Source organism: Tropicimonas marinistellae (assembly GCF_001509585.1).
Classification (GTDB): domain Bacteria; phylum Pseudomonadota; class Alphaproteobacteria; order Rhodobacterales; family Rhodobacteraceae; genus Tropicimonas; species Tropicimonas marinistellae.
This window is the reverse complement of sequence record NZ_LNCI01000001.1, coordinates 344,889-575,574: the sequence shown is the minus strand read 5'-3', so window position 1 is coordinate 575,574 and position 230,686 is coordinate 344,889. Positions and strand designations below refer to the sequence as shown.

The following is a 230,686-nucleotide window of genomic DNA, read 5'->3' as shown; positions in this document are numbered from 1 at the left end:
CACTCAAAAGATTCTTCGTATCGACACGTCCGCCCGCCGCGCCGGCTCCGTGAGCCGCGAACTCACCGACACGATCGTCGCACGGTTTCCGGGCGCCGAGGTGGTGACACGCGACCTCGCTGACAGCCCCCTGCCGCATATCAACGAGGGTTTCGTGACCGTGACGAAAGGCGCGGGCGACGATTCCCTGAGTGACGCGCAGCGCGAGATGATCGCACTTTCCGACACGCTGATCGACGAGTTGAAAGCCGCCGACACGATCGTCATTGGCCTGCCGGTCTACAACTTCGGCGTTCCCTCGGCCCTGAAGGCGTGGGTGGACCTCGTTGCGCGCGCCGGCGTGACCTTCCGCTACAGCGAAGCCGGCCCCGAAGGCCTCCTGACCGGAAAGCGGGTCATCATCGCGATGGCGTCGGGCGGAACCGAAGCAAACTCGCCAATCGATTTTGCGACCCCGTATCTGCGCCACGTGCTCGGCTTCATGGGGATGACCGACGTGCAGCTGGTGCATGCGGACCGGCTGGCGCTCGACCCCGAGGGAACGCTCAAATCCGCACAAAGCCAGGTTGCCGAACTCGCGGCCTGACACGCGGCGGCCGTGGTCCGGGGCAACTCCTCCCTGCCCCGGCGACCGGCCGGCAACTGAATAGCTGTTCGGCATACCGGCTTTCGGCTAGAACCGAGTGGTTGTCCAAATTGCAATCGAGACAGTCAGCCACATGCCAAACCGCTTCACTCTCCTCCCCATCGCCGCCCTTCTCGTTGCAGGGGCGGCGTTTGCACATCAAGACGTTAGCAATCCGGCCGTCCTTGCACGGATGCAAGGCATGAGCGCGATCAACGATGCCATGAAGACCCTCTCTGCGATGGTGAAGGGGGATGCGACCTTCGACGCGGATGCAGCCGCTGGCGCACGTGCCAAGCTTGTGGCGGAGATAGACGCCATGCCCGGCCTGTTCGCGGCCCCGGAAACCGATCCGAAAAGCGAGGCGCGCCCGGAAATCTGGACCGATCCGGCCACGTTCGCCGCGCGCATCGACGCGTCCCGCGTCGCGGTCGCGGCGCTCGACACGGCTACGCTGGAGAGCCTTGCAGCCGGGTTCACCACCGTGGGGCTCTCCTGCAAGGGCTGCCACGACAGCTTTCGGCAGAGAAAGTAGACCAACCGAGCCCCGGAAACTGCGTTCCCGCGCTTGACTCGGGGGCCGTTCGCGGCGTAGGGAGCCCGCGATACCCGGAAGTGCGAGCTTCCGGTCCTTTGCTTGCGAAGGATCGCCACCAGTCAGCGCGTTGCGCCCACTGGTGCGTTTGTCGTTTGGAAACGGGCTTCCTACATCGGAGCCAAGGGCAGCAATCAATGGCCGAAGGAGGGCCGGGGCATGTTCGAGACATTATCAGACCGCCTCGGTGGAGTCTTCGACCGGCTGACCAAGCAGGGCGCGCTTTCCGAGGACGACGTCAAGACGGCGCTCCGCGAGGTCCGCGTGGCGCTCTTGGAGGCCGATGTCTCGCTGCCGGTGGCGCGCAACTTCATCAAGGCGGTGCAGGGCAAGGCGACCGGACAGGCGGTGACGAAATCGGTCACGCCGGGTCAACAGGTGGTCAAGATCGTCCATGACGAGCTGGTGCATTTCCTCGCCGGCGACGCCGAAACTCTGGGCGAGCTGAAGGTCGACAACCCGCCCGCGCCGATCCTGATGGTCGGGCTTCAGGGGTCGGGCAAGACGACGACCACCGCCAAGCTCGCGAAGCGTCTCAAGGAGAAGAACGGCAAGCGGGTGCTGATGGCCTCGCTCGACGTGAACCGCCCCGCCGCCATGGAGCAGCTTCAGATCCTCGGTACGCAGGTGGGTGTCGACACGCTGCCGATCATCAAGGGGCAGAAGCCGGTCGAGATTGCCAAGCGCGCCAAGCAGCAGGCCACGCTTGGCGGCTACGACGTCTACATGCTCGATACTGCCGGGCGTCTCTCCATCGACGACGAGTTGATGGCCGAGGTGGAGGCGGTGCGCGATGCCACCTCCCCGCGCGAAACGCTGCTGGTGGTCGACGGCCTGACCGGCCAGGACGCCGTGCACACGGCGGAGAATTTCGACAGCCGCATCGGTATCTCCGGCGTGGTGCTGACGCGGATGGACGGCGATGGCCGCGGCGGTGCGGCGCTGTCGATGCGCTACGTCACCGGCCAGCCGATCAAGTTCGTCGGCCTCGGCGAGAAGATGGACGCTCTGGAGGAGTTCCACCCCGAGCGGATCGCCGGCCGGATCCTCGGCATGGGCGACATCGTCTCGCTCGTGGAGAAGGCCCAGGAGACGCTGGAGATCGAGCAGGCCGAGCGCATGATGAAGCGCTTCCAGAAGGGCCAGTTCTCGATGAACGACCTGAAGGCGCAGCTTGAACAGATGATCAAGATGGGCGGCATGGAAGGCGTCATGGGCATGATGCCCGGCATGGGCAAGATGAAGAACCAGATCGCCGAAGCCGGTTTCGACGACAAGATCATCAAGCACCAGATCGCGCTGATCGATTCGATGACGAAGAAGGAGCGCGCCGCGCCGCAGATCCTGCAGGCGAGCCGCAAGAAGCGGATCGCGCGGGGCGCCGGCATGGAAGTATCGGACCTCAACAAGCTTCTGAAGATGCACCGGCAGATGTCCGACATGATGAAGAAAATGGGCAAGAAGGGCCTGTTGAAACAGGCCATGTCCGGCATGTTCGGCAAGGGCGGCGGCCTGCCGAAGGATCTGGCGAACGTGAACCCGGCAGACATGGAAAAGGCCGCCAAGGCGCTCGGCAATATGCCCGGCGGCGGCATGCCCGGCGGATTGCCCGGGCTCGGCGGCGGCGGCATGGCCCTGCCGCCCGGCCTCTCCGGTTTTGGCAAGAAGAAATAGGTTTCCCCGATGCGCACGCCTGTCCTCGAAACAGATCGCCTGTTCCTGCGCCGCCCGACCCGTGCGGATATTGGTGCCATCCTTGCGCAGCTGCGAAGCGGCAAGCCGCATGTTTCCACCGCCCCGCTGAGCGGGGAGCGGGCGCTGGCGCAGACGGTCCCCATCGTCTGCCACTGGGATCTTTGCGGGCTCGGGCTCTTCGCCGTCCTGCCCAAGGGGTGTGACGAGCCCGTCGGGCTTGCCGGCCCCTGGCATGCGACCGGCTGGCCGGAGCCGGAACTCGGCTGGCTGTTCTGGGACACCGCGGATGCGGACACGCTGGCGCCCGAGGCCCTGCACGCGGCGCGGGATTTCGCCGCCCGCGGCGTCGGCTGGCGCGAGATCATCAGTTTCGTTGCGCCCGAAGACAGGCGCAGCGCGGCGCTCGCCCGGACCATCGGAGCGATTGCCGACCCGTTCAGCGATACCGATGCGGACGCGCTCGTCTTCCGCCATCCCGTACCCACGCGCGATCCGGCACCGATCCAGCCCTGGAGGCGGGCGGCATGAGACGCTCGACCCCACGCGGAGGCGCCAAATGACGGACGCCCCGATTCTGACGACAGACCGCCTGACCCTGCGACGCCAGCGCGTCGCGGACTTCGAGCCCTTCGCGGCGCTGCTGGCAACGGATCGCTCCAAGTACATGGGCGGACCGATCAGCCGGCGCGACGCATGGCTGTGGTTTGCCGCGGATTCCGGGGCCTGGGCGCTGACCGGATGCGGCGGCTGGACGCTGGAACGGCGCGAGGACGGCGCCGTGATCGGGCAGATCGGCTGCAACAGGCCCGATTTCTTCCCCGAGATCGAACTCGGCTGGATGCTCTACGACGGTTTCGAGGGCCAGGGGTACGCCGCGGAAGCCGCAGGCGCCGCCCGAGACTGGGCCTTTGGCCCGCGCGGTCTGTCGACGCTTGTCAGCTACATTTCCCCGGAGAATGCCGCCTCCATCCGCGTGGCCGAGCGGCTGGGCGCACGCCTCGACGAGCGTGCCGACCGACCGGACCCCGAGGACCTCGTGTACCGCCACCCCCACCCCGGCGAGGCGGCATGAGCGGCATTCACTTGGATATCCCGGTGCTGGAGACCGAACGTCTGGTGCTGCGCGCGCCGGTGACGGCGGATTTCCCGGCCTATCGGGCGTACTTCGCCTCCGAGCGGTCGCAATACACCGGCGGGCCGCGCGGGGAGCGCGAGACATGGGCCGGCTTCGCGACGCTGCTCGGCCACTGGCTCATACGCGGCTTCGGGATGTGGACGATCTGCGAGCGAGGGTCGGAGACCCCCGCCGGCCATGCCGGCTGCTGGCAACCGGCCACCTGGCCCGAAGCAGAGATCGGCTGGATCATGTATGACGGCTACGAGGGCCGGGGCTATGCCTTCGAGGCCGCCAGCGCGATCCGCGACCACGCATTCGGCCCGATGGGCTGGACGACGGCTGTCAGCTATATCCGCCCGGGCAACGACCGCTCTGTCGCGCTCGCGGAACGGCTGGGCGCCTTTGCGGATGCAGCCGCACCACGCCCGCAGCACGCCCCCGATTGCCTCGTCTACAGGCATCCCGGACCGGGAGCTGCGGCATGATCGTGGAACGCCTGGAAACCGACCGGCTGCTGCTGCGCCGCCCCGTGCCTGCGGACATGGGGGCGTATCAGACCTACTATGCCTCGGATTGGCGGGCCACACATGGCCCCGTCGTCGCCCCGCGCCAGTCGCGCGACCGCTTCGAAGCCATTCTCGCGCATTGGCAGCAGAAGGGATTCGGCAGGTTTGTCATCGAACGGCGCGACGCGCCCGGCGGGATTGGCCTGATCGGGCCGCATTTCCCGGACAGTTTCATCGAACCGGAAATCACCTGGCAACTCTGGCAGGCAGACGTGGCCGGTCATGGCTTCGCCCACGAGGCGGCGACCGCCGCGCGTGCCCATGCGTTCGACACGCTCGGCTGGACCACCGCCGTCACCTATATCCATGCAGAGAACCGCAACGCGATCCAGCTTGCGCTTCGGATGGGTGCGTCGCTCGACCCAGAAGCCACCTACCCGGCGTCCATTGGCCCGCATGACGTCTATCGCCACCCCGGCCCGGTGAGAGCCGAGAGCGTGCTTCCCGTTCAGACGCGCCGCAAGACGGACGGCGCGGGACCGCCGACCCTTCGGACGCCGCGTTTCTTGCTGCGCCCCTACAATCTCGACGATTTCGGAGCCTACGCGGCCCATTTCGCGTCGGCGCACGCGCCCGGCTCGTCCGCCCCGGTCTCGCGCGATACGGCCTGGAACCGGTTTGCGAATGACATCGCCCACTGGCCGCTCTTTGGCTATGGCGGCCTGACGATCGAGGTCGATGGTCAGCCGGCGGGTTTTGTCAGGATAACCAGTGCACCCGGCTCGCCGGAACCGGAGCTCGGCTGGAGCCTCTACGACGGTTTCCGCGGGAAGGGCGTCGCGACAGGCGCCGCAATGACGCTGCGCGATTACGCCTACATGCACGCGGGGCTGACCTCGCTGGTCAGCTATTGCGATCCGGATGACACGTCCTCGATCCGGGTTGCCGAGCGGCTCGGCTGCAAACCCGATCCCGATGCGACCGGACCCGTTGGTGTTTCCTGCCTCGTCTACCGTCACCCCGCCGCCGACGCGGACGGCAACCCGGAGGCATACGCATGAACCGTTTCACAAACAGGTTGCGTGCGCCGGAAGCACGACCGGCTGGCACCGAGCGCCTGCGTCTTTGGCGCGCCGAAATCGAGGAGGCTGTCTGATGGGGCATCGCAGCATTCCGACACTGGAGACGGAGCGGTTGATCCTTCGTGGGCCCGAACCCGAGGATTACCCGAACTTCCGCTCGACCTTCTCGTCCTACCGCTCGCGCTTCATGGGCGGGCCGCTCAACGCCTACGAGATCTGGATGCTCTACGCCGCCGAGATCGGGCATTGGGAGATCCGCGGCTTCGGCATGTGGATGATCCACCTGCGGGAGACCGACGAGACGCTTGGCATGGCTGGCGGTTGGTTTCCGCCCAAGTGGCCGGAACGGGAGATTGCCTGGTTCATCTGGCCGGAAAAGTCCGGACATGGCTACGCGCTGGAAGCCACGCACCGGGCGCGGCGGTACTTCTACGACGATGGCGGATGGGAGACCGCCGTTTCCTACCTCGATCCCAAGGACCTCGATTCGATCCGTCTGGCCGAGCGGCTTGGCGCGACCAAGGACCCGTCTGCCGCGTCTGTCGACGGCAACGACGTCGTGTACCGCCACCCGTCGCCGGCCCGGCTCCGCGACGGCCAGCTTCGCGACGGGATCGAGCTGGAGATCCGCTCCTATTACGATCCGCTGTTCAAGCCGAAGGGATACGCCATTGACTGACGCCGTTGCCCGCGCCGCCGAGTTGCTCAAGGAGCACCGCGACAGCATCGACCGGCTGGACGCGATCCTTGTCTACACGCTCGCCGAGCGCTTTGCCCACACGCAGGCGGTGGGCAAGCTCAAGGCCACACACGACCTTCCCCCGTCCGATCCGACGCGCGAATCCGCGCAGATCGAGCGGCTCGAAGATTTGGCGATACGGGCCGACCTGGACCCCGATTTCGCCAAGGCATTCCTGAACTTCATCATTCAGGAAGTCATCCGACACCACAAGAAACACCAGGAATGACGGCCGTATAACCGGCCCAATCACCGCCATTCGAAGGAGAAAAACAATGGCCATGAAAATTCGTCTCGCCCGCGGCGGCTCCAAGAAGCGCCCGTTCTATTCCATCGTCGCTGCCGATAGCCGCATGCCGCGCGATGGCCGGTTCATCGAGAAGCTGGGCACCTACAACCCGCTTCTGCCGAAGGACAGCGAAGAGCGCGTGAAGATGGACATGGAGCGCGTGCAGTACTGGCTCGACCAGGGCGCCCAGCCGACCGACCGTATCAGCCGCTTCCTGGAAGCCGCCGGCACCAAGGACAAGGTCGAGCGCAACAACCCCAACAAGGCCAAGCCGGGCAAGAAGGCGCAGGAGCGTGCCGAGGAGAAAGCCGCCAAGGAGGCCGAGGCCGCTGAAGCCGCTGCTGCAGCGACCGAAGCTCCGGCCGAGGCTCCGGCTGAGGAAACCGAAGAGGCCGCCGTCGAGTAAGGCGGCCTTGCCCGGAGGGTCTGGCGATGTCTGAAGCCCGCGTTTGCGTCGGCGCGATTGCCGGTGCGTTCGGCGTGCAGGGTGAGGTGCGGCTGAAGAGCTTCTGCGCCCAGCCCGACGACATCGCCGCCTATGGCCCGCTCTACACCGAGGACGGCACCGGCAGTTTCTCGGTGGAGATCACGCGGCCGGTCAAGAACGGGCTGGCCGCGCGCCTTGTGGGCGTGGCCAGCAAGGAACAGGCGGATGCGTTGAAAGGCACGCGCCTGTTCGCGGACCGCGACCGGATGCCGGCGCTGCCGGAGGACGAGTTCTACCACGCCGATCTGATCGGGCTGGAAGTACGCGACACCGGCGGCACGCTGCTGGGAACCGTGCGGGCGGTGCAGGAATTCGGCGCCGGCGACATGCTGGAAATCCACGGCCCGGGGTTGAAGACAACCGTGCTTCTGCCGTTCACCCGGGACGCGGTGCCGACAGTGGACATCGCCGCCGGTCGCATTGTCGCCGACCCGCCCGAAGGGCTCTTCTGATGAAACGCTGGCGCCTGGGGCTGGCCGGTGCGATGTTCTACGCCGCGCCGATCGGTGCCGGTGCCACGGGTGCGGCCTATGTCGCCGTTGTGCCTTTTGCGGGGCTGTTCTTCCTCTGGGTGCTGATCATGCGCACGGAGCCGTTTCGCGACGGGATGGCCTTCGTGCTGCCGACCATCATGCTGCATTTCGCGCTGGCCTCCATGTGCCTGGGGCTGGGCGTGATGCTGCGCGCGTTGTTCGGGATCGAGGCGACCGCGCCGCTCGCGGCCTGGCTGGTCATGGGCCTCGGAGCGCTGGCGCTCGGCCGGGTGCTGTGGCAGCCGAAAAAGGAAGCGGAGACGGAAGCCTTCGTGGAAGCGGCACTGAAAACCCTGAACGAATTCGCCGACGACGCCGAGGAGATCCTCGATCAGGACCCGGACCTGCCGCTCAAGCACCCCACCGGTTCTGAGGCGGCAGCACTGGCGGTGGCCTATGGCGAGATCGACGCGCTGCCAGCCGAGGCGGCCTCCGAAGCGGCGCTGCGCGACATCCTGCTTCCGCTTGACGGGGAGGTCCGTGCCTCGATCCTGCTCGATGCCTTCCTCAACCGGGCGGAGCGCACCGGCACGCGGCGCGACCGACACGCCGCGCTGTTGCTGGCCTCGGACGGCGGCCTCGCCTGGCAGGAGATCGGCGCCGGCCGCATGGCACAGGCCTTCGACCAGATCGTCGCGGCGGCCGACACCGTCACGCTCGCGCATTTCCTGCGTCTGGCCAGCGACCTGCTCGACGGCTTTCCCACGACCCACGCAGACATGCCATCCGTGACCCGGCTGCTGGATATCGCAGGCCAGATCGCGCCGGGGCATGAGGAATTGTCCGACGCGCTGGTTTCGCTGGCCCAAAGGATCGAAGACATCGAAAGGGATCTGAGCGACGATGGCTGACAAACCCAAATCCCACGGCCGTCTCGCCATCGCCCCCAGCCTGATCCCGCGCGATCTCATGACCCCGACGCCGCGCATCACCGGTGCCTGGACGGCCAAGATCGTCACGTTGTTTCCGGACGCCTTTCCCGGCGTTCTGGGGGAATCGCTCACGGGAAAAGCACTGCAGGACGGGCTCTGGGCGCTGGAAACGATAGACCTGCGGCTCTTCGGCGTCGGTCGGCACCGGAATGTGGACGACACTCCCACCGGCGGCGGCGCCGGAATGGTCCTGCGCGCCGACGTCGTCGCCGATGCGCTTGACGAGGCGGCGAAAGGGACGCCGGCGGAGCGAGGCCGCTGGCCGCTGGTCTACCTCTCGCCGCGAGGCAGGCCCTTCACCCAGGCGACGGCCCGCAACTGGGCCCGCGCCGATGGGGTGACGATGCTCTGCGGGCGCTTCGAAGGCGTCGACCAGCGGGTGCTGGACGCCTACGGGATCGAGGAGGTCTCGCTGGGCGATTTCGTGATGACCGGCGGGGAAATCGCGGCGCAGGCGATGATCGACGCCACGGTGCGGCTGCTGCCGGGGGTTCTGGGAAATCAGGCCTCGACCGAGGAAGAGAGCTTCTCCGAAGGGCTATTGGAGCATCCGCAGTTCACGCGGCCCAACGACTGGCGCGGCCATGCCGTGCCGGAGGTGCTTCTGTCGGGCCATCACGCGAATATCCACGAATGGCGGCGCGCGCAGGCCAAGGCGCTCACCCGCGCCCGCCGGCCGGATCTCTGGGCGGCCTGGCAAGCCCGCCATGAGGGCAAGCAAGGGTAGGCAACGCGGTGAGGCGCGCGCGCCTCAACCGGCACCGGGCGCGGCTGTTGCGCCACGCTAGATCTGCACCACGCCCACGACGTAGTTCTTCCCGTAGTGCTTCGCGCATTTCGGGCAGGTCGTGTAGAAGAAGAAGATCTCCTTCGGCTCCTTGCCCCGCTCTGCCGCGATCTTCCGCATCTCCTCGATCCAGTGCCGCGCGTCCTTGTAGGGACCTTCGAACACCTTGGTGACGAAATCACCGGTGAGCGTCGTCATTTCCTCGTCGGCAACCGTTTCATCGGTCGAAAAGAAATGCTCGGACTTCCACGGAGAGATGTCGCGGCTCAGGATGATCATGTTGGACGTGTCCCAGCCGCCGGCATCCTTCATGTGCGCGTCAACGCGGGCGAAGACCTTGCCGATGTTGAGCGGGATATGCATGGCGCTGCGGGTTTGGGCCCGCAGGAACGGCTTGTTCTCGAAGTGAAGCTCGGCTCCGTCCCACCCGTCGGGATTGAATTTCGGGCAGCACGCCGTCGGGTTCACGCTGTCGTCGTAATGGGGAACTTGGTTGGTTTGCATCGGATTAACCTCCCGTCCGGGAGTATACCGCGAAGCCTGCCGGCGCGCGATGATTCCCGTCATGGACCGGCCATCGGCACGAAGGCCCGTGGACGCTTGCAATGGGCGATTGAACGACGTAGACAGCCGCATCCCGGGCGGGCAACCGACTCGGGTGGTTTTGCTTTGTGTCCGGGCCTATTGGGCGGATCTTCTTCGATCCCGACTCACCGGCGAATCGAACGGAACCGTTCAAGGCAATGACGACCTGACCTCCGGCGGGCGCACCGAGTGTTTTCGGGCGGACCCGATGAAGACCAGGAGCTCTGAGGGCGCGAAACACTTTGCGGGACAACCGCAAGCAGCATGAGGAGCGCATCAGATGGATCTGATCGCAGAACTGGAGGCCGAACAGATCGCCTCCCTCGGGAAGGAGATTCCCGACTTCAAGGCCGGCGACACCGTTCGTGTCGGCTACAAGGTGACCGAAGGCTCGCGCAGCCGGGTCCAGAATTACGAGGGCGTCTGCATCGCGCGGAAAAACGGCGAGGGGATCGCCGGCTCCTTCACGGTGCGGAAGATCTCTTTCGGCGAAGGCGTGGAGCGTGTCTTCCCGCTGCATTCGACCAATATCGAGAGCATCACTGTTGTCCGTCGCGGCCGTGTCCGCCGGGCGAAGCTCTACTACCTGCGCTCGCGCCGCGGCAAGTCGGCCCGGATCGCGGAAGATTCCACCTACAAGCCCAAGTCGTAAGGAGCGGCGCGATGAAAAAGGATCTGCATCCCGACTACCACGCCATCGACGTCAAGATGACCGATGGCACGGTGGTTCGCATGAAATCGACCTGGGGCAAGGAAGGCGAGCAGCTGGCGCTCGATATCGACCCCTCCTCGCACCCCGCATGGACCGGCGGCTCGCAGAAGCTGATGGACACCGGCGGACGCGTTTCGAAGTTCAAGAAAAAATACGAGGGCCTCGGCTTCTGAGCCGAAGGATCAACGACAGTGCAGGACGCCGCCCCCCAGGGGCGGCGTTTTTTGTTGGTTCCTCTTGCTATTCGCCCTGGGCGTCGCCGGAACCGCCTGCCCCCCCGCGCGCATCGCGCGCGGCCCGGCCCAACGGGAGGAGGGGCATCTGCGATGCCCCGACGACGGGCGGGAGCCTGCCGACACCGGCCGGCCCGGCGATACGCGTCCAACCGCCCTTCCTTGGTGCTGGTCGGGGTCATGTCCTTGTCGTATAACCGGGGTTAGGTGCGGCTAAAGGGGCAACCCCATGCGAATCCTCGTTTCTCTCGTGCTGGCGCTCGCGGTCATGGCGGCGCTGGTGGTCGGTATTACACTCGCTGGAGCGGCCATTGCCGGATCCGCAGGAAAAGCATTCGACGAAGGGCCCATGAAAAGCGGCCTGATTCCCAGGATCGCCTTCATTATCCTGTGGGTTCTTGTGTTCGGTGTATCGCTCGGCGTGATCGGAGCGGATTGATGGCACAGCGCTATGGCGGCAAGTATTCACCCGACGCGGATGGCAAGACCGATGGCCCGGGTCCGGCCCCAAGGCCCGTGGCGCGCCCGCGCGCGCGGGCGGCGGCGCGCATCAACCTGCTCTACCTCGCGCCGGTCCCGTTGCTCTTCACCGCCTTCCGGCAGGACGCCACGGGCATGGCGCTCGATCTCGGTGCCGCCGCGGTGCTTGCCTCGGCCGTCTTCATGCTGTCCGAGGGGGTGAAGGCCGAAGCGGCCTACGACGCCCGCAAGGTCGCCCGCCGCCCTGCCCTGCCGCGCAAGATCGTGGCCGCGGTGCTTGCCGGCTTTGGCGTGTTTCTCGCGGCCTTCTCGCATCAGACCGGCGGGCTTGCCCAACCGCTGATCTACGGCGCAATCGCGGTCGTACTGCACCTTGCGGCTTTCGGAATCGATCCGCTCGCCGACAAGAACATCGAAGGTGTCGACACCTTCCAGCAGGACCGGGTCGCCCGGGTCGTCGACGAAGCGGAAGAACAACTCGAACGAATGGGCGACGCGATATCCAAGGCCGGAGATCGCAAGCTGGAGCGTCGCGTCGAGGGCTTCCAGGCCACCGCACGGCACATGTGCCGCACCGTGGAGGAGGATCCGCGCGATCTTACCGCGGCACGCAAGTTTCTCGTGGTCTATCTCAAGGGCGCGGCCGAGGCGACGATCAAGTTCGCCGATCTCTATGCCCGCAACCGCGATCCGCAGGCCCGGGAAAACTACGTCGCCCTGCTGGACGATCTTGAACGCAATTTCAGCGCCAAGACCGAGACGCTGATGGTCTCGGACCGTTCGGCCCTCGATGTCGAGATCGAAGTGCTGCGCGACCGGTTGCAGCGCGAAGGCGTGAGAATGGATTGAAAACCGGATTTCAGGAGGAATAGAGATGTCGCAGGAAGTCCAGCAGAAGGCCGCCGAGGCGGTGACCGCAGTCAAGGAAGTCGTCGAAGTGCAATTGCCCGAACCCGCCCCGGCCGCCGACATCGTGCCGCTGGAGCAAGCCGACGCCGTCGTCGGCGCGGAAATCCGCAAGCGCATGGACGAGATCGACATGGGCGATACGAATTCCATAGTTTCCTTCGGCTCCGCCGCGCAGGCGGAATTGCAGGAAATCTCGCAGGCGATGCTGGCCGACGTGAAGAACAAGGATGTCGGCCCGGCCGGCGATTCCCTGCGCGACATTGTCACCACGATCCGCGGCTTCTCGGTCTCCGAACTGGACGTGCGCCGGGAGCGTACCTGGTGGGAGAAGCTCCTGGGCCGCACCGCGCCCTTTGCGAAGTTCGTCGCAAACTACGAGGGTGTGCAGGGGCAGATCGACAAGATCACCGACGACCTGCTCGGCCACGAGCACACGCTGCTGAAGGACATCAAGTCGCTGGATCTGCTCTACGACAAGACGCTCAATTTCTATGACGAGCTGGCGCTCTATATCGCGGCCGGCGAAGCGAAGCTCGCCGAGATGGACGGCACCGTCATCCCGGCCAAGGAAGCCGAGGTTCAGGCGGCGCCAGAAGGCGACCAGGTAATGAAGGCGCAGGAGCTGCGCGACATGCGCGCCGCGCGCGACGACCTGGAGCGCCGGGTGCACGATCTGAAGCTCACCCGCCAGGTCACCATGCAATCCTTGCCCTCGATCCGCCTTGTGCAGGAAAACGACAAGTCGCTGGTTACGAAGATCAACTCGACGCTGGTCAACACCGTGCCGCTCTGGGAGACGCAGCTTGCACAGGCGGTCACAATCCAGCGCTCCGCCGAGGCCGCCGGCGCGGTGCGCGAAGCGAATGACCTGACCAACGATCTGCTGACGGCCAATGCCAAGAACCTGCGCGAGACGAACAAGGTCGTGCGGGAAGAAATGGAGCGCGGTGTCTTCGATATCGAGGCCGTCAAGCAGGCCAACGCCGACCTGATCGCCACGATCAACGAAAGCCTCGCCATCGCGGACGAGGGCAAGGCACGGCGCGCGGCCGCCGAAGAGGAACTTGTGAAGATGGAGCATGAATTGCGCGACACGCTGGCATCGGCAAAGGCACGCCAGACCGGCCTCGGCGACACCGCGGCAACATCGGTCCCGGCTGGCTGAGTGTGACGCGACTGACGGCAAAGGCGGGATTGCTGGCCGCGGTGCTGGCAATCCTTTCGGGCTGCGAGGCACCGGCGCCCCGCGGCCCCGTTCCGGTTCCGCCGGCGCGGCCCGACGCGCCGTCCGCCGGGCTCGCGGCGCCGCAGGTTCCGACCCGCTCTCAGGAATCCTACGAATTGGAGCGCTATTATCGGCGCGTTCAACAGGATTTCCTCGCCAGGGGATTGCTGCGCACCGAGACAGACAGCCCGGATACGCCCTTTGCCGCGCACAACCTGGTGACGAATTTCGTTCGCATCGCGCTCTATGACGAGTACGTGTCGCGTGCCGGCCAACTCGTCGCGGAGCAGACCGAGAGCCAGTTGAGCCGGTGGGAGCGGCCGGTCCGGATCAAGCTGGTGTTTGGCGCAACGATCCCGGAGGATCAACGCGCCCGAGACCGGCTGGCGCTGGAGGCCTATGTCCGTCAGCTTTCGCGTGCCACTGGCCACCCCATCACGATGACCCAGGGGTCCAATGCCAATTTCCACGTATTGATGTTGCACGAGAACGAGCGCCGCCAATACGGCCCATGGCTGCGGCAACTGGTGCCGTCCATCGAGCGCTCAACGATCAATGCCATCGAAAACATGCCGCGGGAGACGTTCTGCCTCGCGTTCGCGTTGTCGAGCACGGACAATCCTGCCTACCACCGCGCGGTGGCTGTGATCCGCGGCGAACACCCGGACCTGCTGCGTTTGTCGTGCCTGCATGAAGAGGTCGCCCAGGGGCTCGGGCTGCCGAACGACAGCCCCCTTGCGAGACCGTCGATCTTCAATGACGACGAGGAATTCGCGCTGCTGACGCGCCATGACGAGTTGCTGCTCCGCATTCTCTACGACCGGCGCTTGCGCGTCGGCATGACGGCCGATACCGCCCGGCCGATCGTGAAGGTGATTGCATCGGAGCTTATGGGCGGCGAAAGTTGATCTAATTCAGACAGGGGGAGAGCCGATCATGGGCATTCTCGATTTTCTATCAGGACAGTTCATCGACGTCATCCACTGGACCGACGACACCCGCGACACTCTGGTCTGGCGCTTCGAACGCGAGGGGCACGAGATCAAATACGGTGCCAAGCTGACGGTGCGCGAGGGGCAGGCGGCGGTCTTCGTTCACGAAGGGCAGTTGGCGGATGTTTTCACCCCGGGTCTCTACATGCTGGAGACCAACAACATGCCGATCATGACGACGCTTCAGCACTGGGACCATGGCTTCAAGAGTCCGTTCAAGTCGGAGATCTACTTCGTCAACACCACCCGGTTCACCGACCTCAAATGGGGCACCAAGAATCCGGTGATGCTGCGCGATCCCGAGTTCGGCCCGACCCGCATTCGCGCCTTCGGCACCTATTCGGTCCGTGTGACCGACCCGGCGACTTTCATGACCGAGATCGTCGGGACCGATGGCGAGTTCACCACCGACGAAATCACCTTCCAGATTCGCAACATCATCGTTCAGGAAAGCTCCCGCGTGATGGCGGGCTCCGGCATCCCGGTGCTCGACATGGCTGCCAATACGGGTGACATGGGCAAACTGGTTGCGGCGAAAGTCAGCACGGTGCTGGCCGATTACGGCATGACGATGCCGGAGTTCTACATCGAGAACATTTCGCTACCGCCTGCCGTTGAAGCCGCCCTCGATAAGCGCACCTCCATGGGGCTTGCCGGGGATCTGGGCAAGTTCACCCAGTATTCCGCCGCCGAAGCGATGACGGAGGCCGCGCGCAACCCGGCGGGCGGCGGCTTGGCGGCCGGGCTCGGGGCTGGCATGGGGATGGCAATGGCGGGCCAGATGGCGCAGGGCGGTTTCGCACCCGGCCCCTGGGGCGCCGCGCCGCAATCGCGCACCGCGCCTGCCGCGGTCCAACCAGCGCCGCCGCCCCCGCCGCCACCAGTGGAGCATGTCTGGCATATCGCCAAGGACGGCGCGACCTCCGGCCCATTCTCCAAGGCTGCCATGGGACAAAAGGCCAGCGCGGGCGAGTTGACCCGCGAGAGCCTTGTCTGGACCCCGGGGCAGGACGGCTGGATGAAGGCGGAGGACGTGCAGGAACTGGCGCAGCTTTTCACCATCCTGCCACCTCCCCCGCCGCCGGGGGTCTGATCACCCGCGATCATGCAGCGGCGCCCGAGGTTGCCCGCGGCCGCCGCCTCAGGGCCGCGGCCTATTGGGCGAGCTTTGCGAGCGCGGCTTTCAGTTTCGGCTCATACGCGGCGGTGTAGCTCCAGACCAGCACGCGGATCTTGCCGTCGCGCAGGATTGCAACGCCATCGAACTCGGCTGGCGAAACCCCGAGTTTTTCGAGTTTGTCGCCGTAATACAGGCAGGTGAACGTCGCCCGGTCGCCGTCCTCAACGAGATTGGCAAATTCGACCCGGCCGTTGTCCTTGTAGGTACCCGTCCACCAACCACCGATTTCGGACTTGCCGACGAGCGCCGGCGCGCTCATCCGACTGGATTTCGGCACGACAGAGAACATCGCGTCGTCGGTCAGATATGTGATCGCCGTTTCGACATCGCCTGCGGACACTGCCGCATAGGCCGTCTCTACCACGAATGTACCCTCTGCTCCGGCCGCTTCGGCCATCGGGGCCATTTCACTGCCCGCGAGCGCCAGCACCGAGAGAAGGACTGGAATCGCGTTTCTCAACATGGTCTCCTCCCCCTATATTTGCCCTCCGCCGGCGGGTGATGCCGGACGTTCCAGGGCGCCGTAAGTTTAGCTCGACACGTGGGGCAGCAGCCATGATCCATGTCACCGATGCACGTCACCGGGAAAAAGGGTCGAAGGGTTTGCCGGTTGCGAGTGACCGCGCAAGCGATCACCGGGCGGGACGTTGCACCGCCGACGGAACCTTGACCGAGCGCGCCCGGCGGGCGATGACAGATCCGACAACCCATCGCCCCTCAGCCGCGCCGGGAGCGCCCCATCGCGGACAGAGCCGGGCATTGGAGTGCCCCTCCGGGGCGGGAGAAGCTGGGGACAAAGCATGAGTCGTATCCCGAAGATATCGCGCTCCGAGGAGTCGGCGGATCCGCCGCCGCCAGTCGACACGATCTTCGAGGATCTGCCTCCCGAGGCAGTGGAAGTGGCGGAAAAACACCGCTTCCCCTGCCCCGCCTGTGGTGCCGACCTCCGCTTTTCCGCCGACCGGGGCGACCTCGTCTGCGACCATTGCGGTCATGTCGAACATGTGAGCGCTGGTGGCCGGGCAGAATGGGACGAGGCGCTACAGGAGCTGGACTACGAACGCGCCTTGCGCCTCGACATCCCCGCCTCCGAGATCGTCACAGCGCGCACCGCGCATTGCGACAGCTGCGGCGCGAATTTCGAGATGTCGGGCTCCGAACAGGCGAAGGAATGCCCCTTCTGCGCCTCCCCCGTTGTCACGGACACCGGCCCGCAGCGGCACCTGAAACCCACCGCCGTCCTGCCATTCGCGCTCGACGAGGAGACTGCGCGCAAGGCCATGTCGCGATGGCTCGGCCGGCTGTGGTTCGCGCCCAACGGGCTCAAGCAGTACGCCCGCAAGGGGCGGAAGATGAAGGGCATCTACGTGCCCTTCTGGACCTACGATTCCCGCACGCGGACCGAATACGCCGGTCGTCGCGGCGACGATTACTACGTCACCGAAACCCGGGTGGTGAATGGCGAGCGGCGGAATGTGCGGGTACGCAAGACCCGCTGGCGCTCGGTGCGCGGCCGTGTGGCGCGGGACTTCGACGACGTTCTGGTGCTCGCAGCCGACAGCCTGCCGCGCACCTATGTCGACGAGCTCAACCCGTGGGACCTGGCGAAGCTGGTTCCGTTCAGGCCGCAGTATCTCGCCGGGTATATCGCCGAGGCCTATACCGTCGACCTCGAGCCGGGCTTCGCCTATGCGCGACAGAAGATGGACGCGGTGATTGCCACGGACATCCGCCGCGATATCGGTGGCGACCACCAGCAGATCACGCAGGCCGACACCCGCCACAGCGGCGTGACGTTCAAGCATATCCTGTTGCCGATCTGGCTCGCCGCCTACAAGTTCCGCGGCAAGACCTACCGCTTTGTCGTGAATGCACGCAGCGGAGAGGTGAAGGGGGAGCGCCCCTATTCCGCGTTCAAGATCGCGCTCGCGGTCATCGCCGCGCTATTGGCCGCAGCGGCCATCGCCTACCTCAACGAGGTCGGCGCCTCCGGTGGCTACACCTCGGGGTTCTGAGCGCCTATCCGGCCTTGATCTTCACGTGGTTCGCCGGATCGCCCGCAAGCGACCGCTTCGGCACGCTGATTGTCAGCACGCCATCCTTCAGGCGCGCGTCGACGGCCTTGCCGTCGGCATCCGGTGGCAACCGGAACGACCGGCTGAAGGAGCCGTATTGCCGCTCGCTGAAGAACCACGTCTCGCCTTTCTCCTCCCGTTCGGTGCGTTTCTCGCCGGAAAGCGTGACGACGCCGTCTTCGACCGAAAGCGCGATGTCCTTCTCGGCCACCCCGGGCAGTTCGACACTGATGCGATAGGCATTCTCGGCCCCCGATGCCTCGGCCGCCGGCGCAACCCATTCCGACAGGCGTTCTCCGACACCCCGGAACGGTTCGTACAGGCTGGGCCAGAAGCCGCTGGTGTGCGATTTCTCAACCATCGTCTCCTCCTCTGACAACGATTCCCGATGGGCGGAGTCTAGCTCCACCGGGGCACCCTCGCCTTGATTTGACGCATGACGCCCGGGCTGTGGACCTCCGCCGCGACCAGCGTTAGGAACAGCCAACGGATGTGAGCAAGGAGCGATCCGATGATCCTGTGTGCCGGCGAAGCTTTGATCGACATGTTGCCGCGTGTGTCGACCTGCACCGAACCCTGCTTCGCCCCGGTTGCGGGTGGCAGCGTCTTCAACACGGCAATCGCGCTCGGCCGGCTCGGGTCTCCGGTGCGGTTTTTCACTGGCCTGTCGACGGATCTTTTTGGCAGCCGGCTGGAGGAGGCGCTGGACGCCAGCGGGGTCGACTATTCGCTCTGCGCCCGGTCGGACCGCCCCACGACGCTCGCATTCGTCGAACTGACCGACGGGCACGCGAAATACGCCTTCTATGATGAGGCGACCGCGGGACGAATGATCTCGGCCGATGACCTTCCGAAGCCGGCCAGTCTGGACGGTGTGGACGCGCTCTTCTTTGGCGGCATCTCGCTGGTCGTGGAACCCTGCGCGTCGTCCTACGAGACGCTTGCGCTGCGGGAATGCGCCGATCGGCTGGTCATGCTGGATCCGAACATCCGCCCCGGCTTCATCAAGGATGAAGCGGCCTATCGGGCGCGCATCGACAGGATGATCGGCGCGGCCGATGTTGTGAAGGTCTCCGACGAGGATCTGCGCTGGATTGCAGGGGATGGCGCGCTTGCCGACCTCGCCGCATCGCTGCTGGCGAAGGGCCCAAAAGTGATCTGCGTGACCGAAGGGAGCAAGGGGGTAACGGCCTTCATGAGCGGCCGGAGTTACCATGCCCCGGCGGATGTTGTGCAGGTTGTCGATACCGTGGGCGCCGGAGACACGTTCAACGCCGGCTTCCTTGCGGGGCTGGAACGCGGCGGTTTCCTGAACAAGTCCGCCCTCGCCGAAATCCCGGAAGCGCCACTTCTGGAGGCATTGCGCCTTGGCGGGGCGGCCGCCGCGGTCACGGTCAGCCGGGCTGGCGCCAATCCCCCGACGGCGGCCGAGTTGGGATTGTGAGGGCACTGATCCAGCGCGTCACCCGCGCGTCGGTTACCGTCGACGGAGAGCAAACCGGTGCGATCGGGCCGGGCGTTCTGGCGCTGGTCTGCGCCATGCGCGGCGACACCGAGGCAGACGCGGAAAAACTGGCGGCCAAGCTTTCCAAGCTTCGGATTTTCGAGGACGACGCCGGCAAGATGAACCGTTCGCTCCTCGATTCCGGCGGCGCCGCGCTGGTGGTCAGCCAGTTCACGCTTGCCGCCGACACCAGCCGGGGCAACCGCCCCGGGTTTTCCGAGGCCGCGGACCCCGAGACCGGACGCCGCCTTTACGAGCATTTTGCCACCCACCTTGCCGGCCTCGGCCCGAAGGTGGAGACGGGCCGGTTCGCCGCCGACATGGCTGTTGAACTGGTCAACGACGGGCCGATCACGATCTGGCTGGACATCCCTCCCGCATCCGCCTGATTTTTGTGCGCTCATTTTTTGAGCCACTGTCAATTTTTTCGCCACAACCAACATCCAGACACTGGAAATCGGCGCCAGACTCTCGGACAATCAGCCACATGGGCGAAGCGTCGGTTGCAGCGTCCCTGCACCCCCGCCAAGGTGGGATCATGAGCGAGACCGGGGAATTTTTTGACGAAATGCTGGGGCCATCGGGCAAGGCTCGCCGCCCCTATGATGAATACCAAGGCTGGTTTGAGGGCGAGGACATCGCCCGCCTGCGCCGCAAGTCGGCAGAGGCCGAGAACTTCTTTCGGCGCACCGGCATCACTTTCAACGTCTATGGGCAGGAAGAGGCCGACGAACGGCTCATTCCCTTCGACATCGTGCCACGGATTCTTTCGGGTCGGGAGTGGGCGCGCCTGACCAAGGGCATCGACCAGCGGGTGCGCGCAATCAACGCCTTCCTGCACGATATCTACCACCGGCAGGAAATCTTGCGGGCCGGTCGCATCCCCGTGGAGTTGATCGAAGGCAACGATGCGTTCCTGCCGCAGATGATCGGCGTTTCGCCACCGGGCAACGTCTATACGCACATTGTGGGCACCGACCTCGTCCGCACCGGCGAAAACCAGTTCTATGTCCTGGAAGACAACGCGCGCACGCCCTCCGGCGTCTCCTACATGCTGGAGAACCGGGAAACGATGCTGCAGATGTTCCCCGAACTCTTCGGCAAGATCCCCGTGCGCCCGGTGCAGGACTACCCGACGCGGCTCTCGCGCTCGCTTTCGGCCTGCGCGCCGCCGGCGACCACCGGACGACCGGTGCTGGCCGTTCTGACTCCGGGCATCCACAATTCCGCCTATTTCGAGCATTCGTTCCTTGCCGACAACATGGGGGCGGAACTGGTCGACGGCAGCGATCTGCGAGTCGTGGATGGACGTATCGCGATGCGCACAACCGAAGGTTTCCGCGCGATCGACGTGATTTACCGCAGGGTGGACGACGACTTCCTCGATCCGCTGAACTTCCGGCCGGATTCCATGCTGGGTGTGCCGGGCATCATGGATGTCTACCGTGCCGGCGGCATTACCATTGCCAATGCCCCTGGAACCGGTATCGCGGACGACAAGGCGATCTATTCCTACATGCCGGACATCGTGCAGTTCTATACCGGCGAAAAGGCGATCCTCGAAAACGTGCCGACCTGGCGATGCTCCGACCCCGACAGCCTCGCCTACGTGCTCGACAACCTGGCCGAACTGGTCGTCAAGGAAGTCCATGGCTCCGGCGGCTACGGCATGTTGGTGGGGCCGGCCGCGACAAAGAAAGACCTCGCCGCCTTCCGCGCCAAGCTCGAAGCCAAGCCCGGCAATTACATCGCCCAGCCGACGCTGGCACTCTCGACGGTGCCGATCCTGACGAAAGCGGGGCTGGCCCCGCGGCACGTGGACCTGCGCCCGTTCGCGCTGGTCTCTCCCGAAGGGATCGACCTGACGCCCGGCGGACTGACTCGGGTGGCGCTGAAGCAAGGTTCGCTGGTGGTGAATTCCAGCCAGGGTGGGGGCACCAAGGACACCTGGGTGCTGGAGGAATAGCGCGATGCTGGGAAAATCCGCAGGCGGGCTCTACTGGATGTACCGCTATCTCGAACGCAGCGAGAACACCTCACGGCTGATCGAAGCGGGGTTTCGCAATGCCCTGACCCGGCCGGCCAGTTCTGCTGACGAGTGGTCGAGCATTCTGGATGCTGCCGGGGCGCGGCAGACCTATCTCGATCGGCAAACCGCATTCGAGCAACCGCGGGTGATCGACTTCCTGTTGCGGGACAGGTCGAACCCCTCGAGCGTGCTCGCCGTGGTCGAGGCGGCGCGCAACAACGCTCGCATGGTTCGCACCGCGCTGTCGCGCGAGGTCTGGGAAGCCATCAACGAGTGCTGGATGCAGCTCAAGTCGACCTTGGCACGGCAGGTCAGCGACCGGGATCTTCCAGCCGTTCTGAGCCTGATCCGGCAGCAGAACGCACTTGTGCGCGGGGCGACCCACGGCACGATGCTGCGCAACGACGTGTTCAACTTCGCGCGCCTCGGTACCTTCCTTGAACGGGCCGACAGCACGGCGCGAATCCTCGATGTGAAGTATTACGTCTTGTTGCCGTCGATCAGTCATATCGGCTCCGCGCTCGACAACGTGCAGTGGGAAAACATCCTGCGCGCCGTTGGCGGACACAGTTCCTATCGCTGGCTGAACGGGCCGGACGTTACCGCGCGCGGCATTGCCGAATTCCTGATCCTGGACAGCCGGATGCCCCGTTCGCTGGCGTTTTGCGCCGCGAAAGCGACGGCGAACCTGTCCTACCTGGAGAAGGAATACGGCACGCGGCACAACTGCCAGGAACAGGCGGAGGCGTTGGTCGGACGGCTGGCGTCGACCTCCATCAACAGGATCTTCGACGGTGGCCTGCACGAATTCATTCTCGATTTCCTTGCGGATAGTGCCAAGCTGGGCGCGACAATCGAAACCGACTACCGCTTCTATGGGTGATACATGCGCCTGAGCATCCAGCACCGCACGACCTATACCTACACCGAGCCCGTTTCCTTCGCGCTCCAACAACTCCGATTGATGCCGAAGCAGGGTGTCGGGCAGAATGTGCTTACCTGGCAAGCACAGGTCGATGGCGGGAAGAAAGAGCTGGAGTTCGACGACCATAACGCCAACCGGGTGATGTTGATGTCCTTTTCCGGCGATGGCCACGAGATCGTGGTGAGTTGCCAGGGCGAGGTCGAGACCTCGGACACGAACGGCGTCGTTGGTCGCCATTCGGGGTTTGCCCCGCTGTGGTACTTCCGGCGGCAAACGCCGCTCACGCGGCAGGGCATGGCGATCCGGTCCCTGGTCAAGGGCCTGTCGACCGAAGTCGAGGACCCCATTGCACGCTGCCACGCGTTGTCGGCCCGGGTGCAGGAGGCCATTTCGTACGAGACCGGAAAGACGACCGCGGAGACGACCGCCGAGGAGGCGCTCGGGATCGGTGCCGGCGTGTGCCAGGATCAGGCACATGTTTTCATCGCGGCCGCCCGGCAACTCGGCTATCCCGCCCGCTACGTCTCCGGATATCTCCTGCTGACCGATCAGGTCTCTCAGGAGGCAAGCCACGCCTGGGCCGAGGTGCATATCGACTCGCTCGGATGGGTCGGGTTCGACGTTCCGAACGAAGTCTGCCCGGATGAACGTTACGTACGTGTGGCCACCGGGCTCGATTACGCCGAAGCCGCCCCGATTTCCGGATTGCACCTGGGCGAGGCCAAGGGCGAGTCTTTGGGCGTTGACATCCAGGTTCAACAATAGGCTTCTTTCGCGAACGAACCGGAGATAGCCAATGACCTATTGCGTCGGCCTGCGCCTGAAACGCGGTCTCGTTTTCATGTCGGATACCCGCACGAACGCCGGGATCGACAATATCTCCACCTTCCGCAAGATGCGGACCTGGTCGGTTCCCGGCGAGCGCTTGATCACGATCCTCACCGCTGGAAACCTCGCGACCACCCAGGCCGTCGTAAGTCTGCTGGAGGAGCGCAGCAAAGCGCTCGGAGAGCGGAACCCGTCGATTCTCGAGCAGCCGTCGATGTTCCAGGTGGCCCGCCTCGTTGGGGCGACGCTGCGCGAGGTGATTGCCGAGCGTTCCGAAGAAGGCCAGTCGGCCGATGCCTTTGGCGCGACGCTGATCGTTGGAGGACAGATCGCACCGAGCCCGCCCCGTCTGTTCATGGTTTATCCCGAGGGCAACTTCATCGAAGCCTGCGACGACACGCCGTTTTTCCAGATCGGCGAAACGAAATACGGCCGTCCGATCCTGCTTCGCGGCTTTTCCGCCGACCTGAGTTTCGCCGATGCAGCCAAGCTCTTGCTTGTGAGTTTCGATTCCACGCTCAAGGCAAACCTCTCCGTGGGCATGCCGTTCGACCTGCAAACCTACGCCGCCGATAGCTACGAGATCGGTCACCAGGACCGGATCACGCGGGACAATGCCTATTATCGCCAGATTTCCGAAGGCTGGGGTCGCGCCTTGCGCGAGACGCTGGGGCACCTGCCCCCTTACGAGTTCGATTGACGTTGGGCTCGGATAATACCCGATAAAAAAATTCAGGATTGACTCGCCAGAGTCTTTTTGTAGGGTATCTCCACAACCGATGGAGTGATCCCTTGCCTGCTGTTGTCAATCGCCTTTCAGATTCCGTTCTCGGCCACGTTGCCGCCGGTGATCTGGCGAAGCTTCTGGCTGGCTGGTCGCTACCTCTCTTCCGAATAGAAAACCTCCTGGACAGTATCGAGACGCGCAGATGACCATGATGAACCAGATCGGCCTCACCGACGCTGCCGCCCTTCCCGGCAAGCCCACCTTCGATGCCCGCGCAATGACCGGCGACGACGGGCTGGCGCAGATCGTTCTCGACGAGAAGGTCTACACCCTGCGCATTACCAAGGCCGGGAAGCTGATCCTAACGAAGTAACGCTCCGTCACCGCGCGGAGGCGAAGGGCGGGCGACCGCCCTTTTTTCATGCGCGGCAGAAGCAACTTCGGCGGCGATCGGGGCACCCGGTCAGACAACGGAATGCCCATAGGGCGAGCACCTGCCCCCACGGAGAGATCCCGACGTACTCGGGCTGCTGCGCGATGCCCGGGGAGAGAAGCGACTGCGCGTCGCCGACCGGGTCACCGGAACGAGGATGACTCCGCGGGATTGTCAGAACCGGCCCGCCCCCGGACGTCGCTCAGCCGGATTGGCCGTCGAGCAGGCCGAGCATCTCCTGCGCGGCGGCTGCCGGTGCCAGGCTTCCGTCGGCCACCTTCCCACCGAGCGCCGCCATCTGCGCACGCATCTGCGGCGAGTTCGAGAGCCGGGCGAGCAGCCCCTGCCGCACTTCTTCTTCGAACCAGTGCCGCGCCTGACCGGCGCGGCGCGCTTGCCAGAACCCGTTGTCCTTGCGCCATTGCGCGAGCGACTGCATTTCCTGCCATGCGGTTTCGAGCCCGTCGCCGGAGACCGCCGAGACGGTCATTGCCTTGGGAAACCCCTCGGGGTCCTCCGGGCGCTTGCGCAGAAGATGCAAGGCACCGGCGTAATCCGCGCAGGTCCGCGTCGCGACGGGTTTGAGATCGCCGTCGGCCTTGTTGACGAGGATCATATCCGCGATTTCCATGATGCCGCGTTTGACCCCCTGCAGCTCGTCACCGCCCGCCGGCGCGAGAAGAAGCAGGAAGAGGTCAGACATTTCCGCCACCATGGTTTCGGACTGCCCGACCCCCACGGTTTCGATCAGCACCACGTCGTAGCCGGCGGCTTCGCAGAGGGCCACGACCTCGCGGGTTCGCCGGGCCACGCCGCCCAATTGCGACTGGCTTGGTGACGGACGGATGAACGCGGCGGGATTGCGGGATAGCTCCTCCATCCGGGTCTTGTCACCGAGGATCGAGCCGCCCGAACGGGAAGACGACGGATCCACGGCCAGGACCGCGACGCGCAGGTTCTGCTCGGTGAGCATCGTGCCGAAAGCCTCGATGAAGGTGGACTTTCCAACACCGGGCGTACCCGACAGGCCCAGACGGAGCGCTTGCCGCCCGGCACCGGCCAGCAATTCGCCAAGAGCCACCGCCTGCTCGCGGTGGTCGGGTCGGCTGCTCTCGACCAGCGTAATCGCACGCGCCAGGGCGCGTCTTTCGCCCGCTTTCACCCGCCGCGCCAGCTCTTCCGTCTCCATCTGCTCCTGCCTTTCCGATCTTCGCCGCCCCGCGGGCCGTTCCGGTGCCATATCCTCTGCCGGTGTCTTCTGCCGGTCCGCCGCAAATGTCCAGACGGGCACCACAGGCCGCGCGCCGAAGGCGCGCCCGGCCCAACAGCCGCAGGCGCCCGACGGGCGTCGAGGCTGGCGGGAGGTGCTCCGCCCGTTCACGCGGCCCGCCCCCCGGGTACGCTCCGGTTCACATTGCGGCGATATTCACCAGCTTGCGGCTCCCTGCTATCCGATAACGGTTGCCGGCAGTTGACCTTCGATCGGAAATGCGGCCCCTTGGCGCCAATCGATTTCACTAGCCGGAGGCGCTTCAATGCGTGCCCTGACGGTCTTTGTTTTGCTCTTGGCCTTCTCCCTCCCCGCCGCCGCACAGGACGAGAAAGCCATCTTCGACGTACGTTTTGCCGGGATCCGCGGCGGCACCCTGACGCTCCATTCGGTTGAGCGCGCCGGTCGGTACGAGGCCGTTGGACGCGCCGCCACCAGTGGGCTTGTGGGCGGCATTCTGAACCTGACCGCGGAGGCCCGTGCGTCGGGAAGTGTCACCGGCAATCGCTACACGCCGAGTGGCTATGACGAAACGACAACCGAGCGCGGCAAGACCAAGACCAAGCAGATCCGGTTTTCCGGCAACATCGCGCAGGTCACCCAGACGCCCCCGGACACCAAGCGCAAATCCTACCACGCCGAGGGCCGCGACCACCCGGGCGCACTGGACCCGATGAGCGGCCTCTACGCGCTCTTGCGCAGCCGTCCCGCCGAACTGGCCTGCAATCTCGACATCACCACCTATGACGGTCGCGAGGTGCACCGCATCAAACTGGCAGGAGGGCGGCGCGACGGCGATCTGCTCCACTGTCCGGCGCAGTACATCCGGGTTGCCGGCTACAAGCCGAAGGACTTGGCCGACAAGAGTTTCCGCGATTTCGAGGTCACCTACGACACCACACAAGGCGATCTCTGGCCGGTGGTAGAAGTGCGTGCACGCACAAGCTATGGCACCATGGTCTTCGACCGCCGCTGAAAACACCGCATGCCGCCAGCCCCGCTTCCCATCGACGCCGTCCTGCCCGAACTTCTGGACGCGCTGCGCCGCGAACGGCAGGCCGTGTTGCAGGCGCCACCCGGCGCGGGCAAGACAACACGCGTCCCTCTGGCACTTCTGGATGCGAACTTGACCGACCTGCGGATCGTGATGCTGGAACCGCGTCGGCTCGCGGCACGGGCGGCGGCCGAGCGGCTTGCCGAGCAGATTGGCGAGACGCCCGGGGGGCGCGTCGGCTACCGGATGCGGGGCGAGAGCAAGACCGGCCGCGACACGCGGATCGAAGTCGTCACCGAGGGTATTCTCACCCGGATGCTGCAATCCGACCCCGAGCTCAGCGGTATTGGCGCCGTGCTCTTCGACGAGTTCCACGAACGCTCCCTCAATGCCGATCTCGGCCTCGCGCTTTGCCTGGAGGTGCGCGATGCGCTGCGCGAGGATCTGCTGCTCATGCCCATGTCGGCCACGCTCGACGCAGCCCCCGTGGCCGCACTCATGGGCGGCGCACCTGTGGTGACGGCCGAGGGGCGCGCCTATCCGGTGGAGATCCGGCATCTCGCACAGCCATTGCCAAAGCGCACGAGGCTAGAGCAAGCCGTTGCCGATCAGGTGCGCGGCGCGCTTTCCGAAACCGAAGGCAATCTGCTCGTATTCCTGCCCGGCGAGGGTGAAATCCGGCGCGCCGAGGCGCGGCTTGCGCCGCACTTGCCCGAGGGCGTCGCGCTTCGCCCGCTCTTTGGCGCGATGCCCTTCAAGGATCAGCGCGCGGCCATCGCTCCGCCTGTCAGCGGCCGCAAGGTCGTGCTGGCGACCTCCATCGCCGAGACCTCGCTCACTATCGAGGGCATCACCTGCGTGGTGGATGCCGGTCGTGCCCGCCGTGCACGTTTCGATCCCGGCTCCGGCATGTCACGGCTGGTGACGGAGCGCGTGACCCGTGCCGAGGCCACGCAGCGCGCGGGCCGCGCCGGGCGCCTTGCCCCGGGGATCTGCTTCCGGCTCTGGACCAAGGGCGAGGAAGGCGGCCTCGCGGCCTTTCCACCGGCGGAAATCGAAGCCGCCGACCTGACCGGGCTGGCGCTTGAGCTGGCGCTCTGGGGCGCCACCGACCTGCCTTTCCTGACCCCACCGCCCGAGGCGGCGCTGAGCGAGGCACGCAGCCTTCTGAGGGGTCTCGGTGCGCTTGACGATGCGGGACGGATCACCGAGCACGGGCGTGCGATGTCCTCCCTGCCGCTGCATCCGCGGTTGGCGCACATGCTGCTGCGTGCCGGCCCCGACGCGGCTCCGCTTGCCGCTCTGCTGGCCGAGCGTGATCCAATGCGGGGAGCGGGCTGCGACCTCTCACTGCGACTTGCCGCGCTGCGCGATCCGAAATCCGCGCCGCTACCGCCCGACCGGGGCGTTTTGGAACGTATCCGAACAGAGGCGAAGCGGCTCCGGCGACTGACGACGCATCAAGCCGCGACGCTCTCGCCCGCGGAGGCCGCCGCGCTCGCCTACCCCGACCGGATCGGTCTGCGCCGCCCCGGCGATGCGCCTCGCTACCTGCTCTCCGGCGGCAAGGGCGCGGTGATGGACGACACGGACGCGCTTGCCGGTCAGCGCCTGATCGTGGCGACGGACCTCGATGGCGATGCGCGCGAGGCACGCATTCGCCTCGCCTTGCCGATCTCCGAAAGCGCGGTGCGCGCGCTCTACGGCGACCGGATCGCCTGGGTCGATACAGCGGAATGGTCGAAGCGTGATCGCCGGGTCATGGCACGGCAACAAGAACGACTGGGCGCGCTGGTGCTTGCCGACCGGATCTGGCGCGATGCTCCACCTGACAGGCTGGCGGAAGCCGCCCTCGAAGGGGTCCGCCTGCTCGGGCTGCCCTGGTCGGAAGCCGCGCGGCGTCTGCAATCCCGTGCCCTGCTCTTCCGGCGCGAGGGTGGGGAGATTGCGGATCTCGACGACGACGCCTTGCTGGAAGCCGCGGGCGACTGGCTGCTCCCCTTTCTCGCAAAGGTCCGCACGGGCGACGATATCCGCGCGCTGGACCTCTTGGAACCGCTGCGCGCCCATATCGGATGGGATGCCCTGCAACGGCTCGATGCCCAGGTCCCCGGCGCCTTCACCACGCCACTCGGGCGCAAGGTGCCCATCGACTATTCCGGCGAAGCGCCAGAGATTGCCCTGCGCGTACAGGAGATGTTCGGCCAGACCACCCACCCTGCCGTCGGCCCACGCCGCCTGCCGCTCCGGGTCACGCTCCTGTCCCCGGCGGGCCGGCCCGTTCAGACCACGATGGACCTCCCCGGCTTCTGGGCAAGCTCCTATGCGGACGTGCGCAAGGACATGCGGGCGCAGTATCCAAAGCACCCATGGCCGGACGACCCGACTCAGGCCGACCCCACCCTTCGGGCGAAGCGGCGCGGCAGGTAGCGCCCCGGCCTGTGCGAGATCGGCTCCAAAGGCTTGACCTGAATCAAGTCCCGCGGCGTGAACACGCGGCACTCTGAAGAGGGAGCCATACGAGGGTGCAGCCATGCAGGAGCACAGCCACGACCCCAAGGCGATCCGGGAGCGTATCAATGCCCCGCCCGGCCGGGGTGTATTGCGCGAAATGATCTACGGCGGGATCGACGGGTCGGTGACGACCTTCGCCATCGTGGCCGGTGTGGCGGGGGCCGGGATGTCGACCTTCGTGATCGTCGCCCTCGGCTTGGCAAACGTCCTCGCCGACGGCTTTTCCATGGCCGCCGGCAGCTATTCGGGTACCAAAGCGGAGCGCGACAACCTGCACCGTATACGCCTTGTCGAAGCTCGCCATATCGCCACGAACCCCGAAGGCGAGCGCACGGAGGTTCGGGAGATTCTGCGCCAGAAGGGGCTCGACGGCGACGTCCTCGACGCGGCCACGGCAGCCATTACTGCCAAGCGGGAGAAATGGATCGACCTGATGCTCGAAGGCGAATACGGCCTGAGCCAGATGGATCCGCATCCCCTTCGCGCGGCACTCGCAACGTTCTTCGCCTTTCTGGTGGCTGGAATGATCCCGCTGCTGCCATTTCTCATCGGCATGGGAGAGGCGGCCTTCCGGTTGTCGGCCGCGATGACGCTTGCCGTGTTCTTCGCCATCGGCGCCGCCAAGAGCCTGTGGTCCCTGAGCCCGTGGTGGCGCTCCGGGTTGGAAACCCTGGCAATCGGCGGCACGGCAGCGGCGCTTGCCTATGCGGTCGGTACGCTGTTCCAGGTCTGACGCGGCGCGGCGGCTCCGGTCGGGCCGGCCGTGCTTCGATCAAACTCCGAGGCACCAGCGCATGACGGCCTTCTGGGCGTGGAGCCGGTTCTCCGCCTCATCGAAGATCACCGATTGCGGGCCATCCATGACCGCGCTGGTCGCCTCCTCCTCGCGGTGGGCAGGCAGGCAATGCATGAAGAGCGCGTCGGGACCGGCCGCCTCCATGAGCGCCTCGTTGACCTGGTAGGGACGGAGCTGGTTGTGGCGACGCTCCTGGGCGGACATGGAGTCGTGCATCGAAAGCCACGTGTCCGTCACCACGAGGTCTGCCCCCTCGACGGCCTTGAACGGGTCGCGTTCGATGGCAATCTTGGCGCCTTTTTCGCGGGCGAAGCCGACGAAATCGGGCTCCGGGTCCAGCGTTTGCGGGCCGGTGAAGGTGAAATCGAACCCGAACTGCCCCGCCGCATGCAGGAAGGACGCGCAAACGTTGTTGCCGTCGCCCGACCATACCACCTTCTTGCCGGCGATCGGGCCACGGTGTTCCTCGAAGGTGAGAATATCGGCCATGATCTGGCACGGGTGGGATCGGTTCGTGAGGCCGTTGATGACCGGTACGGTGGCCGCTTCGGCCAGTTCCAGCAGCGTCACCTCCTCGAAGGTGCGGATCATGATCAGGTCGACGTAGCGGGAGAGCACGCGCGCGGTGTCCTGGATCGTTTCGCCATGCCCGAGCTGCATGTCGTTGCCCGAGAGCACCATGGTCTGGCCGCCCATCTGCCGCACGCCCACGTCGAAGGAAACCCGGGTCCGGGTGGAGGGTTTCTCGAAGATCAACGCGACCATGTGGCCGGCCAAGGGCTGTTCAGAATCCGGCGCACCTCGGGGTTTGCCATCCCGGGCATTCTTCATGCTTTGCGCGGTGTCGATCATCGCCCGCAGATCGCCGGGTGCGGTCTTGTGGATGTCGAGAAAATGGGTCATCGGACGGTCCTTTTGGGAAGGGGTGCCGGGGGGCTGTCTGCCCCCCGAACGCCCCGGATACTCCGGGGCGCCCCCCGAGGATATTTCGAGACAGAAGAAGGGGAGATGTGTTCAGCCGGCATCGGCGACGGCCGGTTGAGCGGCACGGGCGGCCGTTCGGTCCAACCTGTCGAGGGCTTCGGCAATCTCCTCGTCGGAAATGGTGAGCGCTGGCAGCAGCCGAATGGTGTTCTCGGCCGCGGGCACCGTCAGTACCTGCTCCGCGTAGCCTGCCTCCACCACCGCGGCCGCGGGCGGACGGCAACGCAGGCCGAGCATGAGGCCCTCCCCGCGAACCGCTTCGAAGACCTCCGGATGGCCAGCGACAAGGCTTTCCAGCCCCTGGCGCAGGAGTGCGGACTTGCGCACGACCTCGTCCAGGAACGCGGGATCGGCGACGACACCGAGCACGGCGCGGGCCACCGCACAGCCCAACGGGTTGCCCCCATAGGTTGAACCATGCGTGCCGGCCGTCATGCCGGAGGCCGCGTTTTCGGTGGCCAACACGGCGCCGATCGGGAAACCGCCGCCGATTCCCTTTGCCACCATCATGATATCCGGGGCGACGCCGGCCCATTCATGGGCAAACAGCCGACCCGTGCGCCCCATGCCACATTGGACCTCGTCGAGGATCAGGAGCGCGCCCGCTGCATCGCAAGCAGCGCGGATGTCCCGCAACACGGCGTCACCCAGCGTGCGTATACCGCCCTCGCCCTGGATCGGTTCGACCAGTACAGCGCCGACATCTGGGTCCTTGAGCGCCTTGTTCAGAGCATCCATGTCGCCGAATGGAAGTTGCAGGAACCCCGGCAGAAGCGGGCCGAATCCGGCGGTCATCTTTTCTGTTCCCGCAGCAGCGATGGCGGCGGTGGAGCGCCCGTGAAATGCGCCGTCGAAGGCGATGATCTTCATGCGTTCCGGGTGGCCCAAGTCGTGCCAGTACTTCCGCGCCATCTTCACCGCCAGTTCGCAGGCCTCCGTGCCGGAGTTGGTGAAAAAGCAGGTGTCGGCGAATGTCAGGTCCACCAAAGTATCCGCGAGGGCGATCTGGGCATCGACATGGTAGAGGTTCGATGTGTGCCACAGCGTTCCGGCCTGTTCGGTCAGCGCCCGCACGAGGGCCGGGTGTGCGTGACCGAGAGCATTCACGGCAATCCCCGCACCGAGATCCAGAAAACGTCGTCCATCCTGCTCGACAAGCCAGCAGCCCTCGCCCTTCACGAAATGAAGCGGCGCACGGTTGTAGGTGGGCAGGACGGATGAGATCATCTCGTAAACCTCGTATCGGGAGTGGGAAGAAGTGCCGGAGCGACCCGGTCATGTCAATGCTGCAAGGCATGGAAGGCAAGTGAGGCGGCATGTCGAGGCCGACGCCCCGTGCCGGGAACGGTCAACCGCGACGTCGGGCGCGTCGGTATCCGATATGTGCGACAACACTTGCCATGGGCGTTCGATAGCGCGAAATCTCGCTCCGCGCCAGTCGGTTTCGACGTTCATGCAGCCGACCGTTGACTTCTTTGCTCGCAATTACGGCTTGAGGCGGTAGCCCCTGCGGATCCATGCCCAGGCCCAGACGATGATGACGGCGGTCACGCTGGTCAGAATTGCAAGGCCCAGGACAGGCGAACTGTCGGAGATACCGAGCACGCTGTACCGAACGCCGTCGATAAGATAGAAGATCGGGTTCCAGTGCAGCAGGTACCGCATCGCGTCGGGCACGGCTTCGGCCGAATAGAACGTCCCTGACAGGAACGAAAGCGGCGTGATGACGAAATTCGTGATCGCCGCCATCTGGTCGAACTTATTGGCAAATATCCCACCCAGAAGGCCGAGCCCGGCCATCAGCGCGGCGCCAAGTGTAACGTAGAGCAACGCCAGCAGCGGATTGGCGATACCCACACCAATCAATGGCATCATGATCATCCCGATGGGAACCGCGACGAAAAGCCCGCGCGCGACACCTCCTGCGATGTAGCCGGCCGTCAACTCTGCGGCCGATAGCGGCGGCATGAGCGTGTCGACGATGTTTCCCTGCACTTTGGAGACAAGTATCGACGACGACGTGTTCGCGAACGCGTTCTGGATCACCGTCATTGTCAGAATTCCAGGGGCGATGAAGTGTAGATAGGCAAATCCCATCACTTCACCGCGACCCGGCCCGATAGCGATTGAGAAGATCGCCAGAAACAGCCCTGCCGTGACCAGCGGCGCAAGCACTGTCTGCATCCAGATCGAGAGAAAACGGCGCATTTCCCGGTTGGCCAATGTTGCCAGCCCGAGCCAGTTAACACGCCCGAAACGGCGTTCGCCCATCGCAGAGATGTCCGACATGATTTCTCCCATGCGCCTTGCCAGTTCGGGCGCCGCTTGTAACCGACGTGACCGCGACATAATATAGGCCGGAGACAAACGTAAGGGCAGCGCCCGGCATTTCGGCCAGGCGCGCCTTTTTAGTTGAGAAAGAGCTGGCAGATGTCCTGGACAGAAGAGCGCGTCGAAACCCTCAAGAGAATGTGGAGCGAAGGCCAGAGCGCGAGCCAGATTGCCAAGGAACTGGGCGGCGTCACTCGCAATGCGGTGATTGGAAAGGTCCACAGGCTCGGCTTGTCCAACCGCAACGGCGGTGGCGGCGCGCCCGAGAAGACGAAACAGGCCGAAGCGCCGACCGCGGAGAAAGTTGCTGCCAAGCCCGAGGTTTCCCGGCCCAAGCCGGTTCGGGAAGTCCCGGCGTCCACGGCCGAGCCGGCCCCCACGGCCGCGACCCAGAGTGCCGAACCCGAAACGCCGCCGACTCCGGCGCGCCGTCAGATCATTCCCGCCGGGCAACCGCTACCGCCGCAGCCCTCGGCCAACGAAATCAGCCCGGAGGCACTGGCCTCGGTGCGTGAGGTCGAGAAGAAGGCGCGCAAGCTCAGCCTGATGGAACTGACCGAGCGGACGTGCAAATGGCCGATCGGCGATCCGGCAACGGAAGATTTCTGGTTCTGCGGTCTTCCCGTTCAACAGGGCAAACCCTATTGCGAGGCCCACGTCGGCGTGGCCTTCCAGCCTATGTCGTCGCGCCGCGACCGTCGCCGCTGACCCCGCCCGACACCAGGATCGCCTGACATGGAGCAGCCGCCGGTCTCTCGGTGGCTGCCGTTCGTTTCCTGCCAATTTGGTGGGCAGCGTTGCGGCACCACTGTGCGTCATGTCCCGCGTTCGTTGCCTCACGGCCATAACCGTCAGACGGAACGCATGCATTTAATCCCGGGTTTATAGCGCCAGATCGCGTTTGCAGTCAGACACCTTCGCAGGGGGGTAGATTTGGGCTGAAGAAACGCGATGCACTGCGATCCCTTGCGAAAACTTGCCAGCACGCTTGGCCTGCTCTTGTTCCTGACGACCTCCACCGGTGTCGCGAGGGTTGCAGAAAGCGACTCCGGTTGGCCAAGGGTCGTCAATCCCGCGGACGAGTTCGACTGGCAATCCCCACCCCTGTGGTCCCATGTACCAGATACGGTTTCGCGACCCTGGCATGCCGTCATCACCGGACGCGGCCAGCGCCGCACCCAGGAAAACCTTCCAGGCCCGGATGCGCTGGAGGCCTGGGCGGAACTGCAAAGGGCCAATGACGCCGCGAAGGAGCCTCGCGCGGATGAAATCGCGACGGCACTGAACGTCACCTACCAGCAAACCGAAATCGGCGGACTGCCTGTGCTCGACATCACGCCAATGCGCCCGGTGCACGATGACAAGGTCGCCGTCTATGTGCATGGCGGATCCTATGTCGCCAATTCCGCGAAGGCGATCATCGCACCGGCTGCCGTATTCGCAGCTGGCAGCGGGATGCGCGTCCTGTCCATCGACTACACGCTCGCCCCACATTCGAAATGGGACGAGACAACCGACGAGGTCATTTCGGTGTTCGCAGCGCTCGCCGAGGCGGGGATCCCGCCGCGAAACATCGTCCTGTTCGGTGATTCCGCTGGCGGCGGACTTGCTGCCGGCAGCACCCTGAAAATGCGCGATCTCGGAATGGAATTGCCGGCCGCGCTCGTGCTCTGGTCGCCTTGGGCCGACGTCACGGACTCCGGCGACACCTACGTGACCCTTGCGGCGGCGGATCCGTCGTTCACCTACGATTCCGTTCTTCGGCCGGCGGCGCTGGCGTATGCGAACCCCAAGGACCACCGCAACCCCTACGTCTCGCCGGTATACGGCGACTTCTCGAAGGGGTTTCCGCCGACGCTCATTCAAGGTGGCACGCGCGAGATCATGCTGAGCGATATGGTGAGGCTCTATCAGGCGCTCGACAGCAACGATCAGGTCGCCAAGCTCGATATCTACGAAGGCATGCCACACAATTTCATACCGGCCGTCCCCGGAAGCGATGAGTCGCAAGCGGCCATGAAGAAGGTGAGCGCCTGGGTTGAGGCGTATCTGCTCGACGATTGAGGCGGGGTTACGGTTTGATCCGCCAACCCGTTCGGAAAATCGCCCAGACAGCCGTCAGGCAAATCGCTAGGAACACGCAAATCGCCGCGATGGAAATCCCGACCGGCACATCGGCCACGCCGAAGAACGACCAGCGGAACCCGGAGATCAGATAGAGCACCGGGTTGAAGTAGGTTACCTCGCGCCAGCCCGGCGGCAGCATCGATACCGAGTAGAAGGCCCCGCCAAGGAACACCAGCGGCGTGATCACCAGCAACGGGATCAGCTGAAGCTGTTCGAAGTTCTTTGCCCAGATACCGATAATGAAGCCGAGCAGCGCGAAACTCACGGCCGTCAACAGAAGAAACGCCACCATCCAGAACGGGTGCGCTATCGTCAAATCGACGAAGAGTGTCGAGGTGACCAGGATGATCGCGGCGATCATCAGCGCCTTTGTGGCCGCCGCACCGACGTAGCCGATCACGATCTCGATGAAGGAGAGCGGCGCCGAGAGCAACTCATAGATCGTCCCGATGAATTTCGGGAAGTAGATCCCGAACGACGCGTTGGTGACGGATTGCTGGAGCAGCGTCAGCATTACCAGACCAGGCACGATGAACGCGCCGTAGCCCACCCCCTCCACGGTGTCGATCCGTCCACCGATCGCCGCTCCGAAGACGACGAAGTAGAGAACCGTTGAAATGACCGGGGAGACCAGAGATTGCGCAATGGTCCGGAAGGTTCGGTTCATCTCGAACTGATAGATCGCGTAAATCGCCCGCCAGTTCATGCTACGTCCCGCCGCCCGTCATGCACCAGTTTCAGGAATACATCCTCTAGCGAGCTCTGGTGCGTGGAGAGATCGCGAAGGTTGAGGCCCGCGCCCGCAATGTCGGCCAGCAGGCGCGTCATGCCGGTGCGTTCCGCATGGGAGTCGAAGGCGTAGCTCAAGTGCAAACGGTCCTCGGAGAGGGTGAGGCCATAGGCAGCAAGGCTGGGTGGAATTTCTGCAAGCGGCTCACAAAGCTCCAGTAGCAGTTCCTTTCGGCCAAGCTGATGCAGAAGCTGGGATTTCTGTTCGACCAGCAAAAGGCGACCGTGATCGATAACGCCAATCCGGTCGGCCATCTCCTCGGCCTCTTCGATGTAGTGGGTGGTCAGGATGATCGTCACGCCCTGCCCGCGCAGTTCCCGCACGAGTTGCCACATCTCCTTGCGGAGTGTCACGTCGACACCGGCGGTTGGCTCGTCGAGAAACAGCACACGCGGCTCGTGGCTGAGCGCCTTGGCGATCAGAACGCGGCGCTTCATGCCGCCCGACAATTCCTGATTCCGGCTGTGCCGCTTGTCCCAGAGGGAAAGCGACCGCAGGACCTTTTCGATATGCGCCTCGTCGGTCGGTTTGCCGAACAGCCCACGCGAAAAACGGACCGTGTTGATCACCTTTTCAAAGGGTTCGATGGTGATCTCCTGCGGCACGAGGCCGATAAGGGCGCGGGCGGCGCGAAACGCGTGCTGGATGTCGTGTCCGCCCACGGAAACACTGCCGGAGGTTGGCGTCACCAAACCGCACACAGCGGAGATCAACGTCGTTTTTCCGGCACCGTTCGGGCCGAGCAACGCAAGAATTTCACCGTCTTCGATGTCGAGCGAGACGCCTTTGAGAGCCTCGAACCCGCCGTCGTAGGTTTTTGTCAGGTCTCGGATGGAGATGATCGGTGCCACGATGCGGCCCTCCCTTTCGCGCCCACACTCTCTATCGCGGAACGCAGCCCGCGCCAACGGCGGGTTCTCTGCGCCTGCGCACACTTTGGGAGCGAGTTGCGGCTTGCGTTTCCCAGCGGCCTGCACGCAACAATCACCGCTTGCCGCGTTGCACCTATCGGCGGCCCTCGCGCAGCCACGCCCCGAGCGTCAATCCGATTGCCAGCAATAGAAAGAGCAATGGCGCAACCAGCGGGATCACGGTGACATCCGCAGTGCGATAGGCACCGCGCGGCGTTATTCCGATCCACCCGCGGCCGGACGCGCTGCGCCCTTCGCGAACCTGCCGAATGCCAGGTAAGCCATCTTCGAGACTGAGTACGCCACCACGCCGGAGCGCGACGGGCTCCGACAGGATCTCCGAGGTCGCGATCGTCTGCTCGAACTCGCGCGGCGCGGCCGGTCCTAGCGCTACGACGCCGGATAGCTCGCCCTCCGCCAGTCGATAGAGGCCGGTCGTTTCACCGGTGAAGGCGCCAATGTAGCGCCCCGGGCTTGCCTCGGCCAGCGCAACGGTACGCGTGCTGCCGTCCGGCGCGGTCACTTCAACGGGGTCCGGCGCGTCGCCGAGGGTACGGCGGGTAAGCGTCACGTCGAGCCCTTCGGCCGTTGCAGTGAGCGCCTCCTCCTCCAGTTCCGGTTCCTTCATCATCCAGTGCGCCAGGCGCCGCAGTAACTCGAGCTGCGGTCCCCCACCCTCGTAACCGCGCGACCAGAGCCAGGCGTGATCCGAGGCAAGGAGCGCCACGCGTCCCTCGCCAAAACGGTCGAGGATCAGGAGCGGCCGGTCATCGGGGCCGCTCATGACCACCTCGCCGCGCTCCGGAACAAGGTCGATCAGGCGGAACCAACGTCCCCAGCCTGCCCCGTCCTCGCCTTCCGGCGGCGGTGGCGCCAGCGCCTCCAAGCCTTCGGTCACCGGATGTTTCGCGCCGGTGTCGGTGACCGCCGGCCGGTACCCCTCTTCAATCACCCGCGCTGTCGGGCTGCCGGGAAGAACGTCTGAGAGCGGAGACCGGTAAATGCTCTCTGCTGCCGCGAAATCCGGCCCGGCGGCCACCAGTACCGCACCGCCGCCTTCGACATAGGAGACCACATTGTCGAGATATATCATCGGCAGGATGCCTCGCCGCTTGTAGCGGTCGAAGATGATCAGGTCGAATTCGTCCACCTTCTCGAGGAAGAGCTCGCGCGTGGGAAAGGCGATGAGCGACAGCTCGGTCACGGGAACGCCGTCCTGTTTCTCCGGCGGTCGGAGGATCGTGAAGTGAACGAGGTCCACCGACGAGTCGGACTTCAGCAGGTTTCGCCATGTGCGCTCGCCGGCATGTGGCTCACCGGATACCAGCAGCACGCGCAGACGATCCCGCACCCCATTGATCTGCACAACGGCGGCATTGTTGCGTTCGGTCAACTCGCCCTCGGCTGACTCCACCTCGATCTGTACCACGTTCATTCCGCCGTGCGGCAAGGTCAGCGGCAGTTCCAGATCCTGATTGACTGGTACGTCAAAAAACATTGGTTCGCCGCCATCCACGGATATGGAGATGCGGGCAGGCCCGCTTTCCATCGTCTCCGGCACGGCGCCGGAATCCTCGATCCGGAGCGTGAGGGTGATCTCCTCGTCCACGATGGCAAAAGCCGGCGCGTTGCGCACCAACAGGCGGCGATCCCAATCCGTCGTATGGCCCGTGAGCAGCAGGTGCAGTGGCGCAGGCAGATCCGGCGCCCGTTCCACGTCGTGGATCTGTCCATCGCTGACGAGGATCGCACCGGCGACACGCGACCGTGGCTCTTCCGCCAGCAATTCTGACAGCGCCGTCATGGCCAGCGTGCCCGCGTTGTCGTCCCCATCCCGCACAGTGACCACACGCAACTCCGTGTCGGGCAGTGCCTCCACCGCCTCGGTGACACGCGCCACCGCAGCGTCCGTTTGGTCGCTGCGATCGGAGATCTGCTGGCTCGCCGTCCGGTCCACGACCAGCAAAACGATGTCGGAGAGCGCCGTGCGATCTTCCACCTGCCAGGAGGGGTTGGCGATGGCCACAAGCAATGCCAGAGCGGCAAGCGCGCGGAGCCACCATCCCCTAAGCCCCCGCAATGCCGCGAAGGCTATGAGCAGCGCCGCGACGCCGGCAATGATCCAGACGGCGGCCCACGGCAGCAGCGGATCGAAGAGGATATCCGACGCACCGTTCATTGTCCGAGCCTGTCCAGAAGCGCCGGCACGTGAACCTGGTCGGATTTATAATTGCCGGTCAGCACATGCATGATCAGGTTCACACCGAAACGTAGGGCCAATTCCCGCTGGCGCTCGCCAGCAAAACCACGCCCCACCGGGTAGAGCGGCGCGCCGGACCGGTCCACCGCCCAGGCCGATGCCCAATCGTTGCCGCCGATCACCACGGGTGTGACGCCATCGTTCAGATTCCGGAAGGGCATCCCGTCGGCAAGTTCGGCCTCGGTTGCAACGGCCTCGACCCAGACATCGCGTGAGGAATACCGGCCAGGGAAATCCTGCAACAGGTAAAATGTGCGGGTGAGCACATGGTCCTGCGGAATGGGCTCCAACGGCGGTATATCGAGCGGCGCAGCAAGTTGCTGTAGCTTGCGGCCTGTTGGCGTGGCGGAGCCGAAACCGCCGATATCGGCATCGCGTGTGTCGAACAGGATCAGCCCGCCGGACCTCAGGTAGCGATTGAGCCGGACATAGGCCTCGGCAGATGGCAGAGGCTGGCCTTCGGAGACCGGCCAATAGAGGAAGGGATAGAAGGCCAGTTCGTCGGTCTCCAGATTCACCGCGACGGGGTCGGCAGGCTCAACCGAGGTTCGGCCGAACAGCGTATCGGTGAGGCCACGCAATCCGGCTTCTGCGAGCCTATCGACCGTCGTGTCCCCGGTGATGACATGTGCGAGAACAACCTCCCCCGTGGCCGCGAGCGCGCGGGCATCTGCTGCTGCCTGTGCGGCGCTCTCCTGCGCCTCGACCGGCGGAGCGGACGGCAAAAGCAGCGCGATTGCGACAAGCGCCGCGGTGGTTCCACGCAGGCCACGCAGGCGGCCGGAGAGCCATAGAGACGCGATGAGGTCGAGCGCCAGCAACGCCAACGCCAAGGTCAGTGCCGGGCCAGCAAGCCGGATTTCGCGGGCCATGCTCAGCCCTTCCACCGGGATGCGCGCCGGCCAGCGCGCGGGCAGAAGCACCTCGTCTTCGGCGATCACATTGAGCGCGAGGCTGCGCTCACCGTCTGTATAGAGACCCGGCGGCATGTCAGCGCCGAAACGGCGGGTGGACAGACGCTCACTCTCCACCCCGGGCAGCGCATCGCCATCTTCCAGATCGCCAAAGGCGGTCAACACCCGTTCAGCCGACCAAGTCGTTCCGGCCAGATCCTCCGCCGAGGGGCGTGCCGGTTGGGTAGAGACGGCAAGCCGCTCCAGCATCTGTACGAAGAGCCCTGACAACGGCAAGCTGGACCACTCCGCATTGGCGGTCACATGAAAAAGCACGACCTGTCCCGCGCCGACCGGGCGCCGCGTCACGAGGGGTGTCCCGTCTGCCAGCGCCGCGATGACCCGTGCGCCAAGCTCCGGGTCGGGTTGCGCCATGACCTGGCTTTGCACCGTCACGTCGGCAGGGATTACCAGCCCGAAGAAGGGAGAGCCCTCGGCAAAGCGCCGCAAGGTGCGCGGCTCGCCCCAGCTCATCGCACCGCCAACGCTGCGCCCCCCCTCCCGGAGGCGAACCGGCATCAACGGGTCAAGCTCGCTCCGGCTGACATCTGACGCGGCGAGACGCGGCCCGGCGAAACGCACCAGTAACCCGCCATCCTCGACCCAAGCGGAAAGCGCCTCCGACTCCGCCGGTGCAAGGCGTGCCACGTCCGCAAGCAGGATCGCATCTGGATTGGCCGGCAGGATATCCATGAGGGCGCCATCCAACAGGTCGGCCGTGGGCGCCAGAGCCTGTCGCAGGTAGTGAAGCGGGGAGAGCAACTCAAGCCCCTCGCGATCGTCGCGCGCGGCAATCAAGGCGACCTCGCGGCGCTTCAGGCTGTCGTCGGTCAGTGAAACGGCAGCAGCCGAGCGCAGCCCGGAAATTTGGAACCGAGATATGCGGTTGCGGAGTTCAGGTGGCAGCACAAGGGCCACGTCAGCACCGTCCGCACCGCGGTCAATCGTCATGTCGGCGCTCGCAAGTTCCCGCTCGGTGCCCGCCGGGTCGCGACCGATGGCAGAGATGCGCAGCTCAGCTTCACCAGCTGTGAGCGCCCTGCGAACGTTGAGTGTTACCTCACCATCCTCGTAACGGGCGGGTGCCAACACCTGGATCGGGCGTCCGCCCTCGATGACGCGGACTGCTCCGCGGGCTTCCAGAGCGGCCAGTATCTCAGCACGGGTATCCCGTTCCAGCCCGTCGGAGAGCCAGATCGTCTCGAACGAATCCTGACCCAGCCCGTCGATCCAGGCGGCTTGTTCTTCCGGATCGGGTTCCCACGGATTTGGCGAGAGGCCGGCGACCTGTGTTGCCCAGCGATCTGCCGAACGAAAATCCGGCGGGCCGGCGGGCAAGTCCGTCAGGCTGACGAGTGCCACCGGCCGTCCGGCACGCCCCGCCTCTTCCAGAAGCGCGGCAATCCTGTCCTGTCGGCGCGCCCAGTCGGGCGCATCCGCCCAGGTGCCGTCCACAACGACAAGCATCGGGCCGCGGCCGGTGTGTTCCATTCGCGGATTGAGCACCGGTCCGGCAAAACCGATAATAATCGCCGCCGCCGCCAGCATGCGGATCAGCAGCAGCCACCAGGGCGTCCGGTCCGTCTGCGTTTCGTCGTCGGACAGGCCCAGAAGCAATGCGACGCCGGGGAAGCGACGGCGGATTGGCGCGGGCGGCACGGCGCGCAGCAAAATCCACAGGATCGGCAACGCCAGTAGCCCGAGCAACAGCAGCGGCGCGGTGAATCCTATGGGGCCGAGCATCCACATCAGCGGGACCGCTCCAGCGCCGCATAGAGCCACAGGAGGGCCGGCTGGGCGCTATCGCCGGTGTGATGGCATTCATAGAGCCAGCCAGACACACGCGCGAGGTGATCCAGCCTGTCCTTGCGTTCGGCAAGGCGCGCAAGATAGCGCTCCTTCAGCTCACCGGCCTTCAGGGTTTCGTGTTCCAGCGTCCCACCCATGCTTTCGAAGATCGTCCGCCCGTCGAACGGAAATGTCTCCTCGACCGGGTCGAGGATCTGAAACAGCGTGCCCCGCACGCCGCGGTCGGCGGCCTTGGCCAGTGCGCTTTCCACGCCCGACATATCCCCCATGAAATCCGAAAGGAACACCGCGCGGGCATGCTGCGGCAAACCCGGCGTCTCCGGCGTGCCGTAGTCGTCCGCCGAAAGATCCCCGGTGAGCGCCTCGGCGAGCCGAACAAGCTGGATTTGCCCGCTGCGCGGCGGAGCACCGATGTTGGCCAGCCCGACGCGTTCCCCCGCCCTTACCAGCAGCACTGACAGCGCAAGTGCCAGCAACCGGGCACGGTCAGACTTGGCGGGACGGTTCCGGTCGCCCGAAAACCCCATCGAGCGGGAGCCATCGACCCAGATCACCACGCTCTGCGCCGCCTGCCATTCCTTCTGACGGATGAAGTGGACATCCGATTTGGCCGACCGGCGCCAGTCGATTTCGCGCACTTCGTCGCCCTGAGAAATGGGACGATACTGCCAGAACTCGTCTCCCGTGCCCGCTCTGCGCCGACCATGCGAGCCAAGCAGAACGGTCGAGGCAAGATGCTCGGCCTGCGCCAGTAACGGCGGCAGGGCGGCCGCAAGCCCTTCTGCCCGCGTCCGGAGTTGAGGCCCGGCCTGGCTCACGCGGCCGCCTCGATGCCGCCCACCTGCGCGGCGACGGAATGTATGAGTTGACCCAGGCTTTCTCCTCGCGCGCGAGCCGCAAAGGTCAGCGCCATGCGGTGCAGAAGCACGGGTTCTGCCATCTGCACCACGTCCTCCGGCGAGGGGGCGAGCCGGCCGTCGAGGAGGGCTCGGGCGCGCACGGTAAGCATGAGCGCTTGCGCCGCCCTCGGCCCCGGCCCCCAGCTCACATTCCTGGTGACAGCCTCCGGCACACCGGGTTCGCCGGGCCGGAAGGCGCGGACAAGATCAAGAATGAGCTCCACGACCTTTTCTCCCACCGGCATCCGGCGCAGCACCACCTGGGCGGCCAGCAACTCGTCGGCGGTGAAGACGGCATGGGCCGCATCCTCCTCGATCCCCGTCGTCGCCAGGAGGATATCGTGCTCGGTTTGCCGGTCGGGGTACGGCACGTCGATCTGAACGAGGAATCGGTCGAGCTGCGCCTCGGGAAGCGGATAGGTGCCCTCCTGCTCGATCGGGTTCTGTGTGGCAAGCACGTGGAAAGGCGCACCGAGGGCGCGATGCGCACCGGCAATCGTGACCTCTTTTTCCTGCATCGCCTGCAGGAGCGCCGACTGGGTCCGCGGGCTGGCCCGGTTGATCTCGTCAGCCATGAGCAGCTGGCAGAAGATCGGCCCTTCGATGAAGCGAAAATCCCGCCGGCCACCTTCGCCGGTCTCCAGAACTTCAGACCCCAAGATATCGGCCGGCATGAGGTCCGGCGTGAACTGAATCCGGTTCGTCCCCAGCCCCATGACCGTGCCGAGTGTGTCTACCAACCGTGTCTTGCCAAGGCCGGGAAGGCCGATCAACAGACCGTGGCCGCCGCACAGCAATGCAGACAGTACGAGGTCCACGACGCGTTCCTGGCCGATGAAGCGACGTGTGATGGACCCCTTGGCTTGCGCAAGCTTCTCCCCCAGAGCTTCGATTTCGGCGACGAGTTCGGTAGGATCGGACATGCGTGGGCTTCCTTGGGCGTTAGTCTCGGAACAAGTAAGTCAGATAATAGGGGCGGAACAAATGACAAATCCGGGAAAAGACAAAACCGCCACGTCGCCCTCGCCGGAAAGCCTTGCCGCGGCGGCCGCCAAAGCGGGCAATTCCGGCGCCCTGCCGCCGGTTCACCTCTGGAATCCGCCCTTTTGTGGCGATCTGGACATGGAAATCCGACGCGACGGGACGTGGTTCTACAATGGAACACCGATCGGCAGAGCACCGCTGGTACGACTGTTTTCCACGATTCTCCGGCGTGATGGCGAGGATTACTTCCTCGTAACGCCAGTCGAGAAGGTGGGGATTCGGGTGGAAGACGTGCCTTTCGTTGCCGTCGATAGCGACGCTACCGGGACGGGACAGGCGCAAGCGATCACTTTCACGACCAACGTGGGAGACACCGTCGCCGCCGGCCCTCAGCACCCGATCCGCGTGGAACGAGACGCGGTGACCGGCGAACCATCGCCTTATGTTCTGGTTCGGGCGGCGCTTGAGGCGCGGATCGACCGAAAGACCTTCTACCGGCTGGTGGAGATGGGTGCACACCACGCACACGGCGGTCGCGACTGGTTCGGCCTCTGGTCCCGGGGAGAGTTCTTCCCGTTCATCCCCTCATCGGAATTACCCTGAAGTCCAGGCGTTTGTCCCCCCCCACCACGGCATTGCCTATCGATAGGACGGCGGCCGGTTCTGGAGTGCGGCGGCGACGGTTTCCACCTGGTTTGGCGAACCGATCAGCGCCGCCTGCAACTCCGCTTCAAGCCGCAGGCCCTGCACTAGTGCGTTCTCGTAGATGCGGTCCACCAGCCGCTTTCCCGCTCGGACCGCGTCGGGCGATCGGCTGCACAACGCACGGGCCAGGTTGCGCGCCTCTTCCAGCGGCGCATCGGACAATCGCGTAACGAGGCCCAACGCATGCGCCTCGGCGCCCTGAAGGATCCGGGCTGTCATAATGAGTTCTTTCGCGCGGTCGGCGGATAGCAGGTGCGGCAGGGTTTCGGAGATACCCATGTCTGGAATCAGGCCCCATTTTCCTTCCATGATCGAAAGACGCGCATCGGGGCGCGCAATCCGAAGGTCCGCGCCGAGAGCGATCTGCAATCCGGCGCCGAAGCACACCCCCTCGACCGCCGCGATCACCGGCACCGAAACTTGTGACCATATCGTCGCCGGCAGCTGAAAACGGTTTGCTGCACCACCGTCGGGAGGATTCAACAACTCCGTTTTCAGGGTGTCGGCCTGCCCCTCCATTCCAACGAGCAGATCCGTATCGAGTCCGGCCGAGAAATCGCCACCTGTGCCTGCCAGTATTACGGCACGCAGATGCGCCTCCTTTGCCAGCGCGCGTCCCACGTCCGTCAGGCGGTCAAGCATATCCAGGGTCAGAGCGTTTTTCTTTTTTGGCCGGTCAAACCACACTTCAGCGATCGGACCCTGCGGGTTCTCGACCCGCACCAGTTCCTCCGACATGCGTTTCCTCCTCAAAATTCGGGGGAGAGAACGCCAACTAGCCCAATTGCGTCAAGCATGACGGTGGGTCGCATTATCCAGGGCGCCGCAAGCGTGGCCAATCTGTTGTGACGAAGCGCATCGGTTCTGTTCAGTTTCCAGTTCCAGAACCGTGTGCTCAATTCCGAAGGCCACGCCGAGCCGCTTTTTCAGAGCCGCCTTGACCGCATCGGCATCGGCGGCCTCGGCAAGCACCACGTGAGCCTCCAGCGATACCTCGTGCTCGCCCATCATCCACAGGTGCAGGTGATGGACCTCCTCCACACCGTCGATTGCCTCCATGCATTCCAGCACATCCGCCGCCGGGGCACCCGGCGGGGTGCCCAGCATGAGGACCCGGATCACCGGCCCGAGTTCCCGAGCAGTGTGCCAAAGGATGTACCCGGCGATCAGCAGGGTCGCCAGCGGGTCCACCAGCCGCCAATCATAGAGCAGGATGAGCGTGCCGCTCACAATGACCGCCACCGAACCGAGCGCATCCATCACGTTGTGAAGAAATGCCGCGCGCATATTCGCGCTGTCCTTCGACATGCGAAAGATCAGCAGCGCGGTCACGGTATCCACGACCAGCGCAGCCGCAGCAACGGCGACGACAATCCAGCCCTGCACCTCGGGTGGGTCGAGAAGCCGCGACACGCCTTCGGCCACAAGGTAGAGCGCGATCACGATGAGCGTCGTGTAATTGACGAGCGCGGCCACCACCTCCGCCCGGCCATAGCCGAACGTCATCTCCGCATCTGCCGGACGCCGGGCAATCCGCCGCGCGGCAAAGGCGATAACAAGCGACAGCGCATCGCTGAGATTGTGAATCGCATCGGCGATGAGTGCCAGAGACCCGGAAATCACACCGGCCACGATCTGCACCAGCGTCAGCGCGACATTCACGGCAACGGCCAGAAAGATGCGCTTGTCGCCGCTCTCCGGGGGGATTTGGTGATGATGATGATCGTGTGGCATCGCCGCCTCCACGCAGGTCTCCGTCAAGTCCTGTTTTCAAATAACACCGCGAGACGCAAGAAGGCTTTCGGTGCACCGGCCGGCGTAACCTCCGGGCGCGAAGCACACCGGCCCCAGAGACGCTCGAGCGCCCCTAACTTGGTCGGACTCGTGGATCGGCGACCTCGCAGGCGTTCACCCAATGGCGTCGGTTCGAGCCGTTGGCGTCTCGTCAAGATCAGATCCCAATACGAGACCCCAGATTGGCACGAACAGGAGCAACAGCAAGACGGCGCTCGGAACAGCAAACCCCGGCATTCGGAGTCGCATGGCTGCGAACAGCGACGCAAATGCCAGGCATGCGATAACCAGCATTCCGACCTGATATAGCGTCCATGGCCGCCCTCAATGCGCCTCCGCCCAGTTCGCCCCCTGGCCTGCGTCCACCACGAGCGGCACATCGAGTTTCACCGCAGGTTCGGCAGCGCCTTCCATGACCTCGCGGACGCGGGAAACGGTCTCGTCCACGGCGCCCTCATCCACTTCAAAGATCAATTCGTCGTGGACCTGCAGCAGCATCTTTGCGGGCAGTCCTTCGATGGCATCGTCCATTCGGATCATCGCGCGCCGGATCACGTCGGCCGCAGTGCCCTGGATCGGCGCATTGATCGCCGCCCGCTTGGCAAAGCCCGCTCCGGGCCCCTTGGCGTTGATCTCCGGCGTGTGGATCTTGCGGCCAAAGAGCGTCTGCACGTAGCCCTTGTCCTTCGCGAAGGCCACGGTGTCGTCCATGTAGGCGCGGATGCCGGGGAAACGTTCGAAATAGCGATCGATGAACCCCTGTGCCTCGCTGCGCGGGATACGCAGGTTGCGTGCGAGCCCGAAACCGGAAATGCCATAGATCACACCGAAGTTGATCGCTTTGGCCTGCCGTCGGATCTCCGGCGTCATCTCCTTCATCGGCACGTCGAACATTTCCGACGCCGTCATCGCGTGGATGTCCTGCCCCTCCCGGAACGCCTGTTTCAATGCGTCGATCCCGGCCACGTGGGCGAGGATACGCAACTCGATCTGGGAATAGTCGAGGCTGACCAGAACGTTGCCCGGCTCCGCCACGAAAGCTTCCCGGATACGCCGCCCCTCTTCCGTCCGCACCGGAATGTTCTGCAGGTTCGGGTCGGTCGAGGCGAGCCGCCCGGTGTTGGCGCCGGACTGGATGTAGGAGGTGTGTACCCGCCCGGTCTCGGGGTTGATGTGCTCCTGCAACGCATCAGTATAGGTCGACTTCAGCTTCTGCAGTGCCCGGTAATCCAGCACGCGCGCCGGAAAGTCGTGCTCGGTGGCAAGATCCTCCAGCGCCTGCGCGGGCGTGGACCATTGGCCGGTCTTGGTTTTCTTTCCGCCCTCCAGCCCCATCTTGTCGAACAGGATCGCGCCGACCTGCGCCGGTGACTGGACGTTGAACGTCTCGCCGGCCAGTTCGTGCAACTCCGCTTCCAGCCCCGCCATCTTCTGCGCAAAGGCATTGGACATGCGGCTCAGCGTGTCGCGGTCGACCTTCACCCCGGCCATTTCCATCCGCGCCAGAACCGGCACGAGTGGGCGCTCCAGCGTTTCGTAGACGGTGGTGACCCGCGCCCGATGAAGCTGCGGCTTGAAGACCTCCCACAGGCGCAGCGTGATGTCGGCATCCTCGGCGGCGTATTTTGCAGCCGTCTCGACCTCAACCCGGTCGAAGGTGATCTGGCTCTTGCCCGACCCGATCAATTCCTTGATCGGAATTGGCACGTGGTTCAGGTAGCGCTCTGACAGCGCGTCCATACCATGCCCGTGCAGGCCCGCATGCATGGCGTAGGACATCAGCATCGTGTCGTCGAAGGGCGCTACCGCGACCCCATAGCGGGCGAGGATCTTGGCGTCGTATTTCATGTTCTGCCCGATCTTGAGGACAGCCGGATCCTCGAGCGCGGGCTTCAGCATTTCCAGTGCCGTGTCGAGCGGCATCTGCCCTTCGGCGAGTGCCTCCTCCGCAAAGAGTCCGTCGCCGCTGCCCGCCTTGTGCGCGAGCGGTACATAGGCCGCCTGCCCCGCCTCCACCGACAGGCAGATGCCCACGAGTTCGGCAGTCATCTCGTCGAGCCCCGTGGTCTCGGTGTCTACCGCAACGAAACCACAAGCGTCGATCCGGTCGATCCACGTTTGCAGGGCTTCCGCATCACGGACAATCTCATAGGCGTCGTGGTCGAACGGCTTCGCCTCCGGCGCATCGCCTTCGGCTGCTTCCGGTGCGGGCTCGGCGATGGCGGGCGCCTCCACCCCCATCTGGTCCGCGATGCGCTTGGAAAGTGTACGGAATTCCATCTGGCCGAGGAAGCCCAGCAGCGCATCGGGCTCCGGTTCCCTAACTTCCAAATCATCCAGTGAGAATTCGAGCGGAGTCTCGCAATCGAGCTGAACCAATCGCTTCGACAACTCGATCTGGTCGCGTTTTTCGATCAACGTCTGGCGTCGCTTGGGTTGCTTGATCTCCTCGGCCCGGTCGAGCAGCGTCTCCAGATCGCCAAAGTCGTTGATGAGCTGCGCCGCGGTCTTGATTCCGATGCCCGGCGCTCCCGGCACGTTGTCGACGGAATCCCCGGCAAGCGCTTGCACGTCCACAACACGATCCGGGCCAACACCGAACTTCTCCTCGACCTGCTCGATCCCGATACGGCGGTTTTTCATCGCGTCGAGCATCTCCACGCCGCCGCCGACGAGTTGCATCAGATCCTTGTCGGAGCTGATGATTGTCACCCGTCCGCCAGCCTCCCGCGCCTGACAGGCCAGAGTTGCGATGATGTCGTCGGCCTCGAAGCCCTCGACCTCTTCGCAGGCAATATTGAAGGCACGGGTTGCCTCCCGCGTCAGCGGGAATTGCGGGACAAGATCCTCCGGCGCGGGCGGGCGGTTGGCTTTGTAGAGGTCGTAGATCTCGTTGCGGAAGGATTTGCCGGAATAGTCGAAGATCACGGCCGCATGGGTCGGCGCGTCCGGGCCCGTGTTGGCCTCGACATATTTGTGCAGCATGTTGCAGAAGCCGGCGACCGCGCCCACGGGCAGCCCGTCGGACTTGCGCGTGAGTGGCGGCAAGGCATGGTAAGCCCGAAATATGAAGGCCGACCCGTCGATCAGATGCAGGTGATGTCCCTTGCCGAATGCCATGGCGGCCCCCTTCGTTGTTCGCCCGACCTTGCTACATTGGCCGCCGCACGGGGTCTACCGCTGTCGGGAGTTCACCCTCGCTACTCAGGCTGCCGGCAGAACGGGCGCGGCCGCGAGCAACGCCTGCGTGTAGGGATTGCGCGGCGCGGCAAAGACAGCCTCGGTCTCGCCCGACTCCACGATCCTTCCGGCCCGCATGACCAGCACCCGGTCTGTCACCGCCCGCACAACGGTCAGGTCGTGAGAAATAAACAAGTATGTCAGCCCGTGCCGCGCCTGCAATTCAACCAGAAGATCGAGGATCTGCGCCCGGATCGACACATCGAGCGCGGAGACCGCCTCATCCAGCACAATCAAATCCGGGCGCGCGACCAGCGCCCGGGCAATGGCAATCCGCTGCCGCTGGCCGCCGGAAAACTCGTGTGGGAACTTTTCCAGATCGGACGGGGCGAGCCCGACGCTCTCCAGCGCCTCGACGAGCCGCGCCTCCATGTCCGCCGGCCGGCCGGTCAGGTGGAACGGTTCTGCAAGCAGGCGGCGCACCCGGTGACGCGGATTGAAACTGCCGTAAGGATCCTGAAACACCACCTGCATCCGGCGGCGCAGGTCGGCCGGCATTTCGGGTGTAACGGGCTTGCCGTCGAGCAGGATTGATCCGTCCTGCAGCGGTTCCAGCCCCAGGATCGCGCGGGTCAGGGTGGACTTGCCACATCCCGATTCCCCGACCAGCCCAAGGCTCTCGCCGCGCTGGATGGTGAGGCTCACCCCATCCACGGCCCGGAACGATGGGCGCGGCCCAAATAACCGCGCGCGCTTCAGCGGGTAGTCGCGGACCGCCTCGCGCACTTCAAGCAGTGGGTCGCCATTCCGTTCATGGGTTCTGTTCGGTTGGTGCCGCGACGCCTCGAAAAGCGCCCGGGTGTAAGGATGCTGCATCTGTTCGAGGACGTCACTCGTCGGACCATGCTCGACCACCTCGCCCGACTTCATAACCGCGATCCGGTCGGACATCTGAGCGACGACCGCCAGATCGTGGCTGATCAAGAGGCATCCCATGCCCTCCTCGCGAACCAATTCGCGGATCAGCTCCAGAATCTTCGCCTGTGTCGTTACGTCAAGCGCCGTGGTCGGCTCGTCAGCGATCAGCAGTTTCGGCCTGAGAGCAATGGCCAGAGCAATACAAACCCGCTGACGCTGACCTCCAGAAAGCTCATGCGGGAACCGATCAAGCGGAAACCGGTCCGGCGACATGCCAACCCGCGTCAAACGTTCGCGAGCGATCCGGGCCGCCTCCGCACGGCCAGCCGCACCATGCACTAGCAACGTCTCGGCCACCTGATCACCGATGCTCTGCACCGGGTTCAGCGCTGTCATGGGCTCCTGAAAGATCATGCCAACATCCGCGCCGCGCACCGCGCACATCTGGCGTTCCGAGAGTGCCGTAAGGTCTCGGCCCTCGAGAGAAATCTGCCCGGTCAGCGTCGCAGCCTCAGGCAAAAGACGCATCACAGAAAGCGCCGTCATTGACTTCCCGGAGCCGCTCTCGCCGACCAGCCCCAGCACTTTTCCCGCGTCGATCCTGAGAGAGACGTTATGCAGGATGGGCTGGCCACCAATGCCAAGGGAAACGCCGTCGAGCGCGATCACCGCACCGCCCTCCGCAACCGCGGGTCCAAGAAGTCTCGCAGCCCGTCGCCCATGAGGTTCAACCCCAACACCGTCATCACAATGCAAAGCCCCGGCAGAAGGGCGAGTCGCGGGTAGGCGTAGAAGAATGTTTGTGCATCCGCCAGCATCCGGCCCCAGGACGGCGTAGGCGGCTGGGCGCCGAGGCCGACATAGGAAAGGCCCGCTTCGGCCAGAATGCCCATCGAAAACTGGATCGTCCCCTGCACCACCAGCAGGTTGGCGATGTTGGGCAGGATGTGTTCGGCTGAAATCAATGCCGCCCCTTTGCCTGCGACGCGGGCGGCGAGGATGAACTCCCGTGGCCAAACCGTGAGCGCCGCACCCCGCGCCACGCGCGCAAAGACCGGCACGTTGAAGATGCCTATGGCGAGGATGGCATTGACCGCCGATGGCCCGAACACGGCCGTGATCAGGATTGCAATCACGAGCGAAGGGAACGCGAAGACCAGGTCGTTGCCCCTCATGATGACCTCGTCGAGCAGTGTCCCCCGCCGCGCGGCAGCGGCCAACCCAAGCGGGACGCCGAGGGCAATGCCGATACCGACGGCAAGCAACGCCACGGCGATGGATGTCCGCGCGCCAGCCATCAACATGGACACCATGTCGCGACCAAGATGGTCGGTACCGAGCCAATGGTCGGCCGACGGCGGGGACAGCTTGTCGGCGATCGCCAGTTCCGTCACCGGATAGGGTGTCCAGATCAGCGATAGTAACGCCGCGATCAGGAAAACGGCGAAGAGCGCCGACCCGAGCAGGAGTTGGATAGGCCACCTCACCGGCCGTGCCTCAGGCGCGGGTCGACGGCAGCGTAGGCCAGGTCGACCAGGAACGTCACAAGGATGACCGCGAACACGAGAAGCATCACCACCGATTCCACCACGACGAGGTCGCGTTGCGTGATCCCCTGAAAAATGAGCAGGCCAAGTCCGGGCAAGAAAAACACCTTCTCGATGATAATCGCACCTGCCAGGAGGAATGAGAATTGCAGGCCTATGATCGTCAGCACGGGGATCATGGCATTGCGCATCCCGTGGTTGCGGATCGCCTGCCCTTCGGTCAGACCCTTTGCGCGCGCGGTTCGGATGTAATCCTGCCCGAGCGTCTCGATCAGTGCTGAGCGCATGACCCGCGCAAGGATAGACGCCTGTGGCAGCGCCAATGCAACGGCTGGAAGAGTCAGCGCCTTGAGCGCCGGCCAAAACCCTGCATCCCACCCCGGGAACCCTCCGGCCGGAAAGATCGGCCAGGTTATCGCGAGAAGTACGACCAGCAACATCGCAAACCAGAAATTAGGCACCGCGATGCCGAGCTGAGTCGCGCCCATTATCCCGTAGTCGGTCGCCCGCCCGCGCCGCGCCGCCGCCAGCATGCCAACCGGCAGCGCAATGAGCGTTGAGAGAACGAGCGCAAAAATCGCCAGCGGTACCGAGACCCAGAGCCGCTGCGCCACCAGATCCGCCACCGGCACGCGATAGGTGAACGACGTACCGAAATCGCCGCGCAACATCCCGCCGGCCCAGGAGAAATAGCGCTCCGCAAGACTTCCCGTAAGACCGAGTTCGTCGCGCAACGCCTCCACCGCTTCGGGCGCGGCGTTCAAACCGAGCATGTAAGCTGCGGGATCGCCCGGTATGACCTCCACCACGGCAAACACCACAAGGCTCGCCGCAACGAGCGACAAGGTAAGCGAAAGAAGTCGCGTGGCGGTGTAATGTATCATTCGGTGGCGCTCCGGCCGCCTCGTCGCCACAGATATGCGCGCCCTGCTCGCCTGCGCGCAACCCTCACCTCCCATGTGACCTGCAGCATTGCCATCCGCTAATCCTGCCGGTCCGGTAGCAGTAACTCGGCGAGCGTCAGCGCCATCACCGTGGCGCTATCGACCATGTCCTGCACGCCAACCCATTCGTCGGGTTGATGCGCCAGATCAAGTATGCCGGGACCATAGGCGATACAGTTCTTCAGCCGTCCGATCCGATCAATGTGTTTCTGGTCGTAGGTTCCCGGGCTGACCACATAGTCCGGCCGCTTGGCCAGGACCTTCTCGATGGCATCAGACACTGTTCTGACCACGGGAGCGGTCTCATCCGTCATCGTGGGTTGAACCTCGAAGAGATCGCGGATCTCGTAGTCGAAGCTCGGGCGGGCGGCTTTCACCCGCTCCAGCATCGCCCGCACCTCGGCCTTCACCTCACCGATATTCTCCTCGATGAGGAATCTCCGGTCGATGGTGATCCGGCAACGGTCGGGTACGCAAGGCGCCGGAAGGCCGGTGTAATCGGGATCCTGTTCCGGCTCTCCACCGTGGATCGCGTTGATATTGAGTGTCGATTGCTTCGCGCCGTCGGGAACCACCGGCATTTCGGTGCGTTTGCCGGCGAGCAGGGGAAATAGATTTGCCTCCATCTCCGCCAAAACCGCGCCCATGTGGCGCACTGCGCAATCGCCCAGAAACGGCATCGAACCATGGGCGATCCGACCCTTCGTCTCGATCTCCGCCCACCATACGCCGCGGTGGCCAAGGCATATCCTGTCCTTGTTCAGCGGCTCTGGAATAATCACGTGCTGTACGCGCGACGGGGCGAACCAGCCCTGTTCGGCGAGATAGGCGACACCGCCGAACCCGCCGGATTCCTCGTCGGCCGTCGCCGATATCTCTACAGCACCGGAGAAATCGGGAAACGCCCCGATGAACGCCTCTGCCGCGACAATGGACGCGGCAAGCCCGCCTTTCATGTCACAGGCCCCACGACCGTAGACGCGCCCGTCGATCACTTCTCCGCCGAATGGATCGACGGTCCAGCCGTTGCCCACCTCCACCACATCGTGGTGCGAGTTGAAGTGGACGGTTTCCCCGCTGCGCCGCCCCTCCCGGCGCGCGACGAGGTTCCATCGCGGATGCGCATCGCTATCGGCCAGCGCGCCCTCGGCGCGGATCAGTTCCACCTGGAAACCCGCGCCGGATAGCCGACCGTCAAGATAGTCGCAAATCTCGCGGTAGTTGCGACCGGGTGGGTTGAGCGTGGGAATCCGGATGAGATCCTGCGTCAACGCCACAAGTGCGTCCCTTCGCGACGCCACCGCCGCGGTGAGTCGCCTGTCGATGTCTTCTGTCATGGCGCGAAGCTAGCCCCGGTCGACGGTGGGAACAATGGCGCGTGACCCCGCAATTCCGGGTGACCGGCTCCGCGAGCAGCGCTATCGTCGGCCGGCGCGGGGCGCGAGGGCACTATGACGTGGAAACAGAGAACATTGACCGGTCTTATGGCTGGCGGTTTCGGCCTTCGCTGGCTCGCCTCACACGATCCGAGCGGCGATGCGGCTGCCTTTCGCGCCGCGCTCGCCGCGTTCGACGTGATTCTCGGGTGGTGCCTCGCGATTGGGCTGATCGTCCTGATCCGAGGCATGCTCGTCCGTCTGCGGCACACATCGTACACTTGCGCAGCGCGAAACAATTGACGTGACGCAGAGGTACCCAAATGCCTGTCGCACGCGGCGAAGAAGCAGAGTATCAAGACGATAACCGGAGTTCTGCCCGCTGAAAGGACGGAGGTTTGAATGTTCGCGTTGGCGCGGCTTGTGCTGATCCTCTTCGTGGTTCTGACGATTGTATACGTCTCGCTTTCGCTCTATTCGCGCGCGGTTCGGCGCGACAAGCTGGAAGCGGAATGGGACGAAGAGGGCCAATCGGGCGACCGCGAGGCCTTTGTCCGAGACGGGTTGGAGGACTACGATCAATCGCTGCGCCGCAAGCTCATTCTCGGCGTCTATGTCGTGCCGATCCTGCTAATCGGCACCATCATCTATTTCACGAATTACAACTGAGGTTCGCCCAATGTGGTACTATATCAAATGGACCATCTGGCTCCTGCTCATCGCAATGATCGGCACTTTCCTGCATTATACCTTGCCGCGCAACGATGTGGTCCGGATCACCGATACCTACGAGAAGCGCGTGGATTTCGGCGATAATTCGATCTTCTGGGCGAATTCCAACACCGGAGAATCGACCGAGGTTACCGGTCGTGACGTGTTCTTCATCCAGGCGTTCCGACCGAACGGCAACCCGATCATTTATCGAAACGAAGATACCGGGTGGGGATGGCCACCCTACTTCAAGTTCAACACATCCAATCTGCAGGCCCATGCGACGGACTTGCAATCCTCCGAAGACGCGCCGCGGTGGGTGGCCGTGAAGAAGTATGGCTGGCGTATGCAGTACCTCTCGATCTACCCCAATGCGATCAGCGTGAAACTCGTCGACGGTCCGGACACCAGGGTCATCCCGTGGATCTCCATCTCGATCCTGGTGGTGCTGGGCTGCATCTGGCTGGCAATCTGGTCGCGTTGGCGGAAGTTCCGCGCAAAGCGGATTGATCCTCTGCTCGATGGAGAGTGAGGCGGTAAATCGAAAAACGGCGTCAACAAGCGCTTTGAGCGTGGTGCTGTGCCGATCTGAACCGAAGTCCGTCGGTGTTGCGAAGGTCAATAACTTCAGTGCGCGATTTCCGGCGGCACGGTCCGACTTGGGGGCGATGATGGCGCAAGACACGCTTGCGGTGACGCCACTTCTGCGATTGCCCCATACGCGAAGAGCGTGCCGTTTGCACTGGCACGAGTGACAGGAACGGTGGCAACACGATGCAGGACCTTCTGGGCTGGGTGAGTTTTGCGAGTGCTTTCGCGGTTTTCCTTCTGACGCACTCGCTTCCCGTACGCCCTAAAAACAAGGCCCGACTCGTCGCCGTACTGGGACCGGCGGGGTTCACGCTGGCCTACTCGCTGTTGTCACTTGCAGCACTTGCATTTCTGATCGTCGCGGCAAACCGCGCGCCCGACGTCCTCTTGTGGGACCGCGCCCTGTGGCAGGACTACGTGACCTTCGCCGCCGTGGCCGTTGCCTGCGGCATTGCATCCCTCGCCATTGCGCGCCCCAATCCGCTCTCGTTTGGAGGCGCACGCAACGAAGCGTTCGATCCCTACAGGCCCGGAATAGTCGGTTGGCACCGCCATCCGCTCCTGCTGGCACTGTTTCTCTGGTCGGCCAGCCATCTATTGCCGAATGGCACATTGGCCCACGTCATCCTGTTCGGAATCTTCGCCGGCTTTTCACTCCTTGGAATGCGGCTCATAGACCGCCGAAAAAAGCGTGAACTCGGGACGAAGCGGTGGAGTGAGTTGTGCCGTCTGCCGCGCCGCGTGACGGTTACGCGGAGCGGCATACTGCGCCTGCTTGCCGGAGCGACCGCGTTTGCCGTTCTACTGGTAGGGCATGGCGCGGTGATCGGCGTACAACCGGCATTTTGAGCGGTTCACGACGACCCCACCAAACATAGTACCTTTGAAATACCTATTTTGTGGATCACAGGTTGACAGTATCCACATTTTTCTTGGGAATCTGGGATTGTGTGCGATTACTTGAGAAGAATCATCACGACCCGCGACGAATTGGTATTCATTAGGTATGGTTTTGGCGTTGAGTATTTCATCTGCATCCGGAGAGGCGACCGCCAAAGGGTCGACCGGATGGCACCTGGATGAGCCGGCATCATGCCGGTAGCGGATTTCCTGTCACCGAAGGGCTGGATGAACGCGGCGGATGGACCGCGCTACGTGTGCTTGCGCCGTCGAATAGAGGAAGGGATCGACCTCGGGATCTTCCCGCCTGACGCTCCGCTACCTCCGGAACGGGAAATCGCCAACCTGACCGGCTTGTCGCGCGTCACGGTTCGCAAGGCCATTCGCCTGCTGACGGAAAAAGGGGTGGTCATACAGCGACAAGGTTCAGGATCGTTCGTAACCGACGCGCACAGTCGGTCCGATGAAACGCTGGCCCGACTTACGTCGTTTACCGACGAGATGACCCGACGCGGGCTGGAGACCCAGACGACCTGGCTCGAGCAGGGGATATTCGTGCCGTCGCCGGAGGAGGTCGTGGCACTGGCACTTGCGCCAAGCGACAACGTCGCGCGGCTCAGTCGCCTGCGGCTTGCCGGCGGCCGTCCAATGGCGATCGAACGAGCCGCGCTACCGGTCGATATTCTGCCCGACCCCGAATCCGTCGCGCATTCCCTCTACGACCTTCTGGAGCGTCGCGGTCAGCGCCCGGTGCGGGCATTGCAAAAGATATCGGCCGTGAATCTCGATGCGGAAGCGGCAGCATTGCTGGAACTGACACCGAATGTTGCGGCGCTGACAACCGAACGGCGCAGTTTCCTCGAAAGCGGCCGTGTGGCGGAATTCACCCGGTCAACGTACCGCGGCGACGCCTACGAACTGGTGGTCGAGTTGAGATTGGCAAGCAGGCAGGAGTGACCATGGAAATTCCAGAAACACAGATGCGGCGCGAAATCCGTGAAATCCCCGCGGCGGTAGAGAGACTGATGTCCAAGGGCCGGCCGGCGATCGAGGACGCAGCCCGCGCGGCCGCAGCACGCAACCCGGCCTTCGCGATAACCATCGCACGCGGCTCTTCGGACCATGCCTGCACATACCTGAAATACGCCAGTGAACTGTTGCTCGGGCTGCCGGTGGCGTCGGTCGGACCCTCCATCGCGTCAATCTACGATGCGCACTTGCGGCTCCAGCAAAGCCTGTGCATCGCCGTCTCGCAATCGGGCAAGAGCCCCGATATCGTGGAGTTGGCGCGCATGGCGCGTTTCGACGGCGCCATATCCATGGCGATCACCAACAACCGGCACTCTCCGCTGGCCGAAAGCTGCTCGCATACATTGGACATATGCGCGGGTCCGGAGCGCTCTGTCGCGGCAACCAAAACCTTCGTCACCTCGATCGTCGCCGGGTTACTCCTGTTGGCCGAATGGAAACAGGACGAGGCGCTTGTCACCGCGCTGATGCATCTTCCTGACCTCCTCCACGGAGCAACGGCAGTGGACTGGCCCGAGGTGCGTGCCACCCTCGACGGCCGCCACTCCCTCTTTACGCTCGGGCGCGGCCCGGCGTGGGCGGTTTCCAACGAGGCTGCGCTGAAGTTCAAAGAAACGTGTCAGCTCCATGCCGAGAGCTATTCCTCTGCCGAAGTGTTGCACGGGCCGGTGTCCATTGTCGGCGAAGGATTCCCCGTGATCTGTTTCGCCGCCGAGGACGCCGCCGAAAAAGCCGTGAACGAGATCGCCGACCAGATTTCTAACAAGGGTGCGAGGGTTTTCGTCACCTCACCGAAGGTGTCCGCCGCCACGCCGATCGACCATGTCCGCACGGGTCATCCGCTGACGGACCCGATCAGCCTGATCGTGTCGTTCTATTCCATGGTGGAGCGCTTCGCGGTGGAACGCGGGATCGACCCCGACACGCCCCGGCACCTCCAGAAAGTGACCCAGACGATCTGACAGCCGGCTATGGCCGGGACCAGCAGCGCCATTCGCTCTGCGGGAGGCGGGTTTCCCTGATTGTGGCTCGACTTGCCGCTCTGCATGGACGATCCACAGGCTGACACCCAAGCCGCCATCCCGATTGCGGTGGATACGTACGTCCTGCCAGAGGTGAGTCATGCAACACGACAGTTTCGACGCCCTGCTACCGGCGGAGATGGCTCGCAAGGCCGAAAACCTCGGCGTAGCCAAGGCAACGAAGGCACCGCTTTCGGCCTTCATCCTGGCCATCTCGGCCGGGGCATTCATCGGTATCGCCTTTGTCTTCTACACGGTCGTGACGACCGGAAACGAGAGTATTGGCTGGGGATTGAACCGGCTAATCGGCGGCATCGCCTTCAGTCTCGGATTGATGCTGGTGGTGGTGAACGGCGGCGAGTTGTTCACCAGCACGGTGCTGACGGTGGTGGCAAAAGCCAGCCGAAAGATCTCCTGGGCGCAGCTTGGCCGCAATTGGGCGCTGGTCTACGTGGGCAACTTCGTGGGAGCACTCGGCCTTGTGCTGATCATGCAGACGGCCAAGCACTACACCCTCGGACACGGGCAAGTGGGGCTGAGCTACATGACCATCGCCCAACACAAGCTGCATCACGGTTTCGCCCAAGCAGTCGCGCTGGGCGTGATGTGCAACGTGATGGTCTGCCTCGGTGTCTGGATGACATTCTCCGCTCGCACCGTCACCGATAAACTGCTTGCGGTGGTTTTGCCGGTGGCGATGTTCGTGGCCGCGGGCTTCGAGCACTGCGTTGCGAACATGTTCCAGATCCCCATGGCAATCCTCACCGCAAACGCGGCAGATGCCGCATTCTGGGCGGAAACGGGCAGGACACCGGCCGAATTCATCGATCTCACGTGGAGCAACTTCCTGATGCACAACCTCCTGCCCGTCACGATCGGCAATATCATCGGCGGCGGGCTTCTCGTGGGGCTGCTCTACTGGTTCATCTACTTGCGGCCGCTGAATACGCCACACGACGAGGCAACGACCGACTGCACTGGTCAGGAGGTCTAGTCTAGCTTCGCCCGATACGCCTTCGTGCGGTGGCGCTCAGCGTTCGCGAAAGGCGGCCTCGATGTTGTTCCCATCCGAATCGATGACATAGGCTGCGTAGTACCCTGGATGTCGTTCGCCGGGCACCCCATTGCTCGTGCCGCCGGCGGCAACTGCGGTCTCGAAAAACCGGTCAACAGCTGACTTGCTAGGCGCCGTGAAGCAAATGTGGACCGGCGAAGAGGACAGAGCGTGCGCTTCGCTCCAGAACGCTGGCGCATCCGGGCCGATGTAGAGAAACCCGTGCGATTTCTCGGATGCGGGTACCAGCACAAAGGCTCCGTTCGGATGCCGCTCCGCGACGTGAATACCAAGGGGCGCCGTGCAACTCACATAGAATGCGTGCGCCTTTTCGACATCTGAGACGATTATCCCCAAGTGATCGAACATTCTGGGCTTCCGTCGAGACCTTGAGCGACTGCTCATGCGCAACGTAGGGGGACCATCCAACCGACGCAATCATAAAACTGATAATTTTAGTCGGCTTCTTGCATTCTTCACTAGCAGGTTTTGAGCCCCCGCGACCGGAACACATCCCGAGCCGCTTCCGCCTCGTCCCGCGTGGGCGTGCGCGTGTCGCGTAGCTTGTAGTCCAGTCCCAGCTTGTCCCATTTCGATGTGCCCATCTGGTGGAATGGCAGAACCTCGACCATCTCCACCCACGGGTCGAGGCCGGCGACGAAGTCCGCCAACCTCTTCACATCCTCCAAGGCATCCGTCCAACCGGGCACCAGTACGTAGCGGATGCGCATGGATTTTCCGAGCCGTACCAGACGCTTTGCGAAGTCGAGGGTCGGCTGCAACGGCTGGGCCGTCAGCTCGCGGTACTTCTCCGGATCGCTGTGCTTGATGTCGAGCATCACAAGGTCGATCGGGTCGAACCAATCGTCCTCTACGGTGCCGTGAAGGTACCCTTGCGTGTCGAGCGCAATGTGCAGCCCGTAGCGGTCCTTCATGGCCTGTGCCGCTGCGCCGACAAAGGCCGCCTGCATCAGCGGCTCGCCCCCTGAAAAGGTCACGCCCCCGGCGAACTTCAGAAAGCTCGCAAGCGAGTCCACCTCCTCCAGCAGGTCTTCCACCTCCACACGGCGACCGTTGTGCAGCTTCCACGTGTCCGGGTTGTGGCAGTAGAGACAGCGGAACATACAGCCGGCCATGAAGAAGACGTAGCGCATTCCTGGTCCGTCCACCGCCGCACCGGATTCCACCGAATGGAGAAACCCATGACATGCCGCCTCGTGCGGGCTTTCGAAGGTCTGCTGCGGGACCGGTATTGTCATGGGCGTGCTCCTATCGGCGCGGTCACATGCCGGCGTGGAAGGTCCGGCCGATCACGTCGAGCTGCTGCTCGCGAGTGAGTTTTACGAAGTTCACAGCATAGCCCGAAACGCGAACTGTGAGCTGCGGGTATTTCTCCGGATGTTCCATCGCATCCTCAAGCGTCTCCCGGCTCAGCATGTTGACGTTGACGTGAAATCCGCCAGCCTGGGTAAAGCCGTCGAGGCAATTGGCGAGGTTGCGCACCTGCTCGGCCTCGGTGTGGCCCATGGAATCCGGCGTTGCCGAAGCGGTCCACGATATCCCGTCTTGCGCGTGTTCATACGGCAGCTTGGCGACGGAAGCACCCGCCGCCACGAAGCCTTTGGTGTCACGCCCGTTCATCGGGTTGGCACCCGGAGCGAAGGGTTCGCCGGCACGACGGCCACAAGGCGTGCAGCCGGTCTTCTTGCCATAGACCACGTTCGAGGTGATCGTCAGGATCGACTGGGTCGGCATCGAGTCCCGGTAGAAGAAGGGCTGCGCATTGACCTTTTTCATGAAGGTCTCCGTCAGCCAGGCCGCGATGTCATCTACCCGGTCGTCGTTGTTGCCGAAAGCGGGGTAACTGCCGGTGATCTTGTAGTCTACCGCGAGGCCAGCGTCGTTGCGGATCACTTCCACCTTGGCGTGTTTGATCGCCGAGAGCGAATCTGCCGCGATGGAGAGCCCCGCAATCCCGCAGGCCATGGTCCGCAGGATGTCCCGGTCGTGCAACGCCATCTCGATCCGCTCGTAGGCGTATTTGTCATGCATGTAGTGGATGCAGTTCAGCGCCTTGACGTAGGTCTGGGCAAGCCAGTCCATGGTCTTGTCGAAGTGCGCCAGCACCTCGTCATAGTCCAGAACATCGGCGGTGATCGCCTCGAAGCCGGGAGCCACGACCTTGCCGCTCTTCTCATCCACGCCGCCGTTGATGGCATAGAGCAGCGCCTTTGCGAGGTTGGCGCGGGCCCCGAAGAACTGCATCTGCTTGCCGATCGCCATCGCCGAGACGCAGCAGGCGATGCCGTAGTCGTCGCCCCACTTGGCCCGCATCAGGTCGTCGTTCTCGTACTGGATGGCGGAGGTATCCTTCGACACCTTGGCACAGAAATCCTTGAAGCCGCGCGGCAGTTGCGCGCTCCACAGCACCGTCAGGTTCGGCTCTGGCGCCGGTCCGAGGTTGTAGAGCGTGTGCAGGACGCGCATGGAGGTCTTCGTGACCAACGTGCGCCCGTCGAGCCCCATGCCGCCGATGCTTTCGGTGACCCAGGTTGGATCGCCCGAGAACAGCTCGTCATAATCCGGGGTGCGCAAGAAGCGCACGATACGGAGCTTGATCACCATGTCGTCGATCAGCTCCTGCGCCTCTTCCTCCGTCAGCGAGCCGTTCTCAAGATCGCGCTGGATGTAGACATCGAGGAAGGTCGAGATCCGGCCGATCGACATCGCCGCGCCGTTCTGCTCCTTCACCGCCGCGAGATAGGCCAGGTAGGTGAACTGGATCGCCTCCCGCGCGGTGGCCGCCGGCATGGACAGATCCACCCCGTACTTCAGACCCATCTCGCGCAGTTCGCCCAGGGCACGATATTGCTCGGCCAGTTCCTCGCGCAGGCGCAGCGTGTGCTCGTCGAAGACGGCGTTGTCCAACTCGCTGCGTTCCTCGGCCTTCTGTGCCTGCAGGAAGTCGATGCCGTAGAGCGCCACCCGCCGATAGTCGCCAATGATCCGCCCGCGGCCGTAGGCATCCGGCAGGCCGGTGATGACACCGGACTTCCGGCAAGCGACGATTTCCGGGCTGTAGACGTCAAAGACGCCCTGGTTGTGACTCTTGCGATACTTCGTCCAAACCTCGTGAACCGTGGCATCGGGCTCAAACCCAAAGGCCTTCAAACCGTTCTCCACCATACGCAGACCGCCGTTGGGCATGATGGCTCGCTTGAGCGGCGCATCGGTCTGAAGGCCGACGATCAGCTCGCGGTCCTTGTCGATATAGCCCGCGTCATGTGCGGTGATCGTGGAGGGCGTGTCGGCGGAGACATCCAGAACGCCAACCTCGCGTTCCTGTTTCAGCAAAACGCCGAGATCTTCCCACAAACCTGTGGTGCGCGTGGTCGGACCAGCCAGGAATGCGGCATCGCCCTCGTAGGGCGTGTAGTTAGCCTGAATGAAGCCACGCACATCGACGGAATTGCGCCATTCGTCACCTGAGAACCCGTCCCAGGGATCGCGGATTTCTGCGGGGGCCATTACGTTCATTTGCGTGTCCCGAATGCAATTGACCAGAGCGGGGCATCTGCCCCGGTGACCTCTGACCGGAGTTAACTTGGTGGGCGTCAACAGGGAGGAGGAGTGCGCCGCTGTTTCCGGCGGCCTTTGACGCACGGTGTTTCGATAAAAGGAACATAAGGGCGACCGGCACCGAAAATCAATTCGCTGCTTTCATGCGAAAAACCTATGAATTGTTTGGATTCAATAGGTTATCCTGTGCAATATGTCGGCAATGCGCTTTCCGCATGGTAATTCGTTCGCACGAATGCAACAGAAACAGGCACCGTTGGGACAAAATATTTCGCTGCGTTCTTTTCCGTCCGATTTCCGAAACCGGGCGGAACATTGTTGCGGAGCGGAATTACGCACATCTCGATCCGGTTCGATGTTCAGGTGGGCGGTTCACTCCTGAAAACCCTTATTCCGGTATGCAATCAGGCAATCGCGCTCTCGGCTGTCACCAACGCCGCGCGCGCCTGTGCATTGATCCGTCCCCTGCGCAGGGCCCGCCGCGCGACGCGTCGCAGGCGGTCGGCATCGGGATGCGCATCCGCGGCAGCGTCCATACGCCCCCAAAGGCACTGCAGTAATGTCTCGACGGTGAGTAGCGTGAAATCGTCGGCCAACGGCGTTGCATCCTGCACTGTCGCGAGTGTCGTTCGCGCCGCGCGCCAGAGTTCGAGCACATCTGAGATCCCCGATTGCCCGTGCCGTTCCGCTTCCTGCGCCACGAATGACTCGAAAGCGTCGGCAGCGGGTGTTGCCAGCAACCGTGTCGCCAGCATCCGAGAATGGATACCATTTGCCCCTTCGTAAATCGCGGTAATGCGCACGTCGCGATAGGTTTGCTCCAGCCGGTACTCCTGAAGATAACCGTATCCGCCAAGAACCTGCATACCCATTTCCGCAGCACGCATGCCCGCCTCGGTGCCGTGGTACTTGGCCACGGGTGTCAGGAACTCCACCAGCGCCGGGTTGTCGCCCTTTTCCAGCGTCACGGCAGACAGAAGCGCGATTGCGCGCGCCCCGAGCGCACAAGCATCCATTTCGTCCAGCATTCGCTGCACGTCGGCGTGCGCATCGAGCGTCACCGGACCGCCGTCCGCTCCCCGGCCCTGCACGCGTTCCGCAGCATAGGCGCGGGCGACGTCGACGGCACGTGCAGCATGTGCAGCGCCCTGCAGAGCAACGTCGGCACGGGCGTGGTTCATCATCGTGAACATCGCCTTTAGGCCCTGCCCTTCGGCGCCGATCAACTCCGCCTCCGCACCGTCGAAGGCGAGTTGGCAGGTGGGCGAGGCGTGCAGCCCCATCTTCTCCTCGATGCGGGTGACCACAACCGCGTTCCGCGTGCCATCTTGCTTCGTGCAGGGGCAGAGGAACAGCGACAGCCCCTTCAGCCCGTCCTGCGAGGTGCGGGCCAGCACGAGGTGAAGAATTCGCTCGCTCATGTCCTGATCGCCGCCGGAGATGAAGATCTTCTCCCCGGTAATCGTCCAACCACCGCCCGATCGCTCCGCCTTGCAACGTACACGCGCGAGGTCCGACCCGGCGCCGGGTTCGGTCAGGCACATGGTCGCCAGGGTATCGCCGCTGGCAAGCGGTGGAATGTGGCGCGATTTCTGATCATCCGTTCCGAAGTTCAACAGCGTGCGCACCGCACCGGGCACCAGCCCGGTCACCATCTGCAACGAGTGATTTGCGCCGGTAAAGATTTCGGAGGTGATCGCAAGCATGGTGCCGTCGAGCCCCTGCCCGCCAAACTCCTCCGGCACGGTCAGGCCGGGCCAGCCCTGTTCGGCGTATGACCTGTAGAGCTCGACAAATCCGGCCGGCATGCGGACCCGGCCGTTTTCCAGACGGCAGCCCTGCTGGTCGCCCGGCTCGTCCAACGGCGCGATCTCGGCCTCAGCGAAGGATGCGAAGTGGCCCGCGATCTCGCCGGCGAATTCCGCGTCGAACTCTGGCAGATCACCTGCGCCGGCAACGTGCGTGAGGGTGAAGAGAATGTCATCCAGCGGCGCCGAAAACGGTTTCATGGCAAGGCCTTTCTCAATCGAGCGAGAAGAGTGATACCCGTACGGCGGAGGCGAGGCGCTGGCCGGTCCCGACGAAGATCGTGCGGTTTACCCAGTCATAGCGCGCGTCGCCCGTCTCCAGCCGTGCGGAGGTGCGGAAATAGTAGCTGGCGGGATCGACGTCCTCGCCGCGAGCGAGCGCGTCGAGAACCTCCGGCGGACCGTGTCGGACGCCCCGGTTCACGATCTCGATCACGGCGCCATCGTCCGTCTCGAAGGCGTAGCGCGTGTCGATATCCGCCGCGCCATCGGTGAGAATGGTCTGCCAGTCGGCGCCGATAGGCAGCACGCGCCCTGACACCCGGCCGCTGACGTGCCCGCCGACAATGGGAATGATGCGGCGATTGCCGCACCGTCCCGCACCCATCTCGCGGATCGGGCCGAGTTCCACGTCGAGGTCGCAGAAATGCGTGAGTCCCGGTGCCGTCATGCCAGCCCCAGCAGACGCGCCGCGTTGCCCTTGATGATGTCGGGTCGCAATTCGTCCTTGATCGCGATCTTCTCGAAGTCCGCGAGCCAGCGTTCCGGCGTGATCATGGGCCAGTCGGAACCGAACAGCACCTTCTTGCGGAGGATCGAGTTGCAGTATTTCACCAGGATCCCCGGGAAATACTTGGGCGACCAGCCGGAGAGGTCGATATAGACGTTGGGCTTGTGCTGGGCGACAGCGAGCGCCTCTTCCTGCCAGGGGAAGGAGGGATGCGCGAGGATGATCTTCATGTCGGGGAAGTCCACCGCCACGTCGTCCATGTACATCGGGTTGGAATACTTGAGCCGCATCCCGTTGCCACCCCTCATCCCAGAGCCGACGCCCGTCTGCCCGGTGTGGAAGAGCGCGATACCGCCCTCCTCTGCGATGGCCTCGTAGAGCCCGTAGGCCATGCGGTCGTTGGGGTAGAAACCCTGCATCGTGGGGTGGAACTTGAAACCCTTGATGCCGAACTCCTTGATCAGCCGCCGCGCCTCGCGCGCGCCCAGCTTGCCCTTGTGCGGGTCGATGGAGGCGAACGGAATCAGAACGTCGTCATTCTCGGCGGCCAGTTCGGCGACCTCTTCGTTCTTGTAGCGGCGGTAGCCGGTCTCGCGCTCGGCATCGACGGGGAAAATTACCGCGGCGATGTTCTGATCGCGGTAATGCGCGGCGGTCTCCGGCACGGTGGGCGGGTGTTCCCAAGGGGCGCGGAAATACTTGGCCATGGTGGCCTGCAGGTCGTCATAGCCGTCGTCCGCATGACAGCCGCAGGGCTCTTCGGCATGGGTATGAATGTCGATCGCGCGGATCTTTGTCAGGTCAACCATGGCTTTCGTCCTTCGAAACGGTGAGTGGGAATGGCGCTACGTTCGAGCCGTCGTGCCCGGCCGCAGTGCGAAATTGCGCGGGACCGTCCCCGGTGGGGCGCCTGATTTCCGGCCCGCACCCAACCCGCGAACTCAAGAACGGCGCTGTAACACGCGGCCCGGAGGTTGCAAGCGCATGCACGATGTCGGACGCGGCAATATCCGCCAGGGGCGAAACCGAAGTCATGCCAGCGTCACTGCTGGATCGGCATCATCGTAGAGACGATCCAAGAGGGCCTTGCGACGGGTCAGCACCTTGCGGAAGTTCAGATTGCCCTTGGCTGTCATCTCGCCCTCCGGCATCGACGCCGGCTCGGCCAGAACGATTGCGCGGGAGACGAGCGTCGAAGATCCGGAAATCTCTCGGGCACGTTCCGCAAGACGCCGGTGAATCTCCCCTTGGAGCAGCTTGCAGGTGTAGGCGCCGCTGTCCTCGTTCAGCTCGAACCCTTCGCGCTTCAACTCCGCAACATCGGGGAAGATCATCACACCGATCTGGTTGCGGTCAGCCCCGGTTATGACGAGGTCGGAAGCAAGCGGTGCCAAATGCGCGAGCATGTCCAGCCGAAGCTGTGCGGCGCGGACCCAGGTTCCGGTCAGGAGCTTGAAGTCGTCCGAAATCCGCCCGTCGAAGCGCATGCCCTTGTTTGGATCTTCGACGTCGTTGAACACCATCGCGTCGCCGGTGATGAAGTAGCCCTCGGCGTCGAACGCCTCGCCGGTTTTTTCAGGGTCATTGAAGTAGCCCGGCATGATGTTCGGGCCTTTCACCCGCACCTCGCAGCGCATGTCCTCGTCGGGCAGAAGCTTTACCTCCACGCCGGTCAATGGCACCCCGACGACACCGGAACGTTCCGTCGGCTCCTGCTGCATCATGGTGGCGGGCGCGGTCTCGGTCAGGCCCCAGGAGGAGGTCATCAGCGGCACCTCTCCCTTCACCTCCAATGCCATCCGCTCGAAACCGGACCAGACTTCCTGCGGAAGTGAAGCGCCGGCATAGAAGACAAGGTCGAGATCGGCAAAGAAGCGCTGGCGCAGTTCGGCATCCTCGCGCAACGCACCGAGCAGCATCCCGAAACCCAGCGGCACGTTGAAGGCCGCGGTGCCCGTCATCAGCGAGAGGTTTTCCAGCGTCCGGTCGAAGAGCCCCTTCACCGGTTTTCCATCGTCAATGTAGAGCGAGCCGCCATTGGCAAGCATCATGTTGAAATTGTGCGAACCGCCGAAGACATGGTTCCAGGGAAGCCAATCCACGATGACCGGCGGCCGTTCCCGCAGGAACGGCAACGCGTCGGCGAGTTGGGTCTGGTTCACGCACATCATACGGTGTGTGGTCAGAACACCCTTGGGGCTTGACGTGGATCCGGAGGTCATCAGGATCTTTCCCACCGTATCGGGCGTTACCGTCGCGAAGGCGGCATCCACATCAACCGAAGCGTCCCCGTTGAGCAGTTCGCTGAACGCGGTGGTCACTGCCCGATGACCGGGGCGGCTCGCCACGACCTCGATCCCCTCCAAGGCGTCCAAGGCAAGTGCCTCGCCATAGAGATCGGCATCCACAACATAGGCCATTGCGGGCTGCAGCAGTTCAATCGCTCCGCGAAGTCGGCCATGTGCACCGTGGATCAACGAGTATTGCTCCGCGACGGGTGCAGTGGGCACACCTACGTATTGCGCGCCAAGCGCCAGCAACCCGTGGTCCACGCCATTGCCCGACATCACCAAGATCGGTGTGTGGGGGCCCATGCCACGCCCGACTAGCGCCGCGCCGATGGCGCGCACCTTCTGCAAGGCAGAAGCGTAGGACTCCGTCCGCCAGCCCGCGCCGCTGCGTTCAGCAAGGAAAACGCGGTCCGGCGTTTCCTTGGCCCAGCGGTGCAGCCAGTCGCCCGTCCGGTCCACGACCGGTCCGAGCGGGTGATTGGAGCGCAGAAGAATGGAACCGTCCGCACGCTCTTCGCGCGCGACCGAATGCGGCCGGAACCGCTCTGTCCTTTTCATGGGTCATTCCTCCCCTTATGAGCGTCAGCCGTCCCGGTAACGCCGTTCGATCTTTTTCATTACGTCAGTGGCCGCCGCACGCTCCGAGGCGTCTACGTCCTGAAGAAGCGCCTCCTCATGCGCCGTGACGGCCGCGACCGCCTGGCTGCAGAGTTGCTGTCCCGCCAGGGTCGGTTTCAGCGCATAGGCACGCCGGTCGTTCGGCACCCTGTCGCGCAGGATCAACTCGCGGCGTTCCAACTCGTCGATGAGAACGACGAGATTGGGTCGTTCAATGTCCATTGCATCCGCCAGCTGGGACTGACGCAGCCCCGGGTTGTCCACGATCAGCACCAAGGCCGAGTAGGTGAGCATACGCAGTTCATAGCGCTTCAAGGTCTGTGCGAGATCGGCTTGCACGACGTTGAAGGCCCGTTTCATCCGGTAGCCGAAGAACTGTCGCAGCGTTGCGTCGCTGATCTCTGTGACCGTCTGCTTCCGCTGCGGATTCGACACTGGTGCGGCTCCTTTCATGGCGCTAGCGGAACTTCGGTGCCCGCTTTTCCAGGAAGGCGGCAAGGCCCTCCACGGCATCGGGGCTGGTCTGGGTGATTGCGGCACATAGGCTTTCGGTGAAAAGCCCATCTGCCTTCGACATGTCCTCGATCCGGCTAAGCGCCTGGATCATGATGTAGTTCGACAGTGGAGCGTTCCGTGCAATTTTGCGTGCCAGCTCCATCGCCATGGGAAGCGCCTCCCCTTCGCCCACGCTGTAATGCGTCAGGCCAAGGGCCAGCCCCTCGTCGGCGGTGTATTTCCGCCCGGTCAGCATCATCTCGATCATACGGTCGGCCCCGAGAATACTGCCAACGCGCACTGACGCGCCCCCACCGACAAAGATCCCGCGCCGTCCCTCTGGAAGCTGGAAAATCGAGGAGGGCTCTGCAATGCGTACATGGGTAGAGGTGGCCAATTCCAACCCGCCGCCGATCACGGCGCCGAACATCGCCGATACCACTGGCAGCCCACCGTACTGGATCCGGTCCATTACCTGATGCCAGCCACGGGAATGACGCATGGTGCCTTCCGCGTCGCGCGCGACATGTTCGCTCAGATCGAGACCGGAGCAGTAGTGCCCAGCGGTGCCTGTCATCACAACAACCTTCACGTCCGCTGGCGGCGCGGTGAAAAAGGCGTCGATCGCATCCAACAGCTCGTCGCACATGGCATTTCGCTTGTCAGGGCGATTCATGGTGAGAACTGCGATACCGTCCTCAACCTTGACCTTCAGAATGGGTTCGCTCATGTCGTCTCTCCTCGGCTCAGCGCGGCGGCAGGCGCACCGCCCCATCAAGCCGGATGGTGGTTCCGTTCAGAAACGGGTTAGTGATGATCTGCTCGGCTAGCAGAGCGTATTCTTCTGGCTGACCAAGTCGTGCGGGGAAGGGAATGTCGGCGGTAATCTTGGTCGTCACCTCCTCCGGCAATCCCTCCATCATTGGCGTGTGGAACAGCCCCGGCGCGATCGCGACGACCCGGATACCATGGCGTGCGAACTCGCGCGCCGCGGGGAGGCACATCGCGGCAATAGCGCCCTTGGACGCGGAATAAGCCGCCTGCCCCACCTGTCCGTCCTCGTAGGCCACGGATGCTGTGTTGACGATCACGCCACGCTCGGTGGTCTCCAGCGGCTCGAGCTCGACCATCCGCGCGGCGGCATGGCTCATCACGTGGTATGTACCAAACAGGTTCACCTTCAACGTCTTCTCGAACACGTCGAAGGAGAGCTTTCCCTCGCGCCCCACGATCCGCGCCGCAAGCCCAACACCGGCACAATTGACCGCGATCCGCGGGACCTGGCCCAACCCCTCGCAGGCCGCATCGACGGCGGACTTAACGGCATCGGCATCGCTTACATCGACTTGGACGGCAATTCCGCCAATCTCACCCGCGACCCTCTCGGCCCCCGTCAGGTCGAAGTCGAGCACCGCGACTTTCGCGCCTTGCTCGGCCAGCCGCTGTGCCGTGGCAGCGCCAAGACCGCTCGCGGCGCCGGTAACAATTGCGCTCTCCCCCCTAATCAGCATCTGACCATCCCAATTCGTTTTCTATCATCATTGTTATACTCCATATCTATTAGGCAGCACCTGCGCGTTTGGACGCAGCAGGGCGCCGCCCGGCCTCAGCTGGGCAGCAGGAAGAGCGTGATCGCCGGGAACAGCACCAGAATGGCGACACGGACAATGTCTGACGTAACGAACCAGATCACCGCCTTGTAAGTGTCGGTCATCGCCGTCTTCCGATCCATGGCGTTGATGATGAAGAGGTTCATCCCGACCGGAGGCGTGATGAGACCGACCTCGACCACGATTAGGACCAGGATACCGAACCAGATGGCCACATGTTCCGGCGTCATCCCGAAATCCATCGCGCTGATCACCGGGAAGAAGATCGGGATGGTCAACAGGATCATCGAAAGAGAATCCATGAGGCAGCCGAATACGAGGTAGAAGGCGAGGATCAGCGTCAGTACCATCCACGGGCTCAAGCCGAGGCCAACGACCCAGTTGGACAGTTCCTGCGGCACCTGGCTGAGCGCGAGGAAGCTATTGTAGAAACCCGCGCCAAGCACGATGAAAAAGATCATCGCAGTGGACAGCGCGGTGTGGATGATCGCGTCGATGAAAACCTTCCAGCCGAGGTTGCCGGAAACCAACGCAATCAGCCCCGTTCCCGCAGCACCCACGGCCGCCCCCTCGGTGGGGGTGAACCAGCCGAGATAGATCCCGCCGACCACGAGACCGAACACCAGCAGCACCGGCCACACGTCGATCAGTGCGCGCACGCGCTCCGGATAGGGCACCGGCTCTCGCGTACCCGCCGCCTTGGGGAAAACCCGGACATAGATGGAGATCGTTAGAATGTAGCCGAGCGCCGCCAACAATCCGGGCACGAAGGCCGCGAGGAACAACTTTGCGATATTCTGCTCGGTCAGGATCGCGTAGATCACCAGAATGACCGACGGCGGGATCAGAATACCGAGCGTACCGCCAGCCGCGAGCGTCGCTGTGGAAAAGCCTCCCGAGTAGCCGTAGCGGCGCAGTTCCGGCAGGGCGACCTTGCCCATCGTGGCCGCGGTGGCGAGCGAGGATCCGCAGATTGCGCCGAAACCCGCGCAGGCGCCCACAGCGGCCATCGCAACGCCGCCCTTGCGGTGCCCCAGCCAGCTCTCGGCGGCTTTGAAGAGCGCCGAGGACATGCCCGAAAGCGTCGCGAATTGCCCCATCAACAGGAACATCGGGATGATGGTCAGCGAGTAGCTGGAAAAAGTGGAGTAGGTTTCGCTCTTCAGCTTGGAGAGGAACATGTTCGGCCCGCCCATGGCGAAATAGAGCCCGCCGATTCCACAGATCATCATGGCCAGCCCGATGGGCGCGCGCAGGAAAATCAGCAGCAAAAGGACCGGGAAGGACCAGTATCCGAGTTCGAGCATGCTCAATGGAGCGCTCCTTCAGAATAGGGCATATAGCTACGGCCAGTGAAGAACTCGACGACACGCGCAACCGCGCAGTAGATCGCGACGATGGAAGCAACGACGGCGGCGGCGAAGCTCGCCCCATACGCCCACCAGACCGGGAATTGCAGCAGGAAGGTCGTCTCGCCGTAGTTCATCTTGTCCTCCATCCCGACAAAGAGCCGCCAGGTGATGAGCAGGATCACCGCGCTCAACACAACCTCCCAAAAGGTTACCAGCACGCGGTTTAGCAAGCGCGGAAAGGTCGTTGAGAAGATGTCAACGGTCGCGTGGCCGCCATGGAGCTGGCAGATCGGCAGGAAGGCAAAGATGGAAAAGGCGACACCAGCCTCCACAAGTTCGAAATCGCCCGTCATTGGACCGACCCCGGTCGCCAGAAGCGCCGCGGCGGCACCCTCGGAAATCGAGGTCAGAAAGGTGGAGTGGCCCAGCGTGTTCAGGCCGCGACCCAGAACGCTGACGCAAGTCAGGATCACAAGCGCCGTCAGCACGAGACCGCCAAGGATCGCCATGAGGCGCGCCAGACGCTCCATGAGATTGAGCAACATCGGAATTCTCCTGAGAACAGGTGAGTGCGGTGAATGTGTTTCCGGGCGGGAGACTCACCCCGCCCGGGGCCGCCAAAGTCACATGCTGGAGGCGTTTTCTTCGATCAGTTCGAGCGCGCGCGCGCGCAGTCCGGTGCCGTCGAGGCCCTTTTCGTCCATTTCCTGGATCCAGCCGTCGATAATGGGCTGCGCAGCCACCTTCCATTCTTCCACCTGCTCCGGTGCAAGCTCGATCACATTGGCGCCCGCGGCGATTGCCGCATCGCGCGGACCGGCGTCGTCGGCTTGCATCTGCTTTCCGGCAAAGGCCGAGAACTCCAGGCCGGAATTGGCGTCGATCACGGCCTTCAGATCGTCCGGCAGGGACTCGTACTTCGCCTTGTTCATCGCGAAGATGAACGACGTGGTGTAAAGGGAGTCGTCGCCAAATGTGGTGTGGTTCTCCACCAGTTCATTGACCTTGAGGGCGCCGGTCACCTCCCACGGGATGACAGTCGCGTCGATCACGCCCTTGGAAAGAGCTTCGGGTACGGCCGGAACCGGCATTCCGACCGGCGTCGCGCCGAGCGCGCTGAAGAGTTGGTTGGTCACACGGGTGGGTGCACGGAGCTTCACGCCGTTCAGGTCGTCGAGCGATGCGATGGGATCCTTGGAGTGGATCAGTCCAGGGCCGTGCACCCAGACCGCAAGAACCTTCATGTCCTTGAAGTCCTGGTCCATCATCGTTTCTTCGGCGAGCGTCCAATAGGCGCGCGATACTGCCTCGGCGTCCGTCATGGTGAAGGGCAGTTCGAAGACCTCCGTGCGCGGGAAACGGCCGGGGGTGTATCCGGCGACGGTCCAGACAATGTCGGCAACGCCGTCGATCACCTGGTCGACGAGTTCCGGTGGCTTACCGCCAAGTTGCATTGCCGGGAAATGCTGAATCTCGATGCGGCCATCCGACTCCGCTGCGATCTTCTCTGCCCAAGGCAACAGTACGTTCTTCGGCACATTGGCCTGCGCCGGCAGGAACTGGTGCATTCGAAGCGTTACATCAGCCGCGAAACTGCTCGTTGCGCCAATGCCAAGCGCAATTGCCGCCGTGGCCGCGGTGCCAACAGCCCGCAGGAAAGTGTGTTTGATCATCATGTCCTCCCTTATGATCACCGATTCCCAGCCGAAACACGGCAGAAACGAGATACGACAATATAATTATACCACATAACTGTTTTTGTCTACCGTCTGCTGGATAAGATTCGCTCGGATTCGACCCGGCATGCCGGTACGACGCTGATCGGATCCAGTACCCGATCCCAGTCGATGTCAGGTGCCCGTGTCGCCAGTGCGGCGGCAAACCCCGTCGCCGACGACAGCGCGTCGCGGACGATCGCCTGCGCCTCGGTTCGGGGATACTTGCCAGCAAGCGCGAAACTCGCCGCCTCGGCCATGGCACCGGGATGTGTTTCCAGTGTGCGCCGCATGGCTTCGGGAACAGCTGTGAGCGTTTCCGCGAGAGCGCCGGCATGGCGGAGCGCGGATCCGCAAGCCAGAAAAAGTTGCGGCAGAATGATCCACTCGAGCGCCCAAACGGCGCCATCTCGTTCTTCCGCTGGCGCGGAAGAACTCATAAGCCCACCGTGAAGATGCGCCGCAAGCCGCCCCAGTGTCACCAGAGCTTCAGCACCGACCGGGTTCGCCTTTTGCGGCATGGTCGACGAACCGCCGCCAGCGCCCGCACGAACCTCGCCGATTTCGGAACGCCCGAGCAGGATCAGATCCTTGCCGATCTTTTCCAGTGCCGTGATGACGGAAACCAGCCAGCCGGCCAATTCCAAAACCGCACCACGGTCTGTGTGCCAAGGTGCGGCGCCGGCAAGTTCAAGCTCCTCGGCCAAAGCTGCGGACACCGCCGGCCCATGCGGGGCAATCGCAGTGTTTGCACCGGCAGCACCTCCGAACTGGACGCGAAGCGCATGTGCGCGAAGAGCTTCGATCGCGGCCTCGGCGGAAATCAAGGGCTGCGCCCAGCGGGCGATCTTCAACCCGAACGTGATCGGCGTAGCGACCTGCCCCCGCGTGCGAGCGGCCATGACCTGATCGGCGTGTTGACGCGACTTCGACTGGAGCTGATCGATAATCGCCGAGAGCCGCTCCTGCAGAACATCGAGGCAATCCCGCGCCTGAAGGACCATGGCAGTGTCCACGATGTCTTGGCTGGTCGCCCCCCAGTGCAACCACTGAGCAGCGGCGGGCGAAACCTGCGCGCGCATTGCGGCAAGCAGGCCCGGCACCGCCACGCCAGCCGAGGCTGTGGGCGCGCAAAGGCTTGCCGGATCGGGAAGGAAACCATCAAGCTCGGCATCAATGTGAGACGCAACGTCCGCCGGGATTACTCCGAGTCGCCCCTGCCCACGAGCAAGGGCCCGCTCCACAACGATCATCGCCGCGAGTTCCCGTTCGGCGGACAGCAGATCGGCGATCTCCCGGTCGCCGAAAAGCGCCTCGTAGATAGAACTCGTGCCAAGGCTCACCAACATGCGGGGACTACTCCGGCATCGCAAGGCCGAGGGTTGCGCGTGCCTGCATCCACGTCGCCACGGGACGCTCGTATTTCTCGCAGAGCTCCACCGCGCGACGCACAAGCGCAGCATTGGACGGCGCAAGTGTATCTTGGTCCAACCGCACGTTGTCTTCCAGACCGGTTCGGGTGTGCCCGCCCGCGGCGATGCTCCATTCATTCAGGGCGATTTGGTTCCGGCCGATTCCGGCGCCGCACCACTCTGCCTCGGGGGCCAAACGCTCCATCGTCTTGACGTAATAGTCAAAGACGTCGCGATCCACGGGCATCGCATTCTTCACTCCCATGACAAACTGCACGTAAAGCTTGCCCGGGATCCGTCCGTCCTTGTTCATCGCGACAGCCTGATGGATATGCGAGAGGTCAAATGCCTCGATCTCGGGTTTCACGCCGTAGGTGCGCATCTCGCCTGCGAGCCAATCCACAAGATCCGGCGGGTTCTCGTAGACCCTTGTGGGGAAATTGTTCGAACCAACCGATAGCGACGCCATGTCGGGCTTCAGTGGCAGCATACCGCCGCGCGCCCGCCCTGCCCCGGACCGCCCGCCCGTGGAAAATTGGATGATCATGCCAGGGCAGTGCTTTTCCAGGCCCTCCTTCAGGCGGGCGAATTTATCCGGATCGGAACTCGGCGTCTGATCGTCGTTCCGCACATGCGCATGACAGATGGATGCGCCCGCCTCAAACGCCTCCTGCGTGCTCTCAACCTGCTCATTCACGGTGATGGGTACCGCAGGATTGTTTTCCTTTCGCGGCACGGAACCGGTAATCGCAACGCAGATTATGCAGGGTTTGCTCATTTGGACTTGTCTCGCATGTGTGCCTAGCAGCCCGCGCGGGGTTTCGCGCGGGCCGAAGGACGATCAGATATCGAAGAAGACGGTTTCGTCCTCACCCTGCAGCTTGATATCGAAACGGTAGACGGGCAAGCCGTCTCGCAACGTTCTCGTCGCCACAAGCGTTTGGCGCCGACGCTCCCACTCGACCAGGTTGATCACCGGATCCGTGGCGTTGGCCTCGGCTTCGTCTTCGAAATACACGCGCGTGTTCAGACCAACGTTTATTCCGCGCGCGACGATCCAAAGGTTGATATGCGGTGCCATCAGCTTGCCTGAGCGTCCCATGACAGGGCCGGGTTTGATCGTGTCGAAGCCCCACTCGCCGGTGTCGAAGTCAGTGATAACACGACCCCAGCCGCGAAACCCTTCCTCCACATCACCACTATGCTCTGGGTGCGCGTAGATACCTTTTGAGTTTGCCTGCCAAGCCTCCAGCATCACGTCCTTGATTGGCGAACCAGTGCCATCAATGACAATCCCCTCCACACGGATGCGCTCACCTGCGGCATTGGGGCCGGCAATATCCCAGCCGAGTTCCTTCTTGTAAATCTCAAAGCCCGCCGCACCTGGCGCAAGACCAATGTGAACGTAGGGGCCGGCTGTCTGGGAGGGCGTTTCTTTGAGGTAGTTCACTTCCTGCACCATGATCAGTTCCCCTCCAGACGGTTTTCAAACAACGTCGAACGCCGACCGCGCAGCACGATGTCGAACTTGTAGGCCATCGTGTCGAGCGGGATCGTGGCATTCAGATCCAGCGGCGCGACGAGCTGGCCGATGGCAGCCTTGTCCCGGATCGTGTTGACGATCGGGCATTTCGGGATGAGTGGGTCGCCTTCGAAATAGCACTGGGTGATGAGCCGCTGAGAGAAGGATGTACCGAAGATCGACATGTGTATATGGGCCGGGCGCCAGTTGTTCACCCAATTGCGCCAAGGATACGCCCCCGGCTTCACCGTGCGGAAGTAGTAATATCCGTTCTCGTCCGTGAGCGTACGCCCGCAGCCGCCGAAGTTGGGGTCGATCGGCGCGAGATAGGTGTCCTTCTTGTGCCGGTAGCGACCGCCCGCATTGGCCTGCCAGGCCTCGACCAGGGTATTCGGCACCGGTCGGCCGTTCTCATCCAACACCCGCCCGTGCAGAATGATCCGCTCGCCAATGGCGCTCTCGCCGGGCTGGGCGTAGTTGTGGATCATGTCATTGTCGATCGGGTCGATATCTCCATGCCCGAACGTCGGACCGGTGATTTCGCTGGCCGATTGCTGAAGACTCAGCAGCGAGTATTGCGGCGAACGCGTAACGCTCGTCTTGTAATCGGGCGTCAGCGCGAGCGGGTGCCGCTCCCGGTCCCTTTGGTAGAATTCTCCTGGGGCGTTCATTCTGGCTTCCTCCTCCTATCGGGCTGGGCGCGGTACCCGGGTCAGTCGCTTTCCATTTCTTCGTACGTTTGCTTGGCCAGCTTCAGCGCGTGGTTGGCGCGGGGCACGCCGGCGTAGATCGCAACATGCTGGAATGTCTCAAGCACATCCTGCTTGGTGGCGCCGGTTCGAACGGTCGCGCGAATATGCATCGGGATTTCTTCGAAATTGCCGGTCGCCGCCAGCAATGCCAGCGTCAGCATAGAGCGCTCGCGCAGGCTGATCCCATCGCTGGCCCAAACGGTGCCCCAGGCGGCCTCTGTAATCAAAGACTGAAACGGCGTATCGAACGCGGTCTTGGCAGACTCGGCCCGGTCTACGTGGGCATCGCCCAGCACCGTCCGCCGAACCGCCATGCCCTTTTCAAATCGTTCAGACATCAGGCCCCTCCCCGGCGATTCCAGCGCCGCGTTTTCCGTTCTTTCTCATCAGTAGGGCAGCCCTACGTAGTTCTGGGCGAACACCTTCTGCGCTGCCTCGTTGTCGCGTAGGAAGGCAATGTCAGCGAGCTGCATCTTCAGGTCAAACTCCGACATGTCGGGATAGCGATGCAGCAGATTCGTCGTGCTCCAGCTGAAACGTTCCGCTTTCCAAATCCGCGCCAGCGCCTTTTCCGAGTAGCGATCGATACCCTCGCTGTCCTTCTCCTCGTAGAATTGCAAAAGCCCGTGGTAGAGGTAGTGGATATCCGACGCGGCGGTGTTGAGTCCCTTGGCGCCGGTTGGGGGGACGATATGCGCGGCATCCCCGCACAGGAACAGCCGCCCCCAGCGCATGGGCTCGGTAACGAAGCTGCGTAGGGGAGCAATGGACTTCTCGATGGAAGGCCCCGTCACCAGCGATTCAGCCGCGGCCGAAGGGATCCGGCGTTTCAACTCTTCCCAGAAGTTCTCGTCGCTCCAATCGTCCGGACTATCGCTGAGCGAGCACTGAATGTAGTAGCGGCTGAGATTTGCGTTTCGCATTGAGCAAAGTGCAAACCCCCGGTCGGAGCAGGAGTAAATCAGCTCTTCGTGGACCGGTGGGGTCTCGGACAGGATCCCCAACCAACCGAACGGATAGACTTTCTCGTACTCCCGCCGAACGCTCAGTGGGATCGTCTGGCGGCTAACACCATGGAATCCGTCGCACCCGGCGACAAAATCGCAATCAATCCGCTCCTGCTTGCCATGCACATCAAACGTGACGTACGGCGCATCCGTTTCGACCTCGTTGATGACGACGTTCTCTACGTTGAAGATGACCTTTCCGTCAGCAGCCTCGCGGGCGTCATACAGGTCGCGCGTGAGTTCAGTCTGACCATAAACGACAACGTCTGTGCCAGTGTGCTCGCGGAAACTGATCCGGAACTGCTCGTCATTACAGGCGATGACAGTACCATCATGGGCAAAGCTCTCACGGTCCATCCGCTCGGAAACGCCCGCCGCCCGCATGAGATCAACAAACCCGACCTCCAGAATGCCGGCACGGATGCGACTCAGAACGTAGTCCCGGGTCTTTCGCTCCAGAACGACGGTGTCGATGCCCTTGCGGTGAAGCAATTGAGACAACAGCAGCCCGGACGGACCGCCGCCGATGATGCAGACCTGAGTGCGCATGAAATTCCTCCCCTTGGCAAAAAGACTGACTTATTGAATGGGCAAAGTAAAATGACTAATTTGCCGAATAAGTTTCCAATATCGGAAAGAAATCAATGATCGACCGCCGAATCAAATTCCGACACGTCCAGTGTTTCGTGGAGATTGTCCGGCAAAAGAGCCTCAAGAGAGCGGCGGAACGGCTTTTTTTGACACAGCCTGCGATCTCCAAGACGTTGAAGGAACTGGAAGACATTCTTGGAGCGCCGCTGCTGGTACGCAGCCGCGCAGGCGTGAGCCTCACCCGGCAAGGCGAGGTATTCCTCCATTTCGCCGAAATGAGCGTTGCGGCGTTGCAGCAAGGCCTGGATGGGGTGGAACAGATCGGTCAGCGCGGCAGCGTCACGCTCTCAATAGGTGCGTTGCCCAGCGTCGCCGCCCGCCTGATGCCAGAGGTGGTTCACGAATACCGCGATCTGGCGCCGGACGTGACATTGCGGATAACTGATGGACCACATGGTTTTCTCATCGACCTGCTGCGCCGTGGCCGTCTCGATTTGGTGATCGGACGCCTCGGCCAACCGGACACGATGCAGGGCATCTCCTTCACCCAACTCTACAACGAATACGTGGAATTTGTTGTGCGGCCCGGGCATCCGCTGCTGTCTGAACCGGACATGCACCGGCTGGGGGACTGGCCCGTGGTCTTTCCTCCGGAGGCGTCCGCGATACGGCCATTGGTGGAGCGCGTCCTGCTAACCCACGGTGTTGGTGACATCCGCGACAGAATCGAAACGGTTTCCGGCGCTTTCGGCCGGAATTTCGTTCCACATTCGGACGCGGTCTGGATTATTTCCGCCGGCGTGGTGGCCAAGGAGATTGCCGATGGGCAACTCGTGCGCCTGCCGTTCGATACGGCGCTCACAATGGGTCCGGTCGGGTTGATGACGCGTCCCGACACGCCACCGACGCCCGCCGAGCAGGTGTTTCGATTGGCGGTCAATACCGTGGTGGACCGGCTTCCAGCTTAACAGACCCAAGAGAGTGCGGTGGAATATGCGCGCGCGCAATTGCCACCGCATCCAACGCGGACTACCGATGTGCCAGACCGCGAAATGACCATGAAAGATCGCACCATGTCCGACGATAGCAGTGTTACACCTGTTGCCGGCGACCTCGCCTTTACCCGCGAGGACCTGCGCGGCACCGTTCCCGAAGCGGCTTATGCCGGAGCGCTCAGCTTCATGCGCCGACGCTTCACCCGCGATCTGCGCAACGCCGACGTGGCCATTTTGGGCATTCCCTACGATCTCGCCCTGTCGGGACGGTCCGGTACACGGTTTGGCCCGCGTGGAGTGCGCGCCGCGTCGAGCAATATCGCCTGGTCCGGTCCCTGGCCATGGGACAGCGACCCATACGAGTCATTGGCCATCGTGGACTACGGCGATTGCGAATTCGATCCAGGTCGGCCGGAGGCTGTACCGGTCCGGATCGAAGAGACGGCGCGGCAGATCCTGGCCACCGACACGACCCTCATTTCCATCGGCGGCGATCACTTCGTCACATATCCGCTGCTCAAAGCCCATGCGGAGAAACACGGGCCACTCCACCTGATCCAGTTTGATGCCCACACTGATACATGGGCCGACGAAGATGGCCGGATCGACCACGGCACAATGTTCTGGCACGCGACTCGCGAAGGACTTGTGCTGCCCGAGCAATCAGTTCAGGTCGGAATCCGTACGCACAACCCCGACACGATCGGCTTCAACGTGATCACGTCGCGCGAGGTTCACAAGCACGGGCCGGAGGAAATCGCACGGCGCATTCGGGAGATCGTCGGCGATGGCCCGTGTTACGTCACCTTCGACATCGACGCGCTCGATCCCTCCGCCGCGCCGGGGACCGGCACGCCGGTGATCGGGGGGCTGACAACATACGAGGCACAGGAAATGCTGTTCAACCTCGCCGGCATCAACGTTGTCGGGATGGATCTGGTCGAAGTCTCTCCTCCTTTCGACCACGCGGAGATCACCGCGCTGGCGGGCGCAACTTTGGTCAGCGACCTGCTGGCGGTCTATGCCGCAAGCCCGGCCGCCGCCAATCGCTTTGCCGCAAGAGGAGACTAGGCGAATCGACAGGCGCTCCGGATACTCCTACACACTGGAAAGGATCGGCTCCCGGCGCGCGGTGAACATCATTCGAACTACGCAAGGCCGATGCGGATCGCTCTCCGTTCTAACCGGATTGTGGATTTCTCGGGCCGCCGGTCGCGGATTGCGCCATGTACATCCGGCTTGATTCAGGTATCCGTAATGGAAATCAATCGGTGCCGGACGGGCTCCTGACCCGCCCGGTGCCCAAAGAACGACCGACACGAGGGAGACCGCACATGAAATCCAAGACGCTTCTCGCGGCGGCCGGGCTGGCCGCGCTCGCAGCCTCGGCCCAGGCCGAGGTGAAGGTAGGCATGATCACAACATTGTCCGGGGGCGGTGCCAGCCTCGGAATCGACACCCGCGACGGCTTCATGCTGGCAATCGAACAAGCCGGCCGCGACGATGTTGAGGTGATCATCGAGGACGACCAGCGCAAGCCAGACGTCGCGGTGCAACTCGCCGATAAAATGATCCAGTCCGACAAGGTTGATCTACTAACCGGCATCGTATGGTCCAACCTCGCAATGGCTGTGGTGCCCGCCGCCACCGCCCAGGGTCTGTTCTACCTCTCCACCAATGCCGCGCCTGCGCAACTTGCCGGCAAGGGCTGCAACCCGAAGTACTTCTCGGTCTCCTACCAGAACGACAACCTGCACGAGGCGGCGGGTGCCTATACGAAATCAACCGGCTACGCGAAGCCGTTCATCCTCGCGCCGAACTACCCGGCCGGACATGACTCGCTGAATGGATTCAAGCGGTTCTACGATGGAGAGCTTGCCGGCGAGATCTACACGGAGCTCGGCCAGACCGACTACGCCGCCGAGATTGCCCAGATCCGCGCCAGCGGTGCCGACAGCGTGTTCTTCTTCCTGCCCGGTGGCATGGGCATCTCCTTCCTCAAGCAATACGCCGAAAGCGGCGTGGACCTGCCGCTCGTCGGCCCCGCTTTCTCCTTCGATCAAGGAATTCTTCAGGCTGTTGGCGAGGCCGCGCTCGGGGTCAAGAACACGTCGCAATGGTCGAAGGACATCGATAACGAGGCCAACGCCGCCTTCGTCGCGGGCTTCGAGGAGAAATACGACCGCCTGCCCTCCCTCTACGCCGCCCAAGGCTACGACACGGCAAACCTTCTGCTCTCGGCGTTGGACAAGGCGGATATCGCGGATGCCGACGCCTTCCGCGCCGCGCTGGCAGAGGCTGATTTCGCCAGTGTCCGTGGTGACTTCTCCTTCGCGGCCAACCAGCACCCGGTGCAGGACATCTACGTGCGCGAGGTGATCAAAGAAGGGGAGATCTTCACCAACAAGATCGTTGGCACGGCGTTGGAAGACCGTGCGAACGCCTATGTGGAAGACTGCTCCATGTGAGCGCGCGCGGCCCGGCTCCACGCCGGGCCGCACCTGACGGAATCCTCCCATGTCCGCACTTCTGATTGCAGAGCAGGTGCTCAACGGCCTGCAATTCGGCGTCATGCTGTTTCTCATGGCGGCCGGGCTAACGCTGATTTTCGGCGTGATGGGACTGATCAACCTCGCCCATGGGTCGCTCTACATGATCGGTGCCTTTGCAGCCGCAGCTGTTGCGGGTGCAACCGGTTCGTTTCTCCTGGCGCTGCTGGCCGCATTGGTGGCCGCGGCGCTTGCGGGCGCGCTGGTGGAACTGGCGATCATCCGGCGGCTCTACAACAAGGATCACCTTGACCAGGTGCTTGCGACATTCGCGCTGATCCTGATCTTCTCCGAGGGCACGCGCTGGCTCTTCGGGTCCTTTCCGCTCTATCTCGACACGCCGGACTGGCTTTCCGGCCCCGTGCGGTTGCCGGGCGGCGTGCTCTACCCGGCCTACAGGCTGGCACTCATCGTGTTCGGTTTCGCGGTGGCGGCGGGCCTTTGGCTGCTGATCACGCGCACCCGCCTCGGCATCAAGATCCGCGCTGGCGAAAACGACCGTGAAATGATCGCAGCGCTCGGTGTCGATATCACGCGCCTCTACACGCTTGTCTTTGCCCTTGGCGCCGGGCTCGCGGGTCTGGCGGGCGCCCTGGTTGGGGCGATCCAGTCGGTGCAGGTGGGCATGGGCGAGCCGGTGCTGATTCTCGCCTTCGTCGTGATCGTCATCGGCGGCATCGGTTCCATCGGCGGCGCGCTGGTGGCAGCCCTCCTGGTGGGGCTTACCGATACGCTCGGCGGCATCTTCCTGCCGGAGGCCTTCAAGCTCTTCATGGACCCGGCCAAGGCGACGACAGTCGGGTCGGCCTTCGCCTCGATGGCGATCTACATCCTGATGGCCGCCGTTCTCGTCTGGCGCCCCACCGGCCTCTTCGGAGCCCGCGGATGAACCGCGAAGCCCTGTTCAATACCGCCGTGCTCGCCCTCCTGGTCGCCGTTCCCACCTGGGCGCTCTGGGCCGACGAGCCTTTCACGATCACGCTTGCAACCCGCGCCGTCATCTTCGCGCTGGCGGCCGTTGGGCTGAACATCGCGCTGGGCCTCGGCGGGCTGGTGAGCCTCGGCCACGCGGTCTATTTCGGCATCGGCGGCTATGCGATGGGCATCCTCGCCCATCACGCCCAGAGCTACACGCCGCTCATGGAATGGCCGTTTCTCTTCGAAGGCACAAAGTCCATGCCGGTAATCTGGCTGGCCGCAGTTCTCGCCTCCGCGCTCGCCGCGCTGCTGATCGGGCTCTTGTCGCTGCGCACGGCGGGCGTCTATTTCATCATGATCACGCTCGCCTTTGGTCAGATGGCCTATTTCTTCACGATCTCCTGGCCTGCCTACGGCGGAGAAGATGGGCTGTCGATCTACGTCCGAAACGGGTTCCCCGGCCTCAACACGCTGGTACCGATCCAGTTCTACGGTATCTGCCTCGCGCTACTCTGCGTTGTGCTATGGCTCAACTGGCGGCTGGCCAAATCCCCCTTCGGACTCGCGCTGGGCGCGGCGCGCCAGGTGCCGCAGCGTGTAGAAACCGTTGGGCTCGATCCGATGCGCTTGAAGCTGGTTGCACTGGTGATTTCCGGCGCGATCACCGGCCTCGCCGGCGCGCTCTTTGCCGATCTCAACCGCTTCGTCAGCCCCACGATGTTCAGTTGGCAGATGTCCGGCGAGATTATGATCTTTATCATCCTTGGGGGCGTCGGGCGACTGTTCGGCCCGGTGGCGGGCGCGGCACTCTATGTCCTGCTTGAACACCTGCTGGGCGGCATCAACGAGCATTGGCAGATTTTCCTGGGCGCCGCGCTCCTATTCGTCGTCCTCTTTGGGCGAGGCGGGCTCGTGGGACTCGTGGCCGGACGGGAGCAGGCCCATGACTGAGCCGGTACTCGCCGCGCGCGGCCTTACCAAGAGCTTCGGCGCGCTCCGGGCATGCGACGAGGTATCGGTGGACCTTCGTCCAGGCGAGATTCATGCGATCATCGGCCCCAACGGTGCGGGCAAATCCACGCTCATCGCACAGATCTGCGGCGCGCTCGCCCCGGATAGTGGGACCGTGCATTTCCTTGGTCGCGATGTGACCCGCGAAACCACCCGGACACGGGCCCGCATGGGGCTCGGGCGAACCTTCCAGATCTCGGCTTTGGCGATGCAGGACACGGTCTTGCAAAACGTCCTGCTTGGTGCCCTCGGCCGAGCCGGTCGACCCTGGCAGTTCCTGCGTCCGGTTTTGCGGGACAGTACACTGCGCGATCGGGCGGAGGCCGCACTTGCACGCACCGGACTGACCGAGATGGCCGCGACGCGCACCGCCGACCTCAGCCACGGGCAGCGCAGGCAGTTGGAAGTCGCCGTCGCCCTTACACTGGAACCGCGCGCCTTCGTGATGGACGAGCCGATGGCCGGACTTGGCGCCGAGGGTTCGAAGCGCCTCACCGGTTTTCTGGATGAACTGCGCGCCGAAGCTCCTATCCTTCTGGTGGAGCACGATATGGACGCGGTCTTCGCGCTCGCCGACCGGATCAGCGTGCTCGTCTATGGGCGGGTGATCGCAACCGGCACAGTGGAAGAGATCCGCGGCGACCGGGAGGTTCAGATCGCCTATCTGGGAGAGACGCCGTGACCTTGCTGGAGTTGGAAGGCGTCACGGCTTCGTACGGGGCGAGCCAAGCATTGTTCGGAATCGATCTGCGCATCGCCGAGGGCGAGGCGCTGGCGGTCATGGGCCGCAACGGTATGGGCAAAACGACGACGGTCCGAACGATCTGCCGGATGATCCCGGCCGCGGGACGCCTCACATTCGACGGACAGGACCTCGCCGCGCTGTCGAGTCACCGCGCCGCGCGGCTCGGGATCGGCCTCGTACCAGAGGGCCGGCGCTGCTTTCGCGATCTCACCGTTGCCGAGAACCTCCTCGCGGCAGCCCGTCCTGGCCATTGGGATCTGGACCGTGCCGTCACTTTGTTTCCCCGACTTGGTGAGCGGCAACGCCAGCGTGCGGCGCTCCTCTCCGGTGGGGAACAACAGATGCTTGCGATGGCGCGCGCGCTGATGACCAACCCGCGACTGCTGATCCTCGACGAAGCGACAGAAGGACTTGCTCCCATCGTCCGGCAGGAGATTTGGGCCGCGATCGCCCGCCTCAAGTCCGAGAGCGGCATGGCGATGATGGTGATCGACAAGTCACTTGCCGAACTGCGTGGCGCTTGCGACAAGGCGGTGATTCTGGAACGCGGTCGTACGGTCTGGTCGGACGGAATCGACAGGTTGACCGACGAGATCAGTCAGCGACACCTCGGCGTGTGAGCGTGTCGGCGGGAGCCGCTTCGCTGGCGTTCAAAACCGGTAGTTCAACCCAAGCGAAACCAGATGGAACTTCGGTGTCGCCTCCGTCTTGTGCCCTGCGTTGTCTGACAGCGTCTCTTTTCCGTAGTTGGTGTACCGGTATTCTCCCCTCAACGACCAATTTTCTCCGAGGGCCCATTCGGCTCCGAGTCCTGCGAGATAGCCGGTTGGAGAGAAGCTCTCGTCGATGTCCGCACCGTCCGGGCCGGAGACCTCGTAGTCGAATTCTGCCTGCGAGACGCCAACAAATCCGTAGAGCAGTGTTTCGGCGTTCAACTCCCATCCCAGAGACCCGCGCAAGGAAACTTCATGCTGTAGTTCGGTTTCCGCCGCACCGTCCGAGTTGTCGAAGGAATCGGACAGGTCACCGCCAGTTACCCCGATCTCCAAGCCAATCAGGACCGGATCTAGATCCCAGCGATAGCCCAACTGCAATCCGCCGAGTGTACCTCCTGCCTCAAGCGACCCGATTGTCTCCGTGCCGCTCAATCCTCCACCTCGCACGCCAACGTCGTCATCGCCGCCAAATGCGTACCCGAGGCTGATACCGGCATATCCGCCGGCGAACTGGCTTGCGACCACGGCCGCGACGGGCGCGGCCTCCGCGTCTGTCGTGAGCATGCCATTGGCGCTCGCATTAGAACCGCACGCAATTGCCACAAACGCCGCTGCGGCGCCGGTGGGTATGTTCCAATAGGTTTTGATCATATGTCGCTCGCTGTATTTCTGGCCTCTGATACCGCTTCCCCGCGCTTTGCCATCGATACGACCGCGGCTTGCAGAATCCAAGTGCGGCAATGAAAGCCCATCGCCCGCCGATGCACGACGTCGCGACGCGACGGACGTTCCGACTTGAGCCGCCCATCATGTCGCACTAAAACAGTCGACAATAAAGCGGCACCTCTCGGTGCCGCCAACATACTTGTCCCAGCTCAGGTGCGCGCAAGTGGCGGGCCACAGCCAGGTTCCCAGATATCCGCGAGAGACACATGACGCAGACAGAATCGACAAGCGCGGAAGAAATCCGCGCGGCTTGCCGGGAGAATCCAAAGGCCCGTTCCCGCGACCTCGCCGAAGAGCTTGGCCTCACGGAGGCGCAACTCGTTGCAGCACACGTGGCGCAGATCGGTTACGGCGCAACACGGATCGCTGCCCATCCCGACCAGATCATTCCAATGATCACCGGGCTTGGCGAGGTCATGGCGTTAACGCGAAATCGGAGTTGCGTCATCGAGAAAGTCGGCAGTTACGACAACTACCATCCCGGTGAACACGCCGCGATGACGCTCACGCCGGAGATCGATCTTCGGATGTTTCCGAGCCACTGGGTTTCGGCTTTCGCTGTCGAGAAGGAGACCGAAACCGGGATTCGACGGTCAATCCAGGTGTTCGATGCAGCCGGTGATGCCGTACACAAGGTTCACCTTCGCGAAACGTCGGACGTGACGCATTGGCAAAGACTGGTTACCGATTTGGCACTGGGCGACCAATCCACAACACTGACCGTTGCGCCCCGCAAGCCAACCGAAGCCGCCAGAACCAACCCGGCCAAGATCGCGGAACTCAGGAGTGAATGGGGCCGGCTAACCGACACGCACCAGTTCCTGCGCCTGACATCGAAACTGAAAATGAACCGGCTCGGCGCCTATCGCGTCGCCGGTGCACCCTTTGTGCGGCAGCTTGCACCTGAGGCCGTGAACCTGATGCTTGAGTCGGTCCAAGCCAGGGAAACCGAAATCATGATCTTTGTCGGCAACCGCGGGTGCATCGAAATCCACGGCGGACCGATCCACAGCCTCAAGCAAATGGGTCCCTGGCAAAACGTACTCGACCCCGGATTCAATTTGCATTTGCGGAGCGACCACATCGCCGAGGTCTGGGCCGTGGACAAGCCCACGAAGCGCGGGGCGGCAATCTCGGTCGAAGCCTTCGATGCGGACGGCGCGCTGATATTCCAGGTCTTCGGCCGGCGAAGCGATGCGCGGGACTTCCGTCCGGATTGGAATGATGTTGTTGCAGACCTGCCGCCACTTCATGCGGAGGCCGCGCAATGAGAGGTCTGTCACTCTATGGCCGTGGCATCCTTTTCATGACCCTGGCGCTAGGGGTCATTCTTGGTACTAGCGTGGCCTTGTCCGACGAAACTCGCGCGACGCGAGTGGTCACTGTCGGCGGCGACGTCACCGAAATTGCGTACGCCCTGGGTCAACAGGACCGCCTCGTTGCGCGCGACACAACCTCGACCTACCCGCCAGAAGCCGAAGCGCTTCCGGACGTGGGCTACATGAGAGCATTGTCGCCTGAGGGCGTGCTGTCGCTCACGCCAGATCTGATCGTCGCGATCGAGGGCGCAGGCCCACCCGACGCCATCGAGGTCTTGGACGCGGCCCAGGTTCCATTTGTTACAATCCCCGAGGGCTACACGAAAGAAGCCATCGAACAGAAGATCCGCGCGGTTGGCGCGGCACTGGGAGAGCCCGATGCTGCCGAAGCGTTGTCGGCGGACGTCGGGAAAGCGCTCGATCAGGCAATCGCGACCGCACAGCAGGGCGCGTCCGGCAAACGCGTGCTCTTCGTCATTTCTGCCCAGGGCGGGCGCATTATGGCATCCGGCACGGGAACCGCCGCCGATGCGATTATTGCCATGGCCGGTGGGGTCAATGCCGTGACCGGCTACGAGGGCTACAAACCAATATCCGACGAGGCGATCACGTCGGCGGCGCCGGATGTGATCTTGATGATGGATCGCGGGGGCGATCATGCCACCGCCACCAGGGATCTTTTCGCGCTTCCCGCCATTGCCAGCACACCGGCCGGAAGAACAAAGAACCTCATTCAAATGGATGGTCTGCACCTGCTCGGGTTCGGGCCTCGCACGGCATCCGCGGTCGTCGCGCTGTCCGAAGCGCTCGACGCGGCGGAGGGATCGTGAGCCTCGCCTCCCCGGACTCCACGGCGACCGTTGCCGTTGTGGATCGCCGACAACGAGCCCGCAGCCTGACGCTCTGGCTCACATTATTGCTTGGCCTGACGAGCATCCTGAGCCTTGCGACCGGCGCGGCTGGTACATCACTTTGGACCGTCTTGGCGGATCTTTTCGCCGGACGGGACCTTTCGCAGATGGACCGCGTCATTCTCTTCGACATCCGGCTTCCGCGACTGCTTCTCGGTATGCTTGTTGGATCTGCACTTGCCGTCTCCGGCGCTGTACTTCAGGGCTTGTTTCGCAATCCGTTGGCCGACCCTGGCATCGTCGGCGTTTCCGCGGGTGCGAGCCTTGGTGCGATAATGGCCATCGTGCTCGGCGGTTTTCTTCCAGCGGTGTTTCAGGATCTGTTCGGCCGCCATCTGGTCTCTCTTGCAGCCTTCCTTGGAGGATGGGTGACGACGCTGCTCTTGTACCGTGTCGCCACGCAGCGTGGACAAACGTCAGTTGCCACGATGCTTCTTGCGGGCATCGCATTCGCCGCACTTGCGTCGGCGATCTCCGGCATCCTCATATACCGGGCCAATGACGCGCAATTGAGAGACCTGACGTTCTGGGGAATGGGCTCACTCGCGGGCGCAACCTGGGAAAAGGTTGCCGCCAGTCTGCCCATCGTCGCGCTGGCCTTGGGCGTGACGCCTTTTCTCGCCCGTGCGCTCAACGCACTCGCGCTCGGTGAGGCTGCCGCCGCGCACATGGGAGTGCCGGTCCAGCGAATGAAAAACGCTGCGATCCTGTCGGTCGCCGGGGCCACCGGCGCCGCTGTCGCCGTGTCTGGGGGAATCGGTTTCGTGGGCATAGTCGTGCCACATCTGCTCCGGCTCGCGAGCGGGCCGGACCACCACCACCTTCTGCCCAATTCCGCACTTCTTGGAGCCTCGCTTTTGCTTGGCGCCGATCTGATCAGCCGCACCATCATTGCCCCGGCCGAATTGCCAATCGGAATCGTGACCGCCGTCCTCGGCGCGCCGGTCTTCCTCTGGATCCTGCTGCGCCGCCATGGAGCATTGGGGCTCTGACATGGAGGCCGTCGGCATTTCCGTACGCCTCGGGCGAAAGACGATCCTCCGGGATCTGAGTTTCGCCGCCTGTCCCGGGCACCTGACGGCGATTGCCGGACCAAACGGCTCGGGCAAGACAACACTTCTCAGGACGCTAACGGCCGACGTCCGCCATAGCGGTACTGTCACGATCAATGGTCAGCGAGTCTCTGACATGAAGCCGTGGGAACTTGCTGCGATCCGGGGCGTGCTGGCACAGGCCACGCGCATCGCATTCCCATTCACGGTGATCGAGGTTGTGGGCCTTGGTCTGGCTGCCGGAACCGCCGCCGGGAATGCATCACTACCGCTGCATGCGCTCGAACGAGTCGACCTTGCAGGCTACGCCAATCGTTTCTACCACGAGCTTTCGGGCGGTGAGCAGCAACGGGTCCAACTGGCGAGGGTCCTGGCGCAGGTTTGGGATCCGGTCGCGCAGGACGGGCCGCGGTGGCTGCTGCTCGACGAACCAGTCTCCAGCCTCGATATCGGGCATCAACTTCTGGTTATGGAACTCGCGCGGGATTTCGCACGTTCGGGTGGTGGTGTCATTGCCGTCATGCACGACTTGAACCTCACCGCAATGTTCGCTGATCGGGTAGCAATAATGCGGGACGGGCGCATCATGGACATTGGCGCACCCAAGGACGTGATGACCGACCACGTGTTGTCGTCGGCCTACGGCTGTCGACTTCGGGTCAATGCAACCCCGTCAAGCGACTCGCCGTTTCTCCTTCCGCAGGTTGCGACCGTCGATTCCGGGCAATAGCGAGTGGCGTTATTCGAAGGTGGGCGAGTCGATTCCACCACCAGACAAATGTTGCGTGAATCGCAAGCCACCACGGCAAGCGGGAAATCGCCGGAAACACATTTGCCGTGCGCGATTTTGCCTACATGCCGGATCTATCGTTGCGCTCCGAGAAAACGACTGTGGCGCGGCATGCACCTGCGCCTTCTCGCCGCAGGCGACGCGTAATCGAGGTGAAATCGCCGCGCGTAAAACTCGCGTATATCCTCAAGAGCTTCGGATTAATTGCGGCAAAGTCGCCGTCGCTACGACAAATTGCCAGTTTTCGCGTCATTGTGCTGGATCTGGAATCTCGTCTCGGCGCCGCGAGGCATCCAACGTAAGACCGTCATCTTAACCTCCCGGTTACCCCCGTTCTTGCAGGTTTCGCCGTGCAATATCGGCGGAAAAGCCGCAGCGGTGGGCCGCAAGCCCGCCGTCAGATCGGCACAGAAACGCCGAAATTGCGGCGTTCATTCACGGGACATTCCATCGGCGGTAATCGCCACTAGGTTGAAGCGCAGTGTCTTGGAATGAACACCACGGTGAACGAAGGGAACCAAAGGCACCGGACGAGCAGTGACGCGATACATGAGTATCCAAATCGGATCACGAAACTTACGTAACGACGCCCTGTGCGCCACCGGAATTCCACCCTCCGGCAGGTTGCGAAAGGCGGCAGATCGGGCCAATGGGGCCGTGCCCCAAAAGAAAAAAGAAGAAGAGCGCTTCGACATGGAAAGACCAAACTCTCAATCCAATCACCCCGACACAACGGAGGCTCAGGGGACGTGAGCACCAAACCCAAGGTCATCATTTCGACCGACATCGGTGGAAATGACAAAGACGATGCGCAATCTCTGATTCATGCTCTGCTCTACGCTGACGAAGTCGACTACCTCGGGTTCATCGGCACAACGAGTGACGAGAACGGAGTCGACTCAATCACGCCGATGGAGAAGATCGTCGCGGCCTACGCGAAGGATCTGCCGAACCTGTCGCAGGACGGAGACTATCCGAGCGCCGCGGAAATGGCCGCGCTGATTACGCAAGGCGCCACCGAGCCGGACTGGCCCGGCACACTTTCCGATGGTGCGAAACTCATCATCGAAGAGGCGCGCAGCGCCTCGCCGGACGATCCGGTCTATCTTCTGGCATGGGGACCAATCCACGACATCGCGCGAGCGCTCTACGAAGCGCCTGATATCGTTGAGAATGTGCGTGTCATCAGCATCAACCCCTACGGCCAGGATTCGTCCAATCCGCAAGCCTACAATTGGTTGAAAAACGCTGTCTCAAACAATGCGGACTATGCGGACCTGTGGTGGATACTCTCCAACGAAACTTTCCGCGGCATGTACGTCGGCAAGAATGGAGAGAACAATCCCAGCCTGAACATGGACTGGCTAGAGGAGTTCGTCGACGGTCATGGCGCGCTCGGGGAACTCTACTTCGAGACCTATGCCGTTGACCTTTACGGCAAGGGGTCGGTCGACGGCCTGAAGATGGGCGATACACCGTCGCTGCTGTACCTTCTGGACGAAGTCAACAACGACGATCCCACGGCCAGCAGTTGGGGCGGCAGCTTCAAGCAGGCCAGCTGGGGGACGAACGTTTGGGTCGACAAAACCGATTCCGCGTCCAGCATGGGAAGCTATGACGGCGCGGCGACCGTTTACGAACATCGCGACGAGGTTTGGGGCGAGTTCGCTGAGCTTCTCGACCTGGCGAAGGACGGCTCGGACTCCGCTGGCGACGGCGGATCGGAACCCGATGACTCAGGCAGTGACGCAGGAGATGATTCCGGTGATGACGGCTCGACCGGCGGTGACGACGGTAGCGACGGCGGCGACGGAACAACGGGCCAGGAAGGCAGCGAGACCGATGACGACCCAATGGAGGAAGCCGCGCTTCCGGCATTCTCCATCGTCGGCAGCAACGCCAATGAGACCTTCTACGGAACTGGAAGCGCGGACAGCATCTATGGCGGTCGCGGTGACGACCTGATCATTTCGCGCGGTCAGTCCGACGTCGTCGCCGGTGGCGCGGGGAACGACGAACTCCGCGCTGGTGCCGGAAACGACACGCTGATCTACGTGATCGGACACAACTTCGGCTCGACAGACCACTACAAGGGCTATTCCGGCGTTGATGTGCTGAAGATTTACGGTACGGCGGAGGAACTGGCGGACAGTGACCTTGTCGACGACATCGCTGCGCTGAAGGCCTTTATCACCAGCAACTACGATGCGACGTCGCACAGTGGCAAGGACTTCACGTTCGACAGCATCGGCCTCACGGTTCGTGCGATCGAGAAGGTCGAACTGGTTTTGATCGACAACGACGACACGACCACCGAGACCGACGCCGAGGCTTCGAATGAAGCACCTGATGCCCGGGACGACTCGGCAACGACGGACGAAGAAACTGCCGTGACTATTGCTGTTCTGCAAAACGATACGGACGACGATGGCGATTCACTCAGCCTTTCGTCTGTGTCTCAAGGCAGCAACGGAACCGTCGTTCTGAACAGCAATGGCACGGTCACGTATACGCCCGATGCCGACTTCGCGGGATCGGACAGCTTCTCCTACACCGTGTCCGACGGCACCGACACTTCGACGGCGACCGTTTCCGTGACGGTAGAGGCAGCCGACTCTGATGGCACAACCGGTGCGGATGATGACGACACCGGGACGCCAACCGAAGACGCATTGCCGGAATACGAAGAGGACGGCAGCGCCGGCGATGACACGCTGAAGGGCGGCGGCTCCGAAGACAGTATCAACGGCCAGGGCGGCGACGATTACATCGTTAGTCGCGGCGACGATGATAAAATCGCGGGCGGTTCGGGAAGCGATCATCTTCGGGCTGGCGCAGGCGCCGATATTCTCGCCTACCTGATCGGAAAAAACCTCGACGACGAGGACCGGTACGAGGGCATGGCGGGCTTCGATAAGCTGCAAATCTACGGCACAGATGCACAATTGTCGGACGCCGCGTTCCTTGACGATATCGCTGAGCTGAAAGACTTCATTTCGGACAACTACGATACTTCGAGCCACGGTGGAGAAGTGTTCGATTTCGACAGCATCGGCCTTAGCGTGCGCGGTATCGAGGGCGTCGAATTGATCACAATCGACGATACGCCGGCATAGCCATACCGCAATCGCGTGAATGGAAGGGGAGCGTCAGACGCTCCCCTTCTTCTTTTTGGCGACCTCACGAGCCCGTCGGCTATTCTCCGAAGCCCGGAAGTCTCGTTGGAGCTTTCTGTGTCATCGAGCGCGCGCCACCCGTCGAGCGCGCCTTCGCCCGCTCGACGTAGCAAGCTGCCGTCCCGTTTTTCCGCCACTCAAGCTTCCCGCGTCGCCATGCAGGTCCGGCACGCTATCTCCGGCGAAGTGTCACCTCCAACAGGCAAGAGTCAGGCGCGCGCCCACACAGAGATCGCACCGGCATTCGTGGACGAAGACGCCAGCGAACCCGGAAACGTTCAACCTGCAAACGATGCGGACCATGGCCTCAGGCCATAACCTCCTTTGCTTCCGCACTTATTCGCTCGGCTTCCTTGCCGTGGACTTCCTCGTAGTGATCGAATTCTGCCTCGAACCAGGCCGTGCCCTGTGCGGCACCACCGAGAGAACGTGAGAGTTCGTCGAGTGACGAATCTGGCAACAGCGCGTGGAAAATATCCCAGCCCTTCGCCTCCGGATTTGGATCGAAACCGAGCACCTGCCCCTTGAGGGAACTCACAAGCGTCACGATGGCGCCGGAGAAGATCGACGGGACGTGAATGTTGACCCGATCGATGGGCTGCAAGAGGGACGGAGAGGCCATTCCAAGCGCTTCCTTCACACAGGCCTTGCCGGCTGCCCGGAATGCGAAATCCGAACTGTCGACCGAGTGCGACTTGCCGTCCGTCAGTGTCACCGCGACATCGATCACCGGGAAGCCCAGCGGACCCAGCGCCAGCGCATCCTTCGCCCCGGTCTCGACCGCGGGAATGTAGTTGCGCGGCACGGCACCGCCCTTGACCACCTCGTCGAAAGCAAAGCCTTCGCCGCGGGATCGCGGCGCAATCGTCATGTGAACATCGGCAAATTGCCCCGCGCCGCCGGACTGCTTGCGGTGCCGATGCTGATGATCGACCCGTTTTGCTATCGTCTCGCGGTAACTGGCCGCGACGGGTGCCGTTTCCACGGGTATTCCGAAATCGGCCTCCAGGACAGCCTGTATCCGGCGCAAGTGCATTGGGCCCTGCAACCGCAAGACCGCGTGGCCGCTGGCCTCGTCCTGCGCCACGCGCAGCCCCGGGTCCGTCTCTTCCAGCCGGGCCAACGCCGCCGAAAGCCTGGCATCGTCCTTCTCGTGCTGCGGCGTCACAAGGCTCGCATGACTCGGCACATGGCCGCGCGTCCAGTCGGGCATCTCCGTTCTTCCGTCAGCGGTGTACAGGAACCCCGCATCCAGATGGTCCGATTTCACAGCAATACCCACGGCACCCACCGGGATCGCCTGTACCGGGTGCTTTGCGTCGATGCCGCTCAGGTTGCCGATGCTTCCGCCACCGAGTGCAGCCCCGGACGGGATCTCCCCGCCGAGCGCGCGCAGCACAACGGCCTTGCCCATGTGCTTCCGGAAACTCGCGAAGACACCGGCGGCGAGGGCAGATTGCCCAAGGCGCTCTGCTGTCACCTGCGCGGAAGGCGCTTCGTGGCGCAGGGATTTCATCAATCGGGTGATGCCGTTCTTGCCACTTGCCGAACCGAGAAAGGCCGGGATGTCCTCCGTCTCGCGCAGCACACCGGCGGCCACATCGTAGACTTCGTCGAGCGGCGGCGTCTTGTCTTCGATCAGTTCCTCCAGCAAGTGATCGTCGAAGTCGGAAAGGTGTTCCAGCAACTCGGCGCGGGCTTCCTGTTCGCGCTCAAGTACACCGTCCGGAATCTCGATCAGACGCGAGGGTTCGCCGGCTTGGAATTTCCAGGCGCGTTCGGAGATCAGGTCCACGGTCCCAACGATCTCGCCGCCTTGGTGAATTGGCACCTGGCGCAGGATAATCGTGTGGTTCGCATAGGCTTGCAACTCCGCGACGATGTCCCGTACCCGGTTGTCCGTGGTGTCCATGCGGTTGATGAAAAGGACGCAGGGTGTGCCGCTTTCCTCTGCCAACCGGAGGTAGGGGGCGCAGAGCACGGCTGCTTCAGGCTCTGGTGGTACGCATAGGATGGCTGCGTCGCTGGCTGCCAGAGCCTGTCCAACGAAGCCCAGGTAGTCGGACCCGCCGGCGATATCGAAGGCACACCACGGCTCGTCCAGATAGGTGAACTCGGTCAGGGAGAAAAAATCGGTCAGCTCGGACTTGACGGGTTTGGAGTCGAGTTGGCTCAGAGCCTCGACAAGGGTCGTCTTGCCCGAGCTCGATGGGCCTAGGACAGTGAAGCATCGCATCTTTGGGTTCCTCCAAACTTTGACGGTTTGGCGGGAAAGACCGCGATGCGCATCCTGGTTCGCGTCTGGCGGCGAACCTTTGGGGATCCCGCGCGGTCTCGCGCCGCCGTCTGATCCAGCCCCGCAGCCCGGCCGGCGTCTCCCCGATCCGCCGGATCGTTAAGGCCGCGCCGCGCGGCCCCCCAGTATTCCGTCGATGCGGGCGGGATCGTCAAGGGAAAGTGGCGGGATTTCGCTGCGACATTCACGTGTTTACGCTCACGGAGCGCGGGGTTGCACGCCGCGAGCCTCGCGATAGATAGAAAATGCAGTTCAGTTCGGGAGGACGCGATGGCCTGGATCGACCGTTTCGACGGGCTTGCCCGGCTCGACCCCGCCGTAGTGGCCACACTCACCTCCCGGACGCGCGTCGTCACGGTGCCCAAGGGGTCGGTTGTTTTTGGCCCCGGCCACGCTCCCGAAAACATGCTGTTGCTTCTCACAGGCACGGTGAGGGTCCAGAAGATCTCCGACACGGGTCGCGAGATCGTGCTCTATCGCGTGCGGGCGGGCGAAAGCTGCGTGCTGACCACGGCTTGCCTGTTGGCGCATGAGGATTACTCCGCCGAAGGCGTTGCCGAGACCGATGTCGAGGCCGCTGCGATCCCGCGCGGTGTTTTCGACGATCTCATCGCCCGGTCTGATGCCTTCCGACAATTCGTCTTCGACACCTATTCGCGCCGCATCACCGATCTCTTCGTGGTCATCGAAGAGGTGGCCTTCCGCCGGATGGATATCCGGCTTGCGCAGAAGTTGCTGGAGCTGGCGGCGGGTGACACGGTCAGAGCCACGCACCAGAACCTCGCGTCCGAGCTGGGCACTGCCCGCGAGGTCGTGTCGCGCCAGCTGGCCGAGTTCCAGCGGCGCGGCTGGATCGCCCAGTCGCGCGGCACAGTGGAAATCGCCGACGATATGGCACTCCAGCGGCTTGCGTCCGGCTCCGGATAACAGCGGCACGGTACATCTTTTCAAATTCAATATCTTGAATTTGTCTGCGGGACGCATTATTACTCGTGATACTTGGAGAGAGCGCAAAGCTCCACGGGTCAACGACAACCGGACAATGCTCCGGACACCGGCGGTTTCTACGCTCCACAGCAGGAAATCGGATGCCGGCCTGGTTTCGGTGACTTGGTCACTGAAACACACCTGCGACTCGGGGTAGAGATATCCCGACACCCGATAACGAAGGAAACGCAACCATGACCAAGAATATGGGCTCCGCCGACCGCATTGTTCGCGCCATCGTCGGCATCGTGCTGCTCATCGCCGCCTTTACCGCTGGTTGGAGCGGGCTGTGGACGGCCATCGCCGCCGTCGTTGGCCTGGTGATGCTGGGCACCTCCGCCATGGGGTACTGCCCGCCGTACCAGATCCTCGGAATCAAGACCTGCAAGACAGATAGCTGACGCATGACAATCGTGAACTTCACGCCTCTGGCGTCTCTCTTCGGCGGCAGCCTGATCGGGCTGGCCGCCGTTCTGCTCATGCTGGTTTTGGGCCGCATTATGGGGGCGACGGGCATCCTGGCCGCCGCGATTTGGGGGGAGGACGACCGCGCCTGGCGATGGGCGATTCTAGCCGGAATGATCAGCGGCCCCGCCCTTTATCTATCGCTCACCGGCGAGTGGCCAGAAATAACCGTGCCCGTTTCGACGCCGGCATTGGTGATAGGTGGCCTTCTGGTCGGCGTGGGTGTATCCTACGGGTCGGGCTGCACGTCCGGCCATGGTGTCTGCGGGATGGCGCGTCTGTCGCCTCGTTCGATTGCGGCGACACTCACCTTCATGCTGACGACCGGGCTGACGGTTTATGTCACCCGCCATATGATGGGGGGATGAGGGTATGCGTCTGATCCTGACCTATGTGATCGGGCTGGTTTTCGGCCTCGGGATATCCATTTCCGGGATGAGCAATCCCGAGAAAGTCCTGAATTTCTTCGACATCACAGGCACCTGGGACCCTTCTCTCATGTTCGTGATGGGGGGAGCATTGGTCGTCACCTTTTTCGGATACCGCTGGGTGCTGAAGCGGCCCGGCCCGAGCTTCGACCAGATCTTTCACCTGCCGCAGAACCGTGCGCTCGATACGAAGCTCATTGGCGGCTCCGCTGTCTTCGGCGTGGGCTGGGGGCTCTCGGGATTCTGTCCGGGCGGCGCGCTGCCCGCGATCGGCACCGGACGTTCCGAAGTGCTGATCTTCGCCGCGGCCCTTATCGCCGGCATGGGGCTGGCGCGGTTTATCAACACCCATATGGCCGTACGGTTCCAGACACCCAGCTACGCCAAGCACCAGCCGGCGCCGCATGGGCCGCTGACTCACGTTCCACACGCCACAGACGAAAAATCTGACAACACCTGAGGAGGGAAGAATGGACTACCCTGTCGACATCTCCTTGAAGCCCGACGTCACCGGCTTCTTCGACGACGCCACCAATACGATCAGTTATGTGGTGAAGGACCCGAACTCGAACTCCTGCGCCATCGTCGATTCCGTCATGGATATCGACTATGCCGCCGGGCGGATCACCTACGCGCACGCCGACGAGTTGATCAGATTCGTCGAGGACAACGGCCTGAAGCTCGAGTGGTTGATCGAAACCCACGTCCACGCCGACCACCTCTCTGCCGCGCCCTACATACAGGAGAAGCTGGGCGGCAAGATCGGCATCGGCGAGCACATCGTCACCGTGCAGAACGTTTTCGGCAAGATCTTCAACGAAGGGACCGAATTCCAGCGCGACGGCAGCCAGTTCGACGCGCTCTTCAAGGACGGAGACACCTATACGGTTGGTGGCATGGAGGTGTTCGCCATGCACACGCCCGGCCACACGCCTGCTTGCATGGTGCATGTGATGGGTGATGCCGCCTTTGTCGGCGACACGCTCTTTATGCCGGACGGCGGATCGGCGCGGGCCGACTTCCCCGGCGGCGATGCGGCCACACTCTTTGACAGCATCCAGAAGGTGCTGACGCTCCCCGACGAGACCCGCCTCTTCATGTGCCACGACTACGGCCCCAACGGCCGGGACATCCAATGGGAGACGACCGTCGGTGAAGAAAAGGCACACAATATCCACGTCGGCGGCGGCAAAACGAAGGAGGAGTTCGTCCAGTTCCGTACCGAACGCGACGCGACACTGGACATGCCCAAGCTGATCATCCCGTCACTGCAGGTGAACATGCGGGCAGGAGAGGTCCCAACCGACGACGATGGCGTGCCAATGCTGAAAGTACCGGTGAACGGTCTCTGAATCAGCGAAACAAGAGCGGGCGCCGGGGCGCGATGCGCCGCCCCGCGCTGATCCCTTGGAGGAGAACAGGACCATGGAATTCAAGAAGCTGACAGACGGCCTGTCGGTCGCTGGACAGATCACCATTTCAGACGTCCAGAAGATAAAGGACGCGGGCTTCCGCGCAATCGTCTGCAACCGTCCTGACGGCGAGGGCAACGACCAACCCACCTTCGAGGAAATCGAACAGGCGGCCGTGGAAATGGGTCTGGAGGCGCGCTATCAGCCCGTGACCTCCGGCATGGTTCAGGACGAACAGGCCGAAGAATTCGGTCGCACGCTGACCGAACTGCCGGGGCCGGTTCTGGCCTACTGCCGTTCCGGTATGCGCTCAACGACTCTCTGGTCGCTGAGTCACGCGCGAGACATGGAACCGGCAAAGATCCTCGCCGCCGCAAAGGCCGCCGGCTACGACATGGGCGGCGTGGTGCGCCGCATCGTCAACGGCGGCAAGACGCCAACCGACACCGGCGATGCGAAGTTCGACGTGGTGATTGTGGGGGGCGGTGCCGGCGGTATCTCGGTCGCCTCCTCGCTGAAGTCGCGGATGCGCGACATTGAAATCGCCGTCATCGACCCGGCCGACATCCACTACTATCAACCCGGCTGGACCATGGTCGGCGCCGGCGTCTTTGACCCTGCCACCACCGCCCGCACCATGGGCAGCCTGATCCCGAAGGGCGTTCACTGGATCAAGGCTGCGGTGGCGGCCTTCGAGCCGGCCAATAATGCCGTCATTCTCGACGGCTGCCGGGTGGTGAAATACGACCGCCTCGTCGTCTGCCCGGGGCTGAAGCTCGACTGGCATGCGGTGGACGGGCTGGTGGACACACTCGGTCACCACGGTGTCACCTCCAACTACCGGTATGACCTCGCGCCCTACACGTGGAAGCTCGTTCAGGGCCTGCGCAAGGGCCGTGCTGTCTTCACGCAACCGCCAATGCCGATCAAATGCGCCGGTGCACCCCAGAAGGCGATGTATCTCTCAGGTGATCATTGGTGGCGCGAAGAGGTACTGGGCAATATCGACATCCAGTTCATGAATGCCGGCGGCGTTCTCTTCGGCGTGAAGGATTACGTTCCGGCACTGATGGAATACGTGCAGAAATACGACGCCACGCTGAATTTCTTCCACAATCTCGTGGCAATCGACGGCCCCGGCAAGACGGCCACGTTCGAGGTCAAGGCGCCGGACGAGGAACCGCGCACGGTGCAGACCGAATTCGACATGATCCACGTCTGCCCGCCGCAGACAGCGCCAGACTTCATCCGCGTCTCGCCGCTGGCTGATGCGGCCGGCTGGGTCGACGTCGACCAGATAACCCTGCGCCACAAGTCTTACGAGAACATCTGGTCGCTCGGTGACGTGATGAACGCGCCGAACGCGAAAACCGCCGCGGCGGCCCGGATGCAGGCCCCGGTGGTCGCCGCCAACGTGACCGCCGACATCCTCGGTGGCAGTCCACAGGGCGCGTACAACGGCTACGGCTCCTGTCCACTCACAGTGGAGCGTGGCAAGATCGTTTTGGCCGAGTTCGGTTACGGGGGCACCATTCTGCCCACCCTCCCGAAGTGGATAATCGACGGCACCAAACCCACCCGTGCGGCCTGGATCCTGAAGGAAATGCTTCTGCCGCCCGTCTATTGGGGCGCAATGCTCAAGGGCCGGGAATGGATGGCCAAGCCCGAGAAGGTCACCGGCGAAGGCCCCGTGTCGGCCTAGCACCCAGAATTCGGCGCGGCCGCCTTCGGTCGCGCCGTTCAAGCGATACGATTGCCTGTCAGGAGTCCCGATGCCCCCTACCCTCCGCCGCTACCTGCCAATCCTCGACTGGGGCAGCCGTTACGACCGCCGGACGCTGGAAAGCGATGCGCTGGCGGCGGTCATCGTGACGATCATGCTGATCCCGCAATCGCTGGCCTATGCCCTCCTCGCTGGCCTTCCGGCGGAAATGGGGCTCTACGCCTCGATCCTGCCGCTCGTGGCCTACGCAGTCTTCGGCACCTCGCGCGCGCTCGCCGTCGGGCCGGTTGCCGTGGTCTCGCTGATGACCGCCGCCGCCATTGGCAACCTTGGCCTCACCGACCCTGGGGCCATCGCGCTGGCCGCTGTGACGCTGGCTTTCCTTTCAGGATTGTTCCTGACCGCGATGGGCCTGTTTCGGCTCGGTTTCATCGCCAATTTTCTATCACACCCGGTGATCGCGGGGTTCATCACCGCGTCGGGGATCCTGATCGCGGCTTCGCAGCTCAAGCATATTCTTGGGGTGGAAGCGTCGGGACACAACCTGCTCGAAACATTGTCCCATCTGCTGGGCAACCTCGGTCGCACGAACCTCTGGACCCTCATCATCGGCGTGTCGTCCATCGTGTTCCTGTTCTGGGTGCGCAAGGGATTGAAGCCGCGACTTCTGAAGGCCGGGATCAACCCGCGCCTGGCAGATGTCTTGACGAAAGCCGGCCCGGTCGGCGCGGTCGTGGTGACAACGCTCTTTACCTGGATCTTCGGCCTCGCCGACCGCGGTGTTGCCATCGTCGGCGACGTGCCCCGCGGCCTGCCCCCGCTCACGGCCCCCTCTTTCGATCCGGGCATGTGGGCCGCGCTGGTCGGCTCGGCAATCCTGATCTCGATCATTGGCTTCGTGGAATCCGTCTCGGTGGCACAAACCCTCGCAGCGAAGCGCCGCCAGCGCATCGACCCGAACCAGGAGCTGATCGGTCTCGGTACATCGAACATCGCGGCATCCATCTCCGGCGGCTACCCCGTCACCGGGGGCTTCGCGCGATCGGTGGTGAATTTCGACGCGGGTGCCGAAACGCCGGCAGCGGGCGCTTTCACCGCCATAGGCATTCTACTCGCCGCGCTTCTGCTCACGCCGCTGATTTACTTCCTGCCCAAGGCAACGCTCGCGGCAACGATCATCGTCGCGGTGCTGAGCTTGGTCGATTTCACCGTCGTGAAACAGGCCTGGCGCTTCTCAAGGGCCGATTTCTTTGCCGTCGGCGCCACGATCCTGCTCACGCTCGGCATGGGTGTGGAGGCCGGCGTCTCCGCCGGTGTCGCTTTGTCTATCTTCCTTCACCTCTACAAAACCTCGCGGCCCCATATCGCCGAACTCGGCCTTGTCCCCGGCACCCACCATTTCCGCAACATCCTGCGCCACGATGTTGAAACCGATCCGAAAGTGCTCACACTGCGGGTCGACGAGAGCCTCTACTTCGCCAATGCGCGCTTCCTGGAGGATTACATCTACGATCGTGTCGTCGGCGAATGCGCACTCGAACATGTCGTGCTCAACTTCCCGGCCGTCAACGAGGTGGACCTGTCAGCATTGGAATCGCTGGAATCGATCCTCCATCGTTTGAAGGACATGGGAATTCACCTGCACCTCTCAGAGGTGAAGGGCCCGGTGATGGACAGGCTGAAACGCAGCCACTTCCTAGAGGAAATGAACGGCCGCGTATTCCTGTCCCAGTACGACGCCTGGATGGCACTGAGCGATCAGGGGGCGACCGCCCGCGCCGCCGAGTAATCCGGCAGGCTCAGCGCCCCAACCCGGTTTCTTCTGTCTCAAAATATCCCCGGGGGGAGCGCGGCTGCCGGCCGCGCGGGGGGCAGACGGCCCCCCGGTCCCTGTAGCCTCCACGCAATCCGGTTGGCATCGCATGCGCCCCTGCCGTATGAGGCTGTATGGACCTGCCCGATTTCTCCATCACCGAGATGCAGAGCCTCTCCGTCGAGGGCGCCGGCCTGCGCCGCCATGCCATTGTGCCGGCAACCGCCCGTGGCGACGGTTTCGAGGACGCCTATGACTGGACAACGCTTTGGTACGACGCGGTCCAGCTTCCGGGTGAGATTCACCTCGTCTGCCCGAAACTTCTCAACTTCAAGGCACTCGTCGCAGACGGCGCGATCCTTGCCGACGGCAAGCCCGCCCGCATCGCTCGCAGGCACTCTTTTCGCCGCCACGATATCGTTCGGCTGCGCACCGACGTCCCGGCAACAGAGGTTTCCACTTCCGCCGGCCGGTGGCGGGGTGCGAGCGGCGTGAGCCCGGAGCAGACGGACATCTTCGCGGGGCTCAACGCCTCGCTCCACATCTCCCGCAACAACCGGCTGGACTGGATCGCCGACTGGGCGCGGTTCCATATCGGCGAACACGGATTGGAAGCGATGCTGGTGATGGACAATGCCTCCGATGCCTATCCCCCGGCGGCGATTCTCGACACGCTCGCGTCCGCCGGGCTCAAGCGCGCTGTCGTTCTGAAGGTACCCCACCGCTACGGCCCCGTACGCCAGAAATCCGGTGGCGGCGGCGCGAAGTTCCTTCAACCGGCAATGCTCAACCTTGCACGCTTGCGGTTTCTCTCCCGTGCCCGGGCCGTCCTCAACGCGGATCTCGACGAGTTGGTCTGGACACGCGCCGGATCGGTCTTCGACGCCGCGGTCTCCAGTGCAGCGGGCTTCGTCACCTTCGAGGGCCGCTGGCGAATGCCTCCGTCTGGTGCCGCGCCGCCCTTCCGCCATGCCGATCACAGGTTTCTGCGCGGAACTGACAAGCCGTGCCCAACGAAATACTGCCTGCGCCCGGACGGCTGGCGCCGCGGGATCGGCTGGGATGTGCACCGCCCTGAGACCTTGCTTCCCACCGGTCTGCTGAAACGCCGGGACTTCGGGTATTGGCACTGCCGAGGCATCACGACCAACTGGAAGAGCCACAATCGCCTCGGTGGAGCAAAATCAGGTGCGGAGGATCCCTTTGCCGCAGCGACGTTGGACCGGCTGCTCCCTGAGAGTTGAGCGGCCAGGCCCACGGTGTTTGCGCATTGGCAAGGCGGTATCCTGCATGAAAGGCCAGACAAGCCCCGGTCCGGGCAATGCAGCCACCCGCTCCACCCCCTTGCCCCGCCTCATCCCCCATGCGACCGTACGGGCGTAGCGATCAGGGAGGACTCAGCGGTGCAGACCGAGAAAAAACGCACCACGGCCGTCACCCGCGGCCTCGACCATCTGCCGCAACTGGCGGAACTCCCCAGAAATCCCGGCATGGACCTCGACATGGACTGGGTCATGCGTGCACAGGCCAACCGCTCCGCGATCGAGCGCCGCGCTGCCACGTTGCCCGCCCGCCGCACGGTCAAGAAGGCCTATCAAGCCGCCTGGCTGCTGAAAGCAATCTCGCTCATCGACCTCACCACGCTTTCGGGGGACGACACGCCGGGCCGCGTGCGCCGACTCTGCGCCAAGGCCCGCCAGCCGGTGCGGGCCGACTTGCTCGAAGCGATGAATGTCCCCCATCTGACCACCGGTGCGGTGTGCGTCTATCACGATATGGTGCCCACAGCCGTCGCAGCTCTGAACGGTTCAGGCATTCCCGTCGCCGCGGTCTCCACCGGTTTTCCCGCCGGGCTTTCGCCCTTTGCGCTGCGGGTGGCCGAGATCGGGGAATCGGTCAAGGCCGGAGCGGCGGAGATCGACATCGTGATCTCCCGCCGTCACGTGCTCACCGGCAACTGGCAAGCGCTCTACGACGAGATGCGAGAATTCCGCGCCGCCTGTGGCCAAGCCCATGTGAAGGCGATCCTCGCCACGGGCGAGCTTGGCACATTGCGCAACGTCGCCCGTTCCAGCCTGATCTGCATGATGGCGGGCGCCGATTTCATCAAGACCTCCACCGGCAAGGAATCCGTCAACGCCACGTTGCCCGTGAGCCTCGTGATGACGCGCGCGATCCGCGACTACCACGCCCGCACCGGCTTCCGCGTCGGCTACAAACCCGCCGGCGGCATCTCCAAGGCGAAGGACGCGCTCTCCTACCTGGCACTTCTCAAGGAGGAGCTTGGGCACCGCTGGATGCAGCCCGACCTCTTCCGCTTCGGCGCGTCCTCGCTTCTGGGAGACATCGAGCGCCAGCTGGAGCACCATGTCACCGGCGCCTATTCCGCCGCCCACCGCCACCCGCTGGCATGACCGCCACGACCGGAACCCCGGCATATGGATCACTAGACGTCATGAGTATTCAGAACATCTTCGACAGCATGGATTACGGACCGGCCCCGGAAAGCGATGCCGAGGCACAGGCCTGGCTCGAAAGCCACGGACGCGCTTTCGGACATTTCATCGGTGGCAAGTTCACCCAGGCAAGCGAGGGCTTCGAGAGCCTCAACCCGGCCACGGGAGCGCTTCTCGCCAACGTTACCCAGGCGACGGAGGCCGACATTGCGGCCGCCGTGGAGGCCGCCCGCGCCGCCCAGCCTGCCTGGGCGGCCCTTGGCGGGCATGCCCGTGCCCGCTACCTCTATGCGCTCGCACGCCTTTTGCAGAAACACGCGCGCCTGCTGGCGGTGCTGGAGAGCCTCGACAACGGCAAGCCGATCCGCGAGAGCCGCGACATCGACGTGCCGCTGGCGCAGCGGCATTTCTATTACCACGCCGGCATGGCGCAACTCATGGAAGCGGAACTTCCTGACCGCGCGCCCATCGGAATCTGCGGTCAGATCATTCCTTGGAACTTCCCGCTTCTGATGCTGGCCTGGAAGGTTGCGCCGGCAATTGCCACGGGAAATACGGTGGTGCTGAAACCGGCGGAATTCACCCCGCTCACCGCGCTGCTCTTTGGAAAGATCTGTCAGGAGGCCGGCCTGCCCGCGGGCGTGGTCAACATCGTCACCGGCGACGGCAACGTAGGCCGGCTCGTTGCCCGTGCGGAGGTCGACAAGATCGCCTTTACCGGCTCCACGGGGGTCGGCCGCGACATCCGCAAGGCAACCGCGGGCACCGGCAAGGCGCTGACGCTGGAGCTGGGTGGCAAGTCCCCCTACATCGTCTTCGAGGATGCCGATCTCGACAGCGCCGTTGAGGGGCTGGTCGACGCGATCTGGTTCAACCAGGGCCAGGTCTGTTGCGCGGGCTCCCGCCTGCTGGTGCAGGAGGGCATCGCCGAAACCTTCTACGGCAAGCTCAAGGAGCGCATGGCCGCACTGCGCGTGGGCGACCCGCTCGACAAGAGCATCGACGTAGGCAGCCTCGTGGACCCGGTGCAACTCGACACCGTCACCCGCATGGTCGAGGCCGGCGCCGGGGCCGGTTCGCTCTACCAGCCGCCGCTCGAGATGCCGGAGGGGTGTTACTACCCGCCTACGCTGATCACCGACCTCGCTCCCTCCGACATGCTGATGCAGGAGGAGATCTTCGGCCCCGTCCTCGTCTCCACTACCTTCCGCACGCCTGCCGAGGCAGTGGCGCTCGCCAATAACACCCGCTACGGGCTGGCCGCCTCGGTCTGGTCGGAAAATGTGAACCTCGCGCTCGACGTAGCGCCGAAACTGGCTGCCGGCGTGATCTGGGTGAACTCCACCAACCTTTTCGATGCCGCCGCCGGTTTCGGTGGGGTCCGCGAGAGCGGTTTCGGACGCGAGGGCGGCTGGGAAGGGCTGCTGGCCTACACCCGCCCTGCCAAGCCTGCGCCGCGCGCCGCCGCGACTGCCCCCGGTGCCGCGCCCGACGCGGCCGCACCCGATGCCCCGCTCGACCGCACGGCGAAGATGTATGTGGGCGGCAAGCAGGCGCGGCCAGACGGCGGCTATTCGCGCGCGATCTGGTCGCCAAAAGGCGCGTTGCTCGGCCACGTGGGCGAGGGCAACCGGAAGGATCTGCGCAATGCCGTCGAGGCCGCGGGTAAGGCAACGGGCTGGGCCGGCGCCACGGGCCACCTGCGCGCCCAGATTCTCTATTTCATCGCCGAGAACCTCTCCGCGCGTACCGGCGAATTCGCCGCCCGTCTCGACGGGATGACCGGCACCGACGCAGGCAAGGCAGAGGTCGAAGCTGCCATCGACCTGCTCTTCACCCATGCCGCCTGGGCCGACAAGTTCGACGGCGCGGCGAAGGGCGTGCCTCTGCGCGGCCTGGCGCTCGCGGTCAACCGCCCCGTCGGCGTGATCGGCGCGCTCTGCCCGCCGGACCGCCCGCTGTTGGGCCTCGTCGCCGCCATGGCGCCCGCCATCGCCATGGGCAACCGCGTGGTGCTGATCCCCTCCGAGCCATACCCACTGGCCGCCACGGATTTCTATCAGGTGCTGGAGACCTCCGATCTGCCAGCTGGCGTGGTGAACATAGTCACCGGCGCGCAGGAGGTGCTTGGTACAGAACTGGCCACCCATCTCGATGTAGACGCCGTCTGGAACTTCTCCGACCCATCCTTCGACACGGCCATCGAAACCGCCGCTTCCGGTAATCTCAAACGGACCTGGTGCGCGGGTCTGGACACGGCCGGGTCCGGCCGGGAGGCGCTCGCCCACGCGACCGAGATTCACACTATCTGGGTTCCCTACGGCGACTGACGGCGGAAGCGCTCCCGCCGGCGATCGATGCCTTGCGGCATCTCATCGCCGTTGGGCATGGCAGGCTTCGCCTGCATGGACGACCGGCCCGATCGCCGCAACTGGCCACGGCGGGCGTTCCTGAAACGGACGCGTGACGCGCCGTGTCACCGCCGCACCTCCGGACATGCATCAGGACGCTGCGAGCGGGTGCCTGGCACGACAGCCAACCGACACGGCGGCTCCCGTTCCGTGCATCCGCCATGTGCGGCAATCGAATGCGAAACCGGTAGTGCGCATATCCATCCCGCACACAACCACGCCGCGCCGGCGCACCATCTGTCAGTCCCATGCCTCTCGCGCGCGGAATGTGCGCACGGCTCCAGCGGAGGAGACGGGCCTGCGATGCGGCGCCGACGAGCAAGGGCCTCGGTTCGAATGCGCTATGCCGATCCCGCCGCGAAAAGCCGGCTCCCGGGTGCCGAGATACGGGTCGCACCGAGCAATGCAGGACGTGCGCCGCTGCCGAGCTTGAACCGCACGAGTCCGGGCGCGGACACGGTGTCGATCACATCGAGGTCGATCTGTTGCACACCCGTGGATTGCAACCATGTCATCGCGCGCCAAAGCAGCAGGTTGTGCGCCCCGGTTTCCCGCCCCATCGGCCCGGTCCAACCCACGTGGTAGCTCGCTCCGGGGTCATGTCGCAGGAACAGCATCGCAGCCACCGGAGAACCGGCCTTCCAGGCAGTGAAGAGACGCGCTGCGTGCGCACCTCCTGCCGCCACCCAGGCCGCCGTGAACCGCGGTGGAAGGGACCGGTAGCCGCGCTGGCGGGCCTGTGCGGCCTCCTTTCGCAGAAGCCAGTGGCCGGGATCGGGCGGCATGGGTGCGTGACGGATTTCCAACCCGTCTCGTTCAGCCTGCTCAGCGCGAGCGAGGCGGTTGCGCCACTTGCCATGCATCCGTGCCCGCAGCACGTCGGGCGGCGCATCAAGCCGCAAGCTGGCGAGGTGACACGGAGTCACCGCCTCCAACCAGCCACAATGTGCCAGAGGGTCAACGCCGCCGCAAAGCTCCGGCGTCACGGCGACACACCGATGCTCCGTGCGCAGCCGGTCCAACAACCGTATCAGCGCCGCCTGCCGAAATGCTGCCGCGGTGCCCGGCGCCCAGACCGGCCCGCGCGACAGCAAGGCAGCCGTGCCCAGAAGCATCCAGCGGCGCACCAGCACCTGCGCCGCCGCCAGAACACAACCTTCGCGCGACCGCAGCACGAACCGACGCACGCGGCATCCGGACGCCACGCAAGCCGCACCATAGGTTTCATGTTGCTGCATCGGCAGCCCCTCGAGGCCTGGCGGCAGTAGGAGCGACTCGGTTTCCGTCCACTTGACAATCATCGCGCCTATTAACCGGCCGGAAATCTAAGGTGGCGTTAATGGCGGCGATGAAACCCTCCATTCCCGCCGTTTTGGGCGTCACCGCCCCACCGCCCCGCACCACCCTCCGCAGCTCGCTCTGGCTTGCCTCGGCTCTCTCTCTGGTCACCGCCCCGCTGCTCTTCGTGATCGAAGCGATCTGGCGCTGGATTATGTGACTGCGACTCCACGGCGCCAGCACCGCCAAGGCGGAACGCGTCGATTGGGACTTTCCCTTTTCGCCGCCGGCAAGTAGTGGCACGGGGGCCGGCCCTCCGGCGCCTGCGCCGCTGCGGCCGGGTGCCGCCACTCACCGTAGCCGGCCCAGGAATAGTCAGCTGTCGGAGAGCGCATCGTGGCGCATATCATCGTTGTTGGAAACGAGAAGGGCGGGTCCGGCAAATCCACCACCTCCATGCATGTGGCCACGGCGCTTGCGCGCATGGGCCACCGGGTCGGCACGCTGGACCTCGACCTGCGCCAGCAGAGCCTCGGTCGTTACGTCGAGAACCGCCGGGCATTCTGCGAGAACAACGGCCACTCGCTTGCGGTTCCGGCCTACATCAACCTCCCCGAGGTCGCGCCGGAAGATGTTCCCGCAGGCACCAATCCGCACGACTACCGCCTCTCACGCGCCGTCCAGGCCCTCGAGGCGGAGAGCGACTTCGTCCTCATCGACTGCCCCGGCTCGCACACGCGCCTCAGCCAGATGGCTCATTCGCTGGCCGATACGCTGATCACGCCGCTCAACGACAGTTTCGTGGATTTCGACCTGCTGGCCCGCACCCGCCCGCAGGACGGCGCCATCCTCGGCCCCTCGGTCTATTCCGAAATGGTCTGGGCGGCGCGGCAGACCCGGGCGCAGGCCGGGCTGAAACCGATCGACTGGATCGTCACGCGCAACCGGCTCGGGTCGCAGCAGATGCACAACAAGCGCAAGGTCGGAGAGGCGCTCGGCAAGCTCTCCAAGCGCATCGGGTTCCGCGTCGCACCGGGCTTCAGCGAGAGGGTGATCTTCCGCGAACTCTTCCCGCGCGGCCTCACGCTGCTCGACCTCCGCGACATCGGCGGCGACCGTCTGAACCTATCGAACATCGCCGCCCGCCAGGAATTGCGCGACCTCATCAAGACACTCGATCTGCCGGGCGTGAAGGTCAAATTCTGAACGGACGGCGGAGGACTCCAGAACCGCCGCCGATGCAGGTGAACGCAGCGACGACGGGCGCCCTGCCCCGAACCGGCCGCCGCGATCTACCTGCCTATAGTAGGTTCCGGTCGCCGTCCAAAGGTCACCGCGCTTCCCCGGATCGGTTTTCCGGTGGACCGCGGCGGAAAGCGACGAATTGACGGGTTCCTGCATTCACAGTGCCTATGCATCCTGCGCTTGAAAGCTAGTAGTCGGCACTCGACACTAGGCGTACGGCCGTAGACGGCAGGATCGGCATAGGGAAACGACATCGTTGAAGCGCCCCGCGAACCGCCCCGTACAGAGCATTGCGCTGGTACTGGCGGCAACTCTGTCCTTCGCCCTCGGCGACGTCGCAACCAAGTACCTGGCTCAGCATCATCCCGTGCCCGTGATCCTGATGGTACGCTACGGGGTCAACGCGGTTCTGATCGGCGTGTTCCTCTATCCGAGCTTCGGTCGCGACATCTGGATAATGAACAATCGCGTTTTGGTTATCGCGTGGAGCCTCTGCCTCGCTTTGGCGTCAGTCACGCTTGCACTCGCGCTACGCCTCATGCCAGTCGGCGAGACGATTGCAATCGTCTACCTTTGCCCGTTCCTGGTGATGCTGTTGTCGGCGCGGTTCCTTGCCGAGCCCGTACCGCCGGGCGTTTGGGTTTGGGCCATCGCGGGCTTCGCAGGCGTGCTGCTGGTCCTGCGGCCCGGCGGCGGCCTTGACCCCATCGGCGCGTTTTATGCAGTGATCAACGCCGGTCTCGCGACGGCCTACCACCTACTGACACGCCTGGCATCGCGGACGGAAACGACGGTCGCGCTCCAGTTCCACGCCGCTTGGGTCGGCGGCGTCGTCTTAATATTGTGGAGCCTTCCGCTGCTGGCCGGGTTGGAGCCGGACCGAACCGATCTCATCCTCATGATCGGCCTCGGCCTTGCCTATTCGGTCGGGCACTACCTCTTCACGGCGGCCTACCGGTTGGCTCCAGCCTCACTGCTCGCACCGATCAACTATTCGCATCTGGTCTGGGCCGGCGGGCTGGGGTTCCTGTTCTTTGGAGACTTTCCGGACGGCATCAGTCTTTTTGGAATGACGCTTGTGGGGGTGTCAGGTGTCGCCATTGCCCTCGCTGCGCGGTCTCGTTCATCCAACGACCGGGCGGATCAGCCAACCGGTCGCTGAAAGCGCGTCGCGAAACGATTGCCCTCGACAACGTGCGCCGAGACGAAGGAACCGTCTGTCCATGCCGGGATCTCGGGTGTGGATGGCCCCCAAGAAGTGACGCCGCTAGCGTGGTCACTCAATTCAAAGAGGTGCGATACCGCAGGGCTGGCGCCGGTCATGTATCGAACACAATCGTCGATGTTTCACTTCGCAAGGGAAGGACCGGCCGGAGTTCGGTTGCGCCGGGTCGGTCGGCACGCGCGACGCGGCGGGGCGCGGTTCAACGACGTTTCCCGACTGCAGTTTGTCCGTTGGGCTGCATCCACGCGCCCGAGGTCGCAATCTGCTTTTTGTCTCGTGCCGCGTCATCTCCATAGAGGCGACGCGGCCCTGGGTGAGTCCTGCATCGGGTGGAATGGCGTGTTTCCAGATCCACGCCCCGGTTGCGCAGCCAGCCGGTCAGCGCTCCACCGTCACCGAGATCATGCGGTCTGGGTCGGCTACCGCGCCATTGGCGTTGGCGTTGCCTTTCTTGATCGCATCGACCACATCCATGCCCTCGATCACACGGCCGACCACCGTGTATTGGCCATCCAGATGCGGAGCGGGCGCGAACATGATGAAGAACTGGCTGTTGGCCGAGTTCGGATTCTGCGATCTCGCCATACCGACCACACCGCGCTCGAAGGAGACGCTGCTGAACTCGGCTGGCAGGTCCGGCATGTCGGAGCCACCCATGCCGGCGCGGCTGGTATCGCCGCCGGATTTGCCGAATTGCACGTCTCCCGTCTGGGCCATGAAGCCATCGATTACCCGGTGGAAGACCACGTCGTCATAGGCACCGGCCTCCGCCAGCGCGGCGATGCGTTCCGCGTGCTGCGGCGCCACGTCCGCCAGGAGATCGATGACGATCCGGCCTTCGCCAGCACCGCCGACTTCGATCACCAGATTCGGCCCGGCGGTGTCTTCTGCAGCCGTCGCGGGCGATTGCCCTCCATGAGTCATCAGGAAGAACGCTGCGAGAAAGGCGAGCCCAACGGCGAATATGCCGCCTGCGAAAACCCGGCTGTCAGACATCGGCGGCCACCTTGACCGAGATCATCTTGTCGGGGTTCGCGGGTGGCTCGCCCCGGGTAATCGCGTCCACGTGCTCCATGCCCGAGATCACCCGGCCGTAGACCGTGTATTGCCCGTTCAGGAAGTCATTGTCCTTGAAATTGATGAAAAACTGGCTGTTCGCCGAGTTCGGGTTCTGCGACCGGGCCGCGCCAAGGGTACCCCGGGCGTGGGGCAGCTTGGAGAACTCCGCCGGCAGGTCGGGATGCTCGGAGCCCCCCGTCCCCGCCCGGCGCAGGTCGCCACCGGCCTTGCCGTGAGCCACGTCGCCCGTCTGGGCCATGAAGCCGTCGATCACCCGGTGGAAGACCACGTCGTCATAGGCGCCGGCACGGGCCAGGTCTTTCATACGCTCGCAATGCTGGGGCGCCACGTCGGACAGCAGCTCGATGACGACGTCGCCGTCCTTGAGCGTGATGATGACAGTGTTTTCGGGATCCTTGATTTCGGCCATCGGGCCCTCCTCGCTCGTGCATGGCGGGTATTCCCCCCGCGGTTCGGCGCGACCCTAAACCGCGTTAGCGGAAACCGAAACCCCGTAGCTGGTCAAATCCGGTTGCGATAGACAGCGCACAAGCCTTTCGAAAGGAGCAACCCATGAGCTGGAAGACCCTCGACGACATGGACCTCGCCGGCAAGACCGTGCTGGTGCGTGTCGACATCAACGTGCCGGTCAAGGACGGCGTAGTAACCGACGCCACGCGGATCGAACGCATCGTGCCAACGATCAAGGACATTCTTGCGAAGGGCGGCAAGCCCGTAATGCTCGCCCACTTCGGGCGGCCCAAGGGCAAGCCGGTGCCGGAGATGAGCCTCAGGATCACCGTGCCGACGCTGGAAGAGAAGCTCGGCCAGAGCGTCACCTTTGTCGAGACCCCCTCGCGCGAGGCGCTGGACGCCTTGCCCGCAGATGCAGTGGTGCTGGTGGAGAACACTCGCTTCACACCGATGGAGACGGACAACGATCCGAAGATGGCCCAATTCCTGGCCTCCCTCGGCGATGTCTATTGCAATGATGCCTTCTCCGCCGCGCACCGGGCGCACGCCTCCACGGAGGGCGTGGCCAAGTTGCTGCCCAATTGCGCCGGCCGGCTGATGGCGCAAGAGTTGGGGGCGCTTGAATCGGCACTTGGCAAACCGGAACGCCCGGTGGTGGCCGTTGTTGGCGGCGCGAAGGTCTCCACCAAGCTCGACCTGCTGGGCAACCTGATCGAGAAGGTCGATCATCTGGTGATCGGTGGTGGCATGGCCAATACCTTCCTGGTGGCAAAGGGGGTGGAGATCGGCACCTCGCTCGCCGAACGCGACATGGCCGACACCGCCAAGGCGATCCTTGAGAAGGCCGAAGGCACCGGCTGCACCATCCACCTGCCGGTGGATATCGTCGTGGCCGCCGAGTTCGCCGCCGGCGCTGCCAACGAGGTACTGCCGGTGGATCAATGTCCCGCCGACAAGATGATCCTCGACGCCGGCCCGGCCACCGTCGAGGCGCTCAAGGGCGTCTTCGCCCAGTGCAAGACCCTGATCTGGAATGGCCCGCTTGGCGCTTTCGAAATCGAACCCTTCCACACGGGTACCTTTGACGCGGCGTTGGCCGCCGCGGCGCTCACCGCCGACGGCAAGCTGAAGACCGTCGCCGGCGGCGGCGATACCGTCTCGGCTCTCAACAAATCCGGTGCTGCGAAGGATTTCACCTATATCTCGACCGCCGGCGGCGCCTTCCTGGAATGGATGGAAGGCAAGGAACTGCCCGGCGTGGCCGCGCTCGGCTGACCACGGGAAAAGTAACTAGCCCATATGTCGAGGGCCGGGCGACTTGCATCGTCCGGCTCTTTCATTGCGGATCACGGTACTTCAAGCTGTGGCAGGCATCGCAGCCCTGTGCCCGTTTTCCAGACAGCCAAGCCCCAACAGCGTCTGCCGGATCGCCGCGTCCAGATCGGTGCGTGGCTCGGCGCCGATCAGCTCGACAAGTCGCCGGTTGTCGAAGCGCATGGGGTGCCGCCAGTGCGGTGCGATCTCGGCCACTTCCCGCGGCATCCCGCCGAATGGCGCGAGCGCCGACATCAGCCACCAGGGGAAGCGCCACACCGGCAGGCTGCGCCCGGCCACGCGCTGGATCGCGTCGGTCATGCGGGTGCCGCTCTCGTCCACCACACCCTCGAACTGCACCCGCTCGAACGGGCGCAGCCGCGCCTCCGCCGCCATAAGCCGCGCGAAGGCTTCCGCGAGATCCGGCAGATAGGCCCAGCTATGCCCCGGCCCGGTGGCCGGGTTCACGATCCGCCGCAACGGCTTGCCCGGTGCGACCATGGCCTGCGAGAACCAGCTCTGCCGCGTGTCAGGCCCGAAGAAATCGCCCGCCCGCAGGATCAGCGACGGCACATCCGGTGCGGCCGCCTCCAACCGTTGCTCTAATGCGACCCGGATCCGGCCCTTCGCGCTTTTTGGCTGCTGAGGCGTCGCGGCGTCGATCACCGGCGCGGCCTCGGGGTCGTAGTTGTAGACCGTCCCTGGCAGCACCACACGAGCGCCACCCGCGGCCCGCGCGGCGGCGATCGTGTTGTCGATCATCGGCAGCACCAGCGTGTCCCAGTTTCGATACCCCTTCGGATTGACCGCGTGGACGATCGCCTGAACGCCGCTCGCAGCCGCAACAACGTCGGCGCGGTTCATCGCGTCGCCCCGGCGCCAATCCGCCACTGCCGGGGCGTGGTTCCGCGCCGTCTCCGGATGTCGCGCCATTGCACGCACGTGCCAACCATCCTGTTGGAGGGCCGTCGCAATCGCCCCGCCAACGCCCCCTGACGCGCCAAGTATCAGAACTGTCTTTTTCGCGTTCATCTCTGCGTTCCTCTCGCTGCGGCCTCTTGCTGGCCGTTTCCATGATCGGAGAATGCGCCCACCTGAGATAAAATAAAATTGCAATAATTTCGCCTACCGCTAGAAAGAATCTTATGAGCTCGTCAGTCACCTGGGATGACCAAAGGGTCTTTCTCGCCGTGCTGGAGGAGGGCAGCCTGTCCGGAGCGGCACGGCGGCTCGGCCTTTCGCACCCGACCGTGCGCGCGCGGCTGGAGGGGATGGAGGCGGCACTTGGCACCGTTCTTTTCACCCGTTCCGCAAACGGTCTCGCGCCGACGGAGAGCGCGCTGGCCCTGCGTGCGCCAGCGCGCAGCATGGCCATCGCCTCCGAATTGTTCAACCGGCAGGCCTCCGCCCCGCCCGGCGAGGTCGCCGGCACAGTGCGCCTGAGCGTACCCGACTTCATCGGCGTCGAGGTGGTGCCACCGATGCTCGGCGCTCTTCGGCAGGCGCATCCCGGACTGCGCATCGAGCTGTCACTCACAAATGCGGTCGAGGATGTCCTTGGGCAGGAGGTCGATCTCGCGATCCGCATGATGCGGCCCGCGCAGGATGCGCTGGTCGCGCGTAAGATCGCCGATATCCCGCTCGGTTTCTTCGCCGCGGAAAGCTACCTGCGCAGGCAGGGCAAACCGACGACAGTGGCCGAACTTGCCAATCACGATATCATCGGGCCCGACCGCAGCCGCCCCGATCTCATGTTGGTGGAAGCGCTCGCAATCGGGATTACGCGGCCCAACCTTGTCCTGCGTACCGACAACCATCCGGCGCAAGCCGCCGCTGTGCGGGCTGGGCTCGGAATCGGCGTCTTGCAGGTGCCCGTGGGTGCGCGCGATCCAAACCTGCGCCGCGTGTTGCCAGATTTCGTCCCCGTGATGCTGGAGACATGGATCGTGACCCACGAGAACCTCCGCCACGTCCCACGAATACGGGCTACGCTCGATTCGCTCACCGAGGCCTTCAACGCCTATGCCCGTTAGACCAACGCGCCAATACAACGGCGGCGACCGTTTTCGAGGCCGCCGCGGTGTGTGACGCTTCAGATTTCCAGTCGCGCCGGGATCAGCTCATCCGGGCCAGACGCTTCACGAAGGGGTCGGCTTCCAATTGGGCGGAAGCGCGCGGCGACAGGTCGAGGTCCTTTGTCCATTCCCCGCCGAACCGCATCGCGGCGGTGACGGCCGTCTTCGCGCCGACGGCCCGCTCGGTGCTTTCCGGTCCGTGCCGGAACAGCGTCACGGAGGCACCAGCGCATTTCGTACGGCGATCCTGCTCCCGCTTCGCCATGCGGGCCGCCGAAACACTGCGGCGTCGGGTCGGCGCGCCGGTGGAGACCCCGGCAGGAACCAATGCTGCCGTCAGCGCGTCCGAACAACTGGAGCCGTCGGCCATCACCGGAACGTAGTAGGAGATCCGTTGGCAACGCAGCCGACGGGCGGCTTCGTCACGCGCCTGACGCACCTGACAGCGCATCAGGAGCATGAGACCGACCATTGCCAGGACCGATCCGGCAATCCCCGGCACGGCACTGAATTCCGGCATGTGCCGATGCACCATGTCGATGGTGGCGCAACTGGCGGCACCCAGGCCGATCATCGGAATAGCCACCATTCTGGCCAGGCTGCGGGCCGGACGGGCAGTCATTTCTGCGCCAGCCCCGGCAAGGTCTTGCTGATGTGTCTGATCGGTCGGCACGGCGCCACTCCTCGTTACTCAATTTCAACGCTACGGGCCGAAATGGGCCGGTTTGTGGCACGCATCGGGAGCTTTTTTGCAAAGCTCCGGGCAAGATTCGCGCGTTCCTACTCGCCGAAGAGCGTGTCCACGGGGCGCGGCGCATGGGCCACGGCCAGCGCCTGCATCGGCGGCAGATCGGGCTGTTCAATGGCACGTATCGCCGCCCGCGCCAGGAAATCCCCGGCTTCGATAACATCTTCATGCACCGTTATGACCTCGCGCCGGAAGAACCTCAAAAAGGGTGCGGCCTCCTTTGCAAACACGTCGATATTGTCGCCCAACACCAGCCCTCGGTGCTCCAGCGCCGCCACTGCGGAAATCGCTGCTGTTGTCGAAGGAGCAATGATCCCGTCCGGCACGTCGGTACGCGCCAACCTTTCCGCCAGAGCCAGCCGCACTCGCTCGTTGGTGTCGTGGCTCGTCACTCCCTCCAGGATTTCAAGCTCCAGACCTTTTTCGGCCAGCGTCTTGTTGATGCCGCTGACAATATGTTGCGCATAGCTTTGCCCCATCGGCGGGGACACCAGCATCAGCCGCCGGCGTCCCCGTTCCAACAGCGTGCGCGCTGCGATCTCGCCGAAAGCGCCGTTGTCGAAGTCGAAATAGGGATGCTCCCGGCACCACCGCGTGCGCCCGTAGGTGGCGAACGGGAAGTCACGTTCCATCATATATGCAATGCGACGGTCTTCCGGTTCGATCTGCGACGTGATGATCGCATCCGCAGAGCGCGTCTCGACGATGTAGCGGATCGGGTCCAGCCGATCCTCGCCGGTAACATAGGGTGTGACGATCATGTGGTAGCCGGTGCCGCGCAGCGACTTGGCCACGGTGGAAATCAACCGGTTCGTATGATCGTCCAACACGTCGTGGTCTGTGGACAGTACCAGCGAGATCACCATCGTCCGCCCCGTCCGCAGGCGCACACCGGCCCGATTCGGAACGTAGCCGATTTCCTCGGCGATCCGCCGTACCGTCGCCTTTGTCTCCGCGCCGATATCGGGCGCATCCTTCAGCGCGCGCGAAACCGTAGGCACCGCGAAACCGCTCATCTCGGAGATCGTCTTCAATGTCGGTCTCTTAGGTGTCATCGCTAACGGCCGCTTTTTCCTCGTATTCCGCCAGTTTTCAGGGCGCTATCACAGGCCGCTCCCGAGATCGACCGACCAAGGAACCGGTCTTTCAATACCGGTGAAGCGGCCGCGTATTCTCCCTTGATTTGAAATCCTACATCGTTTTAGGCTCCACCTACAACGATTTAGTTCCAGGGAGGAAAATCGTGAAACCCATCACCGGAATTCTTGCGGCCACCGCGCTGGCCAGCGGTACCGCCGCGTTCGCCACCGACCTAGAGGTCACCCATTGGTGGACGTCGGGCGGCGAAGCGGCCGCCGTGGCCGAGTTCGCCAAGGCCTTCGACGCCACGGGCAACCAATGGGTCGACGGCGCAATCGCCGGGTCCGGCAATACCGCGCGCCCGATCATCGTAAGCCGCATTCTTGGCGGCGACCCGATGGGTGCAACCCAGCTCAACCACGGCCGGCAGGCAGAGGAACTGATCGAAGCCGGTCTCATGATGGATCTGACCGAGATCGCAGAGGCAGAGGGCTGGAAGGATATCGTGAACCCGTCGACCCTGCTCGATGGCTGCACCGTGGACGGCAAGATCTACTGCGCTCCGGTGAACATTCACTCCTGGCAATGGATGTGGCTCAGCAACAAGGCGTTCGAAGACGCCGGCGTGCCCGTTCCGACCAACTGGACCGAATTTGTCGAAGCGGCACCCGCGCTGGAAGCCGCCGGCAAGATCCCGCTCGCCATGGGACAGCAGCCTTGGCAGCAGGGCGGCGCCTTTAACGTGATCCTCACCGCAGTCGGCGGCATCGAACTGATCGACAAGATCCAGGGCCAGAAGGACATGGATGCGGCGATGGGTCCGGAATTCGCCGAAGTCTGGACGGCCTTCGCCAAAGCCCGCGATATGGCTGCGAAATCCACCGTGCAGGATTGGAACCAGGCCACCAACCTCGTGATCACCGGCCAGGCTGGCGGGCAGATCATGGGCGACTGGGCACAGGGCGAGTTCCAGGTTGCCGAGCAAACCGCCGGCGAGGACTACACGTGCCTGCCCGGACTCGGCTTGGAAGCCATCCTCGACACTGGCGGCGACGCTTTCTATTTCCCGGTCAACGATGACCCGGAGATCACCGCCGCCCAGAAGGAACTGGCCGCGCTTCTGCTGAAGCCGGAAGTGCAGGTTGCCTTCAACTCCAAGAAGGGTTCGATGCCCGTGCGCGGGGATGTGGACCTCGGCACCGTCAATGCCTGCATGAAGAAGGGGCTCGATCTACTCGCTGCGGGCAACATCATGCCATCGCGTGAGCAGGTTCTGACGCAGGACACGATCAACGAGATCAACGATCTACTCACGGAATTCTGGGCAGACCCGTCGTACTCGCCGGAAGACGCTCAGAAGGCCTACGCCGATATCATCTCGCGCGCCGAGTGATATCGCCTCCCCGGACCCGGCCCACAAAGCCGGGTCCACCCTCCACGACTGACAGGCCGGCGTCCCCGGCCGGGAGCCCCCATGACCAGCACCGACGCCCGCACGGTCGAGGCCGGGAACGGAAGCCGTCCACCTAATCCGCTGCTGAAAAACCTCTCCGCCAAGATCGCCTCTGTTCCAATGGCGCTCACCGCTTTGGTGATCTTCCTCGGTTGCACCGGCTGGACGGTCGTTCACTCCTTTACCTCATCCAAACTTCTGCCGAAGCTCGATTTCGTTGGGCTTGATCAATACGACCGGCTGTGGAGCACCCGCCGCTGGCTCGTTTCCATCGAGAACCTCGCAATCTACGGCATCTGCTCGCTGATCTTCACCCTGGTGATCGGCTTCACGCTCGCCGCGCTACTGGATCGAAAGGTCCGCTTCGAGTCCGCCTTCCGTACGATCTACCTGTATCCCTTCGCGCTCAGCTTCATCGTCACAGGGCTCGTCTGGCAATGGCTGCTGAACCCGGAACTTGGGATCCAGAATGTGGTGCGCTCGCTCGGTTGGGAGAGCTTCAGCTTCGATCCGCTCTACAACCCCGACATCGTGATCTTCGGCATCCTGATCGCTGGGCTCTGGCAAGGCACGGGGCTGATCATGGTCATCATGCTCGCCGGACTGCGCGGCATCGACGAGGACATATGGAAAGCCGCCCGCGTGGACGGCATACCGGTGTGGAAGACCTATGTGCTGGTGATTATCCCGATGATGCGCCCGGTCTTCGTGACCGCGCTGGTGCTCATCACCTCCGGCATCGTGAAAATCTACGACCTTGTCGTGGCGCAAACCTCCGGCGGGCCAGGTATCGCCTCCGAGGTGCCCGCAAAATACGTCTATGACCGAATGTTCTCCTCGCAGAACCTTGGTCAGGGCTTCGCCGCCTCCACCATGATGCTGCTGATGGTTGCGATCATCCTCATCCCCTGGGCCTATCTCGAATTCGGAGGCAAGAAACGTGGCTGATGTGACCGCTTCCACCAATGGCAACGGCATCCCCGCCACCGGGCTGGTCGAGGGGCCGCGCGGGGCGAAACCGAAACGCACGTTCTCCCGCGGCAATATCTTCCTTTACGGCACACTGATCGTGGTCGCGGTTTACTACGCGCTTCCGCTCTGGGTGATGGTCGTGACTTCGCTAAAGGGTATGCCCGAGATCCGCATGGGCAACATCTTCGCACCGCCCGTGGAAATCACCTTCCAACCCTGGGTCAAGGCGTGGGCGGAGGCGTGCACGGGCATCAACTGCGATGGCCTCTCGCGCGGTTTCTGGAACTCGGTGCGCATCCTGGTGCCCTCCGTCGTGCTCTCCATCGCCGTGGCCTCGGTAAACGGCTACGCGCTATCGAACTGGAAGTTCAAGGGCTCGGAGGTCTTCTTCACGATCCTGATGCTCGGCGCCTTCATCCCCTATCAGGTGATGATCTACCCTATCGTCATCCTGCTGCGCGAAATGGGCCTCTATGGCACCCTCTGGGGTCTGGTTCTGGTGCACACGATCTTCGGCATGCCGATCCTGACGCTGCTCTTCCGCAACTACTTCACTTCGATCCCGATGGACCTGTTCAAGGCCGCCCGGGTCGACGGCGCGGGGTTCTGGGGTATCTACTTCCGGGTGATGGTGCCAATGGCGCTTCCGATTTTCGTCGTGGCAATGATCCTGCAAGTCACCGGCATCTGGAACGATTTCCTCTTCGGCGTGATCTATACGAAGCCGGAAATCTACCCGATGACCGTGCAGCTCAACAATATCGTCAACTCGGTACAGGGCGTGAAGGAATACAACGTCAACATGGCGGCGACGCTGCTGACGGGCCTCGTGCCGCTCACCATCTACTTCGTCTCCGGCAAACTCTTCGTGCGCGGCATCGCCGCCGGCGCCGTCAAGGGGTAACGCATCATGCATTCCGTCTCTATTCGCTCCCTCGACCTCCATTTCGGCGCCGTGAAGGTCCTTCAGAACCTCGATCTGGACATCTTCGACGGCGAGTTCCTCGTCCTGCTTGGCTCATCCGGGTGCGGCAAGTCTACACTTCTGAATTGCATCGCCGGATTACTCGACGTCACCGACGGGCAAATATTCATCAAGGACAAGAACGTTACCTGGCTGGAACCCAACGAGCGCGGCATCGGCATGGTTTTCCAGTCCTACGCGCTCTATCCGCAAATGACCGTGGAGGGGAACCTCTCCTTCGGGCTGCGGAACGCCCGCATGCCCAAGGCGGAGATCGCCAAGCGCGTTGCCCGCGCCGCCGAGATCCTTCAGATCGAGCCGTTGTTGAAACGCAAGCCCGCCGCGCTCTCTGGCGGCCAGCGGCAGCGGGTCGCCATCGGCCGGGCGCTGGTGCGCGACGTGGACGTGTTCCTGTTCGACGAACCGCTCTCCAACCTCGACGCCAAGCTGCGCGCCGATCTTCGGGTGGAGATCAAGCGGCTGCACCAGAACCTCGAGAACACGATGATCTACGTTACCCATGATCAGGTGGAGGCGATGACGCTGGCCGACCGGATCGCGATCATGAAGGGCGGCCAGATCATGCAGCTCGCCAGCCCGGCGGAGATCTATAACCGGCCCGGCAACAAATACGTCGCCGATTTCATCGGCAGCCCGTCGATGAATTTCCTCGAAGGCATGCTCGACAGCGGCCGATTCACCACCAGCGGCGAAACGCTCGATACCACGGCTTACCCATTCTCGGGCAGCACCGCCCACGGGCCTGCCACCATGGGCGTGCGCCCCGAACACGTCGCCACAGGCCACGAGATGCAGTCGCTGCCGATTCAGGCGGATGTGTCTGTGGAGCTTGTGGAGCCCATGGGGTCCGACACGCTTGTCTGGACACAATTCGCCGGGCAGACCTTCCGCTTTCGCATGGACGGGCAAGCCGAAGTTGCCCCGGGCGACACCATCCGCATCGGTATCGACCCGGCGAAGGCGAGCTTCTTCGACCAGAAAACGGAGTTGCGGCTGTGACCCAGGTTTTGGGCGCTCACATCACAGCACCCGTGCGCGGGGTGACCAGACGCGGGCAGCGCCCGACTCTCCCGCCAGGAGGTTGCGCCAGAGGCGCCGTTGCGCCGCTCGGCCCTCGTCCGGTGCCGCGGCATGAGCGTTCGACCTCGATCCTCCAATGTATCCTCCCACGGCCGGACGCGGCCCTGTGCACCCGGCCCACCGGCGAACCAACCACCGTATCCCCATGACCCATTCCACCCACGCCTCCGCCATCGACCTTGCCGGTTTCTGGAAAGCCACGGACGAGACCGGCGAATACACCTTCGACATGGCACTGCCGGGCGATATCGTCACTGCGTTGCAGGTCGCCGGACGCATACCCGACCCCTATTGGGGCCGTAACGAATACGACCTGCGCTGGATCTGCGAGCGAAGCTGGATACTCAGCCGCGAAATAGACCTCGACAGAACCGACCTCGTCCTGGTTTTGTCGGAGGTGGACACGGTCGCCACCATCCGCCTTAACGGCACGGTCGTTCTGGCGGCAGAGAACGCACACCGCACCTACCGCGCCGACATCTCCCAGGCCGCGCGCATCGGCACCAACCGCTTGGAGATCGAGCTGCACGCGATCACCGCCGAATGCGATTCCCGACAAGCCGCCCTGCCCTTCCCGATCCCCGACCATGGGGAAAACTCGCCCATCCGTAACGGCAACATGATCCGCAAGCCGCAATGCGACTTCGGCTGGGACTGGAACATCGCGCTGGCGCCTGTCGGACTCTACGGAACGCTGCGCCTGGAGCCGCACGCAGATGTCCGCATTGGTCGGCTCGCAATCGCGCAGGATCACTCCGGCGACGGCGTCACCCTCACAGTGACCGCCTATCTCGACGGCCAGACGACGGACGACACCGCCTTCGTCCTCTTCGACTACGCCGGCGAGGTGCGCACGCTTGCCGTGCCGCCAGGAGCCCACGCCCCGACACTGACCGAAACCTTCCACATCGCCGAACCGCAGCTCTGGTGGCCCGCCGGTCACGGCGCGCAGCCGTTGCAGGACCTCGCCGTCACCCTGGGCGATCAGACCGAACACCGCCGGGTCGGCCTGCGCCAGATCGAGCTTGTCTCGGAACCCGACGAAACCGGCCGCTCTTTCCTCATCAAGGTCAACGGTCGTCCGGTCTTCTGCCGCGGTGCCAATTGGATCCCGGCCGACGCGCTGGCTGGACGGATCGACCCCGACAACGTGCGCGACCTGCTGCAATCGGCCGTGGACGCGCATATGAACATGATCCGCATCTGGGGCGGCGGACGCTACGAACCCACCTGGCTGCACGACCTCTGCGACGAGTTGGGCCTCATGGTCTGGCAGGATTTCATGTTCGCCTGCAATCTCTACCCGTCGACACCCGAGTTCACCGCCGAGGTGCAGGCGGAGGTGCGGGATGTCACCGCCCGGCTGCATCACCACGCCTCGACCGCGCTCTGGTGTGGGGACAACGAACTTGTCGGTGCGCTCACCTGGTTCGACGAAAGCAAACGCGACCGGGACCGCTACCTCGTCAACTACGACCGTCTCAACCGCGCCATCGAAGCCGCGCTTCTGGAAACCGATCCGCATGCGATCTGGTGGCCCTCTTCGCCCACACCGGGGCCGCTCTCTTTCGGCGATGCCTGGCACGACGACACATCGGGAGACATGCATTTCTGGTCCGTCTGGCACGAGGGCCGCGATTTCGAGCATTACCGGGACGTCTCACCGCGTTTCTGCTCGGAGTTCGGGTTCCAATCCTATCCGTCCATAGAGGTCATCCGCAGCTTCGCCAGCCCGGAGGACTTCAACATCTCGGCCCCGGTCTTCGAGAGCCACCAGAAGAATCGTGGTGGCAACGCCCGGATCGCAGAGACGATGTTCCGCTATTTCCGTTTCCCGTCTGGGTTCGAGAACTTCGTCTATCTCTCCCAGGTGCAGCAAGGGCTTGCGATCCATACCGCCGTCACTCATTGGCGCAGTCTCAAACCTCATTGCATGGGAACGCTGATCTGGCAGTTGAACGACACCTGGCCGGTTTGTTCCTGGTCCTCGCTCGATTACGGGGGCGGTTGGAAGCTCCTGCACCACATGGCGCGCCGTTTCTTCGCGCCGGTGCATGTCTCCGCCGTACCGCAGGGCGACACAGTGGCGCTCAGGGCGGTCAATGATCGCGCGGGCGTTGTGGAACTTACAGTCGAAGCCACTGCCTTCACCATGGACGGCACGCTCCGTTCGCTCGGAAGCGAGACCGTCACCGTCGCCCCGGATTCGGCTGTCGAGGCTTTGCGCGTCACCGGACTTCACGACGACGAGATGCTCTTCTTCCGGTGGCGTATCCCCGGCGGCAGCGAAGGTACCGACCATTTCGCGCCCCAGCCTTACAAATCCTACGCTGTCCAGCCACCGGCGATCGCGATGCAGATCGAACAGGGCGACGCCGGTCTGACCGTCACGCTCACGTCAGAGCGGCCGGCGTTCTTCGTGACGCTTGAGGCGGACGTTCCCGGCCGTTTCTCCGACAACGCCGTCCTGCTGCTACCGGGCCAGCCGGCCAGTATCACCTTCACCCCCCGCGACCCCGCCGCGCGCCCGAACATCACGCTCCGGGATCTTCATTCGGCCACCTGCACACCAGGCTGACCCGCTTAATCAAAGGAAGCACTCATGCGCGTTTTTTCCTACCAGCTCTACTCGTCGCGCAATTTCGGCCCGCTGCCGGAGACGCTGAAGATGGTCGCCGAGCTTGGCTACAAACAGGTCGAGGGCTACGGAAGCCTCTATTCCGATCTCGAAAACCTCGGCCAACTCAAGGACGACCTCGCCGCCAACGGGCTTACCATGCCCACGGGGCACTTTTCGCTCGACATGGTCTCGAACGAGGCCGACCGTGTGATCGAGATCGCGCGCGCGCTCGACATGGCGGCAGTGATCGTCCCGGCGATCCCCGCCGAAGAGCGCGAGAAGGATGCCGAGGGCTGGGCCGAACTCGGCCGCGTCCTGGCACTGGCCGGCCACCGGTTCCACGATGCGGGCTTTGCATTCGGCTGGCACAACCACGCGTTCGAATTTGCCGAGATCGACAGCGCCGAGAAACCCCTCGACCTTATCCTGTCAGGCTCGGACGACCTCGCGCTGGAACTCGACATCGCCTGGGTTGCCAAGGGCGGTGAGGATCCGGTGGACTGGCTGAAGAAATACGCCGACCGGATCATCGCCGTCCATGTGAAGGACATCGCACCAGAAGGCGAGAACGAGGAAGAGGACGGCTGGGCCGACGTGGGCGAGGGCATCATGGACTGGCGACGGCTGGTACCCGCCATCGACGCCACCAAGAGCCGCTTCCTGGTGATGGAACACGACAATCCAGCCGATGACGCGCGCTTCGCCCGCCGTTCCATCGCCGCCGCCAACGCGTTCTGAAGGAGACCGACAAAATGGAAACCATGGGAGTCGGCATCATTGGATGCGGCAATATTTCGACCGCCTACCTGAAACTCGCGCCGCTCTTCAAGGGTTTGGAGGTGCGTGCGGTGGCGGATCTCTCGCCGGAAGCAGCGCAAGCCCAGGCGGATGAGTTCGGCGTGCGTGCCGAAGACCCGGAGGCCCTTCTGGCCGCCGAGGATATCGGCGTCGTCGTCAACCTCACCGTCCCCGCGGCGCATTTCGCCGTGACCCGGGCGATCCTGGCAGCCGGGAAGCACGCCTATTCCGAGAAGCCCTTCGTTCTGTCGCTGGAAGACGGCGAAGCCCTGCGCGCCCTCGCAGAGACCAAGGGTCTGCGTATCGGTTCAGCGCCCGATACCTTCCTTGGCGGCACCCACCAGCAGGCCCGCGCATTGATCGACGAGGGTGCAATCGGCCCCGTGCTCGCCGGCACCGCCCACGTGATGAGCCGCGGCATGGAAGCCTGGCATCCCAACCCGGACTTCTTCTTCCAGCCGGGTGGCGGCCCCGTACTCGACCTCGGCCCATATTACATCACGAACCTTGTGCAGCTCCTCGGCCCGGTGCGCCGCGTCGCCGCCCTTGCCAACGCCGGCTTCGCAACCCGCACCATCGGCTCCGGTCCGCGGCAGGGCGAGACGGTTCCGGTGAACACGCCGACCAATATCCATGCCCTGCTGGATTTTGCCTCCGGCGCCACCGTGACGCTGTCGGCGAGTTGGGACATCGCCGCGCACCGCCACGCCAATATGGAACTCTATGGTGCAGACGGCAGCCTCTACGTGCCGGACCCGAACTTCTTTGGCGGCGATCTGGTTCTTGCGACAAACCGCGACTCCTCTGCGCCGGTCGACCTCTGGGACCATCCCTTCGGCCGGCCCAACGAGGAGAAGAACGACGAGCGGCGCGCCAATTACCGCACAGCGGGACTGGCCGACATGGTTGCAGCCATCGCGGAAGGCCGCCCGCATCGCTGCTCTCTCGACCTCGCCGTGCACGTGATCGACGTTATGACCGCTATCCTGCGCTCTGGCGAGAATGGCCAGTTCGAGACCCTCTCGACGACTTGCGAGCGCCCTGCGCCACTTACCCCGGCCGAGGCCGCGGCACTTCTGAAAGACGCCGAATGATCCGCAACCCGATCCTGCCCGGCTTCAACCCTGACCCGTCGATCTGCCGGGTCGGGGAGGATTACTATATCGCCACCTCGACCTTTGAATGGTACCCCGGCGTGCAGATCCACCATTCCCGCGACCTGGTGAACTGGGAGCTGGTGGCACGCCCGCTCGACCGGGCCTCGCAACTCGACATGCGCGGCAATCCCGACAGCTGTGGTGTCTGGGCGCCGTGCCTCAGCCATGCAGACGGCAAGTTCTGGCTCGTCTACACGGATGTCAAACGCCTCGAAGGCAGTTTCAAGGACGCGCACAACTACATCGTGACCAGCGACCGGGTGGACGGCGACTGGTCGGATCCCATGTACGTGAATTCCAACGGCTTCGACCCCTCGCTGTTCCATGACGAGGACGGCCGTAAATGGTTCGCTGTCGTGCAGTGGAACCACCGCGGCCCGGGCACCGGCGGCAACCCGGCCAGCGCCTCCTTCGATGGCATCCTTCTGCAGGAATGGTCACCCGAGGCAGGCCTCACCGGCAAGATCACCAATATCTTCCCCGGCTCGCCCCGCGGCCTGACCGAGGCACCGCACCTCTTCAAACGGAATGGCTGGTATTATCTGACAACCGCCGAGGGCGGCACAGGCTATGACCACGCCGTCACACTTGCGCGGTCGCGCGATATTCGCGGCCCCTACGAGTTGCACCCCGACGACCATGTCATGACCGCCGCCGACGCGCCCGATCACCCGATCCAGCGCACCGGCCATGGACAATACGTGGAAACGCCCTCCGGCGAAGGGTTCCACACCTTCCTCATGGGGCGCCCCCTGCCCGGCCGGTACTGCCCGATGGGCCGCGAAACCGGCATAGAACGCGTGGTTTGGCGCAACGACTGGCTCTATCTGGAACAGGGCGGGATGCTGGCACGCGCGCGCCTGCCCGGACTTGCTGACGCCGCAGCCGCCCCTCGCGAAGCCCTCGACCGGGATTTCGCCGACGCCATTCTTCCACCGGAGTTCCAGTGGCCACGCACGCCGGAGTCCGAACGGATATTCCGCCTCGAACCCGGCGCGCTCGTGCTGACAGGGCGCGAAAGCATCGGCAGCTGGTTTGAACAGGCGCTGGTCGCGCGGCGCCAGGAGGACTTCGCCTATCGGGCTGAAACCACAGTTGAATTCAACGCGCAGACCTACCAGCAGGCCGCCGGTCTCACCACCTATTACAACCGCTACAAGTTCCACGCGGTCCTGGTTACAGATGAACCGGAGATCGGCCGTTGCCTCGTCCCGGTCTCCTGCCTTGGCGACTATCCCAGCGGCAAGCTCACCTTCCGCAGCGAAGACGCAGCACCACTGCAGGACGGCCCGGTGGAACTCGCGGTCGACGTCGACCACCAAAGCCAGCGCTTCTTCTGGCGGCAACACGGCGACTGGCAACAGATCGGCCCCGATCTCGACGCCCGCCTGATTTCAGACGAAGGTCCGCCCGGCGAACACGCCTCCTTCACCGGCGCTTTCGTGGGAATGGTCGCCTTCGACACCACCGGGCATGGCCGCGAGGCACGCTTCACCCGCTTCGCATACCTGCCCGGCTAACGCCGGCCATCGATGCGCGACACCGGCCTTTCCGGCAATCGGCGGCCGGTCGCCACGGCAATCGCATGGGCAACACCACCAGGGTTGCAGACCGGCACCATGGAGAATTCGGGAACGGCATCTGTTCTTCCGGTTGGCCTACATGGAAGCGGTCTGTATTCGTTGCGAGGCCCGGCCGGCGGATGAAGCTGCGGACCGGTACCGGCGCTGGCTTGGAAGAAAGGACCTGGGGACAATGTCTCATCAACGAACCCGCCTAGATATTGATGTGGATTACCTTCAGCTCTGCCTGTCCAACCTGCTGGAGATCCCGAGTCCGACCGGATACACCGACGAGATCGTCAGATACGTCTGCACGGAGCTGGATTCCCTGGGTATCGCCTACGAGCTGACGCGCAGGGGAGCTATTCGAGCGCGCCTTCCCGGACAGCAAACCGCAGGCGCCCGCGCCATCGTCTCGCACGTCGATACACTGGGCGCGCAGGTAAAAGCCCTGAAGGCGAACGGCCGGCTCGAACTGGTGCCGATCGGGACATGGTCGGCGCGGTTCGCCGAGGGGGCGCGGGTCACGATCTTTACCGAAAAAGGGGCCTATCGCGGCACCATCCTGCCGCTTAAGGCATCGGGACACACCTTCGGCGATGCAATCGACGAATTGCCCATCGGCTGGGACCATGTCGAGATCCGCGTGGATGCCCGCGCCGACTCGTCGGACCAACTCGAAACGCTCGGAATCGAAATCGGCGATATCGTCGCGATCGACCCACAGCCGGAGTTCACTGATGCCGGATACATCGTTTCCCGGCATCTCGACAACAAAGCCGGAGTCGCGGTGATGCTGGCCGCCGTGCGCGCCCTCGCTGATGCGCCGCCGCCGCCGGTCGATGTGTATTGGCTGTTCACCATTGCTGAAGAGGTCGGACATGGAGCCGCGGCGATCCTGCTTCCGGAAGTCGCCTCGATGGTGGCGGTTGATAACGGCACCTCCGCACCCGGTCAGAACTCATCGGAATTCGGGGTCACGCTCTCCATGGCCGACATGAGCGGACCATTCGACTATCACTTGACGCGAAAGCTCGCCAAGCTCTGCCACGACAACGACATTCGCATGCGCAAGGATGTCTTTCGCTACTACCGCTCAGACAGTGCTTCGGCGATCGAGGCCGGGGCAGACGTGAGGACGGCGCTGGTGACGTTCGGGGTCGATGCCAGCCATGGCTATGAGCGCATCCACATGCACGCGCTGCGCTCGCTGTCCGAGTTGTTGACGGCCTACTCCCTCAGCGCAGTCTCTATCCCACGAGACCAGCGGGAGATCGGGGACCTTTCCGGGTTCACGCACCAGCCAACGGCCGCTGCCGACGCCTCGGCGCCCGCGCCTTCGGAAAGGGCAAAGACGAGCAGCTGACATTGAAGCGGTCCGGATCGGTGAACGGTCCAGAACCGGGTTTCAGGCGCCTCAGCGCTCTTCGGACTCGCTCAGGAACTGCCGCAGAACAACGCTCTCCTGCTGTTCCATGGTGGTCTGGGCCGCATTCAGATGCGCGCGCATGATCGCCTTGGCGGCGCCCGAGTCCCCCTCGCGAAGTGCCTGCAGGAGTCGCGATTGGTAGTCGCGCCCCGCCTTGCGGAAGCCGGGGATCTCCCTTCGGTAGATCTTGCGACAGATCGTGAGTTCCTTGAGCAGACTGAACAGGAACCGGCACTGGAACCGCAGCAACGCGTTTTCCGAGAAAGACGCCAGGAGCGCATGGAAGTCGAGCTCCGCCATACGGTGTTGCTCAGCTTCGTCGATCGTCTCTGGCGGTGTTTCGTAGGCAGTCATCACCGCCGCGAGTTGCTCGAGTTGCCCCTCGCCGAGTGTCCCGGCGAGTTGGGCGACGAGCAAAGGCTCCAATGCATGACGCAATTCGTAGATGTCACGTATGCTGATTTCGTTGAAATAGAAATAGTTACCCAGAAGCGCCCGCGCCCGCGCCTCCGTAACCTCGTTCACGAAGGCACCACCGCCGGGTCCCGTGCGGGTTCGGATCAATCCTTGCGCCTCTAACACGCGCAGCGCCTCGCGAATGGTCCCCTTCGCCATGCCGAAATGCGCCATCAGTTCGGACTCGCCGGGTAGGCGGTCACCGGGACGCATGCCGCGTTCGACGACCCAGTCCTTGATGGCGGCCGCCGCGCGTTGCGGACGGCTCATCCGGGAGGCGTCAGCGGGCAGGGTTGTGGCAGGCGACAAGGTGTTGCGTTCCATTTTCCTCCAGGGGTGGTCGTTCGCGGCGGCAGATTTCGGTGGCGGCCGGGCAACGGCGGGCGAATGCGCAGCCGGGCGGCGGGTTGAGTGGGTCGGGCAACTCGGCATCTTCCGCCTCGGGCGCTCCGAGAGGGCGACCAACGGTCGGTGCGCTTCGGGCAAGCAGAACCGTGTAGTGATGAAGCGGTTTCGCGAAGATCTTCTCGGCCGGGGCCATCTCGACAATTGCGCCGAAATACATCACCGCCACCCGGTCAGCTACCGCCTCAACCACGGCGAGGTCGTGGCTGATGAACAGGTAGGTCAGCTCGAATTCACGCTTCAGCTCGGCCAGAAGGTTCAGCACCTGCGCTTGCACCGACACATCCAGCGCCGAAACAGGCTCGTCGAGCACGAGGATACGCGGCGCAGCTGCGAGCGCGCGGGCGATGCCGATCCGCTGGGCCTGCCCGCCGGAGAACTCATGCGGGTAGCGGTCGAGGAATTCGCGCCTGAGGTTCACCGCGTCGAGAAGGTCATCAATTCGCGCGCCACGTTCGGCGGCCGGCATGGCGTGGAGCAGTTTCAGCGGTGCTTCGAGAATCTGCCGGATCGTCTTGCGCGGATTGAGCGATGAGATCGGGTCCTGGAAGACATACTGGATCAGCTTGCCGAACGCCGCCGGGTCCTTTCCTGCGCGTTCAGCGTAGTCCTGCCCCTCGATCTCGATTCTGCCTTCGGTCGGCGGCAGTAACCCAACGATCATCCGCGCCAAAGTGGACTTGCCACAACCGGATTCTCCGACGATTCCGAGTGTCTCACCGCTCGCAACATCGAGATTCGCCGATTGCACCGCATGGACAGAGGGCTTCTCCGCCCCGAAGCCGAAGAGCGTCCGCCCGCCGCCAAACCGCTTGTCGAGATCGCGTATGCGCAGCGTCGAGGTCATGCCACGTCTCCTTCCGGATAGAGGCATCGGACGGCACGGTTCGCGGCGGATTTCGCGAGCGTGATCTCGCCGGTGCGGCAGGCATCCGTTGCCTTGTCGCAGCGCGGCGCGAAGGCGCACCCTGCGGGAAGATCATCCACCGCCGGCGGCAGGCCCGGGATCGCGTGCAGCGCGCGCCGGCCTTCGCCGAGCCTGGGAACGCAGGCAATAAGACGGCGTGTGTAGGGGTGAGCGGGCGCATCGAGAATGGCATCCGTCGGGCCCGTTTCGACGATCCGCCCTGCATACATCACTGCCACCCGGTCACAAAGCTGTGCGACAACCCCGAAATCATGGGTGATGAAGAGGATCGCGACACCGCGGTCGCGGCGCAGATCGTCGAGCAGGGCGAGGATCTGCGCCTGTACGGTGACGTCGAGCGCCGTGGTCGGCTCGTCGGCGATGATCAGGTCTGGTTCGTTCGCCAGCGCCATGGCGATGCCGACCCGCTGGCGCATCCCACCAGAGAGTTCATGCGGATAGTCGCCGAGGCGCCGCTCCGCATTGGGAATTCGCACCGCATTGAGCAGTTCGAGTGCACGGGCGCGGGCCTGCGCGTTCGGGGTGGAACGATGCGCCTGGATCGCCTCGACGATCTGGTCGCCCACTGTGTACAGTGGATGCAGCGTCGCCAGCGGGTCCTGAAAGATGTAGGAGATCCGGTTGCCGCGCAGCTCTCGCAGTTCGGAAAACGGCGCGCCGAGCAGTTCCTGCCCCGCATAGCGCACCGCGCCACCCGCGATGACGCCCGGCGGCGAAGCAACCAGCCCCATCACCGACAGCGCCGTCACCGACTTGCCAGAGCCAGACTCGCCAATGAGGCCGAGGCATTCCCCGGGCCGCACCTCAAGCGAGACTCCGGACAGCGCCTTCAACGTGCGATTGCCCACACGGAATTCGGTCCGCAGGTCCTGAAGATCGAGCAGCGCCGGGTTTGCCGGCGGCTCGGGCACCGCGTCGCGGTCCACCAAGGTCCGGGCCATTGGCCGCGTCAGCGCCCCCGATCGTAACCTTGGGTCAAGCGCATCGCGGATCCCGTCGCCCATCAGGTTCACGCTCATGACGATGACGAAGATCATGATCCCCGGAATGATCGAGGCATGCGGATCTGTGATGAGCGCATTGCGCCCTTCCCCGAGCATCGAACCGAGATCTGCTACCGGCGGCTGCGAACCCAGCCCGAGGAAGGAGAGGCCCGCTGTCTCCAGGATCATCCAGCCGACAGTTGTGGACATGGCGATGACGATCACAGGCAGCACGTTGGGCAAGATCTCGGAGAGCATGATCCGTATGTCCGTCATGCCCGAAAGCCGGGCGGCGTCCACGAACTCCTTATGTGCCAGCGTCACGGTCACGCCGCGAATGTTCCGCGCGAAGAAGGGAATGTTGACCACCGCCACGGCAATGAGCGCGTTCGTAAGGCCGGGTCCAAGAGCGGCGACGATGGCGAGCGCGAGCAGGATGTAGGGAAAGGCCATGAGCATGTCGATACCGCGCATCAGCCAGTTGTCTGTCCGGCCGCCGAAATAGCCCGCGACGATACCGATGATCGAACCGAAAAAGGCCGCCCCGAAGGAAGCGACAAGACCGACGACAAGGCTCAGCCGCGTGCCCCAGATCAGCCGCGACAGGATATCCCGGCCAAGATGATCGGTGCCCAGAAAGTGGCCGTCGGAAAATGGCCGGAGAAACTTGTCGGCCGTGTCCTGCGCGTAAGGATCCTGGAGCGGCAGGATCGGGGCAGCGAGCGCGATCAGAACGACGAAAACGAGGATGAGTCCACCTGCCGCCGCCAGGCGGTTGCGGGCGAAGAGCTTGAGGAAGGCACCTGCGTTCATATCTTGACCCGCGGGTCCAGCAGGCTCTGGGCCACGTCGACGGCGAGGTTGAAGAGGACGTAGCAGGCCGCGACGATCACAACACCGCCCTGCACCAAAAGGATATCCCGCGTCAGGATCGCGGTGACCAGCATCCGCCCGACGCCGGGCCACTGGAAAACCGTCTCGATATAGACTGCGCCGGACAGCACGAACCCCGCCTGCACACCGATCACCGGGATGATCGAGACCATTGCCGCCTTGAGCGCATGGCGCCAGACGACACGGTTTTCCTTCACGCCCTTGGCGCGCGCGGTGCGGATGAAATCCTGCCGCAGGACTTCCAGCATTGCCGAGCGGGACAGCCGCGCAATGACGCCTGTCGCGACCACTGCCAGCGCAATTGCCGGCATGGCAAGGTGGCGCAGCAGGTCCGGGAGATCACCCCCGCCGTAGATCGCATACATGCCCGAAACGGGCAGCCACCGCAGTTTCACGGCAAAGAGGAGGATCATCATCATTCCGAGGAAGAACGACGGGATTGAGATGCCAATCAGTACGACAAACGTAATTGCCTTGTCCGCCAGGCCATACTGTCGCGACGCCGAGATCACGCCAGCGAGGATGCCGAAGATCGAGCAAAGCACCAGCGATGTGCCGGCCAGAATCAATGTCGCGCCAAAACGCTCCAGTACTTCATCCAGAACCGGCCGGTTGAGCGAGAAGGAGCGTCCGAAGTCGCCCTGCACCATGTTTCCAAGCCAGATAAAGTATTGGCTGACCAGGGGCTTGTCGAGGCCGAGGTCGCGGTTCAGCTTCTCGACATTCTCCGGTGTCGCGTAGCTGCCTAGGATGGCCGTCGCCGGGTCGCCCGGGATTAGCGACATGATCAGGAAGACAATCACCGTGATACCGAGGATCACCGGAATCGCGGCGAGCAATCGCTTGAGGATGTAGCCGCCCATGGTTGCGCCTGTGTCTGGGGCGGCGGGCCGCGAAATCCGGCCCGCCGCGACATCGGTCAGTTCTTGGAGACGCCGTCGAGCAGCAGGAAGAATGACGGCTGAAGCTCGAAGCCCTCGACGCCAGCAGCCGTCACCGCGTTCTGCTTCCAGTTGGCAACAAAGACCCAGGGCGCATCTTCCTGCACGATCTCCTGCATCTCCTGATAGAGCGCAGCACGCTCGTCCTGGTCGGTGGAGATACGCGCGGCTTCCAGCAGCTCGTCCACCTTCGGATTGGAGTAATACCCGGAGTTGAACCCGCCCTTGTCGGGCCACGCTTCCGTGCGCAACGCCAGGAACGGCAGCGTGTCGGGATCATTGGTCATCCAGGCCATCTCGGCCATGTCCGCCTTGCCTTCGAGACCTGGGTTCACCTCGCCGAGGAAAGTGTTCCATTCGTAGGTCTCGATCTTCACGTCAAAACCCACCGCCTCGAGATCGGCTTGAATCGCGGTGCCCATCGGCACCGGGTCCAGCATGCCTGACCCACCCTCGGTGACGTAGAAGGTCAACTCCGCACCTTCGACACCTGCCTCCGCGATCAGTTCTTTGGCCTTCTCCGGATCATAGGGATAGGGCTCAAGCGTTTCGTTATAGGCCCAGGCGAAGGCTGGCGGTGTCGGACCGGCTGCGACGGCGGCAGTCCCTTCGAGCACGTTCTCGACAATCGCCTGCTTGTTGATCGCGTAGTTCGCTGCCTGCCGGACCTTCACATCGGCGAATGGACCCTCCTTGGCGTTCAGGATCAGGAACCAGACATGCGGGCCGGCCTGCTCATGCACGGTGTAGGCGTCACCTTCGAACTCGGAGAGCGCATTGGGCGGCACTTCGACCATCAGATCGATACCGCCGGCCAGCATCTCCGCGGTCCGGGTGTTGGCATCGGTGATCGGACGGTAAACCACCGCCTCAAGCTCTGCCGCGCCGTCCCAATAGTCGGGGTTATTCTCGATCACGACTGCCTCGTTCGACCGCCATTCGGCGAACTTGAACGGGCCGGTTCCGGCAGGGTTGCGGCCGAAATCGGCGCCATATTGCTCCACGGCGGCGGGCGAGACGATCAGCCCGGTCGGGTAGGCGAGATTCGACAGAAACGGCGCATAAGGCGCGTTCAGCGTGAATTTCACCGTGCGCTCGTCCACTGCTTCCGTGGTCTCGATGGCGGAAAAGAAGAAGGAGAGTGGGAAGGGACCGGTGTCGTGGAACGGGTGGGACTCGTCGAGCATCCGGTCAAAGTTGAACTTCACGGCCTCGGCCGTCAGCGGAGTTCCATCGTGGAAAGCCACGCCCTCGCGCAAGGTGAATGTGTATTCGGTACCGTCCTCGCTGATTTCCCAGCTCTCTGCCAGCGCAGGCTCGACCTCGAGTGTGCCCGATTTGTAGCGCACGAGCCCGTCGTAGACGTTCATCAGGATGCGGAAATCGTTGACCGCAGTGACCGCATGCGGATCGAGGGATTTCGGCTCGGCGATCTGGCCCACGACCAGCACGCCCGGCGGTGTCTGGGCCAGCGCCGGAAGCCCCATTGAAGCGGTCATCGCAGCAAGTGCTAACGCGGAGACGGTGCGGCGCGTCATCGGAAGGATCGTCATCTTATGCTCCCTTGTTGGTTGCTCACAATTTATCATGATAAATTGTATACCCAAAGGGCTTTCGTGCTATGTATCCGGCAGGAGGATGCGAATGACCTTTTCCGTGTTGGCAATCGACCAGGATTCGGGCGCTTTGGGCGCCGCGGCCGCGACGGGGAACCTCTGCGTCGGCGGCTGGGTACTAAGAGGCGATGCACGATTCGGACTGACGGCATCGCAAGGACAGACCCCGTCGACGGTCTGGGGAGAGGATGCGCTGGCACGCCTGGCCGGCGGGGCCACGGCGCGCGACGCGCTGGCGGCGGTGGTCACCCCGGATCCGGGTCGCGAGGCGCGCCAGCTTGCCGTTCTGGACTTGAAGGGTGATACCGCGATCCACAACGGAACGGAAAACCAAGCCTTCACCGGGCACCTTAGCGGTGACGGATGGGCGGTGGCCGGGAACTGGCTGGCCTCCAGCCGGGTGATCGAACGGACCGCTGAGGTCCTCAACGCCTCGGCCGGCGACTTCGCCCAGCGCCTTGTCAATGCCCTGCGCGCTGGCCTCGCAGCCGGAAGCGACCGGCGCGGCACCCAGTCGGCCGCGCTTCTGGTGCTTGCCGAAGACGCGCCGCCCCTTGACCTGCGCGTTGATTTCGATCCCGCGCCCATGGATCGTCTGGCCATGCTTCTGGAACGCACGCGCGCGGACGCCTATCGCAATTGGCTTGACACACTGCCAACCCGGCGGGAGCCTTTCAGAACATGACGCTGACGATTGGAGAGCGCGCCGCAGCGATGCTGGCGGAGGCTGCCGCGATATCAGAACCCGGAGCAGGCGTGACCCGCTTGCCGTTCACGCCCGAACATGCCCGCGCCAACGAACTGATCGGCGGATGGATGCGTTCAGCCGGGCTGAAAACTCACATCGACGCGGCCGGAACCCTGATCGGGCGCCGAGAGGCCGCGACACCCGACGCGCCGACGTTCCTGCTCGGTTCGCATCAGGATTCAGTGCGAGGCGGTGGTGCCTACGACGGGATCATGGGTGTGCTTCTGCCGATCCTCGCGCTTGAGGAGTTCGGCGACAGGCCGTTGCCGTTCGCCGTGGAGGTCCTCTGCTTCGCGGACGAGGAGGGCGTAAGGTTCCCGACAGCGCTCATTGGACCCCGGGCGCTCGCCGGAACGCTGGATCGCAATGTTCTGGAGATGTCCGACCGTCGCGGCATATCGCTCCGCGACGCGCTCGACGGCTTCGGAGATCCGGCCGCGATAGGCGACATCGCCCGCCCGGCCAGCACCGTGCTCGGGTATCTGGAGACACATATCGAGCAGGGGCCGGTGCTTGAGGCCGCGGGCCTGCCCGTTGGTATCGTCACCGCCATTGCCGGGATCGAACGCCATGCCGTGACCGTGACCGGCCGCGCAGCGCATGCCGGAACGGCGCCGATGGAGCTACGGCGGGACGCGCTCTGCGCAGCGGCTGAGCTGGTGAGTGCGGTCGAACGGATCTGCCGCGAGACGGATCAGGCAGTCGGCACGATCGGGCATCTCGACGTCGCGCCTAATGTGGTCAACGCTGTGCCCGCAAAGGTGCATTGCACCATCGAGTTGCGTTCGGCGGAGGACACGATACGCACCCGGGTGGCGGAGCGGGTCGCGGCGGCGGCGAGGGACGCAGCGGCGCAACGTGACTGCTCGTGGCAGATGGAGCGAACGTACCAGCAGCCCGCCATGGCCTGCGCGCCCAGGTTGCAGGACGCGTTGGCGACAGCCATCAAGACGGCGGGCCAGCGGCCATTGCACCTTATGTCCGGCGCCACCCATGACGCCTCGGCCATGGCCGACCTTTGCCCGGTGGCAATGCTCTTCGTCCGCTGTCGCGATGGGGTCAGCCACAACCCTGCGGAATACGCCGCCCCCGAAGATATGGAGCGGGCCGTCGTCGTGCTTCGCGAGTTCCTGAAACGTCTGGCTTCAGACGAGGATTCATGATCCAGCCCCCGATCCGAACTCTGCATTCCTGCGACTGCCATTTCGGCTGGGACAAGGCCGTCGCACCGGCGATGATCGTGGCTCCGGGCGAGCGCGTGACCATTGCCTGCCGCGACGCGGGAGATGGGCAGGTCAACGGCGACTCCACCCACGACACGATGGCCACGCTAGACCCCGGGCGGGCCAATCCGCTGACAGGTCCGATCCATGTGGACGGCGCGCGCCCGGGAGATGCTCTCATCATCACCATCGAGGATTTCAGCCCTTCAGGCTTCGGCTGGACCGGGCTCATACCCGGTTTCGGGCTGCTCGCGGATCAGTTTCCCGATCCCCGGCTTCAGCTATGGAACTACGATACGTCCGGCCGCACGCCCCTCGCCTTCAACGGCATCGCGGAAATCCCCTTTGCACCGTTCATCGGCACCATTGGCACCGCGCCAGCCACGCCTGGCCCGCATGACGTGATCCCGCCGCGCCGGGTTGGCGGCAATATGGACATTCGAGACCTGAGAACCGGCACAGTGCTCTACCTGCCGGTGGAAGTCGAAGGGGCGCTTCTCTCCATCGGCGACACCCACGCCGCGCAGGGCGACGGCGAGGTATGTGGGACCGCGATCGAGAGCGGCATGGAGGTTCGTATCAAGCTCGAACTTGCGCGCGGCGGTGCCCCTCGCTTTCCGCGCTATGCAACGTCTGGTCCCCGACCCGGCGATCTGGAGCGATCGGGAGTCGTCGCAACCACCGGCATCGGCCCCGACCTGATGACAGCCTGCCGCGACGCGGTCGCCGATATGATCGACCATCTCAGCCGAAGCATTGCGGCAGAAGATGCCTACATGCTGTGCTCGGTTGCCGCGGATCTTCGCATCAGCGAGATCGTGGATGCCCCGAACTGGGTCGTTTCCTGCGTGATCCCGCGCAGCATCTTCGTGGATCGGGCATCGGTTTGACCTGCGCGGCGAGGCTCCTTAGGTTCCACCGCAACAGCATGAAATTGAGAGGTCGAACCATTGTGCGGCATTTGCGGCGAGATAACCTATGACGGAAGCCCGGCAAATGTCGATGCAGTGGCGGCGATGGCCGAGTACATGGCCCCGCGAGGTCCTGACAGCTCCGGAGTGGTCTCCCGCGGCGACTGGGCCTTCGGCCACAGGCGTTTGCGGATCATCGACCTCAGCGAAGCCGGCGCGCAACCTTTCGTAGACACCCACCTTGGGCTGACGATTGTCTTCAACGGGTGTATCTACAACTACCCCGACCTGCGATCCGAACTGGAGGCGAAGGGGCACCGCTTCGCTTCGCATTCCGACACGGAGGTAATCGTCAAGGCCTGGGCCGAATGGGGAACCGAGGCGATTGCTAGGTTCAACGGCATGTTCGCGTTTGCGATCCGCGAACGCGAGAGCGGACGGACGATCTTCGTGCGTGACCGCTTCGGGATCAAGCCGCTCTACCACGCGGAAACCGCCAGCGGACTGCGTTTCGCCTCGACCCTGCCGGCGCTGTTGCGCGCGGGCGGGATCGACACGTCCATAGACCGCGTCGCGCTGCACCACTACATGACCTGGCACGCCGTCGTCCCGGCACCCCGGACGATTCTGAACGGTGTGCGAAAGCTGCCGCCGGCAACAATCCGCATTCTGAGAGCCGATGGAAGCGTCGAGTCGGAGCAGCGCTACTGGGTACCGAGCTTCGAACGCAGCCCGGAAGAGGAGGCGAGAAGCTTCAAGGAGTGGGAGGAGATCCTCCTGGACGAGCTACGCGCGTCGGTGCGCCGCCGCATGGTGGCCGATGTCCCGGTGGGCGTGTTGCTCTCGGGCGGTGTGGACAGCTCTCTGATCGTCGGCCTGCTTGCAGAGGAAGGCCAGACAGATCTCGCCACCTATTCCATAGGCTTCGAGGAGGCGCATGGCGAGAAAGGCGACGAGTTCAAGTATTCAGACCTGATCTCGGCGCATTACGGCACCAACCACCACAAGCTCATGATCCCCTCTTCCGAGATGCGGGAGAACCTGCCGCATGCCATCGCGGCGATGTCGGAACCGATGGTCTCGTACGACAATATCGGCTTCTTCCTGCTCTCGCGCGAGGTCGCCAAGACGATCAAGGTGGTACAATCCGGACAAGGGGCCGACGAGGTCTTCGGCGGCTATCACTGGTACCCGCCCTTGCAGGATGCCACCGATCCGGTTTCGGCATATGCCAATGCCTTCTTCGACCGGACTCACGCGCGGCTCGCGGAGCATCTGACCCCGGAGTACATGGCCGACAAGGACGAAAGCCTCGCCTTCGTCGAGGCACATTTTGCGCAGACAGGCGCGGACGATCCCGTGGACAAGGCGTTGCGGCAGGACACCAACGTGATGCTGGTGGACGACCCCGTGAAGCGGGTCGACAATCAGACAATGGCCTGGGGCCTGGAGGCGCGGGTCCCCTTCCTCGACCACGAGGTCGTCGAACTTGCGGGCCGTATCCCGGCGCGTCACAAGCTGGCCCATGACGGCAAGGGGATCCTGAAGGAAACCGCACGACGGGTGATCCCGAGAGAGGTCATCGACAGGCCGAAGGGGTATTTCCCCGTACCCGCACTGAAATACATCGACGGTCCATACCTCGAGATGGTGCGCGGGGCGCTCACCAACGAGGCTGCGCGCGCCCGTGGGATCTTCCGGACGGAATATCTCGAGACATTGTTCGCCAATCCCAAGGACCACATCACGCGCCTTCGCGGATCCGAATTGTGGCAGGTGGCGATGCTGGAACTCTGGCTTCAGGCGCAGGGGATAGACGGATGACAGGCGACACCGGTCCGACACCCAACTCTGGCATCAACTGCGGCTGGGGGCGGTTGATCTTCGGCAATACATTCGAAGACCCCAAGGCACTCGCCGAGACGCTCTCCGCCGAGCGCCACACCCGCCGCGACATTGCCTTCTACGTCCGGGAACCGCAGATGGTGCTCGCCGAAGCGCCGCAGGAGTTGTTTCTCGACCCCTCCATCTCCTTCCGGCTCGACCTGAAGGAAGTCAAAACCGGCCATGCGCGGTCGTCCAACGTCTCGATCCGCCGCCTGACTACAGAGATGGACGCCGACGCGATCAACACGATCTACGCCGCCCATGGAATGGTCGAAGTGCCGTCGCATTTCTTCTGGTCGCATCGCGATGCGCGCGCCATAACCGTCCTGGTTGCCGAGGAGGACGAGACCGGGGCAATCCTCGGCACGGTGATGGGTGTCGATCACAAGCTCGCCTGCAATGATCCGGAGCACGGCTCTTCGTTGTGGTGCCTCGCCGTCTCACCCCAGGCTCGCTATCCCGGGATCGGCCAGGCGCTGGTACTGCGCCTCGCCGAGGAATTTCGGTCCCGTGGCGCCACAACGATGGATCTCTCGGTGCTGCACGATAATGCAGAGGCCATGAAACTATATGAAAAGCTCGGCTTTCGCCGCTTTCAGGCCTTCACCGTCAAGCGCAAAAACCCGATCAACGAGCCGCTTTTTGTCGGCGAAACGGCAGCGGAAGGTCTCAACCCCTATGCCCAGATCATCGTCAAAGAGGCCCGGCGCCGGGGCATCTTCGTCGAAGTGATCGACGCCGAGGCCGGGTTGTTTGAACTGCAGATGGGCGGTCGGCGGATCAAGTGCCGCGAGGCGCTCAGCGAACTGACGACCGCGGTGGCGATGTCGATCTGCGACGACAAGCGCGTTACACGCCGGATCGTGTCCGGAGCCGGTGTGCAGGTTGCCGCGCAGGTTGAGGAGGATACGCCTGATGCAAGAGCCGCGTTCCTCGATACGCATGGCGCGGTGGTGGTCAAGCCCGCCCGCGGCGAAATGGGGGACGGCGTTTCCGTCGACCTGCGATCACCGGACGATATCGAAGCAGCGGTCGAACGAGCCCGCCGGGTTTGCAGCGACATCGTGGTCGAGAGCTATCTGGAGGGGGAAGACCTCCGCCTCGTGGTGATCGACCACAAGGTCGTTGCTGCCGCCATTCGCCGCCGCCCGACGATCACCGGCGATGGCAAGCATACCGCGCGCGACTTGATCGAGGCCCAGAGCCGCCGCCGCGCCGCGCAGACCGGAGGCGAAAGCACCATTCCGCTCGACGCGGAAACCGAGCGCTGCCTTGCCATGGCGGGGCTTGGCTACGATGATGTCGTTCCCAATGGCACGGAGGTGACGGTCCGTAAGACGGCGAACCTGCACACCGGTGGCGTAATCATCGACGTGACCGGCGAAACGCATCCGAAGCTGATTGATGCGGCCATCCGGTGTTCCCGGGCTATCGGCATTCCCGTGACCGGCATCGATTTCATCGTGAAGAGCCCGCGACGGCCCGAATACATCTTCATTGAAGCCAACGAGCGCCCTGGTCTGGCAAACCACGAACCGCAACCTACCGCCCAACGCTTCGTCGACCTCCTGTTCCCGATGACCGTGGCCAACGAGGCCTCGCAGGTCGAGACACTCGGGACACCCGAAGACCGGCAATCGGGCACGTAGTCCGTCAAAAGGATTTGCCGCGTTATACCATTACCGGCGAGACGGAGCTCCGGAAACCACCGGAGTTTTTCGACAGGAAAGATCACATTCGGTTGCGCCCGAGAGGCGTTAGATCAGGGGCACCGGTGTTAAGCGGGCAAGGTCATGCGCGCGGTGGTCGGTCCCGTCGGCTGGGTCAACGGGAATTGCCCCGGCCGCACCGGTTGTCAGCAGTTTTCCCCGGTGCCATGCACGGCGGCTACGCGATCTCGTAGCGCTCGGTTCATCAAGACATAGCCGTGTTCAATCGCATCCAACTCCGCGAATTGGATGAACAGGCCGGAGAAAATTTCGGTGTGGCGCAATCTCGTACAGGCCGGCGAGAGTGTTTCCAGATCGAACCGGTGGACGCCGCGGAAAATACCAGCCGGCCCGCCGCCCCATACGAGGCTTTTGCCGCGGTCGAATTCCATCAGGTGCGGATGCACGGTCAGGGCGGTGCCATTTGGCTTCACAACATGGACGGCGAGCTTTTCACCAATCTCCAACACGCCATCGACGCGCACGTGATAAGGGTTCCACTCCGGGTAGGCCTCGATATCGGCAAGAACGTCCCATACCACCTCGGCGGGTGCCGGAATATCAATGGCGGTGTCTATGGAAAGGCGCGCGAAGCTCTCTGTCGTACCGGCCAGCATCGGAGTTGCAGCGCAGACGATAGTTAGCGACGTGACGAGGTGTCTCAACATGATGTCTCCTATCGGAACGGTGGATTCGACAGGGGGAGTTTCGCAGGCCGACACACGGATTTATTGAACAATCCCGCCATTCCGGTGCGGGCCACTCGCTTGACGCCCGGCACGGTCCTTTCGTCGACGTCGCCTTCGCGATGCTGGCGCGCATTGCCGAAGATGTCGGAAGCCGCGACCGCGACATCCAGAACCACTGGTGTGAAAGCGTCGGTGTCGCACGGGTGCGGCGGCGCTAGCCATGATCCGACCACTCACCGAGCGGGTTGAAACAGGGAGGGAGGCCATCGACCTCCAGAGCGCCTGCCCATCGCAGGATGTTCAGGGCAGGCGCGTCCGGGGAGGTAACAGGTATTGGTACGACGGGGACTTTGCGACGATTGCTCAGTTCCCGCTCAACAGGTGCGGCAGGAAGAGCGTGAGTGCGGGCAGAAGCAGCAACAGGCCGATCCTCACGATCTCGATGCCGAAGAAGGGCATGACACCGACGAAAACCTCCTTCATGGCAATGCCGCGTGCCATTGCGGAGATGATGAACACGTTGAGGCCCACCGGCGGCGTGATCAGCCCAAGCTCCACAACGACAAGCGCGACGATGCCGAACCAGATCTTCAGATCTTCCGTTCCCATACCGTAGGCAGCCGTGTCGGCCACGGCATAGTCGCCGCCGTTGAGTTCCACCAACGAGGGCCAGAAGAAAGGCACGACCACGAGGATCATCGCCAGGCTGTCCATGAAACAGCCCAGGATGATGAAGATACCGAGGATGATGACCAGGATCAGCCAGGGATCGAGCCCGGACTCGGTGGCGAAGGCCGCCATGGCGGCCGGCAGTCCCGCGCGGGCGAAGAAGCCCTTGAGCACCTCGGCCCCGAACAGGATGAAGAAAATCATGCCGGTCGTAACCGCGGTCTCGAGGATCGACGCCTTGAACCCTGCCATGTCGAGCCCTTCGCTTCCGGTCTTCCAGCGCAGGAACAGCCCGTAGAGCAGGATGATCGTCGCTCCGACACCGGCCGCCGGCGTCGGCGTGAAGAGCCCCATGCCAAGCCCGAGGATGATGGATCCGAAGATCAGGATCACCGGCAAGAGCCGTGCATAGGCCTCGCGTTTCTGTTCGCGCGTAAGGTCCGAGGTGTTGGGCGCCAGTGCCGGGTTGCGACGCACCATGAAAGCGATAAGGCCGACGAAGAAAGCCACCGCGATCAGGCCGGGGATGATCGCCGCCTGGAACATCTCGATGATCGACGCCTCCACGATCACGGCATAGATGACCAGCGCAACCGAGGGCGGGATGAGGATACCGAGCGTGCCGCCAGCGGCCAGCGTGCCGGTCGCAAGCTTCGGCGCGTAGTTCAGCCGCTTCAATTCCGGCAACGCGACCTTGCCCATGGTGGAGGCGGTTGCCAGCGACGAGCCGCAGACCGCGCCGAACCCGGCGCAGGCGCCAATGGCGGCCATGGCGACCCCACCGCGGAACCGACCCACCGCCGCGTTGAAGCCCTGAAACAGGTCGCGACTGAGGTTGGCGTGGCTGGCGAGATAGCCCATCAGCACGAAGAGCGGCACCACCGAAAGCTCGTAATTCGCCATCGTGCCCCATGTCAGGGTCTTGAACTGCTTGAGGTATGGCTCAAAGCGCAGGTACGGCGCGACGATGGAGAGCGCGTAGTTGCCGCCGATACCGACGCCCACCATGGCGAGGCCCACAGGCACACGCAGGATCAGCAGAAGGAACAGGAATGCGAGGCCCAGAACCCCGATCGTTTCACGGTCAAGCATCGGTGCCGCCCTCCCAGGATTGCACGAAAGCCACGAAGGCCCAGAGGAAAAGGGACAGGATCCCCGGGATATAGAAGGGCCATTCTGCCCAGCCGAGGATCGGCGAAGACGCATTGTCGCTGCGCGTCTCGACCATACCGAGAGTCATCCAGTAGGCGAGGAACAGCGCGAGGCAGCCGATGGCGAAGAGCCACAGCCGCTCCAGCTGCCGCCCAACCACCGGGGGCAGCATGGTCATGAAGAGATCCACGGTCACATGACCGCGACGGAACTGCGTGTAGGGAAAGAACATCAGCGCCGCGCAGGAAAGGACCAACCTCACGAAATCCTCGTAGCCCGGCAGGCCCTTGATATTCGCACCGAAGGCCCCGGCCACCCTGTCGAGCGTGAAGGCGCCGATGTTGAAGGAGGTCACGAGCATGATCGCAACGATCACCACACCGCCCAGAAGGGCCCAGCCTGTCGAAATCCTCTCGGCGAGATTGTGCATCATGTCCTCCGTAGACAAAGGTGGAAAGGCCGGCCGATGTCGAACCGGCCCTTCCGGCATCGCGTGAGTGGCGATTAGTTCGTCTTGGCTGCAATCGCGGCGCGGGCACCTTCAACGAGCGCGGCGCCATCGAGGCCGCTGCCGTTGGCTTCCTCGATCCAGCGGGTCACGACCTCCTCGGCCGCGGCGTTGATCGCGGCGGTTGCATCCGTATCGAGCGCGTTCACCGGTGAGCCGGTCTTGCCCTGAAGCTCCTTGCCAGGCATCTCGATCGCATCCATCAGGGCCCCCAGTTCGGCCGAGATGGCGGCGCCGGAATTGGCGTCGATTACGGCCTTGAGGTCGTCCGACAGGCTCTCGTAGCGGTCCTTGTTCATCGCGAACATGAAGACCGATGCGCCGAAACGGCCATCCGCCTCACCCGTGACGGAGCAGTTGGTCAACTCGTGCAGCTTATAGGGCGGCATGATCTCGAAAGGTACCATGGCGCCATCGACCGTGCCCTTGGCCAGCGCTTGCGGAAGGTCCGGCACCGGCATACCAACGGGCTCTGCGCCCCAGGCCTCGATCAGCCAGCCGCCGGTCCGCGACGGCGTGCGCAGCTTCAGACCCTGCAGGTTGTCCGGTCCCGCGACACAATCGCCGACCGTGTGGATCGCATTGCCGGCATTCACGAAGATCAGCAGCGGATGCACATCCGCGTAGTCTTCGGCGATCAGGTCGAAGCTCTCGGTGATCGCCTGCGTGGTGGCGGCCGCCGAGTTCTGGTGCACGGTCGGAAGTTCGAACACTTCCGAACGCGGGAAGACGCCCGGCGTGTATCCGGTGATCGTCAGCACCATGTCGGCCGCGCCGTCGCGCAGCTGGCGGTAAAGCTCAGGCGGCTTGCCGCCCATCGCCATGTTCGGGAAAATCTCGATGTCAATCGCCCCGCCGGACTGCTCCTCGACCTTCGCCGCCCAAGGCTCTAGGAATTTCGCCACCGGCGGCGCCTTGGGGCTCATGAAGGTGGCGAGCGTCAGCACCTCGTCGGCCGCCTGGGCGCCCGATGTTGCGCCGAACACGGCAGCGGCGGCCACCAGTGTCTTTAGTTTGATACAGGACATGGAATTCCTCCCCATTGTGAAGTCCTCGGCCCATCGGGGCCAGTTAGGCTTACGTTGAAAGCTATGCGCGTCGTCGCGCGTTTGATCCGGTGACGGCGGCGAGAACGCGGTCGCTGCGTGGACCGATTTCATCCTGAAGCGGTGACAGGGTTTGTTCGCCGATCTGTTGTTGCCAATTGGCCGAGGCCTGCGCCATGCGACCGGGAAGCCCCAAGTCTTCGACCATCGCGCAGGCTTCCCGCATCTCGGCGGCTCGACGACGGCCGTGAACCATCATCCGTTCCAGATTGCGGTGCATCATTTCGTTCCAATCAATGCCCGCGAAGCTCTCACTCAAGCTGGCGAGAACGACGTCTTCGACACCGAGCGTTCGGCCGGCCAACAGGCATTCGGCCGACAGTGCCTCCATGCCCTTGATCATGATCGAGCGGACCAGTTTCACCGACGAGGCCTGCCCGACATCAGGCCCGATGGTGCGAACCGGCATGCCGAGGGACCGCATGATCTCGACGCCGCGGTCTGCGGCGGCTCCGCTCACCAGAACCGGCGTGGCGTTCAGGCGTGGATGCACCGGTGCCATGACCGCGACGTCCAGGTAGTTCCCACCCACGTCCGCAACGAGTTCGGCAGCCGCGCGCTTGGTCCGCGGCGCACAGGAATTGCAATCGAAGTAGATGCAGCCCGGGCGTAATCCGCCCTGAGCGCTGCGCGCGGCGACGAGTGCTTGGTCGGCGGTCACGAAGGAAAACACGACTTCAGCTCGCGATACCGCTTCGGATGCGTTTGGGACGCCGACCACGGCCGCGGCAGCGTATGCCTCCTGCATCTGTTGGCGCTGCGGGCCGGATGTGTCCGTCTTTACGTCATAGGCCGTCAGATCAACCGCGACACCGGCCTGTTGCCAACCACGCACATAGGCCCGCGCGGCCTCGCCAAAGCCAAGGAGGGCGAGGTCGCGCTGATTTTCGCTGGCGTTGGCTTGGAGTGCCATGAACGTGGATCTCGCAGGTTTTCGATTGCCCCGTCGCTACCACCCATGTCATCGCGAATGGAAATTGATTACCCATATTAAATATTCGATCTTGATATAGCACTACGGATTGATGTGGCGATCCCCAGCGACTTTCGCCAACAAGCCGAGCAACATAGATTGCGTTTCTGTGGGCTGCCAGTCCTGTCTGGTCGTGAGGCCAATTGTGCGACTCGAATGGCTGAGGTCGACATCCAGCTCGGTCAGAAGCCCCTGCTCGACTTCGAGCCGAACCTGATGCGGCGACAGGATCGTCAAGCGATCGCTGCCCAGCAACACCCCGCGCAGCAAGATCTGCGAGGAGGACTCGACGATTCGCGTCGGGGCGTCGATTCCCGCATCGGCGAACAGCGAGTCGAACAGATCCCGCGTTGGCACGCCTTTTGGCGGGGTGAGCCAGCTCCATTCAGCGAGTTCGCGGACGGTGATCGCGTCAGCCTCGGCGAGTGGATGACCCGAGCGGGCAAGGATTGCCAACGCGTCATCGAAGAGCGGCTGTTGGGTCACGTCGTCGGCCGGAACCGGTTCGCGCAGCGCGCCGATCAGGAGATCCAACTGGCCGTGGCGCAACCCATGCAATAGGTCCGCGTAAGGCCCATCAACCACCCGAAGTCTCACGTCCGGACGAAGGCGCGTGAAGTCGTTGATTGCTTTGGGAAGTACGTAAGAACGCGCCAAGGGCATGGTTCCGATCGACAATTCCGTGCTGTCATGACCAAGCCACGCGTTTATCTCATCGATTCCCTGCCGCAACTCCGCGAGCGAAAGCCGCGCCGCCAGCGCCAGCGCCTGCGCGGCCGGCGTCAGTTCGATCCCTTGCGCCGTTTTTCCATATAGGGCGACCCCCGACAGCCGCTCCAGATCCCGCGCGGTCCGGTGGAGCGCGGGTTGCGCAATCCCGACGGCCCGTGCGGCCCAGGAGAAGTTGCCTGCTTCCTCGACTGCCAGAAGCGCCCTGAGTTGCGCGCTCGTCAACAGGTGGTCGAAGCGCTGGAACCCACCGGACGGCTTTTTGTTTGCAGCACGGACGCAGCGCTCCGACCCGATGCGCAGATGCTCTTGCGCCCGCTCCACCCGGTTCCGGAACATCTCGCCCGGTTCAGTCAGAAAGATCCCTCCACGGGTGCGGACAAAGAGCGCCGCTCCCAGTGTTCGCTCCAGCTTCGACAACGCCTGCGTGATCGCTGGTTGCGACAAATGCACTTCGGAAGCTGCGGCAGAAATGCTGCCCGCGCGCGCCGTTTGACTGAACGCGCGCAGGTGGCGAAGATTGAGTTTATATATGTCCATGTCGCCTCTCACGGAGTTTCCGGATAATCTATATCGAAATTTTATGGACATTCCACCGGATTGAAATGGCCGCGCGACACATACGCGCGCTACCAAGGCGGCAAAACTGACAGTTACCTCGAACGGGAGAACAGACATGAGCGACAGCAAGACCGCGCTGGTAATCTCCGCGCATGCGGCCGATTTTGTCTGGCGCTGCGGCGGTGCGATCGCCCTGCACCAAAAGCTCGGCTACGAGGTCACCGTTGCCTGCCTGTCCTACGGCGAACGCGGCGAGAGCGCGCGGCTCTGGAAGGAAGGCAAGACGCTCGACGAGGTCAAGACGATCCGCCGCAAGGAAGCTGAGAACGCCGCCGCCGCGCTCGACGTGCATGATATCCAGTTTCTTGATCTCGGGGACTACCCGCTTGATCTGGGAAGCGAGGCGCAGGATCGCGTCGTTGACATTATTCGTGCTGTCCAGCCGCGTTTCATGCTGAGCCACTCGCAATACGACCCCTACAACACCGACCACATGCGCACGACAGAATTTGTGCTGACGTGCCGCATGATCGCCCAGGCCTGGGGTCACAAGCCCGGCGAGGATGTACTCGGCGCGCCGCAGCTCTACCTGTTCGAGCCGCACCAGACCGAACAGATGGGCTGGAAGCCCGACACCTTCCTCGACATCACCGCCGTCTGGGACAAGAAGCGCGCCGCCATCGAATGTATGGAAGGCCAGCATCATCTCTGGGATTTCTACACCAACGTGGCCGAGAACCGCGCCAACCACTTCCGCCGCAACTCCGGCGGGCAAGCCGGTGGACGGGCGGCGAAATACGCCGAAGGTTTCCAGTCGGTTTTCCCACGCACCGTGGATGAGCTTTGAGTGTGGCCGAACGAGGAGGAGGAGCATCATGAACGTCGTCGTCCAGAACATTGACCGCGCCGAACAGGAAATCATCGACGGGCTTGCCGCGCTCGGGGTGTCCACCGTGCACGAGGCGCAGGGGCGCAAGGGGCTTTTGGCCGATTACATGCGCCCGATCTATTCCGGTGTCCGGATCGCCGGTTCCGCGGTGACGATATCCGCGCCGCCCTGCGACAACTGGATGCTGCACGTGGCCATCGAACAGGTGAAACCCGGGGACATCCTGGTTCTGGCCCCCACATCACCATCCAACTCCGGCTATTTCGGCGACCTTCTGGCCACATCGGCAAAGGCACGCGGATGCAAGGGGCTCGTCATCGACGCCGGGACGCGCGATGTCGCCGACCTCCGCGAGATGCAGTTCCCCGTCTGGTCGAAGGCGGTCTTCGCCCAGGGCACAGTGAAGGAAACCCTGGGGTCGGTGAACGTGCCGGTGGTCTGTGCCGGCGAGCTGGTGAACGCGGGCGACGTGATCATCGCCGACGACGACGGCGTCTGTGTCGTCCGCCGCGAGGAAGCGGCCGATGTGCTCGAAAAGGCGCGCGCGCGGGAAGCCAACGAGGCCGAGAAACGCGCCAAGCTCGCCTCTGGTGTTCTTGGGCTCGACATGTACCAGATGCGCGAGCGGCTCGCCGAGAAGGGCCTGAAGTATGTCTGACAGCATCCCTGCGATGTGGATGCGGGGCGGCACATCCAAGGGCGGATACTTCCTTGCCTCCGATCTGCCGGATGACACGGCCGAGCGCGACGTGCTGCTGCTCGGCATCATGGGCTCCCCCGACATCCGCCAGATCGACGGTATGGGCGGCGCCGACCCGTTGACCTCCAAGGTGGCGGTGGTATCGGCCTCGGATCGCGAAGGCGTCGACGTGGATTTCCTGTTCCTGCAGGTCTTTGTCGACAAACCGATCGTCACGGACTCCCAGAATTGCGGCAATATCCTCGCCGGGGTCGGGCCTTTCGCCATCGAGCGCGGGCTGGTCGCCGCTCAGGAGGGCGAGACGCCGGTGACGATCTATATGGAGAACACCGGACAGATTGCCGTCGCCAGGATCCAGACACCGGGCGGCCGCGTGTCCTACGAAGGCGAGGCCCGGATCGACGGCGTGCCGGGCGGCGCGGCTCCCGTGCCAATCGAATTCAAGGACACGGCCGGCTCGACATGCGGCGCCCTTCTTCCCACTGGCAACCCGGTGGATGTCGTCGAGGGCTTCGACGTGACAATGATCGACAACGGCATGCCCTGCGTCGTGCTACGGGCAGCGGACATCGGGATCACCGGAGAGGAAACGCCCGAGGAGCTTGAGGCCAACACCGCGCTTACCGCACGGCTCGAACTGATCCGGCTTGCCTGCGGCCCGCGCATGAATCTCGGCGATGTGTCCGAGAAATCCGTTCCCAAGATGACCATGGTGAGTGCGCCCCGAAATGGCGGCGCAATCTCCACCCGCACGTTCATTCCCCATCGCTGCCACAAGACGATTGGCGTTCTGGGCGCGGTGAGCGTCGCAACGGCCTGCCTCATCCCGGGCACCCCGGCCCACGCGCTCGCCCGTACTGGGTCCGGTGCCACGCGTCAGATGGCGGTCGAGCATCCAGGCGGAGAGATGACGGTCGTCGCCTCCGTCGACGAGTCCGGCGCCGTTGAAAGCGCCGCGATCCTGCGCACCGCGCGCAAATTGATGGATGGTCACGTCTTTTCCCGTTGAGGGAACCCGAAAGGAACCGGTCGCCCTGGACACGCGACCCAATGGAAACGCGCCGAGATCCGGGCGAACCCGGAGTCATTTGTGGAGGACCCCATGACCGACCCCTGCAACGACGTCGCCCATCTGGGCCATGTCGAAGTACTGACCAACAAGTTCGAGGAAAGCCTCGATTTCTTTACCCGTGTGTACGGCCTGACGCTCTCCGGCCAGGACGAAACCAGCGCCTACCTGCGTGCATGGGACGACTACGAGTTCCATACGCTGAAGCTGACGCGCTCGGACACGACCGGCGTTGGACACATCGGGTATCGCGCGACGTCGCCGGAGGCACTCGCACGGCGCGTTGCGGCCATCGAAGCGAGCGACTTCAAGGTAATCGGCTGGGTTGACGGCGACCTTGGTCATGGCCGCGCCTTCCGCTTCGAAGACCCGTTTGGCCATGTCTTCGAACTCTATTGGGACACCAACAAATACGTTGCCGGCGCAGCGGATTCGCCCGCGCTAAAGAACAATGCCAGCCGCTTCCATGGCACCGGCGCCTGCCCGCGTCGGATCGACCATCTCAACATCCTCTCGGAGGATGTGACCGAGTTCAAACGCTTCATGCTGACCTGTCTCGGAACGCGCGTGACGGAATATATCCAGCTCGACAACGGCCGCCTCGGTGGGTGCTGGTTCTCGGTCAACAACAAGACCTATGACCTTGCCTGTACCGAGGAACATGGCGGCGGCAACGGACGCTTGCATCATGTCACCTACGCGACGGACCAGCGGGAGGATATCCTGCGCGCCGCCGATATTTTCCTTGAAAACGATGTCTTCATCGAAACCGGCCCGCACAAGCACGCGATCCAGAACACCTTCTTCCTCTATGTCTGGGAACCGGCGGGGAACCGGGTAGAGCTGGCCAATGCCGGTGCACGGCTGATCATTGACCCTGATTGGGAGCCCGTCTGCTGGACTCAGGAAGACCGGATGAAGGGCCAGGCTTGGGGGCTCAAGACAATCGAGAGCTTCCATACCCACGGCACCCCCCCGGTGCGCGGTAGCGATACGGACGGCGCGGCCTAATACTCTCCAAGCTTTACCGGTAGCCCCGGCCAGAGTGGCCGGGTCCTTCCAAAATTCGGCGCCTGTCGTGCACTCAGGATTGCGCACAGGCGCGCAGGATCTCTTGCCGCAACCAGGAATGTGGGCCGTCCGCGCTATACCGTCGATGCCACACGAGCTGATTGGCAATCGGCGTGACCTCAAGCGGCACGGGTACCGTGGCCAGTCCGAAACGCCGGGCAAAGTACTCCGCCGTTCTGTGCGTGAAGACGCCCACGAGGTTCGACTGCTCCAGCAGTTCTGGAACGATCGTGAAGCTGGTCAGCGTGGCGGCGATCGTGCGGGTCAGCCCGTGCCGCTCCAGGATCGTGTCGAACACTGCCCGGCGCCCGCCCGACGAACTGACCACCAGATGCGGATAGGACAGGATTTCCTCCAGCTGCGGCCGCCCTCCCTCCGCCAGGAGTGGATGATCCTCCCGGCCAAGACAGATGAAACGGTCCTCGAACGCGAATTGTTTGTCGAAATGCGCCGGCAGCGTATCAAACCACCCGATTGCGACATCCACTTCTTCTTCCTCGATCATTCGGACCGCGTAGCCGCGGTCGGTGGCCCGCAAGGTGATGGAAACGCCCGGCGCCGCCGAACGCAGATGTTCCAGCAAGGGCAGGAAGACCGGCAAACTGAACCGGTCCGGTGCACCAACCACGAATTGCGCCTTCGCCGTTGTCGGGTCGAAAGCCTGCTCTCGGGCCACACAGGCTGTTGCGCCGCGCACGATCTCGGCCACCTGCGGCGCGAGTTCACTGGCCAGCGGTGTCGGGGATAGCCCGTCTGGCGTGCGGACCAGCAACGGATCGTCGAATTGATCCCTCAATCGCCTGAGGGAATTGGAAATTGCGGATTGCGTCCGCCCCAATCGCTCACCCGTCCGGGTAACGCTGCGGGTTTCAAGCAACGTGTGAAGCACGACGAACAGGTTCAGGTCGAAGGTCTGCAACATGGGTCAGCAACATCATTTTCAATGATCTTCAAGATTTCCATTATCAATTTTCAAAATGTGAAGCGCAACGGTAATCTTAACGGCAATTGGGAGGAGAATCTGATGACCCAGCCTGAAAGGGCTCCGGGCGATGCCGTTTCGGCAACCGCCTATCTGCCGTATCACCCAAGCCCCTCAGCACCCACATTCGCGGTGCCCGAAGGCGCGGTGGATGCGCATTGCCATGTCTTCGGACCGTCTGCTCGCTTTCCCTTCGCGCCGGAACGCAAATACACACCGGTCGACGCCGCTTCCGAAACGCTGTTCGCCCTGCGGGATCACCTGGGCTTTTCCCGCAACGTGATCGTCCAGGCAACCTGCCACGGCCGGGACAACAGCGCGATGCTGGACGCGATTGCCCGATCCGACGGCGCGGCTCGTGGTGTTGCGGTGATCGGCGAGGAGGCCAGCGACGACGCGCTCGACGCCCTCCATGCCGGCGGGGTGCGCGGAATACGGTTCAATTTCCTCAAGCGGCTCGTCGGAAATGCACCGAGGGATGCCTACCACCGGATCGCGGCCCGGATAGCGGATCGCGGCTGGCATATCGTCGTCTACTTCGAAATGGCCGAACTGGAAGATCTCGCGCCCTTCCTGCTCTCCCTTCCGGGCACTATCGTTGTTGACCACATGGGCCGCCCGGACGTTTCGCAGGGCATCGACAGCGCCGACTTTGCAGGCTTCTTGCGCCTGCTGGACGACAATGAGCGGTTCTGGGTCAAGGCGACATGCCCGGAGCGGCTGACGCAGGCCGGACCGCCCTATGACGACGTGATCCCCTACGGGCGGACACTCGTCTCCCGCTTCCCAGACCGGGTCCTCTGGGGCACTGACTGGCCGCACCCCAACATGCGCTCCCATATGCCCGACGATGGCGCACTCGTCGATGTGATCCCGCGGATTGCCCCCACCGAAGCGCTTCAGCGCAAGTTGCTGATCGACAACCCGATGCGGCTGTACTGGCCCGAAGAGGTCTCCCGATGACGGAGGCCACCCCCCGCAAAACGCCCGTGCAATGGATCATTGCAGGGCTCGCCACGACGATGGTCGTTGCCTGCATCCTGTGGAACGTCGAGGCGCACACGCGCCTTGGCTTCGCCATCCTGCGTCAGCAATACATGGCCCTTCAGCTTGGGCTCGCGCTCACCATCGCGTTCCTGCAATACGGCGTCGACGGCAAGCCCAAGGCGCGTGTCGGCTGGATCGACGGGCTGATCGCCACGGCTGCCTTCGGTGTGCTGCTCTATGCCGCCTGGGATTTCGCCTGGCTGCTGAAAGAACAGGCCTACCGCCCGTGGCAAATCACCATGATCGGCGCCGTTGTGACGGTGGCAGTGATGGAGGGCATTCGCCGGCGCGCCGGTTGGATGCTCTTTTCCATCGTCGCGGTTTTCCTTGTCTACGCCCTCTTCGCCGACAAGATCCCCGGTCGGCTGATTGGCAAGGAACTCAGCCCCGAGCGGCTTGTGCAATACGTCGGCTTCGACCCTTCGGCGGTGTTCTCCGCGCCCCTCGCGGTGGGCACGATCATCGTGCTGCTCTTCGTCTTCTTCGGCCAGTTGCTGTTCGCCGCTGGCGGGGGGGCCTTCCTGACGGACCTCGCCATGGCCGTGACAGGCCGGGCACGCGGCGGCAGCGCTAAGGTGTCGATCGTGGGCTCCGCGCTTTTCGGCTCGATCTCCGGCAGCGCCGTCTCGAACGTGGCAACCACGGGCGTCATCACGATCCCGCTGATGAAACGCGGCGGCTACTCGGACGAGGACGCTGGTGGAATCGAGGCCGTAGCCTCCACCGGCGGACAGCTCACCCCGCCAATCATGGGCGCCGCTGCCTTCCTGATGGCCGAGTTTCTTGAAATTCCATATGTCACCGTGGCCAGCGCCGCTCTGATCCCGGCGATCCTCTACTATCTCGGCGTATTCCTGCAAGTGGACCTGATCGCGCTCCGCGACGGCATCCGAAATGCCGATGCCGAGCGGCTGAAGACGCGACAGGTACTGGCCGATGGCTGGCACTTCCTCCTGCCCTTCGCGATCCTGCTCTTCGCGCTCTTCTGGCTCCGGATGGACCCCGAGGATTCCGCGTTGCTGGCTTCCGTCGCGGTCATCGCTGCCGGTTTCCTGCGCGGCTACCGAGGCGAGAAACTGACGCTGGCGGGCTTCGGCGACGTCTTCGTCAACACCGGCCGCTCCATGGTGGACCTGATCCTCGTGGTCGCTGCCGCCGGCTTCGTGATCGGCGTACTGAATGTAACCGGACTCGGCTTCGCGCTGACACTGCTACTGGTCGATTCCGTCGGCTCCAACATCGTGCTGCTGCTCGCGATCTCGGCGGTGATCTGCATCATCCTCGGCATGGGAATGCCCACATCGGGCGTCTATGTTCTGCTCGCCGCGCTGGTCGCCCCCTCGCTGGTCGAGGCCGGCGTGCAGCCCATCGCGGCGCATCTCTTCATCCTCTATTTCGGCATGATGTCGATGATCACCCCGCCGGTGGCGCTCGCCGCCTTCGCCGCGGCGGCAATCACCGGCGCCGGGGCGCTGGCCACCGGCGTCGCGGCCATGCGCATTGGCTGGGCCGCCTTCATCCTGCCGTTTGCCTTCGTCGCGACGCCTGCGTTGTTGCTCGAAGGAAGCCTGTCCGCGAATCTCGTCGCAGCCGGTTTCACCGCGGTCGGCATTGCCGCCGTCACCGCCGGAATCGTGGGCTATTGGGGGCGCCCGTTGAACGCGGTGCTGCGCTTGCTCGTCGTCGCGTTGGGCTTTCTGACACTGCCACTTGGCTTTCTCGGCCTACCGGAGGCGGTCCATGTTGTTGCCGCCGCAGCGGTGGCGGCGCTTGGCGTAGCGCTGATCTACTTCAACTCCGCTTCCACGGACACACCGCTGCCACCAAAGCAGCGGGCCGACCGAACAGATGTTTTCACACAGGGAGGAAATCGTGAAACACCTTAGATACATCGCCTGCGGCAGCCTTGCCGCCATGGCCCTGACCGCCGGCGCAGCCGCGGCCCAGGTCGTGACCATCGCCACCGGCGCCCAGGGCTCGCTGGCCTACAGTTCCGGCCAGGCCGTCGCCCGCGTCGCCAATGACGCCGGGATCACCGCGCGGACGCAACCGCTCGTCGGCTACCTGCCGCTGATCAACGCGGGCGAAGTCGACTTCGGCTTTTCCAACGGGGTTGAGGCAGCCTTTGCCTACACCGGCACTGGCAACTACGACCGTGAGAACCCGAACATGCGGCTCGCGGGCGTGATGTTCCCTCTCACCACCGGCCTGATGGCGCCCTGCGACCTCGGTTTGAAAACGGCCGCCGATCTGGCTGCCAAGGCGTCGGAGCTTCGGATCGCATCCGAATACACATCCTCGACCATCATTCCCTATTACATTCAGGGCGGGCTGGCGAATGCGGGCGTGAGCTATGACGACTTCCAGAAAGTCCCCGTTGCGAGTTTCGTCGACGGCATCAATGCACTCGGCGACGGGCTGGTGGATGTCGCACTCGTCAGCCTGAACGCTGGAGCCGGTCAGCAAGCCTCGGTACAGCTCAAGAGCCGCGGCGGGCTGTGCTACGTATCGCTCGACGATTCGGACACCGGGGTCGCCGCCTTCAAGGAGCACCTCGCCTCCGGTTGGCTTGTTCCGTTCAAGCAGAACCCGGACATAAACGGGCTGCAGGACTATGACGCCAACATCATGCGGATTCCGTGGGTGCTGCTGACCAACGGCGACGTCGACGAAGAAACGGTCTACACGCTCGTCAAGTCCGTTGCAGAAGGCAAGGAAGCGCTGACAGACGCCTTCGGCCTGTTCCGCCTCGCGGACGCGCAGTCGATGGCCCCGGCGAGCGAAGTGCCCTACCACCCGGGCGCGCTACGCTATTTCGAAGAAGCCGGCATTCCCGTCGGCGAATGATACTGCTGGCCGCGCCGACGCAGCTCGGAGCGGCCGCCCCTCCCCTCCCCCGACATCAAGGACAAGACGCGCATGATGACAGAACTCACGGCCGCGGATGGCCACAAGCTCGACTGCTGGCTGGAAGACGCGCAGGGTGACCGCAAAGGCGGCATCGTGATCCTGCAAGAGATTTTTGGTGTCACGGATCAACTCAAGGGCGTCGCCGCCCGCTATGCCGAACTCGGGTACGAGGTCGCCATTCCCGCGCTCTTCGATCGTTTCGAGAAAGGCGCGGTCATCCCGTTCAACGAGGGCCCACGTGGCCGAGACATGATGTTGGCTGCCGACCTCGACACCACGATGCTGGACATCGATGCCGCCGTGCAATTGCTGAAAGCCAAAGGCGGCAAGGTCGGTGTGATTGGCTTCTGCTGGGGAGGCGGGCTGGCGATCCGGGCCGCGCAGACGCTCGACGTGGGCGCGTCTGTCGCGTTCTACGGAACCCGGCTGGGCCAGTACCAGACGGATGGGCTCAAGGCGCCGGTCCAAGGTCACTGGGGTACCGAAGACAGCCACGTTCCGGCCGAGATGCTGGACGCTGCGCGCGCAGCGTTCCCTTCCATGGAAGTCTTTGAATACAACGGTGTGGGGCATGCATTCGCAAACGACGCCAGGCCGGCCGACTACGTTCAGGAAGCTGCGGCGCTGGCACATGACAGAACGGCCAAGTTCCTGCAGCGCCACCTGACCTCCTGAACCCCGGCGATGCCAATAGAGGCTTTCACACGGCCACCGGCCGGCATTGCCCGTCGTCGCATGCCGGCCGATGCGAATCCGCGTGCCGGGACCGCTGTGCAGCGGTATCGGTGCGCGGTTCGGCGCAGCGTTTCGAGCGTTTCCAGCACCCCGACGAACCGCAATGCACAAGGATTATTTGTAAAATCCACAATCTCAATTAAGATACTAAAGTAACGAACAAAATTTGATAATCTCCGATTTATGTCTTACAACAGCACAAGAGATCGGAACGCGGGCACCCGGTCGCATCCTGCATTGCCCGTATCGCGCCCCGGGCCAGTCGAATGCCAATTCGCAGACATGACGCATAAGCACAGCACGCGACCTGACGTTCTCATCGTCGCAGATGACGTGACCGGCGCACTGGATAGCGCAGTCGCGTTCGCCACACGCGGCCTGCATGTCGTTGCCGCCCTCTCTCCCGACCACCTCTTGGGTGCTTATGCCAGCGGTGCGGACGTCGTCGCCGTGGCCACCAATTCCCGCGATATCGACACCGAAGCGGCGCGCGCCTCGGTATCGCGCATCGGAGAGCGGGTTCGCGGATTCGAGGGAATCCTGTTCAAGAAAATCGACAGTCGATTGAAAGGCCACATCGCCACCGAGATCGAAGCGCTGACCACCGCCCGCCGGACGACCATCCTTGCAAGCCCGGCAATCCCCCGGCTCGGACGCCGTGTGACCGGCGGCAAGCTATGCGGTGCCGGCGTGGCCGCACCGATAGACGTTGCATCGCAAATCGGCCACGCCGCCCGCATCCCGGATATCGCGAGCCAGGACGATCTTCGTTCCGCGCTCCCAGACGATCTTGCCGGAACCCTGTTCGTGGGTGCGGCCGGACTTGCCGAGGCCTTGGCAGAGCGGCTCGCTTCGGGGTCACCCTCACGCCCCGTGCCTGCACCATACGCACCAGCGCTCTTCGCGATCGGCTCGCGCGATCCGGTAACGGTCGCGCAGGTGACGTCCCTGTCTGGGGTCCCCGTCGTTTCCGCGCCGAACGGGCAGGTGCCTGCGGTCTCCTTATCGGAGACGACCGTGGTCCAGGTGACACCGGGTTCGGCCGAGGTGCCCGGCTCAGAAGCCGGCCGCGCCTTTGCCGCCGGCGTCGCGAACGCGCTGTCGCAGTCCGATTTCAGGACGTTACTCGGGTGCGGCGGGGAGACGGCCGCCGCCATCCTGCGCCACCTCGGGGCCGGGTTGCTGGAAGTTTGCGGCGAACTCCTCCCCGGCGTGCCCCTGTCCCGTTGCCTCGACACCGAACGCCCATTGGATCTCATCACCAAGTCCGGGGGCTTCGGCGCGCCCGACACGCTTGCAAATCTGATCGGAATTCTGACCAATGCGGCGGCGTCGGATGCGACCCGGCAGGAACGAATCGTCACGGAGAGCAGAGGATGAAGCCGGACCGCGCAAAGCGGCGCACGACATTGGCGGACCGCGTCTACCATGCGCTCTACAGCCGTATCGTCAATGGCGACTACCCGACCAACCAGAAGCTCCCACCGGAAGCGGTGTTGTCAGAGGAGTTTGGCGTCTCACGCCCGGTCCTTCGGGCCGCACTTGAGCGGCTGCGACAGGAAAAGCTCATCTACTCACGGCAGGGCGCCGGCTCCTACGTGCGTGCCCATGAATCCATGCCAGTTGGTTTCGCACGGGTCGAGACTCTTGCGGATATCCAGCGCTGCTACGAGTTCCGCCTCAACCTCGAGACCGAAGCCGCCGCCCTGGCGGCCGACAGGCGCAACACCGCGCTGCTCCAAGAAATCGAAGTCGCTCTCGACCTGCTGCGGGATGCAACGGAATCCCAGCAACACCGGGAGGATGCGGACTTCGCGTTTCACCACTCAATCGCGAAGGCCTCGAACAACCAGTATTTCGAAACCTCGCTCCGGGCGCTGAGGGAGCACATTCACGTCGGCATGACGCTGCACGGAAATGCGATCATCAACGAAGGGCCGGGCGGATTGAATGCCGTTCTTGGCGAGCATACCGCCATTTTCGAAGCCATCGAACAGCAGAAACCGGAAGACGCCCGCGCGCTCATGCGCGGCCACCTCGAACACTCGCGAGACCGGCTGTTCGGTGGGGGCCTCCTGGACCTGCGCTTGAAGTGACAATGGCGCCCATCGAAGGATGGACGCCCTCGCACCGCGCTTCGGGCCAATGAACGGGCCGCCTTTGGTTATGCCCGTGTGGCCGCGAGCTTCCCGCCGTATTCCAGCGCCGCGAGCATGTTCACGTGGTTTGCCTTTCCGGTGCCCGCGATGTCGAACGCAGTGCCGTGGTCCACGGAACAGCGATCGATTGGCAGGCCGAGGGACGTGTTTACCGCGGTATCGAAGGCAATCAGCTTGATCGGGATATGGCCCTGATCGTGATACTGCGCCACCACAAGGTCAAAGGCCCCGCTGTGGGCGCGATAGTAAACCGTATCCGCCGGGACGGGTCCAACCACGTCGATCCCTTCCGCCTTCGCGCGCTCGATCCCGGGAACGAGTTGCAGGTCGTCCTCGCGGCCGAACAAGCCGCCCTCGCCGCAATGTGGGTTGATCCCGGCCACCGCGATACGCGGCGCCGCCACACCCATCCGTTGAAAGTGTCTGTGCCCGGTCACGATGGTCTCGTAAACGCGGTCTGGCTGCGCCCGTTCGATGGCATCCTTGAGCGAAACATGCGTGGATACATGGATGACGTTGAGCGTGGGCGAAGCGAGCAGCATCCAGGACGATTTGCAGCCGGTCAGATGCGCCAGCATCCCGGTATGGCCGTCAAAATGGTGGCCGGCGGCGTTCAGCGCTGCCTTGTTGATCGGCGCAGTCACGATACTGCCGGCAGCCCCCTCCGTCGCCAGTTCCACCGCCTTGACAATGTAGCGGTAGGAGGCCTCGCCGCAGGCAGGCGACAACACCCCGAACTCGCCGGGCAACCCATCCACCGGCACATGCAAGACGGGCAGCGCCCCCGGAGTGGGCACCGCGCCAGCTTCGGTGAGCGGCAGGTCCAACGCGCAGCTTTTCGTTGCACGCTGCAACGTATTGCGATCACCAATGACGGTGTAGCGGGCGCGTGTCTCCGGTGGCAGGCTCGCCATCGCCTTGACGATCACCTCCGCGCCAACCCCGGATGGGTCGCCCATGGTGATGACGATCTTGGAAGCAGTCATGTGCTCGGTACTCCTTGCGATCTTTCCGATTGAGCGCCGATCACGCATCCACCCCGGTCAGCGCCGCGCCATTGAGGCACCGCGCCGGAACGCCTCCATCCAGCAGCGTCTGGATGTCTTCGATCACCATCAGGCCCATGTTCTCGACCGATTCCTTCGTGTCAGCGCCCGAATGCGGCATGAAGACTGCGCGGGGATGGCGGAAGACCGGATGATCTGTGTCGGGCGGTTCGGTTTCATAGGCGTCGATCCCAACACCGCCAAGCGTGCCGGCATCGAGCGCCGCGGCGACTGCGTCCAGGTCGACCACTTCGCCGCGGGCAAGATTCAGCAGGCAGGCGGTCGGCTTCATCAGGCTGAGCTTCTCGGCATTGATCAGCCCGGCATTCTCCGCCCCGCCAAAGATGTGCAGCGAGACATAGTCCGAAACCTTGAGCGTATCGTCGAGTTCAAGGATCTCGATCCCGTTCGCCGCGGCGAAATCCTTGTCGGCATAGGGGTCGGTCGCGACCACCTTCATGCCGATACCGCGCGCGGCGAGCGCAAGCTTGCGGCCGATATTTCCGAGGCCCACGATCCCTAGGGTCTTTCCGGAGAGCTCCGTGCCGACCTTCCTGTCCCAGCCACCGGCAACGACCGATGCATGGCTGGCAGGCATGTGGCGCGCTAGCGCGAACATGAAGCCCATGGCCAGCTCCGCCACGGCGTTGGCGTTTGCGCCCGGCGTGTTCATCACGGGCAATCCGGCGGCAGTACAGGCATCCATGTCGATATTGTCGACACCGACGCCATGCTTGATAACGCCCTTCAGCGTCTCCGCACCCTCGAGGGACCCTGCCGTCACCGGGATCAGCCCCACAACCAGCACGTCGGCGCGGGCAATATGTTCGGAGACACCGCCATCGGGAATGTCCCGGTCCACACAGCGGATCAGCTCCCATCCCTTCTCGGCGATCAGGTCCGGCACACGGCCATGTTTGCCGAAGCCGGGGGAGGTTGTAAGCACGACAGTCATCAGATCAGCTCGTATTTCTTGAGGATGGCCTCGATTTCCTTGTCCTGTTCGGGATCGGGCAGAAGCGCGGGCTGGCGCGAGGCGCCGACGGAGTGATCCATCACCCAAAGCGCCCGCTTCACCATCGCCGGCGGGAAGCCGAGCTTGTAGAGATCGACGCGCATGCCGGTATAGGTCTCCTGAGCGGCGGCAGCGCCGTCCTCGTCGCCCGCGTTGTAGCAGGACACGATCTTGGCCAGCACGTTCGGCATCACGTTTCCGAGCCCGGAGATGCAGCCTGCGGCGCCGTTCTGCAGCGCCCAATGCACGAGGTGATCGGGGCCGGAATAGACATCGAAACCGTCCTTCTCCTTGCCCACGGACATGTAGGCTTCAAGCGTCTCCTTGGCACCGCCGCTATCCTTGATACCGGCAATATTGGGGTGGTCGGCGAGCTTGGCGGCGGTTTCGGGTTCGATATGGTTCTGGGTCCGCGCCGGAATGTCGTACAGGTAAATCGGCGTCGACACCGCATCCGCCACGGTCGTGTAGTGACGGATCAGCCCGTCCTGCGTGCACGCGATGAAGAAGGGCGTGATGACGGCAATCCCGTCGACGCCAATCCGGTCGAATTCCTTGGAGAGTTTCACCGTCTCGAACGTTGCCGGCATGCCGGCGTTGACGATCACCTTCACCTTGCCGCCGACCTCGTCGACGACCTCTTCGGTCAGCTTGACCTTCTCGTCGTAGGTCAGTGCGGAGAAATCGCCGTTGGTTCCCGCACAGAGGATGTTGTTGCCCGCCTCGACCTGGCGACGAACCTGCGCTCGTGTGGCCTCGTAATTGATGGTCTCGTCATCATTGAAACACGTGACGAGCGCGACATAGGCTGACTTGGTCATTGGTCTTCATTCTCTTGGGTGGTTGCGCTGCGGCGGCGAGCGAGGCGCTTGGCGATCATCGGCCAGGCGAGCGACAGGACAGTCAGCAGCAGGAAGAGTTGGGTGATCGGGCCGGAGGCGAACTCGAACAGGTTGTCATGCGCCTGAAGCAACCCGCGCCGGAGGTTCGCCTCCATCATCGGCCCAAGTATCAGTGCGATGCAGAGCGCGGCTTGGCTGAAACCGAATTTCTGCATCCCCCAGCCCAGCACCCCGAACCCAACCATCGTATAGAGGTCCACCGGGTTCAGGTTGATGGCAAAGGAGCCGATGAAGCAGAACAGGACGATCGACACCGACAGGATATGGCGCGGGATCATCAGGATCCGGCTGAAGAGCGGGATCAGCGCCATGCCGAAGATGAACATGAAGATCGTCGCGATGAAGGTGCCGCCGAAAATGCCCACGATCACATCGGGGTTGGACTGGAACATCAGCGGCCCCGGGGCGAGCCCCTGGATCATCAATCCGCCCATCAGGACGGCGGTCACCACGTCACCGGGAATGCCGAGGGCGAGCAGCGGGATCAGCGCGGCGGCGCAGACAGCGTTGTTGGCGCTTTCTGTCGCAGCGATGCCGGGGGCATAGCCGGTGCCGAACTTCTCCGGTGTCTTCGAGGAACGGCGCACTTCGTTATAGGCAATCCAGGATGCCGTGCCGGAGCCTGTCCCGGGCACAATGCCGATGAAAGAGCCGATGAGCGAGCCACGCACCAGCGCGCCGCGGCTGTCGCGCAAGTCCTGCCACGAAGGCCAACGCCCCGTGATCTTCTTCGAGACGATCTCGCCCGTCGCGAGTTTTTCCATCTGGGTGAACACTTCGGAAAGGGCGAAGAGCCCGATCAAGGCGGGCGTGAAGGCAAAGCCCGACGCGAAGCCCGAGATCCCGAAGGTATAGCGCAGCACCCCGGAGATCGGGTCGGCGCCAACACAGGCGATCAGCACTCCGAGCATACCCGAGATGGCGCCCTTGAGAATATCGCCCGACAGCGACGCGATGATTGTCAGGCCGAACAAGGCCAGCGCGAAATATTCCGGCGCCCCGAATTCAAGCGCGATGGCCGCGAGTTGCGGAGCCAGGGTGGCGAGGATCACGGCCGCGACCAGCCCGCCCACGGCGGAGCCGACGGTGGCCATGCCGAGCGCCCTGCCCGCTTCACCTTTCTGCGCCATCGGGTAGCCGTCGAGCACCGTCGCGGCGGAGGCCGGCGTGCCTGGCGTTCGCAACAGGATCGAGGAAACGCAGCCGCCGTAGATTCCACCGATGTAGATACCGATCAGCATGTTGATCCCCATCACCGGGGTCATGCCGAACGTGAGCGGGATCAGCAGGGCGACGCCCATCGTCGCGGTAAGCCCCGGCAAGGCCCCGATGATCAGGCCGCCGAAGGTTCCAAGCGCAATCGCACCCAGAATGGCGGGATTCAGAAGCTGGGACAGGTAGGAAAGCGTTTCCATGGCAAGCAGGAATTCTCGAAACGGCCACGCGGCCGGAAAGTCATGAGCCGGGGAGCGCGGTGGGGTTGCGCTCCCCGGCTGTGAAGAACCAGGGAGGGATGGTTCAGTTGTTCATGCCGAGCATGCCAAGCGCATCGATAGCATCATGGGCCATCTTGCTGTCGCCCGAAGCGCGGCTCTGGAACGTGTCGGCATCTTCATAGACGACGAACTCGCCCATGTCGGTCATCTTCTGAACGAATTCCTCGTCCGATGCCGCGACCTTGACGGCCTCGCGCAGCCAGGCCAGTTCTTCCTCGCTGATACCCTTCGGCGCAATCCACGACTTCCAGGACGACCAGGTGAAGTCCACGCCCTTCTCGACCGCCGTCGGCGTATCGGGGAACAGGTCGATCCGCTCGTCTTCCATGATGAAGAGTGGTGTCATGTTCCCGGCCTTGGACTGCTCCAGCGCCTCAGCGGGCGAGGCCACCATCGCGTCAATATGGCCGCCAACACAGGCGGTGCGGGCATCAGCCGAGCCGTTGTACGGCACGCTTTCGACCGCGATTCCGGCCGCCGCGGCAAAGGCTTCGGCGGAGATATGGTTGGCGCCGCCAGCGCCGGAATTGCCGATCTGCGGCTTTTCGGACGCGGCGTATTCGATGAAGGCATCATAATCGCTGAACGGCGCATCCTTGCAGGCCACGAGCACCTGCAACGAGCGCGAGATAACGCCAATGAAATCGGCATCGTCGATCGTGTAGTCCGTCCCGCCGAGGTGCGGCAGGAGAGCGAGCGGACCCTGCGCTCCGGCACCGACGGTGTAGCCGTCAGGGCGTGCATGGAGCGCCGCCGATGTGCCGATACCTCCGCCGCCGCCAGGCTGGTTACGCACAACAACGGTCACGCCGTCGAAATTCCGCTCGATGCTGTCGGCCAGCAGGCGCATGGACAGATCGGTGCTGCCGCCTGCCGAATACGGCACGATCACCTGGATCGGGCGTTCGGGAAAATCGGCCAGGGCCGGGCCTGCCGCAAACGCTGCGAGCGCCGTCGCCGCGGTGAGGGATTTCTTGATCATGGGGTCCTCCTCCATTGATTAGTGCCGATTTCGGCGTGCGGCCGCCTCCCTTTCATGGAAGCCAGACCTTCAGAACCTCTGTAAAACCGAGATAGACCGTGCCGATCAGGGCAACGGGAAATAGCGTGAGCATCAGGATCCGCCGCTCTCCGAAGAGCCACAGCCCCGCGATGACGACCGCAGCGGTCGACACCAGGTAGCCCAGCGGCATGAATGCGGCGGCATAGGCCACCAACAGGGCGACGAATATCGCGATCTTCACGAGCGCGGCGCGGTCGGGAACAGATACCGTGGCCCCATGCTCCCGCCGCATCGCGCGCAGGATCATGACAATCGACAGGATCGAAATCGCTACGATCATCAGCCACGGCAGGAAGGACGGCCCGGCAATCGTGCTGCCGGCCTGGACCTTCACCTTCAGGGTCCGCCAGGCCGCAAAGACACAGAACGCAAGCAGCCCCATGCCAATGACAGTGTCGCTCCGTCGCTCGTCGATTTGGCTCACATTCGCCTCCCGCACCCAGCAATGGACCGGGGTACCTTCCGCGAGTCGTCTGCGCGTCCCCGCCACACCCATTGCAGTGTTGCCGAGACCTTGGAAAACCACAGCGCCGGAGTCAACATATTTTTGTATTTTTGTAATTATTAGATCCGGATTTTCGCCGACCACCTCACAACAAAACGGAGAGCGCAGCCAACAATCAACTTAGGCAAAACCAATTTAATACTATGTTTTTAATGTATTTTTTATGAGCAATCCTCCAATATTGACCACAGCAACAGCGCCAAAACAGCGCAGCGTTACGAAAATTCATAAGTTGACAAATATTGCGATACTGGCGTAGCTCCAACGCATTGGATGACCGAATTCCTTGCTGGTTCACCGCCAGTTCGCGAGCCGGGCATCCTTGATGGAGGCCAGTCCGGGGGTCGTCATACACCCATCAACACTGGCCGGAACGGGCCACATATCGTGGAAAGGGAGGAAAATGGCAGAGCTTACCAACCCGATCGAAATCCAGTTCCCTCCGCAGGTTCTCTTCGGTACGGACGCGCTTGCCCGTCTCCCCGATTGGGTTGCTGAAAAAGGCTACACACGTCCTTTTGTCGTTGCCGACGCGGTCAATGCCGGGCGCCTGGAACTGCTCGGGCTGAATGGCGTTGTCTGTTTTGGCGCGGTGATTCCGGAACCCGATGTGAACAACCTGTCAGACGCCGTGGCGGCCGTCGGTGATACTGACCTCGTCATCGGCTTTGGCGGCGGGTCGGCGATGGACCTTGCCAAGCTGGTGGCGGTGATGGCCGGTCAGAACGTCGGCCTGTCCGAGATCAGCGGCCCACATCGCGCACCGGCTCGATCCGTTGGATTGGTACAGATTCCCACGACAGCGGGAACCGGCTCCGAAGTCGGAACGCGCGCTCTTGTGACCGACCCCGCCACCAACTCGAAGGTCGCCACCGAAAGCCGGCACATGCTTGCCGACCTTGCGATCATCGACCCCGCGCTCACGATATCCGTGCCGCCAGCCGTAACTGCGGCGACGGGCGTCGACGCGATGGCGCATTGCGTGGAGGCCTTCACCTCGAAGCGCGCCCACCCGATCATCGACGAATATGCGCGCCAGGGCGTCGGTCTGGTTGGCCGGTACCTAAAGCGCGCTGTCGATAACGGCAGCGACGCCGAGGCTCGCGGCGGAATGGCGCTCGCCGCGTTCTATGGTGGCGTTTGCCTCGGCCCCGTCAACACCACGGCCGGCCATGCCACCGCCTACCCGCTGGGAACACGCCGCAAGCTTCCACACGGCATTGCGAATGCGCTGATGTTTCCCCATGTGCTGGCTGCCAACGCACCCGCGGTCCCGGAGAAAACCGCTATCGTTTGTGACGCTCTGGGATTCCGCTCCGGAACACCCGAGGAGATTCGCGCCGGTGCCATCGCGTTCTGTGCGTCACTTGGCCTCGACATGCGCCTGCGCGCGCATGGCGTCCCGCAAGAAGATCTCGGCATCATGGCGGACGAAGCCCACGCGATCCGCCGCCTGCTGGACTGGAACCCCGTCGATCTCAACCGTGATCGAATCTTGGAGATCTACCGGCAGGCCTGGTGACGCTGGCACCAGACACGGCGGCAGGGATGTACCGGCGGAAGCTTCCCCAGAGCCGCCTTGCTCATCTGGCTGGAGGCCCTCCGACCATAAGCCGTTGATATATATATTGACTTCGACATCACCCCCAAAGCGACCGCTATTGACAGGCATGCTTTGGATAGTGGTGTATGTCAGTGTGTTACTGCGCGGCAGGCGGACGACGTTCGCAGCACTCGGCTGCCCGGAAATGGAGTGGGGCAAGACATGCGACAGTTGATCTCGAACGGAAATCCGATGGAAGAAATCGTCGGCTTCAGCCGCGCTGTTCGCGTTGGCCCGTTCATTTCGGTGGGCGGGACGGCACCCGTAGACGCTCAGGGCAAGACCGTGGGCGTCGGGGACGTATTCGCTCAGACGACGCAATGCTTTGAAATCATCAAGGAGGCCCTTGAACAGGCAGGCTCGGGCCTCGACGATATCGTGCGGACACGAGTCATTCTGACGGATATCGAGAATTGGAAAGAAGCCATCGAAGCGAGGAAGAAATACTGCGTGACTGCTCGTCCGGTCGATACCATCATGGCAGTCACTCGGTTCGTAAACCCGGAATGGTTGGTCGAGATTGAAGTCGACGCAGTGCTCTCCGACAGCGCGTAGCGCCACCACCCACACGGGTCTGTCACAACCAGCATCGAGCGTTCTCAACATGGCAGAACGTCTCCAGACACTCTCCGGCGGGCAGACCGACTTGCGATTTTTAGCCACAAAGTCGCAAGTCGCGAGTTCAGCCAAATCGACGAGATTGTTGGAATTATTGAGCCTTTGCTCCACACGCCCTACCCTGTGCTGCGAGATCACTTCACATCACGCTGTCGAGGGACTAATCCATGTCGCTAACCGAGGCCGAAGTTCCCGTCCCCCTCACAGCACCGTTGCGCCCCTTCCGGACTGACGACGCCGCCATCGTAGCGCGGCTCAACGACATGGCTTCGGACGGCATTCTCCTGTCGGTCTGGACGCGGAAGGCCGGGCCCGACGGCGATCCGTGGGAAGAGGGGCGCCTGCAGCAAATCGAACAGATGAACACAGGGTGGATCATGGTCGTGCTCGATCAGGGTTCGGGGGTCGAGGCCGTCCTGATGGGGCAACCGCACGCAACCGAACCGGTATCCACCGAGGGCGTCGACGCCGAATGGGTTCCGCTCGTTGAACTTGAGAACCTTGTGCCGGGCGCGTGGTGCCTGAACGTGATTGCCACCTTGCCCGAGCATCGCGGCAAGGGGCATGGCGCACGGTTGATGGCTTTGGCCGAAACGATAGCCCGTGAGGGCGGGCATACACATCTCGCGCTCGTGGTCTCCGATGCGAATGCGGAGGCAATCCGGCTCTATCAACGCTGCGGCTACTGGCAAAAGGCCCGGCGCCCGATGGTCAAAGGCAACTGGGATGGTCCGGGGCAGCAATGGGTGCTTATGGTCAAGCCAACATAGAATGTTGCCGTTCTTGGAGATCGCGCCGGTGTCGCACCAACCGGGGCAAACAGTTGATCGCGCGGGAGTTTCGTACACATCGGCTCCGACTTCAGAGTCTCTCCACACGGCAAGCAAGGTGAGCATTCGCAGCGATGTTGGCTACCAGTGAAAGATCAGGCTAGCGTCAGAGCATGAACAGGTTTCGAAACGCCCGTCCCGCCGATGCAGATCGCTGTTTTGAGATCGAGGCTTCAGCGTATGAAGGGAACGAAGCTGCGAGCCACGAGAAAATCTCCAAACGGATCCAGGTCTATCCCGAGGGTTTCCTTATTCTTGAGGTCGAAGGAGAGGCGGCCGGCTTTATCAATTGCGGATGTGCGCATGAAGTCGAGATGTCCGATGAGGAGTTCAAAGAGCTCGTCGGGCATGACCCCGACGCTCCGAATGTGATCATCATGTCCGTCGTCGTCGATCCCTCGCACCAGGGCAAAGGCCTGTCACGGGCGTTGATGGTCGAATTTGTCGAGCGGATGACACGGATGGGCAAGGCCACAATCTATCTCATGTGCAAGGAACATCATGTGCCGCTCTACGAGAAGTTCGGCTACCGCTATCTAAGGCAATCGACCTCCGATCATGGCGGAATGACCTGGCACGAGATGTCCATTTCGCTGTGACTCGTGAGGAACTCGGATCCTGACAGCCCCTGCCGCCGGGGGATGCCGTTTCTGATCAACCCGCAAGAATTGGCAGCGTCGTGCGCGGGGGTGCGCTGCTATTCGGCGACGGGTCTTGGCCTCAGAAATCCTGGCCTCGGTAGATCGCTACGCGCTTTGGCGTCGCTTCCACGTGAGTAGAAGCGACGCAACCAAAGCGCGCGTGTGACGGTTTCAGGCCGTCTAACCGCGCCCGGCAAGGCGACACGTTAGGCGGCGTCCCGTCGCAACAAGGTCTCCGTCAGCGGCAGCTCCGCTTGCGCGTATCAGCCGACCCGATATGCATCCGATTGGCATTCGCACGCGCCCCGGTTTCGAAAGCGTCGCGGCGCCTCACTCAACGGCCTGCTGCCGTCGCGGTTCCCGCTGTCACCGACACCTCATCTCCAGCGTTCGAAGGATGCCGGGAATACGCTTCTTGACCTTGAAGAAGCCCGCCGTTGCATGCGGCCAGATTGCCCGATCCCAGTCGCGGCGCAGTTCGCAAAGGGAAATTCCCCGGCGTTCGAGCACCGGCAGCTGCGTCAGCAAATGGTCTCGCAGAGGCCCCTCTGGAACGTAGGGCGTAACGATCTGCCGAACGCCGGCCTCCGTCGCCCAATCGGCGAGTGCGGGCGGCTGCGCTGCCCGGAGGCGCCGCGCATCAAGGCCGGAGCGCTGCACGGAATCGTCGAGGGCCTCTTGTTCGAAGGCCGAAACGGCTGCCGCAACGGGACGATCCGACCGCAGCTCGCTGCCGGCCAAGGTGGCACAGGCTTGGATATCCAGCCCCGACAGGCCGAAGGATTCGACGCCACAATCTTCCTCGGTGATGAGCAGCGCGGTTGGAACGCGGGCTTGCGGTGCACTGACCTCGCGCAACGGGCGAAGTGGTGGGAGGCCGCCGGGTTCCTCGTGATCCAGCGGGACAACCTCCGCTGCCAGTTCGGAGGCGCGCAACCGGAATCGGTCTTCGGTGAACCGCGCGATGTTCGACGCGGTGGCCTGATAGGCCTTTCCCCGGGTGTGCAGCCCTGCCACCCATCGCCAACCCAGTGTGTTCGAGGCCGGATCGCCGTCGACCAGGTTGCGCAGGAAGAAGTCCGCCCCAATCCGCCAGGGAAGGCGCAGCGTGAAGATCCAGATTGAAGCGAACCACATACGAGCGTGGTTGTGCAGGTACCCCGTCTCGGTCAACTCCCGCGCCCAGACGTCAAAACACTCCAGACCGCTCGTCCCGCCCTCGGCTGCCTCGAGTCGGCTGCGCAACCCATCATTCTCCTGCAACTCCGCGAGATCGCGGACGAGACCTGACCGGTAGCTTTCCCAGATGGATGGCCGGTGCTCCAGCCAACCCTTGAAATAGCCGCGCCAGATCACCTCCTGGATGAACTTCCCGGCACCGTCCGGGCCGTGCGCGTCGAGCGCGGCGGCCACGACCTCGGCCTCCGTTACGAGACGGCGGCGGATATAGGGCGAAAGGTGGCTGACCGAGGTTTGCCGGCCGGGCCCTGCATCGACATTTCGGTTCGCCGCGTAGCGTGCACCCATGCGCGGGCGAAAGGCGTCGAGCAGGTCAAGCCCAGCCCTTCGGGTGCCGCGGCCCCTGCCAGAAATATCCTGCGAACCATTCATGCCGGAGAAACTGGTACTCCCGGACCGTTTGTCCACGCGAAGCGTCGCGGCGGCGTGCGATCGTCGTACGAGACATCTCTCCCACCCGGCCTATCTTGCTTGCGGAATCGTACTCAGGAGCCAAAGCGCGAAATGCAATCATCGGAAACGGCACGAAGGCCGGACAAAGCCGCGACAGCGTCGCAGGATCCGCTCGTCGTCTATTTCGACGGGTCATGTCCGCTCTGCACGGCAGAGATCAAGCACTATGCCTCCCGCAACGGAAGCGATGCGTTGCGTTTCGTCGACGTATCCTCGGAAACAGCGCCGACCGGTCCTGATTTGCAAAGAGACGCAGCGATGCAGCGGTTTCACGTGCGTCGTTCGGACGGAGTTCTGCTGTCCGGCGCTGCCGCCTTCGCGGAAATCTGGAGCGTGCTGCCGGGCTGGCGCATTGCCGGGCGTCTCGCCCGGATCCGGCCTGTGTCGGTCCTTCTGGAGATTGGGTATCGCGCACTCCTGCCGGTTCGCCCCGCGATCTCGCGCCTTGCCCGGCGGATGACGGTGCAGGAGGGGGGCGGGCAATGACGAGCCTCGCACTTCTCGCGACCGCGCTGCTGTTCGGCGGCATGGTCCTGTATTCCTTCGGCTTTGCGGCATTCCTCTTCACCGCCCTGCCGGCCGAGCAGGCGGGCAGACTGCTGCGCCGTGCCTTCCCGCATTTCTACCTCTTCGTCCTCGCCGTCTCGGCGCTGTCGGCGTTGCTGCTGGCGGGGATCGACGTGCTCGGTGCGGGGCTCATGGGGCTCGTCGCGCTTACGGTGATCCCGGCCCGCCAGGTTCTGATGCCGGCGATCAACGATGCGACCGACACCGGCCAACGGGAGCGCTTCAAGGTCCTTCACACGCTCTCCGTCGCCCTGACCCTTGGCCATATCGCGGCTGCTGCGGCAGTCCTGCTCCGCTTCACCTGATCCTCGCCATGCCGCTTTTGCCCGAAAACGTGCAGCACTACCCCCGGCCACCGCGGTTCGAGCCGGTGTCCAGCCGCATCCAGATCATCCTCGGCGGCGCGACGGTGGCCGACACGTCCCGGGCGATCAGGGTTCTCGAAACCCACCATGCGCCGACCTACTACCTCCGGCCGGAGGACATCTTGGCCGAACTGCGCCCGGCACCCGGCCGGAGTTTCTGCGAGTGGAAGGGTGTCGCTTCCTATTTCGATGTGAACTCCGGGAACCAGGTCGCGACACGCGCCGCCTGGTACTACCCCTCTCCAATCCGTGGCTTCCGGCCGCTGACAGATCACGTCGCTTTCTATGCCAGCAAGATGGACGCCTGCCTGGTCGATGGTGTTCGAGTCGTTCCACAGCCGGGTGACTTCTATGGCGGCTGGGTCACGCCGAACCTCACCGGAATTCCAAAGGGCGCGCCCGGCACCGAGCATTGGTAAGGACGGCCCGACAGCACCCCGGCGCACCGGATCGCTCGGTTGCCGAAATGCGCCAAAGCGATAGGATGCGGTCAAGATCTCTCATTCCATGTTTCAGGAGGTTGTCGTGTCCGATCCCGTTCCAAGCGAAGATGACCTGATCGCCATGCTCGAGTCTGAGGAAAAGTCGATGAGCGTTGTAATCACCAATCCGAAACTGCCCGACAACCCAATGATTTATGTCAGCGAAGAGTTCGAAGACCAGACCGGCTACGCGCCGGAAGAAGTACTGGGGCGGAACTGCCGATTTCTCCAGGGTCCAGAGACCGATCCGAACGCCGTCGAGGCGATCCGCGCGGCGCTTCGGGCCGAGACGACGTTCACCATCGATATCCTCAACTATCGCAAGTCGGGTGAGCCGTTTATGAACAGGCTCCGGATCCGACCGCTCTTCGACGATGATGGCGATCTTGCCTATTTCGTCGGGGCCCAGAACCCGGTTTGAAAGATCGAAATCCGGTTTCGCCCGGTTGCATGCCCGCTTCGGCGCAAGGCTGGCGTGGACCTCTGCCCGGTCCGAAAATTCCCGGGGGCTCTTTCACAGATCGGCAGGAGGGCACCTGCCGGAGCTACCGCCCGAATGGCGGCCACATGCGGAAGAACACCCCGTCCCGGCGAAGGACGGCGTGCTGCATCGCCGCGCCGATGTGGACAAAAAGCAGCGCGATCAACACGAAGGCCGCTACGTTGTGCGCCGTCTGTGCCAGACCCGCCAGCGCCTTGGAGTGCGGCACCAGCGTCCCGATGCCGAGCGCGTCCAGCCCCTCGATCGGGTAGCGCTCTGCCCGCACCCGCACGTATCCAGTGACGGGCATGAGAAAGAGCAGCACGTACAATCCCCGATGCGAGATATCGGCCGCCTTCTGCTGCCAGCCCGGAATATCGTCGGGCAGCGGCGGTGGCGTGTAGCGCCAGCGATAGAAGACCCGCACCAGCATCAGCAGGAGCACCACAATGCCCGCGTTCTTGTGAAAGATGAACAATGTGTTTTGGAACCACCGCGGCAGCCCGTCCTGCACCATGATCAGCCCAGCAGGGATCATCAGCAACACCAGCACCGCGACCAGCCAATGCAGCACCCGTACGGGGATCCGGTATCCTTCGGCCTTCATGTCCATGCGCTCTTCCTTCTCTGGTTGAGCCTGCCCCATCCGGCTGTCATGCGGTCATAGCACGATTTGACTTGCGCGGCTCCGGCCCGATCATTGGTAGCATGACATTGACGCAGCAACACACCTCCGTCACCGCAGACCGGCTGGCCCCGGCCAAGCCGCCCTTGAAATTGCGGCGCGGCATTCGCCTGGCGTCCCTCGTCGCAATTGCCCTGTGGGCCGCCCTGCATGCGGCGCTCTTCGCCGATCTCCCTCGGCTTTATTGGCTGCCGGGTCTGGTGGTGCTGATCGTCGGACTCGCCCTGGTCGCCCGCCTGATATCCGCGCACTACCCGCATGGCAGATTCGGCGCCTGTAATATCGCCACGCTGATACGCGCGACGCTGGCGGCGGTGCTGGTCACGCCGCTTGTCGCCGGGGCGTCGCCGGGCTGGAGCCTCTTCACCCTCGCCGCCTTCGCCGCCGCGCTCGATGGCATTGACGGCTGGCTGGCCCGGCGCAGCGGGCTGGTCTCCGGTTTCGGCGCGTGGTTCGACATGGAGGCCGACGCCGCGCTTGCCCTCGTCCTGGCACTTCTTGCCTTCGCCCACGGCCTTCCGTGGCCAATCGCGCTGGTGCTCGGGGCCGCGCATTACCTCCTGCTGCTCGCAACCCTTGCGGTTCCCTGGCTCGGCCGCCCCCTGCCCGAAAGGGATTGGCGCAAAGCCGTCTGCGCTTTCCAGATGACCGTGCTGATCCTGTTGCAGGCCCCTCCCATCGACGCGCGTGCAGGTTTCTGGCTCGCGGTCGCGGCGGCGCTCGCCGTGCTGGCCTCCTTCGCGCGGGACCTGCTGTGGCTCTGGAGACGGCGGGCGTGACGTGGAGGGTGCCGCACTGGGGCCGCGCCGCGCTGGCGGCGCTCCTGCTCCAGCTCGTGCTGGCGATGCCCGACCGCGTCCCCGCTCCGCCAGACTTCCTGTTGCTCACGCTCGAACTCCCCGTGATCCTTCTGGCAATGATGGTCACGGGCGGAACCACCGCAGGCCTGTTCCTGCGGGCCGCGCTCACCGTTGCGCTGACGGCGGTTTTCATCCTGAAGATTGCCGACATCGCCATGTACCAGGCCTTCGGGCGCAGCTTCGACCCGGTCTCCGACCTGCCTCTCGTCGCCGCCGCGCTGAACCTGATCAGCGGGACTTTCGGCACCGTCACCTCAATCGGCGCGGCGTTGCTCGCGGTGCTCATGGCCGCCCTGCTCGCCTGGTCAATCTGGTGGGCCACCGGCACCTGGGCGGCCTTCAACCTCGCTTCCCGCGGGCGGGTCATCGCAGCCGCGGCGCTGATGGCCACCGGCCTCGCGGCCGTCGCCGACACGCTCCGTCCCGACGCCGTACCGGGCAGCGCCGGGGCGTCCCGCTATGCCGCCGAGAGCCTGACGCAGGCGCAACACACGCTCGCCGGCCTTCGGGAATTCTCGCGTGCCGCGAAGTACGACGTGTTCGCCGGCGACGATCCCATGCTCGACGCCATCGACCGCGACGTGCTTGTGATCTTCGTCGAGAGCTACGGCCGCGCCAGCCTCGACACGCCCTTCTTCGCAGAAACCCACCGCGCCACGCTCGACGCCGCCACGGCACGGCTCTCGGCACTCGGCCTCTCGATGCGCTCCGCATATCTCTCCGCGCCCACGCGAGGCGGACAGAGCTGGCTTTCCCACGCCACGTTCGCCAATGGCCTGCGGGTGGACGACCAGTCCCGCTACCGCGCCCTGCTGGCGAGCCACCGCGCCTCGCTCTTTCACATCGCCCGACGCAGCGGCTTCCGCACCGCCACTGTCGCGCCTGCCATCACCATGCCCTGGCCGGAGGCCGCGTTCATGGGGTTCGACACCATCCTCGCCGCGAAGGATCTCGGCTATCGCGGCAAGCCCTTCAACTGGGTGACCATGCCCGACCAGTTCACCCTCACCGCGCTCGACCGGCTCCTGCGCAGCGGCACGGACCCACGTCCGCTCTTCGCGGAGGTGGCGCTGATCTCCTCTCACGCGCCCTGGGTGCCGGTGCCCGACCTGCTGGGCTGGGACGCCCTCGGCGACGGCAAGGTGTTCGATGAAATGGCCACCTCCGGCGACCCGCCCAAGGTGGTCTGGAGCGACCCGGAGCGGGTGCGCACGCAGTACCGCCTGGCCCTGGACTATTCGCTGCGAACCATATTCGACTACGCCGCCCGCCAAGCGGATAACCCGCCGCTGATGATCGTCCTCGGCGACCACCAGACGTCCGCCACGATCGCCGGTGACGAGCGGCCCCACGTGCCCATCCACGTGATCGGCCCGCCCGGCCTCGTTGCCCGGACAGACACCTGGGGATGGGCCGACGGCCTTGTCCCCGCGCCCGACCCGGTTATCCCGATGGAGCGGATGCGCGACATGATCCTGCGCGCCTTCACCACCGGACCGGCGCCGGGCGACACGGGCTGAACCGCCTCACCGCTTGCCGTGTGGGAATATGCCACTAAGCTTAAGCGGCGAAATGGAAAGCTGAGGAGCCGCCATGACGTATCGCACCCTGTCCCGCCGCACCCTGCTCGCCACCGGCACGGCCGGCATCGCCGCCGCCGCCATGCCGCCGCTGCGTGCGCGCGCCCAGACGCCGGTGGGCCTGCAACTCTCCTGGCTCCATTCGGTACAATTCGCCGGCAGCTATATAGCGCAGGATCGCGGCTGGTGGCGGGAGGCCGGCCTTGACGTCTCGCTCGCGCAGGGCGGTCCGAACGCGCCAGTGGAGCCGCCTGTCGTCTCCGGCACCGCCCTCGTGGGAATCTCTGCGGCCGATTACACCGCCGCCGCCATCGAACAGGGCGCGCCCTTCCGCATCCTCGCCGTGGCGATGCAGAAGAATCCCTTCGTCGTCGCCTCCCTGCCCGCCAACCCGGTGAACGAACCCGCCGACCTCATGGGCAAGAAGATCGGGATGGCGCTCGCCAACATGCCGGTTCTGCAGGCGCTCTGCACCCTCAACGGGGTGGACATCGACCAGATCGAGGTTGTCCCAACCCAGTATTCCGCCCAGCCGCTCGTGGCGGGAGAGGTCGATTGCCTGCTCTGCTGGGAGACCGACCTGCCCGTCGCCATGGCAATTCAGGGTATCGAGAGCCTGACCATGCTGATGGCCGATCACGGCTACGCGGTGCATTCCCAGACCTATATCGCCACCGACGACAGCCTTGCCAACCGCCGCGCGGAACTGGTGGCGCTGCTGTCGGGCGAGGTGCGCGGCTGGGAGGCCTACCGCGCCGACACCGATGCCGCCGCCGCGCTCACGCTCGCCATGTTCCCCGACGCCGGACTCGATATCGAAATCCAGAAACTCCAGGCCACGCGGCAGGTGCCGTTGATGTTTTCCGACCTGACCGACGCGAACGGCTTTGGCTGGTGGACGGACGAGACCGTTGCCGCCAACATCGAAACCCTGGCGCTGCTCGGCCGGACTGTCACGCCAGACCTGTGGGACCGCTCGATCCTTGAGGAGGTTCATGGGAGCTGACACCGGAAATACAGGCTCTCCGGACATCCGCTGCAAGGGCCTCGCCAAGGTCTTTCCCGGCGGGGTGGAGGCAATCCGGCCGCTCGACGTCACCTTCGAGGGCGGGCGCACAACGGCGCTCGTCGGCCCCTCCGGCTGCGGCAAGTCCACGCTGCTGCGCATCATCGCCGGGCTGGAGACCCCCTCCTCCGGCGAGGTGCGCGTTGGCGGCGCCCCGCCGGCCGAGATCCAGCGCGACGCTGGCCTTTCCATGGCCTTCCAGGACCCGTCGCTGCTGCCGTGGCGCACGGTGCGGGGCAATATCGAACTTGCGCTAAAACTCGCCCGCAGGCCCCCTGCCCCGCATGCCGTGGAAAACCTTATCCGGCTGGTGGGTCTCGACGGTTTCGCCGGCAGCCGCCCCGCCGAACTCTCCGGCGGGATGCGCCAGCGCGCTGCCATCGCCCGCGCCATGGTGACCGAACCGCGCCTGCTGCTGCTCGACGAACCCTTCGGCGCGGTGGATGAACTCACCCGAAGGCAGCTTGCCGAAGATCTGCCCCTCCTTTGGGAGCCGCGCCGGACGACAGCGCTGCTCGTCACCCATTCGGTTGTGGAATCCGTCCTTCTGGCCGACAGGGTGCTGGTGCTTTCGCCGCGCCCCGCCGGGATTGTCGCGGATATCCCCGTCCCCCTGCCTCGGCCGCGTGCCGCCGGGGTTGCGGAGACGCCCGAATTCCGCAGCATCGCCCGCGCCGTCGCCGAAGCCCTCGCTCGTGGCATGGCGCAGGCCCGCCCTCCGCTGGCGGCACAATGACCGCCGCGATACCGGCTCCGACGCCGCGATGGCCGCGCGGGCTGTTCTCCCTCGCCCTCCTGCTCCTGGCGTGGGAGCTTGCCGCGCGGGCGCTCGCCGGTGCCTACGTCCTCGCCGCGCCGAGCGACGTGATCCTGCACATCGCGCAGAATGCTGGGCTCCTTGGCCGCGCGTTGCGGGAGACACTGGCAAATGCCGCCGCCGGTTTCGTCGCTGGCAACCTCGCCGCGATCTGCCTCGCCGCTGGCGCGCTCACCTGGCCCCGCGCCGCGCCTGTGATCGCCGGTCTGGCGCTCCTCGTCTTCTGCCTGCCGCTCGTGGCCACCGGCCCGATCCTGCGCGTCCTCTACGGCCCCGGCGCCGGGCCGCAGGTGACGCTTGCCGCGCTCGCGGTGTATTACACCACCTTCGTACCCTTGATGGTGGGCCTTCGCGCCGCCCCGGCAAGCTGGTTCGACCTCGTGCGCAGCTACGGGCGCGGGCGGGTCGCGGAGTTGGTGCATGTCCGCACCCGCGCCTCCTTGCCGTATCTCTTCGCCGGTTTGCAGATCGCTGCGCCTGCGGCGTTTCTCGGTGCGATGGTGGGCGAGTTTACCGGCGCCGAGCGCGGCATGGGCGTGCTTACAATCCGTGCCATGCGGACCCTCGACGTGACGGCCATCTGGTCCCTCGCCGTTATCGCTGCCGCCGTGTCGATCCTCGCCTACGCCGCCGTCGGCCGCCTCGCGACCGCGCTCCTAACGGACCGCCCTCCCGTCATCCTCTCCCCCCCGGTCACGCCCGCTCATACAGGATGGCGGCCGCTTGCCGACGCCGTCGTCGTGCTGCTGGTCGCCGTGGCGGCATGGTGGGGCGCGATGGAGGCCTTCGGTCTGAACGCTTTCTTCGCCAAGCGCCCGGATGACCTCTGGCAGGCTCTCTACATGGCACCCGACGCCGCCCAGACGCGGGCAACGCTCACCGCGGCCTTGCGGGAGACCTCCATCTACCTGCTGCCCGGCTACGCCGCCGGCCTCGCCCTCGGCGCAAGCCTCGCCGTCGCGCTGACCCTTGCCCCGGCGCTCCGTCCGGGCGCGACCGCGCTGGCGGTAACGCTGCGCTCAGTTCCCATCGTGACGACCGCGCCGCTGCTCGTACTGCTGCTCGGGCGCGGGGCCGTCGGCACCATCGCCCTCGTGGCCACGATGGTCTTCTTCCCCACCTTCGTCGCCTGCATCCATGGGCTACGGCAGGCGCCGGGCCAGGTGCTCGACGTTTTCGACAGCTATGCCGCCGGCCCGGTGGCTCGGCTCTGGCACGTGAAGGTGCCGGCCATGCTTCCTGCCTTCTTCGCCGCCGCCCGCATGAGTGTACCCGCCTCCGTCCTTGCCGTGACGGTGGTGGAATGGCTCGCAACCGGGCGTGGCATCGGCAGTCTCATGGCACTTTCGGCCTCGCTGTCGGACTACGATATGCTCTGGAGCGCGGTGGTGGTCATCTCCCTGCTCTCGGTTCTCGGCCATGCCGCCGTCGGCCTTGCCGAGCGCCGGGTCCTGTCCGTCTTCGCCGCCGAACAGGTGGCCGTGTGAACGCGCCCGCGGCCTTTGCCATCCCGGGCGACATCGCGACGCTCACCGGCGGGTTCATCTACGAGCGCCGCCTGCTGGAAAGCCTCCGCGCCATCGGCCATGACGTGCTGCACCTGCCGCTCCCGGCCAGCTTCCCCGAGCCCGCACCCGCCGAGATGGCGGAGGCCGTGGCCACCCTCGTGGCACTGGACCCGGCGCGCCCGCTGATCCTCGACGGGCTGGTCTTCGGCGCCATCGACACGCGCGGGCTCTCGCGGGTCCGCGCGCCGATCGTCGCGATGATCCACCACCCGCTCGCCCTCGAAAGCGGCCTCACCGACGCGCGGCGCGACCACCTTTTCCGCACCGAGCGGGACAACCTCCGCCTCGCTGCCCACGTCTTCGTGCCGAGCCCCCACACGCGCACGATCCTCACGGACCGCTACGGCGCCGATCCGGCCCGCATCACCGTGATCCGCCCCGGCGTGGATCCCCCCTCCGGGCCGGCGCAGCCCGTCACGCCGCCGTTGATCCTCTCCGTCGGAATCCTGCACCCGCGCAAGGGGCACGACACGCTCATCGCCGCACTCGACCGCATCCGCCATCTCGGCTGGACCGCCACCATCGTGGGCACCCCCTGGGATGCCGCCCACGCGGCCGACATCGCGCGAATGCTGCGCGACCTTGAACTTGGCGATCGGCTCCACCTCGCGGGCCGCGTGGACAATGCCGAGCTACACAGCCTTTACCGCTCCGCGACACTCTTCGCACTCGCCACCCGATACGAGGGCTATGGGATCGTTTTCGACGAGGCGATGAGTTACGGGCTGCCAATCGTCTCCTGCCACACCGGCGCCGTGCCCGATACCGTGCCGCCCGGCGCGGGCCTGCTGGTGCCGCCCGACGATCCCGAGGCATTCGCTGGCGCGCTCAGCCGTCTGCTGCAAGACGGCGCGCTACGCCATTCCCTCTCTCAGGGCGCCCCCCGCGACTTGCCCGACTGGATCACCCAGGCGCGGATCGCGGGTGCAGTGCTGGAGAGGCTCGCCCCCTGACCCTCAGACCCGCCGCGGCTGTTGCAGTCCGCGCAGCGGGTTGGTCGCGTGCCATGCGCGGAATGCTCCCAAATGCCGCGAACGGTCCGCAACCGGCCTCAGGTCCCGCATGGGCAAGATCGGTTCCGGCTCCTTTTTCGCCAACGAGGACTTCCCGGTCACGTACTGCACCCCTTTCCAAGCCGCGCCGCGGCGCTAACTGAAGGAGTGGAGGTACCAACCATGACCCTGCGACCGCTGGCATTCTTGCTGATATTCTTTTTTCCATTCGCCTCGGCAGCCCAGCAGGACGGGCGTACGATCCAGTCTGTTATCCAGGAGCAAATCAAGGCTTTCGAACAGGGTGATCTCGAGGGCGCATTCAGCTTCGCCTCTCCGAACATCAGGGCACTCTTCGGAACACCGGAGCAGTTCGGGAACATGGTCGAAAATGGCTATCCGATGGTCTGGCGGCCATCATCCCTGCGTTTCGGGTCGTCCATTTCGCGGTCGGGACGGGAGTACCAGACCGTCATTGTCACGGACAGCACCGGCAGGTACCACGCGCTGGAGTACGAGATGATACCGATGGATGGCGGCTGGAAAATCAATGGCGTTCGGTTCGTGGAGATGCCCGACGTCGGAGCCTGACACCCGGCCGAACCCACGACCGTCAAACGAACAGACGATAGGCTCGCAACGCCCTTGTTGTGCGCCCCATGCGTGGAACGTCGCTTGCTAGCGCAACGCTCGGCGTCGTCGCAACGGTTCCGCCTCGATGGCCTTCCGTTGCACGAACTTCAGATGACCGATGGCATCGCGAAACGTGCGATGGGCTTCCTTGGGCTCCAAGTGGTCCATGATTTTGAACAGATTGATCGGGTGCTTCCCGATCAGCACCTTGATCCGGTCCACAGCCTCTTCGCACGGATAGGTATCGATCATCTGGCAGGCAACCTGTGTTGGCGTCAGCAAGACGTAATCCTGCGGACGGCGCACAAGGTACCGGGCGGCATCGAAGGGAGATGCGCCAAGAGCGTGGATTTTCGGGATCAGCACGCGAACATCATCGGCGCGGTTGTCGATGACACTTCCCGATACTTGCCGGAAGCCGAGCTGCGCGAGTTTGGCGACTGCGTGGCGTCGCATCGGACCCGTCAGCATGTCCAGATCTGCGCGGTCGTAGGTCAAGTCGTCGAACACCGAGATCAGACGCAAGTCGGGGTCGGCGACCGAAAGATAGGGGTCCCGATCCAACTGCGCCAAACGCGTGGCAAATGCGGGGGAGACACTTGCAGCACCGTCCCGCGCAGGCGCTTCGGGACGGCTCGAACGGAGCAAACCAAACATCGCGGAGAGCTTCAGGACCATGGAACGACCTCAGGCGTAGGGGATTGTATCGACGCGGACGCAGCGATGCCAACGGCGGTTCATCATCCTGTCGCCCCCGGCTCACCCTGGCTGCCCGGCGTGTTGCGTCGAAGTCTCGACATGGCCGATGCACGGCCTAGATGGGTTTTGAAAGATCGCAATAACATTTGGACGGTCATGGCAATGCTCCAAGAGGAACGGAAAGACCTTGACGGTGAACGTCAGAAAGCGCTGCTCGACCGGCTGGTGGCTGAATTGAACCGATCGGAGCCCGATCTCTATTACCGATCGACAATCGACATAGCCCTGCGCCTCGAACGCTACATCGCCGACGAAGCCGGTTTACCAGAAGAAGATCGAGCCATCCTCATGCGTCTAAACCGTCGAGACATCCAGGTCCTCCTGAGTTTCAGCTAGCAGCGCCCCGTTGCATATCTTTGCGGGACCCCCGGAGCCCCGCGGGCGTGCATTGCTTCGTAAGTTACCCGCCTTAACCACCAGCGCGGAGCGACCCTCCGTGGCGGCGCCCGGAGCACGTGTCACCGCCAGCCATCGCCGTCGGTCGCCGCAGGAACAATCTGTTTGTCTTGCTCGCTCGCATTGCAGTGCTCCGCGATAGCCCCCCAAACGCGACCGTCCATTGCGTTTCTCGGTGCCGTGCCGAGGCGTCACCAGAAAGCCTCCCCGCTGGCCCGCCCCGGGCGGTTGGTTCGGTGACGTGTTTCAAGGCTCCACGAGAATGCTGCCCGTTACCGCGACCGTTCCATCATTCAATTGAATGATGAGAACTTCCCCCGACCGGGTCGTCTGCCCGGCCAGCGCAGAGATGTTCACCTGATGAGACACGAGCATCAGCTTGCCGTCTGTTGCTTCAATCAGGTCCAGCGCTTCGCGGGTTTGGGTATCTCGCGTCGAAAAGTCCCGAAAGAACGAGTTCAGCGCGGGGGCGTCCACGACCGGGCCAAGGTCTAGGAGTTTCGCTGTCTCCTGGGTGCGGCACCATTGGCTCGTGAAGACCACGTCGAACGCGAACCCGCGCTCGCGAAAGGCCTGGCCGATCCTTCGCGCCTGCTCACGACCGCGTTCATCCAGGTTACGCTGGGTCTCGCAATCCCCCAGCCTGAACTCGCCCGGATCGCCAGTGCCCGGCGCAAGTGCGTGGCGCATCACGGCGATGGCACCGTCCTGCTCCAGCGCGCGCCAGTCATTTGCGAGCGCGAGACCTGGGAGAAGACACAGGAGGACGACATGGCATTTCATGGAACCTGCTTTCAATCGTGACCCGGGCGGGCCGAACCGCGGCCCGCCCCGGATTCGGGAAGATGCTCCCCTTGCCGGTATCGCGGCCTCGGCACCCGGTGTGGGCGCCGTGCGCGCGTTCCCGGTTGTGGTCAGCTTGAGATGTTCTCGTCGAGGAACGTGGTAAAGGCGTCCCAACTTGCCGCATCGGCGCGCTCGCGGTACCTGTCAGAGCCGAAGACCGTAAAGGCGTGCGGCGCGTTCGAATACACCTCGATGGTGTATGTGGTGCCAGCCGTCTCGAGCTCGGTTGCGAACGTTGCGACGTCTTGCATCGTGATGGACGTGTCAGCGCCTCCGTGAAGCACGAGTACCGGCGGCTCGTTGCCATCCCAGGACTGGCCCTCGGGCGTTGAAAGACCGCCATGGAAGGTCGCGTAGCCACGTGCAAGGTCGGCCATGTCGCTCCGCGCCATTTCGAGAGCCACCGCGCCGCCGAAGCAATACCCTTTCACGATCATCTCATCGGTGCTCGACCGCTCCTGCGCTTGCGCGACACCGGCCTGGATGAGCGCGCGCATGCGCTCCCTGTCCTGGTAAAGGGCACCGGTGGCCGCGCGACGGTGATCCATCGTTTCGGTTGGCGTATCGTCTCCGAACATGTCGAGCGCAAAGGCATTGTAACCCAGTTCGGCAAGCATATCGGCTCGCTGGCGCTCGTAGTCCGTCATGCCGTCCCAATCGTGCACGATGAGCACGAGCCCTTTCGGATTTTCCGCCTCGGCCCAATAACCGGTGAAGCTCTCGCCGTCGACCGAGTAGGACACGTCCTCTGCCATCGCGGACGTCGCCACGATTGCCGAAGCGGCACAGATCATTGTTAAACGCATGATTCCTCCAGGTTTGGTTTCTCGCTCTTTCGCCACCGCCGGTGAGCTAGCGTGTTGCGCGCGCGTGGCAAGCGCACGTTCAGACGCTCGCGGGCGAGACGGAACGATCTCTCCGTCCGGGGCGTACCGCAGTATGCGTTGCAGGCCGCTCTCCAAGGCGATTGATCCGACAGCCGCGTCCGCCGGGCGGGGCCGGTTGGGGCTAGTCGGCAGATCGCTCCCGGGATTCCGGGTGAGGCCGAAGCCACGCGCCCATGGAAAGTGATCCGCGCAGGCGTTTCCGGCGTAGACAAATAGAACCCTGCTTATTGATCGGAAAATGTATGTTGAACCGCTTCAGCTGCGTCTTCTTCGGAACCGTTCTGCTCTCGCTGCCGCTGCTCTCGACTCCGGAAGCGTCGACTGCTCAGGAGCGTCCGGCGGGTGTGGAAACGGCTCCCGTCGAGGTTGTCGAGATGTCGGAGACGTCCCGATCTTTCGGGCAGGTCGTGGCCGAGCGGGAAAGCGCGGTCGCCGCGCGGGTTGCCGGGATCGCGGCCGACGTGCCCGTCCGCGTCGGCAGCAGGGTCAAGCGTGGCGACATCCTCGCACGTCTCGATACCGAACTCTTCGAGATCGAGATCGCGCGGGCCGAGACCGAGCTATCCATCGCCGAGGCGGGGGTCCGTGTGGCCGACGCCCGACTGGACCGCGCCATCAAGGCGTCCGAGAGGGCTGAGTCCCTGCGTCTCAATTCGACCATCGCAGATGCAACCGTCGAAGAGCGGCAGGCCGCGCTGGACGAGGCGCTTGGCCTGAAACAGGAGGCCATGGCGCGGGTCGCCTCGACTCGGAATACGATAGAGCGCGCTGAGTACACGCTTCGAAACGCGACCATCCGGGCGCCCTTCGATGGGATCGTGCTCAACGTTGCCACGGAGATCGGGCAGTTCGTGTCGTCTGGCAGCGAGGTCGCAACCCTTCTGGACCTTGGAAAGGTGGAGGTACGTGCGAACGTCCCGGCCAATCTGGTCGACGCATTGCAACCCGACAGCGCCGTCGCCGGGCAGACCGGTACGGGCGCTGCGCTGTCCCTGAAACTCCGGACCATCCTGCCGACGGAATACACCACGACACAGACCCGTCCGGTCCTGTTTGAGATCCTCGATGCGAGCACGCCGGTCGCTGTGGGGCAGTCCGTCTCCGTCGATCTCCCGATAAGCGCGCCGCGCGAGGTCGTTGTTGTTCCCAAGGACGCCCTCGTGCAGGCCCGCGGCGGCTGGAGCGTCTTCGTGAACGACGCCGGGCAAGCAACGCCGCGCCCGGTGGAGATCGGCAGCGCTGTCGGCGGCGGTTTCGAAGTTCTCTCAGGATTGCAGGCCGGCGACGAGGTGGTTATCCGCGGCAACGAGCGCCTGAGGCCGGGCCAGGCGATTGCGCCAAGCAATGCCGGGCCTGCAAATGCCGTGAGCGGTGCCGGCAATGCCGCGCAGCCCCCGGCGTCCGGCTCCACGCCTCCTTCGGCGCTCACCGGGGACCAGTCGGCAACGACCTCACCAGACGACGAAACGCGCCGGGCAACCGAGATCGCCGACGCGCGCGGCGAGCAGGGCTGAGCGGATGGACCCTATCCGCTACGCCATCGATCGTCCGATTGCCGTCGTTGCCATCGTGTTCATGGCGGTGATGTTCGGCGCCCTCGCCCTGTCCCGCATCCCCGTCCAGCTCGCGCCGGATGTGCGCAAGCCGATTGTCGTTGTCGAGACGGCCTGGCCCGGCGCGGCACCGGCCGACGTCGAACGCGAGATCATCAACCCGCAAGAAGACGCCTTCCGGGGCCTCGAAGGTCTCGACCGGATGAGCAGCCGCGCCCGCACCGGCCAGGCCGAGGTCACGCTGGAATTCGCCGTGGGCTCGGACATGGCAAATGTGCTGCTGCTGGTTTCCAACCGACTGGACCGCGTCGGCGGGTATCCGGACGAGGCCAGCGAGCCAACCTTGAATACCTCCGGCTCTGATGACAGCCCGATCGCCTGGGTCATCGTCCGCGCTGGCGAGGGCGCGTCCCGCCCGCTGCCGCAGTATGGCGATTTCGTCGAGGACGAGATCAAGGAACGGCTTGAGCGGATTGATGGTATCTCGACCGTCAACGTGTTTGGCGGCGTGACGCGCGAGCTGCAGATCGTGGTGCATCCCGATGAGCTGGCTCGATACGGCATGACCATCCCCGAGGTCATCCGCAGCCTGCGGGCCGAGAATGTCAGCGTTTCGGCAGGCGATGTCGAGGAGGGCAAGCGGCGCTACGTGGTGCGCGCGGATGGCGAACTCAACACCATCGCGGCGGTGGAGAATGTGGTCTTGCGTAGCCAGGTTCAGGGCCCCGCGAACACTTTGGGTCGTGTCCGGGTGAAGGACGTCGCCGATGTCGGCTTCGCTTACAAGGAGAGCACCGCGAAATTGCGGTTTCGCGGCGAACCGGCCCTCGCCTTCAACCTGGTGCGCGAGCCCGGCGCGAACGTCATCGAGACAATGGACGAGGTCAAGCGCGTGCTCGCGGAGCTTCAGGCCGGCCCGGTCGCACGCGAGGGTCTGACGCTCGAACAGGTCTACGATGAAACCGTCTACATCGAGGGCGCGATTGACCTCGTGGTCCAGAACATCTGGATCGGCGGCCTGCTGGCAGCGGGCGTGCTGCTGATCTTCCTGCGCAGCCCGCGCGCGACGCTGGTCGTGAGCCTCGCCATTCCCGTCTCGATTGTCGCGACCTTCGTGGCAATGGCCGCCACTGGCCGCACCTTGAACGTGATATCGCTCGCCGGCATTGCCTTCGCCGTCGGCATGATTGTCGATGCCGCCATCGTCGTTCTGGAAAACATCTATCGACTGTCGGAAAAAGGCATGAGCCGACGGGCCGCGGCCTACGAAGGGGCGCGCCAGGTCTGGGGCGCCGTGCTCGTCTCCGCCCTGACCACGGTGATGGTGTTCATCCCAATCCTGATCATGGAGCTCGAGGCTGGACAGCTCTTCCGCGACATCGCCGTCGCGATCTCCGTCTCCGTCCTGCTCTCGCTCGTTGTGGCCGTGACCGTCGTGCCGGCCCTGTCGAGCCGGCTTCTGCCCAAGGACAACGCGAAGAACCGCAGGATCCCCGTCGTGGACCATGTCGCGGCCGGTTTCAGTTGGCTGGTCATGAAATACGTTTCGCTGACGGTTCGGTTTCGGGCTTTGGGGCTGTTGCTTGTCACGGTCATCGGTGGTGGCGCCGCGTTGGCCGCATGGGCCTTCCTGCCAAAGCTGGAATACCTGCCCGAAGGCAATCGGAACCTGGTCTTTGGTTTGCTGATCCCGCCGCCGGGCTACAATCTCGCGACGACCGAGACCATCGCGGAACGGATCGAGTCCGTTGCGCGGCCGATGTGGGAGGCGGCTCCGGCCACGGAAACCGAGGATGGCACACCGGCCCTGCAGAGCTTTTTCTTCGTCGCGACCCCGGGCAACAGCTTCGTCGGTGCAGCGACCGTGGACGGGAACCGGGTCGCCGAGGTGATCCCGATCCTGTCGCGCCCGATCTTCTCCGAACCCGGAACATTCGGATTCATGACCCAGCCCTCGCTGTTCGGTCGCGGCGTCGGCGGCGGGAGGACCATCGAGCTGAACATCTCCGGGGATGAGCTTGAGGACATTCTCGCCGTCGCCGGACAGGCGGCCGGGGCCATCTCGGGCCTCCTTCCGCGCTCCGATGGTCACCAGTTCCGTCCGATCCCAGGGCTGGAACTCGGAGCACCGGAGGTGCGTCTGGTGCCGGACCGCGTCCGACTCGCCGATGCCGGCCTGTCGACGCAGGATCTCGCAGCCACCGTGGACGCCTACAACGACGGGATCCGCATTGCCGAGATCAACGTCGGCAACCGCCGTCTCGACCTGACGCTGACCGGCGATGCGTCCGTCCAGAATGCCCTGCGCACGCAAGACATCGCGACGCTCCCCGTCGTCACGCCCTCCGGTCAGATCGTTCCTGCCGGTGGGCTGGCCGATGTCACGGTCACCGCAGGGCCAACCGAAATCCGGCATCTGGAGCGCCTGAGAACCGTAACGCTCGAGGTCCGGCCCTCCGGCGCCCTGCCGCTCGAAGCGGCGGTGGAACTGCTTGAGAACGAGGTCATCGCGCCCATCGAGGCGCGCGGCCTTCCCCCGGGGGTTCGCCTGTCCGTCTCGGGAACGGCCGACCAGCTCTCGCAGACCTGGAACGCCATCCAGATCAATCTCGTCGTGGCCCTCGTAATCGTCTTCCTCGTGATGGCGATCCTCTTCGAAAGCTTCGTCCTGCCGCTGGTCGTGCTGATCTCCGTTCCCGTCGCGGCGGCCGGAGGCGTCGGCGGGCTCGCGGTGCTCAACGCAAACGGCAATCAACCACTCGATATGCTGACATTGCTCGGGTTCGTGATCCTGATCGGTATCGTGGTCAACAACGCGATCCTGATCGTGCACCAGTCCCTGCACCATCTCCGGCACGACCAGATGTCACCCGAAGACGCGATCCGGGAAGCCACACAGAACCGTATCCGGCCGATCTTCATGTCGACACTGACATCCGTCTTCGGGATGCTGCCTCTGGTGTACTTCCCTGGCGCGGGATCGGAGCTCTACCGGGGGCTTGGCGCGGTCGTCGTCGGCGGCCTCTCCATGTCGGCTTTCCTGACGCTCCTGACGGTCCCACCCCTGCTGCGTATTGCCTTGTCCGGCCATCCGAAAGAGACGACCAAGCTTGCGCCCGTGCCAGCCGAATGACATCGGCACCCGCCAGCGCGATGCTTGTGAGACGCCGGCATATCGGCCGCACGTCACGCGTACACGCTTTGTCTCGACTCCACGGCGCGGCGCTCCGCGAGACGGATGAAAGACAGGCATTCGCCACGGGTTTGAAGGGTTCTGTTTCACTCGCATAATTGACGCCGGACGGACCGCCATCCGCACGCAGTCAGCTAGCCCGAAAAACGGAGATCAGGGGGGGCGTCATTTGATGAGCGCTTCTTTGGTTTCTCGTGTGGAATGCAAAGGCGCTTCCGCGCGCCGTCACCCAAGCTCCATCGTTCCGATTGCCTGCAGTAACGGAAGCGTGGTCGGCGGCGTGCCCCGGTACATCCGGGCGGTCGCAAAGGTATCGCGAAAGCCGCGTGCGACCAGTCGCTGGCGCAGGGCGTCGTTGGAGGACGGTATGTCGATCACGGCCGTTTCGGCGGGGAGAACGTCCAGGGCTGCCTGCGCGAGAGCTATCGCATCGTCTGCGCCTTCGGCGACGATGGGGCCGACCTTCACACCCTCGCGGCATCGACGGATCGTGGCATACCCGCGCGGCCCATTGGGCCCGTCCAGAACCAGTGTCTTTCTGGTCGGTGTGTCAGCCGTCCAGGCCGACAGAAACGCGGGCCGCTGGACGCCGTTGGCGGCCATGTCGAGCGCGGCGATTGCAGCCGCGTCCGTCGGGCGGATACCTCTTACCGCCGCTTCCGGCTTCGCCGTCAGCCTGCCCTCGTAGCGCACCGAGGCACCGGCACGCTCGAAGCCGGAGCGTCGGTAGTTGGCCTCCTGATCGGCAACGCCGTCGAGCCCGACGGTCCGGTTGCCCGCATGCGCCAAGGCATGTCGCCAGAGTGCGAAACCGATCCCCCGGCCGCGAAACTCGGGCCGGCAGATATAGAACCCGAGGAAGGCAAATTCGTCGCTATGGTTGACCACCGAAATCGCGGCGGCCAGCGTGCCCCCGACCTCTGCGAGCAGGAACCCTTCGGGATCGGCGGCATGGAAGGCGGCAGCGTCTTCCTCGCCAGGATTCCACCCCTCGCGCGCGGCCCACTCGAGCATTGTCTCGACATCCGCGATACCCGCCGTTCGGAACGTTGCCGCGCTCATCGCGCCAGCGCCTCTCGAAGCGAGCCGGGCGCCGAGGCAAGCTGTGTCAGGTTGAGCGAGGAAAGCAGGTCGAGAAGGTGGTTTTTCATCAATTCCTCCGCAAGGCCGCCATCCCGCGCCTCGAAAGCGGCGAGAAGCGCGTCGTGGGCGTGATTTTCACAGAGCGCCGCGCGACGTTGCCAGTAAAGCGCGATGATAAGCGACGACCGCGAGACGAGTTCGGAAATAAACGCCTCGATGGTTTCCTGTTGAGCAATCTTCGCGATCTCGATGTGGAAAGACCCCGAGAGGAACAGCGCGCGGGAATTGTCCCCTTCGTCGGTGGCGGCGTGTTCGGCCGCGATATGCGCGCGAAGCGTGTCGAAATCGGCAGGGCCGATCCGTTCGGCCGCCGACCGCGCGGTGCGCGGTTCGAGCAAGGAGCGCGCCTCGAAAATCTCCCGAGCTTCGCGAACCGTCGGCTGGGCGACAAAGGCGCCGCGGTTTCGCTTCAACTCGACAAGTCGCCGGTGGGCGAGAGCGTGCAGTGCGGAGCGGATGGTCGTACGGCTTACCCCGAAGACATCGCAGAGTTCATCCTCACCGAGCTTTGTGCCGGGAGGCAGCCGGTGTTCAAGAACCGCCCGCTCAAGATCTGCGGCAATCGCTTCGCCGGTTCCCGCCTTCACCTGCGCCAAGGTCATCCTCTGATTCCTGTCAGCCCGACCCTGCATTGGCGCCCCGTTCAAGGCAAGCGGCGCGCGCAAGCCAACCGCCGCAGCAAATCGTATACAATATTGTTGCCAAAAATTGCACACTTTGCGTCAGGCACTGCGATTAAAAGAAGCAACTCCGGATTCCGACCGCTTCGCACGTCGATACTTCTGCCCGCCGGCCGCTCGCCGGGAGATGGTGGGGAAGGCCAAGGACAGCGGGGGGCCAATGCGAACAGGGCACGATCTGGAGTTCGTCCACCTTACGAAACGTTACGGCGATACCGTTGCGGTCAACAACCTGAACCACATTATCGCGTCCGGCACCTATGTGTGCCTTCTGGGGCCTTCGGGCTGCGGCAAGTCCTCGACACTTCGAATGATCGCGGGGCACGAGAGCGTGTCGGAAGGCGCCATTCTGCTCGACAATGTGGATATCTCGGCGCTTCCCCCCGCCAAGCGCGGGACAGCGATGATGTTCCAGAACTACGCCCTGTTCCCGCATCTGAGCGTGCGCGACAACGTGGCGTTTTCGCTGAGGATGCAGGGTGTCGACAAGCCGTCGCGGCACGCACGGGCAGACGAGCTTCTCGCCCTCGTGCACATGTCCGACTATGCTGACCGGCTACCGGCGCAGCTTTCGGGCGGACAACAGCAGCGGGTGGCGCTGGCGCGCGCGCTGATCACCAAGCCCAAGGTGCTGCTGCTGGACGAGCCGCTGTCGGCGCTGGACCCGTTCCTGCGCATCAAGATGCGGGCCGAGCTGAAGCGGTTGCAGCGCGAGCTTGGCATCACCTTCATCCACGTGACCCACGGTCAGGACGAGGCGCTGGCGCTCGCCGACGAGGTGATCGTCATGAACAACGCGGTCATCGAACAAGCAGGCCCGCCGCGCGAGGTCTTCAACTCCCCGCGGACCGAGTTCGTCGCCCGGTTCATGGGCGGCCACAACGTGATCACCATCGACGGCGCCAAGGCGGCGTTGCGCGCGGATGACGTGCAATTGGGCGAAGCCGGCCGCGCGGCCACCGTGACATCGGTGGAATACCAGGGCGCAACCGTGGCGCTCACGGCAACGACGGAGCAAGGCGAAGAGGTCCTCGCCATCGTTCCCGAAGAGGATTTTTACAGAACTCCGAAGACCCCGGGTGAGCCGGTGACGCTGACCTGGGACGAGAGGCGGGTCCACCGTCTCCAAGCCTGAAGACACCAACAGGAAAGGAAGCAACGACAATGGCCAAGCCAAGAATTGGATACAGCAGACGGACCCTGCTGAAGGGCGGCGCTGCCGCGGTGGCGGCAACCACCCTTCCGGCGCCGATGATCTGGGCGCAGGACATCAAGGATGTCACGCTGCGTCAGTTCGGCACCGGGGTGTCGAACCTCAACGAGGTGGCGCAGAAGGTGAAGGAAGAACTCGGCTTCACGCTGGAGATGACCGCGCTCGATTCCGACAGCGTCACGCAGCGCGCGGCGACCCAGCCCGACAGCTTCGACATCGCCGACATCGAGTACTGGATCTGCAAGAAGGTCTGGCCGACCGGCAACCTGCAGGCGATGGATACCTCGAAGATCGCGAACTACGACAAGATCGTCGGCATCTTCAAATCGGGCAAGCTGACGCCGGAATCGGTGATCGCACAGGGCACCGCGCCGCACACCGTGGGTTTTGTCGACGGCCCCGACGGCACCAGCTTCGCCGAGAGCGAGACCGGCTGGATGACGCTGATCCCGACGATCTACAACGCCGACACGCTGGGCATCCGCCCGGACCTGATCGGCCGGCCGATCTCGAACTGGTCGGAACTGCTGAATCCCGAGTTCAAGGGCAAGGCCTCCATCCTCGACATCTCGTCGATCGGCATCATGGACATGGCGATGGTCGTCGAGTCCATGGGCGAATACACGTACCCCGACAAGGGCAACATGACCAAGGAAGAGATCGATCTGACGATTGGCATCTTCACCGAGGCTAAGAAGGCCGGCCAGTTCCGCGCCTTCTGGAAGACCTTCGACGAGTCGGTCAACCTTATGGCTTCCGGCGAGGTGGTGATCCAGTCGATGTGGTCGCCGGCGATCACCGCGGTCAAGTCACGCGGCATCCCCTGCGTCTACCAGCCGCTCGAAGAGGGCTACCGCTCCTGGGGCGGCGGCATCGGCCTGTCCAAGTCGCTCGACGGCATCGCCCTCGACGCGGCCTACGAATACATCAACTGGTACCTCTCCGGCTGGGTCGGCGGCTTCCTGATGCGTCAGGGCTACTATTCCGCCGTGCCCGAGACCTCGAAGGAGTTCATGACCGCCGACGAATGGGGCTACTGGTTCGAGGGCAAGCCGGCCGAAGGCGACATCACCAACCCGTTCGGCGACGTGCTGGCGAGCGCGGGCGATACCCGCGACGGCGGCTCTTTCTACGAGCGCATGGGCAGCGTTGCCTGCTGGAACGCGGTCATGGACGAGAACCAGTACATGGTTCGCAAGTGGAACGAGTTCATCGCCGCTTGACGACGTACGGCGGGGGGGCGGCAACGCCCCCCATCACCGATCCGCAGGGAAATCAAATGTCGCGAAACGTAATTGGCTGGCTGCAGGCGGCGCCCCTGGCAGCGGTCCTCGGGTGTTTTCTGGCCGCCCCGATCGTGATGATCGTGATCGTGAGTTTCTGGGGCGCGACGGAATACTCGATCTACCCCGCCTTCCAGTTCGACAATTACGAGTTCCTGTTCGGCTCGGCGGTCACCTACAAGGTGTTCCTGGCAACGTTCAAATATGCCGCGATCACCTGGGCGCTGACGCTGACCATCGGCTTCACGGTCGCCTATTTCCTGGCCTTCCACGTGCGGTCGCTGCAGACGCAGATCGCGCTTTTCCTGCTTTGCACGATCCCGTTCTGGACCTCCAACATCATCCGGATGATCTCGTGGATCCCGTTCCTCGGCCGCAACGGGATCGCTAACCAGACGCTGATCGACTGGGGCCTGATCGACGAGCCGTTGGAATGGCTGCTCTATTCCGATTTCTCCGTGATCCTCGCCTTCGTCCACCTCTACACGCTGTTCATGGTGGTCCCGATTTTCAACACGATGATGCGGATCGACAAGAACCTGCTGGAAGCCGCCCGGGACGCAGGCGCCAGCGGCTGGCAGACGGTCTGGCACGTGGTCCTGCCGCTGACGAAACCCGGCATCATGATCGGCACGATCTTCGTCGTGACCCTGGTCATGGGCGATTTCATCACCGTGCGATTCATGTCCGGATCGCAGCGCGCCAACGTCGGGCGGCTGATCTCCAACGACATCGGGCTTCTGCAATACCCGTCTGCTGCGGCAACGGCGGTGGTGCTGTTGCTCACCGTTCTCATGGTCATCGGCATCCTGCTGCGCTTCGTCAACATCCGGAAGGAACTCTGAGCGATGGAGAAACGTCCGGCCTCCTTCTATTTCCTCGCTGCCTTCTTCGCGCTGTTCGTGCTGTTCCTTTACGGCCCGACAGTGACCATCGGCATCCTGAGTTTTCAGGGACCGCAAGGCGGCCTCACCTTCCCGATGAATGGCGTCTCCACATACTGGTTCGCCGACCTCTTCCGCGAGCAGGCCGTGGGCGACATCTGGGGCGCCTTTGGTCGATCCTTGATGCTCGGCCTGATGGTGATGGTGACGACGGTCGCCGTCTCGGTCATGGCGGGGCTCGCCTTCCGCAAGAGGTTCCGGGGCTCCGGGCTGCTTTTCTACGGCGCCATCACCTCGCTGGTGATCCCGTCGATCCTGGTCTCGCTCGGCGTCGGTCTCATCTTCAACCAGCTCGGGCTCAAGGTGCACTGGGCGACGAGCGGTTTCGGTTCACAGTTGACCTGGACGCTGCCGTTCGGGCTGCTGATCATGTTCGCGGTCTTCAATCGGTTCGACAAATCCTTCGAGGAAGCCGCCCGCGACCAGGGCGCCACCGCCTGGCAGACGTTCCGCTACGTCGTCCTGCCGATCATCGCGCCCTCGCTCATTGGCGTCGCGCTCTTCGGCTTCACCCTCAGCTACGACGAATTCGCCCGGACCCTCCTGACCGCCGGCAGCTACAACACACTGCCGCTTGAGGTCTTCGGGATGACGACCAACGTGACCACGCCGGTCATCTACGCGCTCGGCACGCTGACGACGTTGTTCTCGTTCCTGATCATCGCGGTCTTTCTTCTCACCGTCTGGATCACCAACAAGCGCCGCGCGCGGTTCGGATCGGACGCGGGGAAAGGCGTATGACGCGGATCGCCTACATCAACCCGAACTCGACGCAGGCGATGACCGACAACATCGTCCGAGCAGCCCGGGCGGCGCTGCCGGAGGCGGAGATCCTGGGCTACACGAACACCGCCGGACCACCGGCCATCCAGGGCGAAGCCGACGGCCGCGCCTCCGTTCCAGGTGTCCTCGCCCTGATCCCGGTGGCCCTTGCCGCGGGCGCGCAGGCCATTGTCCTTGCCTGTTTCGACGACACCGGGCTTGCAGAGGCCCGCGCCGCCGCGCGCTGCCCGGTGCTCGGTGTCGGGCAGGCGTCCTACCTCATGGCCGCCACGCTCGGGCGGCGATTCTCGGTCGTTACCTCGCTGCCGGTTTCGGTGCCGGTGATCGAGGGCAATATCCGTGCGCAGGGGTTCGCGGGCGATTGCGCGTCGGTCCGGGCAAGCGGTCTGCCGGTGTTGGACATCGACAGCGGCGCGGAACCCGTCCGCGCCCGCCTCGCGGAGGAAATCCTTGCCGCGCTGGCAACAGACGGGGCGGAGGCAATCGTTCTGGGCTGCGCCGGAATGGCCGCACTGGCACCCGACCTGACAGCGCGCACGGGCGCCACGCTGATCGACGGCGTCGCAGCCTCCGCACAGCTCGCCCGGGCCGCGATCGGCTTCGCCGCGACCGCGCCTTCAGGAAATGGTCAGGGGAGCAAGCCCACGGCCTCGCCGACCGACGCCGCAAAACGGGTGGTCGAGACCTACCTCGAACTCTCGATGGTCCCCGACCCGGAAGGCGCCGCGGAATACGTTGCCCCGGACCTGACACTGATCTTCACCGGTGGCCGCCGGTTCTCCTCTCCCGCCGAAAGCGCGGCGTTCAACGCCAAACGCTACAAGTGGGTCAGGAAGCGGTTCCTGCGCACCGACGCGATCCTCGACACGCCAACCGGCGAGGTTCGGGTCTACAACACCGGCCATCTCTACGGCGAGTGGCCCGACGGCACGCCCTTCGAGTCAAACCGCTACATCGACATCTTCACCGTGAAGGATGGGCGCATTACCGAAACCCAGGTGTGGAACGACAGCGCTGAGTTACTGCTTTGCCGCGCCGATCTGGCCGAGGCACCGCTTTGAGGAAGCCAACTCGCGGTTGATCGCACACGGAGGCCAGTGAATTGGGCCGGCCATCGTTGCGAGGGGCAAACTGGCCTCAAATTCGCTCCGGAGAACTCCCGGTCTGATGGCATCGCCCATGGCCTTTGGAGCGGTGCCGGTATTCCACTACTTGCGAAAAACCCGCCGATCCAAGCGCGGCCGCTTCACGGCTCCAAGCCGATAAACGGCGGTGCAAGGCGGCGCCCCATGCCGCGGTCGCGCGAACGTCTGCTCCCCGTCCATGTTCAAGGATGCCGTGGTTGCGATGGGCTTTTTGAACGGCATCCGGGCAACCTGGTCCTCCGATCGATTACCCCAGCGCTCCCTCAGCATGAATCGATGAATACCGGCACGCACCAAGCTGGTCGCCGGGTCCGAATGGCACCGCCTGAATCTGCGTTTTACAGAAGCCGGCCAACGGCAGTACCATCCCGAATGATTAATCGAGGGAGGGATGCAATGCGTAGTTCAATGCTATTGGCGACCGTGTTTCTGACGTTGGTCTGTTCATCCGCACGGGCGCAGGAGGAGAGGCCGAACATCGTCTACTTCCTCGTCGACAACCTCGGTTTTGGCGAGCTTGGGTCCTACGGGGGCGGGGTGTTGCGCGGCGCCGAGACCGTGCGGCTGGACGCACTTGCCGAAGAAGGCCTGAAACTGCTGAATTTCGCGCCCGAGACCCAGTGCACTCCGTCGCGTTCCGCCCTGATGACAGGGCGCTATTCCATCCGGTCGGGCAATCAGACCGTTGCGCTGGCGGGCAGCCAAGGCGGCCTCGTCACATGGGAACGAACGCTTGCGGAAGTGCTGTCCGACATCGGATATGCCACCTCCATCGTCGGCAAATGGCATATCGGCGCCTCCGAAGGACGCTGGCCAACCGATCAGGGCTTCGACGAATGGATCGGCATCGCGCACAGCTATGACGAAGCCTTCTGGGCCGATGATCCCTGGCACGACCCCGAGCGGGACCCGGTGGCCTATGTCATGGAGTCGAAGCGCGGCGAGCCGCCCCAGAACATCGAGGAACTGACGGTTCCGGTGAAACTCAGCCTCGACCGCGAGTATCTCGACCGCTCGAAGGATTTCATCGATCGCAGCCTCGACGCGGAGAAGCCGTTCTTCCTCTATTTCAACCACACGCTCATGCACCTGCCGGTCGCGCCGAGACCGGAGTTCAGGGGCAAGACGGGGCACGGCGACTGGGCCGACAGCCTTGCCCAGCTCGATGCCGATTTCGCCGAACTCATGGCGTTCCTCGACGAGCGGGGGCTGCGCGAGAACACCATCGTCGTCTTCTCCGGAGACAACGGCCCCGAGGAACTGGAGCCGGATCGCGGCCATCCGGGTTTCTGGAACGGCACCTACTTCACCGGCATGGAAGGTTCGCTCCGGACGCCGGCAATGATCCGTTACCCCGGTGTCGTGCCGGAAGGACGTCAGTCGAACGAAATCGTCCATATCACCGACATGTTCACCACCCTTGCGCTCTGGGCGGGCGCAGAAGTGCCGCAGGACCGCATCATTGATGGGGTGGATCAGCGGGAGTTCTTCGAAGGCGCCACAGACGCCTCGGCGCGGGACGGCTTCCCCTACTGGATGGGCGACAAGATGTACGGCGTGAAATGGCGCAACTTCAAGGTCGTCCTGGTTCTGCAACGGACGTTCACCGACCCTGCGCTCGAACTCGCCACACCGCACATCATCAACCTCGACGTTGATCCGCAGGAGCGGGAGCCATTCAACTACCCCCACCTCCATTCCTGGGTCATCGCCCATGCCGCGCGTATTGCGGCCGATTTCAAGACGAGTCTGGCGCAGGAAGAACCCGTGCCGGTCGGAGCGCCTCTCGATTTCGTACCTATGTCGGGACAGGAATAAGGCGTCAGAACCGCCGCGCGGCACGGTCGTGAAATGGCCCCTTTCTCCCCTTCCCCACTGTGATCGTGAACACCCGCTTCCAGCCAGCGGGGGATGCCACCTGCGAAGTGCTGATATTCGGCGCGCGGCCACCATGCGCGGCAAGCGCATCCCGCATCCGCCGGTGGCACGCCTTCCCCGCGCGGTTACGCGAACCTTCACCCGAAACCGCGGACGCAGGCGACACCACAGCCCCGACAGGTGCGATCACATGCAGAAACTCGCCCAACGCCGCCACATCCGCACCTGCGGAAGAACACCAAGTCGAACATGCCCCGAGATTCGTCCTTCCCGCCTGGGAGGACACCTGCTTCAACCCCACAACCGGAAGGATTCAATTCGCGTGCCTGTCACATCCCGCCCGGACCAACACGGCCAGTTATCGAGCAATACGGAAACGGTGCGATCCGGGCGCAGGTCGGGCACCCAATCGGCGCTCTTATATCTCGCTCCAGCTGCTCGCAATCTAGCCCCAACATTCAGCGTTGGTCTGGCCGGGTCGAGGCGACGTGCCTATGGCTGGTTGGTCCGAGCGTCTTCGTCCGATCAAGGAGCCGATCGGGAGACGCGCTTGGCGATGCACGCACTACGGCGCGGCTACCGGACCGGCATTCGAGAACTGGGGGCCGGATCCCTGTGAAGGCATGATCGACCATTCAAGACGTGGAATGGTCGCCAGATATGACAAATCGGAAATGTGGGAAGCTCGACAGAAGCTTCAGGAACACAGGATGAGTTGGTTAATGGAGAGCGTCTCGGTGGTGCCTTTGCCCATGCCCGTGTTTGGATCAGCGTGAAAAACCAAATCTACATCAATACCGAAGTCGCATACTCAATGCCCGCTTCAACTGGTAGCTCGATCCCATCCATCGGCTGATCGCAACGCCGGGAGTACTGCCGCAGCCGCCATTTGAAACCACTCTCTAGGTACTAGGGTCGGCCTCCTGCGCAGGGCCGACATCGGGTACATGTCGACGTCAGTCCGCTTTTGTTTGAAATACTCCAAACACCAACCTGCGCAGAACCACCTTCGTCCGGGCGAAATGGACCCTTTGTCCTTCCTGGCCTTCGAACATCAACTGTCTGCACCAAAGCGATCCGAATAAGCCCGCTGAACTTTCGGACTGCGACGGCCAAATATTGATCTAGAGACCGCATGTCCCGGCAGCATCCAAGTTTGGAATCCCTCATGGATCTGATGGGTGCCGAGACAGTGCATTCCGAGGTCGCGGCAAACCTGCAGACCCATGGGCGAAACCGAATACGTGCCTATACCATGCACAAAAATCTCGCGATCGATCAGGTTTTCGAGGAAGGCCACAAAGGACCTCAGAAGCAGGGGAGACGCTGCCTCGTGACCTCGTCTGATAATCAGAGCGGGGCAGTACCCAAAATAGGTGCCGGGTAGGAGCGGGCGGCGAAAGCTCTGAATCGTGAAATCGGATTCCACCAAGCGGCCGTCGCGGAATGCAGTTTCGTCTTCCGAAAAAACGAAAGGCAATGCCCACTTGGCGACAAACTCGCCCTTGTGCAGAACACCACACCAGTTTTCGACCTGGGTAGCGTAGAACTCGTGAAAGGCATCACCGCCCGGCTCGAAGTCTGACGGCAATCCGACGAATTCGTCCTCGGCGAAACGAAGTGATGCTTCTGCTGCACGCGCCCAGGACCCACCGAAATGCCGGCTCAATGACTCAAGGTCGAGCACCTGGTACACAGGTGTATCTTGCCTTACACCACGGCTTTCCCAGTCTTCCCTACAGGCAACGATCTCATCCCGGCTCCAACCAAGTTTTTCCTCCAGGCGGTGTTCCAAGTCGCCACGCACGAACGACAGCGAGCGTTCGTACTTGCTAATTGCATCAACGCTTAGATCCAGCAAAAGCGCCAAGTCCTCCTGCGTCATCCGCCCATGCATGCCGTTGCTGGCGCGATAGCTGCGCAGTTTCTCGGCGAAGAGGGACGGACGGCCGGTCATGTAGCTTGAGAGACTGCTGAATTCATGGCGAACAGCATGCCAGAAATCCGGCACCCACCAAAGCGACTTACGGATTGCTTACGGGCTTGGACGGATCAAGTCCGTGGCGATGTGTCTCCAGAAGCCTCAGGTTTCTTGCGAATAACGAGAAAGGACTTGGAAATGACCCGTCGAATTCCGCTTTTGCCTGGTGCGCTCGATGCGATCTTCTTCGGATACACGTCTGACAATGACATACACCGAAGCCGTGCCTCCGATACGTGGCACTCGCAACGAAATCGGCGCATAGAGAGAGTATCACCAATGCGTCGTCGTGACATCTCCAGCAAGTTGGACGACTAAGAGCACTCAATCAATGTCGCCACGACAGCGGACATCAGGCGATGCGAGTCCTATGACCGCTAGGCCGACAATCCCGCCGTTTGAGTCCGGTTCCGGAGGATGATGGGTGAATCCAGAGCCCGCTTCACCGGATCTTACGATGTTTGAATTGGGGATGTGCGTGTGTTCATGGGCGGGCGGTTTCCGTCGCAATGGGCACAGAGATTGGACCCGCCCCCCTCGCCTAGTGATGCCGGACAAGATGGTCGGGTTCCTTTTTCACCTATTCTGGACACCCATGATGCTCTACCCCGACCCCGAACCTGTCCGCGACACAGCGCAGCGCATGTCCCACGAGCATGTCGTGCTCATGGGACAACCTGTCGAACGTTGACCGATGCATACCGATGGGTTCCTGCCAGCCAGGACCATTTTTTATGCCGGATTCGCAGCCCAGCCGTTCGCGTATCCTGTCGGCCTTCGGTGCCGCCCTGTCGCCCGCGTCTTCGCGCTGAGACGGGTAGGCCAGACACTGGCAATGACGGCACACGAAGATCCGACCGTCGTAGGGCACCGCAAATGCAGTCCGCAGTTCTGAGCGGGGCACAGGAACCAATGCCGCGCTCCCGTGTCAGACAGGTTGCCCGCGACATCGCCGAGACCAGGCAGTACGAGGTCTCGATGAAGCTCTGCAAGAAAGTCGAAATGCTTTTAGCACACCTCAAACGCATTCCCGGGCTCCGTCGCCTTCGATTGCGGGGACCCTGCGGCGCCAACGATGAATTCCTGCTCGCAGCAACCGCCCAGAACCTCCGCATACTGGCAAAGATCTTTCCCGCGCCGCAGAAAGCGCGAAGCGCGCGAAAGAAAAGACGCTTGCCCTGAATACCTAGGGCATTCCAGTGCATTTGCAGCGGCGAGTCTTTCACCGAAATTTTGTCGGTTTGGCCATTAAGGGCACTGCAGAATGCAGTGCGGACGTTCGATTCGACTGTAGCGCAGCTTTGGACGTTGAAGTCCTGATAGCAAACGCAAGATGCCTTTTTCACTTAATTGGTTTTGCTCAACGCTAGAATCTTGTGTGTCCATTATCCTTGGATCTGTCCCTGCCCTTACCCCTATCCTTATCGTCGTCCTTTTCCCTATCCCTATCCTTGTCGTCGTCCCTATCCTTATCGTCGTCCTTATCCCTATCCTCGTCGTCGTCCCTATCCTTATCGTCGTCCTTATCCCTATCCTCGTCGTCGTCCCTATCCTTATCGTCGTCCTTATCGTCGTCCTTATCCCTATCCTTGTCCTTATCCTTGTCCTTGTCCTTGCCCCTGCCCTTGGAACGATCGTCATCCGTATCACTTTTTCGACCCCTGCCATTCGGCTGATCCACGGAGTGCGCCGCCGACGTTGACGGGCCTGTCTGCCTCAGGGATTCGCTGGAGCCTGCCACCGGCGCTACCGCGCCTGGGCTCCCCGTAGGATCGCTAGCAATTGGTGCGGTCTCGGAAATGGGTGTCGGGCGTGTCGGAATCGACGACGTATCGGGAACCGGATCGATATTGGAGATCGCCTCGCTCAGCTGTGCCGTCAAGCCGCCGTCCGAACGGTCAGTGTTTCCGACGGCGCAAGACTGTCGCGACCGCGAAAGAAATTGGTTAAGCACCTTGGCAAGTTCATCATTTCTCTGCAGCGCCCAAGGTTGAGACCTGATGTACTTGCGCACATCGCATTCGTCTTCCGAGTCAATTCGGTAGTCGAGCGCCCTCAGAAACTCGAACTCAGACACTCGACGTGAAGTCTGTGTGCACCCCACCAAGGCGACCAACGAAGCCATGACAAGCAGTCGCATTCCCCCCCCTTTAACACAACCTCGGCGGGTTTGACTGATTTTGGCAGGATTTCAGTCGAAGCACCGCGAACCGAATTTGACTGCAGACACTACATTTTTTTACCGGATCCAACAATCCCCGCGAGTGGTCTCGGTGCCATCCACAACCGCAGGATGCTCTACATGCGCTCCGGCTGCTTCGTTCTCTGGACTGAACTTGGTCTAGGCCGCCGCGAACGTCCGGTTCTGGTCTGCCACGCCGAATGCCATATCCTCAGAACTCTGGATCTCGCGCTCGCGGCGAAGTTTCGGATGGTCGGCGATCTTGCCGTTGACGGACTCGTCGGTGGTGCCGGCGCACTCCAAGGACCAACTGTTCCGCTAACCGCGCACAGCCGATTTCCTCAGGCCTCGTTCGCCCCGCAAATGCAACGTTCTTCTTGAGATGCGCGACCCGCCCTTTGCGGTCGCTCACAAGGATATCATAACGCTGCGGTGTGGCTCGCAAATTCGACCGTTGGCTATTGGTGCACGGTCGCATCACAAGCCCGTGCCGACATCGGGCACGTGGCACTTGCGACATCGGACCAACGAGAAAATCGGCTTGCGGCCAACCGTTTGCATCGAGGTTGCCACCCAAAAAATGCATACGGACGCGTAGGATGCAGTGGGTCTTGGGACGTTTGAGTAGTTTGAACGCTGATGTTGCGCTAATGTGAATGACGGGGAGGAAATTCGCATAATGTCTGATGCGTCGATCCATGTTGGCGGTGCGCTGACGCTCCTCGGGAGCCCGTCTGCCCGATATGTGCCGGAACCCGGTGGCTTGGCGTGAAACGCTTTGCTGTGACGATATCGCTTCTGTTGATCGGTGCCGCCATCTTAACACTGACAGAAGTCTCTGGGGCGGGTTCTCGGGGTGAATCCGAAACTTGGTTGTACGACGAGGCAGAGCGCGGCGACGTCGTTATGATTGTGTCCGCTGTAGGATCGTTTCGACCGATCGGAATGGTTGCTGTGGGATCGCAAGTTTCTGGCCAAGTTGATGAGGTACTTGTAGATTTCAATGACTCGGTCTCTCGTGGCCAAACATTGGCTCGGCTGGACGACAGAATCCTAACTGCAAATCTCAACGAAGTTTCCGCGGCTCGCGACGTTGCTGCAGCAGCGGCCTCCATGGCAGAAGCCGCTTCATCACGTGCAGAATCCGAGGTTGCGACCGCGCGCGTCAACCAGAGAATTGCTCTGGCGGAAGCTCAGGCTCGTAACGCATCGCACGAAGAAGCAAGCCGACATGTCGAACGGATGCGAGCACTTGCGAAACGAAACCTGATCTCCCCAATCGATCTGGATCGTGTGGAAATTGAATTCCTGAACTCGGCCGCTGCGGTCAGGGTCGCCGAGCTGAAAAGCGAGGCGGCCCGGATTTCAATTGATGCGGCAGAAGCAAACCTACGTGTTGCAAGGGCACAAGAACACAATTCAATCTCAGTCGTTGCGCAGCGAGAAGCAGCCGTTCGGCGCGCAGAGATAGAACTGGATCGAGCGACGATCCGATCTCCGATTGACGGACTTGTTGTTGGCAAGAGCGTCGAGACCGGGCGCACCGTCTCAACGAGTTTGGAAGCACCGACGCTCTTCACGATTGCCGAGGACCTTCGGCAAATGAACTTGCATGTGGAGATCGACGAGGCCGACATCGCGCGGATTTCTGTTGGCCAGACGGCGTACATCTCGGTTGATGCAGCGCCGGATACTACGTTTTACGGGGAGGTTCGGCAGATTCGGCGACTGGCAGATTCCTCCCAAGGCGTCGTTACATATACGGTGGTTCTGTATGTCGAAAACCCTGATCTCATCCTGCTTCCGGGCATGACCTCCATTGTGAGCATCGTTACGGCGGAGTCTTTGGACGTCGTGAAGGTGCCAAACGCGGCACTCCGTTTCAGCCCCATCAATGTGCAAGAACCGACCCCACCGGATGAGGACGGATGGCAGTTTGTCTGGGGCGTTGATGCTAACGGTTCCGCCGCGCCTATAGCCGTGAAGACTGGGATTTCAGATGATTTCGCGACGGAGATAGTCGAAGGCAGTATTGAGCCTGGACGGGATCTCATCGTTGGTAGTCGCCTTATCAAAGAACGGCGCGGTCTTTTCGGACTTCGGTTCGGACTATGATGTCGCCGCCAATCCTACGGCTCTCAGGCGTTGTGCGAACCCATAGTGTTGGATCGGATACCATCCGATCGCTAGACGGAATCGACCTCGAAGTGAGCGCAGGTGATTATCTCGCGATAGTTGGGCGCTCGGGGTCCGGTAAAACATCATTGCTTAACATGTTGGGTTTGCTCGATGTGCCAACAGACGGGCAGATCTTTCTTCATGGAAAAGAAGTTACGGACATTCGTCCGGACGAACGGGCTGCCCTTCGGAACAGACACGTGGGATTCATCTTTCAATCGTTCAATTTACTTTCACGTGTTGACGCACTGGACAATGTTCAAGCGCCGTTGATGTATCGCGGAATTCCATCGAAGACGCGACGTGATCTGGCAAGAAGGGCACTGGACGACGTTGGTTTGTCGGAACGCTTGCACCATACGGCGCGGCAGCTATCCGGGGGCGAACAGCAGCGGGTCGCGATTGCTCGCGCCCTTGTTGGCCAGCCTGACTTGTTGCTCGCGGACGAACCTACGGGGGCACTCGATACCGCGACGGCGGCAGTGATCATGGACACACTCGACCGCCTTCACAAGGCGGGGAAGACAATCATTCTTGTGACTCACGACCAAGAAGTTGCCGCACATGCCAGTCGGGTCGTGGAAATGCGGGACGGCAGCATCATCAAAGACACCTCAAATAAAAGTGCATTGATGCTGCGAGATCCACCAGTTCCAGCCGGTTCGAGCGCAAACAGGGAAAGCGTCGTCGGTCCGGGCCTTTGGGCCTGTGTGCGAATGGCACTCGAATCGTTCAAAGCATCGCCGCTTCGCAGTGCATTGACAGTTCTTGGGGTTGTCATCGGTGTCGCCGCTGTCATCACCATGATTTCCGTTGGGCGCGGCGCCCAAGAACAGGTCGAGATGCAGATCAACAGCCTCGGCGCGAATCTCTTGCTGGTGGAATCCGGACTTCGTGACAATGCGGCCCCAGGAGAGCGGCCGGTAAAGCTGACGGAAGATGACGCCAGGGCGATTTCTGTCGAGATCCCCGGCGTCGATGTCTCTGCGCCCACTGTTTCGGGCACGCTTTCCGCCAGTTTTGGCAACCAACGGCGGGCGACATCGCTTGCAGGCATTACGCATGAATACCTGATTGCGCGCGAATGGGAGGTCGTCTCGGGTCGAAGCTTTGTGGAGGCCGAGATGGCGTCACCCGAAAAGGTGGCATTGATCGGCGCAACCCTTGCCGAGGAACTCTTGCCCGATCGCAATCCGGTGGGTGAGGTCATACGCCTGAATGACACCCCGGTCCGGATCATCGGGTTGCTTGAACGCAAGGGGCAAAGCCCCAACGGAATCGATCAGGACAATATCGTGCTGGTTCCGATGACAACCGCCAAATTACGCCTCCTTGGAGCCAAAGGCCCGGGAGAGCGCAAAGCCATCCGGTATGCGCTCGTAAAGGTCCAGTCTGATGATCTGCTGGAACCCGTGTCGGAACAGATCGCCGCCTTGCTAAAAGCACGCAACCGACGCCATTCCGCGCATTATGACGTTACAAGCCTTGGCTCAATCTTCGCGGCCAAAGAGGAAACGTCCAGATCCCTCACGATATTGTTGGCGGCCGTCGCATCTGTCTCTCTTGCTGTGGGCGGAATCAGCATCATGAACATCATGCTGGTTTCGGTCACCGAGCGAACCCGGGAAATCGGGCTAAGGTTGGCCCTTGGCGCAAGACCACGTGATATCCGTCGGCAGTTCCTCGTGGAATCCGCGACCCTGTCGGTATTCGGCGGCGTAATCGGACTTGTGCTGGGATTGGCGCTTGCCTCTGGAATCGGTGTGATCGCCGGCTGGCCGATTATCGTCGAACCCGCGGCGGTCGCGCTCGCCGCCGGTTTTTCTGCCGCGGTTGGGCTGGTCTTTGGCTACTTGCCGGCGCGGCGTGCTGCATCTCTCGATCCAATCGCCGCATTGCGGATCGAATAGCGAACACCAATGCGCCCACCTCAAAAGATCGAGATGGGCGCTTGCGTGCTTCTGTCAATTTCCCGGGTGCCTAAACGGTTTCCCGAGATCCCGTGGTTGGCCTACTACGGCGCCGGCTTCGGCTTGTAGCATTTTATTCTAGGCGGCTTACCAATGGAAATCGGCCCAGAGCCTCCCGGATCGACATCACAGTAATTATCTTCTCCGCGCCTCAGTTTAACGTTCTTGATGCATTTAAGGCCATCTTTGGTCCGAAGAAGAACCTCTGCATCGTTTCCGCCACCATTGTTGCCACACTTGGTGGTCGCGAGCGTGAGGGGGTCTTGCCCGACGGCGTTACCTTCGGCGAATACGAAGCCCGTGGATGCAAGCAGGGCAGCAGCGGCGATGGATGCAAGAATTTTCATGTGTGTGTCCTCCCAACAGTTTACTAGTCGCACGGGACCTGCGGTGTTCTGAACCAAGCAGCCCCGCATTTTGGGGCGTACCGGCGCCTAGTTGCCCCTACGTCACATCCTATCACAAAGTTGCAAGAATCGCTTCAATGATCTGCATGCATAGAAATTGTTTCACAATTGCCACTACTTGCTTAATTTTTAGTCACTAAATTAATGGGTGCGCAGTGCCCTGGAGGGCTACCTGCCTCGGGGTTGAGTTCGAATCGCCCGATTCCTCCTGCGAGTCGACAAACCTGCCCAATCCTTGCAGCCCCCCCCAAAGGGCAATGCGTGCGGCCGAGTTGATCCGTGCGATGACTTGCGATGCTCGTGCCATGAAACATATCGCGGCCGCAGATTACCCGTATCGGACCAAGCGCGAGACGCGCGCAACGCGAAGGAACCTGTACGAAGAGGAACTATTAGCCCTGTGCGTCGGAGGGCCCGTACTGACTCAATCGATAGCAAGGTGAAGGCTTCGGAACGCCGGATTCCGGGGCGGTAGCGGCCAACGCACCCCTGGCGCCCACGAGCGAACGCTGATGAGGATCGGTTCGTGGCGTAGGTGACCAGATTGCTCGGAATATACGAGAGCTACGGCTACCGGTGTCTTGCCTTGCCGATGTGAGAGAGCGGGTTGGCGACCTCACTGACGGTGGGAGCGAACGGCCGCGGCGGCGAGAGGGGCGTTGGGGGGCGTCGCGAACCGCCTAGTACAACAGTTGCGACGCGATTACAGGGTGAAGCAGCCCAGCCAGGCCTATTGAGACGCCCATCGGGAACATGCCCCGTGCGCGCAGGCCTACCCATGTCGAGCGCGCGGCTCCGGGTGCGAGACGAAGGCTGAGCACAAGACCAAGCCCGACGAGGAGTGTCGCTGAGAAGAGCAACGCGAATTCAGCCCACGTGCCCGGCGGTACGAGCAAAAGTAAAGCGCTCAGGACTTTCGCGTCGCCACCGCCAAGAAAACCCAGCGCGAACGCAACGAAGCCGACGACAAGGACACCTGCTGCTACGCCCGCCCGTGCGCCGACGGATGCAACAGGCAAAAACGGGACGCACACAAGAAACGCGACAGCCAAGCCTATTACGAGCCAGTTCGGTATACGCATGTACCGCAAGTCGCTATAGGCCATCCAGGCAAGCAATGGTGCGGACAGGATGAGGGGCAATAGTTCCATTTTCGGCCTACGCAGTCTTCGAAATCGGTTCAGACGCAGGCGCGCCCGGAGTCCGCAGCAACAGGTACAGCAGTTCTGGCAGGTTTTCCGTCGCTGTCTTTGAGTAGATGTTTCGCAGATGCGTTCGCAGCGTGGATTGTGCGATCGAAAGCTCGTCGCATACCGCTGTCAATTGAGCGCCCCGGCTGAGAAGCAGGCAAACCCGGTACTCGGCCCGGCTGAAGCTCGCTGGATTGTGGTGTCCAAGCAGATCATCGGCCCACGCCGTCTTTGGATCACGCTCATCGCTGTCCAACACACCGGAGACGAAAATCCCTTCTGATCGGTTGCGCCATGCCTCACTCAGCGTCTGCGCCAGCGCGTTCAGAACGGCATGCTGGCCCGGAACAAGAGGCTCGGGGAAGTGCATCTCAAGAAAGTCCAGGGATTTCTGGTCGGTAGCCAACGGCACAATGGCGAGTTCCCGCAGTGTCCGACGAGAATGGAATAGTTCCAACGCAGGATCGGCTACCACTTCGACCGCGGACCGCAGCCAGACCGATCCGGGCCGCGCGCTTGGCATGAAGTCTCCGAGAATAGAAGTGGCGAAGGATCTCGTGAGACGGGGCAGCGACGAGGATTGCGAAAGTCCATCGTATGCCAACACCCGAACGGATCCGCCCGGTCCCGGGCGCGCGCGGGAAACCGCCAGCGCTTCGGCTCCAAGCCCGGCGCCAATGGATCGGAGCGCCGTTGATACGACTTCGTCTCCATTGACGCATTGACACCAGCGGTAGACCGCGTCGATCAACGACATTGCGCAGCCAATCCCGTCTGGCCGGTTCCTCCCCCCGAACGTCGACATTTAATACTCCAGACACAACAAAAAAACCGATACGCCTGCCCGGACGTGGAGTTTGTCTGAATGTGTTAACTGCCTCGAAATCCAGTTAATTTAACGTTAATGAATATGTCAAATTTTTGACACCGCAACAGTCTGTTCTGGCAATCATTCTTAAGAATTGGGTCAATTGATATGTATGTCGAAACAGTTTCAGCTCAGGATTGCAAAACGCGACCAAACTGTGACGCCCATATTCCCATTAGCCTTCGCTGAAAAGATTAACATACCGGATGACGACAGGGCCGAGGGTGATCAGTATCAACGCAGGCAGCATCATCGAGGCCAGCACCGCCGACATCTTTACCGGAAGCTTGTTCGCCTTTTCTTGGGCAGCCAGTTCCCGGAAGTTCCGCAACTCTTCGGAGTAGATGTTGAGCGCGTCGGTCATGCTGGTTCCGAACTGCATGGACTGTCGCACGACGTTGACAAAGGAGTGCACGAAGTCGAGCCCGATGCGGTCGGCCATGTCGATCAGTGCCGCATCCCGCGCGCGACCGGCCTGCACCTCGTGCTGGACCGAAAGGAACTCGAAGGCGATGTCCGGCGATATCCGCGTTAGCTCGTTGCCGACACGCGTCATTGCGGCGTCAAACCCGAGCCCTGCTTCCACGGAGATCTGCAGCAGGTCGAGTGCGTTTGGGAACCCCTCCTGAATCCGCTGCTGGCGCTCTTTCACTTTGCCGTTGAGCGAGTGTAGCGGGCCGAAGTACCCCAAAGCGATGAGGACCGACAACACTTGAAAGACCCCGATGTTAGACATGCCGGACAAGACACGCACGAGACCCTGCGGCAGGTACTGCGGCGCCTCGCGACTCGCTGCCAGCAAGACAAGAAAGAGCGCGGGCAGAAGAAGCGCCAGGCCGATGCGCTTCATCGAAAAACGCAGAAGACTGTTCGGCCCTCCCTTACCCGCCTGCTTCAACTTGCGTTGCAAGGAACTGCGTTCTGCGTCGCTCGAGGGGACGAAGGACTTCATCAGTCCGGTCGGATCGCGATCCACCGGCTTCAGGATCCCCTGATCCTGCCCGGAGTGCCGCCGACGGCCGGATGCTGCGAGCCGGTCCGCAGCCGGGTTTCCCGAAGTTGCCGCCGAGGAAAGCCCGTATACGAGCAGCAACATGCCGAGCGCCGCGCCGAAGATGATCAGTAGCTCGCCGTTTTCGCCGAGAGTCGCAACATATGTCTGAATCTGTTCCATGGCGGCGACCTCAAATCTTGAAGTTGACAAGGCGGCGCAGAACCAGCGCGTTCGCGATGGTCAGGCCGATCACGGTCAGCATCATCGGACGAAACATTGGGTCGTCCATTACGCCGCCGTAGTAGCTTGGCGTCGAGATCATGGTGTAGGCGAAGATCAAAACCGGCAAGGCCGACAGAAACCAGGCGGTAAGGCGCCCCTCCGAAGAGATCGCACGGATCTTGCGGCGCATGGTAATCCGGCTGCGGATTGTCCGAGACAGCACGGTGATCACCCGCACCAGGTCGCCGCCAGTGCCGTATTGGATGCCGATACTTGAGGCGAGGTAATCCACGTCTTCAACCCCGACCCGCTCGGCAAACTCCTTGAAGGCGTCGACCAAATCGTCGCCGTAATTCACCTGATCGTGGATCAACCCGAACTCGGTGCCAATCGGATCCGGCATTTCCCGCGCGACCGTGGCAATGGACGTGCTGAGCGGGTGGCCAACCTTCAGTCCGCGTGCCATGAGTTCCAACGCGTCGGGAAGTTGCCGGACCATCTGATCCGAACGCTTCTTTACCCGGGCGTCGAGCACGACGAAGGGAACCAAGATGGCAGGAATGATTGCGAGGACCGCTGCCAATTCTATGCCAATGAAGCGTTGCCCGACCAGCGTGATCGCCCCCCAGACCATGACGCACAGAGCCAGAAACATCCTGGCACTGATCATCAGCCCAGCCTTGCGAAGGCGGGCGGGAAGATCGCCAAGAAGCGGAATCCGCCCCAGCAGCCCACGACGTGCCGGCGGCTTCAGCAACGCCAGCAGTTCTGCCGTCGACTTGCCTTCCGCAATCATCCGCATCCGCCGGCTCCGCGCCTCGCTGCGGTTCTCTTTCTGGCTCAGGAGTTGCCCGAGCCCGGAGATGAAGACCAGCGCACCAACGGCGATGCCGCAGTACACGATATAGAGAAGATCCTGTTCGTCGAAATTTGCCAGCATGGATCAGACCTCCCGCGTCGCGAAGAGCTCGCTCGGCAGGTCGATCCCCGCCGCGAGCAGCCGCTCGGCGGAATACGGGCGGGTTCCGGTGGCGACGAAATCCCCCAGAACATCACCGGTCTCCGAGATGCCCCGACGACGAAAGACGAACATGTCCTGCATCGTTATTATGTCGCCCTCCATGCCGGTGATCTCGGAAACCGAAACAACCCTGCGGCGACCATCCGACATTCTTGCGAGTTGCAAGACGAAGTCGAGCCCGGAAGCAATTTGGCTTCTGATGGCCGAGAGCGGCAACTCCGATCCCATCATAGTCACCATCTGTTCGATCCGTCCGAGCGCATCGCGGGTAGAGTTGGCGTGGACCGTTGTCATAGACCCGTCGTGGCCGGTATTCATGGCCTGCAACATGTCGAAAGCTTCCGCGCCACGCACCTCGCCGACGATGATCCGGTCCGGTCGCATCCGGAGCGCGTTGCGGACGAGATCCCGCTGTACCACCGCGCCCTGACCAGCCGGATTCGGAGGCCGGGTCTCCAGCCGAACGATGTGCTCCTGCTGCAGCCGCAGTTCCGCAGCGTCTTCAATCGTAACGATGCGCTCGCGAGGGTCGATTGATGCCGACATGGCGTTGAGCATGGTCGTTTTTCCCGAACCGGTGCCCCCCGAAATGAGAACGTTCATCCGCGCGGATACCAACCCCTGCAAGAACTGCGCCGCCGGTTCCGACAGTGCCCCGAAGCTCACCAGCTTCTGCATCGTCAGTGGCTTCTCCGAGAACTTCCGTATCGAGATGCTCGGGCCGTCGACGGCGCATGGTCGGATGATCGCATTGACCCGGCTGCCGTCTTCAAGGCGTGCATCGACCCAGGGGTTTGACTCATCCACGCGCCGACCGATCCGCGATACGATCTTGTCGATGATCCGCAAAAGGTGCTTCTCATCGAGGAATCTTACCGGAGAGCGCTCCAGCACCCCGTTGCGTTCGATGAAGACGTCGCGGTGACCGTTGACAAGGATGTCGTTGATCGTCGGGTCGGCCAGCAACGGTTCGAGCGGGCCGAGCCCCAGCACCTCGTGCATCAATTCATCGACGATGGCCTTGAATTGTTCCGACCGCATCGGATTGCCTTCTTCGGTCAGTACCTGGTTGACCAAGGAGGCTACCTCGCGCCGGAGGTCATCCGGCTGGATCTTGTCGATTACCGAGAGGTTCAGGCGGTCGAGAAGAGCATCATGCAGCCGGCTTTTGAGTGTTAAAAAGTCGCTGAGTTCCTGTTCTTCCCGAGTTGGCGCCATGGCAACGACTTCATCGACAATTTCCTTCGATGCGCCCGGCAAGGCCACCACGTTTCCCTCTGCGTCGGAGAGCGAGCGTTTCTTAAAGTTCTTAAACATACTGGCGCACTCCTTAGCGGGTCATCTTCCGAGATTTCGTTTCGTCTTCGAAGGCGGTCACGAGTGCTCGGCCGAGCTTTCTGATTGACTTTGCCAGCGGGGCGCGGCCCGCGACCTCGGACAAGGGCTGCCCACGGTCGAGCGCAATCCGTGCCGGTTTCGCATCGTCGGGCAGCCAGGAAAAAAAGGGTCGCTCAAGCACCTTCGCGGCCTCGGTGTGGTGCCGCCCGAGGACGAGCGGGCGCGACTCACGATTGACCACGATGTCGATTGGCAGGGCGAGGTTGTCCTCGGTGAAAAAGTCGATCAGCCGACGAGCCTGCTGTATCGAGGGTACGGAGGTGTCGGTAACCAGCAGCATTCGGTCACTCATTTCGAGTACCGGCGCGATCCAACCCACCAGCGATCGCGGCAAGTCGATCACGACATAGTCGAAGTCGCGCGAAAGCGTCTCAAGTATCGCGCGCACCTGTTCCGGCTGGAGCGCGTCGACCGGCGCAATACTCGACGGCGCGGGAAGGACGGATAGTCCGGTGTCGAGCGTGACCATGGATTGTTCGAGGAAAACCGCGTCGGGCATCGTCTGTTCGCTCGCCATCTGGAACAGACTGTCGTTGCCCGCAATGTCGAGGAAACCGGCGACTGCGCCGAACTGCAGGTCGAGGTCGACAAGCGCGACGCGGTTGGCGGAGGTCTTCTTGAACTTGCCTTGGCGGTCCAGCAGTGTGTGCGCGAGGTTCACGGCAACCGTCGTCGCTCCCACACCGCCCCGTGCCTGTGCAACCGATATGATCTTGCCTTGCGGACGGAGTGCTTCTGCCGCCTTCGGGGCGAGCGCGGCAAGCGCATCCCGGATAGCATTTTGCAGCTCTTCAGCAGAGATCGTATCCGGCAATACGGCATCTGCCCCTGCCCGCGCCAGCCGGTGCGCCGATTGCAGCGACGCCGTTTCTTCGGTCAGGGCAATGATCTTGGACTTGCCGGACGCACTTGCCTGAATTGCTTCCAGCGCATCGACGTCGCCGCTGTCTGTGGTGTCGGTGCGGAAAATGATCACGTCGTGATTTTTGGTCAAATCCACTGCGTGACCGTTGATCACCGACAAGGGAGAGATGACTTCCTCTATCCCGTAGGCATTCGTGCTTCGGATCGTCGCGGCCAGATCGCGCGCGATCGGATCGCTGAACCCAACAAGGGCAATTGAATGGGCGCTGTCAGTCATGGCTGCCTCCCCTCTCACTATCCGTCCATTCCCTGGGCCAGGTCCTCTGCGGGCAGGGACACGCTCAGGGCGGGAAATTCGATGAAACCATCCTTCAATAGCTTGGGCGGCGTTGCGCCCGACATTTCGGTCAGCCCGGCAAGCACGGACCCGGCCAGGGCGCCGGCGCCCAGGAACTGAAAATTGACGTTCTGCAATTCAACCGTGACGACGGGGACGTAGGGTCCGCCAAGAAACCCGAGATTGGGATCCGAGTTGTATGAGAAGCGAAGGTTCGCCTCGCTCGCGTCGTTTGGCAGCGCGGTCCTGACGATCCGCCAGATCTCGCTTGATGTTGGGTCGCCAGCGTCGCCCGAGCACGAAACGCTCATGGTCTTACAGACGTTTTTGCCCGTGCTGGCACCCGCGTTGCAACGGGCGCCGAAGTCGAACTCGGTATTGTCGACCGCAATTTGGTTGGTCGGGTATTTGCTCTCATTTAGGCCGTTGTCGTAGAGGGCGTCGCACACGGGCGGGCGCACCGCCGCGACACGCGCGGCGCGCTGCACTGCCTTTTCGGCCGTGACATAGTGGAACGCGAGCCGGCCGAAGTCGATCAATCCGAAAAAGATCAGCAGGAACAGCGACAACACCATCGCGAACTCGACAAGTGACGTCCCTGCTTCGTCGCTCCCGAAGTCTGCAAGCCGCTTGCCGACGACGCCGTATTTCTCGGGTCGGGTCATGTTCCGAATATCCGGCTCTGGTCGGTCACGGTGGTGACGATGGTGGCACGCTCGGCCCCGGCCAGGCGGAACAAGCCCTCGAAGGGGAATGTGATGGTCAATTGCGCCGTGACCCTCGCGATGCCAACATCGGGAACCCGGTAGCTCCCGCTGTAGCAGACGAGCGACGGGGTGACGGAGTCGATGGTGATCCCGACAGGAAAAAACGCGTCGCCGGTAGAGGTTGTCCGAACGATGCTTTCCACTTTCGGTTTCCAACCGGCGAGCGAACTGCCGACGGTGCAAACGTCGGACGGCACGACACGGGCGAGGTAGCGCGAGGCGTCGCGGACTCCGGCGTTGGTCGCCTGGAAGGACCACATCATCCTTCCCCCTTCGACGATCACGGCAAAGACCAGAAGCAGCATTGGCAAAAGGATCGCGAATTCGACGAGTTGCGTACCGTCCTCCGCACGACCGAAGCGGCGGAGTGTGGCGGGGATTTTGCGGGATTTGTTTGCCATGTCTGTCACCGATACAGCTGCACAACGTCGTGGAAGATTGCTTCAGCGCCACCACCGCCCGCGCCACCCGCGGAGCCAACGATCTCGCCGTAAATGTCGAACTTCTTTTCGCCGCTCACCTTTCCGGGCTGGACCAGGAAGATCTTGACGAACTCCTGGACGGGCACATCCGCGGCTTTCCCTTGGATTTCGTTGCCTATGCAATCAATCCCCGCGGCGATGATAACCCGGCGGTCGGGGTCCGCCGCCGCTTGTGGCGCACATTGCGGCCGGCCGGTTTCGTCGTTGTCGGCCGGTAGGAGCGCTTCGGTAGAGAGTGCGCCACCATGCATCTCGATCTCCTTGAGATAGTATTGGTGGCGTGTGGCCCCCGCGGGCAAGCCGGTCGGATTGGCCCCGTCATAGTTGATGTCCTCGTAGGTCGCGCGTCCGACACTCCAGTTCCCGTCACCGAAACGGCCACATCCGGGCATGCAATCATCGGGCGGTAGCGGGACAGACAGCGGGGTGTCGTCCTTATTGCTGACCACGTTGAGCTCCGCCTTGCAGCCTTCGGTGAGTATGCCGTCAATCGCGTTCGGCGCGGGTGCGTAGTCGGGGTTACTGCTGAATTTCTTCATGTTCGCGCTGAAGATGTCGAACCGGACGTTGATGGCCGCATCCTCGATGCCGACCCGCTGGCCGGGTTCGGTGTCGACGCCATTCTTCGCGAAACATTGGGTGATGTTGCCGACGGCCCCGAGCAGGCAGCGATCAAGCTCTCTGCTTTTCATGCCGGCGCAAGGGCCGTTAGGGTCGACGTAGACGCCGTCGGCAACGTCGAGAAAGCCGAAGTCACCGGGGCCCCAGGCCGCGCCATTGCCGCCAGCGCGCAGCGCTACCGTTTGACCCCTGTTCTTGTCAGCTTCCCAGGTTGGGCCCGGTACGCAGAACATCATCGGCGTGATGTCGCATGCAAACATCGTGAAGCCCGCGACCGCGGTCGCGCCAACCGCGCGATCCTCTACCGAGGCGCCGGTAAGCGCCGAGAAGGCTGCGGCGAAGGTCATCTCGACCGTGCTCGCGGTCGCCGTGACGCGCACGAAAGCCGCGTCGCGCGGATCGGTGGCCACGTCTGTGAGCGCCGACAGGTCGCTCGAAGGCAGGGTTTCGAAAAACGTGAGCGTGTAATCGGCCGTACCCGCCAGAGTGCTGTCGCCGTCGCCAAAAGACTTGCGGTCGACAATGAAGTTCGCCGCCGCACTTCGAGCCCGGTCGATGGAGTCCGTCCGACCGTCGAGCTCTCCGGCGGCGGCCAGCGCAACATGGTCAGTAAAAGACTGCATTTCCGTCTGGGTGATGCCGACGCGGCCAAGGTCGAACGACAGCGCCACGATACCGAGCAGTACACCGAGCGAGACGCCCCAGAAGACAAGGATGGTGCCATCCTCCTCCCGGTGCAGGTCCCTCAATGTGCGAAACGGCTTCATGGCAATCACCCCGCGCCGCGCCTCAGCGCAGTTCCTCAACGGCCGAGACGTTGCCGCGGCGGACGACGACCGAACGTGTGATCTTTTCCTCCAGAGGCGCGTCCATCAGGATGTCGCTGAGCTTGATCAACTGCAGCTTCTCCGTCTCGGCGGCCTCGAAGTTGCGGAGCGTCAGGCTCAGCGTGCCGGCCTTTTGCGCCAGGGCAAGCCGCTGGCTCTGCTCCGGTGTCACGGCGACGGTCACCGTGCGGGCAATCTCGGGAGTGTCTGCGTGTTCGTCCGCATCCTGGTCCACGCCGACAATGCGGATGTTCTGAAGGATGGTCACGGCGCTGAGCTCACCGCCCCGCCCCTGCGTCAGAACAACGTCGACGGAATCTCCGGGCGTGACGAAGCCACCGACGGCTGTCTCGGCAGAAACCTTGATCGCCATCGCGCGTAGGTTCGGGCCGAGTGTCTGACCGATTGTTACCTTCTCTCCAAAGTCTGACACCTTGGATTTCATGATGAGTTCGCCCTGCGCTATCGCACGCTTGGCACGGCGGGCCGGTTGCCCCTGCGCAGGCAGTAGTTCGTTGCGGTCAGTGTAGACGCCCGCCGGCACAGATTGACGCGGCCATGAGATAGATTCCATTACGTGGGACTCAATGGATTGGCCGAGCGCGATATTCGAACGCGCGACCATCACATTCACCATTTCGGCCTGCTCGGTCACGCTTGCCGAGGCTTTACTGCGCTCAACGTAGTCGTGCGCGACGTAGGCAGACCCGCCAGCAACGGCGAGGCCCAGAAACGTGGTCAGGATGGCACTCAGTCGCATCGATGGGTCCTTTCGGGAAAGTGGATGGCGGCCCCGGTCATGCGGAGCGCACATGGGTATGACATCCCGAGTCCTGCTGCGACCGTCGGAACGATCGCAGCAGGTCGCGATGTCGATCAGTACGACGTGGAGTCACCCGGGTCCGTCGTGTACATCTTGCCGGCAGCAACGCCCATGGTGCTGCTGATATCGCCGGCGAGCAGGGTCAGCGCCCCCGCGCCGAGTGCGATGGCTAGCGAGATGCCGATGCCGTATTCCACGAGCGTCACGCCCTTTTCGTCCTTCTTGAAGCGCTTTATCGTCTTAAGCAGATAGTTTTGCATGTCTTCCCTCCAGGTCATGCGCCGGTATCCGGCACCAAATTCAGCCGCCGAATCCTCCGGCCAGCTTCCCCGATGATCACAGGTGCGAGCGAGCGGCGCGTCATCCGAAACGATGAGTTATTCAACCTAAGGTTGTATTTCTGGTAAGATCGGACGTCGTTCGGCTTCGCACAGATGCACGTCGTACGGGGAAACGGAGCACATGGAGCCCGGAAAAGCAGGCCAGTCTCTCCATCTAGTCGTGTACGAACAATAGCGTTCCGGCGCACTCGCGCCGATTCACACCCAGATGGATGTCGACCTCGACACCGAGCGCAACATTTTCGTCCCCGTCGCCGGGCCGGTCCCGAAAGATGCGCGGGCAACGTTCCGGCCGGACACCCGGATCTACATGGCCCGCCTCAATGACGGCGCCACGGTCCGCAAAGTACTTGCCCCCGGCCGCGCTGGCTTCCTGCAGGTGATCGGTGGAGTGGTGGAGGTCGCCGGAAACGGGCTTTCCGCGGGAGACGGACTACACTTAGGGGCAACATCCGATTGCGGGATACCTGCGAGAAGTAACGCCGAGCTGATGCTGTTCGGCCTGAGTTGAAGGAGGAAGAGATGATCACCCTGCCGCCGCTGCCCTATTCCGATTGGGTCGAGACGAAAGACACCTTACACCTTTTCCTGCAGATGATCGGCAAGGTCCGGCTGAAGACGCACCCCAAGCTCAACCACTGGTGGCATGTCACGCTCTACCCCCATGTGCGCGGCCTGACGACCGGGCGCATTCCCCACGGGGGAAGCGGCTTCGAGATCCTCTACGACATGCTGGAGCACAAGGTTGTCATTGCCTTGAATGATGGCCGGCAGGAGGCGTTCTCGGTTCCCGGGCTGACAGTGGCCGGGTTTTACGAGGCGCTCTTCTCCCGCCTCGACGCGCTCGGGATCTCCGTCAGGATCGTCGCCACGCCCTACGACAACAAGTCCAAGGTGCCTTTCCCCGAAGATTCCGCGCCACGGGTCTATGACGAGGCCAGGGTTTCGGACTTCTGGCGTGCGCTCTGCTCGATTGCCAGCATCTTCGAGGCCTATCGCTCGGACTTTTCCGGAAAGCAGACACCGGTTCAGCTCTACTGGCACTCCTTCGACCTGGTCGTGACCCGCTTCTCTGGGCGCGCGCATCCGTTGGATGGGGGCACGCAATCGGACAGGGAAGCCTATTCGCACGAGGTCATCTCGATTGGCTTCTGGCCCGGGGACGACAGCTTCCCGGAAGCTGCCTTCTACGGCTATGCCTATCCTGAGCCCAAGGGTTTGAGCACAGCACCGCTGAAACCTTCGGAAGCCTTCTGGGCGGAGAAAAACGGCGGTGCGCTGGCGATCCTCAAATACGCGGACGCCCGCATGGCGAGTTCTCCCTCCGGTGCGATCCTTTCGTTCCTAGACAGCCTCTACAAGGGCGCCAGCGAGTTGGCGCAATGGCCCTACCAAGACCTCGCCCACCAGCATTTCGCAGGGTCGAAGGAATGGCTGCGGCGGCGGGATGGCGATGCCTTGTGAGCCCCCCACCTAACCCAGCCGACTCATTGCATGGCGGCCCGTCCGCATGAGAACCTGTCCCGATTCTCGCGTGTGATTTGCTTGCGACCTGCCCAAAGAAGGACCGAACCCAACATGACACATGCCCCCATCATCGCCGCCAAGACACCCGGAATGGTCGATCTGGAAGAAGGCAAGCGCTACACGTGGTGCCGCTGCGGGCGGTCGGCCAATCAGCCTTTTTGCGACGGCTCGCACCGCGGCACCGGGATCACGCCGGTCAGCTTCACCGCCGAGGAAACCGGTCGCGCCGCCCTCTGCCGCTGCAAGGCCAGCGCCAATGCGCCCTTTTGCGACGGCACCCACGCACGCCTTGGGGACCTGAAGGTTGGCGACCCTTCGCCGAAACCGAAGGCATCGGGGGCGCCGGAGGCCGAGCCAACGCCCGAGGAACCCACGGTGGCGCGCATCCACGAAATGGCGCGGGACGGGCTCTCGAAGCTCGGGCATCACGGCGAGATGGGCGCGATGGGTGTGCCCCGAAAGGACCTGCCGCATTGGGACGACATCCAGATCCTCCCGGCCCAAATGGCCCGCAAGCCACTTCTGGACAATCATCCCGTGGCCACCGGCGTGGTCATCGGCCCGCGCGCGGCCAAGCCGCTGCAGCTCGACATTCCGCTCTTCGTCTCCGACATGAGCTTCGGGGCGCTGTCCGAGGAAGCCAAGACCGCGCTCGCCCGCGGGGCGGAGCGGGCCGGCACCGGAATCTGCTCGGGCGAAGGCGGCATGCTGCCTGAGGAGAAGGCCGAGAACAGCCGGTATTTCTACGAACTGGCTTCGGCACGCTTTGGCTGGCGCCCGGAACTGGTGGAGGACGTGCAAGCGTTCCATTTCAAGGGCGGACAGGGAGCGAAGACCGGCACGGGAGGGCACCTGCCCGGCGACAAGGTGCAGGGCAAGATCGCCGAGGTCCGCGGGCTGGAGCCTGGCCAGAGCGCCATCTCGCCCAGTACCTTCCCGGACCTTGAGACGCCGCAGGATTTCGCCAAGCTGGCTGACGAGGTGCGGGAACGCTCCGGCGGCATTCCCATCGGCTTCAAGCTCTCGGCCAACCATATCGAGGACGATATCGACTTCGCACTGGAAGCCGGCGCCGACTACATCATTCTCGACGGGCGCGGCGGTGGCACCGGTGCGGCGCCTCTGATCTTCCGCGACCATATCTCCGTGCCGACGATTCCCGCCCTTGCCCGAGCGCGCCGACACCTCGATGCGAGGACGGGGCGCGAGGTCACGCTGGTCATAACCGGAGGTCTGCGCGTGGCGGAGGATTTCGTGAAGGCCCTCGCGCTGGGCGCCGATGCAGTTGCGGTGTCCAACTCGGCCATGCAAGCCGTCGGCTGCATCGCTGCGCGCATGTGCAACACCAACAATTGCCCCGTCGGCGTGGCCACCCAGAAACCGGAACTCAGGGCGCGGCTCGACGTAGAGATCGGCGCGCAGCGGCTGGCACGCTACTTCGGCGCCAGTGTCGAGCTTATGCAGGTCCTCGCCCGGGCCTGCGGACATGCCAGCCTCAACGAGTTCAACGCCGCGGACATAACCACTTGGAAAAGGGACATGGCAGCGCTGAGCGGCATCCGCTTTGCCGGCGTGGGAGACCTGACGGTGTAGGTCCTGCACGGGAGCCCCTGGCAGATTGCGGCTGGGCCTCCCTCAAACGTCGCCGTGCCGTCTAAACCGCACGCCGCGCGCTGTCCTCCTCCTTGCAGCAGCCGGCATCGTCGATCACCCGCGCAATCTCGGGAAACCCGCGCAGCAGTTGTGCGGCATCGGAGATATTGAAAAAGCGCGCATTGCGGACGTAGGACAGGACCCTCTCCCGATCCTGCACACGTGGACGGGCGCCGTCGAACAGGTCCACCGCATAAGTCCCGGCCGGATCGTGCGTTGCGTGGCCCTGAGCCAGAACCGCGAAGCGCCTGTCGATGCACTGGGAGCAGCGTCCACAATGGTGGTACATGTCGGAAAGGTGGTGGACATCGGCACCGCTGCGTGTTCGCTCGATCTCGTCGGCCATCCCCAGAGGCCGCATTGTCTCCAGGACATCGCCCTTGGTTCGCAACAGGAACGGGTTGCGGACCTTGCGACGATATCCCAATAACGGCGTGAATAGCCGTCCCAGCCCGTTCAGAGCCTTTGGATGGGCCGAACGGGTCGCCCGGGCGCCAACGACCTGCGCCACCGGTGGCAGGTTCAGACTGACCACCCCGTTCTCGAAGAACTCCACCGCTTTCAGCCCGAACATCTCGGCAACCGCAACACCGAGTGACGCAAAGTGGAAGGACCGGCTGCGCTGCGTGCGTTCCCTGCGAACACCGTCGTTCAGCTGGGCTGTCAGTGGCACATGCAGGATGCGGTCGTCGCCCACATGGCGTCCGAGGGCCTCAACGAGATCTTTCTGGACCTTTGTCAATTTGGTCGCCGACACATGCGCATTCCCGACCTTTACTCACCTTGCCCATTTTGAAGGTGCAACATACTAGGGTTAGTCGCGAACGGCCCAAACCGGCGTTAAGAGCAACAACCGCGCGCTGCGCTGCGGCTTTTTTGGACCTGACATTAGAGACATAGTGAAAGATCGACCTTCACAATCGCCAAGTTGTTTCAGGATCGTCCAAAGTTTCAACGAAACGACCCGGGGTTATCCCGGGTCGTCAATCGGTTTGGAAATCTGGAACGATCAGGTCAATGCGCGATCATCACGTGGCGCACGGCGGTGTAGTCCTCGAGCGCGAACATCGACATGTCCTTGCCGTAGCCGGACTGCTTGAGGCCGCCATGCGGCATCTCGTTGACCAGCATGAAGTGGGTGTTCACCCAGGTGCAACCGTAGTTCAGGCGGGAGGAAGCATCCATCGCCTTGCCGATGTCGGTGGTCCAGACCGAGGAGGCGAGGCCGTACTGGCTGTCGTTAGCCCAGCCGATAACGTCGTCATCATCACCGAAGGGGGTGACCGAAACCACGGGGCCGAACACCTCGCGCTGGACAATCTCGTCGGTTTGTTGCGCGCCCGCGATCACGGTCGGCTGGTAGTAGAAGCCCGGGCCGTCGTGAAGCGCACCGCCGGTGGCGATTTCCATGTGGCTCTGATCGGCGGCGCGCTGAACAAAGCTGGCCACCCGGTCGCGCTGGCGTTGGCTGATCAGCGGCGGGATCTCGTTCAGCGTGTCGTCGGCATTGTCGTAGACGATGGAGGAGACCGCGCCGGAAAGGTCACCGACAAGCTTGTCGTAGATCTTCCGGCCCGCATAGATCCGGCAGGCAGCGGTGCAGTCCTGGCCCGCGTTGTAGTAGCCGAACGCCTTCAGCCCCTCGACCACGCGGTCGAGATCGGCGTCGTCATAGACGATCACCGGGGCCTTACCGCCCAGTTCCAGATGGGTGCGCTTGACCGTATTGGCCGCAGCAACCAGCACCTTCTTGCCGGTGGCGATGTCGCCGGTGATCGAGATCATGTCGACGCCCGGGTGGTTGATCAGAGTATTGCCGACGCTGGCGCCCTGACCGACGATGACGTTGACCACGCCTTCGGGCAGGATGCCGGACAGGATTTGCGCCAGTTTCAGGGCGGTGAGCGGCGTCTGCTCGGAAGGCTTCAGAACCACCGTGTTGCCGCCCGCAAGCGCCGGGGCCAGTTTCCAGGCCATCATCATCATCGGGTAGTTCCACGGCGCGATGGAGGCGACGACGCCGATTGGATCGCGGCGAATCATCGAGGTGTGGCCCTCCATGTATTCGCCCGCCAGCGGCCCGTGCATGTTGCGCACTGCGCCGGCGAAATAGCGGAAGCAGTCCGCCACGGCGCCGACCTCTTCGTTGCGGACTTCGTTGATCGGCTTGCCGCAGTTGAGCGCTTCCAGCTGTGCCAGTTCTTCCGAATTGGCGTCCACCGCGTCAGCGATTGCCAGAAGCTTTTCGGAGCGTTCGGCCGGTGTGGTGCGGGACCAGGTGGCAAAGCCAGCGCGGGCAGCGGCAACGGCGCGGTCGATCTGGTTGCCATTGGCCTCCGGCATCCGGAGGATTGTCTCGCCCGTGCGCGGGTTGAGCACCAACTCCTCGATCTCGGTTCCGGCCTCGAAGGAGCTGCCGATGAGCATGTTGGTTTCCATGAGGTTTCTCCCTGTTCTTATTTGCCCTGTCCGGCAACGGTATCGGTGCCGCGGGTGAGGTAATAGGCGCCGAGGATCGGCAGGAACGTCACGATCACCACGACCATGGCGACGACATTTGTGACCGGGCGTTCGCGCGGGCGAACGAGTTCCTCCAGCATCCAGATCGGCAACGTCTGCTGCTGACCGGCGGTGAAGGTGGTGACGATCACCTCGTCGAAGCTGAGCGCGAAGGCGAGCATCCCGCCTGCCAGCAACGCCGTGGCGATGTTGGGCAGGATCACATAGCGGAAGGTCTGGAACCCGTCCGCGCCGAGATCCATCGATGCCTCCACCAGCGACCCGGAGGTGCGGCGGAACCGCGCCACGGCATTGTTGTAGACAACGACGACGCAGAAGGTCGCGTGGCCCAGCACGATGGTCCAGAAGCTGAACGGAATGTCCGCGAGGTTGAAGGCCGAGCGAAGCGAGATACCGGTGATGATCCCCGGCAGCGCGATCGGCAGGATGACCATCAGCGATACCACCTCGCGGCCGAAGAACTTGGTCCGGCTCACGGCGGCGGCGCAGAGCGTGCCGAGCACCAGAGCGATGGCTGTGGAGATCGCGGCAACCCGCACCGAGAGCGACAGTGCCTCCCAGACATCCGGGCGGGCCCAGGTCACGCCGAACCACTTGGTGGTGAAGCCGGGGGGCGGCCACTGGTAGGACTTGTCCTCGGTGGTGAAGGCATAGACAAAGATCAGCAGGATCGGCAGGTGCATAAAGGCAAGGCCCAGACCCGCGGCGATCTTGAGGCCCAAGGGAGCACGATCAGAGCGCATCGAACGCCCCCATTCTTTTGGCGATCCAGAGGTAGAAGGCCATAATCACGATGGGCACCACGGCAAAGGCGGCGGCCAGCGGGATATTTCCGGCGGTGCCCTGGTAGGCATAGACTGCCTGTCCGATGAAGCGGCGCGAGGAACCCACGATCTGCGGAATGATGTAGTCGCCGAGTGTCAGCGAGAAGGTGAAGATCGAGCCAGCGATCACCCCCGGAAGCGCCAGCGGGAACAACACGTGACAAAAGGTCTGGCGCGGTGAGGCGCCGAGATCACCGGAGGCTTCTGTCATCGAGCGCGGCACACGCTCCAACGAGGCCTGGATCGGCAGGATCATGAAGGGCAGCCAGACATAGAGGAACACCAGGAAGGTGCCGGTCCAACTGACCGACAGGGAATTCCCGCCGATGACGGGGATCGACAGATAGGCATTTAGCAGCCAGCTCAGATGCAGCGTCTCGAAAAGCCAGTTCAGGATACCTTCCTTGGCCAGGATCAGCTTCCAGGAATAGACCTTCACGAGATAACTCGACCAGAGCGGCAGCATGACACCGAGATAGAAGAGCGCCTTCCATTTCCCACGGGCATAGCGCGCCGCGTAGTAGGCGATTGGAAAGGCCACGATGGCCGCGGCAATGGTCACGCAGGCCGACATCACCACCGTACGGATAATGATGTCGAGATTGGTCGGTGTGAAGAGTTCCTTGTAGGTCTTGAGCGTGAACTCGTACTGGATCAGCCCCGAGAACTCGTCGATCGAAAAGAAACTCTGCGCCAGCAGCGCAAAGAGTGAGCCGAGATAGACGATGCCGAGCCACAAGGCCGGTGGGGTCAGCAGCAGCAGGATCACGAGGCGCGGATTGCGCCAGAGCGCGTCCGATATGCCCCTCAGGCCGCCGGAGCGGTCGGTTTCCAGAACGTGATCGGTCATCACGCGGCGTCCATCAGGTGCAGGTCTTCGGAACCCCAGGTGACATGGACCTGTTCCCCGGCATCGGGGATCCGGGCCCCCTTGGGCAGCAGCGCGACCATCGAGAATCCGTCGAGATCCAGCGACACGCGGGTCGCGGTACCGATGAAGGCGGTGGAGTGAACCGTTGCGTGCAACCCGTCGGCGCCAATGCCGGCATCGACCAGTTTGACGGCCTCCGGTCGGACGGAGGCATGGCTCCATTGGCCGGCCATCTTCTCGACCACACGGGGCGGTAGAACATTGGAGGAGCCGACAAAATCGGCCACGAAGGGCACTTCGGGTCGGTAGTAGATATCTTCGGGTTTGCCGATCTGGACGATCTTGCCCTCGTTGAAGACCGCCACGCGGTCGGCCATCGACAGGGCCTCGCCCTGATCATGGGTGACAAAGATGAAGGTGATGCCGAGCTTGCGCTGGAGGTCCTTGAGTTCGTCCTGCATCTGCTCGCGCAGTTTCAGGTCGAGCGCGCCAAGCGGCTCGTCCAGCAGCAGCACGCGGGGCTCGTTGATGAGCGCACGCGCCAAGGCCACCCGCTGCCGCTGACCACCGGAAAGCTCCGACGGTTTGCGCGCGCCGTAGCCCGGCAGGGCCACCAGTTCCAGTGCGGCCTCGGCCGCTGCATGGCGCTCGCGCTTCGGCTTGCCGGCGATCATCAGCCCGTAAGCCACGTTGTCGAGCACGTTCAGATGCGGGAACAGCGCGTAATCCTGGAAGACCGTGTTCACGTGGCGCTTGTAGGGCGGCACCCCCTGCGCCGTTTCGCCGAAGATGACGATGTCGCCATCGGTCGGCTGCTCGAAGCCGGCGATCAGGCGCAGGCAGGTCGTCTTGCCGGAACCGGAGGGGCCGAGCATGGCAAAGAACTCGCCTTCGGCAATGTCGAGGTCGACCGCATCGACCGCACGCACTTCACCATAATGGCGGGACACGCCATCGAATCGGACTGCTGATGTTCTCATGGGAGTCTCTCGGGAGGATCCACCGCCCCGTAGGGCGATGGATGTGAGTGGTGTCAGGATGTGGGGATCAGCGACCGCCGATCACGCCGATGTAATCGGAAACCCAGCGGTAGTAGGGCACGCACTCGCCCTGGCTTTCGCACTTGGACACGGGCGTCTGCCAGAACTTGATCTTCTCGAAGTCGTCCATGCCATTCTTGGTGCAGCCCTCGGCGGTCTGCATACCGCGCCCGTCGGTGCAGGCGGCTGGAACCGCCGGGTTGGCGCCGAACCAGACCGAGAGGTCGGATTGCAGGTTCGAGGCCAGCGTGTGCTCCATCCACATGTAGGAGCAGTTCGGGTTCTCGGCCTCGGCATGCATCATCGTGGTATCGGCCCAGCCGGTAGCGCCTTCGACCGGGATCACCGAGGAGACATTTGCGCCGCCGCCCTGCAGCAGGTTGACCTGGAACGGCCAGGAGCCCGAGGCGACCATGCCCTCGTTCTTGAAGTCGTCAATCTGGATGAAGGCATCGTGCCAGTAGCGCGAGACCAGTTCGCGCTGCCCGCGCAGCAGTTCGAGAGCCGCGTCATACTGTTCCTGGTTCAGCTCGTAGGGCGAGGTGATGCCAAGGTCCGGATTGTGGTGCATCAGGTAGTTGGCGGCATCCGCAATGTGGATCGGCCCGTCATAAGCCTGCACACGCCCCTTGTTGCTCTCGCCGTCGGCCAGCGTGGTTTCTTCGAACACAACCGACCAGCTCGTCGGTGCTTCGGGGAAGGCATCGGTCGAATACATCAGCACGTTCGGCCCCCACATGTAGGGCGTGCCGTAATGCGTGTCATTCACGAAATGCCAGGGCGCTTCCTTCAGGCGGTCGTCCACGTTCGCCCAACTCGGGATCAAGTCGATGTTGACCGGCTGAACCCGCTTACCGGCGATCATCCGCAGCGAGGCGTCGCCGGAGGCGGTCACGAGGTCGAATCCACCCTCGTTCATCAGCGCGACCATCTCGTCGGAGGTGTTCGCGGTCTTGACGTTGACCATACAGCCAGTGGCTTCTTCGAACTTGGTCACCCAGTCGAAGTTGGCGTCGGTCTCGCCTCGCTCGATGTAGCCGGGCCAGGCCACGATGTTCACCTGGCCTTCGCCTTCACCGATCTCGGTGATCATGTCGGCCGCGACGGCCTGGGTCGAGATCAGGCTGGCTGATGCAAGTAGGCCAAGTTTGTAGGAAAGTGCGCGCATTTCGGTCTCCTGTTGGACAAAGCTGAGCCCTTGAGGGCTTCTGGTTTGCCAAACAGGATGAGCGCCGGGCTTGGAATTCGCAAATTCAAAATACAAAACGACGCTATCGGAATTTCCGATACCGAATGTCAGCGCTCTCTAACCGATTGATGCTCCTGCGCAATCGCAATGAAATCTCGTGCCGCGTCGGAGAGTGGCGAGCCCTTTCGCCAAGCCATCCCGACCTGAACCACCGGAAGTGACCCCGAGACATCCCGGGAAACGATGCGATCCCCCTCGAGCGACCAGGGCCGATAAACGAGGTCCGGCAGCAGGGCGATTCCCGCCCCGGTGGCCGCCAGGCTGCGCACAGCTTCGACCGACCTGGTCCGAAAGGCGATACGCGGGCGTGTGCCGAGCGCCGACAGGAGTTTGACCGCCGCCTCCCCCATCTCGTCGATGTCCAGCATGATCAGTTGCTCGCCCGTCAGGTCGTCGAGAGTGATGCTATCCTGAGCCACAAGTCGATGGCCGATCGGCAGCCAGAGGCGATAGGGCGACACCTCAAGAATTTCCACCTGCAGCGCCATCCTGTCGTTGAGGTTCGACGTGACCATCACCGCCACGTCCAGTTCGCCCCCGACCAACAGGTGTTCCAGATATTCTCCGTTGTCCTCGATAGCCGACACCTCCACCAGCGGATTGGCGCGTCGGTAGCGGGCCAGCAGATCAGACATCACGTAGCCCGCCATCAGCGAGGTCACACCAAGATGAAGCGTCCCGGAAATCTCCTCGCCTTCCAGTTCCAGCGCCCGCCGCGCGCCTGACACCTCTGCCAGGATCGACGTGGCATGCCGCAGAAACTGGTGCCCCTTGTGGGTGATCCGCAGTCCTCTCGGGTGTCGGTCGAAAAGCTTCACCCCCAGGTCATCCTCGAGGAACCGTACCGCCTCCGTCACTGACGACTGGGAAATCGACAACGCCTGCGCCGCATGACTGATGGAGCCGTGCTCCGCAACGGCCACAAAGTACTGAATCTGACGAAGCGTGAAAGCCACAGACCCCATTCCCACCCAGTTGTTCCATGAACTTAGGCGCAACTCATCCAAGTGACCACCGTGCCGAAAATCGCTTTAGACCATACGCCAAAGTATCGAACCAACACAGGGGCCCAGACTCGTGCGTCAATGTCCCCTGTCATCGCTCCAAATGCTCAGCTCAGCAATTGCAGCGAATGACCGGTTGCCGCCCTTTGCTGTTCTCTGCACTGGCGAATTGCGCAATCCGGAGTGCACCGAAAGGGTCGTGAACGGCCCAATGGCGTCATTTGTGACTTGTGCAGCGAAGGGCACGACAAGGGCCGCTTTGGTCTTCAGTCACATCCCCAGGATCCGTCTCTCCAGGCGGCAACCGGGCCCGGCCAGCATCCGAAATTCGGAACGGAGTTTCAGGCCCTATGGTTACGAAGAATGTCATTGATTCAAAATGGCCGTATTAACTCCGGCAGCCGGCTCAGGAAAAAGCAAAGCCAAAGGTATTCTCGCGCGTCACGATACCGGTGGGAAGAAAGCCCGTCGAAACTTGCCGTTGCTCCAATTGCGCGACCATCGCTTCGACTGCGAGTTCAGCTACTGTACTCATGTCGAGATGCAGCACGATGTCCATGCTCCCATCGATAAGGAAAGAGCGGGTTTCTTGCGAGAGGTTGTGGCCAATATGGACCAGTTCACCGACGACCCCGGCCTCCTGCATCGCGTTCACGATTCCTTCGTGGCCGCCTCCGACATTGTAGACCCCCACAAGATCAGGAAACTTGGTCAATGCCTCGCGCATGACGGTGAAGTTACGATTTCCGTCATCCTCACCATTCAAAACGATTGTCTCGGTGATATGTGGAAATCCCGTGCGCAGCGCCGCCCGGAACCCCATCTCGCGGTCCTCATGAAGCCGGTAGAGGCTACCCGCGGTGACAATGACCACCTGCCCGGCCTGCCGGGTGAGACGCCCCATGAGATGGCCTGCCGTTCGGCCCGCGGCCCTGTTGTCGATGCCGACGGTGCCGATGATATTGGGGTTTGCCAGCCCCGACAGGAGCGCGAGCGCGGGGATCCTGACGTCATGCAGGAAATCGACGGCATCATGCACGCGGGGGTCTTCCAATGCCTGGAAGGCGACGGCGTCGATCCCCTGCCCGGCACAGGCCCTGAGCTTGCGCGCGA

215 protein-coding genes and 2 pseudogenes (2 of these 217 only partly in view) are annotated in these 230,686 nt (G+C 63.3%); 123 read left to right on the top strand and 94 right to left on the bottom strand.

Features of this window, described 5'->3' with window-relative positions; all coding sequences use genetic code 11:
• The 13 genes from ARC39_RS02650 to trmD form a co-directional block, all read left to right on the top strand.
• A protein-coding gene (locus ARC39_RS02650) for an FMN-dependent NADH-azoreductase (RefSeq protein WP_068109560.1) crosses the window boundary here: on the top strand, positions 1-586 show its 3' portion. It extends 5 nt beyond the left edge of the window; only the last 586 of its 591 coding nucleotides appear in the window; its start codon lies off the left edge, out of view; it ends in the stop codon at positions 584-586.
• A gap of 133 nt (positions 587-719) precedes the next feature.
• Positions 720-1,160, top strand: coding sequence for a c-type cytochrome (locus tag ARC39_RS02645; RefSeq protein WP_068109558.1), 441 nt, complete (start codon positions 720-722; stop codon positions 1,158-1,160).
• 219 nt (positions 1,161-1,379) lie between these two features.
• A complete protein-coding gene (ffh, locus tag ARC39_RS02640) occupies positions 1,380-2,894 on the top strand; it encodes a signal recognition particle protein (RefSeq protein WP_068109555.1) in 1,515 nt (504 codons plus the stop codon).
• A 9-nt stretch (positions 2,895-2,903) separates the two neighbouring features.
• Positions 2,904-3,443, top strand: a complete 540-nt coding sequence (locus tag ARC39_RS02635) for a GNAT family N-acetyltransferase (protein ID WP_068109553.1) — start codon at positions 2,904-2,906, stop codon at positions 3,441-3,443.
• Positions 3,444-3,471: 28 nt separating this feature from the next.
• Positions 3,472-3,987: a GNAT family N-acetyltransferase gene (locus ARC39_RS02630; RefSeq protein ID WP_068109551.1), complete on the top strand. Its 516-nt coding sequence runs from the start codon at positions 3,472-3,474 to the stop codon at positions 3,985-3,987.
• On the top strand, positions 3,984-4,517 hold the full coding sequence (locus ARC39_RS02625) for a GNAT family N-acetyltransferase (protein WP_068109547.1): 534 nt from the start codon (positions 3,984-3,986) through the stop codon (positions 4,515-4,517). The genes ARC39_RS02630 and ARC39_RS02625 overlap by 4 nt, the downstream gene beginning before the upstream one ends.
• Positions 4,514-5,599, top strand: coding sequence for a GNAT family N-acetyltransferase (locus tag ARC39_RS02620; RefSeq protein WP_068109544.1), 1,086 nt, complete (start codon positions 4,514-4,516; stop codon positions 5,597-5,599). Before ARC39_RS02625 ends, ARC39_RS02620 begins: the two co-directional genes overlap by 4 nt.
• A 94-nt stretch (positions 5,600-5,693) precedes the next feature.
• Positions 5,694-6,299, top strand: coding sequence for a GNAT family N-acetyltransferase (locus ARC39_RS02615; RefSeq protein ID WP_068109542.1), 606 nt, complete (start codon positions 5,694-5,696; stop codon positions 6,297-6,299).
• A complete protein-coding gene (locus ARC39_RS02610; protein WP_068109539.1) occupies positions 6,292-6,588 on the top strand; it encodes a chorismate mutase in 297 nt (98 codons plus the stop codon). Before ARC39_RS02615 ends, ARC39_RS02610 begins: the two co-directional genes overlap by 8 nt.
• A 46-nt stretch (positions 6,589-6,634) precedes the next feature.
• The gene (rpsP, locus tag ARC39_RS02605; RefSeq protein WP_068109535.1) at positions 6,635-7,054 is read left to right on the top strand and encodes a 30S ribosomal protein S16; all 420 of its coding nucleotides are present in this window, start codon (positions 6,635-6,637) and stop codon (positions 7,052-7,054) included.
• Positions 7,055-7,080: 26 nt separating this feature from the next.
• Positions 7,081-7,587: a ribosome maturation factor RimM gene (rimM, locus tag ARC39_RS02600; RefSeq protein ID WP_068109533.1), complete on the top strand. Its 507-nt coding sequence runs from the start codon at positions 7,081-7,083 to the stop codon at positions 7,585-7,587.
• Positions 7,587-8,519, top strand: coding sequence for a hypothetical protein (locus ARC39_RS02595; protein WP_068109530.1), 933 nt, complete (start codon positions 7,587-7,589; stop codon positions 8,517-8,519). Before rimM ends, ARC39_RS02595 begins: the two co-directional genes overlap by 1 nt.
• The gene (trmD, locus tag ARC39_RS02590; RefSeq protein ID WP_068109527.1) at positions 8,512-9,327 is read left to right on the top strand and encodes a tRNA (guanosine(37)-N1)-methyltransferase TrmD; all 816 of its coding nucleotides are present in this window, start codon (positions 8,512-8,514) and stop codon (positions 9,325-9,327) included. Before ARC39_RS02595 ends, trmD begins: the two co-directional genes overlap by 8 nt.
• A gap of 57 nt (positions 9,328-9,384) precedes the next feature.
• Here trmD and ARC39_RS02585 read toward each other — a convergent pair whose 3' ends face one another.
• Entirely contained in the window at positions 9,385-9,891 is a 507-nt protein-coding gene (locus tag ARC39_RS02585; protein WP_068109524.1) for a hydrolase, read from the bottom strand.
• A 361-nt stretch (positions 9,892-10,252) separates the two neighbouring features.
• On the opposite strand from ARC39_RS02585, the gene rplS reads away from it, so the two are divergent.
• From rplS to ARC39_RS02550, 7 genes are all read left to right on the top strand, one after another.
• Positions 10,253-10,624, top strand: a complete 372-nt coding sequence (rplS, locus tag ARC39_RS02580; protein WP_068109520.1) for a 50S ribosomal protein L19 — start codon at positions 10,253-10,255, stop codon at positions 10,622-10,624.
• A gap of 11 nt (positions 10,625-10,635) precedes the next feature.
• Positions 10,636-10,857 carry a 50S ribosomal protein L31 gene (gene rpmE / locus ARC39_RS02575; RefSeq protein WP_068109518.1) on the top strand — a complete coding sequence of 74 codons (222 nt, stop codon included), beginning with the start codon at positions 10,636-10,638 and terminating at the stop codon, positions 10,855-10,857.
• Between the two features lie 289 nt (positions 10,858-11,146).
• On the top strand, positions 11,147-11,356 hold the full coding sequence (locus tag ARC39_RS02570) for a hypothetical protein (RefSeq protein WP_068109515.1): 210 nt from the start codon (positions 11,147-11,149) through the stop codon (positions 11,354-11,356).
• A complete protein-coding gene (locus ARC39_RS02565) occupies positions 11,356-12,246 on the top strand; it encodes a 5-bromo-4-chloroindolyl phosphate hydrolysis family protein (RefSeq protein ID WP_068109514.1) in 891 nt (296 codons plus the stop codon). The genes ARC39_RS02570 and ARC39_RS02565 overlap by 1 nt, the downstream gene beginning before the upstream one ends.
• Before the next feature lie 25 nt (positions 12,247-12,271).
• Entirely contained in the window at positions 12,272-13,471 is a 1,200-nt protein-coding gene (locus ARC39_RS02560) for a toxic anion resistance protein (RefSeq protein WP_068109512.1), read from the top strand.
• Positions 13,472-13,473: 2 nt separating this feature from the next.
• Positions 13,474-14,439: a DUF2927 domain-containing protein gene (locus tag ARC39_RS02555; RefSeq protein WP_236545099.1), complete on the top strand. Its 966-nt coding sequence runs from the start codon at positions 13,474-13,476 to the stop codon at positions 14,437-14,439.
• A 28-nt stretch (positions 14,440-14,467) separates the two neighbouring features.
• The gene (locus tag ARC39_RS02550) at positions 14,468-15,616 is read left to right on the top strand and encodes an SPFH domain-containing protein (protein ID WP_068109507.1); all 1,149 of its coding nucleotides are present in this window, start codon (positions 14,468-14,470) and stop codon (positions 15,614-15,616) included.
• 61 nt (positions 15,617-15,677) lie between these two features.
• Here ARC39_RS02550 and ARC39_RS02545 read toward each other — a convergent pair whose 3' ends face one another.
• Positions 15,678-16,166 (bottom strand): nuclear transport factor 2 family protein, encoded by a 489-nt coding sequence (locus ARC39_RS02545; protein WP_068109504.1) that lies wholly within the window; start codon positions 16,164-16,166, stop codon positions 15,678-15,680.
• Positions 16,167-16,503: 337 nt separating this feature from the next.
• On the opposite strand from ARC39_RS02545, the gene ARC39_RS02540 reads away from it, so the two are divergent.
• Complete coding sequence (locus ARC39_RS02540) at positions 16,504-17,718, top strand: TFIIB-type zinc finger domain-containing protein (RefSeq protein WP_236545098.1); 1,215 nt, start codon at positions 16,504-16,506, stop codon at positions 17,716-17,718.
• A 4-nt stretch (positions 17,719-17,722) separates the two neighbouring features.
• Here ARC39_RS02540 and ARC39_RS02535 read toward each other — a convergent pair whose 3' ends face one another.
• Entirely contained in the window at positions 17,723-18,139 is a 417-nt protein-coding gene (locus ARC39_RS02535) for an Hsp20/alpha crystallin family protein (RefSeq protein WP_068109501.1), read from the bottom strand.
• 150 nt (positions 18,140-18,289) lie between these two features.
• Here ARC39_RS02535 and ARC39_RS02530 point away from each other — a divergent pair, with 150 nt between their 5' ends.
• The 7 genes from ARC39_RS02530 to hemP all read left to right on the top strand — a co-directional run bounded on the left by ARC39_RS02530 (position 18,290) and on the right by hemP (position 24,164).
• Positions 18,290-19,222, top strand: coding sequence for a carbohydrate kinase family protein (locus tag ARC39_RS02530; RefSeq protein ID WP_068109498.1), 933 nt, complete (start codon positions 18,290-18,292; stop codon positions 19,220-19,222).
• Entirely contained in the window at positions 19,219-19,671 is a 453-nt protein-coding gene (gene dtd / locus ARC39_RS02525; protein WP_068109495.1) for a D-aminoacyl-tRNA deacylase, read from the top strand. The genes ARC39_RS02530 and dtd overlap by 4 nt, the downstream gene beginning before the upstream one ends.
• Positions 19,672-19,820: 149 nt before the next feature.
• Positions 19,821-21,248, top strand: a complete 1,428-nt coding sequence (locus ARC39_RS02520; RefSeq protein ID WP_068110101.1) for a circularly permuted type 2 ATP-grasp protein — start codon at positions 19,821-19,823, stop codon at positions 21,246-21,248.
• Between the two features lie 4 nt (positions 21,249-21,252).
• Positions 21,253-22,194, top strand: coding sequence for an alpha-E domain-containing protein (locus ARC39_RS02515; protein ID WP_068109492.1), 942 nt, complete (start codon positions 21,253-21,255; stop codon positions 22,192-22,194).
• A gap of 3 nt (positions 22,195-22,197) precedes the next feature.
• The gene (locus tag ARC39_RS02510; protein WP_068109489.1) at positions 22,198-23,001 is read left to right on the top strand and encodes a transglutaminase family protein; all 804 of its coding nucleotides are present in this window, start codon (positions 22,198-22,200) and stop codon (positions 22,999-23,001) included.
• Positions 23,002-23,032: 31 nt separating this feature from the next.
• Entirely contained in the window at positions 23,033-23,764 is a 732-nt protein-coding gene (locus ARC39_RS02505) for a proteasome-type protease (RefSeq protein WP_068109486.1), read from the top strand.
• A 238-nt stretch (positions 23,765-24,002) separates the two neighbouring features.
• Positions 24,003-24,164, top strand: a complete 162-nt coding sequence (gene hemP, locus ARC39_RS25140; protein WP_078059047.1) for a hemin uptake protein HemP — start codon at positions 24,003-24,005, stop codon at positions 24,162-24,164.
• Positions 24,165-24,426: 262 nt separating this feature from the next.
• Here the strand turns inward: hemP and meaB are convergent, their stop codons facing one another.
• Positions 24,427-25,413, bottom strand: coding sequence for a methylmalonyl Co-A mutase-associated GTPase MeaB (meaB, locus tag ARC39_RS02500; RefSeq protein ID WP_068109484.1), 987 nt, complete (start codon positions 25,411-25,413; stop codon positions 24,427-24,429).
• A 346-nt stretch (positions 25,414-25,759) separates the two neighbouring features.
• Here meaB and ARC39_RS02495 point away from each other — a divergent pair, with 346 nt between their 5' ends.
• The 3 genes from ARC39_RS02495 to ARC39_RS02485 all read left to right on the top strand — a co-directional run bounded on the left by ARC39_RS02495 (position 25,760) and on the right by ARC39_RS02485 (position 29,735).
• Positions 25,760-26,470, top strand: a complete 711-nt coding sequence (locus ARC39_RS02495; RefSeq protein ID WP_068109481.1) for a DUF3108 domain-containing protein — start codon at positions 25,760-25,762, stop codon at positions 26,468-26,470.
• A 9-nt stretch (positions 26,471-26,479) separates the two neighbouring features.
• Positions 26,480-28,918 (top strand): ATP-dependent helicase HrpB, encoded by a 2,439-nt coding sequence (gene hrpB, locus ARC39_RS02490; RefSeq protein WP_068109478.1) that lies wholly within the window; start codon positions 26,480-26,482, stop codon positions 28,916-28,918.
• A gap of 103 nt (positions 28,919-29,021) precedes the next feature.
• Positions 29,022-29,735, top strand: coding sequence for a VIT1/CCC1 transporter family protein (locus ARC39_RS02485; RefSeq protein WP_068109475.1), 714 nt, complete (start codon positions 29,022-29,024; stop codon positions 29,733-29,735).
• A gap of 39 nt (positions 29,736-29,774) precedes the next feature.
• Here the strand turns inward: ARC39_RS02485 and argF are convergent, their stop codons facing one another.
• From argF to ARC39_RS02470, 3 genes are all read right to left on the bottom strand, one after another.
• On the bottom strand, positions 29,775-30,701 hold the full coding sequence (gene argF / locus ARC39_RS02480; protein ID WP_068109472.1) for an ornithine carbamoyltransferase: 927 nt from the start codon (positions 30,699-30,701) through the stop codon (positions 29,775-29,777).
• 111 nt (positions 30,702-30,812) lie between these two features.
• Positions 30,813-32,009: an aspartate aminotransferase family protein gene (locus ARC39_RS02475; protein ID WP_068109469.1), complete on the bottom strand. Its 1,197-nt coding sequence runs from the start codon at positions 32,007-32,009 to the stop codon at positions 30,813-30,815.
• A gap of 258 nt (positions 32,010-32,267) precedes the next feature.
• Complete coding sequence (locus ARC39_RS02470) at positions 32,268-33,071, bottom strand: ABC transporter permease (RefSeq protein WP_068110099.1); 804 nt, start codon at positions 33,069-33,071, stop codon at positions 32,268-32,270.
• A 141-nt stretch (positions 33,072-33,212) separates the two neighbouring features.
• Between ARC39_RS02470 and ARC39_RS02465 the strand changes: the two genes are divergently transcribed.
• Positions 33,213-33,821, top strand: a complete 609-nt coding sequence (locus ARC39_RS02465; protein ID WP_068109466.1) for a GcrA family cell cycle regulator — start codon at positions 33,213-33,215, stop codon at positions 33,819-33,821.
• 243 nt (positions 33,822-34,064) lie between these two features.
• On the top strand, positions 34,065-35,177 hold the full coding sequence (locus tag ARC39_RS02460) for an alpha/beta hydrolase (RefSeq protein ID WP_068109463.1): 1,113 nt from the start codon (positions 34,065-34,067) through the stop codon (positions 35,175-35,177).
• Between the two features lie 7 nt (positions 35,178-35,184).
• Here the strand turns inward: ARC39_RS02460 and ARC39_RS02455 are convergent, their stop codons facing one another.
• From ARC39_RS02455 to ARC39_RS02430, 6 genes are all read right to left on the bottom strand, one after another.
• Positions 35,185-35,946: an ABC transporter permease gene (locus tag ARC39_RS02455; RefSeq protein WP_068109460.1), complete on the bottom strand. Its 762-nt coding sequence runs from the start codon at positions 35,944-35,946 to the stop codon at positions 35,185-35,187.
• Entirely contained in the window at positions 35,943-36,881 is a 939-nt protein-coding gene (locus tag ARC39_RS02450) for an ABC transporter ATP-binding protein (RefSeq protein ID WP_068109457.1), read from the bottom strand. Before ARC39_RS02450 ends, ARC39_RS02455 begins: the two co-directional genes overlap by 4 nt.
• A 154-nt stretch (positions 36,882-37,035) precedes the next feature.
• A complete protein-coding gene (locus ARC39_RS02445; RefSeq protein WP_068109454.1) occupies positions 37,036-39,120 on the bottom strand; it encodes a hypothetical protein in 2,085 nt (694 codons plus the stop codon).
• Positions 39,117-41,903, bottom strand: a complete 2,787-nt coding sequence (locus tag ARC39_RS02440; protein WP_068109452.1) for a DUF4159 domain-containing protein — start codon at positions 41,901-41,903, stop codon at positions 39,117-39,119. Before ARC39_RS02440 ends, ARC39_RS02445 begins: the two co-directional genes overlap by 4 nt.
• The gene (locus tag ARC39_RS02435) at positions 41,903-42,781 is read right to left on the bottom strand and encodes a DUF58 domain-containing protein (RefSeq protein WP_068109449.1); all 879 of its coding nucleotides are present in this window, start codon (positions 42,779-42,781) and stop codon (positions 41,903-41,905) included. Before ARC39_RS02435 ends, ARC39_RS02440 begins: the two co-directional genes overlap by 1 nt.
• A complete protein-coding gene (locus tag ARC39_RS02430; RefSeq protein ID WP_068109446.1) occupies positions 42,778-43,785 on the bottom strand; it encodes an AAA family ATPase in 1,008 nt (335 codons plus the stop codon). The genes ARC39_RS02435 and ARC39_RS02430 overlap by 4 nt, the downstream gene beginning before the upstream one ends.
• A 61-nt stretch (positions 43,786-43,846) precedes the next feature.
• Between ARC39_RS02430 and ARC39_RS02425 the strand changes: the two genes are divergently transcribed.
• Positions 43,847-44,449 carry a DUF1285 domain-containing protein gene (locus tag ARC39_RS02425; RefSeq protein WP_068109444.1) on the top strand — a complete coding sequence of 201 codons (603 nt, stop codon included), beginning with the start codon at positions 43,847-43,849 and terminating at the stop codon, positions 44,447-44,449.
• Between the two features lie 36 nt (positions 44,450-44,485).
• Here ARC39_RS02425 and ARC39_RS02420 read toward each other — a convergent pair whose 3' ends face one another.
• The 7 genes from ARC39_RS02420 to ARC39_RS02385 all read right to left on the bottom strand — a co-directional run bounded on the left by ARC39_RS02420 (position 44,486) and on the right by ARC39_RS02385 (position 54,271).
• Positions 44,486-45,289, bottom strand: coding sequence for a crotonase/enoyl-CoA hydratase family protein (locus tag ARC39_RS02420; RefSeq protein ID WP_068109439.1), 804 nt, complete (start codon positions 45,287-45,289; stop codon positions 44,486-44,488).
• Positions 45,290-45,340: 51 nt separating this feature from the next.
• Positions 45,341-46,285, bottom strand: coding sequence for a cation diffusion facilitator family transporter (locus tag ARC39_RS02415; RefSeq protein ID WP_068110095.1), 945 nt, complete (start codon positions 46,283-46,285; stop codon positions 45,341-45,343).
• A 384-nt stretch (positions 46,286-46,669) separates the two neighbouring features.
• Entirely contained in the window at positions 46,670-49,465 is a 2,796-nt protein-coding gene (gene polA / locus ARC39_RS02405; protein WP_068109434.1) for a DNA polymerase I, read from the bottom strand.
• An 84-nt stretch (positions 49,466-49,549) separates the two neighbouring features.
• Positions 49,550-51,112 (bottom strand): ABC transporter ATP-binding protein, encoded by a 1,563-nt coding sequence (locus ARC39_RS02400; RefSeq protein WP_068109431.1) that lies wholly within the window; start codon positions 51,110-51,112, stop codon positions 49,550-49,552.
• Positions 51,109-51,930 carry an ABC transporter permease gene (locus ARC39_RS02395; RefSeq protein ID WP_078059026.1) on the bottom strand — a complete coding sequence of 274 codons (822 nt, stop codon included), beginning with the start codon at positions 51,928-51,930 and terminating at the stop codon, positions 51,109-51,111. Before ARC39_RS02395 ends, ARC39_RS02400 begins: the two co-directional genes overlap by 4 nt.
• Positions 51,927-52,874: an ABC transporter permease gene (locus ARC39_RS02390; protein WP_068109428.1), complete on the bottom strand. Its 948-nt coding sequence runs from the start codon at positions 52,872-52,874 to the stop codon at positions 51,927-51,929. Before ARC39_RS02390 ends, ARC39_RS02395 begins: the two co-directional genes overlap by 4 nt.
• Before the next feature lie 98 nt (positions 52,875-52,972).
• Positions 52,973-54,271, bottom strand: a complete 1,299-nt coding sequence (locus tag ARC39_RS02385; protein WP_068109425.1) for an acetylornithine deacetylase/succinyl-diaminopimelate desuccinylase family protein — start codon at positions 54,269-54,271, stop codon at positions 52,973-52,975.
• A gap of 114 nt (positions 54,272-54,385) precedes the next feature.
• Between ARC39_RS02385 and ARC39_RS02380 the strand changes: the two genes are divergently transcribed.
• The 7 genes from ARC39_RS02380 to focA all read left to right on the top strand — a co-directional run bounded on the left by ARC39_RS02380 (position 54,386) and on the right by focA (position 59,557).
• Positions 54,386-54,613 (top strand): hypothetical protein, encoded by a 228-nt coding sequence (locus tag ARC39_RS02380; protein WP_149866279.1) that lies wholly within the window; start codon positions 54,386-54,388, stop codon positions 54,611-54,613.
• A gap of 99 nt (positions 54,614-54,712) precedes the next feature.
• On the top strand, positions 54,713-54,979 hold the full coding sequence (locus ARC39_RS02375) for a hypothetical protein (protein WP_068109419.1): 267 nt from the start codon (positions 54,713-54,715) through the stop codon (positions 54,977-54,979).
• 10 nt (positions 54,980-54,989) lie between these two features.
• On the top strand, positions 54,990-55,553 hold the full coding sequence (locus ARC39_RS02370) for a DUF1523 family protein (protein ID WP_068109416.1): 564 nt from the start codon (positions 54,990-54,992) through the stop codon (positions 55,551-55,553).
• Positions 55,554-55,795: 242 nt separating this feature from the next.
• Positions 55,796-56,461, top strand: a complete 666-nt coding sequence (locus ARC39_RS02365) for an NnrU family protein (protein WP_078059025.1) — start codon at positions 55,796-55,798, stop codon at positions 56,459-56,461.
• Between the two features lie 243 nt (positions 56,462-56,704).
• Entirely contained in the window at positions 56,705-57,469 is a 765-nt protein-coding gene (locus ARC39_RS02360) for a GntR family transcriptional regulator (protein WP_068109413.1), read from the top strand.
• 2 nt (positions 57,470-57,471) lie between these two features.
• The gene (locus ARC39_RS02355) at positions 57,472-58,503 is read left to right on the top strand and encodes an SIS domain-containing protein (protein ID WP_068109411.1); all 1,032 of its coding nucleotides are present in this window, start codon (positions 57,472-57,474) and stop codon (positions 58,501-58,503) included.
• Positions 58,504-58,663: 160 nt separating this feature from the next.
• Entirely contained in the window at positions 58,664-59,557 is an 894-nt protein-coding gene (gene focA / locus ARC39_RS02350; protein ID WP_068109409.1) for a formate transporter FocA, read from the top strand.
• Between the two features lie 36 nt (positions 59,558-59,593).
• Here the strand turns inward: focA and ARC39_RS02345 are convergent, their stop codons facing one another.
• The 19 genes from ARC39_RS02345 to pobA all read right to left on the bottom strand — a co-directional run bounded on the left by ARC39_RS02345 (position 59,594) and on the right by pobA (position 79,057).
• Positions 59,594-59,986: a VOC family protein gene (locus ARC39_RS02345; protein ID WP_068109406.1), complete on the bottom strand. Its 393-nt coding sequence runs from the start codon at positions 59,984-59,986 to the stop codon at positions 59,594-59,596.
• Positions 59,987-60,096: 110 nt separating this feature from the next.
• A complete protein-coding gene (gene pflA / locus ARC39_RS02340) occupies positions 60,097-60,876 on the bottom strand; it encodes a pyruvate formate-lyase-activating protein (protein WP_068109403.1) in 780 nt (259 codons plus the stop codon).
• A gap of 22 nt (positions 60,877-60,898) precedes the next feature.
• Positions 60,899-63,154 (bottom strand): formate C-acetyltransferase, encoded by a 2,256-nt coding sequence (gene pflB, locus ARC39_RS02335; protein WP_068109401.1) that lies wholly within the window; start codon positions 63,152-63,154, stop codon positions 60,899-60,901.
• A gap of 446 nt (positions 63,155-63,600) precedes the next feature.
• The gene (locus tag ARC39_RS02330; RefSeq protein WP_068109398.1) at positions 63,601-65,205 is read right to left on the bottom strand and encodes an acyl-CoA dehydrogenase family protein; all 1,605 of its coding nucleotides are present in this window, start codon (positions 65,203-65,205) and stop codon (positions 63,601-63,603) included.
• Positions 65,206-65,218: 13 nt separating this feature from the next.
• Positions 65,219-65,674 (bottom strand): DUF3237 domain-containing protein, encoded by a 456-nt coding sequence (locus ARC39_RS02325; RefSeq protein ID WP_068109394.1) that lies wholly within the window; start codon positions 65,672-65,674, stop codon positions 65,219-65,221.
• Positions 65,671-66,543, bottom strand: a complete 873-nt coding sequence (locus ARC39_RS02320; protein ID WP_068109391.1) for an amidohydrolase family protein — start codon at positions 66,541-66,543, stop codon at positions 65,671-65,673. Before ARC39_RS02320 ends, ARC39_RS02325 begins: the two co-directional genes overlap by 4 nt.
• Positions 66,544-66,765: 222 nt before the next feature.
• Positions 66,766-68,583 carry a feruloyl-CoA synthase gene (locus tag ARC39_RS02315; protein ID WP_068109389.1) on the bottom strand — a complete coding sequence of 606 codons (1,818 nt, stop codon included), beginning with the start codon at positions 68,581-68,583 and terminating at the stop codon, positions 66,766-66,768.
• Positions 68,584-68,607: 24 nt separating this feature from the next.
• A complete protein-coding gene (locus ARC39_RS02310) occupies positions 68,608-69,078 on the bottom strand; it encodes a MarR family winged helix-turn-helix transcriptional regulator (protein ID WP_236545097.1) in 471 nt (156 codons plus the stop codon).
• A 22-nt stretch (positions 69,079-69,100) separates the two neighbouring features.
• On the bottom strand, positions 69,101-69,868 hold the full coding sequence (locus ARC39_RS02305; RefSeq protein ID WP_068109382.1) for a crotonase/enoyl-CoA hydratase family protein: 768 nt from the start codon (positions 69,866-69,868) through the stop codon (positions 69,101-69,103).
• 16 nt (positions 69,869-69,884) lie between these two features.
• The gene (locus ARC39_RS02300; protein WP_068109380.1) at positions 69,885-70,649 is read right to left on the bottom strand and encodes an SDR family NAD(P)-dependent oxidoreductase; all 765 of its coding nucleotides are present in this window, start codon (positions 70,647-70,649) and stop codon (positions 69,885-69,887) included.
• A 95-nt stretch (positions 70,650-70,744) separates the two neighbouring features.
• The gene (locus ARC39_RS02295; protein ID WP_068109377.1) at positions 70,745-72,061 is read right to left on the bottom strand and encodes a TRAP transporter large permease; all 1,317 of its coding nucleotides are present in this window, start codon (positions 72,059-72,061) and stop codon (positions 70,745-70,747) included.
• A complete protein-coding gene (locus ARC39_RS02290) occupies positions 72,058-72,645 on the bottom strand; it encodes a TRAP transporter small permease (protein WP_068109372.1) in 588 nt (195 codons plus the stop codon). The genes ARC39_RS02295 and ARC39_RS02290 overlap by 4 nt, the downstream gene beginning before the upstream one ends.
• 78 nt (positions 72,646-72,723) lie before the next feature.
• Positions 72,724-73,773 (bottom strand): TRAP transporter substrate-binding protein, encoded by a 1,050-nt coding sequence (locus ARC39_RS02285; RefSeq protein WP_149866278.1) that lies wholly within the window; start codon positions 73,771-73,773, stop codon positions 72,724-72,726.
• An 89-nt stretch (positions 73,774-73,862) separates the two neighbouring features.
• Positions 73,863-75,164 (bottom strand): lyase family protein, encoded by a 1,302-nt coding sequence (locus tag ARC39_RS02280; RefSeq protein ID WP_068109365.1) that lies wholly within the window; start codon positions 75,162-75,164, stop codon positions 73,863-73,865.
• A gap of 7 nt (positions 75,165-75,171) precedes the next feature.
• Positions 75,172-76,005, bottom strand: a complete 834-nt coding sequence (locus tag ARC39_RS02275; protein ID WP_068109363.1) for a 3-oxoadipate:acetyl-CoA acetyltransferase — start codon at positions 76,003-76,005, stop codon at positions 75,172-75,174.
• 63 nt (positions 76,006-76,068) lie between these two features.
• Positions 76,069-76,689 (bottom strand): protocatechuate 3,4-dioxygenase subunit alpha, encoded by a 621-nt coding sequence (gene pcaG, locus ARC39_RS02270; protein WP_068109360.1) that lies wholly within the window; start codon positions 76,687-76,689, stop codon positions 76,069-76,071.
• Positions 76,690-76,691: 2 nt separating this feature from the next.
• Entirely contained in the window at positions 76,692-77,420 is a 729-nt protein-coding gene (pcaH, locus tag ARC39_RS02265) for a protocatechuate 3,4-dioxygenase subunit beta (protein ID WP_068109357.1), read from the bottom strand.
• 41 nt (positions 77,421-77,461) lie between these two features.
• A complete protein-coding gene (gene pcaC, locus ARC39_RS02260; protein ID WP_068109352.1) occupies positions 77,462-77,839 on the bottom strand; it encodes a 4-carboxymuconolactone decarboxylase in 378 nt (125 codons plus the stop codon).
• 48 nt (positions 77,840-77,887) lie between these two features.
• Complete coding sequence (pobA, locus tag ARC39_RS02255; RefSeq protein WP_068109346.1) at positions 77,888-79,057, bottom strand: 4-hydroxybenzoate 3-monooxygenase; 1,170 nt, start codon at positions 79,055-79,057, stop codon at positions 77,888-77,890.
• Positions 79,058-79,152: 95 nt separating this feature from the next.
• Between pobA and pcaQ the strand changes: the two genes are divergently transcribed.
• The 7 genes from pcaQ (at position 79,153) to ARC39_RS02220 (ending at position 85,937) form a co-directional block, all read left to right on the top strand.
• Entirely contained in the window at positions 79,153-80,067 is a 915-nt protein-coding gene (pcaQ, locus tag ARC39_RS02250) for a pca operon transcription factor PcaQ (RefSeq protein WP_068109343.1), read from the top strand.
• Between the two features lie 105 nt (positions 80,068-80,172).
• The gene (gene speB, locus ARC39_RS02245) at positions 80,173-81,165 is read left to right on the top strand and encodes an agmatinase (RefSeq protein ID WP_068110083.1); all 993 of its coding nucleotides are present in this window, start codon (positions 80,173-80,175) and stop codon (positions 81,163-81,165) included.
• 263 nt (positions 81,166-81,428) lie between these two features.
• Complete coding sequence (locus ARC39_RS02240; protein ID WP_068109341.1) at positions 81,429-82,562, top strand: ABC transporter substrate-binding protein; 1,134 nt, start codon at positions 81,429-81,431, stop codon at positions 82,560-82,562.
• A gap of 49 nt (positions 82,563-82,611) precedes the next feature.
• Positions 82,612-83,532 carry a branched-chain amino acid ABC transporter permease gene (locus tag ARC39_RS02235; protein ID WP_068109338.1) on the top strand — a complete coding sequence of 307 codons (921 nt, stop codon included), beginning with the start codon at positions 82,612-82,614 and terminating at the stop codon, positions 83,530-83,532.
• Positions 83,529-84,512, top strand: a complete 984-nt coding sequence (locus ARC39_RS02230; RefSeq protein ID WP_068109335.1) for a branched-chain amino acid ABC transporter permease — start codon at positions 83,529-83,531, stop codon at positions 84,510-84,512. The genes ARC39_RS02235 and ARC39_RS02230 overlap by 4 nt, the downstream gene beginning before the upstream one ends.
• Positions 84,505-85,254 (top strand): ABC transporter ATP-binding protein, encoded by a 750-nt coding sequence (locus ARC39_RS02225; protein ID WP_068109333.1) that lies wholly within the window; start codon positions 84,505-84,507, stop codon positions 85,252-85,254. Before ARC39_RS02230 ends, ARC39_RS02225 begins: the two co-directional genes overlap by 8 nt.
• Entirely contained in the window at positions 85,251-85,937 is a 687-nt protein-coding gene (locus ARC39_RS02220) for an ABC transporter ATP-binding protein (RefSeq protein WP_068109331.1), read from the top strand. The genes ARC39_RS02225 and ARC39_RS02220 overlap by 4 nt, the downstream gene beginning before the upstream one ends.
• Before the next feature lie 30 nt (positions 85,938-85,967).
• Here ARC39_RS02220 and ARC39_RS02215 read toward each other — a convergent pair whose 3' ends face one another.
• Complete coding sequence (locus ARC39_RS02215) at positions 85,968-86,597, bottom strand: outer membrane protein (protein ID WP_161470921.1); 630 nt, start codon at positions 86,595-86,597, stop codon at positions 85,968-85,970.
• A gap of 368 nt (positions 86,598-86,965) precedes the next feature.
• Between ARC39_RS02215 and ARC39_RS02210 the strand changes: the two genes are divergently transcribed.
• The 5 genes from ARC39_RS02210 (at position 86,966) to ARC39_RS25775 (ending at position 93,947) form a co-directional block, all read left to right on the top strand.
• Entirely contained in the window at positions 86,966-88,030 is a 1,065-nt protein-coding gene (locus tag ARC39_RS02210; RefSeq protein ID WP_068109326.1) for a hemin-degrading factor, read from the top strand.
• The gene (locus ARC39_RS02205; RefSeq protein WP_068109323.1) at positions 88,027-88,908 is read left to right on the top strand and encodes a heme/hemin ABC transporter substrate-binding protein; all 882 of its coding nucleotides are present in this window, start codon (positions 88,027-88,029) and stop codon (positions 88,906-88,908) included. The genes ARC39_RS02210 and ARC39_RS02205 overlap by 4 nt, the downstream gene beginning before the upstream one ends.
• The gene (locus ARC39_RS02200) at positions 88,902-89,981 is read left to right on the top strand and encodes a FecCD family ABC transporter permease (RefSeq protein WP_068109321.1); all 1,080 of its coding nucleotides are present in this window, start codon (positions 88,902-88,904) and stop codon (positions 89,979-89,981) included. The genes ARC39_RS02205 and ARC39_RS02200 overlap by 7 nt, the downstream gene beginning before the upstream one ends.
• 1 nt (position 89,982) lies before the next feature.
• On the top strand, positions 89,983-90,771 hold the full coding sequence (locus ARC39_RS02195; protein WP_068109318.1) for a heme ABC transporter ATP-binding protein: 789 nt from the start codon (positions 89,983-89,985) through the stop codon (positions 90,769-90,771).
• Positions 90,772-91,580: 809 nt separating this feature from the next.
• The gene (locus ARC39_RS25775) at positions 91,581-93,947 is read left to right on the top strand and encodes a nucleoside hydrolase-like domain-containing protein (protein ID WP_068109315.1); all 2,367 of its coding nucleotides are present in this window, start codon (positions 91,581-91,583) and stop codon (positions 93,945-93,947) included.
• A 367-nt stretch (positions 93,948-94,314) separates the two neighbouring features.
• Here the strand turns inward: ARC39_RS25775 and ARC39_RS02185 are convergent, their stop codons facing one another.
• On the bottom strand, positions 94,315-96,243 hold the full coding sequence (locus ARC39_RS02185) for an elongation factor G (RefSeq protein ID WP_068109312.1): 1,929 nt from the start codon (positions 96,241-96,243) through the stop codon (positions 94,315-94,317).
• Positions 96,244-96,573: 330 nt separating this feature from the next.
• Here ARC39_RS02185 and ARC39_RS02180 point away from each other — a divergent pair, with 330 nt between their 5' ends.
• From ARC39_RS02180 to ARC39_RS02135, 10 genes are all read left to right on the top strand, one after another.
• Positions 96,574-97,230 (top strand): Crp/Fnr family transcriptional regulator, encoded by a 657-nt coding sequence (locus ARC39_RS02180; protein ID WP_068109309.1) that lies wholly within the window; start codon positions 96,574-96,576, stop codon positions 97,228-97,230.
• A gap of 254 nt (positions 97,231-97,484) precedes the next feature.
• A complete protein-coding gene (locus tag ARC39_RS02175) occupies positions 97,485-97,691 on the top strand; it encodes a YgaP family membrane protein (RefSeq protein WP_068109306.1) in 207 nt (68 codons plus the stop codon).
• Positions 97,692-97,694: 3 nt separating this feature from the next.
• A complete protein-coding gene (locus ARC39_RS02170) occupies positions 97,695-98,123 on the top strand; it encodes a YeeE/YedE family protein (RefSeq protein WP_068109303.1) in 429 nt (142 codons plus the stop codon).
• Positions 98,124-98,127: 4 nt separating this feature from the next.
• On the top strand, positions 98,128-98,643 hold the full coding sequence (locus ARC39_RS02165) for a DUF6691 family protein (protein ID WP_149866277.1): 516 nt from the start codon (positions 98,128-98,130) through the stop codon (positions 98,641-98,643).
• Between the two features lie 10 nt (positions 98,644-98,653).
• Complete coding sequence (locus ARC39_RS02160) at positions 98,654-99,535, top strand: MBL fold metallo-hydrolase (RefSeq protein ID WP_068109301.1); 882 nt, start codon at positions 98,654-98,656, stop codon at positions 99,533-99,535.
• A gap of 73 nt (positions 99,536-99,608) precedes the next feature.
• Positions 99,609-101,297 carry a bifunctional protein tyrosine phosphatase family protein/NAD(P)/FAD-dependent oxidoreductase gene (locus tag ARC39_RS02155; RefSeq protein WP_068109298.1) on the top strand — a complete coding sequence of 563 codons (1,689 nt, stop codon included), beginning with the start codon at positions 99,609-99,611 and terminating at the stop codon, positions 101,295-101,297.
• 70 nt (positions 101,298-101,367) lie between these two features.
• Complete coding sequence (locus tag ARC39_RS02150) at positions 101,368-103,107, top strand: SulP family inorganic anion transporter (RefSeq protein ID WP_068109296.1); 1,740 nt, start codon at positions 101,368-101,370, stop codon at positions 103,105-103,107.
• A gap of 158 nt (positions 103,108-103,265) precedes the next feature.
• Positions 103,266-104,375, top strand: coding sequence for a hypothetical protein (locus ARC39_RS02145; protein WP_068109294.1), 1,110 nt, complete (start codon positions 103,266-103,268; stop codon positions 104,373-104,375).
• Positions 104,376-104,534: 159 nt separating this feature from the next.
• Positions 104,535-105,545, top strand: coding sequence for a deoxyribose-phosphate aldolase (gene deoC, locus ARC39_RS02140; protein WP_236545096.1), 1,011 nt, complete (start codon positions 104,535-104,537; stop codon positions 105,543-105,545).
• Positions 105,546-105,586: 41 nt separating this feature from the next.
• The gene (locus tag ARC39_RS02135; protein WP_068109291.1) at positions 105,587-107,917 is read left to right on the top strand and encodes an aldehyde dehydrogenase family protein; all 2,331 of its coding nucleotides are present in this window, start codon (positions 105,587-105,589) and stop codon (positions 107,915-107,917) included.
• A 422-nt stretch (positions 107,918-108,339) separates the two neighbouring features.
• Here the strand turns inward: ARC39_RS02135 and ARC39_RS02130 are convergent, their stop codons facing one another.
• Entirely contained in the window at positions 108,340-109,236 is an 897-nt protein-coding gene (locus ARC39_RS02130; protein WP_161470920.1) for a GNAT family N-acetyltransferase, read from the bottom strand.
• A 101-nt stretch (positions 109,237-109,337) separates the two neighbouring features.
• Between ARC39_RS02130 and ARC39_RS25770 the strand changes: the two genes are divergently transcribed.
• The 3 genes from ARC39_RS25770 (at position 109,338) to ARC39_RS02120 (ending at position 111,683) form a co-directional block, all read left to right on the top strand.
• On the top strand, positions 109,338-109,496 hold the full coding sequence (locus ARC39_RS25770) for a hypothetical protein (protein ID WP_161470919.1): 159 nt from the start codon (positions 109,338-109,340) through the stop codon (positions 109,494-109,496).
• 176 nt (positions 109,497-109,672) lie between these two features.
• Complete coding sequence (locus ARC39_RS02125; RefSeq protein ID WP_068109285.1) at positions 109,673-110,482, top strand: division plane positioning ATPase MipZ; 810 nt, start codon at positions 109,673-109,675, stop codon at positions 110,480-110,482.
• 295 nt (positions 110,483-110,777) lie between these two features.
• Positions 110,778-111,683, top strand: coding sequence for a DMT family transporter (locus ARC39_RS02120; protein ID WP_068109282.1), 906 nt, complete (start codon positions 110,778-110,780; stop codon positions 111,681-111,683).
• Positions 111,684-112,124: 441 nt separating this feature from the next.
• Here ARC39_RS02120 and ARC39_RS02115 read toward each other — a convergent pair whose 3' ends face one another.
• Both ARC39_RS02115 and ARC39_RS02110 read right to left on the bottom strand, forming a co-directional pair.
• Positions 112,125-112,742, bottom strand: a complete 618-nt coding sequence (locus ARC39_RS02115) for a peptidylprolyl isomerase (RefSeq protein WP_068109279.1) — start codon at positions 112,740-112,742, stop codon at positions 112,125-112,127.
• Positions 112,735-113,235: a peptidylprolyl isomerase gene (locus tag ARC39_RS02110; RefSeq protein ID WP_068109277.1), complete on the bottom strand. Its 501-nt coding sequence runs from the start codon at positions 113,233-113,235 to the stop codon at positions 112,735-112,737. The genes ARC39_RS02115 and ARC39_RS02110 overlap by 8 nt, the downstream gene beginning before the upstream one ends.
• Before the next feature lie 143 nt (positions 113,236-113,378).
• Between ARC39_RS02110 and ARC39_RS02105 the strand changes: the two genes are divergently transcribed.
• Positions 113,379-114,554 (top strand): phosphoglycerate kinase, encoded by a 1,176-nt coding sequence (locus ARC39_RS02105; RefSeq protein WP_068109273.1) that lies wholly within the window; start codon positions 113,379-113,381, stop codon positions 114,552-114,554.
• 81 nt (positions 114,555-114,635) lie between these two features.
• Here ARC39_RS02105 and ARC39_RS02100 read toward each other — a convergent pair whose 3' ends face one another.
• Positions 114,636-115,625, bottom strand: coding sequence for an SDR family NAD(P)-dependent oxidoreductase (locus ARC39_RS02100; RefSeq protein ID WP_068109271.1), 990 nt, complete (start codon positions 115,623-115,625; stop codon positions 114,636-114,638).
• A 113-nt stretch (positions 115,626-115,738) separates the two neighbouring features.
• Here ARC39_RS02100 and ARC39_RS02095 point away from each other — a divergent pair, with 113 nt between their 5' ends.
• Positions 115,739-116,626: a LysR family transcriptional regulator gene (locus ARC39_RS02095; RefSeq protein ID WP_068109268.1), complete on the top strand. Its 888-nt coding sequence runs from the start codon at positions 115,739-115,741 to the stop codon at positions 116,624-116,626.
• A gap of 82 nt (positions 116,627-116,708) precedes the next feature.
• Here ARC39_RS02095 and ARC39_RS02090 read toward each other — a convergent pair whose 3' ends face one another.
• Complete coding sequence (locus tag ARC39_RS02090) at positions 116,709-117,341, bottom strand: hypothetical protein (protein WP_068109266.1); 633 nt, start codon at positions 117,339-117,341, stop codon at positions 116,709-116,711.
• 107 nt (positions 117,342-117,448) lie between these two features.
• Positions 117,449-118,450 carry a LacI family DNA-binding transcriptional regulator gene (locus tag ARC39_RS02085; protein ID WP_236545095.1) on the bottom strand — a complete coding sequence of 334 codons (1,002 nt, stop codon included), beginning with the start codon at positions 118,448-118,450 and terminating at the stop codon, positions 117,449-117,451.
• A 209-nt stretch (positions 118,451-118,659) separates the two neighbouring features.
• On the opposite strand from ARC39_RS02085, the gene ARC39_RS02080 reads away from it, so the two are divergent.
• The 9 genes from ARC39_RS02080 to ARC39_RS02040 all read left to right on the top strand — a co-directional run bounded on the left by ARC39_RS02080 (position 118,660) and on the right by ARC39_RS02040 (position 130,489).
• Positions 118,660-119,889 (top strand): ABC transporter substrate-binding protein, encoded by a 1,230-nt coding sequence (locus ARC39_RS02080; protein WP_201455697.1) that lies wholly within the window; start codon positions 118,660-118,662, stop codon positions 119,887-119,889.
• An 81-nt stretch (positions 119,890-119,970) separates the two neighbouring features.
• Entirely contained in the window at positions 119,971-120,897 is a 927-nt protein-coding gene (locus ARC39_RS02075) for a carbohydrate ABC transporter permease (RefSeq protein ID WP_068109260.1), read from the top strand.
• Positions 120,890-121,825, top strand: a complete 936-nt coding sequence (locus tag ARC39_RS02070; RefSeq protein WP_068109257.1) for a carbohydrate ABC transporter permease — start codon at positions 120,890-120,892, stop codon at positions 121,823-121,825. The genes ARC39_RS02075 and ARC39_RS02070 overlap by 8 nt, the downstream gene beginning before the upstream one ends.
• A gap of 3 nt (positions 121,826-121,828) precedes the next feature.
• On the top strand, positions 121,829-122,905 hold the full coding sequence (locus ARC39_RS02065) for an ABC transporter ATP-binding protein (RefSeq protein ID WP_236545109.1): 1,077 nt from the start codon (positions 121,829-121,831) through the stop codon (positions 122,903-122,905).
• Positions 122,906-123,131: 226 nt separating this feature from the next.
• Positions 123,132-125,564, top strand: coding sequence for a beta-mannosidase (locus ARC39_RS02060; RefSeq protein ID WP_068109251.1), 2,433 nt, complete (start codon positions 123,132-123,134; stop codon positions 125,562-125,564).
• Between the two features lie 24 nt (positions 125,565-125,588).
• A complete protein-coding gene (locus tag ARC39_RS02055; RefSeq protein WP_068109248.1) occupies positions 125,589-126,344 on the top strand; it encodes a sugar phosphate isomerase/epimerase family protein in 756 nt (251 codons plus the stop codon).
• A 14-nt stretch (positions 126,345-126,358) separates the two neighbouring features.
• On the top strand, positions 126,359-127,498 hold the full coding sequence (locus ARC39_RS02050; protein WP_068109245.1) for a Gfo/Idh/MocA family protein: 1,140 nt from the start codon (positions 126,359-126,361) through the stop codon (positions 127,496-127,498).
• Positions 127,495-129,081 (top strand): glycoside hydrolase family 43 protein, encoded by a 1,587-nt coding sequence (locus tag ARC39_RS02045; RefSeq protein WP_068109242.1) that lies wholly within the window; start codon positions 127,495-127,497, stop codon positions 129,079-129,081. The genes ARC39_RS02050 and ARC39_RS02045 overlap by 4 nt, the downstream gene beginning before the upstream one ends.
• Before the next feature lie 235 nt (positions 129,082-129,316).
• The gene (locus tag ARC39_RS02040) at positions 129,317-130,489 is read left to right on the top strand and encodes an osmoprotectant NAGGN system M42 family peptidase (RefSeq protein ID WP_068110075.1); all 1,173 of its coding nucleotides are present in this window, start codon (positions 129,317-129,319) and stop codon (positions 130,487-130,489) included.
• Positions 130,490-130,540: 51 nt separating this feature from the next.
• On the opposite strand, the gene ARC39_RS02035 is transcribed toward ARC39_RS02040, so the two are convergent.
• Genes ARC39_RS02035 through ARC39_RS02015 form a run of 5 tightly spaced genes read right to left on the bottom strand, consistent with a single transcriptional unit; the run spans position 130,541 to position 136,712 of the window.
• Positions 130,541-131,332, bottom strand: a complete 792-nt coding sequence (locus ARC39_RS02035; protein ID WP_078059022.1) for a FadR/GntR family transcriptional regulator — start codon at positions 131,330-131,332, stop codon at positions 130,541-130,543.
• The gene (locus ARC39_RS02030) at positions 131,289-132,260 is read right to left on the bottom strand and encodes an ABC transporter ATP-binding protein (protein ID WP_068109239.1); all 972 of its coding nucleotides are present in this window, start codon (positions 132,258-132,260) and stop codon (positions 131,289-131,291) included. Before ARC39_RS02030 ends, ARC39_RS02035 begins: the two co-directional genes overlap by 44 nt.
• On the bottom strand, positions 132,257-134,137 hold the full coding sequence (locus ARC39_RS02025; RefSeq protein WP_068109236.1) for a dipeptide/oligopeptide/nickel ABC transporter permease/ATP-binding protein: 1,881 nt from the start codon (positions 134,135-134,137) through the stop codon (positions 132,257-132,259). Before ARC39_RS02025 ends, ARC39_RS02030 begins: the two co-directional genes overlap by 4 nt.
• Complete coding sequence (locus tag ARC39_RS02020) at positions 134,134-135,081, bottom strand: ABC transporter permease (protein WP_068109233.1); 948 nt, start codon at positions 135,079-135,081, stop codon at positions 134,134-134,136. The genes ARC39_RS02025 and ARC39_RS02020 overlap by 4 nt, the downstream gene beginning before the upstream one ends.
• 56 nt (positions 135,082-135,137) lie before the next feature.
• Entirely contained in the window at positions 135,138-136,712 is a 1,575-nt protein-coding gene (locus ARC39_RS02015) for an ABC transporter substrate-binding protein (RefSeq protein ID WP_068109230.1), read from the bottom strand.
• 91 nt (positions 136,713-136,803) lie between these two features.
• Here ARC39_RS02015 and ARC39_RS02010 point away from each other — a divergent pair, with 91 nt between their 5' ends.
• Genes ARC39_RS02010 through ngg form a run of 5 tightly spaced genes read left to right on the top strand, consistent with a single transcriptional unit; the run spans position 136,804 to position 143,193 of the window.
• On the top strand, positions 136,804-137,460 hold the full coding sequence (locus tag ARC39_RS02010) for a DUF1028 domain-containing protein (protein WP_068109227.1): 657 nt from the start codon (positions 136,804-136,806) through the stop codon (positions 137,458-137,460).
• Positions 137,457-138,686: an allantoate amidohydrolase gene (locus ARC39_RS02005; RefSeq protein WP_068109224.1), complete on the top strand. Its 1,230-nt coding sequence runs from the start codon at positions 137,457-137,459 to the stop codon at positions 138,684-138,686. Before ARC39_RS02010 ends, ARC39_RS02005 begins: the two co-directional genes overlap by 4 nt.
• Positions 138,683-139,636, top strand: coding sequence for an acetamidase/formamidase family protein (locus ARC39_RS02000; protein ID WP_068109222.1), 954 nt, complete (start codon positions 138,683-138,685; stop codon positions 139,634-139,636). The genes ARC39_RS02005 and ARC39_RS02000 overlap by 4 nt, the downstream gene beginning before the upstream one ends.
• Before the next feature lie 60 nt (positions 139,637-139,696).
• Entirely contained in the window at positions 139,697-141,481 is a 1,785-nt protein-coding gene (locus ARC39_RS01995) for an N-acetylglutaminylglutamine amidotransferase (protein ID WP_068109219.1), read from the top strand.
• Entirely contained in the window at positions 141,478-143,193 is a 1,716-nt protein-coding gene (ngg, locus tag ARC39_RS01990) for an N-acetylglutaminylglutamine synthetase (protein ID WP_078059021.1), read from the top strand. The genes ARC39_RS01995 and ngg overlap by 4 nt, the downstream gene beginning before the upstream one ends.
• Positions 143,194-143,399: 206 nt before the next feature.
• Here ngg and ARC39_RS01985 read toward each other — a convergent pair whose 3' ends face one another.
• From ARC39_RS01985 to ARC39_RS01960, 6 genes are all read right to left on the bottom strand, one after another.
• Positions 143,400-143,870, bottom strand: coding sequence for an SRPBCC domain-containing protein (locus ARC39_RS01985; protein ID WP_068109216.1), 471 nt, complete (start codon positions 143,868-143,870; stop codon positions 143,400-143,402).
• Between the two features lie 435 nt (positions 143,871-144,305).
• Positions 144,306-145,703, bottom strand: coding sequence for a TRAP transporter large permease (locus ARC39_RS01980; protein ID WP_068109213.1), 1,398 nt, complete (start codon positions 145,701-145,703; stop codon positions 144,306-144,308).
• Positions 145,696-146,193 carry a TRAP transporter small permease gene (locus tag ARC39_RS01975; protein WP_068110068.1) on the bottom strand — a complete coding sequence of 166 codons (498 nt, stop codon included), beginning with the start codon at positions 146,191-146,193 and terminating at the stop codon, positions 145,696-145,698. The genes ARC39_RS01980 and ARC39_RS01975 overlap by 8 nt, the downstream gene beginning before the upstream one ends.
• Positions 146,194-146,267: 74 nt before the next feature.
• Positions 146,268-147,299 carry a TRAP transporter substrate-binding protein gene (locus tag ARC39_RS01970; protein WP_068109210.1) on the bottom strand — a complete coding sequence of 344 codons (1,032 nt, stop codon included), beginning with the start codon at positions 147,297-147,299 and terminating at the stop codon, positions 146,268-146,270.
• Between the two features lie 61 nt (positions 147,300-147,360).
• Positions 147,361-148,290, bottom strand: a complete 930-nt coding sequence (locus ARC39_RS01965) for an NAD(P)-dependent oxidoreductase (RefSeq protein WP_068109208.1) — start codon at positions 148,288-148,290, stop codon at positions 147,361-147,363.
• Positions 148,291-148,392: 102 nt separating this feature from the next.
• Positions 148,393-149,619, bottom strand: a complete 1,227-nt coding sequence (locus ARC39_RS01960; RefSeq protein ID WP_068109206.1) for a LysR family transcriptional regulator — start codon at positions 149,617-149,619, stop codon at positions 148,393-148,395.
• 136 nt (positions 149,620-149,755) lie between these two features.
• Here ARC39_RS01960 and ARC39_RS01955 point away from each other — a divergent pair, with 136 nt between their 5' ends.
• The 4 genes from ARC39_RS01955 (at position 149,756) to ARC39_RS01940 (ending at position 153,309) form a co-directional block, all read left to right on the top strand.
• The gene (locus ARC39_RS01955) at positions 149,756-150,487 is read left to right on the top strand and encodes a PIG-L deacetylase family protein (protein ID WP_068109202.1); all 732 of its coding nucleotides are present in this window, start codon (positions 149,756-149,758) and stop codon (positions 150,485-150,487) included.
• A 28-nt stretch (positions 150,488-150,515) separates the two neighbouring features.
• A complete protein-coding gene (locus ARC39_RS01950; RefSeq protein ID WP_068109200.1) occupies positions 150,516-151,187 on the top strand; it encodes a 4-carboxy-4-hydroxy-2-oxoadipate aldolase/oxaloacetate decarboxylase in 672 nt (223 codons plus the stop codon).
• A complete protein-coding gene (locus tag ARC39_RS01945) occupies positions 151,180-152,238 on the top strand; it encodes a 4-oxalomesaconate tautomerase (protein WP_068109195.1) in 1,059 nt (352 codons plus the stop codon). Before ARC39_RS01950 ends, ARC39_RS01945 begins: the two co-directional genes overlap by 8 nt.
• A 93-nt stretch (positions 152,239-152,331) precedes the next feature.
• Entirely contained in the window at positions 152,332-153,309 is a 978-nt protein-coding gene (locus ARC39_RS01940; RefSeq protein WP_068109191.1) for a VOC family protein, read from the top strand.
• A gap of 73 nt (positions 153,310-153,382) precedes the next feature.
• On the opposite strand, the gene ARC39_RS01935 is transcribed toward ARC39_RS01940, so the two are convergent.
• On the bottom strand, positions 153,383-154,291 hold the full coding sequence (locus ARC39_RS01935; protein ID WP_068109188.1) for a LysR family transcriptional regulator: 909 nt from the start codon (positions 154,289-154,291) through the stop codon (positions 153,383-153,385).
• Positions 154,292-154,393: 102 nt separating this feature from the next.
• Between ARC39_RS01935 and ARC39_RS01930 the strand changes: the two genes are divergently transcribed.
• From ARC39_RS01930 to ARC39_RS01905, 6 genes are all read left to right on the top strand, one after another.
• Positions 154,394-155,314: an amidohydrolase family protein gene (locus tag ARC39_RS01930; RefSeq protein WP_068110065.1), complete on the top strand. Its 921-nt coding sequence runs from the start codon at positions 154,394-154,396 to the stop codon at positions 155,312-155,314.
• A complete protein-coding gene (locus tag ARC39_RS01925; RefSeq protein WP_068109185.1) occupies positions 155,311-157,284 on the top strand; it encodes a TRAP transporter permease in 1,974 nt (657 codons plus the stop codon). Before ARC39_RS01930 ends, ARC39_RS01925 begins: the two co-directional genes overlap by 4 nt.
• Positions 157,271-158,245, top strand: a complete 975-nt coding sequence (locus tag ARC39_RS01920) for a TAXI family TRAP transporter solute-binding subunit (RefSeq protein WP_068109182.1) — start codon at positions 157,271-157,273, stop codon at positions 158,243-158,245. The genes ARC39_RS01925 and ARC39_RS01920 overlap by 14 nt, the downstream gene beginning before the upstream one ends.
• A 72-nt stretch (positions 158,246-158,317) precedes the next feature.
• Positions 158,318-158,983, top strand: a complete 666-nt coding sequence (locus ARC39_RS01915) for a dienelactone hydrolase family protein (protein WP_068109180.1) — start codon at positions 158,318-158,320, stop codon at positions 158,981-158,983.
• Between the two features lie 342 nt (positions 158,984-159,325).
• Positions 159,326-160,423: a four-carbon acid sugar kinase family protein gene (locus ARC39_RS01910; protein ID WP_068109178.1), complete on the top strand. Its 1,098-nt coding sequence runs from the start codon at positions 159,326-159,328 to the stop codon at positions 160,421-160,423.
• Positions 160,420-161,139 carry a FadR/GntR family transcriptional regulator gene (locus ARC39_RS01905; RefSeq protein WP_068109176.1) on the top strand — a complete coding sequence of 240 codons (720 nt, stop codon included), beginning with the start codon at positions 160,420-160,422 and terminating at the stop codon, positions 161,137-161,139. Before ARC39_RS01910 ends, ARC39_RS01905 begins: the two co-directional genes overlap by 4 nt.
• Before the next feature lie 68 nt (positions 161,140-161,207).
• On the opposite strand, the gene pdxA is transcribed toward ARC39_RS01905, so the two are convergent.
• From pdxA to ARC39_RS01875, 6 genes are all read right to left on the bottom strand, one after another.
• Entirely contained in the window at positions 161,208-162,188 is a 981-nt protein-coding gene (gene pdxA, locus ARC39_RS01900; protein WP_068109175.1) for a 4-hydroxythreonine-4-phosphate dehydrogenase PdxA, read from the bottom strand.
• A 40-nt stretch (positions 162,189-162,228) separates the two neighbouring features.
• Positions 162,229-163,203, bottom strand: a complete 975-nt coding sequence (locus ARC39_RS01895) for a phosphoglycerate dehydrogenase (protein WP_068109172.1) — start codon at positions 163,201-163,203, stop codon at positions 162,229-162,231.
• Positions 163,203-164,084, bottom strand: coding sequence for a dihydrodipicolinate synthase family protein (locus ARC39_RS01890; RefSeq protein WP_068109169.1), 882 nt, complete (start codon positions 164,082-164,084; stop codon positions 163,203-163,205). Before ARC39_RS01890 ends, ARC39_RS01895 begins: the two co-directional genes overlap by 1 nt.
• The gene (locus ARC39_RS01885) at positions 164,081-165,580 is read right to left on the bottom strand and encodes a tripartite tricarboxylate transporter permease (protein WP_068109165.1); all 1,500 of its coding nucleotides are present in this window, start codon (positions 165,578-165,580) and stop codon (positions 164,081-164,083) included. The genes ARC39_RS01890 and ARC39_RS01885 overlap by 4 nt, the downstream gene beginning before the upstream one ends.
• A 103-nt stretch (positions 165,581-165,683) precedes the next feature.
• Positions 165,684-166,643: a tripartite tricarboxylate transporter substrate binding protein gene (locus ARC39_RS01880; protein WP_236545094.1), complete on the bottom strand. Its 960-nt coding sequence runs from the start codon at positions 166,641-166,643 to the stop codon at positions 165,684-165,686.
• A gap of 52 nt (positions 166,644-166,695) precedes the next feature.
• On the bottom strand, positions 166,696-167,148 hold the full coding sequence (locus tag ARC39_RS01875; protein WP_236545093.1) for a tripartite tricarboxylate transporter TctB family protein: 453 nt from the start codon (positions 167,146-167,148) through the stop codon (positions 166,696-166,698).
• A 484-nt stretch (positions 167,149-167,632) separates the two neighbouring features.
• Here ARC39_RS01875 and ARC39_RS01870 point away from each other — a divergent pair, with 484 nt between their 5' ends.
• The 4 genes from ARC39_RS01870 to ARC39_RS01855 all read left to right on the top strand — a co-directional run bounded on the left by ARC39_RS01870 (position 167,633) and on the right by ARC39_RS01855 (position 170,879).
• The gene (locus tag ARC39_RS01870; RefSeq protein ID WP_068109163.1) at positions 167,633-168,751 is read left to right on the top strand and encodes an iron-containing alcohol dehydrogenase; all 1,119 of its coding nucleotides are present in this window, start codon (positions 167,633-167,635) and stop codon (positions 168,749-168,751) included.
• A gap of 243 nt (positions 168,752-168,994) precedes the next feature.
• Positions 168,995-169,387, top strand: coding sequence for a RidA family protein (locus ARC39_RS01865; RefSeq protein WP_068109160.1), 393 nt, complete (start codon positions 168,995-168,997; stop codon positions 169,385-169,387).
• A 230-nt stretch (positions 169,388-169,617) separates the two neighbouring features.
• Positions 169,618-170,220 (top strand): GNAT family N-acetyltransferase, encoded by a 603-nt coding sequence (locus tag ARC39_RS01860; RefSeq protein WP_068109157.1) that lies wholly within the window; start codon positions 169,618-169,620, stop codon positions 170,218-170,220.
• 173 nt (positions 170,221-170,393) lie between these two features.
• Positions 170,394-170,879 (top strand): GNAT family N-acetyltransferase, encoded by a 486-nt coding sequence (locus ARC39_RS01855; protein WP_068109153.1) that lies wholly within the window; start codon positions 170,394-170,396, stop codon positions 170,877-170,879.
• A gap of 408 nt (positions 170,880-171,287) precedes the next feature.
• Here ARC39_RS01855 and ARC39_RS01850 read toward each other — a convergent pair whose 3' ends face one another.
• Positions 171,288-172,568 (bottom strand): FAD-binding domain-containing protein, encoded by a 1,281-nt coding sequence (locus tag ARC39_RS01850; protein ID WP_368085962.1) that lies wholly within the window; start codon positions 172,566-172,568, stop codon positions 171,288-171,290.
• Between the two features lie 96 nt (positions 172,569-172,664).
• On the opposite strand from ARC39_RS01850, the gene ARC39_RS01845 reads away from it, so the two are divergent.
• The 4 genes from ARC39_RS01845 (at position 172,665) to ARC39_RS01830 (ending at position 174,448) form a co-directional block, all read left to right on the top strand.
• The gene (locus ARC39_RS01845; RefSeq protein WP_068109146.1) at positions 172,665-173,099 is read left to right on the top strand and encodes a thiol-disulfide oxidoreductase DCC family protein; all 435 of its coding nucleotides are present in this window, start codon (positions 172,665-172,667) and stop codon (positions 173,097-173,099) included.
• A complete protein-coding gene (locus ARC39_RS01840) occupies positions 173,096-173,485 on the top strand; it encodes a DUF4149 domain-containing protein (RefSeq protein WP_068109143.1) in 390 nt (129 codons plus the stop codon). The genes ARC39_RS01845 and ARC39_RS01840 overlap by 4 nt, the downstream gene beginning before the upstream one ends.
• An 8-nt stretch (positions 173,486-173,493) precedes the next feature.
• Positions 173,494-173,964, top strand: coding sequence for a DUF427 domain-containing protein (locus ARC39_RS01835; protein ID WP_068109140.1), 471 nt, complete (start codon positions 173,494-173,496; stop codon positions 173,962-173,964).
• 106 nt (positions 173,965-174,070) lie between these two features.
• Positions 174,071-174,448, top strand: coding sequence for a PAS domain-containing protein (locus tag ARC39_RS01830; RefSeq protein ID WP_236545092.1), 378 nt, complete (start codon positions 174,071-174,073; stop codon positions 174,446-174,448).
• A 124-nt stretch (positions 174,449-174,572) separates the two neighbouring features.
• Here the strand turns inward: ARC39_RS01830 and ARC39_RS01825 are convergent, their stop codons facing one another.
• Positions 174,573-175,121, bottom strand: coding sequence for a cytochrome b (locus ARC39_RS01825; protein ID WP_068109135.1), 549 nt, complete (start codon positions 175,119-175,121; stop codon positions 174,573-174,575).
• A 95-nt stretch (positions 175,122-175,216) separates the two neighbouring features.
• On the opposite strand from ARC39_RS01825, the gene ARC39_RS01820 reads away from it, so the two are divergent.
• From ARC39_RS01820 to ARC39_RS01790, 7 genes are all read left to right on the top strand, one after another.
• The gene (locus ARC39_RS01820; RefSeq protein WP_078059018.1) at positions 175,217-175,972 is read left to right on the top strand and encodes a CDP-alcohol phosphatidyltransferase family protein; all 756 of its coding nucleotides are present in this window, start codon (positions 175,217-175,219) and stop codon (positions 175,970-175,972) included.
• The gene (locus ARC39_RS01815) at positions 175,969-177,573 is read left to right on the top strand and encodes a sulfatase-like hydrolase/transferase (RefSeq protein WP_368085961.1); all 1,605 of its coding nucleotides are present in this window, start codon (positions 175,969-175,971) and stop codon (positions 177,571-177,573) included. The genes ARC39_RS01820 and ARC39_RS01815 overlap by 4 nt, the downstream gene beginning before the upstream one ends.
• Positions 177,574-177,646: 73 nt before the next feature.
• Positions 177,647-178,639 (top strand): ABC transporter substrate-binding protein, encoded by a 993-nt coding sequence (locus ARC39_RS01810; protein ID WP_068109132.1) that lies wholly within the window; start codon positions 177,647-177,649, stop codon positions 178,637-178,639.
• Positions 178,629-179,435, top strand: a complete 807-nt coding sequence (locus tag ARC39_RS01805) for an ABC transporter ATP-binding protein (RefSeq protein WP_068109129.1) — start codon at positions 178,629-178,631, stop codon at positions 179,433-179,435. The genes ARC39_RS01810 and ARC39_RS01805 overlap by 11 nt, the downstream gene beginning before the upstream one ends.
• Positions 179,432-181,003 (top strand): ABC transporter permease, encoded by a 1,572-nt coding sequence (locus tag ARC39_RS01800; protein WP_068109125.1) that lies wholly within the window; start codon positions 179,432-179,434, stop codon positions 181,001-181,003. The genes ARC39_RS01805 and ARC39_RS01800 overlap by 4 nt, the downstream gene beginning before the upstream one ends.
• On the top strand, positions 181,000-182,037 hold the full coding sequence (locus tag ARC39_RS01795; RefSeq protein WP_068109121.1) for a glycosyltransferase family 4 protein: 1,038 nt from the start codon (positions 181,000-181,002) through the stop codon (positions 182,035-182,037). The genes ARC39_RS01800 and ARC39_RS01795 overlap by 4 nt, the downstream gene beginning before the upstream one ends.
• A 222-nt stretch (positions 182,038-182,259) precedes the next feature.
• The gene (locus ARC39_RS01790; protein ID WP_078059017.1) at positions 182,260-182,667 is read left to right on the top strand and encodes a DUF4864 domain-containing protein; all 408 of its coding nucleotides are present in this window, start codon (positions 182,260-182,262) and stop codon (positions 182,665-182,667) included.
• Positions 182,668-182,754: 87 nt separating this feature from the next.
• On the opposite strand, the gene ARC39_RS01785 is transcribed toward ARC39_RS01790, so the two are convergent.
• Positions 182,755-183,387 carry a hypothetical protein gene (locus ARC39_RS01785; protein WP_068109118.1) on the bottom strand — a complete coding sequence of 211 codons (633 nt, stop codon included), beginning with the start codon at positions 183,385-183,387 and terminating at the stop codon, positions 182,755-182,757.
• Between the two features lie 45 nt (positions 183,388-183,432).
• On the opposite strand from ARC39_RS01785, the gene ARC39_RS26075 reads away from it, so the two are divergent.
• On the top strand, positions 183,433-183,804 hold the full coding sequence (locus ARC39_RS26075; protein WP_236545091.1) for a hypothetical protein: 372 nt from the start codon (positions 183,433-183,435) through the stop codon (positions 183,802-183,804).
• Between the two features lie 306 nt (positions 183,805-184,110).
• Here ARC39_RS26075 and ARC39_RS01775 read toward each other — a convergent pair whose 3' ends face one another.
• A complete protein-coding gene (locus ARC39_RS01775; protein ID WP_068109115.1) occupies positions 184,111-184,647 on the bottom strand; it encodes a histidine phosphatase family protein in 537 nt (178 codons plus the stop codon).
• Between the two features lie 131 nt (positions 184,648-184,778).
• Positions 184,779-185,516, bottom strand: coding sequence for a dienelactone hydrolase family protein (locus ARC39_RS01770; RefSeq protein WP_068109113.1), 738 nt, complete (start codon positions 185,514-185,516; stop codon positions 184,779-184,781).
• 323 nt (positions 185,517-185,839) lie between these two features.
• On the opposite strand from ARC39_RS01770, the gene ARC39_RS01765 reads away from it, so the two are divergent.
• A complete protein-coding gene (locus ARC39_RS01765) occupies positions 185,840-187,111 on the top strand; it encodes an efflux RND transporter periplasmic adaptor subunit (RefSeq protein WP_068109110.1) in 1,272 nt (423 codons plus the stop codon).
• A gap of 4 nt (positions 187,112-187,115) precedes the next feature.
• Positions 187,116-190,283 carry an efflux RND transporter permease subunit gene (locus tag ARC39_RS01760; protein ID WP_068109107.1) on the top strand — a complete coding sequence of 1,056 codons (3,168 nt, stop codon included), beginning with the start codon at positions 187,116-187,118 and terminating at the stop codon, positions 190,281-190,283.
• A gap of 285 nt (positions 190,284-190,568) precedes the next feature.
• Here ARC39_RS01760 and ARC39_RS01755 read toward each other — a convergent pair whose 3' ends face one another.
• Both ARC39_RS01755 and ARC39_RS01750 read right to left on the bottom strand, forming a co-directional pair.
• On the bottom strand, positions 190,569-191,405 hold the full coding sequence (locus ARC39_RS01755) for a GNAT family N-acetyltransferase (RefSeq protein WP_068109105.1): 837 nt from the start codon (positions 191,403-191,405) through the stop codon (positions 190,569-190,571).
• On the bottom strand, positions 191,402-192,088 hold the full coding sequence (locus tag ARC39_RS01750) for a GntR family transcriptional regulator (RefSeq protein ID WP_149866275.1): 687 nt from the start codon (positions 192,086-192,088) through the stop codon (positions 191,402-191,404). The genes ARC39_RS01755 and ARC39_RS01750 overlap by 4 nt, the downstream gene beginning before the upstream one ends.
• A 238-nt stretch (positions 192,089-192,326) precedes the next feature.
• Between ARC39_RS01750 and ARC39_RS01745 the strand changes: the two genes are divergently transcribed.
• The 7 genes and pseudogenes from ARC39_RS01745 (at position 192,327) to ARC39_RS01715 (ending at position 199,352) form a co-directional block, all read left to right on the top strand.
• A complete protein-coding gene (locus ARC39_RS01745) occupies positions 192,327-193,301 on the top strand; it encodes an ABC transporter ATP-binding protein (protein ID WP_068109098.1) in 975 nt (324 codons plus the stop codon).
• A gap of 29 nt (positions 193,302-193,330) precedes the next feature.
• On the top strand, positions 193,331-194,602 hold the full coding sequence (locus ARC39_RS01740) for an ABC transporter substrate-binding protein (protein WP_068109096.1): 1,272 nt from the start codon (positions 193,331-193,333) through the stop codon (positions 194,600-194,602).
• Between the two features lie 56 nt (positions 194,603-194,658).
• The gene (locus tag ARC39_RS01735; protein WP_068109093.1) at positions 194,659-195,507 is read left to right on the top strand and encodes an ABC transporter permease; all 849 of its coding nucleotides are present in this window, start codon (positions 194,659-194,661) and stop codon (positions 195,505-195,507) included.
• A 3-nt stretch (positions 195,508-195,510) separates the two neighbouring features.
• Positions 195,511-196,347 (top strand): ABC transporter permease, encoded by an 837-nt coding sequence (locus ARC39_RS01730; RefSeq protein ID WP_068109091.1) that lies wholly within the window; start codon positions 195,511-195,513, stop codon positions 196,345-196,347.
• A pseudogene (locus ARC39_RS01725) lies at positions 196,344-196,994 on the top strand (aspartate/glutamate racemase family protein); the annotation flags it as partial. The gene ARC39_RS01730 and the pseudogene ARC39_RS01725, both read left to right, overlap by 4 nt.
• Positions 196,995-197,063: 69 nt before the next feature.
• The gene (locus tag ARC39_RS26070) at positions 197,064-197,450 is read left to right on the top strand and encodes a nuclear transport factor 2 family protein (protein WP_268874322.1); all 387 of its coding nucleotides are present in this window, start codon (positions 197,064-197,066) and stop codon (positions 197,448-197,450) included.
• 480 nt (positions 197,451-197,930) lie between these two features.
• A complete protein-coding gene (locus ARC39_RS01715; protein ID WP_201455695.1) occupies positions 197,931-199,352 on the top strand; it encodes an arylsulfatase in 1,422 nt (473 codons plus the stop codon).
• A 1,114-nt stretch (positions 199,353-200,466) separates the two neighbouring features.
• On the opposite strand, the gene ARC39_RS01710 is transcribed toward ARC39_RS01715, so the two are convergent.
• On the bottom strand, positions 200,467-201,423 hold the full coding sequence (locus ARC39_RS01710) for a helix-turn-helix domain-containing protein (RefSeq protein ID WP_161470918.1): 957 nt from the start codon (positions 201,421-201,423) through the stop codon (positions 200,467-200,469).
• Positions 201,424-202,323: 900 nt separating this feature from the next.
• Between ARC39_RS01710 and ARC39_RS01705 the strand changes: the two are divergent.
• Positions 202,324-202,575 (top strand): annotated as a pseudogene (locus ARC39_RS01705) (transposase); the annotation flags it as partial.
• A gap of 184 nt (positions 202,576-202,759) precedes the next feature.
• On the opposite strand, the gene ARC39_RS25765 reads toward ARC39_RS01705, so the two are convergent.
• Positions 202,760-203,533, bottom strand: a complete 774-nt coding sequence (locus ARC39_RS25765; RefSeq protein ID WP_161470917.1) for a hypothetical protein — start codon at positions 203,531-203,533, stop codon at positions 202,760-202,762.
• 810 nt (positions 203,534-204,343) lie between these two features.
• Here ARC39_RS25765 and ARC39_RS01695 point away from each other — a divergent pair.
• A complete protein-coding gene (locus ARC39_RS01695) occupies positions 204,344-205,690 on the top strand; it encodes an efflux RND transporter periplasmic adaptor subunit (protein WP_068109079.1) in 1,347 nt (448 codons plus the stop codon).
• Positions 205,687-207,663, top strand: a complete 1,977-nt coding sequence (locus ARC39_RS01690) for an ABC transporter permease (protein ID WP_078059015.1) — start codon at positions 205,687-205,689, stop codon at positions 207,661-207,663. The genes ARC39_RS01695 and ARC39_RS01690 overlap by 4 nt, the downstream gene beginning before the upstream one ends.
• Before the next feature lie 104 nt (positions 207,664-207,767).
• On the opposite strand, the gene ARC39_RS25505 is transcribed toward ARC39_RS01690, so the two are convergent.
• The 12 genes from ARC39_RS25505 to ARC39_RS01635 form a co-directional block, all read right to left on the bottom strand.
• Positions 207,768-208,070 carry a hypothetical protein gene (locus tag ARC39_RS25505; protein ID WP_149866274.1) on the bottom strand — a complete coding sequence of 101 codons (303 nt, stop codon included), beginning with the start codon at positions 208,068-208,070 and terminating at the stop codon, positions 207,768-207,770.
• A 740-nt stretch (positions 208,071-208,810) separates the two neighbouring features.
• Positions 208,811-209,281, bottom strand: a complete 471-nt coding sequence (locus tag ARC39_RS01685; RefSeq protein ID WP_068109073.1) for an A24 family peptidase — start codon at positions 209,279-209,281, stop codon at positions 208,811-208,813.
• Between the two features lie 7 nt (positions 209,282-209,288).
• Positions 209,289-210,125: a helix-turn-helix transcriptional regulator gene (locus ARC39_RS01680; protein ID WP_149866273.1), complete on the bottom strand. Its 837-nt coding sequence runs from the start codon at positions 210,123-210,125 to the stop codon at positions 209,289-209,291.
• Between the two features lie 238 nt (positions 210,126-210,363).
• A complete protein-coding gene (locus ARC39_RS01675; protein ID WP_068109068.1) occupies positions 210,364-211,362 on the bottom strand; it encodes a type II secretion system F family protein in 999 nt (332 codons plus the stop codon).
• Between the two features lie 10 nt (positions 211,363-211,372).
• Positions 211,373-212,344 (bottom strand): type II secretion system F family protein, encoded by a 972-nt coding sequence (locus tag ARC39_RS01670; RefSeq protein ID WP_068109065.1) that lies wholly within the window; start codon positions 212,342-212,344, stop codon positions 211,373-211,375.
• 3 nt (positions 212,345-212,347) lie between these two features.
• Entirely contained in the window at positions 212,348-213,742 is a 1,395-nt protein-coding gene (locus ARC39_RS01665) for a TadA family conjugal transfer-associated ATPase (RefSeq protein WP_068109062.1), read from the bottom strand.
• Between the two features lie 13 nt (positions 213,743-213,755).
• Positions 213,756-214,964 (bottom strand): CpaE/TadZ family protein, encoded by a 1,209-nt coding sequence (locus ARC39_RS01660; protein WP_068109059.1) that lies wholly within the window; start codon positions 214,962-214,964, stop codon positions 213,756-213,758.
• 17 nt (positions 214,965-214,981) lie between these two features.
• Complete coding sequence (locus ARC39_RS01655; RefSeq protein ID WP_068109056.1) at positions 214,982-215,689, bottom strand: TadE/TadG family type IV pilus assembly protein; 708 nt, start codon at positions 215,687-215,689, stop codon at positions 214,982-214,984.
• Positions 215,686-216,192 carry a TadE/TadG family type IV pilus assembly protein gene (locus tag ARC39_RS01650; RefSeq protein WP_068109052.1) on the bottom strand — a complete coding sequence of 169 codons (507 nt, stop codon included), beginning with the start codon at positions 216,190-216,192 and terminating at the stop codon, positions 215,686-215,688. The genes ARC39_RS01655 and ARC39_RS01650 overlap by 4 nt, the downstream gene beginning before the upstream one ends.
• A 5-nt stretch (positions 216,193-216,197) precedes the next feature.
• Positions 216,198-217,661, bottom strand: a complete 1,464-nt coding sequence (locus ARC39_RS01645; RefSeq protein ID WP_068109049.1) for a pilus assembly protein TadG-related protein — start codon at positions 217,659-217,661, stop codon at positions 216,198-216,200.
• A gap of 22 nt (positions 217,662-217,683) precedes the next feature.
• Positions 217,684-218,481: a Flp pilus assembly protein CpaB gene (cpaB, locus tag ARC39_RS01640; RefSeq protein ID WP_068109047.1), complete on the bottom strand. Its 798-nt coding sequence runs from the start codon at positions 218,479-218,481 to the stop codon at positions 217,684-217,686.
• A 116-nt stretch (positions 218,482-218,597) separates the two neighbouring features.
• Positions 218,598-218,804 (bottom strand): Flp family type IVb pilin, encoded by a 207-nt coding sequence (locus ARC39_RS01635; protein ID WP_068109043.1) that lies wholly within the window; start codon positions 218,802-218,804, stop codon positions 218,598-218,600.
• Positions 218,805-219,093: 289 nt separating this feature from the next.
• Between ARC39_RS01635 and ARC39_RS01630 the strand changes: the two genes are divergently transcribed.
• The 3 genes from ARC39_RS01630 to ARC39_RS01620 all read left to right on the top strand — a co-directional run bounded on the left by ARC39_RS01630 (position 219,094) and on the right by ARC39_RS01620 (position 222,005).
• Complete coding sequence (locus tag ARC39_RS01630; RefSeq protein ID WP_068109040.1) at positions 219,094-219,396, top strand: pirin family protein; 303 nt, start codon at positions 219,094-219,096, stop codon at positions 219,394-219,396.
• Between the two features lie 11 nt (positions 219,397-219,407).
• Complete coding sequence (locus ARC39_RS01625; RefSeq protein ID WP_149866272.1) at positions 219,408-220,349, top strand: DUF5996 family protein; 942 nt, start codon at positions 219,408-219,410, stop codon at positions 220,347-220,349.
• A gap of 114 nt (positions 220,350-220,463) precedes the next feature.
• Entirely contained in the window at positions 220,464-222,005 is a 1,542-nt protein-coding gene (locus ARC39_RS01620; protein ID WP_068109038.1) for a glutamate synthase-related protein, read from the top strand.
• 61 nt (positions 222,006-222,066) lie between these two features.
• Here the strand turns inward: ARC39_RS01620 and ARC39_RS01615 are convergent, their stop codons facing one another.
• The 8 genes from ARC39_RS01615 to ARC39_RS01580 form a co-directional block, all read right to left on the bottom strand.
• Positions 222,067-222,807 (bottom strand): hypothetical protein, encoded by a 741-nt coding sequence (locus tag ARC39_RS01615; RefSeq protein ID WP_149866271.1) that lies wholly within the window; start codon positions 222,805-222,807, stop codon positions 222,067-222,069.
• Positions 222,808-223,079: 272 nt separating this feature from the next.
• Complete coding sequence (locus ARC39_RS01610) at positions 223,080-224,504, bottom strand: gamma-aminobutyraldehyde dehydrogenase (RefSeq protein WP_068109031.1); 1,425 nt, start codon at positions 224,502-224,504, stop codon at positions 223,080-223,082.
• A gap of 17 nt (positions 224,505-224,521) precedes the next feature.
• Positions 224,522-225,328, bottom strand: a complete 807-nt coding sequence (locus ARC39_RS01605) for an ABC transporter permease (RefSeq protein ID WP_068109028.1) — start codon at positions 225,326-225,328, stop codon at positions 224,522-224,524.
• Positions 225,318-226,259 (bottom strand): ABC transporter permease, encoded by a 942-nt coding sequence (locus ARC39_RS01600; RefSeq protein ID WP_068109026.1) that lies wholly within the window; start codon positions 226,257-226,259, stop codon positions 225,318-225,320. The genes ARC39_RS01605 and ARC39_RS01600 overlap by 11 nt, the downstream gene beginning before the upstream one ends.
• Entirely contained in the window at positions 226,259-227,260 is a 1,002-nt protein-coding gene (locus ARC39_RS01595) for an ABC transporter ATP-binding protein (protein ID WP_068109023.1), read from the bottom strand. The genes ARC39_RS01600 and ARC39_RS01595 overlap by 1 nt, the downstream gene beginning before the upstream one ends.
• Positions 227,261-227,327: 67 nt before the next feature.
• On the bottom strand, positions 227,328-228,488 hold the full coding sequence (locus ARC39_RS01590) for an ABC transporter substrate-binding protein (protein WP_068109020.1): 1,161 nt from the start codon (positions 228,486-228,488) through the stop codon (positions 227,328-227,330).
• 128 nt (positions 228,489-228,616) lie between these two features.
• Positions 228,617-229,534, bottom strand: a complete 918-nt coding sequence (locus ARC39_RS01585; protein WP_236545108.1) for a LysR family transcriptional regulator — start codon at positions 229,532-229,534, stop codon at positions 228,617-228,619.
• A 445-nt stretch (positions 229,535-229,979) separates the two neighbouring features.
• Positions 229,980-230,686: the 3' portion of a LacI family DNA-binding transcriptional regulator gene (locus ARC39_RS01580; RefSeq protein ID WP_068109016.1), read on the bottom strand. The gene runs 316 nt beyond the window's last position; only the last 707 of its 1,023 coding nucleotides appear in the window; the start codon falls outside the window, past its right edge; its stop codon occupies positions 229,980-229,982.

Bases quoted from the DNA above. Each gene is read 5' to 3' on its own strand.
- ARC39_RS01950 (WP_068109200.1), top strand. From the start codon at position 150,516: ATGAACGTCGTCGTCCAGAACATTGACCGCGCCGAACAGGAAATCATC.
- ARC39_RS02000 (WP_068109222.1), top strand. From the start codon at position 138,683: ATGATCCAGCCCCCGATCCGAACTCTGCATTCCTGCGACTGCCATTTC.
- ARC39_RS02035 (WP_078059022.1), bottom strand. From the start codon at position 131,332: ATGGAACGCAACACCTTGTCGCCTGCCACAACCCTGCCCGCTGACGCC.
- ARC39_RS02110 (WP_068109277.1), bottom strand. From the start codon at position 113,235: ATGGCCGAAATCAAGGATCCCGAAAACACTGTCATCATCACGCTCAAG.
- polA (WP_068109434.1), bottom strand. From the start codon at position 49,465: ATGGCATTCGGCAAGGGACATCACCTGCATCTGATCGACGGGTCGGCC.
- ARC39_RS02440 (WP_068109452.1), bottom strand. From the start codon at position 41,903: ATGTGGATGCTCGGCCCCATAGGATTCACCGCGCCGCTGCTGTTGCTC.
- ARC39_RS02595 (WP_068109530.1), top strand. From the start codon at position 7,587: ATGAAACGCTGGCGCCTGGGGCTGGCCGGTGCGATGTTCTACGCCGCG.
- ARC39_RS02225 (WP_068109333.1), top strand. From the start codon at position 84,505: ATGACTGAGCCGGTACTCGCCGCGCGCGGCCTTACCAAGAGCTTCGGC.
- meaB (WP_068109484.1), bottom strand. From the start codon at position 25,413: ATGGAGACGGAAGAGCTGGCGCGGCGGGTGAAAGCGGGCGAAAGACGC.
- ARC39_RS01825 (WP_068109135.1), bottom strand. From the start codon at position 175,121: ATGGACATGAAGGCCGAAGGATACCGGATCCCCGTACGGGTGCTGCAT.
- ARC39_RS01800 (WP_068109125.1), top strand. From the start codon at position 179,432: ATGACCGCCGCGATACCGGCTCCGACGCCGCGATGGCCGCGCGGGCTG.
- ARC39_RS01635 (WP_068109043.1), bottom strand. From the start codon at position 218,804: ATGCAAAACTATCTGCTTAAGACGATAAAGCGCTTCAAGAAGGACGAA.
- ARC39_RS02615 (WP_068109542.1), top strand. From the start codon at position 5,694: ATGGGGCATCGCAGCATTCCGACACTGGAGACGGAGCGGTTGATCCTT.
- ARC39_RS01655 (WP_068109056.1), bottom strand. From the start codon at position 215,689: ATGACCCGACCCGAGAAATACGGCGTCGTCGGCAAGCGGCTTGCAGAC.
- argF (WP_068109472.1), bottom strand. From the start codon at position 30,701: ATGACCCATTTTCTCGACATCCACAAGACCGCACCCGGCGATCTGCGG.
- ARC39_RS01755 (WP_068109105.1), bottom strand. From the start codon at position 191,405: ATGAGCGCGGCAACGTTCCGAACGGCGGGTATCGCGGATGTCGAGACA.
- ARC39_RS01935 (WP_068109188.1), bottom strand. From the start codon at position 154,291: ATGTTGCAGACCTTCGACCTGAACCTGTTCGTCGTGCTTCACACGTTG.
- ARC39_RS02055 (WP_068109248.1), top strand. From the start codon at position 125,589: ATGCGCGTTTTTTCCTACCAGCTCTACTCGTCGCGCAATTTCGGCCCG.
- focA (WP_068109409.1), top strand. From the start codon at position 58,664: ATGCAACACGACAGTTTCGACGCCCTGCTACCGGCGGAGATGGCTCGC.
- ARC39_RS01765 (WP_068109110.1), top strand. From the start codon at position 185,840: ATGTTGAACCGCTTCAGCTGCGTCTTCTTCGGAACCGTTCTGCTCTCG.
- ARC39_RS02315 (WP_068109389.1), bottom strand. From the start codon at position 68,583: ATGAAAAGGACAGAGCGGTTCCGGCCGCATTCGGTCGCGCGCGAAGAG.
- ARC39_RS01675 (WP_068109068.1), bottom strand. From the start codon at position 211,362: ATGGAACAGATTCAGACATATGTTGCGACTCTCGGCGAAAACGGCGAG.
- ARC39_RS01670 (WP_068109065.1), bottom strand. From the start codon at position 212,344: ATGCTGGCAAATTTCGACGAACAGGATCTTCTCTATATCGTGTACTGC.
- ARC39_RS02360 (WP_068109413.1), top strand. From the start codon at position 56,705: ATGCCGGTAGCGGATTTCCTGTCACCGAAGGGCTGGATGAACGCGGCG.
- ARC39_RS02320 (WP_068109391.1), bottom strand. From the start codon at position 66,543: ATGGTTGACCTGACAAAGATCCGCGCGATCGACATTCATACCCATGCC.
- ARC39_RS02545 (WP_068109504.1), bottom strand. From the start codon at position 16,166: ATGTTGAGAAACGCGATTCCAGTCCTTCTCTCGGTGCTGGCGCTCGCG.
- ffh (WP_068109555.1), top strand. From the start codon at position 1,380: ATGTTCGAGACATTATCAGACCGCCTCGGTGGAGTCTTCGACCGGCTG.
- ARC39_RS02235 (WP_068109338.1), top strand. From the start codon at position 82,612: ATGTCCGCACTTCTGATTGCAGAGCAGGTGCTCAACGGCCTGCAATTC.
- pobA (WP_068109346.1), bottom strand. From the start codon at position 79,057: ATGCGCACTCAGGTCTGCATCATCGGCGGCGGTCCGTCCGGGCTGCTG.
- ARC39_RS02445 (WP_068109454.1), bottom strand. From the start codon at position 39,120: ATGAACGGTGCGTCGGATATCCTCTTCGATCCGCTGCTGCCGTGGGCC.
- ARC39_RS02060 (WP_068109251.1), top strand. From the start codon at position 123,132: ATGACCCATTCCACCCACGCCTCCGCCATCGACCTTGCCGGTTTCTGG.
- ARC39_RS02425 (WP_068109444.1), top strand. From the start codon at position 43,847: ATGACAAATCCGGGAAAAGACAAAACCGCCACGTCGCCCTCGCCGGAA.
- ARC39_RS02175 (WP_068109306.1), top strand. From the start codon at position 97,485: ATGACCAAGAATATGGGCTCCGCCGACCGCATTGTTCGCGCCATCGTC.
- ARC39_RS02045 (WP_068109242.1), top strand. From the start codon at position 127,495: ATGATCCGCAACCCGATCCTGCCCGGCTTCAACCCTGACCCGTCGATC.
- ARC39_RS02620 (WP_068109544.1), top strand. From the start codon at position 4,514: ATGATCGTGGAACGCCTGGAAACCGACCGGCTGCTGCTGCGCCGCCCC.
- ARC39_RS01925 (WP_068109185.1), top strand. From the start codon at position 155,311: ATGACGGAGGCCACCCCCCGCAAAACGCCCGTGCAATGGATCATTGCA.
- ARC39_RS02030 (WP_068109239.1), bottom strand. From the start codon at position 132,260: ATGACCTCGACGCTGCGCATACGCGATCTCGACAAGCGGTTTGGCGGC.
- ARC39_RS02330 (WP_068109398.1), bottom strand. From the start codon at position 65,205: ATGAAACCGTTTTCGGCGCCGCTGGATGACATTCTCTTCACCCTCACG.
- ARC39_RS01955 (WP_068109202.1), top strand. From the start codon at position 149,756: ATGAGCGACAGCAAGACCGCGCTGGTAATCTCCGCGCATGCGGCCGAT.
- rpmE (WP_068109518.1), top strand. From the start codon at position 10,636: ATGAAAAAGGATCTGCATCCCGACTACCACGCCATCGACGTCAAGATG.
- ARC39_RS01905 (WP_068109176.1), top strand. From the start codon at position 160,420: ATGAAGCCGGACCGCGCAAAGCGGCGCACGACATTGGCGGACCGCGTC.
- ARC39_RS01885 (WP_068109165.1), bottom strand. From the start codon at position 165,580: ATGGAAACGCTTTCCTACCTGTCCCAGCTTCTGAATCCCGCCATTCTG.
- ARC39_RS02015 (WP_068109230.1), bottom strand. From the start codon at position 136,712: ATGACGATCCTTCCGATGACGCGCCGCACCGTCTCCGCGTTAGCACTT.
- pcaH (WP_068109357.1), bottom strand. From the start codon at position 77,420: ATGAACGCCCCAGGAGAATTCTACCAAAGGGACCGGGAGCGGCACCCG.
- ARC39_RS02355 (WP_068109411.1), top strand. From the start codon at position 57,472: ATGGAAATTCCAGAAACACAGATGCGGCGCGAAATCCGTGAAATCCCC.
- pcaC (WP_068109352.1), bottom strand. From the start codon at position 77,839: ATGTCTGAACGATTTGAAAAGGGCATGGCGGTTCGGCGGACGGTGCTG.
- ARC39_RS01930 (WP_068110065.1), top strand. From the start codon at position 154,394: ATGACCCAGCCTGAAAGGGCTCCGGGCGATGCCGTTTCGGCAACCGCC.
- ARC39_RS02155 (WP_068109298.1), top strand. From the start codon at position 99,609: ATGGAATTCAAGAAGCTGACAGACGGCCTGTCGGTCGCTGGACAGATC.
- ARC39_RS02510 (WP_068109489.1), top strand. From the start codon at position 22,198: ATGCGCCTGAGCATCCAGCACCGCACGACCTATACCTACACCGAGCCC.
- ARC39_RS02570 (WP_068109515.1), top strand. From the start codon at position 11,147: ATGCGAATCCTCGTTTCTCTCGTGCTGGCGCTCGCGGTCATGGCGGCG.
- ARC39_RS01980 (WP_068109213.1), bottom strand. From the start codon at position 145,703: ATGCTTGACCGTGAAACGATCGGGGTTCTGGGCCTCGCATTCCTGTTC.
- ARC39_RS02505 (WP_068109486.1), top strand. From the start codon at position 23,033: ATGACCTATTGCGTCGGCCTGCGCCTGAAACGCGGTCTCGTTTTCATG.
- ARC39_RS01870 (WP_068109163.1), top strand. From the start codon at position 167,633: ATGGCAGAGCTTACCAACCCGATCGAAATCCAGTTCCCTCCGCAGGTT.
- ARC39_RS02020 (WP_068109233.1), bottom strand. From the start codon at position 135,081: ATGGGCGGCTACATCCTCAAGCGATTGCTCGCCGCGATTCCGGTGATC.
- ARC39_RS02455 (WP_068109460.1), bottom strand. From the start codon at position 35,946: ATGAACTGGCGGGCGATTTACGCGATCTATCAGTTCGAGATGAACCGA.
- ARC39_RS01865 (WP_068109160.1), top strand. From the start codon at position 168,995: ATGCGACAGTTGATCTCGAACGGAAATCCGATGGAAGAAATCGTCGGC.
- ARC39_RS02365 (WP_078059025.1), top strand. From the start codon at position 55,796: ATGCAGGACCTTCTGGGCTGGGTGAGTTTTGCGAGTGCTTTCGCGGTT.
- ARC39_RS01945 (WP_068109195.1), top strand. From the start codon at position 151,180: ATGTCTGACAGCATCCCTGCGATGTGGATGCGGGGCGGCACATCCAAG.
- ARC39_RS02275 (WP_068109363.1), bottom strand. From the start codon at position 76,005: ATGAGCAAACCCTGCATAATCTGCGTTGCGATTACCGGTTCCGTGCCG.
- ARC39_RS02005 (WP_068109224.1), top strand. From the start codon at position 137,457: ATGACGCTGACGATTGGAGAGCGCGCCGCAGCGATGCTGGCGGAGGCT.
- ARC39_RS01845 (WP_068109146.1), top strand. From the start codon at position 172,665: ATGCAATCATCGGAAACGGCACGAAGGCCGGACAAAGCCGCGACAGCG.
- ARC39_RS02115 (WP_068109279.1), bottom strand. From the start codon at position 112,742: ATGTCTGACAGCCGGGTTTTCGCAGGCGGCATATTCGCCGTTGGGCTC.
- ARC39_RS01605 (WP_068109028.1), bottom strand. From the start codon at position 225,328: ATGCGCTCTGATCGTGCTCCCTTGGGCCTCAAGATCGCCGCGGGTCTG.
- ARC39_RS02325 (WP_068109394.1), bottom strand. From the start codon at position 65,674: ATGACGGCACCGGGACTCACGCATTTCTGCGACCTCGACGTGGAACTC.
- ARC39_RS02290 (WP_068109372.1), bottom strand. From the start codon at position 72,645: ATGTTGCTCAATCTCATGGAGCGTCTGGCGCGCCTCATGGCGATCCTT.
- ARC39_RS01680 (WP_149866273.1), bottom strand. From the start codon at position 210,125: ATGTCGACGTTCGGGGGGAGGAACCGGCCAGACGGGATTGGCTGCGCA.
- ARC39_RS01915 (WP_068109180.1), top strand. From the start codon at position 158,318: ATGATGACAGAACTCACGGCCGCGGATGGCCACAAGCTCGACTGCTGG.
- ARC39_RS02550 (WP_068109507.1), top strand. From the start codon at position 14,468: ATGGGCATTCTCGATTTTCTATCAGGACAGTTCATCGACGTCATCCAC.
- ARC39_RS02645 (WP_068109558.1), top strand. From the start codon at position 720: ATGCCAAACCGCTTCACTCTCCTCCCCATCGCCGCCCTTCTCGTTGCA.
- ARC39_RS01735 (WP_068109093.1), top strand. From the start codon at position 194,659: ATGTCGCGAAACGTAATTGGCTGGCTGCAGGCGGCGCCCCTGGCAGCG.
- ARC39_RS02560 (WP_068109512.1), top strand. From the start codon at position 12,272: ATGTCGCAGGAAGTCCAGCAGAAGGCCGCCGAGGCGGTGACCGCAGTC.
- ARC39_RS01645 (WP_068109049.1), bottom strand. From the start codon at position 217,661: ATGAAGCCGTTTCGCACATTGAGGGACCTGCACCGGGAGGAGGATGGC.
- ARC39_RS01625 (WP_149866272.1), top strand. From the start codon at position 219,408: ATGATCACCCTGCCGCCGCTGCCCTATTCCGATTGGGTCGAGACGAAA.
- ARC39_RS25505 (WP_149866274.1), bottom strand. From the start codon at position 208,070: ATGAAAATTCTTGCATCCATCGCCGCTGCTGCCCTGCTTGCATCCACG.
- ARC39_RS02630 (WP_068109551.1), top strand. From the start codon at position 3,472: ATGACGGACGCCCCGATTCTGACGACAGACCGCCTGACCCTGCGACGC.
- ARC39_RS02050 (WP_068109245.1), top strand. From the start codon at position 126,359: ATGGAAACCATGGGAGTCGGCATCATTGGATGCGGCAATATTTCGACC.
- ARC39_RS01730 (WP_068109091.1), top strand. From the start codon at position 195,511: ATGGAGAAACGTCCGGCCTCCTTCTATTTCCTCGCTGCCTTCTTCGCG.
- speB (WP_068110083.1), top strand. From the start codon at position 80,173: ATGTCCGACGATAGCAGTGTTACACCTGTTGCCGGCGACCTCGCCTTT.
- ARC39_RS02375 (WP_068109419.1), top strand. From the start codon at position 54,713: ATGTTCGCGTTGGCGCGGCTTGTGCTGATCCTCTTCGTGGTTCTGACG.
- ARC39_RS02285 (WP_149866278.1), bottom strand. From the start codon at position 73,773: ATGATCAAACACACTTTCCTGCGGGCTGTTGGCACCGCGGCCACGGCG.
- ARC39_RS01650 (WP_068109052.1), bottom strand. From the start codon at position 216,192: ATGGCAAACAAATCCCGCAAAATCCCCGCCACACTCCGCCGCTTCGGT.
- ARC39_RS02230 (WP_068109335.1), top strand. From the start codon at position 83,529: ATGAACCGCGAAGCCCTGTTCAATACCGCCGTGCTCGCCCTCCTGGTC.
- ARC39_RS01685 (WP_068109073.1), bottom strand. From the start codon at position 209,281: ATGGAACTATTGCCCCTCATCCTGTCCGCACCATTGCTTGCCTGGATG.
- ARC39_RS01790 (WP_078059017.1), top strand. From the start codon at position 182,260: ATGACCCTGCGACCGCTGGCATTCTTGCTGATATTCTTTTTTCCATTC.
- ARC39_RS02165 (WP_149866277.1), top strand. From the start codon at position 98,128: ATGCGTCTGATCCTGACCTATGTGATCGGGCTGGTTTTCGGCCTCGGG.
- pdxA (WP_068109175.1), bottom strand. From the start codon at position 162,188: ATGACTGCTTCCAAGATCGTCATCACCATGGGCGACCCATCCGGGGTT.
- ARC39_RS02585 (WP_068109524.1), bottom strand. From the start codon at position 9,891: ATGCAAACCAACCAAGTTCCCCATTACGACGACAGCGTGAACCCGACG.
- ARC39_RS01770 (WP_068109113.1), bottom strand. From the start codon at position 185,516: ATGCGTTTAACAATGATCTGTGCCGCTTCGGCAATCGTGGCGACGTCC.
- ARC39_RS01590 (WP_068109020.1), bottom strand. From the start codon at position 228,488: ATGCGCGCACTTTCCTACAAACTTGGCCTACTTGCATCAGCCAGCCTG.
- ARC39_RS02470 (WP_068110099.1), bottom strand. From the start codon at position 33,071: ATGTCGGACATCTCTGCGATGGGCGAACGCCGTTTCGGGCGTGTTAAC.
- ARC39_RS02105 (WP_068109273.1), top strand. From the start codon at position 113,379: ATGAGCTGGAAGACCCTCGACGACATGGACCTCGCCGGCAAGACCGTG.
- rplS (WP_068109520.1), top strand. From the start codon at position 10,253: ATGGATCTGATCGCAGAACTGGAGGCCGAACAGATCGCCTCCCTCGGG.
- ARC39_RS01975 (WP_068110068.1), bottom strand. From the start codon at position 146,193: ATGCACAATCTCGCCGAGAGGATTTCGACAGGCTGGGCCCTTCTGGGC.
- cpaB (WP_068109047.1), bottom strand. From the start codon at position 218,481: ATGCGACTGAGTGCCATCCTGACCACGTTTCTGGGCCTCGCCGTTGCT.
- ARC39_RS02465 (WP_068109466.1), top strand. From the start codon at position 33,213: ATGTCCTGGACAGAAGAGCGCGTCGAAACCCTCAAGAGAATGTGGAGC.
- ARC39_RS01660 (WP_068109059.1), bottom strand. From the start codon at position 214,964: ATGACTGACAGCGCCCATTCAATTGCCCTTGTTGGGTTCAGCGATCCG.
- ARC39_RS02495 (WP_068109481.1), top strand. From the start codon at position 25,760: ATGCGTGCCCTGACGGTCTTTGTTTTGCTCTTGGCCTTCTCCCTCCCC.
- pflA (WP_068109403.1), bottom strand. From the start codon at position 60,876: ATGACAATACCGGTCCCGCAGCAGACCTTCGAAAGCCCGCACGAGGCG.
- ARC39_RS02240 (WP_068109341.1), top strand. From the start codon at position 81,429: ATGAAATCCAAGACGCTTCTCGCGGCGGCCGGGCTGGCCGCGCTCGCA.
- ARC39_RS02040 (WP_068110075.1), top strand. From the start codon at position 129,317: ATGTCTCATCAACGAACCCGCCTAGATATTGATGTGGATTACCTTCAG.
- ARC39_RS01970 (WP_068109210.1), bottom strand. From the start codon at position 147,299: ATGTCCTGTATCAAACTAAAGACACTGGTGGCCGCCGCTGCCGTGTTC.
- rpsP (WP_068109535.1), top strand. From the start codon at position 6,635: ATGGCCATGAAAATTCGTCTCGCCCGCGGCGGCTCCAAGAAGCGCCCG.
- ARC39_RS01985 (WP_068109216.1), bottom strand. From the start codon at position 143,870: ATGCTGGCCGGTACGACAGAGAGCTTCGCGCGCCTTTCCATAGACACC.
- ARC39_RS02160 (WP_068109301.1), top strand. From the start codon at position 98,654: ATGGACTACCCTGTCGACATCTCCTTGAAGCCCGACGTCACCGGCTTC.
- ARC39_RS01880 (WP_236545094.1), bottom strand. From the start codon at position 166,643: ATGATCAAGAAATCCCTCACCGCGGCGACGGCGCTCGCAGCGTTTGCG.
- ARC39_RS01960 (WP_068109206.1), bottom strand. From the start codon at position 149,619: ATGGACATATATAAACTCAATCTTCGCCACCTGCGCGCGTTCAGTCAA.
- ARC39_RS02095 (WP_068109268.1), top strand. From the start codon at position 115,739: ATGAGCTCGTCAGTCACCTGGGATGACCAAAGGGTCTTTCTCGCCGTG.
- ARC39_RS02520 (WP_068110101.1), top strand. From the start codon at position 19,821: ATGAGCGAGACCGGGGAATTTTTTGACGAAATGCTGGGGCCATCGGGC.
- ARC39_RS01840 (WP_068109143.1), top strand. From the start codon at position 173,096: ATGACGAGCCTCGCACTTCTCGCGACCGCGCTGCTGTTCGGCGGCATG.
- ARC39_RS02635 (WP_068109553.1), top strand. From the start codon at position 2,904: ATGCGCACGCCTGTCCTCGAAACAGATCGCCTGTTCCTGCGCCGCCCG.
- ARC39_RS01940 (WP_068109191.1), top strand. From the start codon at position 152,332: ATGACCGACCCCTGCAACGACGTCGCCCATCTGGGCCATGTCGAAGTA.
- ARC39_RS01895 (WP_068109172.1), bottom strand. From the start codon at position 163,203: ATGACTGTCGTGCTTACAACCTCCCCCGGCTTCGGCAAACATGGCCGT.
- ARC39_RS02130 (WP_161470920.1), bottom strand. From the start codon at position 109,236: ATGCAGCAACATGAAACCTATGGTGCGGCTTGCGTGGCGTCCGGATGC.
- hemP (WP_078059047.1), top strand. From the start codon at position 24,003: ATGAACCAGATCGGCCTCACCGACGCTGCCGCCCTTCCCGGCAAGCCC.
- trmD (WP_068109527.1), top strand. From the start codon at position 8,512: ATGGCTGACAAACCCAAATCCCACGGCCGTCTCGCCATCGCCCCCAGC.
- ARC39_RS02150 (WP_068109296.1), top strand. From the start codon at position 101,368: ATGCCCCCTACCCTCCGCCGCTACCTGCCAATCCTCGACTGGGGCAGC.
- ARC39_RS01805 (WP_068109129.1), top strand. From the start codon at position 178,629: ATGGGAGCTGACACCGGAAATACAGGCTCTCCGGACATCCGCTGCAAG.
- ARC39_RS01690 (WP_078059015.1), top strand. From the start codon at position 205,687: ATGATGTCGCCGCCAATCCTACGGCTCTCAGGCGTTGTGCGAACCCAT.
- ARC39_RS02170 (WP_068109303.1), top strand. From the start codon at position 97,695: ATGACAATCGTGAACTTCACGCCTCTGGCGTCTCTCTTCGGCGGCAGC.
- ARC39_RS02100 (WP_068109271.1), bottom strand. From the start codon at position 115,625: ATGAACGCGAAAAAGACAGTTCTGATACTTGGCGCGTCAGGGGGCGTT.
- ARC39_RS02565 (WP_068109514.1), top strand. From the start codon at position 11,356: ATGGCACAGCGCTATGGCGGCAAGTATTCACCCGACGCGGATGGCAAG.
- pcaG (WP_068109360.1), bottom strand. From the start codon at position 76,689: ATGGTGCAGGAAGTGAACTACCTCAAAGAAACGCCCTCCCAGACAGCC.
- ARC39_RS01785 (WP_068109118.1), bottom strand. From the start codon at position 183,387: ATGGTCCTGAAGCTCTCCGCGATGTTTGGTTTGCTCCGTTCGAGCCGT.
- ARC39_RS02460 (WP_068109463.1), top strand. From the start codon at position 34,065: ATGCACTGCGATCCCTTGCGAAAACTTGCCAGCACGCTTGGCCTGCTC.
- ARC39_RS01630 (WP_068109040.1), top strand. From the start codon at position 219,094: ATGGATGTCGACCTCGACACCGAGCGCAACATTTTCGTCCCCGTCGCC.
- ARC39_RS02305 (WP_068109382.1), bottom strand. From the start codon at position 69,868: ATGAGCGAACCCATTCTGAAGGTCAAGGTTGAGGACGGTATCGCAGTT.
- ARC39_RS02370 (WP_068109416.1), top strand. From the start codon at position 54,990: ATGTGGTACTATATCAAATGGACCATCTGGCTCCTGCTCATCGCAATG.
- ARC39_RS01775 (WP_068109115.1), bottom strand. From the start codon at position 184,647: ATGAAATGCCATGTCGTCCTCCTGTGTCTTCTCCCAGGTCTCGCGCTC.
- ARC39_RS25765 (WP_161470917.1), bottom strand. From the start codon at position 203,533: ATGCGACTGCTTGTCATGGCTTCGTTGGTCGCCTTGGTGGGGTGCACA.
- ARC39_RS01760 (WP_068109107.1), top strand. From the start codon at position 187,116: ATGGACCCTATCCGCTACGCCATCGATCGTCCGATTGCCGTCGTTGCC.
- ARC39_RS01890 (WP_068109169.1), bottom strand. From the start codon at position 164,084: ATGACCAAGTCAGCCTATGTCGCGCTCGTCACGTGTTTCAATGATGAC.
- ARC39_RS01740 (WP_068109096.1), top strand. From the start codon at position 193,331: ATGGCCAAGCCAAGAATTGGATACAGCAGACGGACCCTGCTGAAGGGC.
- ARC39_RS01860 (WP_068109157.1), top strand. From the start codon at position 169,618: ATGTCGCTAACCGAGGCCGAAGTTCCCGTCCCCCTCACAGCACCGTTG.
- ARC39_RS02535 (WP_068109501.1), bottom strand. From the start codon at position 18,139: ATGGTTGAGAAATCGCACACCAGCGGCTTCTGGCCCAGCCTGTACGAA.
- ARC39_RS02215 (WP_161470921.1), bottom strand. From the start codon at position 86,597: ATGCTCACGACAGACGCGGAGGCCGCGCCCGTCGCGGCCGTGGTCGCA.
- ARC39_RS02430 (WP_068109446.1), bottom strand. From the start codon at position 43,785: ATGTCCGATCCTACCGAACTCGTCGCCGAAATCGAAGCTCTGGGGGAG.
- ARC39_RS01810 (WP_068109132.1), top strand. From the start codon at position 177,647: ATGACGTATCGCACCCTGTCCCGCCGCACCCTGCTCGCCACCGGCACG.
- ARC39_RS02205 (WP_068109323.1), top strand. From the start codon at position 88,027: ATGAGAGGTCTGTCACTCTATGGCCGTGGCATCCTTTTCATGACCCTG.
- rimM (WP_068109533.1), top strand. From the start codon at position 7,081: ATGTCTGAAGCCCGCGTTTGCGTCGGCGCGATTGCCGGTGCGTTCGGC.
- ARC39_RS01595 (WP_068109023.1), bottom strand. From the start codon at position 227,260: ATGAGAACATCAGCAGTCCGATTCGATGGCGTGTCCCGCCATTATGGT.
- ARC39_RS02145 (WP_068109294.1), top strand. From the start codon at position 103,266: ATGGACCTGCCCGATTTCTCCATCACCGAGATGCAGAGCCTCTCCGTC.
- ARC39_RS01665 (WP_068109062.1), bottom strand. From the start codon at position 213,742: ATGTTTAAGAACTTTAAGAAACGCTCGCTCTCCGACGCAGAGGGAAAC.
- ARC39_RS02210 (WP_068109326.1), top strand. From the start codon at position 86,966: ATGACGCAGACAGAATCGACAAGCGCGGAAGAAATCCGCGCGGCTTGC.
- ARC39_RS01745 (WP_068109098.1), top strand. From the start codon at position 192,327: ATGCGAACAGGGCACGATCTGGAGTTCGTCCACCTTACGAAACGTTAC.
- ARC39_RS01750 (WP_149866275.1), bottom strand. From the start codon at position 192,088: ATGACCTTGGCGCAGGTGAAGGCGGGAACCGGCGAAGCGATTGCCGCA.
- ARC39_RS02075 (WP_068109260.1), top strand. From the start codon at position 119,971: ATGACCAGCACCGACGCCCGCACGGTCGAGGCCGGGAACGGAAGCCGT.
- ARC39_RS25770 (WP_161470919.1), top strand. From the start codon at position 109,338: ATGGCGGCGATGAAACCCTCCATTCCCGCCGTTTTGGGCGTCACCGCC.
- ARC39_RS01910 (WP_068109178.1), top strand. From the start codon at position 159,326: ATGACGCATAAGCACAGCACGCGACCTGACGTTCTCATCGTCGCAGAT.
- ARC39_RS01965 (WP_068109208.1), bottom strand. From the start codon at position 148,290: ATGGCACTCCAAGCCAACGCCAGCGAAAATCAGCGCGACCTCGCCCTC.
- ARC39_RS01855 (WP_068109153.1), top strand. From the start codon at position 170,394: ATGAACAGGTTTCGAAACGCCCGTCCCGCCGATGCAGATCGCTGTTTT.
- pcaQ (WP_068109343.1), top strand. From the start codon at position 79,153: ATGATCGACCGCCGAATCAAATTCCGACACGTCCAGTGTTTCGTGGAG.
- ARC39_RS01820 (WP_078059018.1), top strand. From the start codon at position 175,217: ATGACATTGACGCAGCAACACACCTCCGTCACCGCAGACCGGCTGGCC.
- ARC39_RS02195 (WP_068109318.1), top strand. From the start codon at position 89,983: ATGGAGGCCGTCGGCATTTCCGTACGCCTCGGGCGAAAGACGATCCTC.
- ARC39_RS02625 (WP_068109547.1), top strand. From the start codon at position 3,984: ATGAGCGGCATTCACTTGGATATCCCGGTGCTGGAGACCGAACGTCTG.
- ARC39_RS02475 (WP_068109469.1), bottom strand. From the start codon at position 32,009: ATGATCTCATCCGTCCTGCCCACCTACAACCGTGCGCCGCTTCATTTC.
- ngg (WP_078059021.1), top strand. From the start codon at position 141,478: ATGACAGGCGACACCGGTCCGACACCCAACTCTGGCATCAACTGCGGC.
- ARC39_RS02345 (WP_068109406.1), bottom strand. From the start codon at position 59,986: ATGTTCGATCACTTGGGGATAATCGTCTCAGATGTCGAAAAGGCGCAC.
- ARC39_RS01610 (WP_068109031.1), bottom strand. From the start codon at position 224,504: ATGGAAACCAACATGCTCATCGGCAGCTCCTTCGAGGCCGGAACCGAG.
- ARC39_RS02420 (WP_068109439.1), bottom strand. From the start codon at position 45,289: ATGTCGGAGGAACTGGTGCGGGTCGAGAACCCGCAGGGTCCGATCGCT.
- hrpB (WP_068109478.1), top strand. From the start codon at position 26,480: ATGCCGCCAGCCCCGCTTCCCATCGACGCCGTCCTGCCCGAACTTCTG.
- ARC39_RS02415 (WP_068110095.1), bottom strand. From the start codon at position 46,285: ATGCCACACGATCATCATCATCACCAAATCCCCCCGGAGAGCGGCGAC.
- ARC39_RS02485 (WP_068109475.1), top strand. From the start codon at position 29,022: ATGCAGGAGCACAGCCACGACCCCAAGGCGATCCGGGAGCGTATCAAT.
- ARC39_RS02540 (WP_236545098.1), top strand. From the start codon at position 16,504: ATGAGTCGTATCCCGAAGATATCGCGCTCCGAGGAGTCGGCGGATCCG.
- ARC39_RS01715 (WP_201455695.1), top strand. From the start codon at position 197,931: ATGCGTAGTTCAATGCTATTGGCGACCGTGTTTCTGACGTTGGTCTGT.
- ARC39_RS02385 (WP_068109425.1), bottom strand. From the start codon at position 54,271: ATGACAGAAGACATCGACAGGCGACTCACCGCGGCGGTGGCGTCGCGA.
- ARC39_RS02010 (WP_068109227.1), top strand. From the start codon at position 136,804: ATGACCTTTTCCGTGTTGGCAATCGACCAGGATTCGGGCGCTTTGGGC.
- ARC39_RS02390 (WP_068109428.1), bottom strand. From the start codon at position 52,874: ATGATACATTACACCGCCACGCGACTTCTTTCGCTTACCTTGTCGCTC.
- ARC39_RS02515 (WP_068109492.1), top strand. From the start codon at position 21,253: ATGCTGGGAAAATCCGCAGGCGGGCTCTACTGGATGTACCGCTATCTC.
- ARC39_RS01835 (WP_068109140.1), top strand. From the start codon at position 173,494: ATGCCGCTTTTGCCCGAAAACGTGCAGCACTACCCCCGGCCACCGCGG.
- ARC39_RS02380 (WP_149866279.1), top strand. From the start codon at position 54,386: ATGACGTGGAAACAGAGAACATTGACCGGTCTTATGGCTGGCGGTTTC.
- ARC39_RS02280 (WP_068109365.1), bottom strand. From the start codon at position 75,164: ATGTTGGTGAGCCTTGGCACGAGTTCTATCTACGAGGCGCTTTTCGGC.
- ARC39_RS02185 (WP_068109312.1), bottom strand. From the start codon at position 96,243: ATGCGATGCTTCACTGTCCTAGGCCCATCGAGCTCGGGCAAGACGACC.
- ARC39_RS26075 (WP_236545091.1), top strand. From the start codon at position 183,433: ATGCCAACGGCGGTTCATCATCCTGTCGCCCCCGGCTCACCCTGGCTG.
- ARC39_RS01620 (WP_068109038.1), top strand. From the start codon at position 220,464: ATGACACATGCCCCCATCATCGCCGCCAAGACACCCGGAATGGTCGAT.
- ARC39_RS02530 (WP_068109498.1), top strand. From the start codon at position 18,290: ATGATCCTGTGTGCCGGCGAAGCTTTGATCGACATGTTGCCGCGTGTG.
- pflB (WP_068109401.1), bottom strand. From the start codon at position 63,154: ATGAACGTAATGGCCCCCGCAGAAATCCGCGATCCCTGGGACGGGTTC.
- ARC39_RS02025 (WP_068109236.1), bottom strand. From the start codon at position 134,137: ATGAACGCAGGTGCCTTCCTCAAGCTCTTCGCCCGCAACCGCCTGGCG.
- ARC39_RS02180 (WP_068109309.1), top strand. From the start codon at position 96,574: ATGGCCTGGATCGACCGTTTCGACGGGCTTGCCCGGCTCGACCCCGCC.
- ARC39_RS02300 (WP_068109380.1), bottom strand. From the start codon at position 70,649: ATGCTGATTAGGGGGGAGAGCGCAATTGTTACCGGCGCCGCGAGCGGT.
- ARC39_RS01585 (WP_236545108.1), bottom strand. From the start codon at position 229,534: ATGGGGTCTGTGGCTTTCACGCTTCGTCAGATTCAGTACTTTGTGGCC.
- ARC39_RS02135 (WP_068109291.1), top strand. From the start codon at position 105,587: ATGAGTATTCAGAACATCTTCGACAGCATGGATTACGGACCGGCCCCG.
- ARC39_RS01600 (WP_068109026.1), bottom strand. From the start codon at position 226,259: ATGACCGATCACGTTCTGGAAACCGACCGCTCCGGCGGCCTGAGGGGC.